The 177,937-nt window shown below is 58.2% G+C and carries 180 protein-coding genes and 17 pseudogenes; 95 read left to right on the top strand and 102 right to left on the bottom strand.

Translation table 11 applies throughout. From position 1 onward, the window contains the following. Nucleotides 1-175 precede the first annotated feature (175 nt). Nucleotides 176-448: an antitoxin gene (locus J2D73_RS11085; protein WP_207881606.1), complete on the top strand. Its 273-nt coding sequence runs from the start codon at nt 176-178 to the stop codon at nt 446-448. Next, the gene (locus tag J2D73_RS11080; protein ID WP_207881605.1) at nt 445-855 is read left to right on the top strand and encodes a type II toxin-antitoxin system VapC family toxin; all 411 of its coding nucleotides are present in this window, start codon (nt 445-447) and stop codon (nt 853-855) included. Before J2D73_RS11085 ends, J2D73_RS11080 begins: the two co-directional genes overlap by 4 nt. Nucleotides 856-1,046: 191 nt before the next feature. Here J2D73_RS11080 and J2D73_RS11075 read toward each other — a convergent pair. Continuing rightward, a pseudogene (locus J2D73_RS11075) lies at nt 1,047-1,247 on the bottom strand (IS6 family transposase); the annotation flags it as partial. 128 nt (nt 1,248-1,375) lie between these two features. Between J2D73_RS11075 and J2D73_RS20805 the strand changes: the two are divergent. The 5 genes and pseudogenes from J2D73_RS20805 to J2D73_RS21260 form a co-directional block, all read left to right on the top strand. Next, nucleotides 1,376-1,619, top strand: a pseudogene (locus tag J2D73_RS20805) (Tn3 family transposase); the annotation flags it as partial. Between the two features lie 563 nt (nt 1,620-2,182). After that, nucleotides 2,183-2,776: a hypothetical protein gene (locus J2D73_RS11060; RefSeq protein WP_207881603.1), complete on the top strand. Its 594-nt coding sequence runs from the start codon at nt 2,183-2,185 to the stop codon at nt 2,774-2,776. Nucleotides 2,777-3,897: 1,121 nt separating this feature from the next. Further along, a pseudogene (locus tag J2D73_RS20800) lies at nt 3,898-4,073 on the top strand (transposase); the annotation flags it as partial. A 159-nt stretch (nt 4,074-4,232) separates the two neighbouring features. Continuing rightward, complete coding sequence (locus tag J2D73_RS11055) at nt 4,233-5,027, top strand: glycosyltransferase family 2 protein (protein WP_207881602.1); 795 nt, start codon at nt 4,233-4,235, stop codon at nt 5,025-5,027. A gap of 57 nt (nt 5,028-5,084) precedes the next feature. After that, nucleotides 5,085-5,801: a Fic family protein gene (locus tag J2D73_RS21260; protein ID WP_207881601.1), complete on the top strand. Its 717-nt coding sequence runs from the start codon at nt 5,085-5,087 to the stop codon at nt 5,799-5,801. Between the two features lie 47 nt (nt 5,802-5,848). Here the strand turns inward: J2D73_RS21260 and mobF are convergent, their stop codons facing one another. From mobF to J2D73_RS11015, 7 genes are all read right to left on the bottom strand, one after another. Next, nucleotides 5,849-9,094: a MobF family relaxase gene (mobF, locus tag J2D73_RS11045; RefSeq protein WP_207881600.1), complete on the bottom strand. Its 3,246-nt coding sequence runs from the start codon at nt 9,092-9,094 to the stop codon at nt 5,849-5,851. Beyond that, complete coding sequence (locus J2D73_RS11040; RefSeq protein ID WP_207881599.1) at nt 9,091-9,399, bottom strand: hypothetical protein; 309 nt, start codon at nt 9,397-9,399, stop codon at nt 9,091-9,093. The genes mobF and J2D73_RS11040 overlap by 4 nt, the downstream gene beginning before the upstream one ends. 173 nt (nt 9,400-9,572) lie before the next feature. Next, nucleotides 9,573-10,034: a type II toxin-antitoxin system VapC family toxin gene (locus J2D73_RS11035; protein ID WP_207881598.1), complete on the bottom strand. Its 462-nt coding sequence runs from the start codon at nt 10,032-10,034 to the stop codon at nt 9,573-9,575. Further along, a complete protein-coding gene (locus J2D73_RS11030) occupies nt 10,031-10,279 on the bottom strand; it encodes a type II toxin-antitoxin system Phd/YefM family antitoxin (RefSeq protein WP_207881597.1) in 249 nt (82 codons plus the stop codon). The genes J2D73_RS11035 and J2D73_RS11030 overlap by 4 nt, the downstream gene beginning before the upstream one ends. A gap of 143 nt (nt 10,280-10,422) precedes the next feature. After that, entirely contained in the window at nt 10,423-10,674 is a 252-nt protein-coding gene (locus J2D73_RS11025) for a WGR domain-containing protein (protein WP_341535073.1), read from the bottom strand. Nucleotides 10,675-10,733: 59 nt separating this feature from the next. Further along, the gene (locus tag J2D73_RS11020) at nt 10,734-11,045 is read right to left on the bottom strand and encodes an HU family DNA-binding protein (RefSeq protein WP_456304359.1); all 312 of its coding nucleotides are present in this window, start codon (nt 11,043-11,045) and stop codon (nt 10,734-10,736) included. Between the two features lie 71 nt (nt 11,046-11,116). Then, a complete protein-coding gene (locus J2D73_RS11015; protein WP_207881594.1) occupies nt 11,117-11,878 on the bottom strand; it encodes a BRO-N domain-containing protein in 762 nt (253 codons plus the stop codon). Between the two features lie 377 nt (nt 11,879-12,255). Here J2D73_RS11015 and J2D73_RS11010 point away from each other — a divergent pair, with 377 nt between their 5' ends. The 6 genes from J2D73_RS11010 to J2D73_RS10985 all read left to right on the top strand — a co-directional run bounded on the left by J2D73_RS11010 (nt 12,256) and on the right by J2D73_RS10985 (nt 15,987). Continuing rightward, on the top strand, nt 12,256-12,975 hold the full coding sequence (locus J2D73_RS11010) for a hypothetical protein (RefSeq protein WP_207881593.1): 720 nt from the start codon (nt 12,256-12,258) through the stop codon (nt 12,973-12,975). Nucleotides 12,976-13,101: 126 nt separating this feature from the next. Continuing rightward, complete coding sequence (locus J2D73_RS11005; protein ID WP_207881592.1) at nt 13,102-13,950, top strand: hypothetical protein; 849 nt, start codon at nt 13,102-13,104, stop codon at nt 13,948-13,950. Nucleotides 13,951-13,952: 2 nt separating this feature from the next. Continuing rightward, nucleotides 13,953-14,420 carry a hypothetical protein gene (locus tag J2D73_RS11000; RefSeq protein WP_207881591.1) on the top strand — a complete coding sequence of 156 codons (468 nt, stop codon included), beginning with the start codon at nt 13,953-13,955 and terminating at the stop codon, nt 14,418-14,420. 106 nt (nt 14,421-14,526) lie between these two features. After that, nucleotides 14,527-15,345, top strand: a complete 819-nt coding sequence (locus J2D73_RS10995) for a hypothetical protein (RefSeq protein ID WP_408736838.1) — start codon at nt 14,527-14,529, stop codon at nt 15,343-15,345. A gap of 9 nt (nt 15,346-15,354) precedes the next feature. After that, the gene (locus tag J2D73_RS10990) at nt 15,355-15,753 is read left to right on the top strand and encodes a hypothetical protein (protein WP_207881590.1); all 399 of its coding nucleotides are present in this window, start codon (nt 15,355-15,357) and stop codon (nt 15,751-15,753) included. A gap of 9 nt (nt 15,754-15,762) precedes the next feature. After that, nucleotides 15,763-15,987, top strand: a complete 225-nt coding sequence (locus J2D73_RS10985; RefSeq protein ID WP_207881589.1) for a hypothetical protein — start codon at nt 15,763-15,765, stop codon at nt 15,985-15,987. Here the strand turns inward: J2D73_RS10985 and J2D73_RS10980 are convergent. From J2D73_RS10980 to ssb (J2D73_RS10965), 4 genes are read right to left on the bottom strand one after another with little or no spacing between them, the layout of a single operon-like run. After that, complete coding sequence (locus J2D73_RS10980) at nt 15,960-16,439, bottom strand: CopG family ribbon-helix-helix protein (RefSeq protein WP_207881627.1); 480 nt, start codon at nt 16,437-16,439, stop codon at nt 15,960-15,962. The genes J2D73_RS10985 and J2D73_RS10980 overlap by 28 nt on opposite strands. A 7-nt stretch (nt 16,440-16,446) precedes the next feature. Further along, nucleotides 16,447-16,821, bottom strand: coding sequence for a hypothetical protein (locus J2D73_RS10975; protein WP_207881588.1), 375 nt, complete (start codon nt 16,819-16,821; stop codon nt 16,447-16,449). Then, nucleotides 16,821-17,300, bottom strand: a complete 480-nt coding sequence (locus tag J2D73_RS10970) for a plasmid protein (protein WP_243429856.1) — start codon at nt 17,298-17,300, stop codon at nt 16,821-16,823. The genes J2D73_RS10975 and J2D73_RS10970 overlap by 1 nt, the downstream gene beginning before the upstream one ends. 18 nt (nt 17,301-17,318) lie before the next feature. Next, nucleotides 17,319-17,753 carry a single-stranded DNA-binding protein gene (gene ssb / locus J2D73_RS10965; RefSeq protein ID WP_207881587.1) on the bottom strand — a complete coding sequence of 145 codons (435 nt, stop codon included), beginning with the start codon at nt 17,751-17,753 and terminating at the stop codon, nt 17,319-17,321. A 613-nt stretch (nt 17,754-18,366) separates the two neighbouring features. Between ssb (J2D73_RS10965) and J2D73_RS10960 the strand changes: the two genes are divergently transcribed. Further along, complete coding sequence (locus J2D73_RS10960; RefSeq protein ID WP_207881586.1) at nt 18,367-19,497, top strand: IS110 family RNA-guided transposase; 1,131 nt, start codon at nt 18,367-18,369, stop codon at nt 19,495-19,497. A gap of 457 nt (nt 19,498-19,954) precedes the next feature. Here the strand turns inward: J2D73_RS10960 and J2D73_RS10955 are convergent, their stop codons facing one another. The 11 genes from J2D73_RS10955 to J2D73_RS10905 form a co-directional block, all read right to left on the bottom strand. Beyond that, nucleotides 19,955-20,482 carry a P-loop NTPase family protein gene (locus J2D73_RS10955; RefSeq protein ID WP_207881585.1) on the bottom strand — a complete coding sequence of 176 codons (528 nt, stop codon included), beginning with the start codon at nt 20,480-20,482 and terminating at the stop codon, nt 19,955-19,957. Nucleotides 20,483-20,611: 129 nt separating this feature from the next. Next, nucleotides 20,612-20,809, bottom strand: a complete 198-nt coding sequence (locus J2D73_RS10950; protein WP_207881584.1) for a transcriptional regulator — start codon at nt 20,807-20,809, stop codon at nt 20,612-20,614. Nucleotides 20,810-20,823: 14 nt separating this feature from the next. Next, the gene (locus tag J2D73_RS10945; RefSeq protein ID WP_207881583.1) at nt 20,824-21,012 is read right to left on the bottom strand and encodes a hypothetical protein; all 189 of its coding nucleotides are present in this window, start codon (nt 21,010-21,012) and stop codon (nt 20,824-20,826) included. A 376-nt stretch (nt 21,013-21,388) separates the two neighbouring features. Beyond that, the gene (locus J2D73_RS10940) at nt 21,389-21,667 is read right to left on the bottom strand and encodes a helix-turn-helix domain-containing protein (RefSeq protein ID WP_207881582.1); all 279 of its coding nucleotides are present in this window, start codon (nt 21,665-21,667) and stop codon (nt 21,389-21,391) included. Then, nucleotides 21,636-21,908: a BrnT family toxin gene (locus tag J2D73_RS10935; protein WP_207881581.1), complete on the bottom strand. Its 273-nt coding sequence runs from the start codon at nt 21,906-21,908 to the stop codon at nt 21,636-21,638. The genes J2D73_RS10940 and J2D73_RS10935 overlap by 32 nt, the downstream gene beginning before the upstream one ends. A gap of 68 nt (nt 21,909-21,976) precedes the next feature. Beyond that, nucleotides 21,977-22,240 carry a host nuclease inhibitor protein gene (locus tag J2D73_RS10930; protein WP_207881580.1) on the bottom strand — a complete coding sequence of 88 codons (264 nt, stop codon included), beginning with the start codon at nt 22,238-22,240 and terminating at the stop codon, nt 21,977-21,979. Nucleotides 22,241-22,266: 26 nt separating this feature from the next. Continuing rightward, a complete protein-coding gene (locus tag J2D73_RS10925; protein ID WP_207881579.1) occupies nt 22,267-22,539 on the bottom strand; it encodes a hypothetical protein in 273 nt (90 codons plus the stop codon). A gap of 29 nt (nt 22,540-22,568) precedes the next feature. Further along, a complete protein-coding gene (locus J2D73_RS10920) occupies nt 22,569-22,736 on the bottom strand; it encodes a hypothetical protein (protein WP_207881578.1) in 168 nt (55 codons plus the stop codon). A gap of 3 nt (nt 22,737-22,739) precedes the next feature. Continuing rightward, entirely contained in the window at nt 22,740-22,934 is a 195-nt protein-coding gene (locus J2D73_RS10915) for a hypothetical protein (RefSeq protein WP_207881577.1), read from the bottom strand. Between the two features lie 58 nt (nt 22,935-22,992). After that, entirely contained in the window at nt 22,993-23,679 is a 687-nt protein-coding gene (locus J2D73_RS10910; RefSeq protein ID WP_207881576.1) for a hypothetical protein, read from the bottom strand. Nucleotides 23,680-24,285: 606 nt separating this feature from the next. Further along, a complete protein-coding gene (locus J2D73_RS10905) occupies nt 24,286-24,453 on the bottom strand; it encodes a hypothetical protein (RefSeq protein WP_207881575.1) in 168 nt (55 codons plus the stop codon). A 452-nt stretch (nt 24,454-24,905) separates the two neighbouring features. Between J2D73_RS10905 and J2D73_RS10900 the strand changes: the two genes are divergently transcribed. From J2D73_RS10900 to J2D73_RS10880, 5 genes are all read left to right on the top strand, one after another. Continuing rightward, nucleotides 24,906-25,148, top strand: a complete 243-nt coding sequence (locus J2D73_RS10900; protein ID WP_243429855.1) for a hypothetical protein — start codon at nt 24,906-24,908, stop codon at nt 25,146-25,148. Continuing rightward, nucleotides 25,145-25,324, top strand: a complete 180-nt coding sequence (locus J2D73_RS10895) for a hypothetical protein (RefSeq protein WP_207881573.1) — start codon at nt 25,145-25,147, stop codon at nt 25,322-25,324. The genes J2D73_RS10900 and J2D73_RS10895 overlap by 4 nt, the downstream gene beginning before the upstream one ends. 470 nt (nt 25,325-25,794) lie before the next feature. Beyond that, complete coding sequence (locus tag J2D73_RS10890; protein ID WP_207881572.1) at nt 25,795-25,953, top strand: hypothetical protein; 159 nt, start codon at nt 25,795-25,797, stop codon at nt 25,951-25,953. Between the two features lie 79 nt (nt 25,954-26,032). Further along, nucleotides 26,033-26,329, top strand: a complete 297-nt coding sequence (locus J2D73_RS10885; protein ID WP_207881571.1) for a hypothetical protein — start codon at nt 26,033-26,035, stop codon at nt 26,327-26,329. Between the two features lie 3 nt (nt 26,330-26,332). Next, nucleotides 26,333-26,938 (top strand): nuclease-related domain-containing protein, encoded by a 606-nt coding sequence (locus J2D73_RS10880; protein ID WP_207881570.1) that lies wholly within the window; start codon nt 26,333-26,335, stop codon nt 26,936-26,938. Here the strand turns inward: J2D73_RS10880 and J2D73_RS10875 are convergent. Genes J2D73_RS10875 through J2D73_RS10865 form a run of 3 tightly spaced genes read right to left on the bottom strand, consistent with a single transcriptional unit; the run spans nt 26,890 to nt 28,571 of the window. Then, entirely contained in the window at nt 26,890-27,528 is a 639-nt protein-coding gene (locus tag J2D73_RS10875; RefSeq protein ID WP_207881569.1) for a hypothetical protein, read from the bottom strand. The genes J2D73_RS10880 and J2D73_RS10875 overlap by 49 nt on opposite strands. Nucleotides 27,529-27,573: 45 nt before the next feature. Then, entirely contained in the window at nt 27,574-27,939 is a 366-nt protein-coding gene (locus J2D73_RS10870) for an ABC transporter substrate-binding protein (protein WP_207881568.1), read from the bottom strand. A 17-nt stretch (nt 27,940-27,956) separates the two neighbouring features. Then, a complete protein-coding gene (locus tag J2D73_RS10865) occupies nt 27,957-28,571 on the bottom strand; it encodes a hypothetical protein (RefSeq protein WP_207881567.1) in 615 nt (204 codons plus the stop codon). A 135-nt stretch (nt 28,572-28,706) separates the two neighbouring features. Here J2D73_RS10865 and J2D73_RS10860 point away from each other — a divergent pair, with 135 nt between their 5' ends. Continuing rightward, complete coding sequence (locus J2D73_RS10860) at nt 28,707-29,165, top strand: hypothetical protein (protein WP_207881566.1); 459 nt, start codon at nt 28,707-28,709, stop codon at nt 29,163-29,165. A 4-nt stretch (nt 29,166-29,169) separates the two neighbouring features. Here the strand turns inward: J2D73_RS10860 and J2D73_RS10855 are convergent, their stop codons facing one another. The 10 genes from J2D73_RS10855 to ssb (J2D73_RS10815) all read right to left on the bottom strand — a co-directional run bounded on the left by J2D73_RS10855 (nt 29,170) and on the right by ssb (J2D73_RS10815) (nt 38,015). After that, entirely contained in the window at nt 29,170-30,426 is a 1,257-nt protein-coding gene (locus tag J2D73_RS10855) for a Y-family DNA polymerase (protein ID WP_207881565.1), read from the bottom strand. Beyond that, entirely contained in the window at nt 30,426-30,806 is a 381-nt protein-coding gene (locus J2D73_RS10850) for a LexA family protein (protein ID WP_207881564.1), read from the bottom strand. Before J2D73_RS10850 ends, J2D73_RS10855 begins: the two co-directional genes overlap by 1 nt. 104 nt (nt 30,807-30,910) lie before the next feature. Further along, on the bottom strand, nt 30,911-31,048 hold the full coding sequence (locus tag J2D73_RS10845; protein ID WP_207881563.1) for a hypothetical protein: 138 nt from the start codon (nt 31,046-31,048) through the stop codon (nt 30,911-30,913). Nucleotides 31,049-31,074: 26 nt separating this feature from the next. Beyond that, a complete protein-coding gene (locus J2D73_RS10840; protein WP_207881562.1) occupies nt 31,075-31,827 on the bottom strand; it encodes a TraB/GumN family protein in 753 nt (250 codons plus the stop codon). Nucleotides 31,828-32,072: 245 nt separating this feature from the next. Beyond that, nucleotides 32,073-32,960, bottom strand: a complete 888-nt coding sequence (locus tag J2D73_RS10835; protein ID WP_207881561.1) for a DNA/RNA non-specific endonuclease — start codon at nt 32,958-32,960, stop codon at nt 32,073-32,075. 49 nt (nt 32,961-33,009) lie between these two features. Beyond that, entirely contained in the window at nt 33,010-33,135 is a 126-nt protein-coding gene (locus J2D73_RS21030) for a hypothetical protein (protein ID WP_279380918.1), read from the bottom strand. Between the two features lie 39 nt (nt 33,136-33,174). After that, on the bottom strand, nt 33,175-35,229 hold the full coding sequence (locus J2D73_RS10830) for a UvrD-helicase domain-containing protein (RefSeq protein ID WP_207881560.1): 2,055 nt from the start codon (nt 35,227-35,229) through the stop codon (nt 33,175-33,177). Beyond that, nucleotides 35,226-35,930, bottom strand: a complete 705-nt coding sequence (locus J2D73_RS10825; RefSeq protein ID WP_207881559.1) for a hypothetical protein — start codon at nt 35,928-35,930, stop codon at nt 35,226-35,228. The genes J2D73_RS10830 and J2D73_RS10825 overlap by 4 nt, the downstream gene beginning before the upstream one ends. Continuing rightward, on the bottom strand, nt 35,930-37,105 hold the full coding sequence (locus tag J2D73_RS10820; RefSeq protein WP_207881558.1) for a DUF3991 domain-containing protein: 1,176 nt from the start codon (nt 37,103-37,105) through the stop codon (nt 35,930-35,932). Before J2D73_RS10820 ends, J2D73_RS10825 begins: the two co-directional genes overlap by 1 nt. 496 nt (nt 37,106-37,601) lie before the next feature. Next, a complete protein-coding gene (ssb, locus tag J2D73_RS10815) occupies nt 37,602-38,015 on the bottom strand; it encodes a single-stranded DNA-binding protein (RefSeq protein WP_207881557.1) in 414 nt (137 codons plus the stop codon). A 350-nt stretch (nt 38,016-38,365) separates the two neighbouring features. Here ssb (J2D73_RS10815) and tnpA point away from each other — a divergent pair, with 350 nt between their 5' ends. The 3 genes from tnpA to tnpC are packed head-to-tail and all read left to right on the top strand — an operon-like array spanning nt 38,366 to nt 40,946. Further along, nucleotides 38,366-39,025, top strand: a complete 660-nt coding sequence (tnpA, locus tag J2D73_RS10810; protein ID WP_207881556.1) for an IS66 family insertion sequence element accessory protein TnpA — start codon at nt 38,366-38,368, stop codon at nt 39,023-39,025. Further along, nucleotides 39,022-39,384, top strand: a complete 363-nt coding sequence (gene tnpB, locus J2D73_RS10805; RefSeq protein ID WP_207881555.1) for an IS66 family insertion sequence element accessory protein TnpB — start codon at nt 39,022-39,024, stop codon at nt 39,382-39,384. The genes tnpA and tnpB overlap by 4 nt, the downstream gene beginning before the upstream one ends. Nucleotides 39,385-39,437: 53 nt before the next feature. Next, nucleotides 39,438-40,946, top strand: coding sequence for an IS66 family transposase (tnpC, locus tag J2D73_RS10800; RefSeq protein ID WP_207881620.1), 1,509 nt, complete (start codon nt 39,438-39,440; stop codon nt 40,944-40,946). Between the two features lie 84 nt (nt 40,947-41,030). Here the strand turns inward: tnpC and J2D73_RS10795 are convergent, their stop codons facing one another. From J2D73_RS10795 to J2D73_RS10725, 15 genes are all read right to left on the bottom strand, one after another. Next, a complete protein-coding gene (locus J2D73_RS10795; protein WP_207881554.1) occupies nt 41,031-41,798 on the bottom strand; it encodes a Stf0 family sulfotransferase in 768 nt (255 codons plus the stop codon). Nucleotides 41,799-41,949: 151 nt separating this feature from the next. Further along, on the bottom strand, nt 41,950-42,741 hold the full coding sequence (locus tag J2D73_RS10790) for an aminoglycoside phosphotransferase family protein (RefSeq protein WP_243429871.1): 792 nt from the start codon (nt 42,739-42,741) through the stop codon (nt 41,950-41,952). A 303-nt stretch (nt 42,742-43,044) separates the two neighbouring features. After that, nucleotides 43,045-43,560 (bottom strand): hypothetical protein, encoded by a 516-nt coding sequence (locus tag J2D73_RS10785; RefSeq protein ID WP_207881552.1) that lies wholly within the window; start codon nt 43,558-43,560, stop codon nt 43,045-43,047. Continuing rightward, nucleotides 43,557-43,958: a hypothetical protein gene (locus J2D73_RS10780; RefSeq protein ID WP_207881551.1), complete on the bottom strand. Its 402-nt coding sequence runs from the start codon at nt 43,956-43,958 to the stop codon at nt 43,557-43,559. Before J2D73_RS10780 ends, J2D73_RS10785 begins: the two co-directional genes overlap by 4 nt. A 38-nt stretch (nt 43,959-43,996) precedes the next feature. Further along, on the bottom strand, nt 43,997-44,335 hold the full coding sequence (locus tag J2D73_RS10775; RefSeq protein ID WP_207881550.1) for a hypothetical protein: 339 nt from the start codon (nt 44,333-44,335) through the stop codon (nt 43,997-43,999). A gap of 40 nt (nt 44,336-44,375) precedes the next feature. Beyond that, nucleotides 44,376-45,278, bottom strand: a complete 903-nt coding sequence (locus tag J2D73_RS10770; protein ID WP_207881549.1) for an ArdC family protein — start codon at nt 45,276-45,278, stop codon at nt 44,376-44,378. Nucleotides 45,279-45,384: 106 nt separating this feature from the next. After that, nucleotides 45,385-45,534 carry a hypothetical protein gene (locus J2D73_RS10765; RefSeq protein ID WP_207881548.1) on the bottom strand — a complete coding sequence of 50 codons (150 nt, stop codon included), beginning with the start codon at nt 45,532-45,534 and terminating at the stop codon, nt 45,385-45,387. A 176-nt stretch (nt 45,535-45,710) separates the two neighbouring features. Beyond that, on the bottom strand, nt 45,711-46,160 hold the full coding sequence (locus tag J2D73_RS10760; RefSeq protein ID WP_207881547.1) for a DUF6878 family protein: 450 nt from the start codon (nt 46,158-46,160) through the stop codon (nt 45,711-45,713). 271 nt (nt 46,161-46,431) lie between these two features. After that, a complete protein-coding gene (locus J2D73_RS10755) occupies nt 46,432-46,932 on the bottom strand; it encodes a DUF3085 domain-containing protein (RefSeq protein WP_207881546.1) in 501 nt (166 codons plus the stop codon). Nucleotides 46,933-46,970: 38 nt separating this feature from the next. Further along, the gene (locus J2D73_RS10750) at nt 46,971-47,333 is read right to left on the bottom strand and encodes a cytochrome c3 family protein (RefSeq protein ID WP_207881626.1); all 363 of its coding nucleotides are present in this window, start codon (nt 47,331-47,333) and stop codon (nt 46,971-46,973) included. Between the two features lie 172 nt (nt 47,334-47,505). Continuing rightward, entirely contained in the window at nt 47,506-47,793 is a 288-nt protein-coding gene (locus tag J2D73_RS10745; RefSeq protein WP_207881545.1) for a hypothetical protein, read from the bottom strand. Next, nucleotides 47,793-49,637 (bottom strand): ParB/RepB/Spo0J family partition protein, encoded by a 1,845-nt coding sequence (locus tag J2D73_RS10740; protein WP_207881544.1) that lies wholly within the window; start codon nt 49,635-49,637, stop codon nt 47,793-47,795. Before J2D73_RS10740 ends, J2D73_RS10745 begins: the two co-directional genes overlap by 1 nt. Before the next feature lie 214 nt (nt 49,638-49,851). Then, the gene (locus tag J2D73_RS10735; protein WP_207881543.1) at nt 49,852-51,549 is read right to left on the bottom strand and encodes a DNA cytosine methyltransferase; all 1,698 of its coding nucleotides are present in this window, start codon (nt 51,547-51,549) and stop codon (nt 49,852-49,854) included. A gap of 171 nt (nt 51,550-51,720) precedes the next feature. Continuing rightward, entirely contained in the window at nt 51,721-56,823 is a 5,103-nt protein-coding gene (locus tag J2D73_RS10730) for a lactate dehydrogenase (protein WP_207881542.1), read from the bottom strand. A gap of 334 nt (nt 56,824-57,157) precedes the next feature. Then, nucleotides 57,158-57,370, bottom strand: coding sequence for a hypothetical protein (locus tag J2D73_RS10725; RefSeq protein WP_207881541.1), 213 nt, complete (start codon nt 57,368-57,370; stop codon nt 57,158-57,160). Between the two features lie 238 nt (nt 57,371-57,608). Between J2D73_RS10725 and J2D73_RS10720 the strand changes: the two genes are divergently transcribed. After that, complete coding sequence (locus J2D73_RS10720) at nt 57,609-58,265, top strand: ParA family protein (protein ID WP_243429854.1); 657 nt, start codon at nt 57,609-57,611, stop codon at nt 58,263-58,265. Then, the gene (locus J2D73_RS10715) at nt 58,262-58,960 is read left to right on the top strand and encodes a hypothetical protein (protein ID WP_207881540.1); all 699 of its coding nucleotides are present in this window, start codon (nt 58,262-58,264) and stop codon (nt 58,958-58,960) included. The genes J2D73_RS10720 and J2D73_RS10715 overlap by 4 nt, the downstream gene beginning before the upstream one ends. A 1,784-nt stretch (nt 58,961-60,744) precedes the next feature. Here J2D73_RS10715 and J2D73_RS10710 read toward each other — a convergent pair. Then, nucleotides 60,745-61,674 (bottom strand): replication protein RepA, encoded by a 930-nt coding sequence (locus J2D73_RS10710; protein ID WP_207881539.1) that lies wholly within the window; start codon nt 61,672-61,674, stop codon nt 60,745-60,747. A 1,181-nt stretch (nt 61,675-62,855) separates the two neighbouring features. Here J2D73_RS10710 and J2D73_RS10705 point away from each other — a divergent pair. The 5 genes from J2D73_RS10705 (at nt 62,856) to J2D73_RS10685 (ending at nt 66,696) form a co-directional block, all read left to right on the top strand. After that, nucleotides 62,856-63,200, top strand: a complete 345-nt coding sequence (locus tag J2D73_RS10705) for a pesticin C-terminus-like muramidase (RefSeq protein WP_207881538.1) — start codon at nt 62,856-62,858, stop codon at nt 63,198-63,200. After that, nucleotides 63,197-63,625 (top strand): hypothetical protein, encoded by a 429-nt coding sequence (locus J2D73_RS10700; protein ID WP_207881537.1) that lies wholly within the window; start codon nt 63,197-63,199, stop codon nt 63,623-63,625. Before J2D73_RS10705 ends, J2D73_RS10700 begins: the two co-directional genes overlap by 4 nt. A gap of 552 nt (nt 63,626-64,177) precedes the next feature. Next, nucleotides 64,178-65,197 (top strand): tyrosine-type recombinase/integrase, encoded by a 1,020-nt coding sequence (locus J2D73_RS10695; protein WP_341535072.1) that lies wholly within the window; start codon nt 64,178-64,180, stop codon nt 65,195-65,197. Between the two features lie 165 nt (nt 65,198-65,362). Beyond that, a complete protein-coding gene (locus J2D73_RS10690; protein WP_207881536.1) occupies nt 65,363-65,890 on the top strand; it encodes a hypothetical protein in 528 nt (175 codons plus the stop codon). Then, the gene (locus J2D73_RS10685; RefSeq protein ID WP_207881535.1) at nt 65,887-66,696 is read left to right on the top strand and encodes a segregation and condensation protein A; all 810 of its coding nucleotides are present in this window, start codon (nt 65,887-65,889) and stop codon (nt 66,694-66,696) included. Before J2D73_RS10690 ends, J2D73_RS10685 begins: the two co-directional genes overlap by 4 nt. Before the next feature lie 59 nt (nt 66,697-66,755). Here J2D73_RS10685 and J2D73_RS10680 read toward each other — a convergent pair whose 3' ends face one another. Beyond that, complete coding sequence (locus tag J2D73_RS10680) at nt 66,756-68,249, bottom strand: TniQ family protein (protein ID WP_207881534.1); 1,494 nt, start codon at nt 68,247-68,249, stop codon at nt 66,756-66,758. Between the two features lie 172 nt (nt 68,250-68,421). Here J2D73_RS10680 and J2D73_RS10675 point away from each other — a divergent pair, with 172 nt between their 5' ends. The 4 genes from J2D73_RS10675 (at nt 68,422) to J2D73_RS10660 (ending at nt 72,816) form a co-directional block, all read left to right on the top strand. Beyond that, on the top strand, nt 68,422-69,828 hold the full coding sequence (locus tag J2D73_RS10675) for a Mu transposase C-terminal domain-containing protein (RefSeq protein WP_207881533.1): 1,407 nt from the start codon (nt 68,422-68,424) through the stop codon (nt 69,826-69,828). Further along, nucleotides 69,825-70,730, top strand: a complete 906-nt coding sequence (locus J2D73_RS10670; protein WP_207881532.1) for a TniB family NTP-binding protein — start codon at nt 69,825-69,827, stop codon at nt 70,728-70,730. The genes J2D73_RS10675 and J2D73_RS10670 overlap by 4 nt, the downstream gene beginning before the upstream one ends. Nucleotides 70,731-71,071: 341 nt before the next feature. Next, complete coding sequence (locus J2D73_RS10665; RefSeq protein WP_207881531.1) at nt 71,072-72,025, top strand: 5'-nucleotidase; 954 nt, start codon at nt 71,072-71,074, stop codon at nt 72,023-72,025. 152 nt (nt 72,026-72,177) lie between these two features. Next, nucleotides 72,178-72,816, top strand: coding sequence for a hypothetical protein (locus J2D73_RS10660; protein ID WP_207881530.1), 639 nt, complete (start codon nt 72,178-72,180; stop codon nt 72,814-72,816). Nucleotides 72,817-72,850: 34 nt separating this feature from the next. Here the strand turns inward: J2D73_RS10660 and J2D73_RS10655 are convergent, their stop codons facing one another. The 3 genes from J2D73_RS10655 to J2D73_RS10645 form a co-directional block, all read right to left on the bottom strand. Then, nucleotides 72,851-74,854: a UvrD-helicase domain-containing protein gene (locus J2D73_RS10655; protein WP_207881529.1), complete on the bottom strand. Its 2,004-nt coding sequence runs from the start codon at nt 74,852-74,854 to the stop codon at nt 72,851-72,853. Further along, entirely contained in the window at nt 74,851-76,824 is a 1,974-nt protein-coding gene (locus J2D73_RS10650; protein WP_207881528.1) for an ATP-dependent nuclease, read from the bottom strand. Before J2D73_RS10650 ends, J2D73_RS10655 begins: the two co-directional genes overlap by 4 nt. Before the next feature lie 344 nt (nt 76,825-77,168). Next, complete coding sequence (locus J2D73_RS10645) at nt 77,169-77,819, bottom strand: TetR/AcrR family transcriptional regulator (RefSeq protein ID WP_243429852.1); 651 nt, start codon at nt 77,817-77,819, stop codon at nt 77,169-77,171. 28 nt (nt 77,820-77,847) lie between these two features. Here J2D73_RS10645 and J2D73_RS10640 point away from each other — a divergent pair, with 28 nt between their 5' ends. Continuing rightward, on the top strand, nt 77,848-78,249 hold the full coding sequence (locus tag J2D73_RS10640) for a nuclear transport factor 2 family protein (RefSeq protein WP_207881527.1): 402 nt from the start codon (nt 77,848-77,850) through the stop codon (nt 78,247-78,249). 238 nt (nt 78,250-78,487) lie between these two features. Here the strand turns inward: J2D73_RS10640 and J2D73_RS10635 are convergent, their stop codons facing one another. Beyond that, nucleotides 78,488-79,201 carry a DNA helicase gene (locus J2D73_RS10635; RefSeq protein ID WP_207881526.1) on the bottom strand — a complete coding sequence of 238 codons (714 nt, stop codon included), beginning with the start codon at nt 79,199-79,201 and terminating at the stop codon, nt 78,488-78,490. A gap of 331 nt (nt 79,202-79,532) precedes the next feature. After that, nucleotides 79,533-80,078 carry a cupin domain-containing protein gene (locus J2D73_RS10630; protein WP_207881525.1) on the bottom strand — a complete coding sequence of 182 codons (546 nt, stop codon included), beginning with the start codon at nt 80,076-80,078 and terminating at the stop codon, nt 79,533-79,535. A 310-nt stretch (nt 80,079-80,388) separates the two neighbouring features. Between J2D73_RS10630 and J2D73_RS10625 the strand changes: the two genes are divergently transcribed. The 7 genes and pseudogenes from J2D73_RS10625 to J2D73_RS10595 all read left to right on the top strand — a co-directional run. After that, nucleotides 80,389-80,913, top strand: a complete 525-nt coding sequence (locus tag J2D73_RS10625; RefSeq protein WP_207881524.1) for a DUF3455 domain-containing protein — start codon at nt 80,389-80,391, stop codon at nt 80,911-80,913. A gap of 681 nt (nt 80,914-81,594) precedes the next feature. Continuing rightward, nucleotides 81,595-82,020, top strand: coding sequence for a hypothetical protein (locus tag J2D73_RS10620; RefSeq protein ID WP_207881523.1), 426 nt, complete (start codon nt 81,595-81,597; stop codon nt 82,018-82,020). A gap of 106 nt (nt 82,021-82,126) precedes the next feature. Further along, complete coding sequence (locus J2D73_RS20795) at nt 82,127-84,592, top strand: MFS transporter (protein ID WP_243429851.1); 2,466 nt, start codon at nt 82,127-82,129, stop codon at nt 84,590-84,592. 110 nt (nt 84,593-84,702) lie between these two features. Continuing rightward, the gene (locus tag J2D73_RS10610) at nt 84,703-85,467 is read left to right on the top strand and encodes a hypothetical protein (RefSeq protein ID WP_207881522.1); all 765 of its coding nucleotides are present in this window, start codon (nt 84,703-84,705) and stop codon (nt 85,465-85,467) included. 42 nt (nt 85,468-85,509) lie between these two features. After that, a complete protein-coding gene (locus tag J2D73_RS10605) occupies nt 85,510-86,103 on the top strand; it encodes a hypothetical protein (RefSeq protein WP_207881521.1) in 594 nt (197 codons plus the stop codon). 379 nt (nt 86,104-86,482) lie between these two features. Continuing rightward, a complete protein-coding gene (locus tag J2D73_RS10600) occupies nt 86,483-87,013 on the top strand; it encodes a hypothetical protein (protein ID WP_207881520.1) in 531 nt (176 codons plus the stop codon). Nucleotides 87,014-87,019: 6 nt separating this feature from the next. Continuing rightward, a pseudogene (locus J2D73_RS10595) lies at nt 87,020-87,369 on the top strand (DDE-type integrase/transposase/recombinase); the annotation flags it as partial. 156 nt (nt 87,370-87,525) lie between these two features. On the opposite strand, the pseudogene istB reads toward J2D73_RS10595, so the two are convergent. Further along, a pseudogene (istB, locus tag J2D73_RS10590) lies at nt 87,526-88,258 on the bottom strand (IS21-like element helper ATPase IstB). Between the two features lie 119 nt (nt 88,259-88,377). Next, nucleotides 88,378-88,932 (bottom strand): annotated as a pseudogene (gene istA / locus J2D73_RS10585) (IS21 family transposase); the annotation flags it as partial. 354 nt (nt 88,933-89,286) lie between these two features. On the opposite strand from istA, the pseudogene J2D73_RS10580 reads away from it, so the two are divergent. From J2D73_RS10580 to J2D73_RS10570, 3 genes and pseudogenes are all read left to right on the top strand, one after another. Next, nucleotides 89,287-89,505 (top strand): annotated as a pseudogene (locus tag J2D73_RS10580) (transposase); the annotation flags it as partial. Nucleotides 89,506-90,568: 1,063 nt separating this feature from the next. Beyond that, a complete protein-coding gene (locus J2D73_RS21505; protein WP_207881519.1) occupies nt 90,569-91,540 on the top strand; it encodes a recombinase family protein in 972 nt (323 codons plus the stop codon). Continuing rightward, nucleotides 91,438-91,677: pseudogene (locus J2D73_RS10570) on the top strand (transposase); the annotation flags it as partial. The gene J2D73_RS21505 and the pseudogene J2D73_RS10570, both read left to right, overlap by 103 nt. A gap of 235 nt (nt 91,678-91,912) precedes the next feature. On the opposite strand, the pseudogene J2D73_RS20790 reads toward J2D73_RS10570, so the two are convergent. From J2D73_RS20790 to J2D73_RS10545, 5 genes and pseudogenes are all read right to left on the bottom strand, one after another. After that, nucleotides 91,913-92,588: pseudogene (locus J2D73_RS20790) on the bottom strand (IS6 family transposase). Between the two features lie 693 nt (nt 92,589-93,281). Further along, nucleotides 93,282-94,133 carry a fumarylacetoacetate hydrolase family protein gene (locus tag J2D73_RS10560; protein ID WP_207881517.1) on the bottom strand — a complete coding sequence of 284 codons (852 nt, stop codon included), beginning with the start codon at nt 94,131-94,133 and terminating at the stop codon, nt 93,282-93,284. Nucleotides 94,134-94,158: 25 nt separating this feature from the next. Beyond that, nucleotides 94,159-95,802 (bottom strand): carbohydrate porin, encoded by a 1,644-nt coding sequence (locus J2D73_RS10555; protein ID WP_207881516.1) that lies wholly within the window; start codon nt 95,800-95,802, stop codon nt 94,159-94,161. A gap of 148 nt (nt 95,803-95,950) precedes the next feature. Continuing rightward, a complete protein-coding gene (locus J2D73_RS10550; protein ID WP_207881515.1) occupies nt 95,951-97,384 on the bottom strand; it encodes an MFS transporter in 1,434 nt (477 codons plus the stop codon). A 212-nt stretch (nt 97,385-97,596) separates the two neighbouring features. Beyond that, a complete protein-coding gene (locus J2D73_RS10545; protein WP_207881514.1) occupies nt 97,597-98,556 on the bottom strand; it encodes a dihydrodipicolinate synthase family protein in 960 nt (319 codons plus the stop codon). A 106-nt stretch (nt 98,557-98,662) separates the two neighbouring features. On the opposite strand from J2D73_RS10545, the gene J2D73_RS10540 reads away from it, so the two are divergent. Then, nucleotides 98,663-99,730, top strand: a complete 1,068-nt coding sequence (locus J2D73_RS10540) for a LacI family DNA-binding transcriptional regulator (protein ID WP_341535071.1) — start codon at nt 98,663-98,665, stop codon at nt 99,728-99,730. 134 nt (nt 99,731-99,864) lie between these two features. Here the strand turns inward: J2D73_RS10540 and J2D73_RS10535 are convergent. Beyond that, nucleotides 99,865-100,943 (bottom strand): annotated as a pseudogene (locus tag J2D73_RS10535) (IS5 family transposase). 299 nt (nt 100,944-101,242) lie between these two features. On the opposite strand from J2D73_RS10535, the gene J2D73_RS10530 reads away from it, so the two are divergent. After that, nucleotides 101,243-101,935: a cyclic nucleotide-binding domain-containing protein gene (locus tag J2D73_RS10530; RefSeq protein WP_207881512.1), complete on the top strand. Its 693-nt coding sequence runs from the start codon at nt 101,243-101,245 to the stop codon at nt 101,933-101,935. Between the two features lie 119 nt (nt 101,936-102,054). On the opposite strand, the pseudogene J2D73_RS10525 reads toward J2D73_RS10530, so the two are convergent. The 4 genes and pseudogenes from J2D73_RS10525 to J2D73_RS10515 all read right to left on the bottom strand — a co-directional run. After that, nucleotides 102,055-102,748, bottom strand: a pseudogene (locus J2D73_RS10525) (IS5 family transposase); the annotation flags it as partial. Nucleotides 102,749-102,984: 236 nt separating this feature from the next. After that, nucleotides 102,985-103,653: a P-type ATPase gene (locus J2D73_RS21500; protein ID WP_341535075.1), complete on the bottom strand. Its 669-nt coding sequence runs from the start codon at nt 103,651-103,653 to the stop codon at nt 102,985-102,987. Nucleotides 103,654-103,764: 111 nt separating this feature from the next. After that, nucleotides 103,765-103,824, bottom strand: a pseudogene (locus J2D73_RS21490) (heavy metal-binding domain-containing protein); the annotation flags it as partial. A 263-nt stretch (nt 103,825-104,087) separates the two neighbouring features. Next, nucleotides 104,088-104,588 (bottom strand): MarR family winged helix-turn-helix transcriptional regulator, encoded by a 501-nt coding sequence (locus J2D73_RS10515; protein WP_207881511.1) that lies wholly within the window; start codon nt 104,586-104,588, stop codon nt 104,088-104,090. 54 nt (nt 104,589-104,642) lie between these two features. Between J2D73_RS10515 and J2D73_RS10510 the strand changes: the two genes are divergently transcribed. The 3 genes from J2D73_RS10510 to crcB all read left to right on the top strand — a co-directional run bounded on the left by J2D73_RS10510 (nt 104,643) and on the right by crcB (nt 108,728). Beyond that, nucleotides 104,643-106,232 (top strand): FAD-dependent oxidoreductase, encoded by a 1,590-nt coding sequence (locus tag J2D73_RS10510; protein ID WP_207881510.1) that lies wholly within the window; start codon nt 104,643-104,645, stop codon nt 106,230-106,232. 1,254 nt (nt 106,233-107,486) lie between these two features. Further along, a complete protein-coding gene (locus J2D73_RS10505; RefSeq protein ID WP_207881509.1) occupies nt 107,487-108,305 on the top strand; it encodes a universal stress protein in 819 nt (272 codons plus the stop codon). A 24-nt stretch (nt 108,306-108,329) separates the two neighbouring features. Continuing rightward, entirely contained in the window at nt 108,330-108,728 is a 399-nt protein-coding gene (gene crcB / locus J2D73_RS10500; protein ID WP_207881508.1) for a fluoride efflux transporter CrcB, read from the top strand. 218 nt (nt 108,729-108,946) lie between these two features. On the opposite strand, the pseudogene J2D73_RS10495 reads toward crcB, so the two are convergent. After that, nucleotides 108,947-109,214 (bottom strand): annotated as a pseudogene (locus J2D73_RS10495) (HU family DNA-binding protein). Nucleotides 109,215-109,590: 376 nt separating this feature from the next. On the opposite strand from J2D73_RS10495, the gene J2D73_RS10490 reads away from it, so the two are divergent. The 3 genes from J2D73_RS10490 (at nt 109,591) to J2D73_RS10480 (ending at nt 114,540) form a co-directional block, all read left to right on the top strand. Beyond that, entirely contained in the window at nt 109,591-111,426 is a 1,836-nt protein-coding gene (locus J2D73_RS10490) for a hypothetical protein (RefSeq protein ID WP_243429850.1), read from the top strand. A 33-nt stretch (nt 111,427-111,459) separates the two neighbouring features. After that, nucleotides 111,460-113,157 carry an alpha-keto acid decarboxylase family protein gene (locus J2D73_RS10485; protein ID WP_207881507.1) on the top strand — a complete coding sequence of 566 codons (1,698 nt, stop codon included), beginning with the start codon at nt 111,460-111,462 and terminating at the stop codon, nt 113,155-113,157. A 72-nt stretch (nt 113,158-113,229) separates the two neighbouring features. After that, entirely contained in the window at nt 113,230-114,540 is a 1,311-nt protein-coding gene (locus J2D73_RS10480) for an MFS transporter (RefSeq protein ID WP_207881506.1), read from the top strand. Nucleotides 114,541-114,648: 108 nt separating this feature from the next. Here J2D73_RS10480 and J2D73_RS10475 read toward each other — a convergent pair whose 3' ends face one another. The 5 genes from J2D73_RS10475 to J2D73_RS20780 all read right to left on the bottom strand — a co-directional run bounded on the left by J2D73_RS10475 (nt 114,649) and on the right by J2D73_RS20780 (nt 117,920). Continuing rightward, nucleotides 114,649-116,310, bottom strand: a complete 1,662-nt coding sequence (locus J2D73_RS10475; RefSeq protein ID WP_207881505.1) for a recombinase family protein — start codon at nt 116,308-116,310, stop codon at nt 114,649-114,651. Between the two features lie 32 nt (nt 116,311-116,342). Further along, on the bottom strand, nt 116,343-116,687 hold the full coding sequence (locus tag J2D73_RS10470) for a type II toxin-antitoxin system RelE family toxin (protein WP_207881504.1): 345 nt from the start codon (nt 116,685-116,687) through the stop codon (nt 116,343-116,345). Continuing rightward, nucleotides 116,680-116,943, bottom strand: coding sequence for a type II toxin-antitoxin system RelB/DinJ family antitoxin (locus J2D73_RS10465; RefSeq protein WP_207881503.1), 264 nt, complete (start codon nt 116,941-116,943; stop codon nt 116,680-116,682). The genes J2D73_RS10470 and J2D73_RS10465 overlap by 8 nt, the downstream gene beginning before the upstream one ends. 106 nt (nt 116,944-117,049) lie before the next feature. Then, entirely contained in the window at nt 117,050-117,298 is a 249-nt protein-coding gene (locus J2D73_RS10460) for a hypothetical protein (RefSeq protein WP_207881625.1), read from the bottom strand. A gap of 520 nt (nt 117,299-117,818) precedes the next feature. Next, a complete protein-coding gene (locus tag J2D73_RS20780) occupies nt 117,819-117,920 on the bottom strand; it encodes a YXWGXW repeat-containing protein (protein ID WP_124296136.1) in 102 nt (33 codons plus the stop codon). A gap of 160 nt (nt 117,921-118,080) precedes the next feature. Between J2D73_RS20780 and J2D73_RS10450 the strand changes: the two genes are divergently transcribed. From J2D73_RS10450 to J2D73_RS10440, 3 genes are all read left to right on the top strand, one after another. Then, nucleotides 118,081-118,362 carry a hypothetical protein gene (locus J2D73_RS10450; protein WP_207881502.1) on the top strand — a complete coding sequence of 94 codons (282 nt, stop codon included), beginning with the start codon at nt 118,081-118,083 and terminating at the stop codon, nt 118,360-118,362. A 35-nt stretch (nt 118,363-118,397) separates the two neighbouring features. After that, nucleotides 118,398-118,880 carry an Hsp20 family protein gene (locus J2D73_RS10445; RefSeq protein ID WP_207881501.1) on the top strand — a complete coding sequence of 161 codons (483 nt, stop codon included), beginning with the start codon at nt 118,398-118,400 and terminating at the stop codon, nt 118,878-118,880. A 74-nt stretch (nt 118,881-118,954) separates the two neighbouring features. Further along, entirely contained in the window at nt 118,955-119,296 is a 342-nt protein-coding gene (locus J2D73_RS10440; RefSeq protein WP_207881624.1) for a hypothetical protein, read from the top strand. 48 nt (nt 119,297-119,344) lie between these two features. On the opposite strand, the gene J2D73_RS10435 is transcribed toward J2D73_RS10440, so the two are convergent. Then, nucleotides 119,345-119,902 (bottom strand): phosphate-starvation-inducible PsiE family protein, encoded by a 558-nt coding sequence (locus J2D73_RS10435; protein ID WP_207881500.1) that lies wholly within the window; start codon nt 119,900-119,902, stop codon nt 119,345-119,347. An 80-nt stretch (nt 119,903-119,982) separates the two neighbouring features. Between J2D73_RS10435 and J2D73_RS10430 the strand changes: the two genes are divergently transcribed. After that, on the top strand, nt 119,983-120,171 hold the full coding sequence (locus tag J2D73_RS10430; RefSeq protein WP_075595868.1) for a hypothetical protein: 189 nt from the start codon (nt 119,983-119,985) through the stop codon (nt 120,169-120,171). 45 nt (nt 120,172-120,216) lie between these two features. Here the strand turns inward: J2D73_RS10430 and J2D73_RS10425 are convergent, their stop codons facing one another. The 4 genes from J2D73_RS10425 to J2D73_RS10410 form a co-directional block, all read right to left on the bottom strand. Then, complete coding sequence (locus J2D73_RS10425; protein WP_042055875.1) at nt 120,217-120,594, bottom strand: hypothetical protein; 378 nt, start codon at nt 120,592-120,594, stop codon at nt 120,217-120,219. Further along, nucleotides 120,591-120,941 carry a hypothetical protein gene (locus J2D73_RS20775; RefSeq protein WP_243429849.1) on the bottom strand — a complete coding sequence of 117 codons (351 nt, stop codon included), beginning with the start codon at nt 120,939-120,941 and terminating at the stop codon, nt 120,591-120,593. Before J2D73_RS20775 ends, J2D73_RS10425 begins: the two co-directional genes overlap by 4 nt. A 361-nt stretch (nt 120,942-121,302) precedes the next feature. Further along, entirely contained in the window at nt 121,303-121,572 is a 270-nt protein-coding gene (locus J2D73_RS10415) for a hypothetical protein (protein WP_207881498.1), read from the bottom strand. Nucleotides 121,573-121,972: 400 nt separating this feature from the next. Then, nucleotides 121,973-122,545 carry a hypothetical protein gene (locus J2D73_RS10410; protein ID WP_207881497.1) on the bottom strand — a complete coding sequence of 191 codons (573 nt, stop codon included), beginning with the start codon at nt 122,543-122,545 and terminating at the stop codon, nt 121,973-121,975. Nucleotides 122,546-122,693: 148 nt separating this feature from the next. Here J2D73_RS10410 and J2D73_RS20770 point away from each other — a divergent pair, with 148 nt between their 5' ends. Beyond that, the gene (locus J2D73_RS20770) at nt 122,694-122,855 is read left to right on the top strand and encodes a DUF2840 domain-containing protein (protein WP_341535070.1); all 162 of its coding nucleotides are present in this window, start codon (nt 122,694-122,696) and stop codon (nt 122,853-122,855) included. Between the two features lie 138 nt (nt 122,856-122,993). After that, complete coding sequence (locus J2D73_RS10400; RefSeq protein WP_207881496.1) at nt 122,994-123,584, top strand: IS6 family transposase; 591 nt, start codon at nt 122,994-122,996, stop codon at nt 123,582-123,584. A gap of 230 nt (nt 123,585-123,814) precedes the next feature. Here the strand turns inward: J2D73_RS10400 and J2D73_RS10395 are convergent, their stop codons facing one another. The 3 genes and pseudogenes from J2D73_RS10395 to J2D73_RS10385 all read right to left on the bottom strand — a co-directional run bounded on the left by J2D73_RS10395 (nt 123,815) and on the right by J2D73_RS10385 (nt 128,213). Further along, a complete protein-coding gene (locus tag J2D73_RS10395; RefSeq protein WP_207881495.1) occupies nt 123,815-125,440 on the bottom strand; it encodes an FAD-NAD(P)-binding protein in 1,626 nt (541 codons plus the stop codon). Nucleotides 125,441-125,444: 4 nt separating this feature from the next. Next, complete coding sequence (locus tag J2D73_RS10390) at nt 125,445-126,059, bottom strand: hemerythrin domain-containing protein (protein WP_207881494.1); 615 nt, start codon at nt 126,057-126,059, stop codon at nt 125,445-125,447. A gap of 15 nt (nt 126,060-126,074) precedes the next feature. Next, nucleotides 126,075-128,213 (bottom strand): annotated as a pseudogene (locus tag J2D73_RS10385) (catalase). Nucleotides 128,214-128,527: 314 nt separating this feature from the next. Between J2D73_RS10385 and J2D73_RS10380 the strand changes: the two are divergent. The 4 genes and pseudogenes from J2D73_RS10380 to J2D73_RS10365 all read left to right on the top strand — a co-directional run bounded on the left by J2D73_RS10380 (nt 128,528) and on the right by J2D73_RS10365 (nt 132,319). Then, nucleotides 128,528-129,410: pseudogene (locus J2D73_RS10380) on the top strand (IS630 family transposase). Between the two features lie 54 nt (nt 129,411-129,464). Then, a pseudogene (locus tag J2D73_RS10375) lies at nt 129,465-129,569 on the top strand (IS5/IS1182 family transposase); the annotation flags it as partial. A gap of 57 nt (nt 129,570-129,626) precedes the next feature. After that, nucleotides 129,627-130,826: pseudogene (locus J2D73_RS10370) on the top strand (IS701 family transposase). A 545-nt stretch (nt 130,827-131,371) separates the two neighbouring features. Next, nucleotides 131,372-132,319 carry a GlxA family transcriptional regulator gene (locus J2D73_RS10365; RefSeq protein ID WP_207881493.1) on the top strand — a complete coding sequence of 316 codons (948 nt, stop codon included), beginning with the start codon at nt 131,372-131,374 and terminating at the stop codon, nt 132,317-132,319. A gap of 20 nt (nt 132,320-132,339) precedes the next feature. On the opposite strand, the gene J2D73_RS10360 is transcribed toward J2D73_RS10365, so the two are convergent. Continuing rightward, nucleotides 132,340-132,915 carry a TetR/AcrR family transcriptional regulator gene (locus J2D73_RS10360; RefSeq protein ID WP_207881492.1) on the bottom strand — a complete coding sequence of 192 codons (576 nt, stop codon included), beginning with the start codon at nt 132,913-132,915 and terminating at the stop codon, nt 132,340-132,342. Between the two features lie 76 nt (nt 132,916-132,991). On the opposite strand from J2D73_RS10360, the gene J2D73_RS10355 reads away from it, so the two are divergent. Beyond that, nucleotides 132,992-134,368, top strand: coding sequence for a carotenoid oxygenase family protein (locus J2D73_RS10355; protein ID WP_207881491.1), 1,377 nt, complete (start codon nt 132,992-132,994; stop codon nt 134,366-134,368). 91 nt (nt 134,369-134,459) lie between these two features. Here the strand turns inward: J2D73_RS10355 and J2D73_RS10350 are convergent, their stop codons facing one another. Continuing rightward, a complete protein-coding gene (locus J2D73_RS10350) occupies nt 134,460-135,275 on the bottom strand; it encodes a DJ-1/PfpI family protein (RefSeq protein ID WP_207881490.1) in 816 nt (271 codons plus the stop codon). Between the two features lie 245 nt (nt 135,276-135,520). Here J2D73_RS10350 and J2D73_RS10345 point away from each other — a divergent pair, with 245 nt between their 5' ends. The 7 genes from J2D73_RS10345 to J2D73_RS20755 all read left to right on the top strand — a co-directional run bounded on the left by J2D73_RS10345 (nt 135,521) and on the right by J2D73_RS20755 (nt 139,817). Beyond that, complete coding sequence (locus tag J2D73_RS10345) at nt 135,521-136,267, top strand: SDR family oxidoreductase (RefSeq protein WP_207881489.1); 747 nt, start codon at nt 135,521-135,523, stop codon at nt 136,265-136,267. A 49-nt stretch (nt 136,268-136,316) separates the two neighbouring features. Then, complete coding sequence (locus J2D73_RS10340) at nt 136,317-136,796, top strand: YybH family protein (protein WP_207881488.1); 480 nt, start codon at nt 136,317-136,319, stop codon at nt 136,794-136,796. Between the two features lie 372 nt (nt 136,797-137,168). Beyond that, complete coding sequence (locus tag J2D73_RS10335; RefSeq protein WP_207881487.1) at nt 137,169-138,161, top strand: IS30 family transposase; 993 nt, start codon at nt 137,169-137,171, stop codon at nt 138,159-138,161. Nucleotides 138,162-138,247: 86 nt separating this feature from the next. Further along, complete coding sequence (locus J2D73_RS10330) at nt 138,248-138,502, top strand: antitoxin (protein ID WP_207881486.1); 255 nt, start codon at nt 138,248-138,250, stop codon at nt 138,500-138,502. Next, nucleotides 138,499-138,900, top strand: a complete 402-nt coding sequence (locus J2D73_RS10325; protein ID WP_341535069.1) for a type II toxin-antitoxin system VapC family toxin — start codon at nt 138,499-138,501, stop codon at nt 138,898-138,900. Before J2D73_RS10330 ends, J2D73_RS10325 begins: the two co-directional genes overlap by 4 nt. Continuing rightward, on the top strand, nt 138,897-139,406 hold the full coding sequence (locus J2D73_RS20760) for a hypothetical protein (RefSeq protein WP_243429848.1): 510 nt from the start codon (nt 138,897-138,899) through the stop codon (nt 139,404-139,406). The genes J2D73_RS10325 and J2D73_RS20760 overlap by 4 nt, the downstream gene beginning before the upstream one ends. A 36-nt stretch (nt 139,407-139,442) precedes the next feature. Then, a complete protein-coding gene (locus J2D73_RS20755) occupies nt 139,443-139,817 on the top strand; it encodes a winged helix-turn-helix domain-containing protein (protein ID WP_243429847.1) in 375 nt (124 codons plus the stop codon). 205 nt (nt 139,818-140,022) lie between these two features. Here the strand turns inward: J2D73_RS20755 and J2D73_RS10315 are convergent, their stop codons facing one another. The 8 genes from J2D73_RS10315 to J2D73_RS10280 all read right to left on the bottom strand — a co-directional run bounded on the left by J2D73_RS10315 (nt 140,023) and on the right by J2D73_RS10280 (nt 146,605). After that, a complete protein-coding gene (locus J2D73_RS10315) occupies nt 140,023-140,670 on the bottom strand; it encodes an Abi family protein (protein ID WP_207881485.1) in 648 nt (215 codons plus the stop codon). Nucleotides 140,671-140,797: 127 nt separating this feature from the next. Then, on the bottom strand, nt 140,798-141,304 hold the full coding sequence (locus J2D73_RS10310; RefSeq protein ID WP_207881484.1) for a helix-turn-helix domain-containing protein: 507 nt from the start codon (nt 141,302-141,304) through the stop codon (nt 140,798-140,800). A gap of 519 nt (nt 141,305-141,823) precedes the next feature. Continuing rightward, nucleotides 141,824-142,051, bottom strand: a complete 228-nt coding sequence (locus tag J2D73_RS10305; RefSeq protein WP_207881483.1) for a hypothetical protein — start codon at nt 142,049-142,051, stop codon at nt 141,824-141,826. Nucleotides 142,052-142,127: 76 nt separating this feature from the next. After that, nucleotides 142,128-143,168 carry a Fic/DOC family protein gene (locus J2D73_RS10300; RefSeq protein WP_243429846.1) on the bottom strand — a complete coding sequence of 347 codons (1,041 nt, stop codon included), beginning with the start codon at nt 143,166-143,168 and terminating at the stop codon, nt 142,128-142,130. Next, nucleotides 143,168-143,524, bottom strand: a complete 357-nt coding sequence (locus tag J2D73_RS10295; protein ID WP_207881482.1) for a hypothetical protein — start codon at nt 143,522-143,524, stop codon at nt 143,168-143,170. Before J2D73_RS10295 ends, J2D73_RS10300 begins: the two co-directional genes overlap by 1 nt. Nucleotides 143,525-143,604: 80 nt before the next feature. Continuing rightward, nucleotides 143,605-144,918, bottom strand: coding sequence for a plasmid replication protein RepC (repC, locus tag J2D73_RS10290; protein ID WP_207881481.1), 1,314 nt, complete (start codon nt 144,916-144,918; stop codon nt 143,605-143,607). A 502-nt stretch (nt 144,919-145,420) separates the two neighbouring features. Further along, on the bottom strand, nt 145,421-146,320 hold the full coding sequence (locus J2D73_RS10285; RefSeq protein WP_207881480.1) for a DUF4349 domain-containing protein: 900 nt from the start codon (nt 146,318-146,320) through the stop codon (nt 145,421-145,423). Nucleotides 146,321-146,329: 9 nt separating this feature from the next. Next, nucleotides 146,330-146,605 carry a DUF2312 domain-containing protein gene (locus tag J2D73_RS10280; RefSeq protein ID WP_207881479.1) on the bottom strand — a complete coding sequence of 92 codons (276 nt, stop codon included), beginning with the start codon at nt 146,603-146,605 and terminating at the stop codon, nt 146,330-146,332. Nucleotides 146,606-146,870: 265 nt separating this feature from the next. Here J2D73_RS10280 and J2D73_RS10275 point away from each other — a divergent pair, with 265 nt between their 5' ends. From J2D73_RS10275 to J2D73_RS10265, 3 genes are read left to right on the top strand one after another with little or no spacing between them, the layout of a single operon-like run. After that, nucleotides 146,871-147,257 (top strand): conjugal transfer protein TraA, encoded by a 387-nt coding sequence (locus J2D73_RS10275; protein ID WP_207881478.1) that lies wholly within the window; start codon nt 146,871-146,873, stop codon nt 147,255-147,257. Between the two features lie 32 nt (nt 147,258-147,289). After that, nucleotides 147,290-148,315 (top strand): thiol:disulfide interchange protein, encoded by a 1,026-nt coding sequence (locus J2D73_RS10270; protein ID WP_207881477.1) that lies wholly within the window; start codon nt 147,290-147,292, stop codon nt 148,313-148,315. Next, the gene (locus J2D73_RS10265; protein ID WP_207881476.1) at nt 148,312-148,857 is read left to right on the top strand and encodes a hypothetical protein; all 546 of its coding nucleotides are present in this window, start codon (nt 148,312-148,314) and stop codon (nt 148,855-148,857) included. The genes J2D73_RS10270 and J2D73_RS10265 overlap by 4 nt, the downstream gene beginning before the upstream one ends. Before the next feature lie 43 nt (nt 148,858-148,900). Here J2D73_RS10265 and J2D73_RS10260 read toward each other — a convergent pair whose 3' ends face one another. The 8 genes from J2D73_RS10260 to J2D73_RS20745 form a co-directional block, all read right to left on the bottom strand. Continuing rightward, a complete protein-coding gene (locus J2D73_RS10260; RefSeq protein WP_207881475.1) occupies nt 148,901-149,209 on the bottom strand; it encodes a hypothetical protein in 309 nt (102 codons plus the stop codon). A 65-nt stretch (nt 149,210-149,274) separates the two neighbouring features. Continuing rightward, nucleotides 149,275-149,685, bottom strand: coding sequence for a hypothetical protein (locus J2D73_RS10255; RefSeq protein WP_207881474.1), 411 nt, complete (start codon nt 149,683-149,685; stop codon nt 149,275-149,277). 25 nt (nt 149,686-149,710) lie between these two features. Then, the gene (locus J2D73_RS10250; protein WP_207881473.1) at nt 149,711-152,083 is read right to left on the bottom strand and encodes a DotA/TraY family protein; all 2,373 of its coding nucleotides are present in this window, start codon (nt 152,081-152,083) and stop codon (nt 149,711-149,713) included. Nucleotides 152,084-152,093: 10 nt separating this feature from the next. Beyond that, nucleotides 152,094-153,476, bottom strand: a complete 1,383-nt coding sequence (locus J2D73_RS20750; protein ID WP_243429845.1) for a chromosomal replication initiator protein DnaA — start codon at nt 153,474-153,476, stop codon at nt 152,094-152,096. A gap of 13 nt (nt 153,477-153,489) precedes the next feature. Next, entirely contained in the window at nt 153,490-154,665 is a 1,176-nt protein-coding gene (locus J2D73_RS10240) for a hypothetical protein (RefSeq protein WP_207881472.1), read from the bottom strand. Then, a complete protein-coding gene (locus J2D73_RS10235; protein ID WP_207881610.1) occupies nt 154,665-155,198 on the bottom strand; it encodes a hypothetical protein in 534 nt (177 codons plus the stop codon). The genes J2D73_RS10240 and J2D73_RS10235 overlap by 1 nt, the downstream gene beginning before the upstream one ends. 23 nt (nt 155,199-155,221) lie before the next feature. Then, entirely contained in the window at nt 155,222-155,599 is a 378-nt protein-coding gene (locus J2D73_RS10230; RefSeq protein ID WP_207881471.1) for a hypothetical protein, read from the bottom strand. A gap of 26 nt (nt 155,600-155,625) precedes the next feature. Then, nucleotides 155,626-156,087, bottom strand: coding sequence for a hypothetical protein (locus tag J2D73_RS20745; RefSeq protein ID WP_243429844.1), 462 nt, complete (start codon nt 156,085-156,087; stop codon nt 155,626-155,628). 201 nt (nt 156,088-156,288) lie between these two features. Here J2D73_RS20745 and J2D73_RS10220 point away from each other — a divergent pair, with 201 nt between their 5' ends. From J2D73_RS10220 to J2D73_RS10120, 21 genes are all read left to right on the top strand, one after another. Further along, entirely contained in the window at nt 156,289-157,134 is an 846-nt protein-coding gene (locus J2D73_RS10220) for a helix-turn-helix domain-containing protein (protein ID WP_207881470.1), read from the top strand. A 388-nt stretch (nt 157,135-157,522) separates the two neighbouring features. Continuing rightward, nucleotides 157,523-158,410, top strand: a complete 888-nt coding sequence (locus J2D73_RS10215; RefSeq protein WP_207881469.1) for a hypothetical protein — start codon at nt 157,523-157,525, stop codon at nt 158,408-158,410. Nucleotides 158,411-158,547: 137 nt separating this feature from the next. Beyond that, nucleotides 158,548-159,183, top strand: a complete 636-nt coding sequence (locus J2D73_RS10210; RefSeq protein ID WP_207881468.1) for a DotI/IcmL/TraM family protein — start codon at nt 158,548-158,550, stop codon at nt 159,181-159,183. A gap of 4 nt (nt 159,184-159,187) precedes the next feature. After that, a complete protein-coding gene (locus J2D73_RS10205; protein WP_207881467.1) occupies nt 159,188-160,165 on the top strand; it encodes a DotH/IcmK family type IV secretion protein in 978 nt (325 codons plus the stop codon). After that, nucleotides 160,165-161,397 carry a DotG/IcmE/VirB10 family protein gene (locus J2D73_RS10200; RefSeq protein ID WP_207881466.1) on the top strand — a complete coding sequence of 411 codons (1,233 nt, stop codon included), beginning with the start codon at nt 160,165-160,167 and terminating at the stop codon, nt 161,395-161,397. Before J2D73_RS10205 ends, J2D73_RS10200 begins: the two co-directional genes overlap by 1 nt. Nucleotides 161,398-161,475: 78 nt before the next feature. Next, nucleotides 161,476-162,675, top strand: a complete 1,200-nt coding sequence (locus J2D73_RS10195) for a hypothetical protein (RefSeq protein WP_207881465.1) — start codon at nt 161,476-161,478, stop codon at nt 162,673-162,675. Nucleotides 162,676-162,685: 10 nt separating this feature from the next. After that, the gene (locus tag J2D73_RS10190; RefSeq protein WP_207881464.1) at nt 162,686-163,222 is read left to right on the top strand and encodes a hypothetical protein; all 537 of its coding nucleotides are present in this window, start codon (nt 162,686-162,688) and stop codon (nt 163,220-163,222) included. Nucleotides 163,223-163,314: 92 nt separating this feature from the next. Then, a complete protein-coding gene (locus J2D73_RS10185; RefSeq protein ID WP_243429843.1) occupies nt 163,315-163,761 on the top strand; it encodes a hypothetical protein in 447 nt (148 codons plus the stop codon). Between the two features lie 12 nt (nt 163,762-163,773). Then, entirely contained in the window at nt 163,774-164,403 is a 630-nt protein-coding gene (locus J2D73_RS10180; RefSeq protein ID WP_207881463.1) for a hypothetical protein, read from the top strand. A 12-nt stretch (nt 164,404-164,415) separates the two neighbouring features. After that, nucleotides 164,416-167,499: an ATP-binding protein gene (locus J2D73_RS10175; RefSeq protein ID WP_207881462.1), complete on the top strand. Its 3,084-nt coding sequence runs from the start codon at nt 164,416-164,418 to the stop codon at nt 167,497-167,499. A 205-nt stretch (nt 167,500-167,704) separates the two neighbouring features. Beyond that, on the top strand, nt 167,705-168,007 hold the full coding sequence (locus J2D73_RS10170) for a hypothetical protein (protein WP_207881461.1): 303 nt from the start codon (nt 167,705-167,707) through the stop codon (nt 168,005-168,007). Next, nucleotides 168,004-169,731, top strand: a complete 1,728-nt coding sequence (locus J2D73_RS10165; protein ID WP_207881460.1) for a hypothetical protein — start codon at nt 168,004-168,006, stop codon at nt 169,729-169,731. Before J2D73_RS10170 ends, J2D73_RS10165 begins: the two co-directional genes overlap by 4 nt. Nucleotides 169,732-169,945: 214 nt before the next feature. Continuing rightward, entirely contained in the window at nt 169,946-170,404 is a 459-nt protein-coding gene (locus tag J2D73_RS10160) for a DotD/TraH family lipoprotein (RefSeq protein ID WP_207881459.1), read from the top strand. Beyond that, complete coding sequence (locus J2D73_RS10155) at nt 170,397-171,434, top strand: type IV secretory system conjugative DNA transfer family protein (protein ID WP_207881458.1); 1,038 nt, start codon at nt 170,397-170,399, stop codon at nt 171,432-171,434. The genes J2D73_RS10160 and J2D73_RS10155 overlap by 8 nt, the downstream gene beginning before the upstream one ends. Then, entirely contained in the window at nt 171,431-172,597 is a 1,167-nt protein-coding gene (locus J2D73_RS10150) for a type IV pilus twitching motility protein PilT (protein WP_207881457.1), read from the top strand. Before J2D73_RS10155 ends, J2D73_RS10150 begins: the two co-directional genes overlap by 4 nt. Next, nucleotides 172,597-172,845 carry an IcmT/TraK family protein gene (gene icmT / locus J2D73_RS10145; protein WP_207881456.1) on the top strand — a complete coding sequence of 83 codons (249 nt, stop codon included), beginning with the start codon at nt 172,597-172,599 and terminating at the stop codon, nt 172,843-172,845. The genes J2D73_RS10150 and icmT overlap by 1 nt, the downstream gene beginning before the upstream one ends. Next, the gene (locus tag J2D73_RS10140) at nt 172,842-173,282 is read left to right on the top strand and encodes a hypothetical protein (RefSeq protein ID WP_207881455.1); all 441 of its coding nucleotides are present in this window, start codon (nt 172,842-172,844) and stop codon (nt 173,280-173,282) included. The genes icmT and J2D73_RS10140 overlap by 4 nt, the downstream gene beginning before the upstream one ends. After that, nucleotides 173,282-173,797 carry a lytic transglycosylase domain-containing protein gene (locus J2D73_RS10135; protein WP_243429842.1) on the top strand — a complete coding sequence of 172 codons (516 nt, stop codon included), beginning with the start codon at nt 173,282-173,284 and terminating at the stop codon, nt 173,795-173,797. The genes J2D73_RS10140 and J2D73_RS10135 overlap by 1 nt, the downstream gene beginning before the upstream one ends. Then, on the top strand, nt 173,794-174,942 hold the full coding sequence (locus J2D73_RS10130; RefSeq protein WP_207881454.1) for a secretion/conjugation apparatus DotM-related subunit: 1,149 nt from the start codon (nt 173,794-173,796) through the stop codon (nt 174,940-174,942). The genes J2D73_RS10135 and J2D73_RS10130 overlap by 4 nt, the downstream gene beginning before the upstream one ends. 11 nt (nt 174,943-174,953) lie before the next feature. Beyond that, the gene (locus J2D73_RS10125; protein ID WP_207881453.1) at nt 174,954-175,580 is read left to right on the top strand and encodes a hypothetical protein; all 627 of its coding nucleotides are present in this window, start codon (nt 174,954-174,956) and stop codon (nt 175,578-175,580) included. A gap of 3 nt (nt 175,581-175,583) precedes the next feature. Further along, nucleotides 175,584-177,935 (top strand): type IV secretory system conjugative DNA transfer family protein, encoded by a 2,352-nt coding sequence (locus J2D73_RS10120; protein ID WP_207881452.1) that lies wholly within the window; start codon nt 175,584-175,586, stop codon nt 177,933-177,935. Nucleotides 177,936-177,937: the final 2 nt, after the last annotated feature.

Below are 177,937 nucleotides of genomic sequence, written 5' to 3'. Positions count from 1 at the left end.
GGTTCTGGCGCGGAGGATTCACGAACTATCAAGACGGCTCGTCGCGTAATCTATTTCTGGGAGGAAAACCCCATCTCCGGCCTGAGCGCCGGAGCTTGAAGACTGAATTCTCAAAAAACCTTGATTTCTCGCGATGTGGCATATACAATATGGGATATACATACAGGAGGCCACTATGCCCATCCCTGAAATCCAACCGCGACCTCGGGAGGTAAAACTCTTCCGGAATAACCGGAGTCAGGCAGTGCGTATCCCGGTGGAATTTGAGCTTCCGGGTGACCGCGTGCTTATCCGTCGGGACGGCGACAGGCTGGTTCTTGAGCCCGTCAAGGCGCCGTCAACGCTGAAAGAACTTCTCGCCGCGTGGAGTGAAGAGCCGCCGTTAGGCCTCGAGGACGACTTTCCCGACGTTCATGATGTCGCCGCCAGACCGGAAGATATCTTGTGAGCGCCTATCTTCTTGATACCAACATCATCAGCGATCTTGTGCGCAATCCATCCGGATCTACCGCGCGACGCATCGAACAAGTCGATCCAGGCGACCTCTGCACGAGCATCATCGTGGCGGCCGAACTGCGATACGGATGCGCCAAAAAGGGATCAGTAAAGCTGCTCAGCCGGGTAGAAAGCGTACTGGCGTTCGTCCCGGTACTGCCGTTCGATCTTCCCGCTGACGGTGAATACGGCGGCATCCGCGCCGAACTTGAGGCTGCGGGGCAGATAATCGGCATGAATGATTTGCTGATCGCGGCCCATGCATACACTCTCAAAGCAACCCTGGTGACGAACAACACCCGAGAGTTTGGCCGCATCCGAGGGCTGACGGTCGAGAACTGGCTGGAAGATTTGGCGTGACGGACAAGCAGACGACCTGGGATCGGTGATCGCCCAATAACGAAACGCGCAGCCCCCACCCTGTCCCGCAGGTGAAGCCCCCGGCCCTCCTTTCCGCTCGCCCGGAACGACCGGCTCACCCCGTGACGGCGCAGCTCCCGCCCGTTCATGGCGAAGGCTGAGTTCGCGCTCGCTCATCACGACCGGCGCACGAGATGCCATACGTCGCCTGAAGCCGCGCGCCTGCGGCGCATCCTGCGCGCAAACGCAGCTCCGAACTTCAGGCTCCACCGCCGGACTGTCTCATGCGACAAGACAATCCCGCGCTCGAGGACCATCTCCTCGATCAGGTGAAAGCTCGGCGGAAACCGGAAAGACAGCCACCCGGCATGTGCAATCAGCTCACGTGGAAAGCGGTGACGTTTGTAGCTGACAGGAAGAGCGCTCATGCAGGGCAGTCTAAGGCCCAACGTTAACGTGACAGCACCCCCGCTTCTTCCAATCGCATCCGCTACCCGGCGACATCCTGATCGCCGGGACTGACACTGGCGGCGCAACAGATCATGCGTTCGCGCTCTGCGCGATGCTGGGATTCCGGTTCTGCCGGCGCCTGCGGGATTTTCCTGACCGGCGTCTGACCGGTTTCAACTCATGCGGCCACCTATCTGGTACTCAGACCGCTGCTTGGCAAGCGAATAAATACAAACACGATCGGAGAGCCCTGGGGCGAGGTTCTCCGCCTTGTCGCCTCGTTGAAGGCAGGAAACGTTGCGCCATCGGCGATGCAGTTCGACACGTCAGTTGATCGGTGAGCCACCCGATCCTGCGCTGCTAGCGCACACTTCACTTGTCAGGTGGGAGCATATTGCGTTCTCCAGCGATTTTCTATGGGATCGCGCAGCTGAAACTTTACGCCGAAAGCCTGATAACAGATCAGGCACTTGATCAGCCTTAACGTTTTTTAGCGTCAAACCAGCGCTCTGCGCTCATCCACATCGTTAACGCTTCGGATTGGATTGGATCAGGGCCTTACAGCCTCTTAGAGAGCTTGACATTTCATCGAAACATATCGCAACGTAATATTGAAACTTAACGTAACAATTGAAGTGGGCGAGACGGCGAATATGGAAACTTTTGTTCCTGCACAGACCTTCGCATCTGAGGACGATTTGCTACTCTTCTCGGCCATGCCCTCTGAAAGCCTGACTGTTATCGGAACGCAGCCTGGAGGAGGCGGAGGTACAATCCCAGGCGGCGGCGGCGGGGTAGGTCCGACTACTGGCGGCAATGGAAAGGCCGATTATGGCAGATTGCAGATTTATCGCCAAATGCGCAAAATAAATTCCAAATGCAGGATGGGCAAAGTGAAGCGCTGCAGACGGGAGTAAAAAATGGCACTATAGCACCTCCTGCCGGCGCCACGACCGTTAACAACGCAACAGGGGCTTGCAGTGTTTCCACTGGTCCTAATCAGCTTTCTTTTTCACTTCATCTTCCAGGAAACGCTGTGTCGGCTGGAGGTTGCATAGGATTTTCGAATGAGATCGCGGGTAGGATACTCGGCGATATAGAGACCGCAGCAAATCGAATAATGGGAGACTTTGAAAGAGCATTCGATAAAATTATGGGAGGTAATCAAAATAAATCGAATGATTCTATGAAATTTATTGCAGGCACCTCGTCAGCGGCGCAATCGACGATGATGTCGTCTGATCTAACGAGCGACCAGCTCCTACAAATTTCACAAGATTTTCTAAACGAAGTCGCTAGCGATATAGCTAGTAACTACGATGGCACGCCCATTGTGGGGAGTTATCAGCAAGCGGCGTTACAAAATAATTATATAGCCTCCGTACCTGTTGCTCTGGATAATCATAAAGTTAACATACCCGGAGCGTCGTTGGCAGGAGGAAATGATACTACAGGGGGCATTTCCAAGTAAATCTGCAACTTATATAATCGTTGATTGATGACAGTAATATTCCTTACCTTAGGGATCCTATAATCTGTGCTCTCTCTATGTTTGATTACTACGTATTTTTCACTATGCAATTTTTTCTGCCTCAACATATATAGAGAGCACAGGGCGGATTTTGTAAAATTATTTGCCTATGCATTATTTGGTCTTATTGTAATCGCTTCATTTAAGGTGTATTTTTATATAGCGCATTATATTTCACTTACTGATAATGTTTATATATTGGGTTTTCGTGAGGAATCATTAAAGTTTTTGTTTTCAATAGTCGGATTCAAACTCCTTAAAGAACAGAACTTGCTTCGCTCATCTGTCTGTGTTTCAGCTGCATTTTCTGGGTGGGAAACTTACGGGTGGTGCAGACTATTACCCGATCGCGATAATTTTACAATTTGGGTAAGGCAAGTGTTGGCAATGCCCAGCCACATTGAGTTCTCTTCGATAATAGCATTAACATTTCTCCTTACAAATAAAAATAGATATCTCATGACATGCGTTGCTCTAATCGCAATGTCATTCACTCACTCTATAGTAGATGCTTATATTCAGAATACAAATCCGTTAATTATATCTATTTTCTATTTCGTTATATTCTTGGTGTTTATATTAATGAAAAGGAAATATTTAGAAAAACATGAACCAACAAGTCTTAATTTTTTCTTTATAGCTCCATCGCTACTGTGGTTTTTTTTATTGATATGCGTAATATCGACAAAGATTTTTATTATCACTCCGATTTTCAGTGATGTTATTTGGGAGTGTTTGTTCACTTTCAACCTAAATACCGTCATAATTGTCAGTTGCTATATCGCGTGTCTTAGATCTCTTTTTCGAGCGAGGAGTTCGGTAGTGTTGGGGGACTAGCTGTCAATTTCTCCGACGTTTATCTGTCTGTGGATAAGAACGCCTTTCAAAACCCTTGTAGTATTTGACTGAATGCGGGATGAGTCTGTATGTTCGTGCCTATTGTCTCCTATGAACTCTGGGCGACTATTGAATCGCTTCTTCCTGTCATTCTCCACGTCTCAAAGGCGGACTCCCCGTCTTTCTGACCAGTCGGCATTGACGGGGGTGCTGTTCGTTCACATCTCGGAAAGTATCTCTGGGTCGTCGAACGCACATTCACCTGGATCTCACGTTTCCGACGCTCACCGTCCGCTACGAACGAAGGGCCGACATCCATCTAGTATTCAGCACGATCGCATGCTCACTCAATATGCTTCCGGCCACTCAAAACATGGATTTGAAAGTCGCTCTAAAGTGATGCTCGATCAGGGGGATCCAAGTCGCGTGGCAAATCCCTTAGGCATCAAACCCACGAAAGCCGCAGAAGATAGGTTTACAATCCCCCTGAGTTCACTGTGAGAGTTGACTTTATTAATATTGATCTCGATAATTGGCACCATGAAGAGGTTTTTATGTTATGTCTTTTTCCTTAATAGTCGTTGCTGTTTCTCGCCCAGAGTATGTGGAAACCATAGAAAAGACAATGGCGATTGCTGCGCGATATTTGTCTGAAATCATAATAGTTCATGACAATAATGATATATTTACTGCATTTAAGGACAAAATACGATCCGAATCCTTAAATGTACTAGGAATTTACTCAGGAGACAAGCAGTTCAATAAATCATTTTTTATAAATATAGCAGCAAGTTATGCCAGAAAGGATGTTCTTTTATTTTGCGACTCTGACGTTTATCTGACAGATTTTGATTTTGAGTTCGTCGCGAACAACGTAGTGAAGAAGAATTTTTTTACGCTCGAAATCGTATCCGAAAGCGTTATTCCTGAAAACTTTGTCCCGTACGGAAATCTACATAGGATAGATCACGGTATAAAAATATGTTGCTCGAATGGAATTGAGGTTTATACCACTATATCTTCATCATTTCCTCAGATACGCGCGCGGGGCGCTCCAGGTATATTTTCCATCTTGAAAGAAAATTTTACTGCTGTTGGCGGATATAATTCCGCATTAGAAGGATGGGGCTGGGAGGATATTGATTTTATATTGAGATCGCAATTAACGCTGGGACTGAGACGATTGTGTCATGGGCGCGGAATTCATCTCACACACGGCGACGCACAAAGGAATATCCTAGCAAAAAATAAATTTGAAGATCAGTATAGGAATAGATCGAAATCATTAAACAATATATCAAATGATGTATTCATAGGGACAATGGAAACCGACTTTAATTCATTTACAAGATGATGGCAATGCGTTTTATACAATATGAGCCGCTTTCCTGTATAGAACCAACTCAAATTAATGAATTATTACCTTTTTTTTGATGAATTTTCTGATAATTTCAATTACATTGCAAAAAACAAGAAAAAAGAGAATATCTTGTGGTATAACACTCGCCCCATAGATGGTGATTGTTTGGTCGATTCCTACAAGTTGCACCACAGGCTGTCGAATAAAATAATGAATTACTATGACTCGATGCCGGGTATAAAATCCGGAACTGAGTCAATTTTTGATTGTCCGAAATTGGATATTTATAACCTGTTTCCTGATAATAGATCGTTCGTGGCATATCTTATTAACCTTCACAGCCATATTTTTCGATCACCATCTAAGTTTCGAAATTTTCCAGTTAGAACATCTGGGCATATTTCACACGAAACAATATTCTACCCAAACTTTAATGTGATAGATTTGGAAATTGAAAATATACGATCTCGTATAAACTCCTATGCTAGAGTTAATCCTTATTTTTCGGCAATGTACGCTTACTGTTCGTTGGTTACCTTGCATCCTTTTGGGGATGGGAATGGACGGGTAGGAAGAATATTGTTTAATAATATTATACAAAACGCGACCTATAGCGACGCTTACTTCCCTGTTTACGAACTTTCCTATATTTCAAAACGGGGTATGACTTTAAACCTAAGGGAAGCTCGGTATTTCGGGAGGTGGTATCCAATCATAAAGTGGTTTGCCACTGCCTCCGCTCAACTTCGTATTACTCTAGATTCTTGATTACCAGTAAATTCGCAGGTCATATCGTCCTTTTCGGAAAAAATTTCTCATACTTGTAAGAATCCTGTTCTGAACGCCCTCTGCCCGTTTTTCCGTTCGCACTGGACTGGCTGTTCACCATGGGGCGGCGTGGCTCCCGCCCATTCGCGGCGCAGGCTGAGTTCTCGCTCGCTCATCACAACCGGCGCACGCTCCATGATCTGGCGCAGTTCATTATCGAGCCTCGCGATAAGACCGCCATGCTCTTTTTGCAATTGCCGTCCGCGGACCGCAATCCGGTTCTCCTGACCTGGATCGCGGCCGTCCCGGCGCGCCTGCTCAATTTTCCGGCCGACGTCGATTAACTCACGCACCCGCTTATCCCGATCCTGTCTTTTTCGGTGTGGCAGGTCCATTCCCAAAGCCTTGTAGGGCTTGTGCGCCATTTTGCGCGCGACATAATTCCATAAATCGTCGCTGGTGATGGGCGTCTGATCTCCCAGCGCCCGGCCGTTGCGCACAGCTTCGAAGGTGGCTCCGTCCGCGATCATCGTCCAGGTCGAACCCCGTGCGCGACTCTCGGCGACATAGGACGTGAAGCCTGTCGCCAGATCGACGCCCCGAGGCATGGCGTTGATATGTTCGTCAGACGTTATGCCTTGCGCGGCGTCGACCGTCATGGCGTGACCAAATCCAAGCATGACGCGGTTGGACCGTCCGTCAGACAGACGTCGCCATTGCACGTCGGCTTCCCGACCGTCCCGCAGACGCAGACGCACCCCATCATCAGTCGTGGCCACAACCTCGCATATATCGCCGTTGTTTCCCGCCCATGTGGATTGACCGTCAACGGTCCCCCAAACCCGCTTGTAGAGACGAACACGATCACCTGCGGCGAGAGCCAGGTCGTATTCCTCGCCGCGCTGGTCGACCGCCTTCACGATACGCTCATCTCGTGAGACGTCCCCGCGTTCCTGAAGGAGTTTTCTTACGGCCAAACTCAGGTCAGCCGCATCGCGATTGGTCAGGACCGACATGCTGACGGTTTTATATGATCCGTCCTGCTTCGGGCCTTCCGCTCTCAGGGCGTCCCGTCGATCGAGATAGTGGCGTGCGATCGTCTCCAGCACATTTGCATGGTCTCCGGTAACGAGACTTATGGTTCCGTCTTCCCGCTTCATCGCGATGGCCTTCTTCACCTCATCCGTGTGAAAGCGGTTGCGAAGATCGTCGTCACGCTCTGCATCCGTCTCCGCGGCCTTCGCTTTCCCTTTCGTCGCCCAGGCGTCCAGATCGTCCGGACCGGGCTCTTCGCCGCGGAACAGTCCCGCGATCGTCCGGTCCCGCTGCCGCCTCTGCCTGACCGCCGACAGAAGCTCAGCGCTATCTGTATCATTGAGAACGCGGTCTATGATCTCAAGCGCGTCGCCGGCCTCGATCGACTGCGCCTGCTCACGGTCGCCCATCAGCCTCAGGGTGAGACCCGTATCGCGCTGCATCTCCAATAACCTGAGCATCTGGCGAGGCGCCACCTGCCCTACCTCGTCGACAACGATGACGGTGTTGCGGTCCAGCACGAGATCGCCCCGGTCAGCGCGATCAAGAAATGGCGAAAGCGCGTAGGTCTCTTCAATACCCGCACCCTCCAGTTCATGCGCCTGACGCCAGGCGTTCGCAACGCCGATCACCCGGCGTCCCTCTGCCCCCGCGCGTTCATCATGGCGCCACGCGTCAACCAGCGGCCTGAGAAGCGTCGTCTTCCCGGACCCGGCCACGCCGGTCAGCTTGGCGATCGCGCCGCCCTGCCCCAGGGTGTAGACCGCCTCACGCTGCGCCAGACCGTGCGCGGATTCAAAATCCAGACCGGATCGCTCAATGGCTCTGTCGATCGCTTCCCTACCGAGAGCCCCGCGCCGATCCTCGGCCGCCCGAGCCACATGGACAGTCAGATCCTCCTCGATGCGGATTTGTTCGGTATGCGTCACCCTTTCATGGTCGCCATTCATGGAGATCACGAGCTGCACTTTCTGCCCGCGCACTTCAATTCCGCGCTCCTCGGTGAGTGCGACGACGTCGTCGATATCCTTGATGCCGCCTTCAATCCCCGTCGCGATCAGGCCTCGTGCGGCGTACATGCGCAGCTTGTGATGGTCGATCACCGCAGCGGTCTTGAACTCTTCCTCCAGATGGCGCGCGACGAAACGCCATGCCTCGTCGAGCCGACCATGACGATCGAGGCCCGGATCGATCTCAGGTCCGATCAGGCTCTGGTCGACCCAGCCCAGCTCGTCGGCCTGTCGTTTCCAGATCTCCCGGTCATCGGCGCCCTGATCCTTGCCCAGCCGTGCGGCCAGACCCGCCATCGAGAGGATTTTCTGCTTCCCCTCGATCGACATCTCGTCCCAGTCCAGTCCCTGATCCGTCGCATAAGCCTGAGCGGCCTTGAGAACATTACGCCGACCCTTGCTGAAGAAATCCGAGATTGGTTGCGGCACGGCGCTGACGATCGTGGCCTGTTCATTTGCGTCGTATTGCTGCTCGATCCCGAGGCTGCGCAGCTCCTGAGCCAGCACGGCCTGAAAATACGCCCCGAATTCATGAACGCGCGAGCGCAACTGTTTCGTGTCGAGGGAGCCGACATGACCGTCCTCGGTCACGACCATGTTGAACAGGGTATTATGAATATGAGCGTGCGGATCTCCGCCGACCGGCGTGTCGATCAGGTAGGTCACGTCGGTTTCCGGGTCTTTCGCCTCGACGGTCGGGCGCGCCGTCGTGTGGCGGTAGGACACCCAGGCCACCTCCCCTTCCTCGGCGCCGTCCTTTCCGCCTCGCCCCCGTCTGGCCTGTCCCAGTTCGCGGGCGACGTAACGCATGGTGGCGTCGTTCGCCGTATCAATCGCATGCCAGATGGCCGCACGCTCGGCCTCGGTCGTGGCGAATTCGGCGGCCAGCGTCACGGACTTGTGGGGAGCCAGCGTGAGATCATACGCGCTGATCTTGCGACCATGCGCTGACCAGGCTTCGCCATTATCGGCGCGCTTCGCCTCATACAGGTTGGCAAGCTGTTCATTGGTCGGTGGACTGAACCGGTCGATGCCCAGGACGTCCGCCGCCCGGGCGCTCAGGTCCGGACGCCAGGCGGCGCGGCCGTCACGACCCGTGTAGTAGCTGGTCAGGCGGGCGCCGTCTCCATCGGGCGCCTTCGTGGGATCGAGACGGAAATCGATCTCGGGGTCAGGTATGTCCTGAGTGTAATAGGCCGTCACCAACCGCCCCTTACAGGCGGCCGAGATCTTCCGGAACGTCATCATGCTCCGTCAGCCCCCGCCCCGTCTGGCGTCTCTCGGGACCGAGGTTCGCGGCCTTCCAGAATATCGAGCGAAACCCCCGTCGTATGGTCGATACGACGCAGAACGGGGCGCTGATCGGCGATCAGGGTCACCACGCGCGCCAGCAGCTCGTCCAGAGTGGGGCCGTCTTTCTCTACTGGCGTGAGAAGCTCCAGAATCATCGTCTGGCGCGCGGCGAGGCCGCGAAGGGCTTCCTTCACGGCGTCAAACTGCTCGTCGATATGCGCCCGCCACTCGGCTTCAGTGAGTTGTGGAGTGTCGCTCATACTGTCCTGCCCTGCGTTTCAAGTGTCTCAACACAGGTTCGGATGCCGTCATGCGACGAGAAAGGGCGAGCGGAGAAGGAAGGGGCGACTAGGGGCGCGGAGCGTAGCCTCTGGCCAGTTTCTGGCGGCTCAGTCGGGCGAGTTGGTTGGCGTACACCTCCAGCTCAAAGTGGTCATGCCGGACCTCCTTGTGCGGCAGCCTCGTCAGGCGACAACACGGCGATACCGAATGGCAGGAAATGCTTCGTGTTGCGGGTGACGATGACGAGTTCATGCGCTGCGGCGGTCCCGGCAATCACGGCGTCAGCCATGCCGGGGTCATGGCCGGCTGCGAGCGCCTTCGCTTCCAGCCGCCCGCCGATTGCGGCGGCCTGCGCATCGAAACCAACGATCTTGTCATCGTATGTGGAGACAAGGCCGCTGAGCCATGCTTTCAGGCTCGCGGCCTTCGCCGTTGCCCCCTTGTGGTCGAGGAGCGCGATTCCCTTCTCGATCTCATGGATGGAGACGACCGACAGAAATAGCCGTCCATCGGCGTCCATGCGATCCAGCCAAGTGAGGAAGTCTGCGGGTGCTTCCGACCTCGACGGCGCCAGCAAGGAGACGACGTTGGTGTCGAGCAGGAAGCCGCTCAAAGCTCGACATCCCGCGATGGTTTGCGGTTGCGCGGGAACTCTCCGCCTGGGAACGTCCTGAGATAGCTGACAAGGCCCGGCCGTTTGCGAACGAGCGCTTTGCGCGCGATCTCCGCCGCCTCGACCGAAACCAAGGCTGCAACGGGCTTGCCATGGCGGGTGATGGTCACGATCTCTCCTTTGACGGCTTCATCAACGAGGCTGGAAAATCCAGCCTTGGCGTCTCTGAGGTTGATGGTCAGCATGTCGCGCCTCCATATGTAGCCATACGTGACTACATTTACCTGTTGATAGGGCGAATTTCAACGCTGATTTTTATACCCGGAGACTTCAACCCACTGGTTCGAACAGCTCATATTATTCCGATGCCGTTGGCGGGCAGGTGCGACTAGGGGCGCGGAGCGTAGCCTCTGGCCAGTTTCTGGCGGCTCAGTCGGGCGAGTTGGTTGGCGGCCGCCCCGGCGTCGACGAACAGGTCAAGACGCAACCGGCCCTGGGTCCCGATCCGGCCCCAGCGCCGCATGAGCGCGGCGCCGCCAAACAGGTCCGGCTGGACCGTCAGTTCATAGTAACGCCACGCGTTGCTGGCGGGATCGATGCGAACCAGCGACGCGGAAGTCGGGAACAGGGCAAGTTGCATAAAAGACCCTCCCACCATGGAGGGCCAGTCTATCAGGTTGCGGGATCGAGTACGAGCCCTTACGCGCCCGAAAGAGCCTCCTTGACGCCTTTCGACGGGGTGTAGGCCAGCTTGCGGCCTGCAGGAATGGTAATTTCCTCGCCGGTCTGGGGATTGCGACCCGTGCGCTCGGGCCTCGAGCGCACGACGAACTTGCCGAAGCCCGTAATACTGGTTTCCTCGCCCTTGGCGGCGGCCTCCCTTATCGCGGCAAAAACAGCCTCAAGGGCCGTCTTCGCGTCCTTTTTGGAGATGTCCGCCGCAGCCGAAATTCGTTCGATCAGATCGTTGTTCGTCATTGTCTTCCAACTTTTTGTTTTTGCCGTCAGCACGTTAATGCCCGCCACGACGGAGCGACAAGAGTCCACAGCCCTTGCCGCCCCGGAAAACACCGACCCTACGCCTATTGCATTGGCCCTTCCGGGAACGCAGACGATACCGGCTCGAAGTAGGGGCCTGTGCCCAGTTTGTCATCGAGCAGGTTCATGACGGTAGACAAACGGCACATATACTGGCGCATCTGATCAGACCGCCGAATATCCCCATTCAGAGCGAACCAGCTGATTTGCACAAGCTTCACCAGATGAATCAGTTCCAGCATGTCCAGATCATAGGACCACGGGCGTTTTGCTTCGCTTAAAGCTTTTTCGACCGAGAATTTGCCGTTCACGCGGGTCACAAGGTGTCGGGTTGACTGGTAGATGTCGTCCTCTTTCAGCTGCCTCAGAAGGCGCAGATCGGCCTCGCTGATCTCGGGTCTGGGCGCGCTGTTGGCCTGCGCCTCTGCGCCCGACCGGTATTCCCCCGTGCGCCGGATCTGCGGCAGAACTTCTTCCGTCACCCAGCGGCGGAACCGCTTGGCTACAGGCTTTGTGGCTATGAACGTCAGGTGGTAGGCGCCGCTTTCGTTAACGACGTACGATTCCTGAGGACCGCCCGCTGTCTGCAACAGCACAAGCATGCACTCGTCATCATCTAGACGGGTAACCGCATTTCTGTGACGGCTGATGCCCAATACGTCGCAAATTTCTTTTGCCAGCACCCAGCGCTTGCCCTCGATTAATACCGCTCCCAGTCCGTGTTCCTCAAAACGCAGACTATCAGCCGTAACGACCAACGGTACCTTGTGTTGCTGGCGTTTCCGCTGCGCGCTCTCGCTGTTCATTGATCTGAGCCTCTATCCAGTTGTTCGATAGCGTCAGCATCGTCGCCCATCATGCGACGGAAAACTGATTTCACTCAAAAAAAATCAAACGAATTCGGAGCCAAAGGGAGCCACGATTCTGGCTCCCTTTCCCGCGTGCCCGCCCCTGGCGGCGGAGCCGCCCGCACTGAGGGTGCAATGGTGTATGAGAGCCCAGATTTCAGGTGGCACAGATGTGGCACGGAACGGTCACGGTTCTGGCACGGACATGGGGCGTCAGGTGGCACGGAAATGGCCCGGACGTGGGTCTGGATGTGGCACATTTCTTCACATGCTGGTTTTTGGTCGCATGTGTTCCGCCCATCCTCGCCCGGTCAGCAAGCCTGAAGGGAGTTCCCATGACATTCGCCAGCCTGAAAGAGCGGCTCAGGTCCCAGCCCCGCAAACGAAAGGTCGGGGAGTTGTATCGATGGCTCTACAGGAACCACACCGAACTCGAGGCTGAGCGACTACCCGGCGAGATGTGGTTGCCCTACGTTGAAATCGCGATCGAACACGGGGTCCAGATTGGAACCGACAAGCGGTCCATTCAGCGTGTGCGCAAAACATGGCGGATGGTCTGTCTGGCAAAAGCCAAACGCTCACGGGAGGAGGAGCAGGCTGACCGAACCCGGATCGAGCGCAAGGAAATGAGCGCAACCCGCCCTGTGGCTCCAAGCCGCCTGCCTGAGGACTGGAAACCGGAATTCGTCGAGCCACCGGCAGTCTCAGAAGCCCAACCTGCCCGGACCGCCCATCAAAACACCGCCCTGACCGTCCGGTCGGCCTCCCCACCATCAGGCTCATTGCCCAAAACGATGGAGGACAAGATCGAGAAGGCCCGCTTCACTCTCGGGCAAGCGAAGTTTGACCTGACCATCGCCCAGCAGAAGATCCAGAAGAACCGCAAGTCCGGCGCACGTGAATATGCGGAGGAAGGCGAGGCTTCTCTTCCGGGGCTCCGCGTGATCATCAGTGAACGAAGAGCCATCCTGGACCGCCTTCTCGCGGGGGAGGACGTCCCTGACGACGAACTGGTCTTCCTGTCTCCCAAGGAGCGAGAGCGCGCAGAGGAGTGAATATCAGGACAGTCTTCACCCTGCTTTTTTTTACAGAAAGCTATCTGGTCGCATCATGAGCCGATGAAATCCCCCTGAACGGCATTTCCATACACGGGAACGCCGCACCATGCAGGGAGCATCTCAATGAACGCCATCAAACCAGCCGCGACGGACGCCAAACCCGCAAGGTCCATCCGCTCCAAGCCGCCAGTCCTCCTGACCGCAGTCGGCAGACAGCGGACAGGCAAGACCGTTTTCCTGAACGCTCTGGCCGAAACCGTTATGCGCCAGGGCGGAGAGGTCGAGATCTGGAACACCGACCACCTCAACGTCTCGCATTCCATTTCCCATTTCCATCGCACGGCGAAGAAACCGAATACCGGCAACCTGAAAGAGCAGACTGTCTGGCTTGAACAGCAGATCGAGGGGATGGTCAGGCGGCAGAAGGACGTGATTCTCGACATCGGCGGCGGCTGGACCGCCTTCCATGAAATCATCAACAGCACGCCTTTGGTGCCGCAGCTTGAGAAGTTCGGGATCAAGGTGGTGGTGGTCTATATGCTCGGCACGGAACTAGCTGACGCCGACTACCTTCAGGATCTTCAGGAAAAGCGACGCTTCCTGCCAGGAAACAGCATCGTCGTGCTGAATCGCGGGCTTCTGCCCCTCGGATACAACAGCGACAGCCATTTTGATAAAATCCGGCAGACAAAAGCCGTGATGAACGCTGCGGCCGACGCAACCGACGATAACGGCGGCGTCTATCTCATGCCCGAACTGGACGGCATGGATGAGATCACGGACCGGCGGCTGTCCTACGCTGACTTCTGTGATGACAAGCAGACGGAAGGGCACTCGCCATCCGGCCTGTTCGACCGGATGCGGGCTGAGGTCTGGTTCTATCAGGCGTTTCCGGAGTTTCTGGCGCAGATCAATCCCGATCTTCTCCCCGACATGCCTCTGGGTCCGCCGAAGCCCAGAGAACTGGTGTAAACGTGAGCCAACCTGCCCGCAAAGCCCCGGTTGAGGCGACGCCGACGCATGACCAGGCGATCGAGGAGCTGAAGCGGGCTCTTCAACACTTCACGGCGCGCCCCGACTCACCGAACGGGCGTTTCTTTCTGGCGATTATCGCTGTGCTGGAGGCACAGAACCGTGCGCTGGACAGGATGCCACGGACGTTGAACGACACGCTGCTGATGCTGCAGGCGGAGCGACGCAGCATCGAACATGCCCTTGGCGACGGCGTCGACGCTGCGCGCACGCTGAACTCGATCAACGAGAAGATGGTCGAAAGGCGTGTTCTGGATGTGGTCTCCAGGGTGTTCGGAGCGCTGGAGCCTGAGGTCGGGCGTCGGGCCAAGTTGATTGCTGACCGTTATCAGTGGCGTTCGACCGGCCTGATCGTCTTCTGGGCGGCGATGCTCATTCTGGTTGGCTTCGTGCTTGGACGCCTCCCATGACCGGATGTGGCCATTTTGGACACACTCAAACACCGGGCCTCATTTTTTTGAATCTCGTCGCATCATGACCGGCCAGACTTGGGCATCGCCACTTCAGGAGGAACCCGTGAGACCGAGAAACCATGCTCCCCGTCGCTCGTGGAAAGCGGTGCAGCTGCTCGGATGCTGCTTCGTGATCTACCCGGCGGCGGCCCAGACGGTCAATGTGCCCGCTGGCCTGCCGCCCACTGTCAACGCAACCTATCAGGAAATCGGCATGGGCGACTGGACGCCGCCCACCTCGTCGACGACGCAACAGATTAGCGGCAGCGGATCCGTCGTATCGACCACGACCAGTTCCGGAAGCGGGACTGACGCCCTGCAATCGATGTATTCGCAGTCATGGGGATACGCCGCTGCACAGAACGCGAGCGCGCTCGGGGTGAATCCTGACGCTCTTGCGGCGACCTGCGTTGTGGAGTCTGGTTGCCAGAACGTGAACACCGCTGGCGGTGGCAACACGATCACCGGGGCTTTCCAGATGTCGAACGGGACGTACAGCGAGGAACTTCAGAAAGCCCTGGCCTCTAATCCAAGCCTTGCGTCGAGCATCACCGACACGGGGACGTCAGGGCAACAGGACCCGGCCACGCAGGCTGTCGCTGCGGCTCAATATCTCAAAGACGCCGCAACATCGCTCCAGAGCGCGGGAATCAGCAACCCGACTGCGCTTGATGCGCGTGGTTATTATAATTTTGGGCCTTCCAATGGCGCAAAAATTGCTCAGGCGGATGACGATACCCCAATGGCAGGGCTTCTGCCCAATATGTCAGCTACATCTCTAGCTAATAACGGGATCACGGCTGGCGAGACCGTTGGCCAGTGGCGTGCTAGTGTCTCGGCCAAAATGGGGTCTTCAGCTTCAGCTCCAATACTATCAGCCTGAGGAAATATAATGCGTCATTATAGAAAAGCGGCTTCTATATTAGGAAGCCTGACCTTCGGACTGTTTTCACAGGCATCCTACGCAATGCCGAAGAAACCCCTGCCCCAATTTCACTGCATGATGCTGAATCAAACCGAAGATGAGATGCGCGATGCATCACAGACGATCTACTATCGATCAGCTCCTAATGATTCCGCATCAACGAATGGCCCTGCGGAAAGCGTAATCGCGGTGTCTGATTCGGCGAAGGAAACAAACGGTTATATCCCCGCAGTAAACTTTCTGAACAAACAGGTGTGGATCAAAGCTTCTGCAATTCGGCGATATGTTGCCGTAAGCGATCCCGCCCTTCGGTGCCAGCCTGCCATTCGCGCGGATGGTAAGCTTGGGTTCATTTTCAGCCACTGAGGTTATTCTATGGGCCTATACCTGACGCAGGCGGCTTTATTGTTTGTAGCTGCTGGCATGGCGATCAGCGGCGTCATTGGCTGCTGGAAGTTGCTTGTGGAAGGCGCCGTAATGGCCGAGGACGGAAATGCGAGCGGAGCCGCATTTCCTTTTTGGCGGATCGCGGCGGTCTTCGTGATTTCTGTCTGTGGCGTCGCGGTCGCGCTTTATGGGGCGTTCTCGCTAGAATCCTGACAGGGAGCCGGCAGGGGGCGCGGCGTGTCGCTATCGAGGCTGGCCGCCCATTGGCGCACGACGTCTTGATCAACGACGCGTCCCGCGTCGATATCGGCCAGCGCGTGGCGTGTGGCCCGGTTCTTCTCCTCCTCGCGGGCGAGGTAGGCGCCGACAGCCTGCTGATCCTGTTTCGCATCCGTGCGCCCCTGCCCTGCGGCGATGGGATCGGCTGTTCGCAGACGCGGGCAGGGCCGGTCCAAATAAGCTTTTTCGAGATCGAGGAGCCATGAGGATATGTCCGGGGGCAATGAGGACGTACCGTCGATAGCGCGGCGAAGCTGCGTGCGGTGGACGTGGCATCGCTCGGCTGCGAGGCGTTCTGACCAGCCGAGAACCATGAGGCAGCGATAGAGCCTGCTTCCGGAAAGGCGCGGCGCCGGGCCTGCGGGAGAAGAAGGGTTGCCGTTCATCGTGCAGCTATGCCGCAACGCTTGCGTTAGCGGCGCGCAGCTCACGGGTGAGGCGGAAGACGGCGTCGGCCTGCCATGCCGGAACTTGCCCGTGGACGGGGATGCGTGCGACTTCAGCGTAGACCAGACCGGCAATTTCATCGTCTGACGCGACGCCACGCCCGATCTTGTCGAGAACGATGGCCCTGAAGGCGTTCTGTCGGAGCGTATCGAGCCACACTGCCCGGTTTGGATACTGGACGGCGAAGCTGTCGCAGAACGCCTTGATAAGCGCGGCCCGGTGGAATGGCTGATTCCTGACCGCCTCGGCGAGACGGGGATCGAACGGCTCGACCAGCTCGCACAAAACGGCTTCGAGCGCGGGATGCACGGGGGGAGTCATTACGCGGTCCTTTGTCTGAAGGAGTGTATCCGGTCGAGGACGCGAGCGTCGCGGGCGGCGATCAATTCCAGCCTCTCCCGCTCTTCTTCCGCTGCGAGTTCTTTCTGAAACTGCGCTTCAAGCGCGATGATGTCGTCATGCCGCGCGTCATCGCACCACGACCCGTCGTCATCGTCACATCCGGCCGGACAGCAGCCCCATTCGATGCCGTGCGAGCAACAGCCGGGAAACCTGACCTGGTCGCACGGTGCGACGTAATCGCCCTGCGAGGTCGCCATAGCGACCAATTGCGCCGCCTCTTCGGGCGCTAACTTCGCCGCCCGCCGGTCGATTTCACTGGTGAATTTCTGAACATAGAGTTCGTATGAGCAGCCATTGCCCTGCGAGGCGGCGCTTCTGGCTTCTTCAAGAAGAGTGTTGAACAAGGTCTGCATGGGATCGCTCTCCGGCCTCTCTGGTCGGGACATCATCCCGACCATTCGTTAAACTCCGTGCCTTCAAAAAGGGACTTCGTCATCGAGATCGGAATGACCGCCCGGTGCGCGTGAGGTTGAGCCGCCCTGCCCGCCTTCCTCGTTGTGGCGGGTGTCGAGGATTGTCAGCTCGCCGCCGAAGCGAGGAAGCACGATTTCGGTGGTGTAGTTGTCCTTGCCGTCCTGCCCGGTCCATTTGCGGGTCTGCAACGTGCCTTCGATGTAAACCTTGCGGCCCTTGCTCAGGAAGCGTTCGGCCACATCCCCGAGGCGGTCATTGAAAATGACGATGCGGTGCCATTCGGTGCGCTCCTGACGCTCGCCTGACTGACGATCGTTCCAGGTCTCGCTGGTCGCGAGTGAGAAGCTGACGATCTTCTGACCGCCCTGAGAGTGACGGACTTCGGGGTCTTTGCCGAGGTTACCGACGAGGATGACTTTGTTAACAGATCCAGCCATAACACTATTCCTTCACAGCTATTATGTAATTGACACCGTTTTTACTGGCGGTTTCTGTGTCCGGTCTTCCCGTCCACAAGTAAAGAGTAGTACGACCGCCCAATCAATGCAAGCACAAAATGCAAAAAACGCAAAATAAATCATGTGTTTTTACGATTGATCACAAGAACAGAAACAGTTTTTCTTTCCGTATGCCCATTATTTACTTACACAACGCATGGTATTCGCATGGTGTGAAAGGATGGCGGCGAGCCTAAGCACGAAAGTGGCGAGACCCCGCAGGGGGCTCGACTGAGCTTGGCGGCTATGCCGCCTAGCGAGGCTGAGCGAGCGAACCCCGCAGGGGCGCCCCGGACACTGGCGCTACTGGAGCGGGAGAAGATCTGCTCGAAGGAAGCGAGACAGAAGACACTGTCCAAAGAGAAGAGGGGCGGACGGCGGATGAGCAGGAGGGGGAAGGCGTTGCGAAGGGGTGTTTTCCACACTTCACGGCGCACACCTCGTGTAAGACCGTATGTCCACCATGCGTTTTGAGTTGCTCACTGCGTGGCAAGGAGAGTGAGCTGTTCTGCCCGGGTAGGCCGGGGAGTACTCGGTCGCACGGGAGGCGCACATGGAACGGCAAGGACAAGTATTTGTTGGTATCGACGTCGCGAAGAAGCGCAATGCGTTTGCGGTAGCGGAGGACGGTCGAGAGGGCCAGATCCGGTATCTCGGCGAGATCGACAGTACGCCGGAGGCAACAGTCAAACTGATCCGCAAGCTGGAAGATCGCTACGAGACGATCCATTTTTGCTACGAGGCCGGGCCTACGGGATATGGCCTTTACCGCCAAGTTCGATCACTTGGGCACGATTGTATGGTGGTAGCCCCGTCGTTGATCCCGCGACGTGCGAGCGACCGGGTTAAAACGAATAGACGCGATGCGGAGGGGCTGGCGCGGCTGCTTCGATCCGGTGAACTGACATCCGTCTGGGTGCCGGACGAAACACATGAATCCATCCGGGATCTCGTGCGAACCAAGGGCATCGCGAGTGAAGATTATCGACGCAAGCGGCAGCACGTCTCCTCATTTTTGCTCCGCCATGGCAGGTCCTATCCTGGAACGGCGACTTGGGGCGGCCGCCATCTGCGTTGGCTCGACGGTCAAAGTTTTGCCCATCCCGCCCAAAGATTGGCGTTTCAGGAATTGCTTGGCGCTGTGCGAGCGGCTGCTGAGCGTATCGGCAGAATTGAAGCTGCACTTGTGGAGTTTGTGCCGCAATGGACAATGGCTCCGGTGGTAGCCGCCCTGCAGTCGCTACGAGGGATCGCATTTGCGACAGCTACAACACTTGTGGCGGAAGCTGGCGATTTGCGTCGCTTCGATCATCCCCGGCATCTCATGGCCTTTCTCGGCCTCGTGCCATCAGAGCGTTCGACTGGTGAAGCGCGTCGACAGGGCGGCATCACCAAAACAGGAAATGTCCGAGCCCGAACAGCTCTCGTCGAGGCGGCATGGACCTATCGACACTCGGCCGACCTCGGAGCAGCGCATCAGCGTCGTCAACTCGCTGTGCCAGAAGCGATACGGGGTATCGCCTGGAAAGCCCAGGCCCGGCTTTGCGCGCGCTACAGACGGCTTATAGCGAAGGGGAAGCGAGCCACCGTCGTAACAACGGCGATTGCTCGTGAACTGGTAGGGTTCCTCTGGGACATCGCGCGCCATGTAGACCCGATGCCGACGCCTGGGGCCGTCAACTGAGAGAATATTGGCTAACCTAGTTCAAGGAGACCGAATTACCTGACTCCGGCGATGTGCAGGGCTGGAGGCGAGACCACGGTGGGGAATTTCCGACGGACGCTTGGAGGCCGGCCAAGAGCCGATGCCCGACGTAAGACCGGACATAGCCCCGGACGAAGACCGGACAGGCGGTATCCAATCCGCGCATCAGAGATGGTCAACCGACGTTCAGCGGACTCGCCTCCAGCCTTACACGTCTACATCGAGCAACAACTCCAAACATGGAGCGATTTGGCTCGTCCATACCCCTTGAAAGTGGACATCAGAGCGTCCGGACCCGACACGCTGACAGGCATGGTCGCGAGGTATCCCATAAGCCAGATCGGTGAGTTGCTGCCAGTCAGGTGAAGGGGGATAGCTGCCGGTCTCGGTTCGGTTGGCTCTCCCACAAAAATCTCTATGAGAAAATGTATGGGGCTTACCGCCTCAGGCCGTTCAAGCGATAAAAATTGTCCAGCGCTGACGTCGAACTAATGTGAATCTTGGGCAGTCCAATGTGCTCGAACATTTGTCGATAACGCCTGCGGTTAGCGCGTGTGGCGACGGTGATATGGCGGATCATGTCCCACTTCACGCTGTCGCGACTGCCTTCAAGACCGCCGCGTCGATCACGCTTAAACCAGCAACGCCGCACATAACGATAGAGGCTGACCGTTGTAGGAACATCGAGAAGGATGAACCCCGTCGCTCGTTCCAGTCTCTGCGGGAGAAGCCGGGAGTAATTCCCCTCGATCACCCATCGCGAGCCCTCGATAGCTTGATCATGGAGCGCCGCGAACTCGTCTGCCGGTCTGGGAGTCCAGTCGGTATGCGGCAGATGGTGAAGCTGATCGAGGTGGACGACTGCCAATTCTTGTGAGCGAGCGATAGCATGCGCCAACGTGGATTTGCCGCTGTTAGACGGCCCCATGATGCAGATCCGCACGCCTAGATCATCGAGTTTCATCGCCGGACGCTTACCACCTTATCGGCTGAGAACTGAGAGACACCCAAAAGAGGAGCGGGGCGATATTGAACGGAGAAGCCGCCGAGGCGCAGCCTCGGCCGTTCATGGTTGCCTGCGCAGCAGGTCCTGTTAACCGGCCTGGCTTTTGTGTCTGGCGGATTGGGTTACGCCGACTTTTGGAGAGAGTTGGGACTGGGCAAGATGCACCTCGGTCCGCGCACGGATCATGCCTTCGATAAGGGTGTAATCTGCATCGGCCTGCTCGTATTCCCCTCTAACTTCGCAGTTTTCCATTAATCTTTGTTTGAGCGTCGCCAGTTTTGTCATGCCCGTTACCCCCATCACTCGCCAGCCCGCCCAATCAGGGGAGGCGTGAAGCTCTGCGTGCGCCCGTCTGGATAAAGTAGCGAGGTAAGCTCCAAGGTAATCGCTTGACCCGTCCGGGTAATCGCCACCCCTGCGCGGAGCGGTGTTTTGCTTCCGACAGGAACAAGAATGACCGACTTGGCCATGCCGGGCGTCATTTTCAAACATTCGGAATCCCGTCTGCCTGATATATCCATTGGGTCGGACGGACATGAATCAGTCCCAAAGACTGCATATTTCGTGGCGCCAAAGACCAGCACCACGCCAGGAGAAAGAACGCTGGTCAGGGAAGCGGGGTATGGGGATGCGCGCTCCACGGCGGTTCCTAGAGTTTGCAAGATACCTGTCTGAGCAAACGCTGGAACCCAGTGCAAGCAAAAGCCTATAGCGAGAGCAATTGGAATCGGGCGTAAGGAACGAACGTATCCGGTCGTCTGGTAGGCAGTCATTTTGTTTGGCCTTTCGCGCTTCTGACCAGCCCGTTCTCTGGACTTCTCGCATCGCCCGTGGCGATCAAAATAACGGTGTCATGATGGTCCGTCAGGCGACTGCCTGAGCCACCATATCGGGGTGCTGTCCTATGACCCGAACATAGGCGACAGCGAAATCCGGGGCGGTCGCCCGCGCCTGCTCCCAGTCCCGCAAGGTGCCGACAGGGACGCGGAAACGGCTTGCGAACTCGGCTTGCGACAGGCCCAGAGCGGTGCGGGTCTTACGGATCAGTCGTGCGCGCTCGCCGCGCTCCATGCCTTCGATGGACACTGCGCGATCTTCGTCATCCGCCGGATCAGCAGGCAGAATGGTATGCTCTTTCTTCACCGTTGTTGCTCCTTCTCACGGAAATGAAGCGGGGCAAGTCTTCGCGCCATACGAAAACGCCGGTAAACAGTTTCTCATCCACGACACCCACCACCTTGTAGCGATCTTCTTCATCCTCGACGCGGATGGTGGGAAGGATCAGGTGGTTTTCGTCCTCGAAGATACGGTCGCCGAACGCCAGAGACAGCTTGTGCTTTCGCTGGTTGGCGGCGTCTTTCGCGGGGTCGAACCTGCTTTCCATAAGAAACTATACTGGATTCCCGTAGTTCCTGTAAAGGGAAAAATACGGGTTTTCCTTATATCGTCTGTTTATGCGGGCCAGCCGCTACGGCCATCGAGGCGCATTTCCACGAGGTCGCGAAATCTGCGCCATGCGGCAAGGGCCGCCTCTTCGGTATCTGCTTCGGGGATTCCGGGAACAAGCAAGGTCTCGCCATCATAAGCGTGGCGGGCGTTGGTCTCCACAATATTGCGGAGTTTCTTTTCACTGCGGCTCCTGCCGATAGGCAAGGTTCCATTCGGAATGGAAGCGCCGAATTCGATTTCTCCTGAGCGGAAGCAATAGGCGCGCATGGTTTTGTACTCCGGTTACAGGGTTTTCAGCCGACAGAAGCCGTGGCCGGGCTTTTCTCTTTTTGCAAAGATGCTCCGCACCACGGGCAATAATTGATATAGACGCCATTCTTTGCTTTCTCGCCGCTATAAGCGACAATCCTGCTGCCCACGGGCTTCAGTGTTTCCTTGCTCCATAAATCGACAATATCAAACCCGCCACCGCGCCCGTCGTTTGTTCGCCCGACAGTTTCGGACCATCCTTCGCAAAAACTCAAAGAATGATCTTCATTAACAGTACATTTCAGTATTTTTGCCATTTAAGTATTTCCCCGCGTCTCGACGGTTTTCACGCTGTGCGTTCGCGGGCCATCTGGCCGAGGAGAAACCCCGCCTCGCATTCGTCGTAAAACCCGCGCCAGTCAACGTCCGGGACGTGATCTGCGATCTCGGAGAAGTCGTCCCCATTTTTTCCGGCCTTGTATCCTGCCATGAAGGCGCGAAAGGCTTCGTCCATCAATTATCCCTCGCGCTTATGGCTGACGGGGTGAGGCGGGAATCTGCGGGACGGTTCTCCGGGCGGTGTGTATTGCTGCCGCCCGCGCTCCCATTCGTGGTGATCGTGAAATTGCGTGCGCGGGTTGTAGGGGTTTTCGGACGCGGGCAATTCCAGATATGCGGCGTGCGATCCGTTGCGGTATGCGGGCGAGTCCATGTGTCTGGCTCCGCTGTGAGGTGTGGGGGCGGGCCGCGTTGGCGACCCGCTCGGGATTTCAGAAGCCGAGGGCGTCGGCCTGAGCGTCGGCCACCTGCCGATCAAGGGCGCGGCTGTTGGCGCGGGTGTAGGGCTTCCACTCGGAGCCGAAATATTCGGCGTAAGCCTTGGCGGAGCCTTCTGCGAGGCAGACGAGGGCATAGGCTTTCATGCCGAGCTGGGCTGCGAATTCGCGGGCGGCTGCGGCGCGGTTGGCCTGACCGTCGACGCCCATGCGGTCTTCGTCACGGTCTTCGTTAGCGAAGCCGGAAGAGAGTTCGCGTGCGGCCTGCCGCCGTGTTTCGTAGAACTGGGCCTGCCCGAAGGCGGACGCGACGCGCGATCCGACGATGCGCTGCATGTGCATTTCGAGGGCGCGGAAGTTCTTTTCGCCCTGCACGGTTGAGACGAGGACGCTTTCCATGACCCTGATTTCGTCCATGGCGGAATTGAACCCGGCTCCGAAGAGTTCGTCTGTGTCGGCCTCGTCGATGGCGAAGGCGCGCGCGATGGCTGCGATCTGTGCGGCGGTAGGGATCAGGGCCTTTGCGGCTTCGATGGTTGCGATCGGCGCGGCGTTCTTGCGGTCAACGGCCTGCTGGAAGGAACTGGCGCGGGCCTTGCTGGCGTCGGCTTTGGCCTTGTTGGATTTCTTCTCTTGCGCGACGGTGTGTGCTTGAGCGATAGCGGTAGCAGCGTTTGACATGAGATTAGTCCTTTCTGTCAGCGTCAGCCCCGTTTCGGTGTTCGCGGCACCGGGCGGGGCGTTTTTGTCTGGGGGCCACCCCCCGTCCACAAGTAAAAGATAGTACGTCGCGCCCTGCCACGCAAGAAAAAAACGCAGTAAATAACTACAAAAAAGCAAATAATATTGGTTGATTTACCAATACTTTCCGATTTTCTTTTCCGCATGCCCTTTAATTAGTGACGAACGAAGAAGTCATTACACAATACGGAAAGAACAGCGGTGAGCGCAGGGCAACGTCCGGAAACTGTTGCGTCAGGGATCGTTACCCGCATGGGCCGAAACCCCGCAGGGGGTTCGGTGGAGCCCGCAGGGCGGAATAGAGCCCGGTCCCGGCCATGCCGGGAGACGCCCGTATGATTGGGTGTGAGGAGTATGGCGGATCTGGAACGCCAGATTGAAACCGCCAACAGCCCTATCTCCGGCCTGAACGCCAGAGCTTGCGGGCCTTAAAAACCAGATGACCTGCTCACCGCCCCACGGGTCAAGCGGTTCCGAACATGCAGTTTGCTGACTGGGTAGATACGGATGGCGGAAGGGCCACCCGCGAGGGTGGCCCTTTGTGTTTCACTGTTTTTTGGGATCCTGATCCTCGGCGATGGTAATTTCGATCTTGAAGAACGCCGGGACAGAGAGGGTGATCTTCAGGCTCTCGAGGTGGAGTTTCCTGAGGGTGCGGAACAGGGTGCGCGCGAGACGGTTGAGCAGGTTTCGGGCGTTTTTCGGAAGCGTCATGGTAGTCTCCTTCGGTGAGCGTCGTTGTGACGGCTGCCGAAGGCCGGGTTGCTGAAAGGATTGCACCCGCAGGGTCGTAACGCAGTGGAGAACCCGGCCTGCCGGGTTGCTGTCCTTTCGGGAAGCTGGCGGCATCCGTCGAACACAACGATGCTTGCCGAAGGAGACGGCGGATACGGGAAACGCCAGTGGCGGGCTCCGTCTCGCGCGCACCCTGTTTCGTGCCCGGTGTGCGATGCGTTGGAGAGCCTGAAAACACCCTCTCCCGGCGTCACCGTGAGTTACAGGCTGAGGATCATGATCCCAAAAAGCATTGAAGCACGAGCGCCCGAAGGGGCGCCCGGAGTAGTTTGTTATTTTTCGTCGCAAGACGGACGGTGAGAAGACTCCCATGGCCTGTGTGTCCGGGTAGAGACGGCATATTCAGGCCCATGAAGGGAGAGGGACGCGAGATGGCGCGACAGGAAGATCTGTTTGGATACCGCAAGCCACGCGTCCGGCGAGGGCATATCGCGCACATGGTGGACGTTGGGGACCATGGGTGCATTTACGCGGCGGGAAACAGTTGCGTCGCGCTGTTTACCTGCAAGAGATGCGGCTGGACGAGCGACTGGCTCGAACGGCGGAACAAGACGCATGTCCTGCAGGGCGTTCCTTGCGAGGCGTGCAACAAACCGAAGAAAGAGGCGGCATGAAGGGCGATGGCGAGCCTGGGGAGGAAGAGAGGCAGGGGGGCGGCTATGCGCAGGCTGTAGCGTTGACTGGGGCGTTTGTTCTGATAGCTGTGATGTTCACGCTGACGTTGGGTAATGATTCCCTGGTGTGGTCGATCGGTATGTTTGTCGCGGCGCTATTTCTGACGTCGCTGTAGGGGCTGGCGCAGCGGGAGCCGGCGTCTCCGACATTTTGCCACGCCATGGGGTTTTCCGTCGCATCATGCTTGCTGAAGGTGAAGCATGATGCGACGGAAACATGAAATGATGCTAAAACCAAGCAGATCATTGCTGCCATTACTACGATGATTGGCGCAATAGTCATCGGAGTCCTGATGAAAAGCGGAGTGATTGGCTATCAGTGGTGGCCGATATTTGCGGGACTGGTGGCCTTTCACATCATATGTATGGGGGGTCTGATGTATTGCGGTCTATACGGTGATGAGGGCGATTGATTTTGTTGGCGGATCCCGAGATGGCGGCACGCCATCGCACTGGCCGGAGTGGAACGGAGAAGCCGGACGGTGCAATCGCCATGGGGCGCGGTCAGGTCCAGCACCATGCCTTCCCAGTCGGAAGCGAAATCGGCGGTAAATAGCCGCCTCCCCCGCTCCCACGCCACCAGCTCGTGGATCTGGAAGTTGGCTTCCTCAGGCGCATAGGCGCATCGGATCGACAGGGCAGGGAAGCGCATGGCCAGATCGTCGCCGACGCCGTATTCGGTTGCGTCCCGTCGACCATAGACGACGAAGGCGAGACGGCCTGCCCCGCCGCCCCCGGCCGCTAACCCGACTTATCGAAAATCAGGTACTGTTCCGTCGCATACGAACATCTGATTCTAAGGCGAACGGATAAGGAGGAACCGTATGCCCGGGAACAAACATGCCCCTGTCTCGCACGACGACACGGTTGAAAACGGCGATGCGCGGCAATCGCCGGATCCCGTCGGCGTCTCGGCGATCGACCGGCTGAAGGACATCGTGATCGCGTCGAACGGCTCGCCACACAAGTCGAGGCGCTTTCCCCGGACAAAAGGCGACCCCCAGTCGAAGCACCAGCGTTACTACGCCCGCAATCGCGAACTCGTACGCGCCCGCCAGATGGCGGCTCGGAGACGGAAACGTGAGGCGCGGACCCAACCCGCCCCCGCGCAGGCGGACTGAACTATGGGACGACGTTTCCGCGGATCGGCGATTACGGCGCGAGAATACGCCCTGCTGCAGGCGCTAAAAGCCGACATTCAGGGACAGAAGGGAGAAAGCGAGGTTCGTACGATCCTCGCTGACTCAGGTCTCGCCTGCAGACACGATCTCGTTCTGCCAACCCGACAGGGGACAGTGACGCAAATCGATCACGTGGCCATGGTTCCCGCCGGGATCATGGTGATCGAGACGAAACGCCTGCGCGGGCGCATCAGTGGGGATCCGCGGGATGATTTTTGGAAACAGTCTCTGCCTGGCGGGTGGGAAGGGCAGGTTTACAGTCCTGTCCGCCAGAACGCCGGCCACTGCGAAGCGGTGTACGCGACCATCCGACACGTTGATCCCGGCATCCAGGTTCTGAGCAGGATCGTGCTGACGGGCAATGTCGAAATCGCCCCGCAGCTCGCGGGGGCTGTGTTCACAAGCGAGACGCTCAGGGGGGAGCTGGACGCTCTACGCAACCAGCCCGTCGCAGAACCGATACGGCGCGCCTGGACGCGCCTGTCAGAAGCAGCGCTCGCTCAGGAAGGCTTACGCAGCGGGACAACCCGATCGCCCTTTTCCGCGTAGCGATCCTCTTCGGGGGCGAGAACCACCTTCTCGGCCGGACGGGTGAAGTTGCGCTGGAGATACTCCATCAGGTCCGCGCGATCGGTATCCGTCAGTGGGAAAGGCGCTGCGTAGGAATCAAATCCCTTGTCGCTGTAGCCGCCGCAATCGAGTTCGTAGGCCTCGTTGAGGTCTGCGCCATCACAGGCCGCGTTCACAAAATCCAGCTTCGACGGCTCGTAACCGTCATATCCAAGCTGCACGATCCAGTCCTCGCCGAGGTAAATCACGTCGATCATTCCGTCATCGGCGCAAAGAGGCGGCCACTCGCCCCGTTCGACGCCCTTGAACTGGTTCGGAAACACCTGATCGAGCACCTGAGCGAGGCGAGCGGTCTGGGGCCGCATCTGCGCGTAATCGCGAACGACGACAATAGGGGCCGTCCCTTCCCGCTCCGTTTTTTGATACGCCTCGACCCTCGCATCCGGCCAGGCCTTCTCGATCAGTTCGTCCATCTCATCTTCCGTGTAGCGACGGCGCGCGGGATCCACGGGCGGCTTCGTCTTCGGTGCGGCAGTTTTGGACGGTGCGGATTTCTTGTTGCTGGTCATGATATACCTTGGGTCTGGTTTCGTTATTGTGGGGCGACGCCGTGGTCAGTTCAGGCCGCGACAATCCGACGTCACGGCATGACTGGCGTGGAGCATCACCGCGCCGTTCCCGTCTCCGAGCAGCTCGCACCGTATCCATGACAGGGGCTTGCCCGGCTGGGCCGGTCGGAAAAGTATCAATGCGGCGCCGCCTTCACTGCTGGCGCTGGAGCGAATCTCGTAACCGGCGTTGAGCAACTGTTCGAGCGAGAGATCCTGTTTCACGAAGCGGGTTGGCATGGCGCCAGGCGTGACGGCGGGGGCGAACTGGCTGACGCCGCTGTTAATCCCGGTCGCGAGAGCAGGTTGGGAAAACGCCACAGCGGCGGCGGTGATCCCCAGAGCGCACAACAAACGAGTGATCGGTAGCACGAGGCATATCTCCTGTATCAAAGGCAAAACTTGACGGCGGGCGGCGGCGGCGCAATCTCCCCGACCCTTCTTTTGACCTCCTCCATCAGGGAGGCGGCAATTTCAAGGAGCAGCTCCCTGAGATAGGGCGCTTCGTCCGGGCGCAGGCCATGGGGCGTGTTGGACTTCAGCGTGATGAGTTGCGGCAGAAGGCCGGTTTTGTGAATTTCTTCAGGACTGTCCGTCGGATCGATCTTCCCCTGCTCGTAGGCCAGAGAGCCCAGCATTGCCGCTGTCACCAGCGCGCCGAGCCTCATATCCTCCTCCCACGTCATCAACCCGATCAGAAACGGCCGCGTGATCTGGTCCTCGCCGCGAAAGAGACGGAAGAACACGCTGCCGTCGACGATGCGTCGTCGCTCGCCAAGAATGTCGACGTGCAGCCGCCATCCGTCACGAAACCGTGGATGAGGCACCGGCCCCTCCCCGTCCTGCGCAACCTGCCTATAGCGGGCTCTGGTCTCGGGACATCCGGGGACGCGAAAGGTCACCTCGGCAGTGGACGCCTCCTCGAGCATCAGATGCTCGCCACTGATCCCTGGATCATAGCGGGGCTGAACGCTCTCCACCGGAGCGGCCCTGTGCGTTGTCACGGTTCTGTCTCCTTTCTGTAAGCAGCCATCGTCCGCCCGCATGATGAGACGAAAAAGACACGTCTGAGAGATTCAAGAAAAAGACGATCCCGTCGCATGAGGGAGGCTCAAGGTTCGTTCGAAAGGACGAACATCATGAACTATCGCCTTCGCTCTATTTTTCTCCCGCTCGCTCTCAGTCTTGTATGCGCAGCGCCGACTGCCGCTCTTGCGGAGCCACCGCTTCAGCCTGAGGTTCTGGAGCGTCCGCCGACCATGCCGCCTTCCCAGGCGTTGCTTGATCGTACGCACGCCATGGCTGAGGCCTGTCGCGCCTGGTTGCCTCTGGAGCCCATCGGAACCAGGAACGCGCGCGGCTCCGTTCTCCCCTCGACCGTGCAGACGAACGCCCAGTTCGATCTGTGCGAAATGGCGCTTCACCCGGAGCAGGCGCACCGGCTCATGTTGGGTCTGACGATGGCCGCAGTCTGGGGCGGGTTGGTGACCATACTCGCGGTCTTCTACCTGATGTACAAACTTGCGAGGACGTTGGGCGATCGCTTCAGGGGCGCACGGAGAGAACGCAAACGAAAAACAGATTTTTTCGCCGGCTAATCGATTAGAAAGTCCCCGCGACCATGATTTCCGCTAGTTTTGTCGTGTATCTCGGGGAGAGCATGTTCTGTCTCGGGCTCCAGTTTCTGTTCACGCCGATACTGGCCGGGCGCAAAACCTGTTTGCCATAACGCTGGTTGATCTCGTCCATGGCGCGCATCGCGCTCTCTGCCGCCATGTTTCTCGGTTCCAGCAACGACGCCTGCGCGCCATCTGGGGAAAGATCCGTGAGATGGACGCCCGCTTTGATATACCGATATCCAGGGCGCCATATCTCACGGAGCAGGCGCGTTGCGTGCCGGACCATCACGAGCGTGTCGTTCGTCGCAGGGATAGACAGGGCGCGTTGGCCGGAATACCAGCCCCATTGGCGCGCATGTGGGCTGGTCTGGATGAAGACTGCGATGTGTCCGCCTTCCAGTCCCTCTCCCCGCAGTTTTTCAGCTGCTCGCGTGGCGAAACCGCAGACTGCCTCGCGCATCTCTTCGGGCTCAGTGATCGGCCGCCCAAATGACCGCGTGCACGATACGCCCTGCCGCTGGGGCGCCATATCGGACAGCCGAAGACATGAATCGCCCCGCAGCTCGCTTTGTATCCGCTCGCCCAGGATCCCGCTGATCGCGCGGATCAGCTTTTCGTCCGCGTCGACATAGTGGCTGATTGTCCGGATGTTCGAGGCGTGCAGCTTTTCGACTGAGCGGCGACCGATCCCCCAAACCTCGCCGACGTCGAGATTGCGATAATATCGCTCGCGTGCGCCGGCGCCCGTCAGATCGCACACGCCCTCAAGCTCCGGCCGGTCTTTGGCGATCGCGTTAGCCAGTTTGGCGATGGTCTTCGTCGGTCCCCAGCCGACGCATGTCGGAATTTTGGTGATCTGGCTGACGTCCTGTCGTAACTTGACGCACAGGCTCTCAAGATCGTTGATTCCCGAGAGGTCGAGGAACATCTCGTCGATCGAGTATGGCTCTACCCGCGGAACGAGATCCGTCAGCACCTCGAACACGCGCCGGCTCATATCGGCGTAGAGCGGGTAATTGCTCGACAGCCATTCCACGCCAGCCAGCTTGCGGTCTTTGCGGATCAGGTGCCACGCGTCGCCCATCTTGATCCCAAGCGCCTTGGCCTCTTTGGTGCGCGCAATGGCGCAGCCGTCGTTATTGCTGAGCACGACTACCGGGCGCCGCTTGAGCGCCGGGTCAAACGCGCGCTGGCAGGAGCAATAGAACGAGTTGGCGTCAATCAGACCGAAGACTGGCATCAGACAACCAGACGCACGACGCCCGTTACAGCCGCCCATATCTCCACATCGGACGATTCGGCGACCTCCACGGGCGGACGACAGCCATCGCCGGAATGGAGATGCCAGCGGCGGCCTGTCTTGCGCAGTTCAGCCAGCATCGAGCGTCCGGCAACGGACGCCACGACAAGCGAGCCATGAACGGCCGTAACCGATGTGTCCACGACCAGCACGTCATCGGGCAAAATGCCGCGCGCGGCGAACGTCGCCCCTGAAACGCGAACCGGGTATCGACTGGGACGGCGCAGATCCAGCGCCTCAGAAAGATCTATCGGACCTTCGATGTCGTCCGCCGCAGGAGACGCAAACCCGGTCGTACGGTCTCCCGCATATCCAGACATGATGACCCAACCCGATAGGCGTCACACGACACGGCGTGACCCGCGTGACGCTGGGAAGTTGGGGGTCCGCCAATGCGGAACAAATATAGAACGGACTTTCAGAGTCAAGGCGTATGTGATCGCCGCCACGTACCACGGAGCCCCAGCCACATGCCAACCGCCGCTCCCGAAATCATGGCGCCGAGAAGCGCAACGGTAAATGTCACCAGCCCGCCAGTCTGGATGTGAGATACATCAATCATAGAGACTTTCCTGAAGTTTCCTCTGGCTACTTGCCTGGCGCCACACCGGCGTCGTCGGGCGCTTCGACGGTTTTCACCGTGAAATGATCGCGCCGCAACTGGGACAACACCCCGGTTTCGCCGCCAAGATGGCCCATGCCGACAAGAACGACCGCGCCTCCATCCCGAAGATAGGGCTCCATGTGGTTTACCATTTCCGTGGTGCGCTCGTCGACCATGTAATGCGTCATCGCAGACAGCGCCGGCGTCCTGGCGCGATCACGCATCATGCGATCCCATCCGTCAAAGTCGCCACTTTTTTCAAGAACCTCGACCGTCTCGTTGGTCACCGTATTATCGCCGATCTCCCTCAGATCCCTGGCAAGGGCTTCGCTATAGGCTGCATCAGGAATTTGATCCTCGGTCCTTTTGTATTCGACAGGGTTTTCCAGCCATACCGGCTTCAGACCCGCTTTCGCAGCCTCGATGTTCACGCGAGCATCACGGGAGAGGCCATCTGGCGCCGGACATGGCGTCTCGACGATTACCAACGCCATGCTCGCCGTTTTCACCATCATCGCGGCCGCAGGAATGTACTTTTCGGACGCCTGGGGTTTTCCCGTCAATTGCTGACCCAATCGCGTGAAGCAACCAGCGTGGAGAGACAATGCTTTCGCCAGCAATGGGATGCTGAAATCGTTCGTCCAACGGGCAAAAGCCAGTTGTCCCATCCAGTTCGGTTTCCCGGCGGAAGGATCGACGCCGCTGCTCGCGAGTTTCGGAACATCCTCAGTTTTCATCCCTTCCCTAAGAAATATTCTCTTGTTCTTGAATATCTCTTCGGCGGGAGCCGTCACGCCTTCCACAGGCGCATGGACTGCCGGCACTATGACGCTGACGGGACCGTTGTTCCACTGCACCTGAACAACAGGAACCGAAGCGAAAACAGATGTGTTCGAAAGAAAAAAAGCCCAACCGGCAATAAAGGATGACCTATACAGGTTCACAACAAACGCTCCGTTCCAATATTTGAAAATACCGTAAATCACCGCCCCAACGCCTTCTGCAACATGCGCAGGACTTCGCGGGCTCGGCGATCGTTCCAGTCAAACCCGCCCGCCCGTGACTGCGCCTCGCGAACGCTTGCGGCATAGGGACTCTCTTCGATGGCGGGCATCGGCATGACGTGCTGTTTCACCGCGTCCGGAAGCCCCGGAAACACGTCGATCCCCGCCCAGTGCGCGAGCACCGCAAGAGACACGACCTTGCAATCCGGCTGGTCGACGTTGGAACAGACATACACTGCAGCCCCGCCCGCGACGGGATCGAACACGGCCTTCCACATGCCCGACGGGACCATGACCCCGTCCGGACCGACACGACGCCGCAGAAGCCCTTGAGGAAACAGAACCCCGGTGACGACGTAGATTTCGCCTTCGGCGTTCGCGAGACCGCGCACGGCGCTCTCGATCCCCTCCCATGCCCCGCGATTCAGACCGGCAGCCTGCGGCACCACATTGGAGAGCGCGTATGACTCCTCCTGGATGTCGACGCCGGCGAAATCACCCGAGGGGGAAAGATGCCCGCGATCCCAGCCGCTGTGCTTCCAGTCCTCCAACTCGCCACGATCGCCATAGGGAAGACGGGCGTCCGGATAAAAATGGCCTTCCCGCTTCGTTCTCGCCGCCACCTCAAGATTTTCCTCGACCAGCAGCTCCGCCGACCAGATCGGTCCTCGCGAGACGTCCGAGTCCATCGCGGCATAAGCCCTGTTGCACAGAACACGTCCATGTCCGAACTCGCCGCCGAGAACCGGCATCCTCCCTTCGTAAAAAAGGTCTGAACACGCTTCCTTCCCGTAAGCCCCGGACCCAAGGCCCAGCGTAGTGAGCCCCACGACCATCGACAGAAGCCAGCACCGCCTCGACTTCATGATCCGCGCGCGCCCGTTCGCGGCATGGGCGGCATCGCGACCGGGCGCATCAGACGCCGGTGTTCGCCACAGAACCATTCCGTATCCCCGTTACGTTGATAGGCGCCAAAGGCGGCGCCATTGCCGCACACGCGACAGCGATGAGCCCAGCTCCGTCCCGCTGGCTCGTGATCATGATCTCTCCTGACCTCAGAAGCAGAACTTGCCTCAAACATCACAGACCCAGCGCGTCCATCTCTCGCAGCGTCTGCGCCCAGGCATTGCCGCTCGCTGTTGTGGCTGCGCCGGTCTGCCAGTTCCATCGCTTCACGCGATTATCTTCCGGAATATCGTCGAGGAAGCGCGACGGCACGCTCGACGTCCTCTGGCGATAGTCGCAGGAGCTGACCGTCGCCTGTTCCATGGCGCGCGTCAGGGCCACATAGGCCAGTCTGCGCTCTTCATCGAAGTTTCGCGTATTGGAGCCGGGAAACAGATTTTCCTCCCATGCGGGAAGAAACACATGGCGGAATTCAAGTCCTTTCGCCCTGTGCATCGTCAGAAGCTGCACACGGTCCCGCCCCTTTTCTCCGGGAGCCCCCGACGCCAGCGCGGCGTGCTCCATCAGATGCTCGACCTTGCGATATCGGTCCGCAACCTCAGCCAGCTCAGCGAGGTTTTCCAACTGGGTTTTGGCGTCTTCGCTGTCATCGGCGCGAAGCATCGCATAGTAACCCGTGTCCTCAAGAAGCAGCCGCATTTTTTCGCCAACGGTGATTCCTTCCCGCGCCCCGATGTCACGTACCACGCGCTCGAACTCCGTCAGCGCCGCCGCCGCCTTCTGAGAGAGATGCGTCTCTCGCACCGCCGCAAAGAGCGACAGATCGCGCTCGCGCGCGACTATCTCCACGGCGCCAAGACCTTTGGCCCCCAGACCGCGTGTCGGTCGGTTCGCGACACGCCGGAAGGCCTCGTCGGACTGACGATCGTCAGGGCGGGCGGAAAGAGAGACCAGAGCGAGGGCGTCCTTCACGGCCACGCGCTGATAGAAACCCACGTCACCCACGATCTCATAAGGAACACGGGCCTGGATCAATGCCTCCTCAATCGCGCGGCTCAGACGGTTCTGACGATAGATCACCGCAATGTCATGCCACTGGGATCCGGCGGCCGCGCGACGGCCGATCTCTGCGGCGATGGCGTCCGATTCCTCGCTGGCGTAAGCGAAATTCAGAACCTCGATCGGCTTTCCGGCGCCTTTGCGGGTATAGAGCGTTTTCGGAATTCGCGACGGGTCATGGGCGATGATGGCGTTCGACGCGTCCAGAATATTCCCGGTCGAGCGGAAATTCTCTTCGAGCTTGAACATCTGGGCGCCAGGAAACTCCTTCGCGAAGCCACGGATGAATCCGACCTTGGCGCCGCGCCAGGAATAGATGCTCTGCGAATCATCGCCGACGCAGAAGAGCTCGCCCGACACGTCCGACAGCATCTTCAGCCACAGGAACTGGGCGCGGTTAACGTCCTGATACTCGTCCGCGAGGATGGCCGTGAACCGACGTGACCAGCGATACCGGTATGTCTCGTTATGGACCATGGCCAGCGTCGGCCACATCAGCAGATCCGCAAAGTCAGCCGCGTTCTGCTCGCGCAGCAACGCCTGATACTGTCCATACAACCCGACTGCGAAGCGCCAGCCCGCTTCGTCGATGAAGCTCCGTCGCTCATGCGCGCGTGCAATCATCGCCTCGACATGGTGGCCCGCGGCGTCCGGGGTGATGAGGTCCTCCTTGAGACGCGAGATACGTTCCGCCATGGCGGCAATCTGTCTGGCGTCGCCCGGCTCACCGTCCATTGGTCGCGGCAGCAACTCACGCGGGGTCGCTTTCACAAGGCGACGAATCATGCCCAGCGTGTCGTCCGCATCCCGGATGTCGAAACCCGGGCGCAGGTTTGCGACGTCGGGCTCCGCTCGCAACTGGCGAGCGCACAGGGCATGAAACGTCCCAAGCCAGGACGGGGCCATGCCTTCTCCGCAGACCAGCGTGATGCGTTCGCGCATCTCTCGGGCCGCCTTGTTCGTGAACGTGACGCACAGGATTCTGGACGGGTCCATCCCATAAAGTTCAATGCGGGCTGCGACGCCGGCGGTCAGCGTCTTGGTCTTGCCGGTTCCCGCTCCGGCCAGCACCAGAACGTGCCGCAGCGCGAGCGCCGCCGCGCGCTGCGCCGGGGTCAGGTCATCAAGGATCGGCGCCAGCCGAGGCGGGATCGGCAGGGTCGCGCTCACAGGACCGTCACCGATTCTGCGAGGCAGCTCTCGCAACGGCGGATCTCGCCATTGGTCGAGATGACGAGGAAAGGCCGTGTGAGATCCCAGTCCCCCGGCTCGGCTTCCCATGCGCCGCTGATCACAAGCCCCAGCCGAGGATCCTCGCGCTCGTCAAATCGGACCAGGCACTGCGGCAACGGCCCTTCCGGCCATGCGACCGCGCCAAGGCGTCTGAGGTGAATGTCCCAAAAGCCTTTCGCCGCCTGAGAACGATCCAGCATCTGCGCAAGCCCCGCCTTCAGGACGATGAGATCGCAGACGCTTTCGAGATGGGTGTCGGCATGAGCGTTCATGTGCGCCTCCTCTGTTTCGTGGATGACCTGCTCCAGTGTTGACGACATCCATCCGTTGACCCTCAGAATGCAGTCGTCTTCGGTCAGGATGGTGAAACCTCCCCCGGTGTCCCACACGGCGGGTTGGGTCGTATCGAGCGCGTCGCCACCGATCACGAGGCCCGCCAGATCACTCATGTCGTCCGAACAGGCCACGAACTGACAGGGCGCGCGCTCCGGGGCTGGCGACTGACGCTCCCAGATCCTCTGGGCTTCGGGATGTCGCCTGAATGCGGCGATCAGGCGCTCTCGCCAGGCCAGATCGTAGATATCCAGCGCGTCGTCGTTCTGAACCGCGTCGTGCGGTTTGTGCGTTTCGCTGGACATTAGCGACCTCCTGGCGTCGGCCCGCCTGCGCTGCGCTGCGCCGCAGGTTCCGTTAGGGCGACTGACGCGTGGAGCGTCTGATCACTCCGCGCACCCAGATCAGCGACCCACCCCGACGCTACGGTCGGCTTCGTCGGCGCCGGAGCCATGGCCGACGCCAGTTCCCCAAAAGGGCGCGGGGCCTCGACGTCCTTTCCTCCGCGAGCCCGCAGGACCTGATTCCAGTCGCTCCCGGCCTCCTTCGGTGAGAGGCGACCGCTCCACAGGCCCGCCTCCTGAGCAATGGCGGTGAACATCCGCGCGTAGTGGTCGCCCTGGCGATCATTATCGACCGCGATAATCAGGCGACTGTCGGGTTGCTTCGCGGCCAGGCTGAGGACCTGTCTGAACTCGGCGAGGCTTTCCGGACTCATGCCGCCAGCGGTGGACAGATACACGGAGTTTCGCGCGAACCTGTCCGTTGCGGCGAACGACAACGCATCGATCGCGGCTTCCGCAACGACGATGCGTGACGGCGGCGCTCCAGGGTCGGCCTCAAACCGGAAGAGACGTTTTCCGATCCCGCCCGTTGAAAATCCCCGATACTCGGGGCCGCGCATTTCCATGCCGCTCAATGCGCCGCTGTTGTCACGGTGGGCGAACCACGCCGTGCCGTTTGGCCCTTCGCGGAGCAGGTTCTGCTTTACTGCGGCCTCCAGCACGCGCTCAGGCAGACCGCGCTGCTCCGACAGATAACGCCATGCCGCCGATCCGGCCTGCGGCGGGTTGCGGTGGTCCCACATCCACGCCGGATCACGTTTCCGGTCCTGCGCCCCGGCGTCAGGTTTGGTCCTCTCGCGAACCTCATAGCTGGGCTCTATCCCGACAAGGTCGCGCAATTCGCGCCGGACGTGGCCCAGGTTCTTCGACGGATCGAAATGCTGGATGAGCTTGAAAACATCGCCGCGTGCGCTCTGGTCGGGATTTGTGGCGTCCCACCAGCCTTTCCCGTCATGATTGACGATGATGATCTCGCCTTCGCCGCGCCGGAACTTGAGGTTTCTGGCCGAGCGTTGCGCCGTGGCCTCCCGGTCAAGCCGGAAGCCCTCCTTTTCCAGAACCACTTCACAACGGACCATGTCGCGCAGCTTCGCGAGTTCCTCGCGTTGGGCTTCTCTTGAACGATCATCAGCCACGACGCGCCCTCCTTGCCCTGTCGGGTTGTGTCGCAACGTCGACCGACTTTCTTTTCTCCGCACGCCCGTCACACCGAACGGACGGCGGCCAGCAGCGTACAGGCGGGAATGAGGTTCCGTGCATGTCGGTTCTCCTGTCTCGGAAGACCTGCGTGCGCTTTCATGATGCGACGGGATGCAGAAATATTCCCTTGCAGCCATTTTTTTCGCGCCGCTCATGACACGCGTCCCGAATGGTCGACATCCAGCATATGCGCCCACGCCGCGCGACGCGCCCGATCCGCTCTCCGCCGCAACGACGCGCTGCAGCGCGATGGCAATTCGTGACAGCCGAGGCTGTAGTCGAGGAACGAAGCCTCCTGAGAAAGGCGCCGCCATGCCGCGCGAGCATGAGGCCGGGGTGACGCGTTGGATGAAATGGATTGTCTCGGCATGATGATCGTCCCAATCTTTGGTGTTTGGCGCCACGCGCGGCCACGATGGCGGTCTGGTCCCCTTACTGATCGGCGTAGGGAGTTCGTCGACGGCGGCGGTCTCGTGTCGGCCGTCCGCCTTTGGCAGGTTCAAGAATCCTGAGATCGCAGCCCGGTCCGTCGATCACGATCTCGGTTCTTTTGGCTCTGACGCCTTGCTCGTCAGTCCATTCCCTCGTCCGAAGACGGCCTTCGATCATGACCTGTGCGCCTTTGCGGCAACCGCGCTCGACGACGCGAACGACACGGGCGTCAAGGCACACGACCTGATGCCATTCCCGCTTCTGTTTCCGCCTGCCCGAGCCGCTGTCTGACCAGCTCTCCGAAGTCGCCAGTGGAAACGAGGCGGTCCGCATGTCGATATCGTCCCGTGACGCCAGCACAGGGTCGGCTCCAAGATTGCCAATGAGGATGACGCGATTCACGGATCCGCTCATCACAGAATTTCCTTCTGTTCTTCCCGGATTTCGACACGGCGTGTTGCCGCATCACCTTTCCGGGTGCGGTTTTTCCGAAGCGGCCTGAGGCGGCGGGGTCAGGCCCTCGGGACGGCGGTGGTGCGGAAGCCGCTTGCGGCTTCACGGCGCCGTCTCGACCGAAGGCTTGGGGCTTGACCCCGACGACGGCCGCTTCACGCCGCACAAACCCGGAAAGGTGTGCGGCAGCACACCTCTTCCTTTATTTCCCTTTCCATTCCTTTCTTTTTCGTAAGCGTCCGGACCCGACACGCTGCACCGCTGTCGAGGATGTGCCTCTATCGTGACTCCGTTATGGGCATTGGGGTGTCATGATCGATCGGGAGCAGGTTTGGCGAGATCGGTTGGTCTTGTTTGCCAAGAGTGGACTGACGCAGATCGCCTTCTGCAACCGCCATGGCCTGAGCGCCAAAGCCATGCGGCTCTGGGCACGCCGACTGGGCTTCCTTTGGCCGCCGCCGATCAAGGTGTCGGCCCCGGATGGGGCATCGGAAGAACGGGCCAAGGAATTCTCTGGCTCGTCAGAGGAGGATCTCGCCATACCCGTCGGGGAACTGGACAATCTTCTGGCCATCCGGCTCCGTAAGACGTGGACCCGCGAGGAGAGCCTGGCGCTTCTGGTCGACGCCCTGCAATCGGGCATGTCCCTGGAGCGCTACGCCAAAATGAATGGCCTGACCCCCAGTGTCCTGTATCGCTGGCAGAAGCGGTTCGCCGAACAGATTGCACAATGTCCTGGCGATCCCCTGGCGCGCCAGCCGAAATTTGCTTCGGTCAAGGTTGAAGAGGTTACTGCCATGCCGCCACTGGCGCCCGCCACACGTGCGTCCCCACTGGTATCCAAAGAAACGCTGCCGCACGCATCGCAAATCGAGATCGTACTCCGTAACGGGCGCATCTTGCGGATCGCCAATCCCAACGACATCGACGCGATCACTCGACTGGCGGATGCGCTTGAGGCAGCTGCGTGATCAGTCTGCCCCCCAATGTTCGGGTTCATGTGGCACTGGGCTATACCGATTTGCGCAAGGGCATCGACGGGTTGTCGGTGCTGGTGCAGGAGACACTGCGCGCCGATCCGTTCTCCGGCCATGTGTTCGTGTTTCGCGGCCGCAGCGCCGGGCTGATCAAACTACTGTACCACGACGGCAATGGCATGTGCCTCTACATCAAGCGCCTCGACCAGGGCATGTTCACCTGGCCGGTTACCCGGGCCAGCCCCGATGAACCGGCGACGATCCTGCTGACTCCGGCCCGGTTATCGATGCTGCTGGAGGGGCTGGACTGGCGGGCACAGACGCCCGCCCGGCGGGTGTTGGCGGCCGGATGAAATCCATAGAATTTCCTTGTACAGGCTGGCAGAAATCCGCCATGCTTTGCAGCATGCGAATTGCTCTCGACAATCTGCCGTTGGACCCGGTCACCCTTCAGGGACTGGTGCGCGACATGGCGGGCGCGCTGGATGAGGGTCAGATCGAGATCGAGCGCTTACGGCATATCATCCGCGAGTTTCAGCGCGCCCGCTTCGGGCGTCGCGCCGAGACCATCGAACCGGACCAGTTGCTGCTGAAGCTGGAGGCGGAGCGAGGCGACGTTGTCACACCCGTAATCTCAGACCTATCGAATACAGCGGCGCATGCACCCGCCATTAAACAGCCGCATCGCAAGCCACTGCCGGATCACCTGCCGCGCACCGACGTCACCATCCTGCCTGATGTCACAGCGTGCCCGGGCTGCGGTGGCGCGCTGCACGACGCGGGCGCCTCCACAAGCGAGATGCTGGATTGGGTACCCGCCTCGGTGCGCGTGGTGCGGATCAACCGGCCAAAATGCGCCTGCCGCGCCTGCGGCGCACTGCAGCAGGCCCCGGCACGCGAGCGGGTGGCCATGGGCTGCCTCGCGACACCCGGCCTGATCGCCCACGTGCTGACCAGCCGCTATTGCGATCACCTCCCACTGTATCGGCAAAGCCGGATGTTCGCGCGACATGGTATCGACCTCGCACGCTCCACGTTGGCGGACTGGGTCCGCGCCGCGGCATGGTGGCTTGCTCCGTTACGCGACCGCCTGATGGCCCATGTCGTCGTGGGCGGGCGGGTGTTCGCCGACGATACTCCGCTGCCGATCCTCGATCCGGGGCGCGGACGTACGCGAACAGGTCGCCTATGGGCCTATGCGCGCGACGATCGCAGCTTTGGCGGACTGGCGGCTCCGGCAGTCGTGTTCCATGCGACGCCCGACCGCACGGCCGCATGGCCTGCCCAACATCTTGCGGGCTATAGCGGTATCCTGCAGGTCGATGGCTATGCCGGGTTCGAGCAGCTCACACACAGCGGCAAAGTCAAGTTGGCCGCATGCTGGGCGCACACGCGCCGCAAGTTCTACGAACTGCACCAGGCAGGCTCACCGATCGCCACCGAAGCACTGGCCCGGATCCGCGAGCTCTACGAGATAGAGACGCAGATCCGCGGGCTGCCTCCGGATCAGCGGGAGGCTGTGCGGCAGGAACATAGCCGACCGCGCGTTACAGCTCTGCACGAGTGGCTCGCGCAGAAACTGACGGTGCTGCAGCCCCGGGGCAGGCTGGCCGAGGCAATCCGCTACGCGTTGAACCGATGGAATGATCTTGCACGGTTCGTCGACGAGGGCCACATCGACCTTGATACGAACCCGGTCGAGCGAGCCATCCGGCCAGTAGCGCTCGGCCGCAAGAACGCACTGTTCGCCGGCAGCGAGGGCGGCGCGGATCGCTGGGCGATCGTCGCGTCGCTGATCGAGACAGCCAGGCTCAACGGCATTGAGCCGTTTGCCTGGTTGCGCGATGTGTTGACCCGGATGGTCGCGGGATATCCCGCCGCGGAGCTTGGGCAATTGCTGCCGCTCGCGCTGTGACATGACGACTTAGAGGGGGAAACGGAAGGTCGGCTTAATGGAACAAAAAATCAGATTCAGGCGAGCGTTCGCGCAGCAGAGGGTTCACGATACCTTCAGCTTATCCAAGTCGAACTTGTAACGCCGTATCCACTCATCATTAGTGGAATCGGATAGCTTAGAAAGTTCAGGAATTATATAGGCCACATCTGGTGAAGTCGTACCAAGAGCCCGGCAAACGCTTTGCAGTGCGTCAATTGGGTGGTCAGCTAATGTTTCGTAGGAAAGGCCATACGGCTGAATCTTTTGGCCAGCAAACCACTCTGACCAAGCTGTGTCTTCCCGTGCTAATGTAGTAACTTCGCGATGAATGCGGCTGAAATCGTAGGTTACCTCTCCTGTCGCACTCACGCGTTCGTAGTCGGTGCCGTCTGCATTTAAATGCCAAAGTCCACTTTGCTCTGCTCGGACGAGCGACACCGCTTGAGCCACTTTGTCCGTGCGTGAAAGATGAATGTACAGGGGATCCCCAAACGCTCGCGAAAATCGACTTGCATCGGATGCGACACCTGGAAAAATTTGGCCGAGCATTTTTGTAACGATATTTAGGTATTTATACTGGAGTCTCATGCCAAACACCTCAGTTCCCGCGCGACCAGCCAATATAGCAGCAGCTAAATATTTGCGATCAAACGCTTCCGGTGAACCGCCTTCGTCTGTAGATATACCCCAATCTGTCGCCCATTCGGCCATGAATTGAGGCTTATGGTAGAAGGAGTCAGGATTGCCCGCCGTTCCGGCTGAGGCCAAGAGCTTGCAAAGTAAAGTGCTTCCACTTCGTGGTGTCGTGCAGATGATATACGCTTTGAACATCGGAAGCTGCTTTCAAAATCAGAGAACCTGAAGGGTGACAATCTTTCTTGAGTTAATAGACCGACCAGCACGGTTATGTCCGGGTTTCGTCGTTACAAATCCTGCATTCCGCGTCAAATCTTAGAACGTAAACGGCGCTTGTGCCCCTTTCTTAGCCGAGCGCCTCAGAGGCCAGATGCGCCACTATCCGCTGAGTTTCCGGAGCAATCCCATCTTCGATAAACCAGACTGCCGACAGGCCGCTCCAAGCATGGATCCATCGCAGGAGTCTGACAGAATCAATCCCAGCATGTGAGCTGACAAGCCTGATCCTTTGCTCGAACCTCTGTGGAGAAATAGCGTAGGGGCGCTGTAAATTCGCAAGATCGGGATTCAGAAATAAGGCTGCAAAATCTGCGGCCCGTTCCCCGTAAAGGCCCTTCGGATCAATTGCGCGCCAGCCTCGCGCTCCGAAATCCAAAACGTTGCCGTGATGGAGGTCTCCGTGCAAGGCGAGCGGTTCTTGTGGATCACTTAACAACCGGTGTGCCTGGCGGGCGCAGTCTTTCACCCATTCTGCGCTCTGCAAGGACTGCTCGAGTAAGTCAGCGAACCAGCTTTTCAAAGACCGCATTTCCTCTTGCTCGAATAGCGAAGCTGAGTGCAGAAGTTGCGCTGTCTTACAGAGATTTCGTGTCGCTTCATCGTCTAGACCCGCGTAGACGAGGTCGGCGAGAGTGCGACTGCTCACCGCCCTTTCAAGAAGAAGAGCATTTCGATCATGTTCCATAACTGCGGCATCACCCTGTCCATTCCACAGCTTCATGAGATGATTGCCGCGAAGTTCATCAGGATCAGAAGTCACTTTCAGCATAGCTGGGACGCCCTCGCGGGTAACCGGCACCAAGTAGGAACTTGCTGTCCAAACAGGTTCGCCATCATCAATTAGATGCCATCGTGACATATAAATAGTGGCCGCTGTAGAAAGATCCGTATGGTGTTTGGTGCCGGGCATGCCGCGAGCTTATAGCTCTCATTCAGTGTCCGCTATTGGGAAACACTTCAACGACCTGCGATGACTGGCATCAGGGCGAGAGCGGTAGTCAACCCTGTGGGGTCCGGACGCTTACTCTTTTTCTTATTTTCCTCATTTTCTCTTCGATCTTTGCCAAACTGGACCGTCAAGCCGCTTGAGGAATATTCGGTCGCGCAGGACACAGCGCCGTTTTTCCGGTGCGCTCGCCCTGTGGCCTTGTGGCCCTGACCTTCAGAGGAGCCCGAGTTGCTCGGCCTTCCGGGCCTGACTGGCGCGCGCGGCGGTCTGCGTCGCGGCCTCGCCGTATTTCGCCTGAAGGCGCGCGAGCTGCGCCAGCTCGTCGCGCTCGCTTTCCACGCGCATGGCGGCGCGATAGGCCGGAATCAGCTTCTGCTCGCAGATACGCGCTTTTATTTCGCGCTCGACGTCGCACCAGGTATGGCCGGGCTGACCCCAGCACGGAGCCGTCGCGATCTGTTCGAGGAACGCCACGCGACGGGCGGTTGTGGAAAGTTGAACCTGCCAGAAGCCATTTTTGTCACAGTGGGCGATATTCCCGAACATATTCGAAAGTCGGGAATACAGCTTTTCGGTGAACGCGCTTTCCGGCATCCCCCGCGCTATGAAGGAGAGGATGGCGTCGCCCATGCGCGCCTTGTCCTCTGCGCTGTCCCATTTCGTGGCGGTAAGCCCGGCGGCCGCAAGAGGCGGCCTGCGCAGGGTGGGACACTCGATGGAGGCGGTCATGCCGCACGCGCGACGTTCGTGGCCTCAGCCAGGATGGACCTGTTGCGGCGATAGAACCGGGTTACATCAGGAAGCGTGGGATAGCGCGCCTCAGGCGCCGCCCCCTCCTCGACCATGTGCTGCAGATGATTAACGGTGAGCGTCCTGCGCAGACCGTTGGTCAGGCTGCGCAGGACAGCGAGATCCGAGCGGCCGGATATGAACACGTTCTCCCAATGTCCGGTGCGAGGATTGCGCCGTGCGGCGGTGTATTCCCCGTTGAGAAACGCCTCGAGGATCCACGGACGCGTCGATTTGCGGCAGTGGTGAATATGAAAGATCGTCCCTGCGGCGATCGTGCCGACGCGCAACGGATTGTCGCCGCCCTGAAACGGCGACGTATAATATTGACGGAACATCGGTTCCTCCTGAGGCGGGCTTGCGAAAGAGAGAGGCGTCAGGCCTGAAGCGCCGCCTGCGCCTCGTCGAACTCGTGCGCCTCGAAGATTTTCGCCCAGCGCTTCAGCCTGAAGCCGCCTCGCGCGTGTTCCGCGTCATAGCCGCGCGGTTTGCGGTCTCCGCGCGCGATGGCGACGGACATTCCGAAAGAGCGTCCGGGGTGGGCGGCGGCTATCGACTCTCCGAACCGCCTCACGGCGGCGGCGACCTCGTCGGTCTTCCTGATCTCGACGGTCGCGGCCTCGCCAATGCGCTGGAACGGGCTCGACGTGAACGTGACGGATTCGCCTCGCTTCCTGCCGATTTCCGGAAAGGCGTTCAGAATCAGACGTGGCATGGGGTTTTTCCTTCTGTATTCGGAGTGGGCGTGTCGGATGTCAGGCCGCGAGCGCTGCGGGCTCATCCGGGCAGGCCGTGCCGTCGCGGAGCGACAGGACGTAATCGGCGGCCTGCGATGCGAGGCGCGCGGCGGTAAAGATTGCCTTCCGATCTGACTTCATGGTATTCAACCACGATCCAATGTAATCGGCGTGCCGCAAAGTCGGAGAAATACCCAGTTCAGCCGCGAGAAACGCCGATTCGATTTCTGCAATCAATTCTTCTGCAGAGTATCTACTGTCACCAAAGCGACCTTTAAGGTCTCTGTTCAGTATTTTTTCTGAACCTGACCAGTGAATTGTTTCGTGAAACGCTACTGAATACCAGTCCGTCTGCTCGGCGAAGGCGTGTTTGGGCGGCATCGCGATGAAATCGGGCTTCGGCGCATAGAACGCCTTGTCGCCGCCAATCCGGATATCAGCCCGCGTTGCGCTCAAAAGAGCGTCGCCCGCCGGGATCGCCTCACGTTCGGGCAACAGCGCGGCCGGAGCGGTGAAGGCGTCGGGCAGGCCGTCGCACTGCTCCACATTGAACACGGTGAAGCGCTTCAGGAACGGAACCGTGCGGGCGTCCGGATCCTCGCTCTTCCCGCCAGGCGTGAACCGGTCCGCGTAGCAAACCGTTGTCCCGCGTTCGCCCTTGCGGACAGCGCCGCCCGCGCCGATCGCCTGCCTGAACGTCAGCCAGCGCTGGCTGCGAAACCCCGCCATATGCTGAGCGACCCACAGCAAAATGACGTTGACGCCGGAGTATTTCCGGCCGGTCGTGATGTTGCGCGGCATGGTCGCGCCGCACGCGTCTGCGCTCCACGGCTGGACCCACGGGACAATCCCGCCTTCGAGATCGCGGATGATCCGGTCGGTCACTTCCTGATAGAGGTCGGCGCGTGGCGATGCGGGCATGAGAGCCTCCAGAAATGCAAAAACCGCCTTGCGGCGGCTCTGTGGTGTCAGTCAGTCTTCCGATTACGGTTGGTAGACGGTCGGTTTACCGTAAACCCATCCGGCTCTAACCGAGCCCGGCCTGCGTCAGCACATCGGGCAACAGGAAGTCGGGGCCGACCACGACCAGCAGCGCGACCACCATGAATATGAGTCCCGCGACACCGACTTTGGCGAGTTCGACAAGGAGCGGCGAGGGTTTGCGAACGATGGACATCTGAGGATCCTTTCTCCTTTTGATGTCATCCCCCGGCCGGGACGCCGGGACGGGGGCAAGGGCGGCGCGGCACGCGCCGGGAGCGGACCCACGCGCAGGCCGCGCAGCGGGCGAGCATGGGGAGCACCCACCCCTTGCCGCCGGCGCGGCGTTCTGGCGGGCGCTTCTCCGTGTTCCTATTTCCTGTAGATCGTGTCCCCGCCAGCGTCCGTCACAGCGTTGATTTCAGTCGCAGTGATCTTGCGGGCCACGACGTCGAACGTTACCGTCTTGCGGCCTCCCTTGCGGCTTTCCCCAGCGCTATGGTCAATCTCGACAAGCTGCATCGCCATCTCCTCGACGGCGTCCTTCAGCGTCTTGTCGTCAACGCGCGGCTCGGTCTGGTCCCATTGCGCCGTGAGCACGGAGACAGTCCCTGTCAGAGCGGCGTCCCCGGGCTCGATCGTGCAGTCTTCGACTGCGCCGGAATCGCCGCTCCCGCAGTATGTGACCGAGACTTTCGCGACGCCCCTCGCCTGCAAGGCTACGAACAGGGTCTCCCGGTTATGCGCGAAGCTCTGCTTCTCCTGCGCTTCGTAAAAGGCCCTGATGATGTCGTATTTATTGGTTTTCGGTGTCGTCGTCATGGATCGCCTCCCCGGCCATATCGCGCCGGTCTTTCATTTTGCGGGTGACGGTCTGGACGGGATCATCTATGCTCTGGGCACGGCTTTCCCCGAAATCTGGCGTGTGTGTCCAAAATGGCCACAGTATCGCTCGCGATCTTCCGTCAGTTCTGATCGCCTGAAGATCCGCCGCTGCGCAGGTGGCGTCGCGGGGCAAGGGCGGCGCGAAGCGCCGGGAGCAACGCGACGGACCCTTGCGGCGCGGCGACGTCCTGCGCCAGCGCTTTCGTCGTCAGCCTTTGCGCGCTTTTCTCTTGGGCGCTGGTTTCGGTCTGGATGTAGCAAGACGCGGAACCGCGATCCCATCCGGAGTGAGGTCTATCCACAGCTTTCCGTCACGGGTCGCTTCAAGCCCCAGAAGCACGTGCTCTAAGTTGATGAACTCGACACCATCGTCCCCGCCGAAGCTCTCACGCTTTATCTCGTCAAACGTGAGAGGGTTTTCTTCCGGGTTCGCGCCGTCCGCGTAAGCGACTACCTGTTTCCCATCGTCCGTCATGAGGGCTGGAAGGCCATTGCTCACGAAATAGACGCCTTCGTCGCCGACCAGCCACAATCCGGCGGGTATCTTCGTCTGGTCGATATCGTCTGCTTCGGGAAAAGGCCGTTCAGGCGCGCCGGGCTCGCGATACTTGCGTTCAAGAGACTGGCCGAAGGTCGGCTTGCGCCGGCTCGCGGCGATCGAGTGATCAAGCAGCCTTGAGACAAGAGAATGATTGAAATACAGTTTCATGGTCGTGACTTTCCGTTTTTGATTGAAGACGCGCGCGTTCAGCCGAACACGCGGCTGGGGGGCGCTCCGGTCCTGACGCGGGCTCCCTGAGGGACCGGGCGCGTGAAGAGCGGCAGGGGTTTGTCATGGCGGCGGTCCCAGCTCAGCCCCTCGCAAGGCTCCAGAAGCCCCGCGCGCGTGGCGTCCTGATCGCGCTGGTGGCAGGCGCGCTCATTGCCGCCGCCAGGACGCTCGCAGGGAGACGCCGTGTCGGCGCCACAGCCGCGACATGGCAGCGCATAGGCCGGATCTCCGTCGTCCCATTCATGATGGCATCGACGGCATGAGACGGCGGCGCTCGTGCAGGCCCAGCGCACAGGCGGCGTTGGGCGAGCGGATGAAAGCGTGAGTCTGGCGGCCATGAGCATTCTCCTCCTGAATGCTTCGGGCTCGGCCGGGCGGCGGACGCCGGGTCAAAAGCGGCGCACAGCGCCGGGAGCGGAGCCGCCCGCAGGCCGCGCAGCGGGCGAGAACGGCGAGCACCTGCCTTTTAACGCGGGGGCCGCTGTCTGGCCTTGTGCTCCTTCGACGGGATCAGGATCCTTCGAAAGGAAACCCGGCTTCCTCCAGCGCTTCGCGCGCGGCGTCGCGTGGAGGAACCTCGTCGTCGTAGGCGTCCCGCCATCCGCGATCAGGCAGGTCGAAGACGCCGGCGCCCGCGCAGCGGGCGATCCACGCGTCGACCACGCGCATGTAGCCGTGAAATCCGAGATGCCCTGCTGTGTAGCTGGCCATTGTCGGATCGCTGTCCTTCCGCTCGATCGGCTCGCGACCGTCGAGCTGGAAGGGGAACGTCTCGCTCCCCCACGAGGCGACGCCCATCAGCGCACCGCCACGACTTCGAAGTGGTCGCGCATGAACTGCTCCGGGCTCTGTTGTTCAGGCTCGCCCGCGAGTTCGACGTCGCCGTCGTCAGGATTTTCGTCGATCTCGACGCCTTCGCCATCCTCTTCCGCGTCGAGCGGCGCGTCCGCATCGTCGTCACCCTCGTCGTCTTCAGCATACGATGCGCGGCGTGCGTCGCCGGCGGCGAGGCGTTGGGCGGCGCGTTCGCCATCTGTCTTCCACTTGGCGAGGCCCGCGTCGAAGGCGGCGGCGGGATGGACCCAGCGTCCTTCTCCGGTTTTCTCGATCAGGGCGGCGCGCATGAGCTTGCCCGTAGCCTGCGCCTCGAGTCCTTCCGCCTCCACCGCTTTGGCGATGCCCTGCTTGCTGAACGTCTTGAGGAAGTCCTCGAACGCCATGTTCGGAAGATGCGCCTCGGCGTTGAACAGCAATCCCATAACTCTTGCGGGCTGACCGCTCCCGGCGCCGTAGGCCTCGCTGCAATTCGCGACGGCTTTCAGGACCGCCACCGCATTTTCACGAATGGCCTGCTCGTCGCGCACGAGATAACCCTCGGGAAAGAGCGTGTGCGCGACCTGTTCGGCGACGCGCCCGTAGCTGTTGCTGATGCTGATGTTGTCCCCCGCGAAGGCGAGGATCAGGCCCGCGACCAGAGTCCACGGATCGACAGTCTCGCGCGCCGCGTCCAGCGCTCCGTGCAAAGCCTGCGTGCGCATGTCGCCGATCAGGCCGACGCCCGTTTTGGAGATATCCGCCCGCGCCGCCGGGGCCGGGAGCGGCGCCGTGAAGGTGTCGAGGTCGCCGGATTGATCGCCGTCCGCGGCGCGCCGGGCGCTCTTGTCGACCCGAATTTTGGTCTCCACGATTGCAAGCGTCTCGTCGTTCAGCGCGTAGCCGACCGTATCGTCGGGCTGCGGCTCTTCGTAGCCCCACAGCCGTTTGTAGCCGGGCGGGACCACGGCCGCGCCGTGCTCGTTGCATGTCATGAAAACGCCGCCCTCGGGCAGGCAATGGGCCAGCCAATGCTCCTGCGCGGCCCGGAAGGCGATGGCGTCCTCTGTATAGCGGTTGTCCTTGCCTCCTTCGCCGAACAGATCCTCCTGCCACACCAGCCCGCACAGCTTCGCAATCGCGTCGTCGAAGCGCGCGTTCGCCGGAAAGTAGCGGTTTTGGGAAAGATGATACGCAAGATCGCGCCAGAAGCTGTCGTCTTCGGCGAGCGTTTCCAGCGTCATCACGTAGAACGCTGCATCTGCGTCGCCCTCGACGCATTCGGCGAACATCTCGCGCCACGCGTTTTCCTGCTCGCCGAGCGAGGCGGATGCGATCGTCCTGAGCGAGCGGGCGTCCGGGCCGATGCCCTTCTCAATGGCGTCCAGAATGGGCGGGTGCAGCTTCGCCAGCAGGGCGAGCCGCTTCAGGTAAGCAGGCGTCACCATCAGCGTCTTGCAAACCTGCGCCTCGGAGTATTTATACTCTTCGCGCAGCCGCACCGCATAGCGCCACATATCGGGTTCGCTCATCGCAACGCGGACGATATTCTCCGATCCGGACGCGAGATTATCGAGTTTCACGTCGGCGCTCGTGACCAGGACGTCGATCTCTTTCAGCTTCGCCATAATCGCGCCGCGCGTGCGTCGATGCCCGAAAATGATCACGAGACGGCCGTCCTCCATCTCGCGAACTACGGGCGGCTGAAGAACCCCGAGGGCCTTGATGTTGAGCGCAATGCGCTGGTCCTCTTCCGGGCTGACCTCGAACCGGCGCGGATTTTCCGGGTTGGGATGCAGGGTTTTGGGATCGACGCGACGCAATTCCATGGTTCTCTCCTGTGTTGTGTGAGGCGAAATCGGCTCTTTTCTGAATTCTTCGCCTTCCTGATTCCGGCGGTCAGGGCGTTCGGACCGGGTCAAGCGCGGCGCAGCGCGCCGGGAGCGGACCCACGCGCAGACCGCGCAGCGGGCGAGCATGGGGAGCACCAGCCGCTGGACGCGGGCCGGGCGCTCTGGCAGCCCTGCCCTGCGCGTCTCGCTGTCAGGGATGGAGCGGGACGTCGACGCTGGCGGCGATCGCTATGGGACGGACCCAGATCGGTTCGGCGCTGAGCATGAAGCTCTCGCCGCTCCACGCCGCGAGGAGCGTGCGGCCCATCGTCTCCGCCACCGCGCGCGCGGCGTCAGGCGGCACGGCGTTGCCTATGCGCTCGCGCCACGCCGCGTCGTTGAGACCGTCCAGCTCCATCTGCTCCTCGGGGTCGAAAAGCGACTGGAGCACGGCAAGCTCCGCTGTCGTGAACGGGCGGTGCCAGGTTCCGTCGAGCGACCGGATCACTGCCACCAGCTTCTCCGCCGCGTCGGGAAGCGTCTCGCGCGGATCTGCGACGGCCCATCGTCCGTTGTCGTGACCTGCGGCCGCGCTCACCGCGCCCGTCGCCTCTTCCCATCCGACGACGCCGTAATGGCCTGCGGTCAGATAATTATCGCCCTTGCTCCGTGCGAGACCGGGGCGAGGATCGGCGACGCTGATCGCGCCGTCGCTCGTCTGCTGGCGCCCGATGATGGTCGGCGACGCCGCGTCCCAGGCGATGACGCGATAGATGTTCGCGAACTGGCGGCTGTTCTGCGGGCGTGGGTCGGCGACTGCGTGCGGCCCGCCTCCCACCAGCATCTTGCCGGTGACGACGGGCGCAGGATCATCCCAGCGACGCACGCCATGCTGCACGGAGCGCTCATGCCCGTCGATGCGGGGATCCGCCACGCTGAACGCCCCGTTTGACGCCGTGGAGCGACCGGCCACCACGCCGCTGGGCTCGTCCCATGGGATCACGCCGAGGGGGCCGCCGCGCCACCCCGCGTCCTCGGTCAGGGCGAAATCTCTCAAAAACCCGTCCTGCACCGCGAGGCGCTGGAGAGATCGCCAGTCGCGACCCGCTTCCACAAAAGCGAGCCGCACCCATGTCTGCCATTGCAGGCGCGGAATCCGGTGCATCGGCCCTGCCCGCTCATCCCCCGGAAGCGGCATCCGCCCAAGGACGTCGCCGACGCCGTGAACCGGACGTTTCGGCGGCTCCCACAAGAAGGGCTTCACCTTGGCCGCATGACGCGCGACCAGGAGGAACCGCTTGCGGCGCTGCGACAGCCCGCCCAGCTCCCCGCAATCATGCGTGGTCTCCGCGACGGCATAGCCATAGGACCGCAACAGGGCGACGATCTGATCGAGCAGGTGACGCCCGCGATTGGCGATGCGCGGCACGTTCTCGAAGAGAATGAACTCGATCGGATCGTCGCGGTAGGCTTCGAGCGCAAGCCAGATCCCGCGCAAGGTGAGACGGTTGAGCGCCTGATACTTCGGCGTGCGGCTTGTCGATTCTGACAAAAGGCCGGAAAACCCCTTGCACGGCGCGGACAGAAACAGGATATGCGGCCTGCGCCAGCCAAACGCCGCGTGAATGTCGGCCACTGTGGCCTCACGCCAGTCGGCGTCCGGCTCGCGGCCGTGGAAATCACGGTACTGGGATCTGTCGAACAGATCGAGCACGGTCCCCGCGACGCCAGTCAGCCGCTCAAAATCCCGGATAGCGGGCGCATCGACGTCAATGCCGCCGAGGCACTCGAAATCGGCAGTGAGAGAACCGTGTCGCGCCTTTGCGGCGTTGAACCCTTTCGCGCCGCCGCCAAGACCGCAAAACAGGTGCCCGTGCAGAATCGTATGATGCAATCCCGTGTCCAGCATTTGATTTTCTTCCCTTTTCACCTTCGGGCGGTCAGGGCGTCGGGACCGGGTCAAGTGCGGCGCGACGCGCCGGGAGCGGACCCACGCGCAGGCCGCGCAGCGGGCGAGCATGGGGAGCACCAGCCGCTTGACGCGGGCCGGACGGTCTGGCGCTTCCCCTGCTCCATTCTGCTATGCGGCCTGGTCGTGGTTCCCGGCGGCGGCGTTGTCGTTTTCAGGCGCATCCGCCGGCTTTTCGAGATCAGCCTCCAGCTCGGCGAGCGCCTGACGCTTTTCATCGAGCGCGGCCTGTTCTGCGAATGCTGCGCCCAGACGCGCTTCATAGGCGGGCAAGCGTCGCTCGGCCTGATGTCGCGCAGCTACGGCGTCCTCAAGCTGCGCCTCAAGCTTCAACAACGCGTGCTCGATGCGTGAGACAAGTCCAAGGGGTTTCGTGGACTCGGTCGCTTCAAGCGCAACAGCGCCTGTGGAGAACCTGAGCGATAGCGCCGCCTCGAAAGTCGGCTTTTTATCGCCCCATCCAAATGAAAATCTCCCGGCAAGGCCGATCTCGAAGCCGCCGATCTCGCCGAGGATCCAGATGCCCTCTTCAGCTCGCTTCTCAGCCATCCCAAGCTGAGAGAGCAGATACGCGCCTGCTTTCACGCGCTCCGCAATTGCACCTTTGGACGTGCGCAACACAAACGCGTCGCCGTGCGTGTCAACGCGACGCGCGATGTCGCTCTCGAGGAGCGGGATTCTGCGCCCGATATCCGCAATGTCGCGTTCAAGATTTTGAATATTTCTCTTGACGGCGAACTGGTCGTCGTAGTGTGCTGCAGCGAGACGCTCAAGACGCGCGATATCGGCCTCCAGTCCGGCCTTTTGCATCAGACGGGCGTCGCCGGACGCCAGCGCCTTGGCCATCGCGAACTGATTGCCGTCGTCATTCACGTCTTCGAGGCGGCGTATCGTCGGATCGCCTGCTAAAGATAGTGAAATAAACCTGAGCTTTCTCTCAAGTAGACCCCACGACGTTGCGTCAACGGACCCTTCCTGCGCATAGGCGTAGAGATCGACCACGTCATGCTGGTTGCCCTGCCGAACGATCCGGCCCTCACGCTGGATGATGTCTGACACGAGCCATGGCACATCGAGATGATGCAGCGCTGCAAGGCGTTTTTGAGCATTCACGCCTGTTCCCATCGTCGGCGTGGATCCGATCAGAATCCGTTTGCGCCCCGCGTTCAGATCGTCGAACAGGCGGAGCTTCGCCGCAGACTTCTTGTAGTGCTGCATAAAAGCGATTTCGTCGCGCGGAACGCCCATCGCAACAAGGCGGTCGCGGATCTCAAGATATGCTGAAAACCCGCGTCTGCTTTCGTCGGCGGCGGAAAGCGTCCCAAGATCGGAAAACACCATCTGCACCGCGCCAGGCAGTTCATCCTCACGGCCCGTCTCAGGGTTCGTGAACCGGCTCGCGGACGTCTCACGGTAGATGCGCGCCACGTTGTTGATCAGGAGATCGAGCTTGCTTGGCCGCTCTTCGCCGCCTGCGGACATGCCGACGAAGCGCAGGTCAATCGCGGCGTGGCGCGCGTCGTTGATCACGCTGAGCAGGATGTCGTCGCCCTTTTGCGGCTTCGCCCTTCGCCCCTCAATAATCCTGATCCGCTCCGCCAGCGTCTTCTGATAGGCCTTGAAATTGTCGTTCGAAGGGGCGACGACGATCTGACGGGTTCCGCCCCTGATTGCGGGCAGTTTGACGTAATCGCGCAGATCGTCCTGCTGCACCACGTCGGCGAAGTCGCGATACATCGCCATCAGGTCGGCGACATTGACGAATTCCGTGAATCGCGTCACGGGCTTGTAAGCGCCGCCGGGCTGTAGCTCCAGTTCGGTTCGGGTTTCGCCGAAATTCGCCGCCCACGCGTCGAACTCGTGCAAATGACGCTGACGCAGAGCCGATATTTTCATGAAGCGGCCAACGTTCCAGAGCTCGGCTATAGTATTTGTGATCGGCGATCCTGACGCCATCACCAGTGGGCGGTTCGTGACCTTCTCCGCCAGATACTGCGTCTTGACGAACAGATCCCATGCGCGCTGCGAGCCGTTCGGATCGACGCCCTTGAGGTCCGCCTGATTGGTCGCGTAAGAGAGCTTGCGGAACTGCTGCGCCTCGTCGACCAGAATCTGATCCACGCCAAGTTCGCCGATATGCAGAAGATCGTCCTTGCGCGCGTCGAGCCCTTCAAGCTTTCCCTTCATCGCCTCCTTCATGCGCTCGATGCGCTTGCGCGAGAGACGATCGTCACCCGAGACCTGCCCGAGGAGGTCGTCATACGAGGCGATCTGCTCGGAGATCATCTCGCGCTCGAACTCGGCTGGCGTTGCGATGAACTTGAAGGCGTCGTGCGTGATGATGATGGCGTCCCAGTTGCCTGTGGCGGCCCGCGCGAGGAACCGCTGGCGCTTCGCCTTGACGAAATTCGTCTCGTCGGCGACCAGAATCCGCGCCGTGGGATAGAGCATCAGGAACTCGCGGGAGATCTGCGCAAGACAGTGGCCTGGCACGGTGATCATCGCCTTGGAGATCAGGCCGAGACGTTTCTGCTCCATGACGGCGGCGCACATGGAGAAGGTCTTTCCGGAACCTACGGCGTGCGCCATGTAGGTGTTGCCGGTGGCGATGATCCGCCAGACGACGCGCTTCTGGTGGCCGCGCAGCGTGATGGCCGTGCTGGCGCCGGGCAGGCGAAGATGAGACCCGTCGAACTTGCGCGATACGAGGTTGTTGTAGGTCTCGTTGTAGAGTTTGAGCAGGCGGTCGGCGCGGTCGGCGTCACGCCACACCCAGTTTGAGAACGCGCTCTTGATCGCCGCCAGCTTCTCCTTTGCGGCCTCGGTCTCTTTTGTGTTGAGGACGCGAACCTCGTTTCCCTTCTCGTTGACGTCGGTATCCCAGATTTTCGGGATCGCCTGCGTGAGCGCGTCCTCAAGCAGTTCGCCTGCGTGGCGCCGCTGGGTGCCCCAGACCGACGTCGCTTCGGCCTTTCCCGCGAAAGCGGTCTTGTCGAGGCTCCAGCAACCAATCTCCGGCATGTGGTGGATCCGGGTTTCTACGCCCATGATCTCGCTGGTGAACGCCATGACGTCGGACGTCGGAATCCAGGGGGCGCCCAGCCTTGCCGTCACATCCGACGGCCGCAGATCCGTGGGCTGGACGTCCTCAAGCGCACGCACACAGCGCTCGAAGCGTGGATCGCCGAGCGCCGCAGCTCGCGTCGCCGCGAGTTTCGTGCGCACCGCGCCGGAGAGCGCCTCGTCGGCCGGGATCCAGACGTCGCTTCCCTCCCCTGCCCGCTCCGGGTCGAGAAAGATGCTGTCGCCCAGCTCGGCGATCACGTCGGCCTCGCTGCGGCCCATCAGCTCCGCGATGAACGGGATGCGCACGCCGCCCGTCTCATGCAGACATACGGCGAGAGCGTCGTGCGCCGAATGGATCTCGGGCTCGCTCGGCGCATGAACCACGCGCTCCGAGAAGATCGGACCGGGATGGCCGAGGTCGCGCTCCTCGTCGTAATCCTCGATCGAGGACACCAGCCACACGTCGGGATCATCGTAGAACGGCTGGAGGTTCGGGCGACGCTGGCTCTCGGTCTCCTCTCCCGTCGCCGGGTTGACGCGTGTGGTGGTGAGGGTGTGGTTGATCGGCCCGAACTCGCGCCGGAACAGGTGATAGGCCCGCCTCAGATCCGCCTGCAGCTTGCCGTAAGGCAGGTTCTCCAACTGCGCGCGCAGGATCGAGCGGGCGGCGTCGCGGATGGGGATCAGTCCCTGCACGATGCGCGCGTGTTTCTGGTAAAGCCCGTCCTTCTGGTCGCCCTTGCGAATGGCGACCACAACGCCAGCGCCGTCGATGATCTGGTGCAGCACGCCCTTCACGGAGAAGTAGCTGCCCTCCTTGAGGTCTGCGCCGCTCGCCGCCGTGCCGACGCGCAGCCCGTCCGTCACGGGGCGGGTGATGCGCTGGTCGGCAGGCGCGGGCATACGAACGTCCGGCGCAATTCTCGCGAGCGCCGCCGGCAGATCGGTTTCGAGATCAGCGCCAGCGATCGCCGAACAGGTGTAATCCGGCCCGAACTGCGTCGTGGTCCAGTCGTGGGCGCCCAGAACTTGCGCGGAGTTCGCTGCGAAGTAGCTGTTGATGCGCAGCGGCCCCTCGCCCTGATCGGTGTCGGGAATGTCTGTGAGCGCGAGCCAGCCGTCGTCGCCGGGGAGGTCGCCGATCTCGCGCTTGCGGAACGCGAGGACGTCGATGACGACGTCGGTCCCGGCCTCGGCGCGCATCGTGCCCGCTGGCAGGCGCACGCCGCCGAGAAAATCCGCCGATTCCGCGATGTGGCGGCGCGCTGACGGGTCGCTCTTGTCCATCGTGTAGCGGGACGTGACGAACAGGGCGACGCCGCCCGGACGCAGGGCGTCGATCGAGCGGGCGATGAACCAGTCATGCAGGCTGAAGCCCCACAGATCGCGGCGTTCGGCGCTGTGGACGGTTCTGTTCGAGAACGGCGGATTGCCGATGGCGAGATCGTAGCCGGACGCGAGCCTGGCTTTGGTGAAATCCTCGTGGCGGATCCACTGGTTGGGATAAAGGCGCTGCGCGATGCGCGCGGAGATCGCGTCGAACTCGATTCCTGTGAAGGCGATGTCGCCTTCCAGCTTTTCCGGGCGGGCGGCAATGAACAGGCCTGTGCCGCAACCGGGCTCCAGCACGGACCCGCCTTTGAAGCCCCATGCGAGGGCCTTGTTCCAAAGCGCGCTGATCACGACCGCCGGGGTGTAATGGGCGTATTGCGTCGCGCGAGCCAGCGAGGCCCGCTCGGCGTCAGTGGTCGCCGCGTGCAGGGCTTCCCCGACATCCTTCCAGCCGGGACGAAACCCCTCCCCGGCCGTTGGAAACATAGTGTCGGCCAGCTCGCCCGCGCCGAAGGCCGTGAACAGGCTCAGAGCGGTCTGCTCGTCGGGCGCGGCGTTCCGCTCCTCGCTGTCGAGCGTTGCGAGAAGCCGGATAGCAGCGACGTTGTCCTGCGCCCGCTCCTTCCAGGTCTTTGCGAGTGCGCGTGCGCCGGACAGACGGAAATCGACGCGTGGAATGACGATTTGCCGGGGTGTCGCCGGCGCAGTCGCGAGAACGGGGGCTTCGACGTCGAGATCGTCCCAGAACAGGTCGCCCATGCCTCCTGCGAGGGCGGAGCTGCCGAACAGGCTCAACTGAGATCCAAGAGCGGACATTGCGTTGTCTCCGGACAAGCGCGTGCGCCCGGCGCTGCTTTCGCAGGCCGGGTGGCGCTGTGTGTGATGTGGTGAGATCGTCAGATCAGGAGGCGTGGCTCTTTCGGCTCTTCGCCTGTTTTTCTTCCTTGACCCTTTCTCCGCAACCGGGATGGCGTGTCAGGGGCAAAGGCGGCGCATCGCGCCGGGAGCGGACCAACCCGCAGGCCGCGCAGCGGGCGAGGACGTGGGAGCACCAACCCTTTGCGGCTGACGCGACGTTCTGGTGCGGAGTGTCGCCTTTGCCCTCTTGTCGCCTTTGCTTTTTTGCTTTTTTCTTCGCGTGGCGCAGCGCTTATGTCGGCCCGCTTTGCTCGCCATAAGCTCCAGCGAGCAGCTTCCAGCGGCGTTCGATGATCGGTCGATCCCATCGCTTTTGCAGAACCGCCCCGACAAGGTGGAGATTATCCATCGAGGCCCGATAGGGAATGCCACGATCGACCGCCTCGTGAAGCGTCCCGTCACGCGCAGTGTCGTAGACGAAATTCGCAGAAGGCGCATGTTCCAACCCGGCCCCTCGTGCTCCGATGAGATGTCACGAGACATCTGAACACGCCAAAATTAGGGAACTAGGCACGGAAAGTCGTCGGGGCAATCTGAAGGTCAGACCGGTTGCGAGAAACAAACGCTCAAATCTTTTACGCCGTAAAATTTTACGGCGTAAAAGACCACAAGAGCCATATTTCTATTTGTGGAAAACTCTCAGCTCTGCAAGAAATCGAAAAATCGATCTTGTGCGAGGTGATATGAGTAAGCAATCAATCGTTATGCTGTCTTCGCCAAAAGGTGGCGTGGGTAAGTCGAGCCTCTCAAGAAACATTCTGGTCCTAGCTGCTCGTGCTGGGAAAAGCGTTCTTGGATTGGATTTGGACAAACAAGCGACACTATCAACGTGGGCTGAAAGACGAGAGCGAGTCAGCGCTGCAATTCCTGACATAGTCCACATTCCAGTTCACAGGGCGGAACTGGACGATTGGCGATCCGCATTGAAAACCGTCAATGCTTCGAAGGCGGAGTTTGTGGTTATAGACACGCCTCCCAGTATCGAGTTGAACATGAACGCAATGTTGGGAGTCTGCGAAAAGGCTGACCTGATACTCGTCCCTTGCCAGCAGACGCAAGATGACCTGGATAGCGTCACGCCGTGGATGAAGCATCTAAAGGCCAGCGGGTCTAAAGCAGCCTTTATAATTAATAGGGCTAATATTCGAGCTAAGTCATTTTCGACAATTCGAGCGAAGCTCCTCGCTGCTGGGCATGTTTGTCCGGTTGAAATATCTCAGGCTGAAGAGATCCCTCTAGCTAGTGGCAAAGGCCTCGGCGTGATGGACCTGAGTCGCCCCAAGAGCGCTGAAACTTTTGAATCGCTTTGGCTGTATCTCCAACAGGAGTTAGGCCGATGAAAACTCCCTCACGTGCGCGGGGTGTGTCGCTTCGCAAACTCCATGACATCGAAGCGGACGATCTAGCAGTGTCCGATGTACGTCCGACGGAATTAGATGCTTTGACCGCAGTTCCCGAGGACGTTTTGCATATAATATCCGACGTGTTTTCTGGGACGAACGTCGCAGCTGACGCCTCGAAAGTGAAGGCGATATTGGACGCGCAACGCGCCGTTAAAGTAGCTTGGGAAAGGGCTGCACGCTCATTTTTAGAAATCGGTCGCGCCCTAAACTCTTTGGATGCACGGTTGATTTCACGGGAGGAGAAATTATCACTCAAAGCGGGTTTCGATAAACTTTTCCCTTTTTCCGAGCCGGTAGCGTCTCAGTTTCGGCGCGTGGCGGCAGCTGTCGATACAGGCAGGTTAGATGAAAGTTCTTTGCCTGGATCGTATAGCGCGGCGTATCAACTCAGCTTGCTTGAGCCAGACCAGCTCGACACGGCCCGTAAGCGTGGTCTTGTGGCACCAAACGCATCCCGCTCAGCTATTATTGCGTTTCGTAAGTCCGTAGATAAATCAACTACGGGCGTAGATTTTTCGGGTCTGATGGCTGAGGCACGCCGCCTAAAAGCGACTCGTCGGCGCATGCTCATCGAGTTACTTGCGATCAGGAAACGTGAGAGAGAAATCTCTGCAATCTTGAATGCTGATTGATGGGTGCTTGTACGTAAAACGTGATTGACTTGTGTGCATTTGGCGCGCGACCAAATGCACAGCGTGTCGGATTAGGTTTTAAGCTTTCTGCAATCTCCGTAGAAAAATCTGCGGGATGCGAGTTACCAGAATCCATTTGGACGTGGCGAGTCTTCTCGCACCGCAAGGCGAATTTTGGGAAATTTTGATTTTACCGCAAAAGTATTGGACGTGTGGCTGATCACTGTAACTCTTGGCGCAGCTATATTGGCAACGGTGAGCTAGCCTCTTTAAGGGTGGCTCGCGGTGTCAAACGAGAAGTGTCCAAAGTATGCCTTGATATATAGCTATCGATCCTGGTCTATCGTTAGTCTTTGAAGTTCCATCTATTCATGACTAATGCCCCGCGACTGCTTTGAATCAAAACTTCCCATCCTTCTTCGGCTTCTGGTCCGGTCGGGGCGCCGGATGGAGAGGTGCAACGCGCGTAAGCTTTGTGGGGAGCCAGACATTAAAACTGCTTCAATGCCAAAGGCGGTCGTAGCTTCGTGCGCTGGCGTCGTGTCGATGATCTGTGCGTGCTGAGGCGGCTCATCTTCATGAACTGTACCTGTTTACGTTGGCTGGATACCTCACAGAAGTATTGGCAGCACAAGGAATTTTACAATCGTTGGAAGCGTTGAAGCGTCGTGGGGATTTTTGTGATCATGATGGACTGCCTCGCGATTAAAAGGTCGGATCACCAGACTGTCATGATCAATGCGACGTATCTGAAGCCACAGCGCTTGGAGTTTTGCCTACAGTTGAGAATGCGAATTTAGGCCGCCTGTTCTGGTGCGCGAAGGTAGCATGCACACTAAACCGCATGCAGCGACAGACGATAATGGCCGACCGCCCAGCATCGTCATGGCGGCTTGTCAGATCACCGCATGTACGTGTGCTGTGCACCATCTAGATTGTCTTCATGTGGCAGAGTTGCTCCTAGTCGTCGCGATTATGACGCCGACCAGTTCAGGCACAGGCTGGTGGAGGAAGGGATTTGCCCGTTCATTCTGGGCCGAAGATCCTGCACGACGCCGGTCTGTTAATCCAAACGTAAATACCGGTGCCGCAGTCGTATCGAAACTATGTTGGCAGGTTCTTGGATCGGCTGCGGACCGACGCACGTTACGGCAGACACCCGACCGCCTTCTTTATCGCCACTTGCCTCTCCGCCATCATCATGAGTCGGCTACGAGTGCCGTACATAGGGCCACTCGCAGGTCGTGAGCGCAAACTTGTGGTCTAACGCTGTCTTCGATGCCATCGAGTATATCGTTCGTACCGCTTAACCAGATGAATGTAGTCTCATTGCTCAGAGGGAACAGTCTAGTCCCCACAGTGGTTGATATAGAGAGGGTGGTATGATGAGTGTAGGCAGCGCTTACGTTCTGCCTCTTGGTCCTGGCCAGGGCTTCTATGGGAGAAGACGGTAGGGGAGGGTGTATTTTTTGGCTTCAGGCACTTTGGACTTTAGCGACCTTCAGCGGACGACTTCGCTGGACATATGAGTCTAAGCGTTTTCGTGACCCTGATTGCTCACATCGGCATAAGGCCGACAATTGGAGCCATAGCGATGCTGGCGTTATGACCAAAGCATCAAAGTAGAACGACTCTGCGTGGGTTTAGCCGTGTTGCATCGAATTTGGCGAGCGGCTCGAAGATCGCGATTACCTACTGCGGGGCCGGGACTCTTTCTGCCTCGCGAATTTACCCGCGACACATCTCTCTGGCCCGCAATGGCTAAGTAACGGCTAGTTTGGACTTTAGCGACCCAAGCTTGGGAACTGTATGATTTTAGGGGAAATTGGCGCCCTAGAAGGATGAAGAATCATCCCTGCTGGTGTCAAATCCACAGCGGCGGCAGGATAAACCGCTAGAGCCAATTTCAGGTTGTCTACAAATTTGGCTTTGAAGTGCTTCATTTGAGCGACCCCTGTGCCAAATTGCGCCTTTAGGGCGACCCAAGAAATTGGGGTGGGGGCTTTTAACACGTGGAGTCTGTAAGAGAGCCAGCAATAAATATCCAGTGCCTGAGAGTGGCCGTTCAGGGCTCTTATAGCTGCTTCCTCAATTGGAACGGGATGCTTCAGAAGTTGTGAGTAGAAAACTTCTGATAGCATGACTTTTTCAAGAAATTGTGTCCGACCCGAATTATCGTCATCTATAAACATAGCATTATCGACAATATTTTGGTTTATAAGCCCTGTAGCGCCGCTAGACCGGAATTCGAAATTGATTCGACATCTGGAAATACGTTCGGCTTGTTCTCGGACATCGTGAACTGTCTTTCCGCCGACAGAAAGTCCCATTTTCTTAAGCCATTGATGTAGATTTTTTCCCAGCTCGACTTCACGGGAACTGGTTTTTATTGCCGCAGTTTGCAGATAAAGCATAATGAGGCGTGCCTTTGATCCGTAAGGAACGCCCACGAATATTGGTTGTCCTCCGGGGATACCTCTGCGTCCTGGCTCGACAACCATCATGGCTCGATCTGTTTCTACTTGCCAAGCTGCGTCGTCATCCAAGCGTCGGTGAGGGAGCCCGACATGGGTGAACCCGCTGTAGAGAAAGCCTATGCTGGCGTCCTCATTAGCCATATACCCTGCTGCGACTTCCACCACTTTGCGGTCGAAATCAAATGACAGAGCGCCTTGAGCCCCATTGGACTCGATGACTCGATGTATCTCACCCATGAAAGTCTTTATCGCGGCTTTTGGAGGGTTTGTCGATTTGGACTTTAGCGACCTTTGGCTATTAGAAATAATATTAGTAAATCTATATTAGGTTGTTCCTCTAAAGTCCTGTGGGCGAATCGGCTTTCTTCGCGTTCTAGACGCTAGAGTCCAAAGCTGTCGCCGCTAGAGTCCATTTCGGGCCCCTAAAATCCAGTGGATTAACGCTAAAGTCCTGTGTGGCGCCGCTAAAGTCCAGTTGAAAAATAGTGCCCCCAAAGTCCAAAGTCTGGTACCGAATCGGTAACTGGTCGCTAAAGTCCAAAAAGTGCTACCGATTCGGGTGTGACCCTTCAAGGGCCTCAAGCGGCGGCTTAAAACGTGCCCCCAAAGTTTACGCGTTACCGTTGAGATCGAGTAAGAACTGCTCCCCGTCTGGCGCCAGGATTGGTATCCGGCGACGTCAGCGAGTTAAAGTGCCTAGGGTCCTAGTTGAAAACTGGACTTAAGCGACCGCTGGCAGTTGGCGGCCAGCCGACGCTTCCTTATCCGATTTTCACGAAGAGCTGCGTTTCGGCTGAGATGGATGAACCTTGGCGTTGAAGTAGAATCGTCGTCATCAATCCAACAGGCTGCGAAGGAGATGCATTGAAAGGCCTCAGACAAGGTACTGCACAATTTCGGGGAGGTGCTGATGCGAGAGGTCTGTCTGCGCGGAGGCTGGTGTCAGCCGACGTCTTGAATGCAGGGCGGCGATGATTGCCGCGTCTATTTGAGAGACTTCGTGCGGCGTTTACCTGCGGGGGAAAAGAGCGCGAGGGAGAGCTCGCAAACGCCCGGCAGGCCGCAAATCGAGGCACCGGTTGCCGAACGGTTTGGGACTATTGACGGAGTGTGATGACGGAGATTCGAGCGGGCGCGCTCATGGCCCGGCACCGTGAGCTCTGGGTCGATGTCAGATCGGAGGACAGCAAATCGTCTATCGTCTCATGGCATCGGCGGAAGCCGCAGGCCTGTTCGATTGCTCGCAGGAGCATGGTCGTGGAAGGAGGGGGGCACGCCACAGTGTGTGGTCAACGCGGCCGTGAAAAATGGAGCGCGGTCGATAGCGGTTGCCCCAACAGATCGGGGACACGACTGTGGCAAGCTATCCAATCGCGGGTGAGAGGGCAGACCCAACCGGCCACGCGCAGAATGGAGTCATGATCGGGGGTAAGGTGCCGGGTGAAGATGGGCTCGTGATGGGCGATGCGATAGCGAAGCGTCCGAAGGTGATCCAGTTGCTGATGAGCCTGCTTCCGACTGAGGTGAGCGTGGGGAAACGTTTCAACGAGCTTCCATTGGAGATGAAGACAGTTATTGACGATTTGCATTATCATTACGGGGATTTATCTACCGCAACACCACGATTCTGGGGTGATGTAACTTCGGGAAACTGGTCTCAGGCGATTAATGAACTCCGTAACTTTGATGACGATTTTCCTACACGTCGGAATGCTGAAGCAGATGCGATTCAAAACGATATCAATTATGGGTTCCTAAAATGAGGGTGGCACTGTCGGCTTTAGCTCTTTCACTTGTCTTGTCGAGCGTCGCTCGTGCTAATGACAACAGCAGCGACATCGCAAAGTTGTTTTCCGAAATTGACTTGTCGAGTTTTGCAAGTTCTTTGGGACCAAAGCACCTTCCTTCGGGGACAACCTTGAAAGATCTTGGTTGGAGCATTCAAGACTCATCTAAGCAGTCTGCTACTTATGTCGCTGCAGATGGGGGGTGGTCATATGCCATAAGATTAATTCAAAAAGATAATAATAAAATCGTAGTTTGTTTCATCGACAAAGGTTTAAAAGATACCCACTATTTATCTAGCCGACTTGAACGGCTTCACGCCGTAACTGACAGCAAAGGACAACGTCGCTACGTTGCTGACGCTTTCAGAAGTCGGGAATTGTGCCCAGGACCTGGCAGATGAGACGGTATGATACGGCCGACCAGGCTCCTGCCAGGTGCAGAGCATCAAGCCTTCGGCTTCCTTTTCGACACAGGATGCCCGCGGGCTGCCGTCAGTTTGCGGCAGCGACGTAAAAAAATCCAAGCAAAATCAATTGGTTAGTAGTTTTTATCGCAACGCCTCCCTCGCTGACGACGCGAATAGCCCGCGGATGATGCAAGGGGCGGAATGCGAAAACGTCATGCGAGCGATGAATCTTTCATAAGTTATTGATATATAGTTATTTTGTATAAAATGGGTGTCGGTGTCCCTAATTCGTGCGACTGAAAATCGACACCTTTTCAATCTGTTAGGTCATTTCTGTTTGGCGGAGTGTTCCTTTGATCGTGCGAATCTCCCCTGGTTGATGCGACTGGCCAGCTTTCGCTGAGAGAAGGGGAGGCGGACGTTAACGGAGTTGTGGACGTCATCTAGGAGCGATAAACGCCTTTCTCGCTCCTAATCGAATTAGTTGCCATGAAACCATGCCCAGACTAGGATTCTGGAGGGCGTAAAGGGCGTTGGGGGAGTTGAGTGCACAATCAGGATGGGACTGATCTGACCGTGGCGAACGGCGGGGCGATGCCAGAGAAACGGCAGCAGTCGGGACTTTCCTTAGCGGATGAGGCTGCAGCACAGGCGGCGCTCGAGAAAGCGGATTCCTATGCGCGGTCGGCGGATGCGCCCGCGACGTTGCGCGCCTATCGGGCGGACTGGGAGGGTTTCGCCGTCTGGTGCGACAGATATGGTTTTCTTCCTGTTCCAGCGGAGCCCCGGGTGGTGGGGGCCTATCTCGCCAGCTTGGCGGAAACGCATGCGCCTGCCAGCCTGCGTCGGAAATTGTCGGCAATCGGCAAAATGCACAAATTCAACTCCTTGCCGTGGAACCCGGCGCATCGTGATATTCAGCAACCGCTGCGCGGTATTTTACGACGGCACGGGCGGCCAGTCCGCCAGGCTGCCCCACTTACGATGGATCTTCTAAAACAGCTTGTAGCAACCTGCGATTCTTCGGCGCGTGGGCGGCGAGACCGGTTGCTGTTGCTGCTGGGCTTCGCTGGCGCACTCCGGCGCTCGGAACTCGTCGGTCTGGACGTCAACGATGTCGCGAGGACCGCTGATGGCCTGACCGTGACGATACGACGCAGCAAGACGGATGCAGAAAGAGAGGGGGCCAAGGTCGGCATTCCACGTGGCCGTCATCCCCAGACCTGCCCCGTTCTTGCGTTCGATGCCTGGCAGGCTGTGGCGTTGCGAAACTCGGGACCTCTCTTTCGGCGGATCAGTGTTGCCGGCCGGATCGCGTCCGACGCTCTGCAGCCCTACGCCGTGCAGCGCATTCTTCTCCACCGAACGTCCCTTGCCGGCATTGAAATGAAAACACTCAGTCCTCACGCAATGAGGGTCGGCTTCATCACGGAAGCCTATAACCGGGGTGTAAGGGACGAAGATATCATGAAGCACACCCGCCATAAGGATCTCCGGACTATGCGCGGCTATGTGCGGCGCGCGGGCTTAATCACCGATAGTCCGGCTGGTCTTGTGGGGTTGTAGATGGAGATCCGCTTTCCCTGGGAACCACGGCCACCGCGGCCAAAGCCGGATCTCCTCAGTGAGGAGGGCGGGGATGAGCGGCGGCCGGCCCGTGGGCGAAGGCGACTGGACCGCTATAAAGAGTTGGCCAATTCAGACACGAGCTTTCTTTACGCTCACTTGACCGTGGCGGGCCCTGAGAGAGAGGCGGGAGAGTTTGAGCGCCGTGCCCGCGGCCCCGGAGTTATCCCCTGGTATTTCGATGGGGATGTTCTGGAAGAAGATATCTTTCTGATGGCGATACAGGCTCCAGATCGGTCGTTGACCGTCGAGGGGTGCCGCATTCTGGCTCATCAATTCCGGCTGCGGGCTGAAGAGCAGCACAGTCAGGTTCTGGCTTTGGCGGAAGCCGGCGATACACGGTGTCCTCTGGATCTGCATGCGTTGCTCCCTGTCCCCGAAAATCTGCTCCGCCGGGGGCAGAGTGACTCCCGTTCACGGGCGTGGCTGCGGGAACAGTGGGGCGTCGAAAATGCCTTGCGCAAGGTCGTTGTTCTCCCGGAAAAGAAAAGCCGATCGACGAAAAGTATAAAAAGTCGCGCACTGCAGTATGGTTTTTTTTCGGAAAAGTCGCTTCCCGAGCGCGCCGTGATGCGCCTGACGGAATTATGGCCTGCGTTGAACTTCACACTCGTAGAGTGCGAGGCCTTTTGAGCACTGAGGAGCCCGGTCCGGAGAGCGATGGTTCTCCGGACATCATGACATCCGAGTTCCAGGGGTCTCTTGCGCGTCTTGTGGCGCTTGCCCGGTCGCACCGGATCGACGTGGCGGCGCTTCCGCTCGATGAACTGATGACGCAACTGGAGCATGCGCTGGCGACGGAAATGAAGGTGTCTCTCAGCCGCTCTGGTGAATGGCTTATGCTGGGCGTTTGGCTGGTGTGGCTTCGTTCAATGCTTCTGGCTCCGCAGGACGGTAGCGTGTCGCCCGACGCCGTGGTGACGGCCGATGCGTTGCGTTCGCGCTGGGATGATCTTCAGGCGGGGAGGGCGCTTGCGGCGTGGCTGGAACGGCGACCGCGACTGGGAGCCGACGTCTTCACACGCGGACGTCCGGAAGAACGGCGCCTGTCGAACCCGGATGCCGAACCCAGGATTGATGTCATTGAATTTCTATGGGCGGCAATGCAACTGTTCGGACCTCCACCCGATCCAACGTTGTTTGAAAGTCATTATCGTCCGGCTTCGTTGCCGCTGTTCACGTTCAGCGAGGCCCGGGAGTGGGTGAGGGTGGCTCTGGACGCCGACGGCGCCCGCATCCGGCAATTTCACGATTTTCTGCCAGCGGTCGTTTCTCCCCCCGGGGACAAGGGTAGCGAAACATGGCTGCGTTCCCGATCGGCGGTCACCAGCACATTCAGCGCGTGTCTGGAGATGGCTAAAATGGGTGACATAGTCCTGTCACAGCCCGAACCCTGGCAGGAGATGACCGCCGAGAGAAGGGGGGCTGCCGACCGTTGATTTTGACTCAGAATATGAAACCCTTGCTCTGTAGGAGGGAGCAGAAATCAACAACGCTCTCATGGCCACGCTTTCTTTCGAAGCGCAGCCCTTTCTGCTTCTACAGCCCTACGCTGCGCGACACGTTGCTTGGCTTCCCTGATGATCTTTTCATTATCGCTCAGATGGGCGGACTTTTTTCGGGTTGGATGTTTTTTCTCAGAAGGCAGAGACCGGTCCTGGAATACCAATCCGGGAGAATTACTAAGCAAACCGTTTGGGTCGCTGAATCTCTCCTTGCGTGTCGACATCAGGCCTCGCTGTTGAGAGGCCATCATCATGAGCCACCAGCGTAAAGTTTGTCCCGGATGACCGCCCCATGCTTCCGCCCGTTTTCTAAGCCAGAGTTCCTTACGAAAGAAGTGTGGCCGAATCACGCGTTTCAGATCATACTGTGACAGGCGTCCTGCAGCCTCATATCCAAAAGCCAGATCGGCGGCTGGGCACAAGCCAGGGAGGAGCTTGCGGGCCAGAATGGCCACGTCAGTCATTCTTTCAAACCCGTCATTTGTCCTGCAGGCGGCCAAACTGTTCTCGTTGACGAGCGGAAGGCTGTCGGGCGGCATCCACTCCGCCTTCTTGAGGCTGTCTTCAATAAAGGCGTGTATAACCAGGATGATGTCGAGGAAAGTATCTTCAGAGATTTCGAGTCTGGGGAGCAAGTCACGATCTTTCCCGGTGAGAACCTCGATCAGCCGGTCTTCGAAATTACGCCCGATATTCGGTCTTACCGAGGCCCTTACTGTTGGATTGTCGTAAACTTCGCCGGGTTTCGGAAAATACCCTGCCTCAACCCGTGCGACGCACAAATCCTCAAGTTTATGGCTGCAGTGCAGGCAGGATAGATATCGGGTGTTATTTGGCGCAATTGCCATGTATCCGCGGGAGTTGCATCGCGGGCATCGATCATGGAGAAACACATCATGCTTTCGGCATCGCGTCACGCAGGCCAGCCACCAGTCAATACGATCATATGTGAAGCCAAGCGCCCCTTTGTCCTCGGTAACGCAATAGGGACACCAGGCCATTTCATTTCTCAACCAGAATTCCGGTTTGAGATTACATGCAATGTAAGGGTAGAAACCGCCAATCTGAAGACGAGTGATTCTCAGGTGCCGTTCCAACAGATTATTGAGATCTGTAGAAGGAATGAGTATGCGCCCGACACGTGAGAGCAGGAACATGTCAGACTCGGGATCGAGATACTCAATAAGGGAAGGGACACCGATACCGTAGCAACAGGACGTTCGTGTCAGCCAGGATAGTATCGTTTCTTCATGCTGGGGCGGTGGAATAACAGGCAAAGGTTGGCGAGCAACATTCTGCATTTTTTTCGCTGGCGCTGAAAAATCTTGTAAAGCATGTCCTCCATGACTGTATAAACTGTCGGACTCATGTAATTCGCTACTGAAAATCGGGAGTCGCAGGATGCCTGGGCCGACTGATTGTAAGGTCTCTGTTCTGCGAGTGGAAGAAAAACTCTGGCGGGAAGCGGTCGAACGGGCCGACATCATTCGATCGCTCTGGTTGTGTGAGGGTCGGACGAGGGCGGACGCGGGTAAGGCTGCGAACATACTCGGTCTTAGCGTGAGTCAGGTGTATCGACTTCTGAGGAGCTTCCAGTCCGATAGCAAGACAACATCCCTGATACGAAACGCTCCTGGACCGAAACCTGGGACAAAACGCATGAGAGCCGATGTCGATCTCATGATCGAAAAACTCGTCGACGTGCACTTTCGTAAGAAACAACGTTTTTCAATTTCGGCCGTGATGAGAGACGTCAGGACTAGTGCTCAGGAGCGAGGGGTTCGTGTTCCATCGCGAAAAGCTGTGGTTAATCGCATAATGAATCGCCCTGCGAGAAAGGTATTTGCTCTAAAAAAGGGGAGCAAAGCGGCGCGGCACAAATACACGCCCGTATCACAGGGGCTTCGCCCAGAAAGACCTCTCGACATCGTACAGGCCGATCATACGAAAGTCGACATCATCATTGTGGACGAAAGCCGTCGTTTCTATCTGGGTCGGCCATGGCTCACGCTGATCCTGGATGTCTGCAGCCGCATGGTTCTTGGCTTTCATCTCTCTTTCGACGCGCCGTCTGCCGCAACAGTAGCCTTGGCGATTGCACAGGCTATGTTACCAAAAGACGATTGGCTTCGGCAAAGAGGCCTAACGCTGCCTTGGCCGGCATATGGGATTCCCGGCATACTCCATCTGGATAACGCAAAGGAGTTCCGTAGTCGGGCTTTAAGGCGTGGGTGTGAGCAGCACGGGATCCGACTTGATTACCGGCCGCCAGCGAGGCCACATTTCGGGGGCCATATCGAGCGGTTGATGGGCACCCTGATGAAGAGGGTGCACGATCTCCCCGGCACGACGTTTTCCTCAGTGGCGGAGCGTGGGGATTATGACTCAGAACGTGAGGCTGTTTTAACCCTTGCGGAATTCGAGAAAGTCTTCGCTCTCGAGGTCCTCGGACCTTACCACAACGCTGTCCATCGCGGTCTCGGGCAAAGTCCCCAATCTGCGTGGGATGCAGCGCATCAGGATCTCGTTCCGGAAGCTGCCCCTGAGCGTAATATTGTCTACGATTTTCTGCCGTTCGAGGAACGCACCGTGCAGAGGGACGGAATACATCTCTTTAATGAACTCTATTACGACAATATTCTTGGAACTCTCATCGGCCAGACTGGCGCTCGGTTTCGGGTCAAGTATGATCCTCGGGATATCAGCGAGGTTTATCTGGAATTACCTTCTGGAGATCACGCGCGAATTCCGTATGCCGATCTGACGCGACCGCCCGTATCGCTATGGGAGTTGCGAGAGATTCAGAGGAGTCTGCGAAGCACGGGTCAGGCTACGGCCAATCCTCACGTGATTGCGGAAGCATTGAAGGAGAGGCACAGGATCGTGACTCAGGCGACCTCAGAAGCACGTGGTGTTCGGAGATCGCAAAAACGACCCAGAGTTTTTCAGGAGATCGCCGCGTCAGAGAAATCGCCGGATGAAGCGCCAGAGGGTCATACGGATGAAGCAGAATGCGTTCCAGCCTTTGATCACGATACCGCATGGAAGACGGAGTTCCCGTCGTGACCGTCGATTACAGTCATCTTCATCCGCTTGCCCGAAAACGGGCCGGGGAGGACGCGACCAGTCGAGTGGCCCATATCAGGGAACGCTTCTGGGTTTCGCATGATGCCGCCCAACGTGCATCTGAACTGATGCAGGAGGCCATGGATCAGTGCCCGAGTGATCGTATGATGAACGTGCTGGTTGCTGCGGAATCCGGCATGGGGAAAACGGCTCTTGTCCGACGATTCCAAAAGCTTCACGAGGTTCCATTTGATTCTGCCAAAGGCCTCCAACGTCTACCTGTTGTCGTCGCTCTCATGCCCCCGGTTCCAGATGAACTCGAGTTTTATATCCAGATATTGGGGGCGATTGGCGCGCCTGTGGCTCATTACCCCGTGGCTCGCACCACTCGTGTGGGCATGTTGCGAGACATCACGGTCGAATTGCTTGGAACCGTTGGTACACGAATACTCGTTCTTGATGAATTTAACTCGGTTCTCACCGGAACTCCCAGACAGCAGCGGATGTTTCTGTCCCTGTTGCGATACCTTTCAAATACTCTGAAAATGGCTCTCGTGTGCACAGGCACACCGGATGTTCGTCAGGCTCTGCTTTCGGATCCCCAGCTCCGGAGCCGGTTCGTGGACACGGGTCTGCCGGTCTGGAGCGCCAGTGAGGTTTTCCAACAGTTTCTCAACCATCTGGTGCAAAGCATGCCGTTAAGGCAGCCGTCGCCTGTTGACGGTCCCCGGTTGCGCAAGCTGCTTATCGAGCGTTCAGGTGGCATCACTGACCAGATTTGTCTGGCCTTGCGGAGAGCCGCCATTGAAGCGATTTCGAGCGGGAAAGAGTGCATTGATTATGAAGGTCTGTCGGCTGAACGGGTCTGGGGAGGAATTATGGCTCCCGGGCGAGTGAGATAAACAGCTGACGTGCATCGGGCGCTGGCGGGGGAACCGATGACCGGCATTCTGTTTTCGCTCTTCATGCCTGACATTCGATCATCGGTTGCGCTTTTCCGGAGGCAGACATTCAATATCCTTAATTCGGAATTTCTCTCGCTCTGGATGCTGTTCCAAATTATCCTGCGGTGAAGCTCTTCGCAGTATCCAGTAATCGCCGGTAGATCTGCATATATGCATCTGACGAACAAGTGGTAAGCCTGTGACGCAGTTGCCCATTTGCGCTTTTCCTGCAAAAAAACAAGTTGAAAAGACATATTTTTCATCGCGCGGATGCTTGCTGATGTTGGAGATGTGACGAAGTGACTGCTGATCAACAGGCTGCAATTACGATGCTTCGTGCTGAACCTTTAAGGATCGGCGTTTCAACGCGCTCTCTCTTTAATCTTGAGGATGAGCACAAAGTTTTCACGGAGCAAGGCGTTCACGCCTATGCCGCGATGCAACTTGAGCGGGAAGATGTCATCATCGGCAAAGGCGCAGGCTTCGATGTGGTGAAACGGCTTCTGGCTTTAAATGAGCACGGAGCGGATCCGTATGTGGAGGTCGTACTTCTCTCGCAAAACTCACCCGATCTGTCGCTCAGAGCGTTCAAATCCATCAATCACTATAAACTCGCTATCAAGACAGGGAGCTTCACTAGCGGGAGGTCATTGGCTCCGTACATTCCGGCATGGAAGATTGATCTCTTCCTCTCGAACGAGGATGCTGACGTCAGAGGGGCTGTGAACGGCGGAGCTGCCGCCGCACGTTTGGGCGTTGCTCCATTAGGGAGCGAGGGGCCTGACGCGGACGAGGTTCGGATTGCGTTCGATGGCGATGCGGTCGTCTTCGGGCCAGAATCTGATGAGATTTATAAAAAGGACGGTCTTGAAGCTTTTTTGACACATGAGACTGCTAACGCCTCTAATCCAATGAAGCGGGGGCCGTTCGGTAAGTTCCTTAACAAGCTGTCGGCCTTGCGCACGATCTATCTTAATGACGGAAATATTAGTAAGGTCCGCATTGCACTGGTAACCGCGCGGAACGCACCGGCCCATGAACGTGTCGTCCGCACGCTACGCGCTTGGGACACGCCCGCCGACGAGGCCCATTTCGTGGGTAGCTGGGATAAAGCGCCCGTGTTGCATGCCTTTGGCGCTCATATTTTCTTCGACGATCAAGAAAAACACGTACTGAGTGCATCGGTCGTAGTGCCATCCGGCCATGTGCCCGGTCCTCATGATCCGAACCTGCCGGTTATTCCAGCCTCCTGAGCGACGCTACACTGACAAAATGTGCCTCATTTTTCGATTTTGCCTGCCTGCCGGACATCCAAACGGTTATGATGAGTGCCCAAGCAGGGAAGCCGATATGAACTGCGCTTTCCATCCGTCAATTTGCAGCTATCTTTCCACACAGGCTGGAGATGATGACGAGCATGGATAGCTTCCCGAGACGCGTAGCCGAAAATATCCTTCCATTGTCGGTCGCAGAGACTTTGCCTGCTGCCTTCCGGGAATGGCACTTCACTGGCGAAACAGTTGATCACGAGATACCGGAGGAGACCTGTCGTCTTTGCGACAAAGAGGGTCTTCGATACCATTTCGAGATCCGGAACGACCAAACGGGTCATCGTCTCGACGTCGGTTCCGAGTGCATCCTCAAATTCCAGGTCGCTGTCTTCGACGAGGGGCGAGAACTCGGACCGGACGAGGCGCGTAATGCCCTTGCCGAACGGATGCGGCAGATGAGGCTCGAAAGCTGCCTGCGTGCGCTGGAACGGCTTGCAGGAGTCGAAGCGAATGATATTCTTTCGAATGCGCTCGCTTACTACCGACTTCACAAATCGCTGACTCCAAAATTCGCGAATGTAGTGTTCTGGCGATTGCAGGCCAACTCGATCGATCATGACCCCACGTTCTTCAAGGTACGGCTAGATAAGGCGAGCTATGTCACCGATCTTGGAGCAATGCGCCAGCGCAACGTCCATCGTATCTGGAGAGCGCTGACTTCAGCCCAACGCAAAAAGGCAATCGCGCTTGGTCATTCCGCACCGCCAGAGTGAGGGGAGCGGACAGGCAACGATCCGGGAATCAATCTTAGGGCCGCCAAACGATTTGCTGGTTAGCGATGTCGCCGATGTTCCAGTTGCGCGAGCGCAGTAGCACGAGTTCGGCATCTGTGAAGGCATCGCTCCGCATGGCCAGACAAAGCAAGTGGGACGGACGAGTCACCGCAACATAATGCTGCTTAAGGCGCTTGCGCAGCTCGTGCTCATCGGTGGTCAATCCGGATTTCGCTCCCGTAAGCCAGTCCTTGATCCTAGTGAGGTGCGACCCCCTGTAATGAGTGTCGAAGACGAGCGTTGCGAGATGAGTCTCACCTTTGACGGAATGGATCGAGCCGACCTTGATCCGAACTGCATGCTCCATGCTCGGGTAAGAGTAGATGTTGCCTGGTGTTGCCAAGGCACCGACTGCTCCACGTTCGTCTTCCCACGCCATAAAATCGTGCTCGCTTTCCGCCGCGGCGCCCGCCAGCAAAGCGGTGGCAATATCCGTGATCGGCTTCTTCCAAGTCTGCCACACCTTAGCGTTTGTAGGCAGCTCGCCAGTCGCAACCTTGCAGCACAAAAGATGAAACCGTCGGAGTGTCGCTGTATCGTGCTCGAGAAGCCGGCCTAGCTGGCGGAAGCGGTTGGCCAGATTCGGATATCGAACGGACGGGTTGAGCATTGTCGCCAGCCGTAGAACAGCATCGGCGGCCTTCTCAGTTATGGGATGAACATCCCCCGTTCCAGCCGCGTCCCGGACACCGCGCCTGAGATAGCCGATCAGGGTAGCAGGCCGCCCTTCGATGCGGGCCTGCTCATGGTCGTAACCATCCCAATAGTGGGCCACGCAATTTGGCGTATTCGGTCGATTGGTGTTCCGATGGACCGCTCCGACCGCAGCGAAAACGCCGGCAGCACGCTCTGCGGGACTGAACCGCGTGGTCAAGAGATGCGCGAACGCCGGCAGCACATCCGTGGCCTGTTGGGCGTCGAAGAGCAGGATCGCAGCCTGTCTGCCCTGTTCGGCTTCAGGATGTTCACGCAGGCCGATAAGGCCTGGAGGGGACACGGCGAGCCCGTCGGCCAGCGTTGCGATCTGGGGGCCAAAGCGATGGCTGTTGACCACCGAGATGGAAATTGCCGCGTTGGGAAAGATATCGCCGTTCGTGTCATTCACATCGGTTGCGGACGCGCTCCCATAAATCGCTTGGTTCATGTCGCCGAAGCGCTGACGCACAACCGGCCGATCATCCTCCATAAAAACACGATGAAGGATCGCGGACTGGACGTCATCGTTGTCCTGAACCTCATCCAGAAACAGCACCGGGAATCGCTGACGGACTGCGTTCCGTAGATCAAGATTGCGATCGAGGGCCTGTTTCGCCCAGATCATCATGTCATCGTGGCAGAAATATCCCTCCGCCGTAGTGGCCTTACAAGCAGCAACGAACGCCTGATAGGTCGCGGTGTCCTTGCTAAGCCTCGCGCGGCCCCAAGGGACATCGCCAACATCGTGGTTGGCGTCGACGATCCGAAGGAGACCCTCCTGGCGCTGAGTCCGCAAAACCTGAGAACATTGGGACGGGGTCAGCTTGTGCAGTCGCCTTCGGAGGCAGATTTCGTCGTCGATCGCGACCACGTCTATCCCCTGCGACCTGAGCCAGGGAAGCGCGATGAACTGATTCACGAACCCGTGAATCGTGCCGATGAAATGCGGATAGGAAAGAATCGCTCGGCCGATGGAGTCAGAGCCAAGCCGCTTCTCGATCTCCAGCCGTGCCACATTCGTGTGAGAGAGCACACAGACGCCTGAGACGAGCGAGGTCCAACGCGTCGCCAATATCGCGAGTTTCGCGACAAGCAGCGTTGTCTTTCCGCTGCCGGGGCAAGCTGCGACGTCGATCGATCTGTTCGAGCGCAAAACGGCAAGGCGCGCATCCTCACCGTCAGCCCCGTGAAACGCCAGCCCCGGCAGACCCAGGCTGGCGCAGGCAGCAGCGATATCCTCGTCGCTGACGGCCCGTGCCAGAAGCTCCGCTACACCAGTCACGCTGGCGCGTCGCCGGCATTGCCAGTCGCGTAGTCGATCGTCGCCCGGACATAGGGTGGCAGGAGATCGCGAAGCGTGGCCGGAGGCAAACGGCCCCGGTCCGCTGCCCGATCGAGTAACGCCGCCAGATATTGGGCCGCGATCGCCTTCGAGGCACCGCTTCGATACTTCGCATATACCGACGTGCTGCGGCTCTCAGGGTCCAGGTCAGACAGGTCGCGGAAGCTGCGGATCGAGGTTCGCAGGACGCGGGCCACTGTAACTCGGCCTGCATGGATGCGTTCGTCAGCAATTGCGAGATTCGCAGCAACCCACACCTCTTTTGCGAGTCCGAAATGCGCAAGATCATATTCGAGGGTCCATTCGTCGGCGACAAAGGTGCGGACCGATTGGCCGTCGGCGCGGGCGGCAATCGAGGCGCGGTGGCTCTCAAGCTCATCGCCCTCAAAGTCGCTCTTCTTGCGCCACCTCCTGCTGCTTTTCGCGGGTGCTAAACCGTCCGGAGTGTTAAGACCGAGTATGGCTGGCGCGCAATCGGGCATCACATCCATGTCGGTCATACAGGCCACAGGGACGTTGAGACGCCCTTCTTCGTCCGCCGCGCGGCGCTGGAAAATCCGCCCATATCGGCCGAGGCCCGTACCCCCGACATTGACGACTGATACGCCGTGCCGTGCCAAATCCCTTCCGATCAGCCGGGCGAGCGTGGGCAGGAGGATATTTTCGGCATCGCCTTCCACGATGATAACGCCCCGAGCAAAGAAGAGGTTCGCCTTCGTGGCATCCAGAAACCGCTCGAGAAACGCATAGTCGTCTGGAGCGAGCAAGGTATGCTCGGGGCCCATCGGAAACGCTCGCCCGTTGCGAACCAGAACCAGGTTTTCGAGTTTGAGCGACGAGGCAAGCGATGGGCTGTGGGTCGTCATCAACACCTGGAGACCATGCTCGGCACCCCGATCTACGATTGCCTTCTGCTTCAGAAAGTCGGTCAGCAGATGCTGGCGCTGGGGATGAAGATGGGCTTCGGGCTCTTCGATCAGCAGTGCAGGATAACCGTCAGTTTCTTGGCTGAGGAGAAGTAGCTCGGATGCCATGAACAACAGATTGTTGGAACCAAGGCCGCGCCCTGGGGCTGGGTCCGCGACACCGTCGTCGCGCAAATCGAGTTCAAGCTTCTCCAAAAGTTGTCGTAGCCGTGCGGATTTATCGCCGCGAGCGCCACTAACAGAGATTGCACCCTTCAACGTATCGCCTTCGAACGAGAGCTTCGCGAGATAGTCGTCGTTTAGGCGTGCTCGTGCGTTACCTATCCCGGCCTGACGCTCCAGCAATTCATTGGCGAAATCGCCTATGCCGAGGACGCTCAGTGTCGCCGGATCTTCCGGAAAAGCCGCAGGATCAAAGTCCTCGCCGATGCTCTCGATCTCTTCAGTCTGCTGGAGGATCTGGGCAAGCCGAGAGCCGCGGCCGGCCGAAAGAGCCTGATCGGCATCGCGGAGCGGCCGCAGATAAGTCGCGCATAGGAGAGCCCGTGCCGAGGCTTCCAGAGCCGGGCCACTGCCCGTGGCGCCCGAACGGCACTCTACGGTCGTGAAACGTCTCGACGGACCGCGGGAGCCTGCCACCGCTTGCCAATGCAAGAACAGATGGGCCTTGCCATCAAGATAAGTAAGATGCTCGAGGAAAGCTCCACGATCGACATCGCTGAGCGCGTCGAATCTCAAGAGAATTCGGATTTCATTTCTGGCTACACCACCGTCCGGTGGTTGATGGAAATCTGCCTCACCCACCCTGAAGTAATCTTGGCCCCGCGTACCCAAAACAAGTCGGATGGCATCAATAATAGCGGTTTTGCCGGAATCATTCTCTCCGACCAATGCCGCGATGCCGGCCGGCAAAGTCAGGCGAAGCGCAGCATCCTCTTCGCCGAAAGTCCTGAAGTTCTCGATCTGTATTTCAGCCAGTCGCATATGTACTCCCCGGAAGGTTCGCTAAAACACATTTCCTCCGCTAGATATAGCGGTCTTGCAACTGCCATCCACCGATAGTCTTCGGCATCCGGTATAGAAACGCGGACTGGCCGCACCTAGGGACGAAAGATCGGTGACTGAGCGACCGACAAGGGTCGATAACCGTCATAAGCGTGAGCACCGCGAATGGCAGCTTTCTATCCCTCCTCACCAATAACCGACATTCTGCTTACCCCCCCAATCTGACTGTCCACTCAATGATGCGGGAGCAGACAGGCGGCAGTCGCCCTTCCTTTCGGACGTTGAGACGATCGCTCTGCGCCCCACAAAGCAGACATGATCGATCAAGTGCGTACGAGTGTTTTGTAGTCAGATTCTGTAATGCCCACTGCCATGTAGACGCGCCTCGCCTGGGCTTCCCTGATCGTGTCCAGCGACAGCCCGTTTGCTAGCATGTCCTCAATTAGGTCGATATGCAGGGCTGCCAGAAGGGTGTGGGCGTTATAGAGGACCACACCCTCTGGCGGCGATCCCATCCCTTCCTCAATGAACCCCGCGGTCACCCCAAGCATCCAGCGATAGTGCGGTGATTGCAGAATGCCCGGACCGAATTCGAGCGCTCGGATCAGGTGGCGGTTGTCGAGCTTGAACGTCAGGATCAGGTCAAGAAACGCTGCAAGACGCTGTTGCGGTAAGGTCTCTTGCCGGAAAGGAGCTACACCACTCTCCACGCTTGCCCGCAGAGCGTCGATCTTTGTGGCCCAGAGAGCGTCGAGCAGTCCCGCGCGACTACCGAACGCGCGGAACAGTGTTCCCTTCCCGACACTGCATGCCGCCGCAATGGCATCCATGGTCACACGTTCAGGCCCGTCAGCCTGTGCAAAGAGGGTATCGGCAGCCTCGAGCATGCGGATCGTGGCGGTCGGTGGCCGTCCACGACGAACCACTTGATTTTCGGACTCAAGGTCCGATATGTGACGTAAATCTGGACTCATGGTCCGAAAGTCATATCAAGGAAGCACCATGTCACCAACATCCGAACTACCAGACTGGCTCGAAAATGCACTGGACGCACTTCGCGCGGGGGATATTGCGGGCTGGATGGCGATCTACGCAGCCGACGCATGCCATGAATTTCCGTTCGCGCCCGAGGGCGCACCGCGTGAACTGATCGGACGGGACGCCATTGCGGCCTACATGGCCCATCTGCCGTCGATAATCCGGTTCGGCGCGCTGACCGACATTCGCGTCCGTAGCGCGGGCAACGAACTGATCGTCGAGGCGACAGGCCATCATGAGCGCGTCGTCGACGACAGCACAAAGAGCCTGTCCTACGTCTGGTTCATCGAAAGGCGTGACGCGGGGGTCACCCGGATACGCGACTATATGAACCCGCTTCAGCTTGCAGCGATTGTCTCGGGCTGAATGGCACTGGCTGGCATGGCGTCCCCCGAAGACTAACTGTCGGAACGGACGACTTAAATGAGGCTGGTTCCGCCCTTCTTTGCAGACACACGCCCCACTCTCAGCAACGCTCGCTAACTTTCATTGCATACCGTCGCGGGTTTCTGTCGCAAGAGGTCGTTCGTATCAAGCCACAAGAATGTCCGGCACAGGCAACCTACCAGGGCGCGGAGAATGCGCGCCCTGGTAGGCGAACACATCAGGCAATAGCTAGAAATTGCGCCTTACCTTCATGTAGGAAGCAGGCTTTTGAGAAAAGTCCTACATCTACTTTGTTAGGCAACCGTATGTCCTGCATATCCGGCAGGGGTTTCACCTCTGGATCGTATTCACGGTCGATCTGGGAGACGAAGGCTAGAATATTACCGGTCTTTCGTGCGAAATTTTGAAGGGAGATTATTTGCTCAGAAAGCTCGGGCTTGTCTCTCCGTTGATCGAGAATTTGCAGGTAGTCGATAACGGCGACTGTACCTGGGGAAGCATCGGCGAGGTGGCGCATGATGTATTCAGCGCAAATCTCATCAGAGGTCACGATTTCGAGAGCAGTGCGGAGGCCTGATGATTCGCCTTCGAGCGACCGGATGCGCGCATGGGTTTCCTGTACGGTATATTCGAGGGTGAAGAAGACACCTCGGCGACCGTCACGAATGGCATCGAGCAAGAGCTGAAGCCCGAGCAGGGTTTTGCCATGACCGGGCCGTGCTCCCAGCAAGAGCATGTCGCCGTCAAAAAGCCGGGACAGCATTTCACTTGCCGTCGCAGCCATTGCAACTCGGGCGGAAAGCAGCCCCCACCTTGCAAATCCTTCATCGCGTGCCACGCGGTCCAACGCCACATAAAGGGGAACATTCTCATTGCGAGCCAGCAGTTTGGCTCGGCGCTTCAGTTGATAGATTGGGGCGGACAGCTTCACCAAGGAACCTCCATTGCGAGCAGAAAACGCAACCCCTCCTTATGCGGTGCTCGAACAGATGGTTCGATGATCTCAATACCCCGTATGAACGATACTTCCCCGATGGGAGGGAGGAGGCGCGGGCCAAGCCTGTTCCCTAAGATAGCCGAATGTGGGTGCCGAGAAAATCCCCCAACCTGTAGCGTAACAGGTTCTAGGATTTGCGCGACAGTCTCAGCCGCGGCATAGGTCCGCTTTACCAACCGGGACGCTCCTAAGCGGAAAGACAGCAATCCCTCCTGATCTGCCTGTCTGCTCACTGACACAGGAGCAGACAGGCGGCAGTCGTCTTTCAGCCGCCACATGGCTCGCCCTCCCAGTAGTCGAGGTTATCACTCTGAAGTGTCACGCGTCTGAGGCTCTGTCCACCCGGCAGCCTGGTTTTCGACATTATTTTTTTAGAATCAGGGTATTGCACAATTTCAGCGTCGGAATTCGCAGACAAAGCGAAGTAGCGGAGTGTCGTTTCGCCAGAGTTAATGATCTGATGTGCTGTTTCCAGACCGCCTGCGGGCGCAGAGAGAATATCACCACTTTGAAACGGGTATTCCGTATCGCCAAATCTGTATGTGCCAGAACCCTCAAGAATGATGAAAAGCTCTTCCTCCATTGAGTGGCTGTGACAGGGACAACCACTTTTACCCGGGGGAACCTCACTGTAACCAATTCCGAGCTTAATTAGTCCCAGGATGGCGCCGAATGAAACATCTGCGGACGCATATCGAGAACCTTTCTCCCAGCTTTTAAGTTCAAGGCTCCTCGGATTTAGAACGAGACTCCCCAATTTAGGAAGCGCCGCTGTCTCTGAAATCTCCGTAAGATGTTCCGCTTCTTTCATTACGACCTGCTCTGTTTAGCCGGAACTCACCGTAGTAAACATGAGACGCATCGGTGAATACTATCGGCAAATTTAAGCCTCTTTGACGTCCAAAGCCGACCGTCTGCAGTCCCCCCAAAAAAGACGCCGTTCAGCGCCATCGCTCATACCGGCTTTTTGCGCCGATCGGCACATAACCGTCCTTCTCCAGGAATGAGACGAGCCTGCTGGTCTGGAAACCGCTCGTCTCGCCATGGAACCAGATGATCTTATACTCTAATCTCCGAGTTGCTTTATGTTGAGCCTGCGCTCTTTCGATGGATGTACAAAAATGGCACTCACCGTGATTGATACCAAGAAAAAGATGATACATTCAGGTCTAATCGGACTCACTTGTGTCGCCATATCATATCCACCAACATCCGGAAATGCGCAATCCGCCCCTTTCAATGTAGCGGATCGCACTGAGATCCTCGAAGTCCGTGCTTTTGGCATCCAACTCTACGAGTGTCGGGCAGATACTGATGGCAAGACTGTTTGGGCGTTACGAGAGCCCGTCGCCACTCTGATCGATCAAGGTAAGACCGTCGGTCGGCATTATGCCGGTCCGACATGGCAGTTTAACGACGCCGGGACGGTCTCAGGTAAATTGCTAACAACGCAGCCCGGCGCCACAGCCGCCGACGTTCCTCTGCTGAAGCTGGCCGTCGTCAGCCGTCCTTCCGAAGGCCCGTTGAAGGACGTAGCCTTCATCTTGCGCCTCGACACGCGCGGTGGTGCGTTGAAGGGCCTCTGCCGCGATGCTGGCGCACTGCAGGCGGAACCTTACGACGCCCGCTACGTCTTCCTTCGCTGAGTATTACCAAACCAGCTCGCTGTTCGTCGTCACATGTGGCCGGTAGGGCTGCGGGTTCAAGCCGAACTGTGCCACATTATGAGAGCACCGGCTCAGGGGCGTTCTGAGCCGAAAGGCGAAACAGGGCTCACCACTCGGGTGTCAGACCGATCAGGGGCTTACGAAAAGGAGACGGGCTGGTGACGCCCTCATGTCAGACGTCAGGGCCTCATGTGGACACTTCGGAAAGCAGACATCAATCCGTCATAACGGCATGCGGACCATAAGTTGTATTCTTGCGTGCCAAGAGAGCATACCGATGGGCACCGCGTACAATACGGCGAGAGAACAACCATCAGCAGCGCTTCCGCACGTATACACCCCAAACTGGAGCAGGCCGATGCCATCCGGATAACACGCAATAGACTCCTCTACACTGTTCGCAAACACACAACGATCACTGGGTGTTTGTTCGCGTTTCGCGACATGTCTTGTCAGAAAAAGACACATTTATCATGATCTCATGACTGATAATCATTCCTGAATGAAAAGAGTGGCAAACGTGTTGTGAGCAGTTCAGAGATGACAGGGTGATGACGGGTCATAACGGGTCATAACATCACGGAGCAGAGCACTTCTGCTCAATGGCGGCTACACGACGAAGTGGCAGGATTCCTACGGATACACAGCAGGAGAAGCCTTATGGACCAGACGTGGAAAAAAGCTCTCGTCGTGGGGCTGTTCTCCTTCTTGGCTGGATGCACCAGCCTCGGTTCCGCGCTAAATACTGTACAAACCATGCCTCGTATGCTTGACGATCATACAGTGGTCATCTCCGGCTCGGGGGCAGGCACGGATTCCATGAGCAGTGTCCGGCAGGCAGTGTTTCGTACTGCCGCTCAAACGGCAAAGAGCTCAGGATACCAATATTTTCTCGTCCTGAACGAGCAGAAGACGGAGGTTCCCGGCCCCTCTTCATCATACGGATCGAAACAATCCCGTAGAACGTATCAACTTGCCGAACCGCGCGATGAAGTGACAGCCCGCTTCTATCGAGCCGGAGAAATCGATCCGAACCAGACGGGTCTCTTCAATGCTGACAGCGTCCTTGCTGAGAGCGTTCGATAATGAACATCCGGCTAACATCCGGTAGTCCTGATCATTTCAGACGCCACGACAATGATCTGCTTCTTTCGGATCAATTTGAAGATGGCCGTCGATCCAGAGCGACGCGATGATTCGTCTGATCATCCTTCTTCTGGGTACCGGTCCGCTACGAAGGCTATGGAGCGCATGTCTTGGCATTGCGCTGTTCTGCCTAATCGCGGGCATTGTTTTTGTCGGTGATATCTACAGGCCGGCTGAGATCGTCACGATTGACGTCATTGGTGCGGCTTTCGTCGTGGAAGGCATTGCACGGCTGATAACATTTGCGGCCATCGGTTTTCCAAACGCGACCATCCCTGTGTTGAAGTCGCTTGGCTTTTTCGCGCTCGGTTTCATGGCGATCGACATTCCTGCGGATCATAATATCGTCGCGACAATCGTGCTGGGAACGGCATTCGTCGTCGATGGCATTTTACGGATAGCGGCCGCGATCGTGATCCGGGCTGCACAATGGCGTAAAGCCATAGCTCTGGGTGTCTTCGAACTGGGCGTCGCCATGCTGATCGCGTCACCATGGCCAGTGCAATACCGCAATACCGTGCCCTTCTGTCTTGGTGTTGCGCTGCTTGGAGCGGCCTGGAATTTCGGAAAACTCGGGATACAGCTTCTTCGTTTGCCGCCCGGAGCCTCCGTGACGGATCTGCCGCTGTTTGCGGGACCGAACTGGCATGGGCGCGGACTTCTCCATCCGTCGCAGGTGGTGCCAAAATCATGGGACAATGAAGAGGCGCTGACCGTCCATGTCTGGACGGCTGTCGGATCTGCCGTCAATCCGACAAGACGCCCGATTATCGACCGGTATATCGCAGCGATGGACGAAGGCGGTGTTATATCGACTGGACACGCCGCATTGTCCCTGCCGCCGACCGATTACGTCAGCCTGTGCCCTGCAGAGGATATCGATCATTCACCGGAAGATTTTGCCGCGTTGCTCCGGGCGGGCGTGGAAAATGATGTTCCCGGCGCTTTTCGTCCTTCCTTCGAAGAAGAATGCGCCGGATGGCGTAGTCCCGATCGAGACATCCGGTTTTTTCGATACAACGCTGATGCTCTGCGCGCATTTCTGGCGCTTTACCGCGAAACGCCGATTTATAACCTGACCAGCCGGAACTGCTCCTCAACCGTCGCCCTCGCTCTGGACGCTGCATTGGAAGGCGCACTGGGACAGGGAAAACCGCTACGAACGGTTCTGTTATTGCTAACGGATCCGGCGATGTGGCTACTGGTTCTGTGGCGTGCGCGAGCAGAAGCCATGACATGGACCCCGGGGCTGATCCTAGATTACGCACAAACCCTTCAATTCATTCTGACCGGTCGTCGCCAGCAGTGGTTTGCGCGTGTTCGCACAATGCGCCAGCGCTACAGCGTCGCAAGGCAGGCGCAGCTTCTGGAGGGCGTCCAGACACGGTCGATACGACCCACACGTGTCTCTCTCGTGATGACAAGCATGATTTTCGGCCTGACCTACGGTCTCAGCGCACCTCTTCTGGCCCTCAATCTGGCAGGGATGGGCTTTGGTGAGAATGTCATCGGCGCCAACGCCGCCATGCATGCGGTCGGGGTGCTTACGCTCGCGCCTTTCCTCCCCGGAATAGCATGGCGTTATGGCCCGAAGCTGCCGATCACTGTCGCTCTTCTGGTCGTGGCGGCGACTTTCGCCCTTTTCCCTATCATGCCCTCAATCTGGCTCTGGTTTCCCTTACGTTTCGCACTCGGGGCAGCGTCAGAGACGATGCTGGTTATGTCCGAGACCTGGATTAACCACATCAGCGAGGACAGGAGCCGAACAACCACACTAGCGATCTATACAGCCGCACTGTCGCTAGGTTTTGCGCTTGGACCCGTCATCCTGACTATTGTGGGACTACACGGACTGACACCTTACCTGATCGGCGGGGGGATCGCGCTCGTGGCAGTCCTGTCCGTGGCAATGCCCTGGATGCGCTCACCACTGCTCGAAAAGCCAACCCACCCAGGCATGATGCGCTACCTGGCACTCGCGCCGGTGGCTATCGGCGCAACCCTGCTGAACGCGACACTGGAGACAGCAGGTTCATCATTTCTGCCGCTCTACGCCATGCGGGCGGGATGGAGCGAACATGGTGCGACACTTCTGCTTTCTGTCTTGCTGGTCGGCGCCATCGTGTTGCAGGTTCCGGTCGGATGGATCGCTGACCGGATCAATCCGCGACGTATGGTCATCGGACTGTCTGCCGCATCGGCCATCGGGGCGCTCATATGGCCGTTCGTTATCGGGTATCCCCTTCTGGCTTACGGATTGCTGTTCGTGTGGGGCGGCGTGTTCGTCGGTATCTACACCATCATGATGGGCGTTGTCGGTAACCGATTCCGTGGCGGTGATCTGGTGTCCGTGTATTCCGTCATGTCGATCGCATGGGGGATCGGTGCGTTTGTTGGCCCCGGCGCGACGGGAATGGCCATGAATCTTACCACGCACGGACTTCCCTATTTTACGGCTTTTGCATGCGCCCTGTTCGTGATCCTGTCGCTGCTGCGAAAAAGGGGCGTGTAGCGTACAGCCCTCACTGACTTTCCGGATGGATGTCCCTGCGGATTATCAGAACGAAATCGCCTTGGCGCCGGGACATCTTCCCACACTTTCAACGACGGAAAGCTGAACTCATGACACCCAGCGTCATCGCGATGCGCAAAAACCTCGTAAGAATCATGCCGGTTTTCCTTCTGCTGATACCAGCGGGCATATCGGGCCACTCCCATGCTGCGGACATGCACGAATTTAATGATTATGCAGGTATGGTAGGAGACGCGCCGGTCGGCATGACCTTGGGCATCTCCGGTAACAAGGTCGCTGAAGGCAGCCATTATTATTACCGAAAATACCTGAAGGATATTACTCTCACCGGAACAGCAGGCACAGACCTGCGCCTTTCCGAGCCGGGCGGGGGGCTTTTTGTGCTCCATTATGTTGATAACAACTCGGCGACCGTCACTGCGGAGAACAGCACGGGGCTTGCAGGAACATGGAGCGGTAACGGTCACACTCTTCCCGTCAAACTGGTTGCCGAAGGGAGTGACTCTTATGTGCCCGGCCATCGATATGGTGACGTAACCAACAAGGGTGATGATCAGTTTGAGGAGCCCATCAAGGGATTCTATGATGCGGCTATTGCCGGGCGCTCCGCAGATGCTGCTCGGTTCGTGGTTTTTCCCTTGCGGGTCAACACGGCACCTCAGCGGTTTCTGACCGTCCACAATGCTTCAGAGTTCCAGCAGAAATGGAACAGCATCTTCTCTCCGGCATGGTTGAAGGCGCTTGCGGCAGTTTCACCCCATGACCTGACCGTCATTCAGGGTAAAGCCATGATCGGCGCGGGGCTGGCTTTTTTCGGTGAGAATGGACTGGAGGTGGTCAATTCCATTCCTTGAGAAGGAGACTTTCAGAAAAATCTGATCAGGAGGAAGACGATCTTGACCCCCCACCCGCTGACTTCGCCCGATATTTTCCAGCATGTCCGCATGATCATGGGTATGGTGGTTGGCCTGAGCATGACGCGCCTTCTCACGGGCCTCGTGCGTATCATTCAGCACCCCAACCAGACGCGGATCTACCCCGTGCACATCGGCTGGGTCCTGACATTGCTTCTGATGCTGATGCATTTCTGGTGGTGGGAGTTGTGGCTGATTGAACTGCCAGTCTGGACGTTTGAAACGTACCTGTTTTTGATTCTCTATGCGGTTCTTCTTTTCTTTCTGAGCGCTTTTCTGTTTCCGGACACAGTCAATGATTACACAGGATACGAGGATTTCTTCATTTCACGCAGAAAATGGTTTTTCTCTATTTTTGCTCTGACAGTCATATTTGATTTGATCGATACCCTGCTCAAAGGACCCGCGCATTATGCCTTGTTCTCGATGGAATACTGGTTCCGTGTGCCGGTCTATCTCGTGTTATGTGGTATCGCGATCGCCTCGACCAGTCGCCGGTTTCATGTCGCATTCGTAAGTCTTGGCCTGCTTTACGAGATTTCGTGGATCATCCGACATTTCGAAAGATTGTCGTAGAATACTGCCCAAATCTGAATCTAGCCAAGTTTGGAAGCCTACCCCTGTTATCATGACGAATGTCAGCATTCTCTGATATTCGCCGGCGAGCAGACATTCCGCTTACCCCGCCGTTCCGCCGTTTGAGTCGCACTAACTAGGACAAAATACCGGTGTCAAACATTAGCTGAACGCGAGTCGCGCTAATTAGGGAAACTGACAGCGGACGGCGCCTCCACCGCGCGCAGGGCGAAGCTTCTGAACAATCCGGGGACGGACAGGGAGTGGTCCGCTGTTCGGCGGTGGCAAGAAAATTGAAATCCCGTTGAATTTCTTCTGTACCTGACGAATCCCGCGTACTAGAATCCCGCATGACAAGGATTTCTCCGGGGTGTTTGCCATGACGCTTCTGACGGTTACGGACAGGTGTATTGCGCTGCAGGCGCCGTATCATCCCGATCTTTCCGAACAGGCGCGGCGCCTGGGCGGGCGGTTTCGGGGGAAAGACGCAGGCTGGCTGTTTGACGCCGATCGCGAGGATGCGTTGCGAGAGGTGTGCCGCACGTTATGGGGCGTGGACGGGACGGCGAAAGCGCTGGCCGACACGGTGACGCTCCACGTGACGGTCAGGCCCCGGTTTCATGAGGCGACGCTATGGCGGACCTTTGCGCGCGACATCTGGTTGTGCGGGCGGCAGATCGCGTCCCGCAGGCCCGGCGCGAGACCGGTCGCAGTGCCCGGGCGCGGGGTGAAGTTCATAGCCGGGCGACCGCGCGTCGAAGACGGCCCAACAGGATCACTCATCCTCTCCATAGATCCGGAATGCGTCTTCACCGTGCGCGATACGCCACGCATGGCGCTCGAGGCTATCTCCATTGCGCTGCGTGATGTTGCGGAAGTAAAAACCGTGGAACAGCCGCGCGTGAACTGAACGACACGGCTCTTGACGCGACTTCTCGAGAAGCAGAGGCCAGACCAGGACGCATGATGACCGACAGACTGAAGTCATACGGAGCAGCAAAGCGTCAGGTCATGCCGTGCGTGGAACACCGGTCTCACAAAGGTCTGAACAACAGGACGGAGAACTCACGTCTACCGTTGCGAAAACGCGAACGCGTCATGCAAAAGTTTCGATCACCGGGAGATTGTCAGCACTTCGTCTCGGACTTCTCCGCCGTGCGGAATGTTTTCATCCCGCCAAAGTCAATCGACAACGCCATCTCCCGACATCTGCACCGTCTTAAGTCGTTCGCTCAATGGAATGGCGCGATCACTCTTTCCGCCTGAAAAGCCCGTCAAGCGACATCAAATTGTCAATAGGCATTGAAAATTGACCCCCGATCGGCACGCAAAAATGACCCCTCTGCGATACGTGATAGGACTTCTCCCTGGAGCCGTAGGCTCCAGGGAGAAGTCCTATCAGAATTATTCGTTGAGCCGGGGTCAGGAGCGGTTTTTGAACCGCCAGCTTTCATTGCCGGTTTCGACGATGTCGCAATGATGGGTCAGACGGTCGAGCAGCGCCGTGGTCATCTTGGCGTCGGCGAATACGCTGGCCCGCTCGCCAAAGAAGAGATTGGTTGTCACGATCACTGAAGTCTGTTCGTAAAGGCGGCTGATCAGATGGAACAGAAGCTGGCCGCCGGACTGGGCAAACGGGAGGTAGCCAAGTTCATCAAGGATCACGAAATCCAGACGTCCGATATGCTCTGCCATGCGACCCGCCTTACCGGCACGGCTAATCGGCCTCAAGCCTGTTGACCAGATCGACAACATTGAAAAAGCGACCCCGCTTTCCCGTCCAGATGCCTGACCGCCCAAGAGCCGTCGCCAGATGCGTCTTGCCGGTTCCTATGCCGCCGACCAGAACAACATTACGCCGGTGATCAAGAAATTCGCCGCGACCACGGCCCCGGATCAGCGTTTCATTGACCGGTGTTGCATCGAACCGGAAATCTTCGATGTCACGAGCGAGCGGCATGCGCGCGATTGTCATCTGGTAGCGCACCGAGCGGGCCTGCTTCTCGCTGATCTCGGCACAGACCAGATCAGCGATGACCTGCTGTGGAACATGCTGGCGCTTGGCGGCATTGCTGACCCGTTCGTCATAAGCCGCCTTCATGCCGTAGAGTTTCAGTTCACTCATCGCGTCCAGAATCTGGCTGCGTTCCATCATGACGGTATCCTCAGGCTATCGTAGAGGCCGCAGTCGGCCAGCGGCATATGATGCAGGGTCAGGTGATCGGGGATTGCCAGCAGCGCGGGTGCTGCCGCCCCGCGTCGACGTGACAGGATGCGCGCATACCCAACCTGGTTCTCGACCTGACCCTTCTCCCAGCCCGCAGCCGGCGTGCAGGCTAGTGGATCCACAAGGTAATGGGCGCAAAGTTGCAGAAAACGGCGATTATACGCACGCGCCTTGCCAATGAAGATCGTCTCGACGGCTGTCTTCATGTTGTCATAGATCCCGCGACGGCAGGCGCCTTTGAAAAAGGCAAATGCCCGGTCATGCGCGTCGAACACCATCTCCTGCGTCTCGCGCGGATACGCGCGCACGAACATCATCCGACTGTGACACAACCGCAGATGCGCGACCTTGACCGTGGTCGTAAAGCCATTGAGCACGACGACCTCGTGGCTCCAGTCGAACTGATACGCCTCGCCCGGCGCAAAGCTCAGCGGCACATAGGCCGCTTGCTGCCGCACTTCATGCGCGCGCTGCTACGACCGCCCATAACGTCGAACCGCGTCATAGCCGCCCTCGTAGCCAAGATCACGCAATTCCTCAAATAGCCGGATCAGCGTCAAGCGCTCCCGCGGCAGACGTTTCTCGTTCTCTTCCAGAAGCTCGCACAGCATCCCCTGCACAAAATACGCACGCCGGATCTTCCCGACTGTCTCCACAATCAGCATCCCGAATTAGGCCTCCGTGCACCATCACGAAGACCATTGTGAACCCATGCATCAGAGGGGTCAGTTTTCGGTGCCGATTACCCCTCCAGCAGGGTCAATTTTCCATACCGATCCACAGCCTGTCGGCGGTCTGGTTTATCGAAGATGGGATTGCTCCGGAAACTCAGCGGGCAGTTGCGCATCTGGCGTCTGAGGCGCTCGGTTAAGAAGACAGCAGGAGAGCCTCTTATCGCCTCACCCTGACTATACCCATTTCGCTCTCGGCGTGTCGGACGCAGACTATCCTTATTTGCGAGCATGAATCCCATCGAGCGGGTCAACCGGGAAATCAAAAGGCGGGCTGATGTGATCGGTATTTTTCCCAATGAAGCCGCCACCATCCGCCTGGTGGGCACCCTGATGCTCGAACAGAATGACGAATGGACCGTCTGCCGCCGATACATGACACTGGAAGGCCTGGCCGCCCTGAGCCATAATCCCTCTGTCCGGTTGCCCGCTGTGGCAGCGTGATCGCCTCGATACCCTGTCGAGGACCGATGCTCCTACACCACGCCTCGGGACACAGCCCCCATCAAGCAGCCCTGCCTGATCCAAATTATCGTTACCACGATCAGCGACACCAGAAGAATTACAGCGGCTCCCCACAGTGCGCACTGCAACAAGAATGCACACATAAGAAAGTCGGCCTCCGCCGTATGGGAGTTTATGACCCCCCTCTCTCCTTGGAGAGAGACATCATCAAACCCGCTCATAGCGGAGTTCCACCGGTAGGACCGCAGCACACCTCGACGACGACCCGGTTGATCCAGGCGAGTTCCCGCAAGGCAGACTGGTGATAATATGAACCACGAGAAGCTTCGTTCGACACGAACCACAAAGTTGCCATGTCACTTAACGATAGCCCCCGGAGTCTGCGGCCGTCGTCCGCTTGGAAATCAATCGTCCAGCCTTCACTCTCCGCACGGGTGATATTGAAGCCGGATATCACGGTCTTCTCGTCATCCTGTACGAAACTTATAACCAGCAGTCTACACACATGTCAGACAGCGAAACGAATTCGATCGCCACTGATTTGTGTTGAGGAGGTGTCGGGCCCTCGCAAAGCCCCCCCCTAATTCTGAAATTCGATACGAATTGCTCGCTGCATCCGCCGCTGATCGAGGATGCCGGAAAGGCAACCTCAGCGTCCTGTAGTTCGCCGACGGCATCAACCTCATTGGAAGGTAATGCCCTGAAACTACGACCTTTCCCGTGCGTCAAAATCGGTCGTTTAACTCCCCATGACTTAGCCATGCGAGGGCTCTATACGGGAAGGTGAAAAATGACGGAGTTAGCTGTTTTATCTTCGGGTTCGTCTGGGCCGCAAATAGGCGGCCGAAAACGACCAATTTTGTCAAGCTTCCGCACGTGGAAACGACACTTGCTTCTGCGGCACCGAGCCGCCTAAACGCCTGCGTTATCTAAAGTAATCGAATGTCTAAAATTTTTCGTCAGCCGGCATTGTCAATGCCCGCTGACGCAGAAACAGCAGGTTGGGGCGTCCGGTTTCAACCGAACAGGAGTCCACCGATCAGTGAACGTTTCCGCCTCTCGTCCCCGTGGACAGACAACGTTTGTCGGCTACGCCCGCGTCTCAACCGAGGATCAACGTCTCGATCTCCAGCTTCGAGCGCTGCGCGATGCAGGGTGTCAACAGATCTTCACAGATCAAGGCGAGTCTGGTGGCAGTTTCACGCGTTCCGGACTGGAGGCGGCCATGCGCAGCCTTCGCCCCGGCCAGACGTTGGTGGTCTGGCGACTTGACCGCTTGGGACGCTCCCTGGCGGGTCTCGTGAACCTGATGGATGAACTCGGTTCTCTAGGTATTCATTTTCGTTCCATAACTGAGCATATTGATACCGCATCGTCCGGCGGACGATTGATGTTCCATATGATGGCCGCCCTGGCGGAGTTCGAACGATCTATCATAGCCGAACGCACAAAGGCCGGGTTGGATGCAGCCCGGGCTCGCGGGAAAAAACTGGGGAGACCGAGGCTCCTTTCTGATGGCGATCTTGCGCTCGCCCGACAGAAACTTGCCGCGGGGAAAGAAAATCTTCGTCAAGTCGCAAACTTTCTCAAAGTCTCGACAAGAACGCTGGCTCGTTATCTTGGCCCTACCGACCACTCGAGGAAAAATGATTCTCAGCATCAAGAACACTCAACTGAAGAAAGTATTACAGACATTACTCAATTGGCACCAAAAGAGTCGGAAATCATGTCCAATGAAATAACAGGCATGGCAATTTCTGACGCTTTAGAAAATAGACACTGTGCACGCATGGAGAACTTGCCAGCTTTAATATTCCCGTCAATCGATGAGAAAAAAAATGGCGTAACAGAAAAGTCTTGTCATCGAAGAGGGGGTGTTGCGCAAATACCTGCCAAGGATTCCCTGTTTGAATCCAGTTTGTTAGCTGGAGTGATGCGCAAGCCGAACCCCCGCCCTACTGCACGACGAACTGGCTCTCTTACAACGAAGCGCCGAAGAAACCTGGCTCTCTGACAGTGTGATTTGACCCGTCGATGAATTGGGAGGGTCTTCCGACGGGGCGCCGAGGCCGTCAGCGGAGTTACAGCGATGCCGCGATCTGGACCTATCTGATGCTGAAGCTACTGTTCGGTTTGGCCCTGCCACAGAGCCTCTTGTCGGAAATAGATGGCTTGCCATAAAAACCGTACGAAAAGTCCACCAGAAGCTGCGGGCTGTGCCCTGCGTGGGAAAGGAAGCCGGATGCTTGATGGTCTGCACCTGTCAGGACCCTGGTCGAAAGTATCGCGTCGCCTCAACGAGCAGACTGGTGCTGTCACGTTAACTGGCGTGGGGTATTTTAGGCGTTTACCGGGCTTTTCAGGCGGGGAGAGCGGTCGCGTTATTCTATTGAGCGAACGCCCTGAGACGGTGCAGATGTCGGGAGATGGCGTTGTCGATTGAGGCTGGCGGGACAAATACATTACGTACGGCGGAGAAGACGGAGACGAAGCGCTGACAGCCTCCCGGTGATCGAAACCTTTGCATGGCGTGTTCGCGTTTTCGCTGCGACAGATGTGAGTTCTCCGCCCTGTTGTTCAGGCCTTTGTGAGACCGGTGTTCCACGCATGGCATGACCTGGCGCTTCGCTGCTCTATGATCTCAGTTTATCGGTCATCATGCGTCCTGGTCTGGCGCCCTGCGTCGTGAGAAGCCGCGTCAACAACCGTCTCGCCGCTTTTGTGTTGCGTCGCGTCTGCAGGATTTCATCGAGAACGTATCCGTCCTGATCGACGGCACGCCATAGCCAGTGAACCTGACCACAGATCACAATGCGGACCTCGTCGAGATGCCACACGTCGCCTGGAACCGCGCGCTTGCGGCGTAGCCTGCGCGCAAACGCAACTCCGAACTTCACGCTCCAGCGGCGGATCGTCCTATACGACACGACAATCCCGCGTTCGAGGAGCATCTCTTCGATCACGCGGAAGCTCAGCGGGAACCGAAAATACAGCCACACGGCATGTGCGATCAACTCACGCGGAAAGCGGTGACGTTTGTAGCTGACAGGCGGAACGCTCATGCAGGGCAGTCTACAGCCCCGAAGTTAATGTGACAGCACCGAGGAGTCATCTTATCAAAAAACACGTTCACATTACTGAAAGACTGGCGAAGTGCTGCGCCCATACTTTCATGTCCGCAATTCTTATCGCGGCGGATTTTATCTTACGTCTTAAAGAATGAGTCCTGAGCCTCGATGATCGCTCTCGCACAACCTGGCGAAGATCTGTTCTAACGTAAGTCTCCATCGTCACACCGCATTGTCGTTTCCTCTTGTCCCGCAGAACACTCTAACTAAATAGGACAAGAGGTTCCCCAGTGTACAATGTAATATCGCGTTTTATCGCCACCGGTTGTATCCTTTGTTTGGCTGGACACCATCACTATGGGGACACTTCTTGTCGCAATGACCGCCGATTTTGCCGTGGGGTGAGTTCGGAGTCGACGAAGCCGTTGCTTCCTTATATGCTGCCCGAGCCAGTTCACCAACTGCGTCGGCCGCCAACGCGCCTCTCACCATAGCTTCGCATGATCAAGGAAGCGGTCGGCGGACAACTCGGTGACTTTTTCTCGTCTTATAATCTTGTCCTAATCCTGAAGGCGCTGCTGAGCCTTACGCTACCACACTTTATTTGCTCGTAATGGAAAAGGAATCCCCAAAAGTCGTGCAAAATCAACACCACCCGAATCATCAGTAGTGTATATCATTTAATATCTACTGATATCCGCGTATACTCTCTTTAACCACATTCGTTAACCGGCCAATATAATCAATTTCAACCTCTATGACGTCGCCATTTTGAAGAAACAAAGGGGGCGTTCTGCTCTTGCCAATGCCGTCAGGAGACCCGGTCGCGATGACGTCTCCTGGTGAGAGTGGAGTAAACGTGCTTATGTATGAAATCAGTTCCTCGACAGAGCGAAGCATGTTCCCGACCACGTCGTTTTGAACGCAGCGCCCGTTGAGGTATGTAAACAAGCGAAGTTTACGCCAATCGTTAATTTCGTCTTTTGTCACGAGCCAGGGGCCAAAAGAACCGGACGAAGTCCAGTTTTTCCCCGCAGTGAACCAGGTGTGCTGCCAGTCTCGTACAGAACCATCCATAAAGCAGGAGTATCCTGCCACATGGTCGAGGACTTTTTCAGGAGAGACGCGGAATGTCGGTTTTCCGATAATGACGGCCATCTCGCCCTCGAAATCCAGAGCATTGGTTATAGCTGGCTTAATGATCGCTTCGTGATGACCTACCTGCGCTTGAGGCAATCTGATGAACAGCGCGGGTGGGCCGGGGGGAGAGGCAGGTTTAGAGTCCGGCGTGGGATAGTTCATGCCGACTCCAAACAGGCGTGTAGGGGCTTCGATCAAAGGGAGAAACCGGAAGCAGCCTGATTCAATTAATGGAGCTTGTGCGAGAAGATGTTCGCGTTTTTCAAATAAAGGTGACGATAGAAAATATTTAAGATCACAAAGTGCATCATCCAGATGGGCGCCAATATCTCGCATGCCGCCCTCAACCGGGACACCGAGGGTTTTTCGCTCATTGGTTATGATCGATGCTATTTTCATGGTTAATGCTCCTGATAAAGGGGAGTTAATTTCCTGGGTAGACGGGGAAACCCAATACGGCTCCAGCTTCGACAGTCAGACGAATTCCGAAGGTCAGTATATTTTTTGAACTGTAAGGGTATGCGGATTTTAGCATGTTGTCTGGAGAGATGACGTACTGAATATTGGGCATCAAGTGAACTCCGCGCATTATAAGAGCATTATAATTTAGTTCTATAATGCCTTCATCAGAATAGACGCTTTGATGGCCGCCTGCTCTCAGGCGGCGAAGTTGAAGGAACTTTCTCTGCCTGTCTCCCAGCTGGTAATAAGTTCCTGCAAGGCCGAGGGTGTCGTTGGGGCGACTTGCGAACAATCCGCTTACGATAAAACCCAGCGTGCTCTGACTTTTGAACTTGAGATAATTTTCGGGTTCATATGCAGTTCCACCGAAAAAGGTCACGTTTTGTCTATGATTTTCTCCAAAACGCATTGTGACGATGTCGCCTTGTATGTAAAAGCCGGTTTGGCCTGAGTGCATTAGCGAAGCGCCTCCTGCGGAGAGTTTTGGTTGGTATCTTTGGTTCAGGTAGGGATCCGCTATGGCAGCTGTATTGCCGAATGCGCCTGCGGCGATGTGATACGCGTGTGAATCCAGAACACTTTGCGAATGCAGGCCAATTTCTGCTCCCCAACTTATTCCGGTTGATGTCGACGTTCCAAAGTTCCACCCATTCGTGGGATAGGATGTGGGGTCGTACTCAAAGATGCCTCCCGAGATGTGCAGGCGATTTGTTGGTCGTATCTTCATAAATCCCCCCCAGCTGCTGAAGGGAAAAAAGTTCCAGGCTCCATTTTGAAGTGCAATTGATAACGGTTTGAAGCAAAAGGCGTTATTTTGAAAATTGCAGTAAATTGATGATTCGTCAAAAAAAGTGAGAGCAGAGATGCGACCTCCGGTGACAATCAGGCGCTCCGAGAAAAGTTTTTGTGTGTATGCGAAGGCCGCCAATCGGAAATTGTGGTAGGATTTGTAACGGGTCTGAAAACTGACTGTGTTTTCGGTGTAATCAGAGGCGAGAGAATTGCCGATAGATTTATTGATGGTGATGTGAAGAGAGCTGCCTCTAAGACCGATCAGTTTATCAAAATCAATATCCGCGCCAAACGGTATGGCGAACGAATTTCCATATCCCTTTTTCTGACCGCCTGTGACGTTTCTGGCGAATTCGTCAACAGCGAGTGCGCGGAGGTAGATCCCGTGACTGGATAGATATGTCCCTGCTCCGGTAAGCGGTCCTGTTGGCGGGGAGGGGGTAAATCCCGACCCGGGGGGAGGGAGGTAATGCAGTTGCGGGATTACGCGCAAGGAATAGTCAGGGCTGTATGGCTGCGTAGTCGCACTGCCGGGCAATGCTGTCGTGGGAAATGTCTTGTTCAGAAATGGGGCAGCGGAGGCCGTCTTCGGGCTTGTAGGAAGGGTCGCCCCGTCGGCGGGAAATGCAAAGAGTGCAAAAATGTAAGTAAGTCCGTATATTATAAAACCTCTCTTCATCCTGATAAGATGTTTTTGCGCCGAGGGAGCACGCTGAATGACTGCTTCGTCGTGTATGAGACGGCGAACATTATTGTATTTGACTGATGTGGGAACGTTCCCATTTTCGCGCGCGCGCAATGCAAACCCCTGCATGGCTCGAAATCTTTCGGAGAATATTGTTATATTTATCCGTAGCTGACGGTACGGGTCTTCTCTTTTTGCAACTGGCTGAGTGGGCAGCCAGCGCCGGTGTCGACTCGCTTTACGTGACGACCTGGCGCGCTATTGCATAGAAAATCTATTATGGAGAAAGATTTTCCAACGATTTTCCGGATGTTTCCGGGCCAAACAGGTAGACGGCTCCGGCGGTGATAACGGCCGTCACCCCGAATAGACCAAAGACGAGCGCAATTGAACCGTCCGACCCGTTTGATACCAATGTCCCGATCGTGAGCGGTCCGGCTATGGAACCGGCGCGGAGCCAGGCGCTCCCGAAGCCAGCGCCTGTGGAGCGAAGGCGGGTAGGATAGAGCTCTGCCGAGTAGAGATACAGGGAGTATGTGATAGTCTGGATGCAAGCATAGCTGAGCGTTGTCAGAGCGAATACTACCGGGAGTGAGGAGACTCCCGCCACATACAGTGTGATAAGCGACGCGCCCCCGAGAGCCAGAGCGCCCGTGTACCAACGCCTGCGACCGACCTTGTCTATGCTTAGTGCGCAGATAAGGGCCCCGAGTGTCGAAATCGTGGTCATTGCGAAGCCAAGGCCTATTGCGTGCTTGACGGTGATCCCGAAGAATGTCTGGTAGAGGGTAGGCAGCCAGGTGACCAGACCGTTGTTGACCATATAAGAACCGAACCATAAGACCCAGAGAAGAAGTGTACGGCGTGCATAGACAGGGCTGAACAGTTCTTTTAATGAGCCGGATGGTTTTTGTGTGATGAGTGGCGTGGTTGTCGGGCGTGGGGGAGGGAGTTCACCCCCTTTTCTTGTTGCGTATTTTTCCAGTGTTTCAATGATTTCCTTCGCTTTTGCGAATTGACCATGATCAATAAGCCAGCGAGGACTTTCAGACAGTGTGAAACTCAATGGCACGATGAGAAGCAGGGGAACTGTTCCCACGATGAACATGGCCTGCCAGCCGATCACGGGAACCAGCGCGTAGCCGATCATGCCGGCGAACGCCAAGCCCACCAGAAAAAGAAGTTCATAAAGAAGGAAAAATCGCCCGCGATTTTTCGACGTGCTGAGCTCGTTGACGTAGGCGCTCGCAACCGGAACCTCTCCTCCCGTGCCGATGCCCTGCAGGAATCGGAAAAGCATCATGGATGAGGCGTCCCATGAGAAAATACAGGCGAGGCTCATGATAGCGAAAATCGTTATTGTCGTCACGAGAACAGGAAGTCGCCCGGCTCTTTCTGCAAGCCATCCGAAAACGAGTGCGCCGATAAGCTGTCCCACGTAACCGGCTGAGATAATGCCAGCGGTCGATTGGCTCGTGAGATGCCATGTTTGGTGGAGAATTGGTACGGCATAGGCGATGGAGAGGGTCGTGTAACCGTCGAAGAACGTCGCCATCCCCACGATTGCCCGTGCCCGTAAGACCGGCGATGTCACAGGTAGACGATCCAGCCTGTTGAGCAGGGCGGCTCCTGGATAGCTGTCAGTCGCCTCTGACGCTGCGTCCCTGGCCGTGGCGCTCACATGGTGTCGGATTGCGAGCTGATCGCTCATTTGACCATCCTCCTGTGCACGAGCTTTGTTGCTGTGCAACCGTTTTTGTTTTTATTTACGAGAGGTTTTTACGGATATTGATGCATCGTCCGTAACCGGCGCGCTATCGATACTCATTATAGAAAACATTTCAGCTAAGGAAAAGCGTCCACGCAGCGCGTTCGGCTGCGTGGGTGCTGTCGGCTGTGTGGACCGGTATCCGGCAGGCGACGTCAGATAATCTCGGCAGCTTTGAGAGCGTCGCGAATTTCCTGTTCGGCTTCGGGGGAGAGGTCGAGCAGGGGGGAGCGGACGGTTGCGTGATCGAGGATGCCGCGTGCGACCAGGGCAAGTTTAAGCGCTACGGTGCCTTCCATATGTGATCCACGATGGTAGACGGTTTTCGTAACCGGCAAAAGCTGATCGTGCAGTTTACGGGCTGTCGGATAATCCTTGGCCTTGCCGGCTTCTATCAGCTTGACGAGAAGTTCGGGGGCGACGTTGCCATAACCGACCAGAGCGCCGTCCACATCGAACATCGTGTGAAGCAAATACTCATCGTGGCATGTCAGAATTTGAAGATCAGGAAATTCGTTACGAAGAACGGGAATTTCTGTATCCCACCGGCGCATGTTGCGCACGCCGTTCTTTGTCGCGACGACGCCCGGCTGCGCTGCGATTTCGAGCTGGGTCTTGAGGTTGTAGGTAGCTTTCGTGACATCAGGGTACTGGAACAGGATGCACTGCAATCCTGACGCTTCGTGAATGGCTTTGTAACGGTCCTGTGGAGCGCCGTCCTGATAACCAAAGCGTAGCCAGCCGTGTGAGGGGTAGACAAGAGCGCCGGTTGCGCCCGCGTTTACGGCTCGTTTTGCTTCGAGGCAGGCGACTTCGGTGCCTTCCATCGTGATGCCGGCGATAACCGGAATTTCATCGTTGACGGCTTCAACGACCGTTTCGACCAGACGGACTTGCTCGTCAGCAGTCAGAAAAGTGCCTTCCCCGGCGTGGCCAAGAAGGACGAGGCTCTTCACACCAGCAATGGAGTGCAGCCACTTGGCAAGCGTGGCGTTTGCTTCCCAGTCTACCTTGCCGTCGCGGGTGAAGGCGGTCACGGGTGCTGGGTTAAGGCCACGCAGATCCATGATTTTCGACTTGGCGAAATTGCCGTTGGGTTTGCTGATAGCGTTCATGGGGTGCTCCGTATGCTAATCCCGGCATGTTGTGATATTGTTCCCGGGAACGTTCCCACGCTGAGCCCGACTATCCGGCCTGTCAAGACAAACTGTCTGGTAAAGCGTGCCCAAAGAGCTTACATTTTCGTTAAAGGAGTACAGACTTTTGGATAACGGCGGCATAAAAACGGCGAAACGGGCGACTTTAGTCAGTGTTGCGAAGCTTGCCGGCGTTTCCAAATCGACGGTTTCACGTATTCTCGATGAACGCTTGCCGCAGTCCGACAGCGACACGGCGCATAGGGTCAGAGAAGTTGCGACTCGCTTGGGATATATTCGCGACAACTCTGCGACGAGCCTGCGCCGGGGCCGCACGATGACGGTGGGCGTGGTAGTGCCCCGGTTGTCAGATACCGTGATGGCCCTTCTTTATGAAGCGATCAGCGCAGCCTGTAGCAAGCTCGGCTATTTTTCGATTGTCGCGACAACGGGCGATCAGCCTGCGGCGGAACGCGTGGCGACGGAATCTCTCCTGAAGAGAGGGGTCGACGGTCTTATTCTAGCGACCTACCGCACAGGAGACGCGCTGCCTGACGAATTACGTGAGCGCGGGATTCCCCATGTGCTTGCGCTAAGGACGGACGGCCATAGCCGCTCGGCCGTTGGCGACGACAGGTTTGGAGGGTACCTCGCGACCCGTCATTTGTTGGATCTGGGGCATCGGCATATCGGAATCATTGGCGGGCCGACATACGCCTCGAGCGCTCAGGGGCGAGTGCGCGGGTATCGTGAGGCTCTTGAGGAAGCCGGGGTCGCGTTGAATCCTGCCTATGTTCGGGAGACGGAATTCAGCATAGAGGCGGGCGCGATGGAGGCTCCGGTTTTGATGGGACTGTCGCCAAAGCCGACGGCGATTTTCGCAGTCAACGACAACACGGCGCTTGGGACCTTGTCTGCGCTGGCGGCCATGGGTTTGCGGGTTCCCGAAGATGTGTCGGTTGTCGGGTATAACGACATTCCAATAGTCAGGTCTCTGACGACGCCACTCAGCACGGTTCATGTTCCGTTTGATCAGGTGGCGGTGTCGGCGCTCGACTTGTTACTGACTAGGCAAGAGATCGGTCATTCTCCGATCAAGCTGATTCGGCCGACCTTCATTCCCCGCCGCTCGTCAGCGCGCCCACGTTCGTAATTGGAGGGATCGAAGAACTGTTGATTAATGCTCGTTGCGCCTGATTATAGCTTTTTGGCGTGTTGCTTTCTGGTTCTTGGTCCTGATTTTCTCTCTGGTTTTTGAGCGCAGAGAGGGTTTCCTGCTCTGGAGTGCTACGTGGCTGCGTTCATTCGCTCCAGGAGGAGCAAGCGACGCACGTTGTAGACGATATTGGCCGGCCCGATCCTCAAGGTGGCTCGGGTGATGCCCACAGTTCGCACGAACAGCCCTGTCTGCGATTTCTGATCGGCAAAAACATGCTCGACGCGGGATCGGATCACGGATTTTCCAGCGTTGGACCGCTGAATATGCCGGGGCATAGGCTTGAGATGCGGCTTTTTCCTGTGGACCCTCGAGACAAAGCCCTCTTTTTCCATGAAGTGCTCATTCGCTTTCGAGCGATAGGCTGTGTCGGCCCAGACCGTCGACGCGGTATTGGTTTTATCCAGCTGGCCCTCTCTCAAACGTGCGCCATCGCTGGCAGCGGCATCCGTCGTCTTCCATTTGCGGATCAGCCGATATTTCCGATCAATGGAGATATGCGACTTATAGCCAAAGAACGGGATGGCGAGATCCGTGGAAGGGATCGTGCCGTCCTCCTGCCGTCTGGCCTTGGTGAACTTCAGCGTCCATCGTGCATGACGGTCCTTGTGGGACAGCTTTGACGGCTTGTCCTGCCAGTCTTCGGGGATCCGTCCTTCCCGCAGAGCCGTCTTTTCATCATTGGTATTGCGCTGCTTTGGCGCGGCCACCAATGTCGCGTCCAGGATCTGGCCCGACATCGGCAAATAACCGGCGTTCCTCAGGCTGGCGTCGAAGCGATTGAACAGTCTCTCAATAGCACCCGCCTGGGTCAGTCGCTCACGAAACAGCCAGATCGTTTTGGCATCAGGCACACGGTCCGACAGCCCCAGATCGAGGAAACGCATGAAGGACAGGCGGTCATTGATCAGGTATTCCGTCCGTTCATCGGACAAATTGTTCAGCGTCTGGATCACCAGTATTTTGAACATCAGCACCGGATCAAACGGCGGACGACCGCCTTTACTGCCGTCGGCGTAAGACAGAGCTTGGCCAGATCAGGGCGAAACGCCTCAAAATCCACGGTCCGGGAAAACGCTTCGAGTTGGACACCTAACCCGCTCAATCGAGCAAAGCGCTCTTCAACATCAAAGAAACCCGGCTGCTTCATCTTCCACCACTCCCAATCAACGCAGGAGAGATGGAATCACACAGAGAGCCCCAAAACCAGAGAGTTTTTCGAAGCCTTCAGGTGCTCGTCCGGCGGTTGGCGACGGGACAACGGTTCCTCAATGAACGGGTCAGGGATGTCGTCGGGCGGAAGGATGTGGATACAGGGACATAAGGTAGCGCCTTACTGCGCCGCAGGTAAACTTGCCTTCTGCGCCGTCTAATGGCTTTATCCAAGCCGCTTTCGTCATCCTTCAAGGTGTGTGCATGTCCGCTTCTAACCCAGACCCCCTTGCGAAAGTGGCGATCCGCGCTGTGGGAGACTGGCCCACCGATCGCGTGAATGAAGACGGGGACATCATCCTCAGCGCGCGTGACCGTGCCCTCCTGCGCTCGCTCGGAACCGTCTCGCGTTTTCCCAAGAACGCAACGGTCTATGAGGAAGGCATGTCGGGTACAACCCGCTGGCTTTTGCTTGACGGAATTATTCGCATTTCTCATGTCGACGAAACGGGAAAACGCACTATCCTTGCCTTTCATTGGCACGGGGACATATTCGGACTTTGTGAAAATGGATGCTACGTCAACGGCGCAAGCGCCGTCACGGACATTGTCGTCGTAGGTTTTGACCGCGATGCCATGCGTAATACGCTTCTCCAGACCCCCCAGTTGCAGAACGATATCTTGGTCAAGGCAACCGCAGACCTTCGCTTGGGGGAACGCCACATGCTCCTTTTGACGGAACGGCCTGCCACCCGCAAATTCGCGTCGTTCCTCCTCGAACTCATCCGTATCCCCGAATGCTACGAGCGCAATACAAGGATTTTGACCCTCTCCATGTCGCGCGAGGATATCGCCGCCTATCTGGATATGAAGATCGAGACGGTCAGTCGCGCGATCACTGAGCTTGCGGAGCGTAAGCTTATAATCCGCCTTTCGATGCGCGAGTTTCGGCTCTCCTTGGCTTCCCTAAAGCAATTCTCAGCTGCGTAGGTTCTGGGTGACCAATAAGGCCATGTGTAGTGGGTCAGCTCGGCATTCGAGTGGTTAATACTTATGTTACTTCTTGTTCTATAGCATTGCGTGGGGATCTATAGAGGCAATAGAGGGTGTTATGCATTTAGCGTGAGTAATTTGGCAGCGTTTTTGAGCATGAAGCCTGCTAAGGCGATCGTGTGCATTGCTGCGAGGGTTGAAGCATAACGCTTGTAGTCCTTTACGAGCCTTCTACATCTGGTTGCCCACGCGAACGATCGCTCCACGATCCATCGACGAGGCAGGAGAACAAAGCCCCCGTTTCGCCTGATTCAAGCTGACGATTTCAAGAGCGATATCGTGGTCTTCAGCGGCTTTCGCTGCTTTTGATCCGGTATAACCCTGATCAGCCCATGCCAGTTTAACGCTGCCGTCCGTTGCTTGTTGAATACCCTGTGCCAATGGCCCTGTTTCCGCCCGGTCATTCCTGTTGGCTGGTGTCACGTGCAGAGCGAGAAGATGCCCCAGAGTATCAACGGCCATGTGAAGTTTCGATCCGTTCTTTTTCTTTGCACCATCATAGCCCGAGCGGGTTCCACTTTCCGGTGTGGAATGCAGCGTCCTGCTATCGATGATCGCTGTTGTCGGATCAGCCTTCCTGCCAGCCGCAAGACGCAGCACGGCACGCAAATCGTGGACAACAGCGTCGAAACACCCAGCCTCCATCCAGCGCCGGGATTGCTGATAAACCGCAAACCACGGTGGAAGATCGTTGGGCAACGCACGCCACGCAATGCCGTAACGGATCAGATACCGCAGACCATTGAATAGAGGACACCTGCCGCCGCAGGGATGCCGATTCCGTTGAAGCAGGAACGAGAACGCCAGATTTTGTCGGATATTGTGCATCGTGTCATGTGCCAGAGTCCGGGCACGAACCAGCGCGCCGAGACTGCCATGGGCCAGCGTAATCCCTGCGCTCTCGATTGCGACGTCCGTTCCCGTACCCATGGCAATGCCGACGGACGCGGCGGCGAGCGCGGGAGCATCGTTCACGCCATCCCCCGTCATCGCCACATGCGCCCCAGCTGCCTCAAGTCGCTACCCACCGCCTGCGCCTCGATCTCCAGATTGCCGGTGCCGTTGATGGTGCCGCCTGTCACCGGATCGCCGGCTTTCTTCTCGACACGCGCGGGCTCGCCGGTGATCTTGGATTCATCCACGCTCGACGCGCCGTTCAGTACCGTGCCGTCAACGGGGACAGATTCTCCCGGCCGGACGCGCAGCCGGTCGCCTTTCATAACGGTCTCGACCGGGACATCCTGCTCCCTGTCGTCGGCACCGATGCGGTGCGCCTGTTTCGGCGTGAGGTCCAGCAGCGCGCGGATGGCGTTGCCGGTCGCCGCACGGGCGCGCAGTTCCAGCACCTGGCCGAGCAGCACCAGCGCCACCACGACACCCGCCGCCTCGTAATAGGCGGGCAGCGTGCCGTCCGGCATCCGGAAGGTGGCGGGGAAGGCATCGGGCACGAGGGTCGCGGCAAGGCTGTAGCCGAAAGCCGCGCCGCCGCCGAACATGATCAGGGTGATCATGTTGAAGTGCAACGTGTGCAGCGAAGCAAGGCCGCGCTGGAAGAATGGTAGTCCCGCCCAGCAGACGATGGGGAGCGTGAGCGCGAGCTGAATCCAGGGCGAAAGCGCGGGCGGAACGAGGTGCACCCCGACATCGCCGCCCATTGAGACGATCAACAGGGGAATGGCGAGCGCCGCGGCCACGATAAGACGCTGCGTGAAATCCTTCAGTTCGGGGCTTTCCTCGTGCCGACCCGTCGGTTCTTCTGGCTCGAGCGTCATGCCGCAGAGCGGCCAGTTTCCCGGATGGTCCTGCCGGATCTGCGGATGCATCGGGCAGGTCCAGACCGTCTCATGCGTGGAAGGATTCTGATCGTCCTGCTGATGCGTCTGCTACATGCCGTTTCTCTCGAATGATCCAATAGGAGTAGCCGAGCGTCAGCTGTCGACTAGCACGTTTCAAAGGAAATGGCGGAACGGCCGCTTGCGAGAACAGCGTAGCGTTTCCGCGATGTCTGACATGAGGGCGATTGGCGCCCGCCCGCTTGTTCCGGCAAATAAAGCACAATTGTGGGGAAAGAACGCGGGGGTATGATGGGTTACTCACGGCGTTCATTGCAGCGGTGCCTTTTTCTCCCCTCCCGGTTCAGTGGGGCCTTGATCGACGTTGCAAGTGCCTCTCCTGTCTGGGTGAGGAAGCGCATGATGAGCTCGAATTCGCTGTCGCTGTATCCGTCCAGTTCCTGCCGCATCAGGCCGCCCAGTTCCCGATAGAGCGTAGATGCCTGTTCCGAAATGGAACCGCTCGCCTTCAGCAGAACCCGGCGCTTATCGGATGGGTCACGCGCACGCTCGACTAAACCCTGAGCCTCCATCTTCTCGATTAGCCCGGACACGGTTCCGAGTTGCAACCCTGACTCCTGTGCCAGTGTCGTCATCGGCAACGGCCCCAGAAGCGCGATCAGCCGCAGGCATTTGAATTCGGTCGCCGTCAGACCGAGGCGTTCAGCCACTTTCTGGTGGAACAGCACGAGGCGGGCCGCAAAAAGCTGAATCGTCGGGACATAACGCGCAAAGCGGTCGCTTGGCTTATTGAGCATAATAGTTAGATGTCCTAAGTATATTGTTAGATATTCTAAGGAGTCGCGCGTGTCATGTCGATCCCCTCATCCTGCACCGTCCTTGTCGTCGGTGGCGGCATCGTCGGCCTGACGGCTGCCGCTTTTCTTGCGAAACATGGCGTAGACGCCGTACTCGTCGAACGGCGCTCATCGCCGTCGAAACGTCTGCGTGCGAAATTTTTCTATCCGCGAACGATCGAGCTCTATCGCTCGCTCGGCATCGAGCCGGAGATCGCAACGCCTTCCGGCATGCTGACCGATGCCGCGATCGTCCAGACCCTGGCAGGAGAGGAAATCCGCCGCTGGACGCTTCCGGCCATTGAAGGAACGGCAGCTTCGCCCTGCGTGGCCTCGTCCATCAAGCAGCAGGATCTGGAGTGCATCGTACGGGACACGGCACAGCGTCTGGGGGCGCGTCTCTTTTTCGATCATGTGCTGACGGCGCTCGACCCGCATCCCGACGGCGCGATCGCAACAGTCAGGACCGACGACGGGACCGAGACCACGCTCCACGCCGATTACGTGATCGGATGCGACGGCAACAAGAGTATAGTGCGCGATCGTCTCGGCATCGGGACCGAAGGACTGGGCGATCTCGTCCATTCCATGAGCATCACGCTCCGCTGCGACATTCGCGAAGCCCTGCGCGGGCGGCCCCTCAGCTTCGCATGGGTGCGGCAGGCCGGGATCAATGCCTTCCTGTCATGGAGCACCGATCTCACCTCGGTCGTCCTGAGCGTCGAGTATGACCCTGCGGATACGGCGAACGCCACGCGGTTCGCGCCGGAATACTGCCGGTCGCTTGCGGCCTCCTGCGTTGGAATGCTGCCAGAACAGATCGAAGTGGTCGATATCCATCCCTGGTGTCTGTCCTCCTGGTATGCCCACAGCCTCCGGCAGGGGCGGGTTTTTCTGGCTGGCGACGCCATTCACAGCACGCCGCCGCTCGGCGGGTTCGGCGCCAATACCGGCATCCATGATGCCCATAACCTGACTCTCAAGCTCGTCTCCGTGATCCGGCACGGGGCGCCGGACTCGCTGCTTGATCTCTACGAGGCGGAGCGAAGGCCGGTGGTGCGGATGGTAGTCGCCCAGGCCACGGCTAGGCTGGCGCAGCGTTCGGACGTCCGGCTTCCACTTGAGGCGCTTCAGCCGGTTCTGGACGAGGAAACGATCAGCATGGGGTATCGCTATCCGATCCTGCCTCATACCCAGAGCATTCCCAACCCGATCACCGTGCCTCCGCGCGACCTCCATGCAGAGCCGGGAACGCGCGCGCCGCATGTCTGGCTGCATCGGGACGGCGTGCGTCTCTCCAGCCTTGATCTGTTCGGCGACGGGCTGGTGCTGTTGGCGGGGACAGATGCGGTCGACTGGTGCCGGGAGGCGAAAGTTTCATGCAGCACGCGGGGTGTTCCGATATCCTGCTATATCGCAGGGCGTGACGTGAAGGATCTCGACACTGTGTTTCTGACCGCCTATGGGATTTCCGCAAGCGGGGTCGTTCTCGTCCGGGCCGACGGGTTCGTCCTGTGGAAGGCCGTGCGGACAACGACCTTCTCTGAAGCGGAGTTTCTGACTGTTCTTGTCAACGCGCGGGAATTGCGCGGCCCCGTGGCGTAGTAACCACTCCGTGCAGGATCAGAGCGCCTCAGCAACGGTCTGGTCGCTCACTGTCTGCGGTTCGGCACCGAGAAGCCGGACGAGTCGCGCGTTGTCGAGCCTGACCGGATGGCACCAATAGGGCCTCACCTGCATCACCTCGTGCGCAAAACCGCCGAACGGGGAGAGTGCGCGCACAGACTGGATACCTGAGTCGGCAGAGCCGTCTACTGGTGGCGAAGGCAGGATGTTTGTTGTCGCAGTGCCAAAGGACAGAATCTCTCATTAAGGAGACTGGATCTTCCCTCTTTTCCGCAAGTGAACGTTTGATACGAGACAAATTAAATACGGCTATATTGAGAAAAATGATATTACACGAGGCGTGCCGGTAACGGGCCAAAAACATTGACATGTGGAAGCAGATAAGTCGTAGTGCGTTGTAACGGCAATGGACTCTGCTTGGCTTCCTCCAGAAGTCGAACCGCCCCAAGGGCTGATGATTCCGACCTCGCCATAATGGCATTCGAGGTAGGAGTGTGTTCAGAGAAATGATTCGTTTTCCGTTTTTTCAAAATTCTGTTGTAGTCCGCATTGTGGTCGTTCTGAGCTGGAGCGGACTTCTTGAGCCCATGGAGGCGTGTGTCGGCACGTTGTCTCCTGTATTCCTCAGGGCGGTTGATCACGTCACCGATTATCGCTTTGCCCGTCCTGCTCTGGTTCCTGCTGTTGGCAGGTGTTGCCGTCGGACTGGCTTAATTATTGGTTCGGGCGTTCCGCCGAAGGCGGGCAACAATCTGATAGTGGGTCAGATCCACGAACCAGGTGGGGAGCTGCTCCTGCGTATGGTGCCTCTTGTCCTGGTTGCCACCGCAGTCGGCCATCTATTCGGGGCTTCGGTCGGGTAAGGCAATTCAGATTGGCGGCGGTATAGCACCCGGGTTTGCCCGCATGTTCCGGCGCCCGGCTTCTTTATTGTGACATCGTCCATGTCGCCCGTGTGGCAGGATTCACCTGCCTGAATGCCCACTTTGCATATTATGGCTTCTGGAGAGGTGGTGAAATCCGGTAGGCGTTGGGAGAAATTCCCAATACGCTTCTGTCGGTTTATGTCCGATATTCTGGGCGACCCTAAATATCTGAATGCATTCTGCCTCTCTCATGCGGGACTTCTGAAAGACACGTCGCTTTATTTCAAACACGCTGAATTCTGGCATTTCGCTATGCTGCCCACGCTCCGCCAGAGAGTGCAACACCATCATTTCAGGAGTACAAACCATGCGTATTCTCGCCATCCTCGATCGCGTCGAAACAGCGACCTATACTCTTGAGACCGCAGGAGAACTGGCCGCCCGTTTCGGTCACCCACCGCTCAGGGTTCTCCATCCCGAACTTCAGGACAATCCCGATTATCAGACGCCTGATGAAGGGATGCCCAGCCCCGAAGAAGAAAAGCGTTTTGCGCAGAAAGTTTCTGAAAAAGCTGATGCACTGCGCGACATCTTCCAGAAATGGAAATCCGGGTTGACCGACCAACAGGCAACCGAATGGATCGAAATCGCTGGGGATATCCGCAAGACAGTCGCACGTGAAGCCATGAATGCCGATATGACGGTTCTAAGCCGTCCGCGCTCGTCAGATCCCGAGGAAATCACGCAGGCGTTCAGCGGGGCGTTATATGATGCGGGCGCCACTGTGATCGTGGCGCCGCTTCAGCATCATGAGACCGTTGGGGCGCGTCCGGTGATCGCCTGGCATCCGTCCTCAGCCCTTGAGCGGGCTATGGCCGCCGCACAGCCTTTTCTGCAGCGGGCATCCCATGTCAGCATTGTAATCGGCGAAGACCGGGAAAATGAAGTGGCGGAACCAGTTGTCGCGGAAGAACTTCGGCGGAAAGGCGTGGTTGTCGCCATTGATCGCTTTGTTATTGCCTCATCCGACGTGGGAGAGGAAATCCGACAGCATGCCCTGAAGGCAGGAGGTGATCTTCTGATTATGGGGGCTTATAGTCGCCCTCATTTCATCGAGTGGCTGTTTGGCGAGCCGACGCAGGATATCCTCTCACACGCCACGCTTCCGATTCTGACCCATCATTGACCACATATCGCAAGAACGAGGCTTATGCTGCCCAATATTCTGCCGACACTCCTGATTGCGCTGGGAAGCACCACAGGAACTCTGCTTCGATACTGGGTGGGCCTCGCCACCGCTCGCTGGAGCAATACCCTTCCGTGGGGTACGATCTTCATCAACTTCACCGCTTCATTCACTATAGCCTTGTTCGCGGCACTGACGGCGGCAGGAGGTCGTGTGCATGTTTCTGACACGACACGTCTTGTTTTTATGGTTGGGATCTGTGGTGGGTACACCACCTTCTCCTCATTCAGCCTTCAGACCTTTGACCTGCTTCAGAACGGCCATCTCGTCAGAGCCTGCCTGAATGTTGGGATTTCGCTCGTGCTCGGGATGATCGCGGTCTTCCTCGGGGTAATGCTCGCCCAGCCTCTCAATCGCGCTTAGTACGAAATCAGATTACCGTGAGAAATTCTTCTCCGGTCAGTGGGATTCCTCGGGCTGCTGACGCCGCCCTGTGTCATCAATCAGCATCAAAACGGCAAGGTCTGTTTTTAGGACATTATTTATGTTTCAGATGCGTCTCAGAAGAGGCGAATCCGTCAGCCTCCTGCTGTGTGCTCTACTCCAATGAACATCTGGCGGTCACTGCGTGATGGGCCCAATCAGACCTCCGGCTTCAGCACAGGACTGGCCTTGAATCGCACGGTCTTGCCGGCCTGCACCTCCACGGGTTCGCCGGTGCGGGGATTGAGCGCTTTCCGGGCCGTGGTCTTGTGGACGCCGAACGTCCAGAAGAACGGCAGCGTGAACCCACCCTCTTGCTTCAGTTCGCCGATGATGGTGTCGACTATCATCGGCGGCCTTGGCGGCGGCAATTCCGATGAAGTCGAGAAAATCCTGAAGAATACTGGTAATGAAGGCTTCGCTCATGCGGGCGCAGGCGCGTGTTGTGGTCGATTCCCGGAAACGGGAGCAGCGCTCTTGCGCCCCGTCACCGCCAATATACAAGTTCAACTGTTCCAGCGCCCTTTGGCCCCAGACATTTGTTGCGCTGGTGTGTCTGTGCCTTTTTCTAATCGACGCCGTTGATCAACCGCTCCTCGAATGAGCGGGTGCGAAATCTCGCCGCGCGGAAGAGTACGGATATGAGGACGGAAGGAAGCCGCAAAGTCTGAAGATGACGGGACGATCATTCAAGCAATGCGTGCAACACGTGACGGTAATATCGGATATAATAAAAAATATTTTAACAAAAATTTGATGTATATCAAGGATGCAGTTCTGCCGCCTTGATAGGCGGTATCAAATGAAACTGCCCGGTTGCTTCTCCCTACAAGGTTTAAGGCGCGGCGTTCTTGTATTCTGCGTCGGGTCAGGTCTGACCGTTGGTGCGGGAGATGTCGCCTATGCTGAGGACGATGACGATTTGGCAGCCATTAAGGCGCAGATCCGTCAGTTGGAGGGGCGAGTTTTGGCGATTGAAAACCGCCGACATGAACGACTGTCGCAAGAAAGGGGACGGCTGCCCTCGCCCGAGCGAAACGTCCGCTCGTCATCAGGAGCGAAGGCTGCCTCGTCTCGGATGGTCACGAGAAACATGACAGCATCCAAGTCGGATATTGCGTTTCATGATGAGCAGAAACCAGTCCCATTTTTCCATATGGGTGCTTCTTTCCCGACGGGAATGAACTCGAGACAGCCAGCGTCTGCCCCTGAAAAGCAGGGCATGGATCTCAGTTCGTCCAGTCCCCTGGCCATTACCCAGACTGACGTGGATCGTTTGCCGCCCGTGTTCAGTATCGGAAACATTTCAGTCAAGATTGGTGGTTTTCTGGAGCTTTCAAATATCTGGCGCGACTCGAACATGACCAGTGGTCCTGCCACCGCGTGGAATAATTTTCCCTACGCTAACAGCCCCAACCACGGATTGAGCGAAGAGCGTCTTTCGTCCCAGCTCAGCCGTCTTTCCACCCTGCTCGAAGCGAACCCCACTCCTTCCACGCGCCTGCAAGCCTATATTGAGTCCGATTTCGGAGGGGCGGGTGGAACGACCAACAGCGTGCAGGTCAATGGCTATACACCGCGTCTGCGGCAGGGCTACTTCACATTTACGCAGAATGACTGGGGCTTTCACCTGCTGATGGGGCAGGCCTGGAGCCTGACGACCGCGTATGCGAAAGGCGTTCTGCCCAGAAGCGAGCAACTCCCCGCCGTCACCGATAATAACCAGATCCCCGGCATTACATTCACCCGCGTGCCCCAGATCCGGATCGGTAAGGACTGGGGGCAGAAATACTGGCTCGCTCTCTCCATTGAGGATCCGCAGGCAACAGTTGCCTATTCCTCCTCCATGACGTCCGGCGGCAGGTTGCCAGCCGTGGGCGCCGAGAGCGAAGGGCCGCGTGTTTATTATTCCAATAGCGGTGGTGTCCTGCTCAATCCCGAGACACAGTACACGGACAATCCGGTTCCAGATATCGTTCTGAAGGGTGCTGTGGATACGTCCAGCGGCCATTACGAGGTTTTTGGGCTTGCGCGCTGGTTTCGCTCCGTCATCCAGTCTCCCGGGGCGAGCCATACTCATAAGGACACACAATTCGGTGGTGGTGTCGGGGGCGCCATGACTGTTCCGCTAGGCACGCCCAAGCTCCAGCTCGCGGGGAATATCATCGCAGGTGAAGGTATCGGTCGTTACGGGCCTTCGCTTTTGCCGGACACCACCTTCAACAGTCGTGGGCAGCTCACACCGATTCCCGAGTTGCGTGGGGCGTTGGGGCTGATCGGACATCCCGATAAATCCGTGCTGCTGTATGCCTATGGGGGTGTAGAGACAGCCGGGCGTCGCCGCTATACGGCGGCCGATGGCCACCAGTATGGTTATGGTGTTTCCGACCAGAACCTTGGCGGTTGCGACGTCGAATTCGGGACCTGCAACGCGCAGACGCGGACACTGGCCTCGTTTACAACGGGCGGGTGGTGGCATTTCCTTGACGGCCAGTGGGGCAGCGTCATGGGCGGCGTCCAGTATACCTATATCCGGAAATTTGCCTTTCGGGGCAATGACGGCATGGGCAACAGTGTCTACCCGACGACATCGGGTAATACAGTCTATGTCACATTCCGATATCTTCCCTTTCAGTAATAGAAATCTATACGCAATACCGGAGAGCCCAGCATGTCTTATACAGTAGGCGCCTATCTGGCAGAACGCTTCGCGCAGATCGGACTGAAGCATCACTTCGCCGTGGCGGGTGATTACAATCTCGTTCTACTCGACCAGCTTCTGAAGAACAGAGAGTGTGAGCAGGTTTACTGCTCCAATGAACTGAACTGCGGTTTTTCGGCGGAAGGATATGCGCGGGCCAATGGCGCGGCGGCGGCGGTTGTTACGTTCAGCGTCGGCGCCCTCTCCGCGCTGAATGCCATTGGCGGGGCCTATGCGGAAAACCTGCCGGTCATTCTGGTTTCGGGTGCGCCCAACTCCAACGATCACGGCAGCGGTCATATCCTGCATCATACGATCGGCACCACCGATTATGGGTATCAGCTCCGCATCGCAAAAGAGCTTACCTGCGCCGCAGTTTCCATCACCTCCGCAGAGGATGCACCCGAAAAGATCGACTACGTTATCCGGACGGCGCTGCGGGAGAAGAAGCCGGCCTATATCGAGATTGCGTGCAACGTGTCAGGACAGCCCTGCCGTGCGCCCGGGCCGATCAGCGCCGTCGTCGCCGAGGCGCCATCCGACGCGGATACGCTCCAGGCGGCCGTGAAGGCCGTAGCGGAGTTCATCGAAAAAAAGGAGAAGCCGGTCATCCTGATTGGCAGCAAGCTGCGTGCGGCGGGCGCGGAGGAGGCCGCTATTCGTCTGGCGGATGCTCTTGGCTGCAGTGTCGCCACCATGGGCGCGGCCAAGAGCTTCTTCCCCGAGGATCATCCCGGATACATCGGCACATTCTGGGGAAGCGCCAGTTCGCCCAAGGTGAATGACGTCTTCAACTGGGCCGACGGCGTTCTGGCGCTTGCCTGTATTTTCAATGATTACTCCACCGAGGGCTGGACCGAGTGGCCGAAGGGCGCGAACGTGGTGAACGCGGACAAGGAGGTGACGAAGGTCGCTGATCTGGCTTTTGACTCCATCCATCTGCGCGATCTTCTGGACGGTGTGGCGAAGCAGTTTGCCGGGAAGACGAAGAAAGACGCGACGATGGTCGAATACCGCCGTATCGGCGGCGGCGTCGCGGAAAATACCATGGAAGCACCGGCAAAGGGCGGCAAGCTCACCCGTGAGCACATACAGCGCACGCTGCAATCCATTGTGACGTCAGAAACGACGATCTTCGGCGAGACGGGTGACTCGTGGTTCAACGTGGCCCGCACGAAACTGCCCCGGGGCGCTCGCGTGGAATACGAAATGCAGTGGGGCCATATTGGCTGGTCGGTGCCTGCCATGTTCGGCTACGCTGTCGCCACGCCGGAGCGCCGTAATATCTTGATGGTCGGGGATGGTTCATTCCAGCTCACTGCGCAGGAAGTCGGGCAGATGGTGCGGCGCAAGCTGCCGGTCATCATCTTTCTGATCAACAATGCCGGTTACACGATCGAGGTGGAAATTCACGACGGTCCCTACAATAATATCAAAAATTGGGACTATGCGGCCGTCGTCGAGGGGTTCAATGCCGAGGACGGCAAGGGAAAAGGTCTGCGCGCGACCACGATCGGCGAGCTGGACGAGGCCGTGGAAACGGCGCTGGCGCATAAGGACGGTCCGGTTCTGATTGAATGTGTCATTCCGCGTGATGACTGCACCAGCGAACTGATCTCGTGGGGGCGGCACGTGGCCACGGCCAACGCCCGTCCGCCAGCGCACTAAACATTATTCCGCGTAAGGGGTGGCCTGCGGGCTCCCCGTTCGTCTGAATATTCTTGCCGTTCTGGAGCTTCCATGCCGCCTGCACCTGCATCTGCGCCTGTTTTTTCCGCGTCGGCGGCAGGGGGCGCGCCATCCGCGCCGACCCAGCCCCAGAAACTCCAGCCACTCTATGTTCTGGCGTGGTTCCTCTGCGCGCTGTTCTATTTCTATCAATATGCCATCCGTTCGGCCCCGGGCATCATGCAGCATGAGCTGACGGCCGCATGGGGTAGCAGTCATCTGGGTCTGATGATTGCGTCTTACTATATCGTCTATGCGCTGATGGCGCTGGTCGTCGGTGTGCTGCTCGACCGGTATGGCGCCCACGCCATTTTTCCCAGCTTTATTGTTATTACGGCTGTCGGTTGCCTGATTTTCGCCCAAGGGAGTGCCGTGGCGGGTGTCGGGGGCTATGTCATTCAGGCCATTGGCGCGATCTGCGCTTTTGTGGGGTCTTCCTATGTCGCGGCCCGGTATCTGCCGGCCCGCACGCTTGCGCTGTTCGTGGGATTGACGCAGTGCCTCGGCATGGCAGGCGCGGCGTTCGGCTCAAAGCCCACGCGCATGCTCATTGATCCCAATGGTTCGTTCCATGTTTCCTGGGAGCATATTTGGCTTGGTTTCGGCGTCATCGGTTTGATTTTGGCCGTCGCCGTGTGGTTCATTATGCCTCGTGATCAGGGGGACAGCGCACATCATCACGGCGACTTCACGCTGACCAATCTATTGAAGCCATTCAAGGTTATTTTCTTCAACCCGCAAAGCTGGATCGCGGGCCTGATCGGCGGGTTGCTGTTCGTGCCGACCACCATTGGCGCGCTTGGCTGGGGGGCGTCGATGCTGAGCGGTGGTGAACATACCAGCATGGCGTTTGCAGCTTCGGACGTGTCGATGGTGCCCATCGGCTGGGTAATCGGTTGCCCGCTGCTGGGGTGGATATCCGACAAGATCGGACGTCGCAAACCTGTGCTGATCGGTGGCGCGGTGGTTCTTCTGGCTGCCAGCCTGTCTGCCCTGTATGTTCCTGTTGGCGTCATGCCGAAATACATGGTGGCGCTAGTCATGGGTGTTGCTTCTGGCGCTGCGATGATTCCCTTCTCATCCATGAAGGAGGCCAATCCGCCCGAGGTCAAGGGAACGGCAGCAGGGGTTATGAACTTCCTCGTGTTCGGCACGACGGGCGTGATGTCGCCACTGGTCTCGGCCCTGATGCACAAGGGCGCGGACCTTTCGATGACGGATTATCGGCACGCCTTCATGCCGTTGATCATCGGCATCGTCATCGCGATCGCCCTTTCATTTCCGCTGCGCGAAACAGGCTGGGCTGTACAAAAGATCGAGTGAAGATTTGTATAATCCGAGAAATCTATCATTGCCTTTTCGTCGTATCGTGAAACTCTCCTGCCTTCGCCCTTAGATGACTGCTGACAACGAATGTCGGCATCGGTTAGATTATGTCCCCGCAATACCCGATACCGACACTCCCGAAGCCCTGGCTCCGGGAGTGTTCGTGTTTTTGGCCCCCTGATCGCGTGAGGCCGCGAAATCCAGCAGGTTTCCGAGCTCGCCATGGAGCGTAGCGTGCATTTCGCCTCGGCCCTTGCCGGGATGAAGCACGATCTTCTCGATCAGGGCACGGATGGCCTCGGAGGCTTCCTGCCGGTCCTCGGGATGGTTCAGGGTCTCAGCCAGGCGCTCGACCTTCTGTTTGAAGATCGCCGCGACATTGGGATGGATATCCGGCACGTCCTGCGGCCGGGCGGCGAGCAGGGCGACCAGTTCATCCTCGCGGGCTTCCATCTCACGCATGCGCTCGACCATGCCGCGCGTGTAGCCGCCATCCTCGATGACCTGGAGCATCTGTTTCAGCCCCTTGCGTAGCTTGGTGAGTTCCGCATGCCATCCCGCCGTGCTGGCGCGGCGTTCATGGTTGGCGCGGTTCGTTTCTTCCACATAGGCGCGCATCGCCTCGGCTGCTGCTTCCGGCGTCATCAGCCGGTCTTTCAGACCGGACAGCATCCGCTCTTCCAGTTGCTCCCGGCGAATGGTGGCTTTGTTGGTGCAGGACCGGTTGCTCATATGGGTGGAACAGGCGAAGCGATCGCCGCCCCGGATCGAGCAGGGGCCACCGCAGACGCCACAGAACACCAGACCGGAAAGCAGGGATTTCGGGCGGCGCTGTCCGTTCAGCCTGCTGTTGGATGCCCGGATGCCCGCGCTGATGTTCGCCCCCTTCTCGGCAATTCTGGCCTGCCGGGCACGGACAGCCTGCCACAGGTCATCATCCATGATCCGCAGTTCCGGCACCTCGGTAATGATCCATTCCGATTGCGGGTTCAGCCGCGAGACGCGCTTGCCCGTCTGCGGGTCTTTCAGATAGCGCAGCCGGTTCCAGACCAGACGTCCGATATACAATTCGTTATTGAGGATGCCGGTCCCGCGCAGGGCGTTGCCACGCAGGGTGGTGTTGTTCCATTTGCCGCCCGTGGGGCTGGGGATGCCTTCATCGTTCAGGCGGCTGGCGATGGACAGCGGGCTGCGCCCGGTGGCGAACTCGCGAAAGATGCGGCGGACGATTTCCGCCTGTGCGTCGTCAATCTCGCGGTCGCCCCGGATCGGCTCGCCATGCGCATCCAATTGCCGGATGACGCGGTAGCCGTAGCACAGACCACCGCCGGACTTGCCCGCCTCGACCCGCCCGCGCAGGCCGCGATGGGTCTTCATGGCCAGATCCTTGAGGAACAGCGCGTTCATCGTGCCCTTGAGGCCGACATGCAGTTCGCTGATTTCCCCTTCGGCCAGGGTGACGATGGTCACTCCTGCGAATTGCAGCCGCTTGAACAGGGTGGCGACGTCGGCCTGGTCGCGGGAGACCCGGTCCAGCGCCTCGGCCAGCACGATATCGAACTGCCCGGCCTGGGCATCGCGCAGCAGGGTCTGGATGCCGGGACGCAGGATCATGCTGGCTCCGGAGATCGCCGCGTCACGGTAATAATCCACCACCTGCCAGCCCTCGCGCGTGGCGCGTTCTTCGCAGAGACGGAACTGGTCCTCGATCGAGGCCGCCCGCTGGTTGTCCGAGGAATAGCGGGCATAGAGCGCGACACGGGTCATGGCGAAACTCCTGGCAAATGATTTCGTACGGTTTACCTTTTGCGACGTTTACTGCTGGATGGGCTTGTCCGATCGGCTGGCGTCTCCGGGACGCGTCCGGTTGCCGCCGTGTAGATTTCATTATCCTCGCGACGTCCCACCGCGATGACGAAAATAACGATCCGCTGTTCCACAACCTGATAGACGAGGCGGTAGCCGTCCTGGCGCATCTTGATCTTGTAGAATCCGGCGAGATCGCCGTGCAGTTCATTGCCGGGAGAATGCGGGTTCAGAACAAGCTTTTCGAGCTTTTTCTCGAATTTCCTGCGAATACTGCCGTCCAGCCCGTCCCATTCCCGAAGTGCGCGATCATCAAATTCGATCGCGTATTCAGTCATCGGGATGGCGGGCCTTGAGTTCCGCCAGCGTCATGCGGTGGCGGGGGGCGGGATTGGCGAGGCGTTCGCGGACGATTTCGATCAGCCTTGCATCTTCATCGGTTACAAGCCGCCGCTTGACCGGCGGCTGGCCGGTCTCTGCGATATAAGCCAGCGTATCGCGCAGGACATCGGAGAGAGAAAGGCCGTGCGCGGAGAGTTTTGCGACAGCGGCGGATTTGAGGGCGTCATCGACGCGGAACGTCACGGCGGACATGGTTTCCTCCTGTTTGTAGGACAAATGTATTGCATCTGTATAAACAAAGAAAGGAAAAACAGGTGATCCCGACGTGCCTGAAGTTACGCCCTGGTCGGGACACGCCTCACTCATCCGGTTCCTCTCGATTTGGTATGCTCCGGTTCGACGGATCGTTGTCGTTGGCGGCGTCAATCTGACCCAGCCGCCGTTCGAACTCCTCGCGGGCGATCTGGCGTCCCAGCATCCTGGCGAAGATGAACACCAGTTCGTCCATCCGCGCTTTCATCGCCGGATCGGACACGGTTCCCGATGGATTATTATCGTTGGCCGGCGCGATCGGCCCAGTCTTCGTCCTGCGGTCCTTGTCCGTCATCGTCCTGCCCTTTCCGTCCGGAGAGAACCGGAGCATGGAGCATGAAAAACGAATACTTCAAGACAGACGCATTGTAATTCGGAAGCGGGCAAATAGTACTTGTGTCGGCAATTGTCGGCGTCTGCGTACTCTGGCGTATCCGGGAGTAATCCAGCGGACGACAAAAGGAGAACGTTCGGTGATATGATGAATAACTATTAATTATTCTGGTGATTTTGTGAATGAGATGAGGCGTCAGAAGCACAGAATCTTCAGTTGAGCGCCGCATAATTCACGGCGTTGCTACACCTGCTTTTGCCATGGGGCCGGATCGTGACGGGGCAGGCAAACCCCTTCGTTTTCCTGCCCCAAAACGCCGCCTGAAGACCAGGTAAGCCGAGCGCCGTGCTGGGCGTGGCCCAACTTGCATGCGATGCGGTCGCTCGCGTTGGTAGATGTTCCTATCCGTTACGCGAGGCTCTTCATTCCGGAAAGCATGCAAGAGTTTAACGGGTCTTCGCGGCATCACAGACGGCAGGGTTCACCAGCGCCGCCACCAGCCTCTTCGCCAGATGTAGCCGCGAGGAGTCCAGAACCAGCGGCCCGGCTCCCAGACATAGCCTCGGCGTGGCAAGGGCACCATTTCGTAGGGTGGCACCGGTGGTGGGGGGCGAATGATCGTGACGGGAGGTGGTGCAATCACGACAGGCGGAGGTGGCGGCGCGACCACGACTGGTGGTGGAACGACAACTGGTGGTCCAGCATAAATCCACGGCCTGGCCTCCGCCGGAGCCGCACTCAGCATGGTCGCGGCGAAAGCCACGGCCAGAAACTTCCATCTGACGCTATCAGGCATCGTTCTGATCCACTGTGAACACGCGATGATGCTTTATAGCATGATGCTCGTGAAATGGGCATCGGTCCGTCTCACTCGCGAAGACGCGCGGGCACTGAAGACGCGAACGATAGAGGACGCCCAAACCTGCCCTTCTGCATTTTTGATGCGTCTTGACACCATGCATGGAGTTCCCAGATTGAATCTGCTGGCCGCCGAAGGGGTCGGCAGACAGAACTATCAGTTTTGATCTTGTGTCCATGTTGCTCAAAGGAGGATATGGCTATGAGAGCCACCGTTGATTTTGCTCCCCTGTTCCGTTCGAGCGTGGGCTTTGACAGAATGCTCAATTCCCTTGATCTCGCCGGTCGAATTCCGACGGCCGATAACTGGCCACCTTACGATATCATCAAGACCGGTGAGGATGATTACAGCATCGACATGGCGGTTGCCGGACTTGCCGAGAACGACCTAGCGATCACCCAGGAGCGCAATACTCTTGTCGTGACAGGACGAAAGGCACCGGAGCCGCAAAGCGCCGCCGAATATCTCCATCGGGGTATTGCGGGCAGAGAATTCGAACGCCGCTTCGATCTGGCCGAGCATATGAAAGTCACCGATGCGCACTTCGAGAACGGGCTTCTGTCCATTACCCTGAAACGTGAGATACCCGAAGCGATGAAGCCGCGTCGTATCGCGATTACGTCCTCTACGACACGCGCGGAGGAAGCCGTGCCCCAGATCGAGGCGCAGAAAGAGGCAGCCTGATGGCGTGACGAAACCTCTCCCCCGGCCATTCCTCCGGCCGGGGAGAGTCTCGAAAGTTCATGAGCATGAAGAGGATGAAAATATTTCTGTCGTGCGCTGCTCTGGGCTTGTCTCTACTGAGCCAGTCGGACGCACATGCTGCTGATCTTGCCCAGGCGGCTGCAACATCGTTCGATGCGAGGGCGACTGAGGGAACGTCCACAATCCCCAAAACCGGGGCTCGCACTCATTACGAAGACGGCACAGGTGATATGCTGGTCGACAGCTTGAACTCAAGCCAGTTGGATCAGAACTACAAGGGGCCGGTCTATTATCCCGGACAACCCATTCCGCCGTTCCGGCCCATCGACACAGATCATCTGGCACAGTCAGGGCCAGAGACGGCGAAGAAGACGTCCTCATCGCACGGGACGTAGTGGGGATTGAGTAAAGGCGGCGTTATAGACCGCCTTTACCTCGATTCTTCAGGATGAAGACCGTTCAGGCTCACAGCCGGCCGCAGGATTATCTTCGAGATGCGCCTGTTCCCTGGCATCGCGCGCGACACGCGCATCCTGCTCGCAGACCAGCCAGTAGACGACGCCCAGCGCCAGAACAGCCGCCGAGAGAGCGAACAGTTCCATGGCAGTCACATCATGCAGATCCAGCAGGATGAATTTGCGGGCAATCGCCAGGAGGGCGATCAGGACGATGGTCCGCACCCGGATGACGTTCTCATGCTGGGCAAGAACGACCAGCAGGGAGTGTTTGAACTCAAGAGCGATGATAACAGTAAAGATCGCGCCAAAAATCGCCTGGAAGACCGTCTGGTTGATCGGATCGATTCCGACATCGACGACCAGATGCCATACCGCGCCGATCTGATGAATCGTCGCGATGGCGGTGACCAGCATGATGAGCGCAATCAGGGTCAGAATGACCGCCTGTTCAAAACGCTCGTAGAATGTCAGGCCCCTGAACAGCTTGATGAAACGAGACCAGTCCCTGCTCTGCCAGGAACGTTTCATGGAGAGGTCTTCCATAGCCGTTTTCCCATCTATTAATTGAGTTATAGTTCCCACGTCCTGGGTCTGATTTTTCTTTCCGTGATGGAGAATACCCCATGCAGGATACGTTACAGATCATGGGCGCTCACCGCCCGTTCGAACCGCCTCCGCTTCCTTCTCCGGAGAAGGAACAGCGCCCGCGTCCGGCGCCTGACGAAGAAGAGCCACCAATTGATCCGGACAAGGAAGGACTGGTCGAACCGCTCGATCCCTCGGATGTGGATGCGGATCCCCATGCGGATTGAATCAGTCTCCGGAAGGGCTCGTGGCCCTTCCGGCGCACATCCGGGTCAGAGCCGGTGCCAGCGTGGCAGACGACAGGACAATATTCTGGCATGATCTCGCACGGCCTTTGGCAAGGCCGATGTCAGCTGGTTTTCGAGGTCTCCCAACGACGTACCCAGGGCCTTGGCCATGTGCGTGCGGTCAGCGACAGGCAGGAGTTTTCGGACCACGGCGACGGTCGTCGCTTCCGGGTCTGGCGCGGTTCTCCAGCGAGAAACCCGATCGTAAATCCGGTGGTCAGCCGCCCGACGCATAAGGCCTTCATATCCATGGTCTTTTTCATGGTCGCCGAGATAGTCGGCCAGCAGGACCGCCAGTTCTGTGCCGATCTGAACGGTCGGAAGCGACATAATTCTGTTCGGCCTGTCCGTGTGAAGAGTCATGATGCAGTCCTCAGGCCGGCCCGCGTGTCGCGCGATATCAGAGCCGTCGCATCCAGAGGGCTGACGCTCAAGCCAGAAACAGTGGCGGTGACGTCGACATGCACGGACCCGAACAGATGCAGGAGGGCGGCCTGAGGCGTATAGGCGCCCTTGACGGCTGCCGAGGTCCGGCCGTCCATAAGGATCGGGTCGACAAGGACCGGGCACCCGGTCTGCCGGCCCAATATCTCGATGGCGCGGGCAAGTGGCATGGATGGAATGTTTACCGGCTGCTTTTCTGTGTCGCACGACAGCACATCATGCGGCGCATCAGCCGATGCCTGCGAGGCCATTCCGACCAGCAGCATGAGGACGAGACCGACAGCGACGTGTGGCCTCCTCTCCCTATGCCGAAGGCACCGAGGTTGCTTGGCCGTCTGTTCCGCTCGCTCCGTCTTTTCCGCGGAGTGCGACCAAACTGGCCGCATGGTCCCCCGTGAACGGGGCACGGGGGGATGGTTATTCCAATAGTCCTGAAGCGCCTTCAGGTTGAGAAAATGGATAAAACTCGACATCTCCCTGTTCTCGCTGCTTTTGACGTCATCTTCAGAAACGCGGGATCTCCGATGGAAGGCCCCGTTCCACCCTCTCATTCCTGCGGTCGTTCCAAGGAAGACGGCGTTTCCGCCCGGAGAAGGCGTTTCTAATCTACCGGGCGCGGTCGGTGCCTTACGCGGCGACCGAAACTGGCGGTGCGGCTCTTGCCCGTAGGGGGAGACGGAACGCGAGATCAGACGCCAGGGGATCACACCCGGCAGCTGCGATCGCGCCCGTCTGGACCAGACGTTCCAGCGTGGCGCGAAGTCTGATCCCCGGTATACCGGTATGGGCCACCAGTGACGTTAACGTCACACCACGTCCGTCATGACCGAGGCGGCGGAGCACGGAGAGCACACGCGGAGCGAGCGGATCGTCTCCGAAAAGGGGGCGCGTCACCATGATACGCCTCCCTCCAGTCGGTTGCGCCATCTCCGGGCGGCTGTGCGCAGGGAGCGGCGATAGCGGGAATAAAGTCCTTTCAGTGTCGACATCCACATCCTCCGATTAAAGCAACATGGACTTCAGTTGTCTGGCTCACAGAGCCTATGCCGGACCCGATGGCGTCCAGCGAAAGCAAGATTGGAAGAGATGCTTGCCTCGTCAAGAGGGCACGAAATGCAGATTCTTTTTCATGAATAATTTTATTACTTGTATTTGTGTTTATTTTCTGTGGCGCGGTTGCGGGCAGAAATTACATGGTTTTTGTTGATTTTCGTTAACCGTCATGGCGATGATCGCAGAAAATCAATATATTTTCCTTCTATGATGGTGGCCCGGGGTTTTCCGGCCACCACCTGTCTTAGAGAGCGCTTCCAGTGCGTCCGTTTGTCGGGACTTCCGTCCGCGTCTCGACGGCGGGCGTCAGAGCCGTGGAACCAGTCTTTTGATCTCCGGGATCGTCAACTGCCATCGGCGCGGGGAGCGTCGCACAGGACTTGCTTCCGATCCGTGACACATGAACGATTGGCGCCGCCTGATCGTTTGATGCGATCGTGATCGTCTGCGTACAGGCGGTGGGTCCACCTGTGCTGACCGCCTCGAAACGCTGCCAAAACATGCTCTGTTTCGGGAGGTCATGACCAACAGCCGGAACGGCGCGCAGGACGCCGTCCAGCCGCGAGCCCAATGTCCGATCGACCGCCTCCATGAGAGCCATATTGCGTGCCATCATGCGATCAACGGCCTCGAACATGTCGATATCAGGCATTGCCGCTGTCGTCGCGATGCCTTGGACCGGGACCAGGATACCGACCTGGTGTCCCCGCGCGTCAACGACGCGCAACGCATCCTGAGCCTGCGCAGGCAGGGCAGCCGCGCTGCAAGCCTGTGTAGCAACAAAGGCGCCAGCCTGAATCATACGAGAAAAATGCATTTTGGAATCCTCCGTGTCTGTTAAGCAGTGTCGGACGACGCGGAAAATATGGAGCGCCAGGAACTAGCCCGCAAGGAGTTAAATGGCGATATCTAGAGACCTTCCGGTGATGAGTACGACGGCCGAAGTAACGTGACTCGAGAAGCATGTGGAACGCTGGCTGCGCTTCGTTCGGCCACTAGCGGATACGATCCTCGACCGTCCGCGGCGCATGGTCAGCTTCGCGAACGGCCGCGTGTTCTCGTTCGTTCGCCAGGCCTCCGACGCGTATGGAACAGTTGAATCGCACATCGACATCATGCGCAGGTGAATCCGGCCGAAGACTACCAGACCGTCCTATGTGTGCGGCCGGGGAGAGGTATTGCTTCACCAGAGTGCAGGGCCGTGCGTCGGGTGATGTCACGTTAACTTAGAGTCGTGCTACACTGATCTGAGGAGCAAGAGGTCAGTGAGTTCCAAACGGCATCGTTTTCAGCGCGAGGTGATCACGCATGCAGTGTGGCTGTATTTCCGCCTTCCCTTGAGCTTTCGACTGATCGAGGAGATGCTGATGGATCGCGGGATCACAGTCTCTTATGAGGCGATCCGCCGCTGGAGCCAGAAATTCGGGTCCGCATTCGCCCGCCTTCTGCGTCGGACGTCAGCCAGACCGGGAGATATCTGCCATCTTGATGAAGTCCGGATCGTGTCCCAGAGCCAGCCGCACTGGCTGTGGCGGGCGGACCACCAAGACGGCTACGTCCTCGACGAAATCCTGCAGATTCGCCGCAATACAAAGGCGGCCCGGCGCCTTTTGACCCGGCTGCTGAAAAAGCAGGTGGCCGTCCCAGGCGCATGGTCATGGACAAACTACTTTCCTTCCTATGCCGCGGCCAGACGCAGACTGATCCTGTCTGTGCGGCATCTGTCGCACAAGGGACTGAATAACCGCGACGAAAATAGCCACCTGCCATTACGAAAACGCGCGGTTATTATTCAAATATTTCGCGACGCGGGCAGTTGTCAGCGTTTTCGTCTCCGTTTTTTCCGCCGTCCGTAATCTGTTCGTCCCACCAGCCTCCCTCAACAACGCCGTCTCACGACAGATCCAGCGTCTTCGCGCCTTTGCCCACGGGAACTGCGCCACCGCACTGACAGCCTGAACCCGACACCTCCACGCATAACTCACACAGAAAAAGCTAACGTGACATCACCTATCGAGGGTCAAATTTCAAAGCCGATAGAAAAAGCTCGAGCTTAAATCACATATCGCATCATTGGGAAGTTCGCTCATTCGGAAATCGTCACTACGTCCTGCCTGGCAGATATAACTCTCAGCGCAGCATTGCCGATTTTGGAGCCAATCTTTGCGCTTGCGGTTATGCCCTGTATAAAGGGACGATCATGCATAAGATACGGCAGGGCTCCTAACGCAATGCGGCCTGATGCAGCGCCTAGACCTTTCAGAAAATAGTCCTCGTCCACGATGGGGCGACTTTCCCCCGCGGCCAGCAATTGCCTGCGGAGCCTGCCAAACGGCAGATTTTCGGTCTTGAGCGGCTTCTGGCCCCGCGCGTCGATCAACACCCTGAAAACATGAGTGACGCCGCCAACGTTGACAGTCGTCCCGTCAGGTTTCCGATCCATGGTATAATCAAGCCCGAGTTCCAGCAGGTGAATAATTCCTGACCTTTGTAATGCGAGCAGTCTGCGGATCGATTCCGAAGGGATCGCCGAATAGTTGTCCACAAACACTCTGGCAAGCCCTACATCGAAACGGCGACGATCTGAGTCTGTCAACAGCGGCACCACGTCCTGCACTGCTTCATGGAGACGTAGAATCGCGTAACGCCAATTAACTGTCCGGCCCTCGCGTTTGTTGCACTCCACTTCCTTCAGATTGTAAGCCGACCATCGGAAAGCGTCATGGCTATGACGATCTTCAAAATAGGCATCGGCAAAGCTGTCAGCATCAAGGTTTCGCAGTCCGATGCGCGCGCTCCAGTGTGGATCAACAGCTTTGATTTCCCTCGCCATGAGCGTAAAGACACGGTCGAGCAAGCCGTCCGGTCCGTCAGCAGTCGCATGCGAAATGGCAGCAGGCGTCGCGATCTGCAAAGGTTCATAGGGAATGGGACAATAGAAGTCGGCCTCGGGCAGGATACCGGAGCGCGACATCAGCGTGATCGAGAGCGTCTGACTCCGTTCGTCAGCCTCGAACCGCAACGCATCGTCCGCCTCTTCGACAAAACGACCATGCTGAATCGCTACAGCCATCGCCGCGTCTATAGCGCTGAGAGAGGTTCCGATAATGCCGACCTTGCAGGCGGGGATATGGGCATCAAGGAGGCCTGACCATGGGCTGGGGAAAAAAGAGCGGGTTGCCTGGTCTTCATCAGGCCAGACATGCCCAGTCGCGACAATTGCAAGATCGAAACATACGGGAGCCTCGTGGCACTCCGCCCACAGTCTGACTTCGTGCTCCCGCTCTTCCAGATCGGTTACCTGGCAGGACTCGTTTACGGTAATCTGGAATCCGGCCTCCTTGCCTCGCTGGACCAGCGCCAGAAACTGATCCCGAAAATACTCGCCGAGCAGGATACGCGGCAGAAACTGACGTTCGTCCAATTCAGCCATATCGACATTATAACGTGCCAGCCGGACGGCGCTCTGTCGACGCAACCAGTCGAGATATGTGCATGTCAGTGGCGGTATTTCGATACTCGCAATATTGGCGAGCATAAGATGGAGATTTTCCTCATCACTATAGGGCATACCGACCCCTGCCTCTAACGCCTGCTCATAGATGACGATTTCAAATGGAATATCTGCTTTCAGGAGCGAGAAAAAGGTGTAAAGTCCGGTTGGACCCGCACCGATGATTGCGACCCTTTTCAATGAGCGGCTTTCCGGCATGCGATCAATCCTTGAGACTGATCTTTGCTTCGATCGTCGCCGTGGCTTTTTCCTCCTTCTTCCGGCGATTGAAGACGCGGAGCATGTAGCGGACGTCAGTGAGCCGCAGGTGTTTTTCAGCCGCAACGAACTGTTCCTGTTCCTCTTCCCGGATATGGTGCAGATATTCTTCCTTAAGCCCCGCGAAGCGGCGCAGCCACGCGGAAGAGGTCATGTCCCGCGCGGCCAGGTCGGCGAGCATATCCTCTATCTCCTTATGTTCGGCGATCGCATGACGAGCGTCCTCCATGGTAACCGGGTCGCGCAGCACCGTGGACCAGAGCGCCTGATCCTCAGCCGCGGCGTGGGATTTAACCTCCTTCACCAGCTCTTCAAACAGCTTCTGACGGTCTGTGGAGCTTCCTTCAGTTTCCTCGATCATAGCCAGAAGAGCGCGGTGCAGGTCATGGTCCTCGACCAGACGGCCAAAAAGGTCCGGGTTTCCTCGGAATTTAGTTCGTGGTGTGCTGCCGATACGTGCACTAAGATCTGGAGCAAGCGACTTCGCATGTGCCACGGCCTTGGCATTGGAGATGGAGTTACGCTTCGATTCCGGGCGTGTTGTGGTCCGATTTGTCACGTCCAAAGCTCCTGTTCAGGCAAGATCGCGGACTTTTGCTTCACGCGCCCAGTGCCGCCTGACGCCAACCTTCCTGAACTCTTCAACGGGAACAACGCCATCGTCCTTTTCGACGTTCGCCTTGTCGAGAAGGATCTGTGTCCCCTTGCAATGCGCGATCGTCTTACAATGCGCATAGGCATCCATGAACCACTGGATAGCCGCACTGTCCTTCGTCAGTTTTTTCGCCGCTTCGGGCATCAGGATCGAAGCGACGGCGTCGAACAGCACGGATGGCGATCCGGCGAGTTGACCATCGGCCTTGAGCACGCCTCCCTTGACCTCGATGCCGCCCACTTTCGGTGCAACGAGGAAGGCAGTGCCGCCCTCTTTCTCAATCTCGCTCTTGAGCGTTTCAACGGTGGCCTTGTCCGATCCCTCTGCAAAGAGGATTCCGACCTTGCGGCCTTTGAGAAGGTTCTTTGCCTGTTTCTGAATGGACAGAGCGTCGGAAGATGGCATGTCGAACGGCGCCTTGGCTGCCGAAGCCTTTTCCGGCAGTTCGATGGCAAGGTCGTCCGAAACTCTCTGCGCCAGTGCTTCATCAATGTTACGCAGTCGCGAGATAACGCGCGACCGGACATTATCAAGCTGCACCTTAGAAAGTTCGAACACCAGAGCCGAGGCGATATGAGCCTGCTCGTTCGCCGTTTGCGAACGATAGAAGAGCCTAGCCTGACTATAATGGTCGGCAAAGCGCTCGGAGCGGATACGCAGTTTCCGCCCGCCGTCATTGCGTTCATCATTGGCAGTGAAAGTCGTGAAACCCGTTTCAGGGCAGGCGCGCGGCCCTGCCTTCTCGCCGGCTTCGTCCAGACTGTTCGGCTCATAATTGGCGCGACCTGTCGGCACGCGGGTCTGCATCATCCCGTCGCGCTGAAAATTATGGAAGGGGCATTTGGGGGCATTGACCGGAATCTGATGGAAATTTGTCGTCCCCGAACGAGATTTCTGTGTATCGAGATAGGAGAACAGGCGTCCCTGCAGCAGCGGATCATTGGTGAAGTCGATACCCGGAACGACATTGGTCGGCAGGAACGCGACCTGTTCAGTTTCGGCAAAGAAATTGTCCACGTTGCGGTTAAGCGTCATGCGTCCGATGACGATGACGGGAATCTCTTCCTCTGGGATCAGCTTGGTGGCATCGAGCACATCATAAGGCTGCTTTTCGGCCCACTCATCGGTGAAGAGCTGAATCCCGAGATCCCACTGGGGATAGTCACCCGCATCAATGGCCTCGAACAGATCCCGCCGATGGAAATCGGGGTCCGTTCCCGCAATTTTGACAGCTTCATCCCAGGTTGTCGATTCGATTCCTAGAACCGGCTTCCAGTGAAACTTGACGAAATGATGATCGCCTTTTTCATTGACCATCCGGAAGCTGTGGACGCCGAACCCTTCCATCATCCGAAGCGAGCGGGGGACCGCCCGGTCCGACATCGCCCACAAGACCATGTGCATGGATTCAGGCATGAGACTGATAAAATCTCAGAACGTGTCATGCGCGGAAGCGGCTTGCGGGTATCCGCGATCTGCTTCCATCTTCACGCTGTGGATGAGGTCGGGGAACTTAATGGCGTCCTGGATAAAGAAGACCGGGATGTTGTTTCCGACCAGATCCCAGTTTCCGCTGTCGGTGTAGAGCTTTACCGCAAACCCCCGCACGTCGCGTGGCGTATCGATCGACCCTGCTCCCCCGGCTACGGTCGAGAACCGTGCGAATACAGGACAGCTTGCGCCTGCCTTCTGGAAGATCGACGCTCTGGTCAATTCCGGGATAGCCCGCGTGCACTCGAATACCCCGTGAGCGCCGGACCCGCGCGCGTGCACGATGCGTTCCGGAATGCGCTCATGGTCGAAATGGAAAATCTTTTCCCGCAAAAAGAAATCTTCCAGAAGCGTGGGACCGCCTTCGCCCGCCCGAAGACTGTTCTGGTTGTCGGCGACAGTATGGCCGAAATTGTCGGTCAGCCCGGCCGGGCCAGCGCCCATAGGGCTGTTCTGATGAAGCTCGCCCCCTGAGCCGATGGCCATTTCCTTAGTGAGCTTGCGTCTTTTGGACGAAGGGCCGCCATTTGAACCCGGTGGGTTTTGCTGGGTCTTCGCTTTAGCCATCATGCCGCCCTCAATTTTCGCTCGGATGCGATCTCATGTTACACAAGTGATGTTCGTTCACCATGACCTTTCGCCGTCAACAGCCCAGAACGCGATATGCAGCCGTAAGTTCCCGTTACCGAGTACAACTCTCAGTAACGCTCTCTTCCGTCACATCCACTGTATCCGGTGTCTCGCCAACTGGAATGAGACGACGGGTTTCCCCACCTGAAAAGTCCCTCAAGTGTCTTCTAGAGCAGTTCCACTGGACCCTGAATCGAGAGGTGACACTGTAGGCGTCTTGTGATTCACCGCTTTCATTGATGGAGACGGTGATGGCACGGGCGTTGAGCGATGATCTTTGGAAGCGGTTTCTGGAGGCTGGATTTTCGGGAGGCTCGGCCCGCTCGATTGCGGCGCGGTTTGGTGTTGGGATTTCGACGGCGATCCGCTGGTTGCGTCGGGAAAGTGAGAGCGGCGAGCGGACCCCCGTCGCCAGGGCAAACCGCGCGGATCACGGCTGGACGCGTATGAAGCGTTCATTGCCGGAATGATCGAAGCGCAGAGAGACATCACGCTTCACGAAATGATGGCGCGTCTGGAAAGTGAACGGGCCGTCGGGATCGGCCGCAGCATGCTCAATCGCTGGCTGCGGCAACACGGATGGACATTCAAAAAAAGACCGCTCATGCACTGGAGCAGGAGCGTGAAGACGTCCTGAAGCGACGACAGGACTGGTTTGATCTCCAGCCTGACCTTGCTCCGCAGCGTTTGGTGTTCATTGACGAAACCAGCCTCTCCACGAAGATGGCCCGTCTGCGCGGGCGTGTCTTGCGCAGGGAACGTTGCCGCGCCGGTGTGCCGCACGGTCATTGGAAAACAACGACTTTCACCGGGGGCTGCGTCTGACAGGCCTGACCGCGCCCTTCGTGCATGATCTTTCAGGTCTATGTCGAACGGGTTCTCATCCCGACACTGAAGCCGGACGATATCGTCGTGATGGACAATCTTCTGGCGCATAAGCTTCCGGCAACACAGAAGGCCATTGAGCAGGCAGGGGCGGAACTGATGTTCCTTCCGCCATACAGCCCAGACTTTAACCCCATCGAAATGGCCTTCTCAAAACTCAAAGCCTTGCTGCGCGTCAAGGCCGAACGAACTGTCGGTGCTCAGTGGGATACCGTCGGCGCGCTGCTTCCGGCTTTCACTCCCAGTTAATGCGCCAGTTTCTTTATAGCCTCTAGATATGAACCAGATTAAAGTGGAAACGCTCTAAAAGACTGGCGACGGGTGGCTACACGATACGACCGCTGCGCTCATACATTCATGTCCGCAATCCACATCGCAGCAACCTTCATCTTCTATCTTAAAGAATGAGTCCTGAGCCAGCACTACAGTTGCATTTTGTGTTGAGTTCTGAATCTATGGGTAACCATGAGTCAGGATATGATGACGGGTGGTGCGTCTGTTGAAGAGACGCTGGACTTATGGGCGCGTTCGCTTTGATCAGCCAATGATCGGATCGCGCCGTTGTTTACGCAGAAACGTGTTGCGGCTTCTGCGAGCGCCTTCCTTGATGTTTTGATTGGCAATGAAGCACGCAAGACAGGTTGGATGCGGGCAGAATCCGCAGGAGATCCTGGTCCCTGGCGGCAGCAGGCGCTTCTGGGACGCGGGCACTGGGATGCCGATGCCCTTCGTGATGTCGTCAGGGATTATGTGATCGAACACCTGGGCACTGAAGATGGCGTAATGGTCATTGATGAGACCGGTTTTCTGAAGAAGGGTCAGGCGTCGTGCGGTGTGGGGCGGCAGTATACGGGATCTGCTGGCAAGATCACCAACTGCCAGATTGGGGTATTTGCCACCTATGTATCGGCGCGGGGCCATGCCTTTATTGATCGCGCCCTGTATCTCCCGAAAGACTGGACATCGAACCGTGAGCGCCTGAAGCAGGCCCACGTTCCCGATGACGTGGTGTTTGCAACCAAACTGGCCTTGGCCTCGATGATGATCGAGCGGAGTATTGAGGCTGGCGTGGGCGATGTGGAACGGACGCTTCGCCGGTCAGGAATAGGATATGTCCTTGGCGTCAAAGTTCGGGTCATGGGCGACAAGCCTGCTGATTGCCGGAGAAGCCAAAGACATTGCCCCAAATCTTCCAATGCAGGACTGGCATCGCCTGTCTGCGGGGCACGGCACAAAAGGTGAGCGACTGTATGACTGGGCATATCTTGCGCTTGCTGATCTGGATGCTGAAGAATTTGACTGCCCTATTGCCGGACCATTGACACGTGGCCTGTTGATCCGTCGGAACATCGCCGATGGAGACCTTGCCTATTTTACGACCTGGTGCCCGAAAGGGACAACCATGCGGGAACTCGTGAAGGTTGAAGGGAGGCGCTGGACGATTGAAGAATGTTTCGAGGCAGCCAAAAATGAAGTCGGTCTTGATCATAACGAAACCCGTTCCTGGCATGGTTGGCATCGGCATGTCTCTCTGGTCATGCTTGCTTATGACGGCATGGCAAGTGTGCGGTATCAGGCAAACTCAACGAAACCGAAAAAACACAGCACAGAACGCGATAATCGTCGTCCGCTGGTCCATACAGGAAATCAGGCGCCTCGTCGTAAAGCTTGCACAACGCAGATTATCCATCGGCCATATCCTCAGATGGTCCGTCTTTCGACGAACACATCAGGCCAACGCTGTGCGATCTCACTCACAATATAAAATGCAACTGTAGTGCTAGCTCTCAAGCCCGGAGAGCGCGGTCGGGCCTTTTTCGTCGCCGACCGGGAACAGACGACGTTCCGTTCATTCATTGCATCGCTGGCGGCCGTGCAGGGCCTGTCGGTCGATACACTGCACTCCATGCCCTATTGCTCGCCACAATCATTGGCCGCGTTATGGACGCTACCTGGAGGCTCTTGCGGCAGGAAGGCGATCCGCCAATCTCGCGTTCAATGATGCGGATGATCGGTCGGGAGTTTCGCATCGACGATAGCGCAGCACGGCGGGAACTCGGCGACGTCGGACAGATATCGCGTTCTGACGGCTTACACGGATATGAGCCTCGAGACGCTTCCTAAGTTGAAAGCCTATGAAATGGCTCTGCGCCTCAATCGTTCAAGAAAAATATATGGCCAAAATTCCATTTTTCCCTTAAATCAGGACTATGCGTCACGTTGGCTTTTTTATCTGCCCGAATCACCGGATTCTCGATCTCGCAGGCCCTTTGGGGACTTTCGAAGAAGCGAACATCCTCATTGAGGGGGACGCCTATCGCCTGACGGTGATCTCCGAATTTGGTGGCACCGTCGTCGGCAGTTCGGGTGTTCCTATCGATACGCAATCCAGCCTCGACACGGCTTTTGACACGGTTCTGTTCATCGGTGGAGACATCGGGCCTTTCCAAAACCCCGACACCATAGCTGCTGCAAAGGACCTTGCGGCACGAACCGTCCGCGTCGCGAGCGTTTGCACGGGCGCCTTCCTGCTGGCGGAAACCGGGCTGCTCGACGGCCGCTGCGCAACAACCCACTGGCGTCTCGCACCGGAACTGCAACAGCGTTATCCTCAGATCAGGGTCGAGGCCGACCGTATCTTCATCTCGGACCATAATGTGTGGACGTCCGCAGGGATTTCCGCGGGGATCGATCTGGCACTGGCCCTCATTGAGACCGACCATGGCATTGCAATCGCCCGCGACGTCGCCCGTGAGCTTGTCGTCCCCTACCGCCGCTCCGGCGGCCAGTCACAGTTTTCGGTCATGTCCCAGATGGAGCCGGAATCGGACCGTATCCGCATGGCGCTTGCCTTCGCGCGGGATCATCTGGTCGAGCCGCTTCCGATCGAGCGTCTGGCCGAAGCGGCCCGGTTAAGCGTCCGTCAGTTCGGTCGCGCTTTTCGCAGTCAGACGGGCGAAACACCAGCGAGAGCGGTCGAACGTCTGCGCGTGGAGGCGGCATGTGCCCGCCTGCAAAGCGGGTCGGAACCGATTGAGCAGATCGCAAAATCCGTGGGTTTTTCCGATCCGGAGCGGATGCGCCGCGCGTTCGTCAAACTCCACGGCCACCCGCCGCAGGCAATCCGGCGCGCCGGTCGCCAAGACAGCGCCCTCTGAGGGACGGCACCGTCACGATTTCAAAAAAACACGGCGTCCATCAGTGCCTCCACCGGACCATGAATGAACCCGTCGGCCTTTAGCATGACCAGACCGTGAAGTTGCCCCCATTTGACATGCGCCGACAGATACGACGCTGCCGGATCTGAGGCCCTAACGCGATCAAGAAGCGGCTGAAAACTCGCGGTCGCTGCGTGTTTGAGGGCGCTGTCGGATGCAGCCCCCGGAACCAGCCCCGATGCGAACATGAGGCGATAAAGCTCCACATTCTTCTCCCCAAACACAAGATACGCAACAGCCATCCGTTTTAGCGCAGTCACATCGTCTCCGTCCGACGCGGCTTCGAGAAGAACCTCGGTAAACCGCTCGAAGCCATCGGTCGCAACGGCCGCGAGGAGATCCTCGCGGTCTGTGAAATGTCGGTATGACGCTGACTGGGCTACACCGGCCCGCCGCGCCAGCGACGCCATGGAAAGACCCTGTGCCCCATGAGCGGCGATTTCTGCCCGCGCCGCGTCGAGCAACACTTTCCGCAGGTCGCCATGATGATAGGTCTTGCGAGGACCGGGGGGTTTTGCGTCCGCGTTTTGCTTCATGTGATGGCATATTACATTTAAGTTGACACAGGATCAATGAATAACGATGTGATTATCTATCACATAGGAAATTGTCATGGCCCTGATTTCGAAATCCCAAGCGCCCACGCCCTCAGGGGCACCCTATCTCGCCAATAATTTCAAACCGATCTCGGCTGAAACAACCGCTTTCGATTTGGAAGTCATTGGCCATATTCCCGAAGCCCTGAACGGCCGCCTGCTCCGTATCGGTCCCAACCCTGCCGGCCATCCAGATCCCGTGCATTATCACTGGTTTTCAGGTTCAGGCATGACGCATGGCTTGCGCCTGCGGGATGGCAAAGCAGAGTGGTATCGCAGCCGTTATGTCCGGGACGCATCTGTTGTCGCCGCTCTGGAATTGCCACCGCTCGGAGGGCCTGGAGCTGGTCTGCGCGATGGCAGCGTGAACACGAATTTTACCAGCGTTGCAGGAAAGCTATATGCCGTTGTCGAAGCGGGAAGCCTCCCTGTCGAACTGACTTACGAGTTGGAAAGCGTCGCACGCGCGGACTTCAACGGAACTCTTGAAGCCGGCTTCACCGGCCATCCAAAATCCGATCCCATAACTGACGAACAGCACGTTCTCGCCTATGAACCCGGACAGCCTGTCCGCTATATTTCGCTCGACGAGAACGGATGTGCCACAACAAAAGCTCGGATCGACCTGCCCCATATTCCACTGATCCACGATATGGCATTTACTGCGTCGTTCATCGTCGTGCCCGATCTGCCCGTAACGTTTCAGCCCGAACATTCGAAGGCGAAATTTCCCTGGCTTTGGGATGAGCGACGGGATGCGCGGATCGGGCTGCTGCCCCGCAACGGAGACGTCATGAACCTTCAATGGTTTGAAGCCCCACGCTGTTTTGTCTTCCATTTCGTGAATGCCTATGACGATGGCCACCTGACCATCATCGATCTCGCACGTCATCCCCGCATGTTCGAACGCGATCACAATGGCCCGAACGAAGGCGCGCCCACACTTGTCCGCTGGACGCTCGACCGGCGCACCGGACGCTTGAGCGAGACGCACCTTGACGATCACGGGACTGAGTTTCCACGGATCAATGACCGGTTCGGCGGTCAGTCCTATCGCTTCGGCTATACAGCCCACTGGGGCCGGGACGTTCGCTTCGGACCCGCCATGAAACATGACATGATCCGGGGAATTACGGAAATGCATGACTACGGCCCCGACCGCATGACTCTGGAGCCCATCTTCGTGCGCAAGCCAGAGGCTCTTGCCGAAGACGAGGGTTGGATCATGTCTTATGTTTACGATGCAACCCGAAATCTGAGCGACGTCGTTATTCTGGATGCTAAGGATTTTGCCGGGGAGGCTGTTGCAACAATACGCCTGCCAGTCCGGGTCCCATTTGGCTTTCACGGAAAGTGGATCGCCGATGACACTCTTTTGTCTCCCGGGTCTTGAGACGAACAGAAGATTTCAAAGCACACGCCGCCAAATACCGATACGCGCGAGGGACAGCGTTTCTGTCTTCGGGGCGTATCGGCACGACCGACTAAAGGATTGGCCGCATCAGCCCATCCTGAGAGCCCGGAAGCTCTTTATAAACCACGTCACGAATTTCTGGGGGCGCCTCCGCAGGGTTTCCGGCATGAAACGGTGGCTGCGGATCATACTGAACAAGAAGCTGCACTTCCTGCGCCGCCTGTGCCCCACGAAGCTCAGCCGCGATCGCCAGACCGAAATCAATACCGGCCGTCACCCCGCCACCGCTCATGAAGCGACCATCTTTCACAATGCGAGCCGGATCCGGGATGGCCCCATACTCCTTGAGGACATTCAGAAATGCCCAATGACAGGCACTCCGCCGTCCCTTCAGAACCCCTGAAGCCGCAAGGATAATCGAACCGGTACAGACGGAAGTCACATATCTCGCCGTCTCGGACAGACGCCTTACATGACCCAACATCTCGGGCTTCATCATGGCCGAAAGATTCAGGGCGCCAGGCACGCAAATCACATCGACTTTGTCGACATCGGAAAGTTTTTCCGTCGGGCCGAAGACAACGCCTTTTTCAAGCGTGACTAGGCCACCCTCAGGACTGGCAAAACGAACTTTTGTGTTGGGAATACGTGATAGGATTTCATTGGGGCCTGCAAAATCGAGAAGAGTCCCGTTCGGATAAATCGCAAACAGAAAATCGATAGGCTTTTCGCCTTTACCCGGCACAGCCGCCCGTGCGCTTTGGGGCAGAAGGCGTGTTGCGGCCGTTGCGGCAATCGTAGCACCCCCTACGAGCATCATGCGACGCCGCGCACTTCCTGACTCGCTCAACTCTTCCATGGTCGTTTCATCGAAAACTTCATACATATCCGATTCCTTTTTTCTCCTGTCCCATAGGACTCGTTGCTGGACGGTCATCAGACGTAGTGCCGCATGCGAGTTTCCTAAAGGACCTATTTCCCTCGTTTTACGTCACAACCCAAGCGACGATATGCTATGTCTTAAATAGAGGGAAATATGTCCTTTAAGTCATTTTCCATTTTGCTAGGGTCAATGGGATTGGTGATCGCGTCCGGGACGCCTGTCACATTTTTCTAATATGAGGATCTAATATGAGACTTTTGGGAAAAACTGCCCTCATCACGGGCGGTACGAGCGGTATCGGCCTTGCGACCGCGAAGCGTTTTATCTCTGAAGGCGCCCGCGTTGCCGTTACAGGCCGTGATGAAACCCGGTTCGCCTATGTGCATGCAGAACTGGGCGGCGAGGCGCTGGTTCTTGCGGCCGACGTGCGGTCTTTCGAAGACATGAAATCTGTTGCGGATAGGGTCGTGAAATCATTTGGCGGGCTCGACATTCTGTTTGTGAACGCGGGCTACGTCATTCCGACACCATTACAGTCTATTGATGAACGTCAGTATGACGATGTCATGGATGTCAGCGTCAAAGGCGCCGTGTTTACGATGCAGGCGGCGCTGCCTGCACTGCGGGAGGGGGCGTCCGTGATTCTGACGACTTCGTTTATCGATCAGACTGGTAAGCATGGTCTTTCGTTGGTTGCAGCGGCCAAAGCAGCGGTCCGTTCATTAGCGCGGAGCTGGTCCTACGAACTCCTTGACAGCAAAATCCGCGTCAACGCGGTCGCTCCTGGCGGTATCGAAACGCCTCTCCTGAACAAGATCGGCCTCTCTGAAGCCGAAGTGGAAAACTTCAAAACACAGTTCGCTGCAAGTGTCCCCTTGGGACGCATGGGCCAGGCCGAAGAAATTGCCGCCGCCGTTCTTTACCTCGCAAGCGACGAATCCCGATACGTCGTCGGCGCAGAACTGGTCGTCGATGGTGGTTGCTCGCAGCTTTGAAACATAGACCTGATTACCTCCACGGCTTTTCATTACCGGGACAACCGTCATGACATTTACAAAACCGCTCTCCTCTTTTTTGGGTGCCTCAATGGCGCTTGCCCTGCAATGTGTCCCTGCTCTGGCGGCTAATATTCAATCGCCGGATGCGGCTGCCGTGAAGGCTGTGACCGAGCAGTTTGCTGACGATCTCGCCAAAGGTGATCTGCAGGCAATTTCACGTCTCTACACCGACGATGCCAGACTGCTGCCCCCCAACGCAGACCCGATTTCCGGTCGCGCTGCAATCCTCGCTTATTTCGAGAAAACCTTGCGGCCGGATCTCGTCGGTGGCGCCAAATTCGATCACTACGAGATTTATGGTGGTGAAGACGCTGCAACCAGCCTCTCTCAAATCAGGATGCTTGATACCAAAGGTCAGGTTATTGAGCGCGGCAAGCAGACGATTGTCTTGCTCAAACAGGATGGAAAATGGAAGATCCATCGAGATATGTGGTCAGATAATTCTCCTACGAATACCACTAACTGACCATTATGGAAGATCGGCAATTCGATGTAAGAGGCGGTAAACTGACAGCCCGTTGCGGTCTGTCCGCTATCCGGACGCCAGATTGTTGGACTTAATGTCCAATATGAGGCGACAGCCGCCCGTCTCCTTTCCGCGCGCCCCCTAAATTAACTGACTGTCGCGCGTGGTGAGTCCTACTACGCCTACGGCTTCGCAGGTCTCACCACGCGGACATTTCTATCGGGTTTGGGAGTGAGGCGGACATTTCTGCTTTGCTAAACACCCGTACATTTCCGCGTTGTTGCAACAATGGGTGTTAGCGGGGGTGGATTCTAATCTGAAGTGCAACACGCGAGGTTCTATCGTGATTGCGCCTTCTGATGGAGCCGCTCAATGCCACGTGGATATGTCCATATCAGCCTCCCCGAACGACGCCTGATCGCAACCCTCAGACAGGCCCGGGTCAGCCTGCGCGAGATCGCCCGCAGGACGGGCCGCCACTACTCGACTATCTGGCGCGAGCTGTGCCTCAACGCCCACCGCAGAGACGAGATTGATCTGACTTGCTATTATCCCGTGACTGCGCAGGATCGCGCGGATCAGCGCCGTCGGCTGCAGGCGCGTCTGTCGCGCGATCCCGATCTGGCGCACGTCGTGCGTGACGGACTGAAGCGGCTCTGGTCGCCCGAGCAGATCAGCGGAAGACTGCGCCGGCATCACCGGCGTAGTCGTGGGCCACGCATTCCCATCGAGCGCAGCATCTCCTCGCGTCCTGAAAGTGTCGGCGCACGCGAGATCCCCGGGCACTGGGAAGCTGATCTGATGATCTTCAATGCCGAGATCAATCAGCAATGCAATCTGATGACCCTGGTGGAGCGCACGACGCGGTTCGTCCGGATCTCGCGCCATGAAAGCCGCATCTCGGCTGGAATTACGGGATCCCTGCTGCGCACCCTGGCGGCGCTGCCTCAAGCGCTCAGGCAATCCCTCACCTTCGATCGCGGTTCGGAATTCCTTCACTATAAGCCGCTGGGTACGCGTGGCGGCAGGGATGTGTGGTTCTGCGATCCCCGCCCGCCCTGGCAGAAAGGATCTGCCGAAAACATGAATGGTAGGCTGCGAAGGTTCCTGCCCTCCCGGACATATCTCGCATCCCTCACTCATAGAGACCTCGCCAGCATCGAATTCCTGATGAACACCACGCGACGGAAATGCTTTGGATACCTCACGCCAACCGAGACGATGGATCGGCTCATCGAAAGCTTCAGCCCTGGTGGCGCACTTCGGCTTGAACCTGCACCGGTGTGTAACACCCCTCCGACAAGTGTGGTTATCGGAAGTAGTGGAGGGGGAGGGGGCGGATTTCCGGAAAAATGCGGAAACTGAAGTTAAGGCCTATTTAGGGTAAGTCCTTGTGTGCGCGGGCGCCGAAAGATATCTATCAAAGATAGCTATCATCTGGAGCGTCCGCAATGTCCGATACGGCCAAGATTTTCATGACCGGGCGAAGCCAGGCCGTCCGCCTGCCCGCGGCCTATCGCTTCGACACGCCTGAGGTGACGATCCGCCGTGATCCGCGCACCGGCGACGTCATTCTCTCCCGACGGCCCGCAGGCTGGACCGATGTGGTTGCGCAAATCCGGCGCTCCGGCGGGGCCGAGCTGTTCCCGCAAGGGCGCGATCAGGGGCAGCAGGAGCGTGATCCGTTCGACGGCATCGTTTCGTGACAGAACTCATGTTCGATACGAACACGGTGAGCGACATCATTCGCGGGAACGAGACCGTGCTCGCGCATCTCGAGACCCTCGACGTCGGGCAATGCTTCATCTCTGCGATTACGGCAGGAGAGATCGCCTTTGGGCTGGCGAAGCGGCCGTCCGCAACACGTCTACATCGGCTGACCCGCTCCGTAATGGAGCGACTGACAGTGCTGGCCTGGGACGCTGACGTCGCTGAGCGATATGGCAAACTGCGCGCAGAACAGGAGAGGCGAGGTCATTCCCTCGCGCCTCTTGACCTGATGATCGCGGCCCATGCGCTCGCGCGTCATCTGCCGCTTGTGACCAGCGACCAGGCGTTTGGTCATGTCCATGGGCTTGCTCTGCGAAATTTCCGCCAGTCATGATCTCGCGCTGTCTTACAGAAACCGCGCTTGCAATGGGCAAGCTGGACCAGCGTCTGGATGGCCATCCTCTGCTCCCGGCATTCCTGTTCCGGGAGCGCCTGGAGGCTGCACGCAGATGCGCAGCCGTTGACGGGCATCTGATTGATCCGTGGCGGCTTGCGGCCGAACTGGAGGGATTGCGCCATAGACCCGTTGGCGAGGACGCTTACGAGCGCGGCACGGCTGTAGATGCGGCCCGAACCGCTTTCGACCAGTACCAATGGCTTACACGCCCTGACAGATCCCAGGAGGCGCAGATCGCCGAAGCGCTGACCTGGATCGCCGACGCCAGTACGGTAGACGGCCCACTCCTTGGGGCGGCAAAAGCCTTTCATCGCTGGATCGAGGACGGCCGAGGGCGATCGCCAATGCGCGGCGCACTCGTCCTGCACTGGCGCAAGGCGCAGTTTCTCCACTCACGACTTCCGCTCGTCGGCGCCCGCGCCTTCGCGCCGGATGCGCCGTAGAAACCGGATGAATGGCTCCCGGTGTTCCTGACCTGCGTGGCCGACGAAGTAGCCGGCATGAGCGGGCGGGTCAGCGCACTGGAGCGCCAATGGCGTCTGGCGAGGTCCCAATCGGGCGCACGGAGAAAGAACTCCCGGGCCGAACGAATCATCGATCTTCTTGCCGCCTGCCCGATGGCGTCGGCGACGCGGATCTCCAAAGTGATTGGTCTCTCCCTCAAGGCGACCCACATCTACCTTGAGCGTTTTCTGGCGGATGGCCTGATTGTGGAAGTCACGCACCGCGCGGCCAGGCGTCTCTTCGCCCTGAGGGGACTTGAACCGTTGCGCCAGGTGGTTCAACCGCCCCATCGTCAAAGCTGGGCCGCAGCCGGGGGCGCCCCAGAAAGACAGACGCTGGTGAAATTGTAGAAGCGGATGAGCTGTGTGATCCGGGTCCTGACGGCGTCACACTCAGGCTCCCGCCTATCGACTACGATGAACTCGACAGGGCCATAGCGCATGCCGAGGCTGCCATGAGGCGTGTGACGAACTGCCTTGCCGCTTAATAGTAAGCCTTTATCGGCTTTTTGCCCGCCTCGCGCGCACGCTTCGCCATGGCTCTTAATTGCCGACGTTAACCGCTTTCCAGCTTCAGGGTGATGCCGCCCGATGGGAAGACCTGCTGGAAGCGATCGAGCGAACGGCACCAGTCCGCTGCTTCGAGAGAAAGCCATTCTGTTATCTGGAGAGTCATGAAATGATGTTTTTTCAGGTCCCACGCTAAAATCGGCTCATGATGCGCTATCCGATTGCGAAGTATTCGAATAGGCGTCAGCGGGCCTGATAAATGCTTGCGCGTTAGCCCTTTCCCATCTCTGTGCCTGGCAATCTGGTATAATTCGGTTTGCCACAGGTCTTCATAGGGTTTGCCCACCATTGTGGTCCAGAAGCTTAATGTGAGAGCCGCCACTACACGTCCGGGCGTGGCCTCCTTGCCCAGGCGAGACAGTTCCGTGACGACAGCAGCTACCTGTTCTTCCTGATGGCGGCCAACAAGAAAATTGGGCGTTTCGTACCATCGGCTTCCCTTGCTATCCGACAGCACGGCATGCACGCGATTTCGTAATGCCACTTCGAGCATTTGGAGCGGTACATACAAAGCCTCAGACAAACGCGTGTTAAGAGCGTAGAGATCAATCGCTTTTTGACGATCGCCTCCAGCCCAACTCAGATAACGGCTGAACCGTTCCAATGAGAGCGCCTGCTCAAGTTCCTCGCCCACGTTCCTACACACCCCATCGCGACCAGAGACCTTGCCTCAGGACGTCGGTTGACCTACATATACCCGCGTAAGCCCCGGTACCGTCTCTGTCAGTGATGACATGCGGCCGGGGCAACCTTTTTACAGGCTAATCTTTTGCCTTGGATCTCCGCCGAAGCGGTGAGAGTTGTGCATCCTCCCGCGCTTGGCGGGCAGCGCGCCTCGCAGCTTTCTCACGTGCAAAATCTGGCTCCAGAGCGCGGACCTTCGCTATGAGTCCATCAAGATGATAGATATTGCTGTCGTAATCCCCCACAGCGGTGCGTCGGAACTCGCGGCGAATTAGACCAGCCTTTTGCAGCGTCGCTATATTGAGTTGGATGGCCTTGACGCTCGCTCCCATACGATTTGCAATATCTTGCTTGGTGGGAAGTGGAGGACGGCTGGGGTCGAACCAGTACTCCGAAAGCTGAATAATGATATTGAACTGCATAGGGCTCAGGTTAAGACGCCCCTGAGATCGAATAAGCATCGAGGGAATTCCAGCATAACCGTGGCCGATCACCGCCTTCCCCCAAATCTCTTCGGTAGAGGAAAGTTTTCTGGTTGGTTTAACGTTCGGAAATTCGACAACGGTATTGTCTGCCTCAATCATATCACTTCCCCCTTTGACCTGAACCTAGGGATGAGATTGGCGCGCGGCAAGGACGCTACTTGGCAGGGGTAGTGTAATCGATGGGTAGACCCACTTATGCTGCTTACGCTGCTAAATTTTCTGCGATACTTCCGTAGCGCTTCTTAAGTGGTCGTTTGAAGTAGGGAGGTGGGATGTTAAATGCCCTACGGGTAAAGGAAATATATTCTCCACCCTCAGACTTTTTTTTCCTCGAAATGCGGCCCCCTGCAGATAGCTTTCCAGCACAGCCTGATAGGCGGCGATTTTGTAGGACAACTTTTGTTAGCGGGTGGATTCTAACCTGAAGTGCAACATGCGAAGTTCTATCGTGGTTACGCCTTCTGATGGAGCCACTCTATGCCACGTGGATATGTCCATTTCAGCCTGCGCGAGATCGCCCGCAAGACGGACTGTCGCTACTCGACGATCTCACGAGAATTGTGCTGCAAGGAGATGTTGATGCTCGCGCACGCGGCGTCGAAATTTTCAGATCTCGTCTTAAACCTTTGGGTCATTTTGCCGTGCGGCTACCAAATACATCGCATCGACGCCCAAAACAAACATAATTCCAAATTGCGCTATGGCAATATTTCTGTAATCGAACCTGTATTTTGATAATATATCATGAATATCTAGGGTGAGCAGAAACAGAAAGCCAATGATCGCAACGTGAATAATGGTAATTACAAACGATTTCGTCCAGAGAGCCTCGTTTTCGTTGTTCATGGCTTGAACCTTTCTTTCTTCATTTTTGCTAAAACACAATGGTTGCCTCAGGTGGTCCTTTAGCCCGGGGAAGATGTCAGCCGATCCCTGGTCCCGAAGATCTTGTCGCCGCCTGAGATGGCGCACCGCCTTCTGGATCTGCGAGTTTATGGCTGGCTCGATCGAAGCGAGACGTTGCATGGGAGATCCCTGATTCAGCAGCGTGAGCGACACGCAGATCCTCAGCCAGTTCTGTCGCACGCGCGACGGCCCGACCGATCGCGTAGACCGCGTCCTGGGCAGAGCCGTTGCGGCCCGGCAACACCTGAAATTCGGTGACGCCTGCTTTTTGCGCCTGGTCGATGCGCTGCAAAACCGCGCCGCTCTGCCTATCGGATTCCAGCGCCGTCCTTTCTTCCCGTAGACCCCTGAGTTCCCGCGTGACAAGTCCGCCGCCCGCGCCTGTCTTCACCGCCGCCTGCAGGGCGTCGATCCGGTCGCTGATCTCCCCCAGCGCCGGCGCGCGCAGTTCAAGAACTTCTCGTCGCGCCTGATCCGGCGTCATTGTCCGGACTTCCGGAAACAGCGTCGCGATGGCGTGGGTCATGAGCCGTTCGTCATTATTCCCGGCCTTGAGACTTGCCCTGGTCCACAGGTCCTGGTCGAGACGACTGAGTTCGAATTCGTGACCCGCGTTGCGAGCGAGCTGCGCCATGTGCAGCAAGCTCACCTGGTGGTTTCCGTGTCGGAAGGGAAGAATTTCCTGCAATCCGGCGATATGCGTCGCAGCGGCGCGGGCGAACCGGTCTGCCGACAGATTGCGCAGACCGTCCATCGCCTCAAGCTGATGAAACCGTTCGGTTACGGCGAGCGGCACGCGATCGGGTGAGACGCCTGAGCGGCCGTCGACCGCAAGATCGCTCGCGCGGTATTTTCCGGCCCAGTCATAGACGTCCTGGAAGAGATGCCGATGAAGCTCTCTGTATTTCGCCGGGGTGTCCGTCACGAGCGGCATGGAGAGCGAGCGCTTGAGGTACATTGCGTATTCGAACACTGCGAGACGCGTCCTGTCCTGATAGCCGCGTGTGTTCGTCAGGATATCTGTGCCGGGATAGGTGTAGGGGTCCTGTGACGACATCAGCCTTCTCCTTCCGGCGACGCTGCCCCACGCGCCTGATCCTCTATGAGGCGCTCCAGAGTCTGATTAAATATTTCAAACGACACGCGCGCTTCTATCATGATGATCATCATTGATCGGAGTTCAGCCATCTGCATTTGGGCATTCTCGTCCTCTCTCAGTGCGGCGCTCACAGCGTCCTGAATCAGATGGCGGCAAAATGCTGCAGTCTCTGACGACATCGGCTCGAATACGCTCTGTGCGATTTCCTCGCGATAGCGCTCGACGCGTGGAAAACGGGTTGGTTCGGCCATAACGTCCTGAGTCCTTACGGTGGCGTCGAGCCGACGGGGACCAGCATCCGGTGTTGTCCGCATCGCCTGTGCTCCTTCCCGGCCGAGTCAGCCACGCCATGATGCGACGGAAAACCGTGCCCGATCATCTCTGCGCAAACGCCCTACTGAACACGCCCGGGGCCGCCGCTATGTTTCTCCGCTAGCCCGTAGAGCGTGCGATCAAGCGCAAGCGTTCCGGCCAGATGGCGCCCGATCATCGCGCGCAACATGCCGCCGGGAGACCGAACCTCGCCGGCGTCGGACCGCGCCGAAATCGCCGCGATCACGACCGCGTTGGGATAATCGCCGAACACCGACTGTCCCTGCGCCCAGGCGTGGCGGGAGATACCCAGCCCCTGACAGGCGAACAGCGCCGCCTGCACGATCTCGGCTTCTGACGGGCGGTCCGACGAACAGAACTCCCTGAGGGCGGGCGCGATATGCAGCACGAAGGACGGGTTCGCACGGAAGCCACGAAGCACGTCAGGGCGGCCTGTCGGGTCAGGTTGCTTCGACGGCGCATGGGAGACGACTGACGATCGACTACGCGACGCCTCATTGCCTGTTCCGGCGGAGCCGGATGCTGCTACAGTAGCTTTAGCTGAACTGGATAGGTTTGTATTAGTATAGTGGGGTCGCTCAGGTGACCCCACGGGGTCACTTTCCACAGATTTCTCCAGCGCTGGCTCATCATCAGACGGATGCGCCCGCCTGCTCAGGGCGATGCCCTGCTCCAGATCGAGGGCGATCCGCCTCAACTCCTGGCAGAGCGGATCAAGCCACGCCGGATCACGCTCCTGGCCCCGTCTTGCGATCAGAGCCGCTGCGCGGCGAGTTGCGTCACTGATGGTCTTCTCCGCAAGCCCGGCTTCCAGGGCGGGTTGGGCCAGCCCGTAAACGGTGCGAGCCAGAGACATGGCCTCCCTGTGCAGCCGTCTCCCTTCCTGCTGGCGCCACAAGGCGGTCTGGGCCGCGCGGCTGATCTCGTCGAACCGTCGGGCGAGCGGAGACAGATCAAACCCGTAGGCCTGCTGGCCACGCGGGCCATGTGCGCTTGATCGGCGATAACGATGCCCGTTGGCGCTGTCGCGGTGCAGGATCCATCCCGCCTCGGCCAGCTCCCGCAAAAGCGTCTTCACGCGGGTGCGACCGAGATCGAAGCGTTGCTGAATGTCGAGATTGGATGCGGTCGCCACGGGCAGAGCGTCGTCCTCGCCGCTCCAGTCGGCCGCGTCGGTAAAGGCGATCAGATAGCAGAGCAGTTCGAGTTGCTGGCATGTCAGGCCGAGCACCGGCCGACCCTGCCGTAGCCCGCGATGAAGATCTGCCGGACTGACGGGCCTGAGAGGCAAAGCCTCGACGTCAGAACGTGCGCGCACCATGGCGGCCGTTATTTTTCTTGCGCCCGATACCTGGGCGTAACCTGTTGGGACCATGTGTTTTTATGTCCGACGGAAGGTGAAAACCGTCCCGCGACGCGCCCAACCCACAAGGCAAACCTCTCCCGTGGCAAGAAAAGACTTGCAATTTCACGGGCGATGTCGGAAGAAAATGTCGCCAAACATGATTTCTTCTGATCGCCCGTAAGCGCTTCGTTACCTCGGTAATTCAGCGCCACAGTTTAGAGTTTTTTGCCTGTGGGCCTCGCGAAAGCGGGGCCTCAGTCATTTCTGGGGTCTGGTTAATCCACGGCGATCCTCCTTTCAGAAACGCAGGGTGCGACGCGGCATGCGCCGCACAGAGGCGGGTTGCGGGTTTTCGCTCCCCCGTCCTCCCCTGAGGCAGGGAGAGGCGACGGCGCGCGAACAGCCCGGCTGGCGGACACGACACCTGCATCCCGACAGACAGGGTGCAGGGTCATGATGCGACCAACCATAAGGGCTTAGTTGTTCGGGGGCGCCGCGACAACAAAAGAGGCGATTATCGACGCTAAAACAGCTACTTGACGCTGTTTTTCCGAGTCCAGGGACGCCATTTCCAGCGGCGCATGGCGAGTCGGCCGATTCCGGCCGCAAGCACGATCACCGGGACCCAGGGAATCGCCATCATGCAGAACAGAAGGACGTCGGCGCAGCTCTCGATAAAGGTGCTCCGGGCGTTACGCCACGCCTCTGCCAGGGGGCTTGTCGGACCTGCTTCAGGCACGAGCGAGTCATAGCTCACGGTCACCAGCTCGGTATCGATCCGGTGGTCCAGAACCCGTTGATTTGACTGGGCATCGTCGAGTTGGGTCTGAACGTCCGACAGCTCGTGCGCGATACGGATCAGGTCTTCCGTCCGCACATTATCCCGTCCGCCAAGGGCCTCCAGCCTGTCGCGATAGGCCGTCAGCTGGCGGATCCTGCGCCCCGTGTCCTCGACCTGCGGCGTCAGGTCTTCGGCGGTTGTGGACTGGGCCGTAACGGCCACATCCTGGGCTGTTTCACCCGACAGAGGGCGGGTTGCGTTTTCGATGAAGCGGCCCACGGCCTGATGGGGAAGGCGCGCCTCGATCCGGGCGGACGGTCGCCCGCCCGTGAAATCGTGACTAACACGCGCATTCAACAGCGTACAGTCGAGATCCACGTCTTGAAGACAGCTGTCCCGAAGGGCGTTGAAATGGCGCTCGACCAACCCGGCCGGAACGCGGAGCTGGAGATCGTGGTCGTAGGCGAGTTTCTGTTGTCGGGCGCGAGCGCTCGCCATGCCCACCCCAGACGCGGCGCCTGGAGACGCAAGCAGGTTTAGCGAGGCTTTAGCGACATGTGGCGTGTTGTCGCTGTGGCGCTTTTCCTTGCACCCGGCCAGAAGGAGGCAGCTTGCGACAACAAGCGTAGATGTGCGGAGTTTATGCGGCATGTTGCGATCCTACATGCCGAGCGCGCGGCGATAAATGTCGAGCAGCGTCTCCTGTTCCTCGATGGCAGACGGCTCCAGACGCCGAAGCTTCAGGATCTGTTTGATCGTCCGCACGTCGAACCCGGCAGATTTGGCCTCGGCGAAGATGTCCTTGATGTCGCCGGACAGAGCCTTGCGCTCTTCTTCAAGTCTTTCAACGCGCTCGATGATGGAGCGCAGGCGGTCGACGGCGATCCCGCCGATTTCGGGGCTGGTGTCGTCATGTTGGTCCACTGTGGCGAGCATAGCTCCGCTCCTTGCTGTGTCCCACCAGCCTGCTGTCTCAGGATGCGACCAAACAGAAAGAAAAATGGACCCGTGCGCGACATGATCGCCACAGCCATTCTCTGAAACGCACAAGATGATCACGGACGCGTGAAAATCCGGATGTTACGTAGAGAGAGACAGTTTACGTGCAGCAACAATCCGTCATTAATTGCAACGATAAACAAACGGAGAAGATGAAGAACATCCCGCCATTTATTTGGAAATAGAATTTCAGGAATTTGCCATGCATGGAGATTACTACCGAACGCTCGCCGCCCTTGGACCGCTATCAAAAGAAGATCTGCCATCCTGCGTACGGGAGGCCATTTTTTTTCTTGAGCACACCTTGCGTAGGTCCATCCCCGGTCAACCGTATAGTATTATGAGCCCTTCCAAGACGATCAGGATTATCTATCCACAGCAACACTGGGTATATCTTGTCGGCGTCATCCGACGTTACCGCCGCACAGCGAATCAAGGCGAACGAAAGCTGATTTCGCGATTTATGAAAACCATCAAGCCGCTTTTGCCCGAAGTCACCCCGGAGCCGACCGGCTGGGAACCGCCGCCGGCATCGGCGCCCCTCGTTTTTGTGGAAACAACTGCAACTGGTCGCATCATGGCTCTGTAACGCTGGTCCCAACATCATGTTGGGAGATTGCTGTGCCTCGTTTTTTTCCGACCGCCCTTGTCATTGGCTTTCTGACGCCTGGTATGGCGGTAGCGCAGCAATGCGCCGTTCCCTCTGGTGGCGTAGCGCCGCCAACGGACGTAAAAGTTATGGCTCTGGCCGACCACATAACTCCTCCACAGGCGCAAACTGCCCCTGATAGCGACGCTCTCAAGCGGTTGACCGGCTCAGGAGCAAGGATTGCCGCACAGGGCGCGTTTCATGGCTTTGAAACCGGCGTCGCCTATGCCCCCGATCGGGTTTTCGTCTTCTTCACTCCGAAGGACCACGCAGGCGTGCTCGGCGGGACGGCCATTCCCGCTCCATACGACACCTTGCGAGCCCTTTCCGGAAAGCGCGCGACCGAACTCGCCCCGTGGCATGGGATTCGTGGCATGTTTTTGCAAAATGGAGATCATTTCCAGGTCATCTACGCGACTCCCGACGGGCAGGCGGCGATCGCAGGCTCGCTGTGGGATGCGAGCGGCCATGACGTCACACGCGAGCAGATCCGCTCGATACCCGGCGCCGTGCCCACTGTCCGAATGGACGCCGGACAGATCACCCAGGCAGCGCTTACCGGGCTCCATGGCGGCGAGATCGGTTCGGCCAACGCGCCTGAAGTGGTCATGCTGATAGATCCCCAGTGCATGTATTCCATCAGGGCCGGTCACAGCCTCATGACCGCAGTTCAGGCCGGTCAATTGCGGCTCAAGATCGTGCCGCTTTCCCTTCTCGACTATGAGGACCACGGGGAGAGCACGATCAACGCGAAAGCCATGCTCTCCTTTCCCGAAAACGAGATGGCCAGCGCCTGGCTGAACGGACGGCTGAACGCCCGCGCCGATACGCCGGCGGACACTGCGACGAAGTTCCTGGCGGACAACGCTGCATTTGCTAAAGGCGTCGACCTGAAGGGCACGCCCACATTTCTGTGGATCCGTCGTGACGGATCGCTCGGCCGCTATGAGGGCAATCCTCGTGACATTGCAGCCTTTCTGGCCGAGGTCGGCCGATGAGCGGCGATGGAGAACGGGGTCGGCCTCCCAAAAAGGGCGCTATCAGGCAATGGGTCGGGTTGGTCTTCCAGGCCTTTGGAACGCCCGGGGAAGCCGTCGGGTGGAAGAAACTCGGCGCCAACTTCTCCGTAATCCGGTTTCTGTGGGCAACGTTGAAGCTCTCTGACGATCAGAAAGGAACAAGTCTGGTCGTTCGCGCTCAGCCACTGGCTGACCTGCGGACGGCATGGGCATACCGACATCTTCAGGAGAATGATTTTCTGGCCTTGATCCACCAGCGTCAGCGCCAGACCTTCCTTACCGCGTTGGGGGCTGGAGGATTGGCCAGCGTGCTCTTCCTGGTATGGGCGATCGAGATGGTGTTCTTCCGGTGGACGGGAAGCCGACTGCTCTCCTCGATCGGCTTTTTGCCGTTTCTGGGGCTTCTGGGCTTCGCGTCGCTATGGAACTGTTCCCTGAACTGGCAGCTCAGAACCCGGCAGCTCGCCTCATTCCGGGAGTTCCTGAACAGGGCGGATTCCCTTTTTCCCCGCCTGCCCTGAATCGTCTCCCCCCGACTGGGGGGGGGCGGACAATCCCGTTGTTTCACCAGGTTCCGGGCGGCGCGTTCTTATCCCCGCCCTGAGCGCCCGTTGCCCAGGTTGCGTGTTCATAATCCTCCCGCCCGGTGTCGTTCCGGACGTCTGATGGCTTCACGATCGTCCCTTGCCGGTTATACACCGGCGGCGCCCACACTGCCCGCGCGGAGCCATATGCGCCATTAGGCTCATAATACTGGTTGTGAAGTCTCGGCGGCTTCGGGCCGTGCGCCCGTGAGGCTGATTCCACATTGCCGCCGTCGCACGCTGCGAGCGCGAGAGTGAGGGCGATCGGAAGAAAAAAAGAAGGCCGCATTGTCATCTCCATTGTGATGGATCAGACGATGCGGCCTCATCTTGCGACCAGATACGATAAAAGAGTCAGGTCTCAGTGGTGTTCGTGCGCTTGCAGAGCTTCGCGTGACGCAAAGTGATGTCGAACAACCTCTCGTCGAGCATATCCGCCCGCGCCTTCTCCTCAGCGAACCTACGGTTCAGGTCATCATAAGCAGCACTAGCGAGAGCTAGTTTCTGATCTAAATCTGTCGATTTCTCACGCTCATGAGTAACCACGGCCCTTAACGATGCAAGTTCCGCTTCATATTCAGCAAAAACTTTACGTGCTGAGGCGACATCTTGATCGTGGGCCAACTTGACTTCGTAATAGGCATCTTGCCATGAACGCGAGCCGCCACTCATTCTTTTTTTGAATTCAGCCGTGTAGGCAGCATCATTCGCCGCGTTTCGGCCCATGGCATAGGCGAACAATGCCCCAAATCCACTGTCTGACATTGCTCCCTCCTTTGCCTCGCTTTTGCTAGGAATTTTTATTCATCGTCGTATCTAAGCCAATTCCTCCATTATTTCCATTCCTATTTCCTAGCTTCGGACCATAGGTGCCGCTCGGTGGCGATGAGTTTGCTCCATTGTTTACATTAGGCCGCAAGGACTCCTGCATTCTCTGCATGGCCCCCGCCATACCGACGGCGGCCACGTCCCGACTGAACGCGTCGACGTCGATCCGCTCTCCGCCGCCAAAGCCCAGCATCTGCGGGACGCGGTTTGGCACGATCGCAATGAGGCGAAAGGACACGCCCGCAAGGATCATGTGAAGCAGGACGAACATCCAGACGAGCAGGAGCATTCCGAGAAAATTGCTCACCAGCCAGCCGTGGGACAGGGCGAACCCTGCCGCCACGCCGAATGTCTCGTGGACCAGCCAGCTTGATGCGTCGAACACGAAATAGCCGAGAAACAGCCCGAACAGCATTAGGGTCGGGCGAAACAGAACCTCGAAGACGAGCGCGTAGCCCTGTCGCGCATTTCCGTGCAGCCCCTCGCCGCCAAGGGTCATATGAGCGAGCATCCAGAGCGGAGCTGCGACCATGGCCTCGCAGACCAGGACGAGCCAACCTGTGATCCCGGCGATCCACATCACGAACGGCACCATGGGAAGAACGAACGCGATCGTCAGTCCCGGCACCAGCATCGCCATACAGCCCAACATGACGGGCGTGGAGAAGAACTGCATCACCATGTGACCCAGACCCGCCGCAACGACGCCTTCGGGCTGGCCGGCCATCAGCGAGAGGATCCCGCTTCCGAGAGTCCCTGCGTTGGAGGACAGAACAGAAGCTGTGCCCATAGCGGTCACGGAAATGGTAATGAGCCAGTGCCCGAGGGACATGAGGTTGCCGAATGGGTCTGTCCAGTATCCGTCGGTTCCTGACGGCTCCATGAAACCGACCAGAGTCTGCAAGGCGTAATCGTTGAGATGAAGCGCCCGGAAGAGCTGGGTGACGATGCTCGATCCGTCGCCACCCGGCATGGCGCCGGAATACAGGTCGCCGTTGCCCCCCGGGGCGCTCATGCCGTCTGTCGTGGCGACCATCGCGTCGATGTTCGCCAAAAACGTATGGGCGGACTGGACGAGAGGCGCGATATCGGAATCAAGAGCTGAACCGAGCCCGCTGTAGCTGGGCGTCGTGACATTCGGCGTTGCGGTCATCAGGGATAGCGTCTGACCGTTCAGGCGAGCGAACTCCAGATAATAGGCGCCAGCTCCAGACCAGCCAATGTTGTCCAGGCGATTAGCGGTGTTGGTGGCGTCGCCATTCGTTCCCAATCCCCACTGCCCCAGCGTGGCCGAGCGGTCACCGACCGCTTTTTGCAATTGCGACCGCAACTGTGCGGCCTGCTGGGTAAGCCTCGCCGTGTAGTCATTGGTCGCGGTCGTCACGATCTGCAGCAACGGCGCCAGATCCTGTGTCTTCTTCGACATCCAGAAATTACGGGCGACCGTCTCCACTGGCCCGCGAATGTCTGAGACCAGGACGGAATCCAGAATGGTGCGCTGCATGGAGGCCGTGTCCACGGAGACGCCCGCCAGGTTGGTTTGACCGGCCATGGGCGTTTCCAGATTGATCGCGCCGCAGGTCGGGGCGCCGTCGCCCAGAATCATGTTGTAGGCGTAGTTAACAACTCCGAATGTCTGGCCCGCCAATGCCGGGATTGTGCGCCCGCTCGGCGCCGGGATCAGGTCAGGATTATTCGAGGCTGTGTTGATGATCGAGCGACAGAACTCGTCTTTCACGAGATTGAGCACGATGCCCTTGGTCCCCGGGACGATCGGCATCGCGATCGCCTTGCCGTCCGGACCGATGGCCTTCACGGCGTAGCTGTAAATGGTTCTCGCCATGCCTATGCTCCACAGGGAGCTTTGCACGACGACGGCCTGAGCGCCGTTGAATCCTGAGGCTGTCGGAAACATCATCAATGCGGCGAGGCCGATCTTGACGATGGACATCTGGGACTGGTTATCCCCCAGAAGCTGGGATTTCTCCGCGCCACGGAAATTGGTGTTAAACCAGAGATAAGTCACCCACATGGCGGCGATTGCGCCGGCGAAGGCCGACAGCCAGGCCAGCATGGTGCCGATCACCGTGCTTTCGGCGCCGATCGAGGTGTCGCCGCTCGAAAACACCGGGAACACCGATCGTATCACCGTAGCGGTCCAGTCATCGCCGGGATCGAGCAGATCCCATGTCACGGTGTGTGAATCAGAACCAGTGCCAGAGTCTGTCTGGGTTGTGCTCCCGGCGACCGAACCGGTGTCGGCCAGGGCGGATGGCGCGTTGACCAGCAACCCGAGAACGACAAGAAGGGACCAGAGATATCCACGCGCTTTCATTGTCGCCCCCTCAGCCTGGCGCCATTGTGGGACCGCTGGACGGCGCGGCCCGGAACATGCGGGAAACAGCCTCGATCGCCTTCTGGACAAGTTCCCTGGCCTTCTCGCTCATGTTCTCCAGCATCGAGGAACCCGGCCTGTCGCCCGGCACGCTGGCGGCCTCATGACCAATCCGGGCGTCGATCTGCGCGAAGCGCTGCTCCACGCGGGTCGACGTCCCCAGCGTTTCACCAAGCTTATATGCGGCTTCCCGTCCTTTTCCGTACGCCTGAACCTTTGCCGCGGCGTCTTCAAGCCCGGCCACGAACGACTGGCTATTCTGTTTTTCCGTCTCAAACTGGCTGTGCAGGGCGGCGTATTTCCCACCCGGCTTCATTTCGGACAGAACACCGGATACGCCGCCGGGGTCGTTCGCCGCAGCGTCCCTGATCGCTGACAGAATGCTGGATCCCGGCCCCTGACGAAGGGCCTGCATGGCCTCTACGGCTTCCGACCCCATGCGAGCGGTCTGGTCCATCTCACGCTCCGAACGCGCTTCGGCGTGATTTTTGCTCCTCTCCATCGCCCTCTCCATCCAGCCGGGGGTAACGGATGACGGCTGAGCCTCGATCTTCGAGGCGAGCGCGCCCGCAAGCCTGGAAAATCCTCCGATCACCGCTGCGCCCATGGCGACCTTCTGAACCGTCTGCGCCTCTGTTTCCTTGTGAGGGTCGGCTCCGGTTACGTTTTCGTTCGATTGCCTGCCCGGCTCCGGCGGCGGCTTCTGCGGCTGTCCAGGAGCGGTAGCTTCAGGACCTGACGGCTTGCCTTTCGGCGGCGCGTCCGATCCGGGCTGGCCTGCCGCATTCTCTCCCGCTGGCCCCCCGCCCGGCGAAGCGTGAACCCGCGCTTCTTCATGAGGAGGCCTGCCCTGTGAGGGAGGGGCTGCACGCGCTTCATTCTCCGGATGCGGGTTGGCGAGCCGGTTCAGCTGCTGGATCGAAAACTGGACGTCCGGATGCTCCAGATCCGCCTCGCCCGCCGTGATTTCACCGACCAGGCCGCGAATGCGGTTCACCAGTCGCTGGTCAGTCAGAGAGGGCGTGCGGGAAAGCAGGTCCTGCACGTCCGGCGAGGGAATATGCGGGGCCGAGGTCGCGCGCGCCGTCATTTCGGCGGCCAGAGGGTGCGTCTCCGGAAGCACCTGGCCAGCGGCCCGGGTGAAGTCCTGAACGGCGTAGGCGACCTGCGTGCGAAGATACGCATCATCCGACGGAGCGCGGACCGCCTCTTCTTTCAGTCGTTCGTATCGCTGGACGACGTCCGGCGCGCGCTCACGCACGACCTCCTTCGCCCGATCCAGGTAGTCCAGAACGTTCTTTAACTCGGTGCTTTGGGTCATCGTTTCGGACATGAGAGGGCTCGTTTCACGGGTTGATTGTGGGGGACGGCATCTTGTTCGAGGCGTGCTGTGTGCGGGCCTCTTCGTTCTGGGCGACACGCGTTGCGCTCATGGACGCCTGGAACAGGCCAAGCCGGTAATGCTGGAGGGCGAGATAGTTCGCCTGTGCGAGTTCGGTCGCCACTTCGCGCATGACGCTCGCAGGCGGCATGGCCTGAAGCGAGGCGTTCCACTTCACGCTGGAGACCCGACGATTGACCTCAAGGCTCATCGCCTGAAGCCAGGACGACTTGTCGAGCGGCTGAAGGCCCTCAGCCTGCATTTCGGCCTTCTGGTCAGCGTTCAGCGCCACTGACGGCGTTTCGAGCGACGTGATGAAGGCCATCACGAAGCGGGCCAGAGACATGCGGGCGTTGTAGGCGCGCCGTTGCAGCATCTGCTCGCGGCCCATGGTGCTGGTCGCCTGTTCGCCGCGAATTGCGGCCGGGGCGGCAGGCTGGATCAGCGTCGTCGAAAAGTCGTTCGCAGCGTCTACGGCCCCGTCAGCGGACAGCGTGTCGGTCATGAACATGGTGCTGGCGCGCTGATCCGCGTTCGGAAGGCGGGAAACGGCGCTGCAAAGCCCCGCGTCGACGTCCTCCTGAGAGCAGTAGCGACGCAGATGGAAGTTGGTGTTGGCGTCGACGCCCTGCGCACGTCCGTAATAAGAGGGCGTGCCTTTTGCGGCCTCGCCGCGCGGTTCGGCTACTGTGGCGATGGCGCCCAGCGCCGTTCTCGCCGCCTTGGCCGCAGCGATCGTGGTCTGCTGCGTATCGAGCCCGGCGCAGAATTCCGGATTCATCATATGCTCGTCGCGGATCCCGGCTTCCTGCTGGCGACGCATGAAGCCCGCCATAGCGGTATCCTGAGCGTCAGCGATGCGCCCCTGCGCGGCGACCTGCCCTTTGGCGTAATTGGCTTCCTGGGTGGCTGCATCACGGATCATGGACGACACGGAATTCGGATTGGTCATGTCGTTGAGGCTGTTGGTGATGTTCTGGCCGACCTTATCCATTTCCCTGCCCATGAAACTTTGAAGGGCGTGGATGGCAAAAACGACAGCGGCCTCGCCGAAGGCGTAGGCGCGTTGCGGCTGGACGCTGAGGGTCAACACGCAGACCCCCGTTGCGAAGACTGTCGTCCGTAAGAGGCTGGATCGCATCAGAACACTCCATCAATGAGCGAACTGGCGCTGTATCCCGATGGAAGCGTCGGGCTCCCGTCGACATACAGGCCGCTTGTGGTGGTGGTTCCGACGCCGCCCTGCGCCAGAGGGGGACCTCCCCCGCCAAAGTTCAGGGAGGGACACATCGTCCCGCTTCCGACGTTGCCGAACCCGAGGCCGAGGTTCACGCCCGAGACGCTCAGGCTGCACTGGGTGCTTCCCATTGAATTGCCCCATGCGCTCTCGGCGGCCTGGCAGATCTGGTTGCCGAGCTGGTTTTCCAGGCTTGTCAGAAGAGAGGTCGGATCGAGGCCGCTGGAGATGACGTTCAGGCCCTGTCCGTGCAGGAACCCGTCGAGGCAGGAGAGCGCTCCGACGCTGTCAGGTTGCTTTTCGTAGGCGTCGTTGGCCTGAACGCGCTGGTTTACGGCGTCGGCCGCCGCCTGGGTCAGAACCCCGCAGCCAGAGCTGCTCTGTTCGGTCTGCTGAGCCAGCGCAGGCGCGGCCATAAGGGTCAGCCACGCCGCAATGGGGAGGCAGGTTGGGACGAATTTCATGCCGGAGCCCTCGCCGGGAGCAAGTTGGCGAGGATCTGCAGGCGCTCGGGGGCCAGAAGCCGGGAGATCGTTTCCACTCGTCCCCGGCCAAAAACCCCACGCCCGAAGACCGATTCAGCCGGGAGAAGCCCGGCTGCGCTGCCGTGTTCGCCGGTCAGTTCATCGAGGGCCTTGCGGACGTCATCCCAGTATTCCGGGGGGATGGCGTCGAGGGTCGACGCCCAGAACTGGCGGAGTTCCGGGTCGGACAGACGTTGAAGGACGTAATCGCGCCCGTGCTGGGTGATATCCTGCGCAAGGTTTTCAATCGCGATCAGGACGTCGCCGTGCCTGGGTCGCGGTTGGCCAGCTTGCGGTGACGAACCTGTTTTCATGCTTTGCCTCCATGGTGAGGCCAGCGTCAGGGCTCATGATGAGACGAAACAGGTTTTTTTGAGAGAATGGTGACTTCGTTGTGGCCGACATCGATCCGGTAACCGGCTTGAGCGACCGTCGCCGCCAGAACGCGGTTCCATGTTTCCCCGCCAGCCCAGTCTACCGGGGTTTGGGTGTCAACGCCGTCTGCGAAGGAAACCCTCACGCCCCTCGGCACGATCTGGCGAACGGCGAAGCCAAGGGGCACACTGTGGCCATAGCCCGCTGCAAGGCGGAAATGGTTTTGTGGCTTCGAGACGGGGGCCTGGTCCGGCCCTGCGTCGGCTTTGTCTACGGGAGCAGACGGCGAGGCGGCAGGCTGGATTTGCGGCTGTCGGGGCGCAGGTCCGCCCTGCACGAGCTGGAATGACACGTTCTGATACGATGCAGGTGCTGGATAACCCGGTGCGGTTAGGCCAGATGCAAGGATGATGGCGGGAATGATCATCGGTTTCTCCTTCGAAACCAGATCAGACCCATATCATGCGACCAAAAACCGTATTATGTCAGTCCAGTTAGATACCAAAGAACGGAACAACCGACGCTGAGACGGAAGAAAGGACGTTCACCTTGACCCACAAGCGCCTGAACAGGGCGCTCTGTCCCCGATCTTATGGCGATCGGGGCGCCTGCCGAGAGAGTATATGAGATGGCAAAGAAACCGAAAGAGACGCAGGCCAACGCTAAATTGTTTAAAAACGGAGCACTATATAAAGAGATAAGTCGGGAGTTGCATGAATATAGAAAAAGCATAGACCTTTCAGTTCAGCGACTATCACTCATATCCGGCGTTAATATGAGCACAGTCAAGTATTTCGAGATAAGTAAAGAGAATGGAAAAGGATTCTCTGTCGGGACACTATCTGGCATTATTAAAGCCATGCAACTCGATCCGATGGAGGTTTTACCTCCACATGGGGGTGCGTTGGATGATTTCCAACCTCTCCTGACGAAAGACAAGACAGAAGAGTTGATGCGAACAACAGAGCGCCTACAAGAGTTCAAACCCCAGATGCTCGATCTGATTCGTCTTCTCTCTGACGTCGCCAGAACGGTGAAGCCAAATATAGACGGGGCAGTGGCTGTTTTCACGGCTGAAGAAAGCTACAAAATCACCTCACCGAATGCTTTGGAGAGCCTCATTACACTAGGCAGACGCACTCGTAGTTTAAGAATTCTGAAAGGGTGGTCCAGATCAGAACTTGCCACAAAATCTGGTGTACCTCTTGGGTCAGTGTTTGTTATTGAAGCTGGGATGCAAAATCCATCGCTTCAGACAATGTATCAGCTTGCCGAAGCCCTTCGCGTTTCTCCGGGCTTTTTTATAAGGTATGACGATGATGCCGAACGGCTGCAGGTCGACCTTGAACAGCGGGCAGCAGCAATGATTGCCGCAGATCAGATCAGTCAGGTCAGCGATCTCCTTGCAACTTTAGAGTATATCTATCGAACCTCTGGTCGTATTGGTCGATTTGAAAACCCTCCCCAAGGGTGAGAGTTCAAGATCTCCTAAAGCTCGCAAACCTCTGCAAACGTGCGAAATAAAGCCAAACATCACAAAAGCGTGATGTTTGGCTTTATTGATTCGAGCACCACAAATTTCGATGACGTCTTTACCCAGGATAAAGCGAAAATCTCGATACAAAGATAAAATCCTTTAATAACAACATTTTAATCTTGGGCCAGACTATTCTATTCAACATTGCGTAGCAATTCAGGCCAGCGCCAAACCATCACCATCGACAATTTATAAGGGAATCAAAGGATTTAGGGGGGTTATTTCAGATATTAAGGTTGGCATATGTATATGGTGTTTATATTGACCATGATGGTGTTTGTACGTTTATGTTCCGACGCCATTAATTTTTCGTCGGGATACCGCCATGTCCGAACGCGCCCTCATCATTCGCAACGACCGCTACTGGATCGAGCAAAGCGTCTCGACCGACATGATCAGGCGGGTCTGCCGGCTGACGCGAGACTTCGCGGTAACGGCTGAATTGCTGGGAATTACGATCCGCGAGGCTGAAGCCGCGTGTGAGGGCTGGGCGAAGAAACCGGCGATGGACGGCTACAAGGTTCCTGACCGGAAAAAGGCGTGGCGTCGCCGTGATCTGATCATACTGGGGCAGATGTGGAACCGTGGAGCGCAGGCTGACGAAATCGCAAAAACGCTGAAGCGCTCACGGTCCAGCGTTTCAGGCAAGCGCCGCTCTCTGGGTCTGCCAGCCCGCATTCAGGTGAGTCGAGAGCAGGCCATGGCGCATCATTGTGCGTTACGCAAAAGCGCCCTTGAGAGCGCTCCCGACCAAATCCTGACCTGGGCGCAGGCGAGCGTCCTCACCCAGCAAGAGCGCAGAGGCCGTACATGGGCGGTCAGAGCCTGCCGTTATCAGGTCACGGTGAGCAGCAGTCCGAATTCGGACAAGATCCGTTGGAATGAAGCGGCCAACATCGAGTGCGCGCATCGCTATTTCGCCCTGCAAAACCACCACATCATCGCAGATGATTTTCTGCTGACATCCAATTCCGTGCGTTCGCACGCAAGTCTCGAGGAATGCATTCCGGATTCCCGCCGCAAGCGGCTTGCGTATTTCGTGGCCGAAGACGCGCTGGATTATATCCGCACGCGCAACATCTTCCGCCGCCCGTGCAACATCCTGGACGACGCCAGTTTCTGGACTAACAGCTCACTGCGTCGCATCAGCCGTCGCGCGCGTAATTCCCGCAAACTGCGTGGAATTGTCGATACGTATGATCTGGCGGCATAAAAAAACGTTCGTGAACTGAAAAAACTGGCATTCGGTCGCATCTGAACTCGTCACCCTGTCCTCAATGACATCAGAAAGGACAGTCCCATGACGGGCCGAAGAGTTTCCATCGCCGGTGTCTTCCTCGGGAGGACGCCATGAAATTGCAGAACACGGCCACGCTCCGGCGTCTCAGCGACCCGGATTTTCAAGGTCTTGTCGTCGAACGCTCGCTCTGGGTGAACATCGCTCTGGCGATCCTGTTGGCGATATTCGCGATTCATGACGTATTCGTCTGGGTGCATCCGCCGAGGCCGCAGTTTTTCTTTGTGGACGGACAGAACCCGCCCCGCCCTGCCGTGCCGCTCGACAGTCCGATCCTTGGACAGGATCAGCTGTTGTCATGGGCTGTTCGATGGGGAATTGCGCCATATAACATCAATTATCGGGACTACCCGTCTCTGCTAAATGTAGCGGGCGCTCATTACACGATCGACGGCTGGAACAGTTTCGCACGGTCCTTCATCAAGCAGGGCAATCTCGACAAGCTGAAACAGGCAAAATTGCTGTGTTTCGCTCAGCCGACGCGCGCCGCAACGGTCCGTGACCAGAAGGTCGTAAACGGCCGCGCCCAGTATGTCGTGCAGTTTCCCTTCATCCAGACATGCGAAAACGTCAATCAGCAAAACACCCAGACGCTCATGGCGACCCTGGTCATCGACCGGGTTGACGACATGGACCATCCCGATGGTCTCGCCATCAGCCAGCTGGTTGTTGGCCCGGCACGGAATTAAAATCATGAAAGCAATACTCAGCGCCCTTTTTCTTCCGCTTGCCCTTCTGGCCTTCAGCGCAAACGCCCAGACCGCAGCTCCGGCTGCGCCCCCGCAAGGCGGCGCGCCCGATCTGGATCGCGTGGCGCGTGATCAGGCTGAACAGGAGGCAATTCCCCTTACCCCGGACGAAATCATGCGACTTGGCCGCCGACTGAAAGAAGTCGACCGCGCCCAGGAAGCCGTTCAGACGGAAATGGCGACGCCCAACGTGCGGCCCGCCGTTCAGGTGTCTTTCCAGCCCGGTCAACAGACCAGCATCATTTTCACGTCCAAGGGATATCCAACGGCGTTGTCCTTTGTGGACAGCACGGGCCAGCCGTGGCCGATAGCATGGAACCTTGGCAGCATGACCTCCAACGCGTCGGGCGGTACGAACTGCGGCGCGTCGGCTTCTGGCGGGCAAGGCAACGCGGGGTCTCCCGCCGTTCAGACCTCAGGTTTTTATGTGTGCGTTCCCTATCAGGGGAGCAACACGATCAACATCCAACCTGTCTCCCTGCAACCGCGTGGCGGGCTTCTGGTCACGTTGAAGGACGCGCCAAAGCCAATTTCCTTTCTGCTGATCGCAGGACGTGGATCCTACGACGACAACCTGACCATCAGGGTCGCGGGCGAGGGACCGAATGCGAAAGTCCGCGTGGATACGCGTCCAGGCGCGCCAGGGACAGGCGAGCCCTACCTCAACGCCATGCTCAGCGGCATAGCGCCTGCCGCCGCGACCCCGATGTCGGTTGAAGGCGTGTCGCCCGATGAGGTGCGCGCATGGAAGATCGGGAACGAGATGTATCTCAGAACACGCCTCGTTCTGATGACGCCCGCGTGGGACAGCTCGGAGCATGGAGAAGGCGGTTATATGATCTACGCATTTCATGAGACGCCTTATGTCCTGCTCTCGGATTCAGGACGCACGGTGTCCGCTAGCATCAGGGAGGCGCAGTGATGGCTTTAAAATTCAACCAGATCCTGAGCCGCACAGGCGAGGGTGGAAATCGTCGTCTCTTCGCCATCATCGGGGTCGCTGCGTTTCTCGTGCTCGCTGTAATCGGGGTCAGCTCGATACGCCATCGGGAGATGCCGCAATCCAATGCCGGGGTGACTCAAGGCGTCAACCCGCTCCCTGGTGGACTGAATGCTGATCCAAAACAGGAGGCGTTGCGCGAACAGGATATTCGCGAGGCGGCTACTAATGCCGGAAAATCCGGACAATCCTATACGCCGGATATCGCACCTGGGCAGTCGGCCACCCCTCCCCGCGCCGAAATAGAAGAGGTGGGACAGGCTGACGATCCGACTATGGCCAAGCGCTTGCCAAAAACGGCCGAAGTCGCGCCGGTTCCATCGACCCCGCCGGTCCAGACGTCTCCGGCCTATGCGGTTGCGCCTGTCGACAACCAGTCAGGCAACGGCCGCCCACGGAGCAAGTTGTATTCCGACGCCATCACGCAGCTGCGTCGGGGGATGGAAGGGCATGCTCCGATAACGTCGATCATGTACAAACAGGAGGTTGCGACCGACGACAACGGAGATTCCGGCGTTCGGAAGGACAGCAAGGCCGCGTCTGTCGCGCCGGACACCACGTCTCAGGCGGCCACGAGTTCGGCCACAACGCAGCAGACCGTCCTTATCCCGGCCGGGCGCGGCGTTTACGCTCACACGGTGACCGCCACAAACAGCGATCTGAATGGACAGGTCATTCTCGAGGCGGATACGGGACCAATCGCCGGGGACAGGATGATCGCACAGGTTTCACGGGCGGGCGGACATATGAACCGGCTGGTGCTCTCCGTGCGGTCGGTGATGCACAAGGGACAGACATTGTCGGTAACCGGCATGGTCGTTGCTCCGAAAACCATGGAGGCAGCTGTCGCCTCGAGCGTTGACCAGCTCTACGTCCAGCGATTCATCCTTCCGGGCGCTGCCGCTTTCGTGCAGGGCCTTGGTCAGGCGCTGGAGACGACGTCAAATACGGTCGGGTCGATCGGCGGCCTTGGAAATGTGAATTACGTAGAACGGCTCAACTTTCCCCAGCAATTGGGTGTCGCGGCAGGTCAGGCGGCAAGCCAGGTGAACAGCGCCATGATGCAACAGATGCCGACGCAGGCCCGAATCAATCTGGCGGCGAATGGCAGTGTCGGGGTCATGTTTACGGAGAATGTCGAAACTCGCCATTGAACGGCGTTTTTTTCATTTCCGTCGCATGACGACCAGCGATCCTGCCCTCAGTCTCATCAGAAAGGGCAGGATCGCCTCATGTCAGCAGAACCACGCTCCAGCTATCAAAATTTCCCGGAGACAGGCGCGGCGACTATCCGCCGCCTCCATCCCGGGAGCACCGCTCCGTCGCCAGAGGAAGCCGAAGGCAATGAGTCCGGGCAGGACGACGGCATCGAAACCGAGGCCGCATCACAGGCGCCTCCAGCCGCGCGTTCACGCACAGGGCTTGCGGACAAGAAGGTCCTCCTTGCAGGCGGCGCGGCCTGCGCCCTCGTCGTCGCGCTTGGGGTATGGTCGCTGCGGCCCGCATCCCGTCCTGTTCAGCCCGTGGGACAGGAAGTCGGCATCGTCGCGTCGCCCCTAACCCCCGCCGCCCAACCGCATCCTCGGCCTGCGACCCAACCCGCTCCGGTCGTAGTTCGTCCCTCCAGCTCCGCAGCCTCTCCGTCGCCCGTGAAGCCACCAGTGGCCCTTCAGGCTCAGCCGGGGAATGATCTCGATGCGATGCTGGCGGCCGGTCCTCATGGGAAAGCCGCAGATCATGCCAACCCGCCCTCAACACCAGCCACCAGCCCAACCGAAGCCGTGGAAACCCCGGAGAAACCTGCGCCGACGTCTTCGGCTCCTGCGATAACCCCACAGAACGCCGCAGACGCTGCGAGCCATCTGGTCGCCGCACCCCTCGCCCCAAAAGATCAGGTCGACGTCCTCCAGCTCGTGACGATGGAGGCCTCTCTCGTGCAGCAATCACGCAGCGAAATCGCAGCGCTCCGCACGGAATTGCAGCGCGACCATGAGGCGGCGACGCAACATGACGCGGATATCCTGCGCAGGCTCGCCATGCTCGAAGCGAAGAAAGCCGTCGCGGACGCCGCGGACGTGCAGACCAGCGCCCGCGAGGATGCGGCGGATCAGGCCAAACGCGCCCTTGCAGCCGCCATGGCGCGTCCGTCAACCGACCCAGCCTCTTCTTCCGCGAGCCCGACGCCATCCACTGCGCAACCAGCTACGACCCAACCTGCCCCGGCGCCCGTGCGAAACTGGGTTCCTCATTACCGCATCGTGTCCGCCTCGCCTCTTCTGGGGATGGTTCAGGATGACAACGCGCCCGCCGGCGAGCCCAGCCAGCTCGAAGTCGAGCCGGGGACCAACCTGAGGGGGTATGGCGTCGTCAAATCCATTTCTCAGTCGGGCACGAACTGGGTGATCCGGACGGATCACGGTCTGATCAACTGAGGAGCGCGCCGTGGAAGGCCTGGTCAATTTCCTCAATGATCTCGCGGTTGGCGGGTCGTGGTTTCTTCCCACGGCCTGCTACATCGCGGCCTCTTATTGCTTCATCACCGGCGCATGGGGAATCTGGCAGCAACGTCAGCCTCAAAATCCCTATGTCGACAGACCCTGGGTTCCTTACGCGTCGATCGTCCTCGCGGGGGTGTTCGCCGCATTCGACCGGATCCTGACCAAGTCCGCCCACTCCGCCAATCTCGATGTGCAGGTCAGCCTGAATTCGGCGTCGCCCACTGGCTACACGGGCGGCGTCTCGCCGATTTCCGGCACAGGCCCGCACGACGCCATCATCGAGGTGGTCAAGGATTTCGCCATGTTTTTCGAGACGTTTGGGGCGTGGGTGGCTTTTTTCGCTGTCCTTTCCTGGCAGGGAGCCATGACGGGCAAGAACAACCGAAGCCGTCTTGGCTGCATCTGTCAGTTCACCCTGGGCGTCATCCTCCTGAATCCGGTGAAGGAGGCCAACTGGCTGCTCAGCTACTGGCCAAACTGAATCTCAAAATAAGTCTGTTTCGTCTCATCATGAACAGGCTCCCTCAACTGTGGGGCTGATCCCCGTTTGTCATGACAACAGGAGTACTATCTATGAAATCGCTTTTGGAAGCGCACACACGCCGGATCCCCGGAATCGCGCGGTTTGCAAAACAGGCTGGTTTTCTCGCCGTGGTCTGCGCCGCTATGGCGGGTAATCATGCGCTTGCCCAGACCACGGGCGGCAATGGCAGCGGCATCGGCGCCCAGGTCCAGAGCATGTCCCAAGAGGGTCTGACCGCTTTCGGCTATGCCGTCGCCGCCGTTTGCTACTGCGCGGCTTTTGCCCTGTTCGTGATGGGAGGGTGGGCTTTCTGGAAAAGCCGGAACGAACGGCAGAGCAGCCCCGGTCTTATTGGCATGGGCTTCGCTGGCTTTGTTCTGGCCGGTATCTTTGCCACCGCTCCCGGCTGGATCAACAAGTCGGCCAATACTGCTTCGGGTGGACAGGCGACTGTGGGCACCCAGGCGCAGGCCTATCAGTTCACCGGCGGGAACTGAGGCGGGCATAAAATGGCGCAGCCCACATTCCGTCTTTCTGTGCGTCCCTCTTCGGGGCGCGCGGTCGCTCAGGCGGATTTGGGGAATGCTCCCTGCGCCTGTTGTGGACTGCCTCTCGTCCCAACAGGCGAACACTGGGCGGACGCGGCTGACATTCTCGTCTGCCGCGTCTGTTCTCTTCTCCAATCTCTCGATCGACCGACGATCGACCGCGAGGCGATCCTGATCTGGTGCCCGGAACTCGACCAGGGGCAGATATTCGCGCTGGCGGCCCACGCCCATCTCGCGCTGTTCAGATCAGGCGGGCGGAAGGCCGATGTCTGGCGCCAGCTCGTGGCCACGCTGGCCGCGGGGCAGGAGCCCGGACTGCTGACGCCGCAGGCTGTCGCAGCCGTTCAGGCGTACCGCACCCTGTTCATGCGCTCCGACGAAGCTTTTCGTCGCCTCCAGTCGACAGCGCCAGGCCATGTCGCGACCGCGCTGCTGATGGCGGACGTCGGCCGCAAGGATGTCGCCGAGGGCGTTGAATTCCTTTTGTCGAATTTGAAGCTGTTGCCGCTGGGCCGGCTCTATGACGGCGCTGACGACATCTATCCTGACATCCTCATGGCGCGTGAGCGCGTCCTTTCCCATTCATCCTGACAGGTGCACATCATGGCTGGTTATCTCTCCTCCATACTCGCGGGCGTCAGCCTCGCTCTCCGTCAGCCTCTGCAGGCGTTCTGTGACGTCGAGACCACGCATGGCGATCGTCTGGTCACCAAACGCGGTGAGTATGTCTCTGTTCTTCGCGTGAGCGGTTTGCGCAGGATGTGCACCCGCCAGGAGATCGAGGCCATCGCCGAGCAGCAGCGCATCGAGCTTCAGGGCCTCCTCGAAGAAAAGGGGCACGCGATCGTAGGCTGGTATATCTCGGATCCAGACACCGCCGGTCCCGAGATCGATCGCATGTGCCTCAGCTCATGCCGAGGCATCGCCAGGCGCATTGGCCTCGATATGGACGATCTGCTCGGAGAACGGCGTCGCCGCTGGCCGGATGTCATGCGTTCGGAATCCGCCTATTACGTCCTGTGGACGCGCAAGGGGGTTCTCACCCGCGAAGAGCGCAAGCAGTCCGCCGCAGAACAGGCGGAGATCGCAAAGGCGTTTCCGCGCGTCGGATACAGTCAGCGTTTCGCCCTGCGTAGTGAAATCATGGCGGCCCGTCATGACGCTTTCGTCCAAAGAGTAGAAGGCGCGTTGAAGGGTCTCGATATCTCCTGCACGATCCTCGATCCCCATGAAGCGCTAAGCGTGACCCGTGAGGTGATCTATCGTGAAACGACGGCGACGAACTGGAAGCCATGCCTGATCGGCGATCGGATCATGCCGCGCCTCCCCGATGATCCTGACGCCCCAGGGCCGACGCCCGAGGGAGAACTTTGGCCGGCAATCCGCGATCAGATGTATAACGCCGACGCTCACACCGTGGGCGGACAGCTCGTCACCGTAGGCGATTACAGCTACGCGCCCGTCGATATGGTGATTGGTCCGGAAGATCCGCGCCCCTTCTCCGAGCTCTCAGCCGTATTGGGAAAAAAGCGCGTGCCATGGCGCAGCGCCATGATTCTTGAAAGCGGGGGCGGCGCGGCGTTCGCCTTCAAACAGATCGGCGCCGGATTTCTGGCGATGTTGCCAGGAAACGGCGACATCCGCCGCGCTTTCGCGTCCATAAAGGACGCCCGCGAGCACCACAATCACAACTCGGTCCGGTTGCGCATGACGGCGACGACATGGGCGCCGGTCGGGCAGGAGCCGAAACTGCGTCGGCAGGCCTCGGCCCTGTCGCAGGCGATCGAGGGCTGGGGCAACTGCAAGACGACACGCGTAAGCGGCGATCCGCTGGAAGCCGCCATGGGATCGATCCCCACATTGGCGCTGGGCAGCACGGCCAATCCGTCTCTTGCGCTGGTGGGCGACGCGTTCGCCAAGATGCCATGGGCGCGAAGCGCCTCCCCGTGGCGACAGGGCAGCATTCTTTTCCGCAGGCCCGACGGCTCAATCTGGCCCTTCGATCCAACGGGCGGCGGCCTGCGTGAGGCGGTGGCCGATATCATCGTGGCTCCGATGGGGGGCGGCAAGACCGTTCTGAGCAACACGATCAATCTCGGCCTTGTTCTGAGTTCCGCCGCCCTGTCCGGGACGGGCGCGAAACTGCCCTTCATAGGCAAGCTCGATATCGGCCCGGGCGGGAAAGGTTTTGTGGATCTCCTGCAATCGGCCCTTGGCCCGGAGCGCGCGCACGAGGCTGCTTTTCTTAAGCTTCAGAAAAGTCATGGCTATGAAATCAACGTGTTCGATCTCCAGCTTGGTCTGCAATATCCGTTGCCGCTGGAGCGGGTCTTTCTGGAGAACTTTATTTCCCTTCTCGCAACGCCTCTGGGTAAGCCTCCCTTCGAGGGGATGGATCACCTGGTCCAGGACGTGATCGACGAAGCTTACAGGCTCTGCACGGATGTTTCAGGCGGCGAACCCAAGCTCTACCGTCCGGGAACCGAGCTTCTTGTTGACGCGGCCATTGAAAAACATGGTCTTGCGCTGCCGCACCATGGCGGCGACGACGACCCGACCTGGTGGCGGGACGTGGTCGAGGCCCTGCTCGATGTCGGGGATTATCGCGCAGCAGGCATTGCCCAGCGTCACGCAGTGCCGATCCTGCAGGACCTCCTGCGCGCGGCCAGAACGCCAGAAATCTCCAAGCGATACGAGAAAATCAAGATCGAGACCGGGGAGAGCCTGATCGACGTCTTCGACCGCTATATCATGAACGTCATCAAGAACTTCCCCACACTCGCCGCCCCTACCCAGCTCGACGTGGGCGACGCCCGTGTGATCATGATCGATCTGTCCGAGGTGGCGCCAAAGGGATCGGTCGCGGCAGACCGTCAGACCGCGCTGATGTATATGCTGGGCCGTCAGCTCATCGCCCGAAACTTCTTCCTGCATCCGGATTACGCGGACGAACCGGTCATGCCTGCCAAGATGCGCGCCTACCACCTGGCGCGGTTCACCGAGATGGTCGAAACCGTCAAACGCATCGATTTCGATGAATGGCACAGGGCGCAGTCCGCGCCGCAGGTCGACGCACAGGCGGTCCGCGACGTCCGTGAGGGACGCAAACATAACGTGCAGATGGGATTCATATCCCAGCGTCCGCGGGATTTCAGCGACGATCTCCTGGGACTGAGCACAGGACGCTGGGTGCTCAAAACCGGCGACACCAGCGATGCTGATGAACTCATCTCGCGCTGGGAACTGACGCCTGCGAGCGCTTACGTCGTGAGGAACTCCCTCCCCGGCCCGGGTCGCGGCGGCGCGCCTTTCTTTCTTCAGCTTCGCGCCGCTGAAGGCCAATACGAGGTGCAGCTCGTCAATGTTCTTGGGCCTATAGAATTGTGGGGCTTCAGCTCCACGCCAGGCGACACCGCGCTGCGCTCGCGTCTGGTGGCGGCGACAGGGTCTCGCACCGCCTTGCGGTATCTGGCTTCGGTGTTTCCTGGAGGCTCCGCCATGGGAGAGATCACCCGACGCAAGGAAGCCCGTGTGCAGGAAACCGGTCTTTCCAGCGAGGACGCCGAGATGGGGGTGATCGACGAACTCGCCCGCGAGATTCTCGACGCCCGAGGCATAGCCGCAGGGGTCCATGACCGGGTGCGCTCGATGGAGATGGCCGAGGATATGGCGATCGCCGCTGAGTAACAAACACTGGGCCGTCGTGCAGCCTTTGAGGCGGGATATGGGATCAAGACGAAAGATGGTTCGGAAATACCTTTTTCCTCCACTTGTCCTTTCCGGCGTTTGGGCTGCTCTTTACATGCCCTGCATGGCCTTGTCTCTGTACTTCACGCAACATCTTTCCGCAGCAGAGAGTAAAATAGGGTGTCCTGACTGCGGGAGAGTGTACGTGCTGGCAGAAGCTCTGTTCGCAGCGCTGTTCTTTTCCATGTCTGCCCCGACCTCCATAGTTGTTCATTTGCTCTTAGTGAAAATGCTGGGCCGTGGCATTGGATCTTTGGTTCTGACGGGAGGGATAGCCGCGATCATTACCAGCTACCAAATAACTGTTAGCTATAGAATCAGTAACAACGAACCACTCACGCTTTCGTGGACCTTAATGTTTTATAAAGGTCCTATTTTGATTGCCTTCTTTGTCGGTATCTTGGCTGGATCAATCGTTTATCTATTTAGAAAGGATACTTCCCAATGAGCAACACACTGCCTGCCGACTTCATAACGAAGTTAAAGACCGACTATAATTCAGGAAACGGCAGCATATACCAATGCTATCAGGACGTTTATTCCTATATATCATCGAACCAGAATACACTTGGACTGGATGCGGGCACGCTGTTTTGGTACCAACAGGCCGTCCAGATAAACGACCCTGACAATAGCAGTTTCTCTCTCTCACGCGATTTCATACGGTCGGAAACAGCCTATGGGGAAAGGCTTGATGGCAAGACACCAGATGATAATGGACAAGCCGTTTCCGACGATATCGGACGTCACGTCATCGGAAGTATTATCGATTCAGCCAGCATACTTTCTCTCCCGCAGCTTCTTGGTCAGGACATATCGGTCGCGATCTCGGATTTTGGGCTGACCATCGGCGGGTGGGGCGGTTCTTTTTACTACTGGACCAGCGCTCCGCAGTACTCCAATGGGACGACAGGCTCGACACCTGGCGATCAGATATCGGCAGCTCTAGTCTCGGGAACAGATTTTGATAAAGGCGGCCAGTTCGACAAATTCCTCGCAGCGAACGCTGCGGCTGCGAATGATACCCGCCCTGTTGATTTTTCGCATGGTGTGACAGGCTTTCTTGCTGACCTGAAAAATATCGGGCAAACGGCTTACAACGCCTCGGCTCCCCTATCCGTCAAGGAAGACCTCTTCTCCCGCATGTACGATATTGCGTCAGGGGCGCCAATCGTGGGATCGCCAGATGTCATCGACGGCAACATCTATGATGAAGGAACGGGGAAATGGTCGTCCGTCACGACCTCCACAACTGAATTAGGCGCAAACCTCATCGCCAATGCCCCAACATTATCGGCAGGTGACCTCTCCGCTGAAAGGCAATACAGAACCGCCCACAGTACCATATTTGGAGGGAGCAACGCCCCGCAAAGCGACACCTCAGACGGCGGTCTGCAGCTTGGGTATTCTGTTGGCGCCCATGTCAATGACGATGAGTCATACAGTTTCATTACCTACCAGCAGGCAAGCGTAACAGATGGTTTGGGCGCTATACTAAGTAATAATATCTACAATCCGTCTGGTGGTATAGTCGAAAGCATCAGTGGCGCCACTGGGCCGAATCAATATGGGAGTTATACAAGCGGCGGTGATGTCTGGTCTGCCGATGGAAGCAATATAGTGGCGTCCGAGCTTCTGTCAGCAACCACGCCAGATACTAATCAAACTCCAGAATTAGTGGCGTTCACACCTGTTTCTGGCGACTGGTCCAGGGATCAAATGAATTTTTTAGGGGGAAGCAACACCATTTCTTCAATAACTCTCGACAAGACGGACGGGACTTCCCTTATTCTTTATCTGCCCAATGAAGGCTCGCAGGCATGGTCTGCATCGTTCTACAGCTCCGCCGGGTCGGTTGACAAAACCATCTCCTATGGCGCTGCTTACGACCCTCAGACCCAGCAAGAGACCATGGGCACCACTACCTATGAAAACGGATCAAGCTCAACCGTTCTGGGCGTTTCTGATGTGAATCCGATATCTTTTCTACCAGCCGATGCGCCGGGTTCATTTCAGGCCGCCGCCAACCTTTGGTCGAACGACATCGCGGCGGCTATGAATGGAACGTCATCTACGACCGTAGCGTCCGCAGTGGCTTCTTCCGCTTCTCTTGGACAGACCATGGTTGCTGCGCTAACGACGCACGTTTCGAATGCCAACCTTCTAACCTGACCTTTCAGGATGAATGGGCGGAAAACTCCCATTCATTCCAGGCCCCCGAAGGGCGGCGCCGCTTCGCACAGCCAAGTTTCGGCTTCGTTCCCAACCACTCCAAATCGCACGAGTAAGTCGAGCGAAGAGATCGTCGATAATTCAACGATCAGGCATTTTTTTGAATCTCGTCGCATCATGAGGGTTCAGGCTTCTCCCAACAGCGGAGAAGACCATGAAACCCATTCCCATCCTTCTTGCGATCGTCTCGGCGGGCCTCTCGGCGTGCTCCGCCCATGTCGATCCCGCCCCCATCGAGACCGCGGGCATGCCCAGCCCGGAACTCGCCCTCCAGCGCTCGGTGGCGAGCACAACTTCCGATCTCAGAGAACTCGGGACCATGCGGGCGTCACCGCCCGCAAACGTCCTCGCGCAGAACAAAACGCCTGACGATATCAACCGACAGATCTGGTTCGTCTGGAAAGGCCCCCTGAACGCCGGCGTGCGCAAACTCGGCAAGGAGATCGGCTACACCGTCACGGTCTTCGGCAGGAGCCACGACGTTCCGGTCCAGACCAACGGGGTCAATTCCGTTCTGGACATCCTGCGCTCGCTTGGCGATCAGGCTGGCGACGCCGCCGCCGTCCAGGTCGACACGCTCCATCATCAGATTGCGGTGGTCTACCATGCGTAAGACGATCAACCCGGCCCTTCTGGCCTGCACGATCCTCGCGGGCCTCGCTCTCACGCACCCGGCGCGATCCGCCGACACTGGTCCGGACGGGCGCATCATCCCCTACCGCAACAGTCCGCTCCCGCCCGCCCCGAACGGTACGCTCGTGCCGATGCCCCAGCCGCCACAGCCCGCGGCTGACGACATACAACAGGCGGAGCCAGAGCTGGCCAACCCGGTCAACAAGCCGATCACGGGGGCGCAGGAACTCGACAAGATTGTCGGGGGCGATCGTCCGCTCTCGCTTGAAGCGCTGCAGAACGCCCGCCCCAATGACGAAGCGTCTGACGGGTTAAAGCCCGGCCGGAAAGAAGCGCTTGAGGAGGCGGCGCATATTTACGGTGCGCAGGGCGGGCTGGCCGCCCGCAGCTTCGCTATCAACGAGATGCTGCGTCGCTACGAAGACACGCTCGACTCCACCTATGATTTTCGATCTCTGGTGTTGCCGATCGGCGGTGGACAGACTCTTCTGCAACCCCCCATCGTGACCGAGGCCCAGATGGCTTTCGCCCTGAACGGCACAGGCCAGGTGGCGCACGAAACCGAATGCGTGTTCGAAATCACACGCGAGGCGCAACTGACGTCGGCGCCGCCCAACTGGCGGACCTATCTCGTCCGGAGCTGGAACAAGCCACAGCATCCCGCGGCGGCTGCTCTGCCTACAAGCGAAAAGGAAGTCGGCTACTGGAACGACTGGGTCGCAGAAGGGTGGGCGGACGGAGAAAAGCAGGCCACCGAGATTTTCCTTTCCGACCTTGCCCGTCTGCAACGCGATATTGTCGGGATGGCGCGCTACCGAGTCCTGCTGGCCAACGGCCGCGTTGAACAGCCGCATGTTGTATTCGAGCAAAAAGCGAGCGTGGGCGGCGGCGACACCCTGCATGTCGGCGATCGGGTGATCCGCATCACCAGCCAGCCGGGGCTTCAGGGCCTTCGACGCGATCGTGGCTACGGATACAGCGCTCCGTTCTATCCGGATCGATGCCGATGAACATCATCGTCCCGCCTGCCAGAGATCGCGAGACATGGGACAATGAAGGCCGCGCGGGCTACGGCTGGGTGGCGGAACGTCGCAAGCATGCGCCTGGTCTCGATGACCTTCTGAAATGGGCATACAGGCTGGGCGCATCTCGGATCGATTTCAAGACAGGTCACCCTGTGACCATCAATGTCCACGGACAGGTCCGCTTCGCCACGCTCGGAACCACGGATGATTTCGCCATCGGCGACATTGTGGGACACATGTATGCCCAGGACGGCATGTCGATGCTGGCCATCTATCATGATCTGGACAGCGCTTACTCCGTTTCACTGAACCGGCGTGAAACGCTGCGCTTCCGGGTGAACTACACCCCGTGCGAGGTGCTGCGCGGACAGGGCGTGCATATCGTCATGCGCCCCATTCCCTTCCGCCCGCCCAGCCTGGAATCCCAGAACGTCGAACCCGAAGTGATCGCCAGCAACGACATCCGCTCGGGCATGAAACTGACGGGCGGCGCGACCGGGTCCGGGAAATCGTCACTGACGTTCGCGCTCGCGGAAGACAAGGTCATGCGTCCGGACGCGAATTTCAACATCGCGTCAGGCGAAGCCCCCGTCGAGTTCCTGATGGATTACATCCGCTCGCCGACGGGCTCCAAAATTACCCAGACGGAAATTCGCCCGCCGCACATGACGTTCGCCACCTTCGTGCGCGGCACGATGCGGCGAGAAATGAGCGAACTTATCGTTGGCGAATGCCGCGACAGCGAAACCATGGGAGCGGCCATCAACTGCGCAATGACCGGCGGCATTCTCGGGACCACCATCCACGCCGACAACGTTCCTCTCATGATGCAGCGGGCCGTCTCTCTGTGCGCGCGCGAGGAGCGCGACAACCTGGTCTCGGCTCTCGCGCAGTCCATGCGCTTCTGTCTCAACCAGCGCCTCGTGCCCCGAAAGGGCGGCGGGCGTGTCGCGATCAGGGAGTTTCTGAGATTCGACAGGGATCTGCGCTTCAAGCTGATGCGGACAGATCCTGATTCATGGCCGGAATTCATTGCAGATGTTCTGAAAACTGACGGCCAGAGCTACGAACGTTCGATCGACATGCGGCTCGATCAGGGCCTGATCACCGAGGAGACCGCCCTCATGGAAAAAAGGAGAGACGATTGATGTGGCGTGGAACAGGCCTGCCCGTAAGGGTCTTCATTCTCGACGCGCGTAGCTGCCTGCCTATCCTTCTGGCGGTGGTTGACTGGAGCTGGACCACGCTGATCATCGGTCTCGTCAGCACGGTCTTCTTCGGCGTCATCTCCTTCTTCGGGCTCACAATGCCGGCGGCGTTACGCGCGGCACGGCGCTGGCTTGTCGGCAACCGTCGGACTGCCCTGCCGACGTGGAAGCGGCGGCGCTTCTCATGAACGTCATGGCTACAGTTCCTGCCGTCCGCCTTGACGACGTTTCCACCGCCGTCCTTGCGCTCCTGAAGGAAATTGGTCGACCTGCGATCGTCCATGATCCCGCCACAGGTCTTGAAAGCCCGGTCAGCCATGAAGAGCTGGCGCGGTCCGACGGCTATCTGCCCGTTATCGTCGTCGCCGCCGAAGCCCTGTGGCTCGACCTCACGGGAACAGGGTTCGCTCTGGAAATCCGTGAGAGCGCTGATGCGACTCTTGGTTACGCGCTCAACGCCATTCGCGCCGGCTCATGGTCGGCCCTGATGCTCTGCGTCATCGACGCTTTTGAATCCCTGCCCGTCAGTGACGGCCCAATCCGGCTGGTCGACTTCGTCGACCTCTGGGGAGACGCCCGATCCCGGCTCAGGACTGTTCCTGTTCAGATCCAGGAGGAAGGATAATGCGCTTCGCTTCTGCTGCGGCCGCGATCGGCATGATCGTCGGCCTGTCACACTCCGCTCATGCGCAAATCACGTCTGAGGACGCGCTGACCCAGGGGCGCCGGGTCCAGGCCTGCCTCTCCGCCGCGGCGACCAACGCGCATGTTCCGACCGGCGTTCTTCTGGTGCTGCTCTATGTCGAGGGCGGTCGTTCGGGAACCGTCAGCGACAACAGCAACGGAACCGTGGATCTGGGACCGATGCAGGTCAATTCGACGTGGATTCCCAAGGTCGCGCAACACTGGCGCAGCACACCACAGCACGCCTACCTCGCCCTGCGCGACAACGTATGCGCAAACATCGAGGCGGGAAGCTGGATCCTTGGGCAGGCGATGACGGAGACGCACGGTGATCTCTGGCAGGCCGTGGCGTTCTACCATTCGCACACGCCACGTTTCGGTGACGACTACCTGAGGCGTTTTTACCATATCGCGACGGACATGATGGCCCGCACTCAGAAAGGGCGGCCGTCATGAGCTCCAGTCGCAGCCCCTGGGCCTCTGGCGACGACTACGCGCTATTTTCCACGCTCGCCATCATCCTCGGCGGCGCCGTCCTGTCCTATATGCTCTGGACGAATTGGCACGCGCAGATATCCTTTTGGTACATTCGTGCGCTGGTCTGGCAGATCGACGTTTTGCATCTGCACAGCCCGGCTATCCTTCAGCTCCGCCAGCAACTTGTGACCGCTTCGTGGTGGCCCGATCGCATCAGGGCCGTTCAGCTCTGGTATGGTCTCATGATTCTGGGCACGGCGCTGCGCTGGCCGGTCGCCATTGTCATAGCTGCGCTGGGGGTTACGTGCGTTCTCAGAGCCGCCCCGGGCCGGTTCGCAAAGGCGCTCGACCTTGAAGGGCTGATCGACGTTCAGGCGCGCATGTTTCCAACGCTGCGTGGTTTTGCGGACCGCAAACTGACGAAGCTCATCGCTCCGGCTGACGGCGCGCCCCGCCCGGCCGATCCAGCCCTCCACGCCGGGGAGTGGCGCGCCCGTTACGCAACTGACAGCAAGGGCGGCTTTAGCGAAGCCGGGGCGATTTCGGCTTTCTCCGCTCAGCTCGGCCGACACTGGACGGGGCTGAACAAGGCGTCTCCAGTGGAGCGCGTCCTGTTTGCGGTTTTCTCAGCCCATTATGGACAGCATCGCGCCGAGGCCATGACGATGCTGGGCAAGCTGTCAGACAGTCTCCGCTCCGCCGGTCTGGACGGGCCGGAAGGTCCGAAGGCGCCGCTGACCGTGCCCCCCGACATCGTGGCTCAAGCCGATGAACATCTGGCTTCGCCTGGCGTGTCAGGCAGGATCGAAGAGATCTGCGCGCGTAATGGCTGGACCACGACCGCGCTCATGACCCTGCTCACCGAAGCGCGCCGCAAGGCGGGCGTTCTTGCCCCGCCTGCCTTTGCCATCGTGAAGCTGATCGACCGTCCGCTGTGGTACGCGCTGCATTCTCTCGGGTTTCCACAGGAGCGCCCCGAAGAAGACGTCCATCCAAACCCGCGCGTGGAAGCCGCCGGCGCCAGAGCGCACTGGGAGGCCGAACGCAAGGCGCGCCGTCCCATCTACACGCCTGCCGTCTCCGTCGCCGTCGACACCATTCGCCCCCGCCCCACGACCCCCTGAAGGAGCCCATCATGACCACCATCACCATCGAAACTGAAGGCCAGGCCCCGATCGTCATCGCGATTGGAGCGACGCAGGCCGTCCATATCGGACAACCTGAAGCCGCCGCGTTACCAACGGACTGGTATCCTTCTCCGGACGCCCCGATCGTCGAAGCCTCAACACGTCCGCAAAGCGGCTGGAAAAAGCGCGTCAGAGACTACGCCCCTGGCCTCGCCATGGGCGTTCTCGCCGCGCTCGTGATCGTGGGGTCGCGATCAGCTCCCGTTCCGGCCGCAATCAGTCAGGATGGCGGAATTCAGGACGGGACAGTTCCACAGCAACCGCTGCTGCCCCCTCTGCCTGGTGGGCCTATCGGCTCGGCGACGTCACCTGACTGGTCAGGACAGGGCGGTCTCGGCCGACCTCGCAGTGTTAATCAGGCGATACAGGACACTCAGCGGTCGCTTTCCTCATCTGGCGCTCCGTATCCGATGAATGGAGCAGGATCATCAGCTTCGCGATCGGATCAAAATCAGGGTGGCGCTCCCACTGCTGGCGTCGCCCCGACTATCCAGGGAGCCCCTACAGTCGGAGCGCCGGAACAACCAAAGTCTGGCGCAGGCAACGCGGCGGCGCCATTCGGTCTGGAGCCCTGATTTATGGTGAAACGTCAGATTGGCGGCCCTCAGAGCCACCAGCAGATCCGGCGTGGAGCAACCTACCGTGATACACGCCCTCTCCTCGACCGCTTTGTCGAGGAGATGCGGACATCAACGTCCGGTTTCGTGCTCTTCGTCCTGGCGGGTGTTTCGTGGTTAGCGCCAGCGGTCATAGGACTGACCTTGCCTCTCGCAATTCTGGTGACCATATGGGTCGTGACACGCAGACCAGTGCTGCCATTCCACATGCCACGGTATTCTGGGCTTGCGGATGAACACGACCTGGATCCTGAGACGCGGAAGCCCAAAAAAGCTGGCGGCATCGTTTATCTCGGGACAGAGGCGAGGACCGGACAACAACTATGGCTGTCATCTGATGCAGCCCGCCAGCACGCGGCCATGCCAGGAACGACCGGCGCAGGCAAAACCACGTCTGCAATTTCACTGTTGGCCAACCCCCTTGCGCATGGCTCAGGTTTTCTCCTGATCGACGGGAAGGGAGACAACACCGTTTACGGCGACGGGTTGGCCCTGACTCGCCGGTACGGACTGGACGATCAGATCTTGAGCCTGAATCTCCTGACGGCGAGTTCGATCAGGGAATCCAATACCTTCAATCCATTTGCTACCGGCAACGCTGACGCCATACGCGAAATGCTCGTCAGCCAGCTCGGAGAGCCCGTCGCCAATGACGCTAACGGCGTCTTCCGTGATCGCGCCGTGAATCTTATCGGCACTCTCACGCCGGCGCTGGTATGGATGCGCGACAGGCATGGCGTCTCCATCAATATCGAGACGATCCGTTTCGCGACCGAACTTCGCTGGCTGGCGACGCTCGCGCGCCACCGGATATTCCTTGTGCGAAATCCCGGCCAGAACCAGCCAGTCAAAATACCGGTTCCGGACATACCTGACGATGTGCTCTACCCGTTTCAGGCCTATCTGGGCGAATTGCCTGGTTATGACATCGGCCTTGAGTGGAACCAGCAAAAGGAAAGTCGACCATCGGAACAACATGGTTTCGCGACCATGTATTTCTCGAAGATCTTCACGCAGTTCGCCGTAAGTCTTGGTCATATCTTCAAGGTGGAGAATGGCGATATCGACATGCGCGATGTGGTGCTCAATCGCCGCGTGTTGCTGGTGATCCTTCCCTCTCTCGAAAACTCTTCCGACACTCTCGCCGGGCTCGGCAAAATCATCGTCGCGTCTGTGCGCGCCGTGATGGCCCAGCTTCTTGGAGCGAGGCTTAATGGTCCGGCCGAGGAGATTTTCAAACTGAAGGCAGGATCTGGCGACGCGCCATACCAGTTCTTCTTCGACGAACTGAGCGCCTACGCCACTGACGGCATGGACCGTATGCTCGCTATGGGACGCGGGCTGAATTGCATGTTCTGGCTCGGATTCCAGGACCTGCCCGGCCTTACCACCCGGATCGGCGACAAAGCGTTCACTCTTCTCGGCAACGCAAACCTGACCCATGCGATGCGTTTGCAGGACGCCATGCGGACCCGCGAGTGGATCGAGAAACAATCAGACCGTGTGGAAGTGACGCAGGCGACCCACTATGAGGGTAATTCCGCCGGCAGCTACCGTGAGGGACGTGGCGCCGAGATCCGGGAAGTCGCGCGGATTCCATGGGCCGATCTCCAGTCCCTGATCGAGGGTGAGGCCATCACCATGTTTGCGGGCCGCGTGGTGCATTCGAAAACATTCTTTGCGAAGGTCAACGGACGTACTGGCGTCATCCGCACGGCCCAACCCGTCATGCTTTCCGCGCCGATCGTTCTGGACGGTAGCGCTCCGGACGATGAGACGCGCGCCGTGCTCGAAACCATAGAAAACGGCAGCTATCGCTCAGAACTTCATACCCCTGTCACAGAACCGGCCTTTGAGCGCCTGTGCGCTGAAATCAGGAGTATAGGGGATGATGCCGCATCTCTCGGCCGGGCGTTCCCTGTCATCTCCAGCGCACTCGTCGGGCTTTCCGTCGAACCCGTTCCGGGATCAGATAATGCCCTGATCAGCTTTCCCGCACGCCGTGAAGAGGCGGAACGAACACCTTTCACCATTATGTTGCGGGACGCCGCGTTATCTCCCAAGCCCGGCTATCGGACACCACCCTCTCCGCGTCCGCCTCTGGATGGCGTTTTGCTGGGCACGCTCGACGCGATCGAGCGCACCATCGATCCGCGACCCGGGGTTGCCCGCAAACAGGCTCTCCTGCTTCTCGGCGTCCGGGCGCGCGTTATTGGTGACGCCCGGCGCTACGAGGCCGAGCTACCCGAGCCTTCTGAACCACGGGTTCTGGCGCGGAGGATTCACGAACTATCAAGACGGCTCGTCGCGTAATC

Origin of the sequence: Acetobacter sacchari (assembly GCF_017377715.1) — a bacterium.
Lineage (GTDB): Bacteria > Pseudomonadota > Alphaproteobacteria > Acetobacterales > Acetobacteraceae > Acetobacter > Acetobacter sacchari.
The sequence above is the reverse complement of the archived record's forward strand: the minus strand, read 5'-3'. Positions and strand labels throughout refer to the sequence as shown.

What these genes read in the sequence shown, in the direction of transcription:
- J2D73_RS10600 (WP_207881520.1), top strand. Translation starts at nt 86,483, where the DNA reads ATGACGCTTCTGACGGTTACGGACAGGTGTATTGCGCTGCAGGCGCCG.
- J2D73_RS21030 (WP_279380918.1), bottom strand. Translation starts at nt 33,135, where the DNA reads ATGATCACGAGCCAGCGGGACGGAGCTGGGCTCATCGCTGTCGCGTGT.
- J2D73_RS10860 (WP_207881566.1), top strand. Translation starts at nt 28,707, where the DNA reads ATGAACTATCGCCTTCGCTCTATTTTTCTCCCGCTCGCTCTCAGTCTT.
- J2D73_RS10265 (WP_207881476.1), top strand. Translation starts at nt 148,312, where the DNA reads ATGAGCGGCGATGGAGAACGGGGTCGGCCTCCCAAAAAGGGCGCTATC.
- J2D73_RS10195 (WP_207881465.1), top strand. Translation starts at nt 161,476, where the DNA reads ATGTCAGCAGAACCACGCTCCAGCTATCAAAATTTCCCGGAGACAGGC.
- J2D73_RS10155 (WP_207881458.1), top strand. Translation starts at nt 170,397, where the DNA reads ATGCGTAAGACGATCAACCCGGCCCTTCTGGCCTGCACGATCCTCGCG.
- J2D73_RS10630 (WP_207881525.1), bottom strand. Translation starts at nt 80,078, where the DNA reads ATGAAAGAAGCGGAACATCTTACGGAGATTTCAGAGACAGCGGCGCTT.
- J2D73_RS10260 (WP_207881475.1), bottom strand. Translation starts at nt 149,209, where the DNA reads ATGCGGCCTTCTTTTTTTCTTCCGATCGCCCTCACTCTCGCGCTCGCA.
- J2D73_RS10745 (WP_207881545.1), bottom strand. Translation starts at nt 47,793, where the DNA reads ATGGGCGTCGCCTCGTGGGGGAGCGAGACGTTCCCCTTCCAGCTCGAC.
- J2D73_RS10515 (WP_207881511.1), bottom strand. Translation starts at nt 104,588, where the DNA reads ATGCTCAATAAGCCAAGCGACCGCTTTGCGCGTTATGTCCCGACGATT.
- repC (WP_207881481.1), bottom strand. Translation starts at nt 144,918, where the DNA reads ATGGTCCCAACAGGTTACGCCCAGGTATCGGGCGCAAGAAAAATAACG.
- J2D73_RS10415 (WP_207881498.1), bottom strand. Translation starts at nt 121,572, where the DNA reads ATGGTGACGCGCCCCCTTTTCGGAGACGATCCGCTCGCTCCGCGTGTG.
- ssb (WP_207881587.1), bottom strand. Translation starts at nt 17,753, where the DNA reads ATGGCTGGATCTGTTAACAAAGTCATCCTCGTCGGTAACCTCGGCAAA.
- J2D73_RS10300 (WP_243429846.1), bottom strand. Translation starts at nt 143,168, where the DNA reads ATGTCGTCACAGGACCCCTACACCTATCCCGGCACAGATATCCTGACG.
- J2D73_RS10990 (WP_207881590.1), top strand. Translation starts at nt 15,355, where the DNA reads ATGCGTCATTATAGAAAAGCGGCTTCTATATTAGGAAGCCTGACCTTC.
- J2D73_RS10970 (WP_243429856.1), bottom strand. Translation starts at nt 17,300, where the DNA reads ATGGTCGGGATGATGTCCCGACCAGAGAGGCCGGAGAGCGATCCCATG.
- J2D73_RS10620 (WP_207881523.1), top strand. Translation starts at nt 81,595, where the DNA reads ATGGACCAGACGTGGAAAAAAGCTCTCGTCGTGGGGCTGTTCTCCTTC.
- J2D73_RS10330 (WP_207881486.1), top strand. Translation starts at nt 138,248, where the DNA reads ATGTCCGATACGGCCAAGATTTTCATGACCGGGCGAAGCCAGGCCGTC.
- J2D73_RS10215 (WP_207881469.1), top strand. Translation starts at nt 157,523, where the DNA reads ATGTCCGAACGCGCCCTCATCATTCGCAACGACCGCTACTGGATCGAG.
- J2D73_RS10480 (WP_207881506.1), top strand. Translation starts at nt 113,230, where the DNA reads ATGCCGCCTGCACCTGCATCTGCGCCTGTTTTTTCCGCGTCGGCGGCA.
- J2D73_RS21500 (WP_341535075.1), bottom strand. Translation starts at nt 103,653, where the DNA reads ATGGGCGGCGATGTCGGGGTGCACCTCGTTCCGCCCGCGCTTTCGCCC.
- J2D73_RS10765 (WP_207881548.1), bottom strand. Translation starts at nt 45,534, where the DNA reads ATGTCCATCGTTCGCAAACCCTCGCCGCTCCTTGTCGAACTCGCCAAA.
- J2D73_RS10505 (WP_207881509.1), top strand. Translation starts at nt 107,487, where the DNA reads ATGCGTATTCTCGCCATCCTCGATCGCGTCGAAACAGCGACCTATACT.
- J2D73_RS10470 (WP_207881504.1), bottom strand. Translation starts at nt 116,687, where the DNA reads ATGACTGAATACGCGATCGAATTTGATGATCGCGCACTTCGGGAATGG.
- J2D73_RS10955 (WP_207881585.1), bottom strand. Translation starts at nt 20,482, where the DNA reads ATGAAACTCGATGATCTAGGCGTGCGGATCTGCATCATGGGGCCGTCT.
- J2D73_RS10135 (WP_243429842.1), top strand. Translation starts at nt 173,282, where the DNA reads ATGCGCTTCGCTTCTGCTGCGGCCGCGATCGGCATGATCGTCGGCCTG.
- J2D73_RS10775 (WP_207881550.1), bottom strand. Translation starts at nt 44,335, where the DNA reads ATGCCACGTCTGATTCTGAACGCCTTTCCGGAAATCGGCAGGAAGCGA.
- J2D73_RS20750 (WP_243429845.1), bottom strand. Translation starts at nt 153,476, where the DNA reads ATGTCCGAAACGATGACCCAAAGCACCGAGTTAAAGAACGTTCTGGAC.
- J2D73_RS10230 (WP_207881471.1), bottom strand. Translation starts at nt 155,599, where the DNA reads ATGAAAACAGGTTCGTCACCGCAAGCTGGCCAACCGCGACCCAGGCAC.
- J2D73_RS10310 (WP_207881484.1), bottom strand. Translation starts at nt 141,304, where the DNA reads ATGATTGAGGCAGACAATACCGTTGTCGAATTTCCGAACGTTAAACCA.
- J2D73_RS10645 (WP_243429852.1), bottom strand. Translation starts at nt 77,819, where the DNA reads ATGAGTCCAGATTTACGTCACATATCGGACCTTGAGTCCGAAAATCAA.
- J2D73_RS10180 (WP_207881463.1), top strand. Translation starts at nt 163,774, where the DNA reads ATGGCGCAGCCCACATTCCGTCTTTCTGTGCGTCCCTCTTCGGGGCGC.
- ssb (WP_207881557.1), bottom strand. Translation starts at nt 38,015, where the DNA reads ATGAGCGGATCCGTGAATCGCGTCATCCTCATTGGCAATCTTGGAGCC.
- J2D73_RS11010 (WP_207881593.1), top strand. Translation starts at nt 12,256, where the DNA reads ATGACATTCGCCAGCCTGAAAGAGCGGCTCAGGTCCCAGCCCCGCAAA.
- J2D73_RS10735 (WP_207881543.1), bottom strand. Translation starts at nt 51,549, where the DNA reads ATGCTGGACACGGGATTGCATCATACGATTCTGCACGGGCACCTGTTT.
- J2D73_RS10550 (WP_207881515.1), bottom strand. Translation starts at nt 97,384, where the DNA reads ATGAGCGATCAGCTCGCAATCCGACACCATGTGAGCGCCACGGCCAGG.
- J2D73_RS10450 (WP_207881502.1), top strand. Translation starts at nt 118,081, where the DNA reads ATGGTCGCGGCGAAAGCCACGGCCAGAAACTTCCATCTGACGCTATCA.
- J2D73_RS10430 (WP_075595868.1), top strand. Translation starts at nt 119,983, where the DNA reads ATGCAGGATACGTTACAGATCATGGGCGCTCACCGCCCGTTCGAACCG.
- J2D73_RS10755 (WP_207881546.1), bottom strand. Translation starts at nt 46,932, where the DNA reads ATGAAACTGTATTTCAATCATTCTCTTGTCTCAAGGCTGCTTGATCAC.
- J2D73_RS10440 (WP_207881624.1), top strand. Translation starts at nt 118,955, where the DNA reads ATGAAAATATTTCTGTCGTGCGCTGCTCTGGGCTTGTCTCTACTGAGC.
- J2D73_RS10910 (WP_207881576.1), bottom strand. Translation starts at nt 23,679, where the DNA reads ATGTCAAACGCTGCTACCGCTATCGCTCAAGCACACACCGTCGCGCAA.
- tnpA (WP_207881556.1), top strand. Translation starts at nt 38,366, where the DNA reads ATGATCGATCGGGAGCAGGTTTGGCGAGATCGGTTGGTCTTGTTTGCC.
- J2D73_RS10875 (WP_207881569.1), bottom strand. Translation starts at nt 27,528, where the DNA reads ATGACCAGCAACAAGAAATCCGCACCGTCCAAAACTGCCGCACCGAAG.
- J2D73_RS11015 (WP_207881594.1), bottom strand. Translation starts at nt 11,878, where the DNA reads ATGAACAGCGAGAGCGCGCAGCGGAAACGCCAGCAACACAAGGTACCG.
- J2D73_RS11030 (WP_207881597.1), bottom strand. Translation starts at nt 10,279, where the DNA reads ATGCTGACCATCAACCTCAGAGACGCCAAGGCTGGATTTTCCAGCCTC.
- crcB (WP_207881508.1), top strand. Translation starts at nt 108,330, where the DNA reads ATGCTGCCCAATATTCTGCCGACACTCCTGATTGCGCTGGGAAGCACC.
- J2D73_RS10560 (WP_207881517.1), bottom strand. Translation starts at nt 94,133, where the DNA reads ATGAAAATAGCATCGATCATAACCAATGAGCGAAAAACCCTCGGTGTC.
- J2D73_RS10165 (WP_207881460.1), top strand. Translation starts at nt 168,004, where the DNA reads ATGAGCAACACACTGCCTGCCGACTTCATAACGAAGTTAAAGACCGAC.
- J2D73_RS10770 (WP_207881549.1), bottom strand. Translation starts at nt 45,278, where the DNA reads ATGCCCGCATCGCCACGCGCCGACCTCTATCAGGAAGTGACCGACCGG.
- J2D73_RS10280 (WP_207881479.1), bottom strand. Translation starts at nt 146,605, where the DNA reads ATGCTCGCCACAGTGGACCAACATGACGACACCAGCCCCGAAATCGGC.
- J2D73_RS10340 (WP_207881488.1), top strand. Translation starts at nt 136,317, where the DNA reads ATGACATTTACAAAACCGCTCTCCTCTTTTTTGGGTGCCTCAATGGCG.
- J2D73_RS10250 (WP_207881473.1), bottom strand. Translation starts at nt 152,083, where the DNA reads ATGAAAGCGCGTGGATATCTCTGGTCCCTTCTTGTCGTTCTCGGGTTG.
- J2D73_RS10705 (WP_207881538.1), top strand. Translation starts at nt 62,856, where the DNA reads ATGATCGGGGGTAAGGTGCCGGGTGAAGATGGGCTCGTGATGGGCGAT.
- J2D73_RS10490 (WP_243429850.1), top strand. Translation starts at nt 109,591, where the DNA reads ATGAAACTGCCCGGTTGCTTCTCCCTACAAGGTTTAAGGCGCGGCGTT.
- J2D73_RS10740 (WP_207881544.1), bottom strand. Translation starts at nt 49,637, where the DNA reads ATGGAATTGCGTCGCGTCGATCCCAAAACCCTGCATCCCAACCCGGAA.
- J2D73_RS10895 (WP_207881573.1), top strand. Translation starts at nt 25,145, where the DNA reads ATGAAGGGCGATGGCGAGCCTGGGGAGGAAGAGAGGCAGGGGGGCGGC.
- J2D73_RS10120 (WP_207881452.1), top strand. Translation starts at nt 175,584, where the DNA reads ATGGTGAAACGTCAGATTGGCGGCCCTCAGAGCCACCAGCAGATCCGG.
- J2D73_RS10915 (WP_207881577.1), bottom strand. Translation starts at nt 22,934, where the DNA reads ATGGACTCGCCCGCATACCGCAACGGATCGCACGCCGCATATCTGGAA.
- J2D73_RS10845 (WP_207881563.1), bottom strand. Translation starts at nt 31,048, where the DNA reads ATGATTGATGTATCTCACATCCAGACTGGCGGGCTGGTGACATTTACC.
- J2D73_RS10205 (WP_207881467.1), top strand. Translation starts at nt 159,188, where the DNA reads ATGAAAGCAATACTCAGCGCCCTTTTTCTTCCGCTTGCCCTTCTGGCC.
- J2D73_RS10785 (WP_207881552.1), bottom strand. Translation starts at nt 43,560, where the DNA reads ATGACCGCCTCCATCGAGTGTCCCACCCTGCGCAGGCCGCCTCTTGCG.
- J2D73_RS10185 (WP_243429843.1), top strand. Translation starts at nt 163,315, where the DNA reads ATGAAATCGCTTTTGGAAGCGCACACACGCCGGATCCCCGGAATCGCG.
- J2D73_RS10345 (WP_207881489.1), top strand. Translation starts at nt 135,521, where the DNA reads ATGAGACTTTTGGGAAAAACTGCCCTCATCACGGGCGGTACGAGCGGT.
- J2D73_RS10985 (WP_207881589.1), top strand. Translation starts at nt 15,763, where the DNA reads ATGGGCCTATACCTGACGCAGGCGGCTTTATTGTTTGTAGCTGCTGGC.
- J2D73_RS10130 (WP_207881454.1), top strand. Translation starts at nt 173,794, where the DNA reads ATGAGCTCCAGTCGCAGCCCCTGGGCCTCTGGCGACGACTACGCGCTA.
- J2D73_RS10660 (WP_207881530.1), top strand. Translation starts at nt 72,178, where the DNA reads ATGATGACGAGCATGGATAGCTTCCCGAGACGCGTAGCCGAAAATATC.
- J2D73_RS10160 (WP_207881459.1), top strand. Translation starts at nt 169,946, where the DNA reads ATGAAACCCATTCCCATCCTTCTTGCGATCGTCTCGGCGGGCCTCTCG.
- J2D73_RS10425 (WP_042055875.1), bottom strand. Translation starts at nt 120,594, where the DNA reads ATGACTCTTCACACGGACAGGCCGAACAGAATTATGTCGCTTCCGACC.
- J2D73_RS10555 (WP_207881516.1), bottom strand. Translation starts at nt 95,802, where the DNA reads ATGCAGGGGTTTGCATTGCGCGCGCGCGAAAATGGGAACGTTCCCACA.
- J2D73_RS10680 (WP_207881534.1), bottom strand. Translation starts at nt 68,249, where the DNA reads ATGATGTCGGCCCGTTCGACCGCTTCCCGCCAGAGTTTTTCTTCCACT.
- J2D73_RS10510 (WP_207881510.1), top strand. Translation starts at nt 104,643, where the DNA reads ATGTCGATCCCCTCATCCTGCACCGTCCTTGTCGTCGGTGGCGGCATC.
- J2D73_RS10445 (WP_207881501.1), top strand. Translation starts at nt 118,398, where the DNA reads ATGAGAGCCACCGTTGATTTTGCTCCCCTGTTCCGTTCGAGCGTGGGC.
- J2D73_RS10835 (WP_207881561.1), bottom strand. Translation starts at nt 32,960, where the DNA reads ATGAAGTCGAGGCGGTGCTGGCTTCTGTCGATGGTCGTGGGGCTCACT.
- J2D73_RS20795 (WP_243429851.1), top strand. Translation starts at nt 82,127, where the DNA reads ATGATTCGTCTGATCATCCTTCTTCTGGGTACCGGTCCGCTACGAAGG.
- J2D73_RS10840 (WP_207881562.1), bottom strand. Translation starts at nt 31,827, where the DNA reads ATGAAAACTGAGGATGTTCCGAAACTCGCGAGCAGCGGCGTCGATCCT.
- J2D73_RS10710 (WP_207881539.1), bottom strand. Translation starts at nt 61,674, where the DNA reads ATGGGTGAGATACATCGAGTCATCGAGTCCAATGGGGCTCAAGGCGCT.
- J2D73_RS10335 (WP_207881487.1), top strand. Translation starts at nt 137,169, where the DNA reads ATGCCACGTGGATATGTCCATATCAGCCTCCCCGAACGACGCCTGATC.
- J2D73_RS10465 (WP_207881503.1), bottom strand. Translation starts at nt 116,943, where the DNA reads ATGTCCGCCGTGACGTTCCGCGTCGATGACGCCCTCAAATCCGCCGCT.
- J2D73_RS10980 (WP_207881627.1), bottom strand. Translation starts at nt 16,439, where the DNA reads ATGAACGGCAACCCTTCTTCTCCCGCAGGCCCGGCGCCGCGCCTTTCC.
- J2D73_RS10545 (WP_207881514.1), bottom strand. Translation starts at nt 98,556, where the DNA reads ATGAACGCTATCAGCAAACCCAACGGCAATTTCGCCAAGTCGAAAATC.
- J2D73_RS10395 (WP_207881495.1), bottom strand. Translation starts at nt 125,440, where the DNA reads ATGCCGGAAAGCCGCTCATTGAAAAGGGTCGCAATCATCGGTGCGGGT.
- J2D73_RS10925 (WP_207881579.1), bottom strand. Translation starts at nt 22,539, where the DNA reads ATGGCAAAAATACTGAAATGTACTGTTAATGAAGATCATTCTTTGAGT.
- J2D73_RS11025 (WP_341535073.1), bottom strand. Translation starts at nt 10,674, where the DNA reads ATGCAACTTGCCCTGTTCCCGACTTCCGCGTCGCTGGTTCGCATCGAT.
- J2D73_RS10905 (WP_207881575.1), bottom strand. Translation starts at nt 24,453, where the DNA reads ATGACGCTTCCGAAAAACGCCCGAAACCTGCTCAACCGTCTCGCGCGC.
- J2D73_RS20760 (WP_243429848.1), top strand. Translation starts at nt 138,897, where the DNA reads ATGATCTCGCGCTGTCTTACAGAAACCGCGCTTGCAATGGGCAAGCTG.
- J2D73_RS10210 (WP_207881468.1), top strand. Translation starts at nt 158,548, where the DNA reads ATGAAATTGCAGAACACGGCCACGCTCCGGCGTCTCAGCGACCCGGAT.
- J2D73_RS10355 (WP_207881491.1), top strand. Translation starts at nt 132,992, where the DNA reads ATGGCCCTGATTTCGAAATCCCAAGCGCCCACGCCCTCAGGGGCACCC.
- J2D73_RS10855 (WP_207881565.1), bottom strand. Translation starts at nt 30,426, where the DNA reads ATGCCAGTCTTCGGTCTGATTGACGCCAACTCGTTCTATTGCTCCTGC.
- J2D73_RS10715 (WP_207881540.1), top strand. Translation starts at nt 58,262, where the DNA reads ATGAAAACTCCCTCACGTGCGCGGGGTGTGTCGCTTCGCAAACTCCAT.
- icmT (WP_207881456.1), top strand. Translation starts at nt 172,597, where the DNA reads ATGTGGCGTGGAACAGGCCTGCCCGTAAGGGTCTTCATTCTCGACGCG.
- J2D73_RS10950 (WP_207881584.1), bottom strand. Translation starts at nt 20,809, where the DNA reads ATGACAAAACTGGCGACGCTCAAACAAAGATTAATGGAAAACTGCGAA.
- J2D73_RS20745 (WP_243429844.1), bottom strand. Translation starts at nt 156,087, where the DNA reads ATGATCATTCCCGCCATCATCCTTGCATCTGGCCTAACCGCACCGGGT.
- J2D73_RS10485 (WP_207881507.1), top strand. Translation starts at nt 111,460, where the DNA reads ATGTCTTATACAGTAGGCGCCTATCTGGCAGAACGCTTCGCGCAGATC.
- J2D73_RS10700 (WP_207881537.1), top strand. Translation starts at nt 63,197, where the DNA reads ATGAGGGTGGCACTGTCGGCTTTAGCTCTTTCACTTGTCTTGTCGAGC.
- J2D73_RS10730 (WP_207881542.1), bottom strand. Translation starts at nt 56,823, where the DNA reads ATGTCCGCTCTTGGATCTCAGTTGAGCCTGTTCGGCAGCTCCGCCCTC.
- J2D73_RS10720 (WP_243429854.1), top strand. Translation starts at nt 57,609, where the DNA reads ATGAGTAAGCAATCAATCGTTATGCTGTCTTCGCCAAAAGGTGGCGTG.
- J2D73_RS10610 (WP_207881522.1), top strand. Translation starts at nt 84,703, where the DNA reads ATGACACCCAGCGTCATCGCGATGCGCAAAAACCTCGTAAGAATCATG.
- J2D73_RS10650 (WP_207881528.1), bottom strand. Translation starts at nt 76,824, where the DNA reads ATGCGACTGGCTGAAATACAGATCGAGAACTTCAGGACTTTCGGCGAA.
- J2D73_RS10125 (WP_207881453.1), top strand. Translation starts at nt 174,954, where the DNA reads ATGACCACCATCACCATCGAAACTGAAGGCCAGGCCCCGATCGTCATC.
- J2D73_RS10850 (WP_207881564.1), bottom strand. Translation starts at nt 30,806, where the DNA reads ATGTCTGGATATGCGGGAGACCGTACGACCGGGTTTGCGTCTCCTGCG.
- J2D73_RS10475 (WP_207881505.1), bottom strand. Translation starts at nt 116,310, where the DNA reads ATGACCCGTGTCGCGCTCTATGCCCGCTATTCCTCGGACAACCAGCGG.
- J2D73_RS11055 (WP_207881602.1), top strand. Translation starts at nt 4,233, where the DNA reads ATGTCTTTTTCCTTAATAGTCGTTGCTGTTTCTCGCCCAGAGTATGTG.
- J2D73_RS10975 (WP_207881588.1), bottom strand. Translation starts at nt 16,821, where the DNA reads ATGACTCCCCCCGTGCATCCCGCGCTCGAAGCCGTTTTGTGCGAGCTG.
- J2D73_RS10240 (WP_207881472.1), bottom strand. Translation starts at nt 154,665, where the DNA reads ATGCGATCCAGCCTCTTACGGACGACAGTCTTCGCAACGGGGGTCTGC.
- J2D73_RS10930 (WP_207881580.1), bottom strand. Translation starts at nt 22,240, where the DNA reads ATGCGCGCCTATTGCTTCCGCTCAGGAGAAATCGAATTCGGCGCTTCC.
- J2D73_RS10305 (WP_207881483.1), bottom strand. Translation starts at nt 142,051, where the DNA reads ATGAACAACGAAAACGAGGCTCTCTGGACGAAATCGTTTGTAATTACC.
- J2D73_RS10960 (WP_207881586.1), top strand. Translation starts at nt 18,367, where the DNA reads ATGGAACGGCAAGGACAAGTATTTGTTGGTATCGACGTCGCGAAGAAG.
- J2D73_RS10350 (WP_207881490.1), bottom strand. Translation starts at nt 135,275, where the DNA reads ATGTATGAAGTTTTCGATGAAACGACCATGGAAGAGTTGAGCGAGTCA.
- J2D73_RS10920 (WP_207881578.1), bottom strand. Translation starts at nt 22,736, where the DNA reads ATGGACGAAGCCTTTCGCGCCTTCATGGCAGGATACAAGGCCGGAAAA.
- J2D73_RS10150 (WP_207881457.1), top strand. Translation starts at nt 171,431, where the DNA reads ATGAACATCATCGTCCCGCCTGCCAGAGATCGCGAGACATGGGACAAT.
- J2D73_RS11060 (WP_207881603.1), top strand. Translation starts at nt 2,183, where the DNA reads ATGCAGGATGGGCAAAGTGAAGCGCTGCAGACGGGAGTAAAAAATGGC.
- J2D73_RS20780 (WP_124296136.1), bottom strand. Translation starts at nt 117,920, where the DNA reads ATGGTGCCCTTGCCACGCCGAGGCTATGTCTGGGAGCCGGGCCGCTGG.
- J2D73_RS10675 (WP_207881533.1), top strand. Translation starts at nt 68,422, where the DNA reads ATGAGAGCCGATGTCGATCTCATGATCGAAAAACTCGTCGACGTGCAC.
- J2D73_RS10140 (WP_207881455.1), top strand. Translation starts at nt 172,842, where the DNA reads ATGAACGTCATGGCTACAGTTCCTGCCGTCCGCCTTGACGACGTTTCC.
- J2D73_RS11085 (WP_207881606.1), top strand. Translation starts at nt 176, where the DNA reads ATGCCCATCCCTGAAATCCAACCGCGACCTCGGGAGGTAAAACTCTTC.
- J2D73_RS10175 (WP_207881462.1), top strand. Translation starts at nt 164,416, where the DNA reads ATGGCTGGTTATCTCTCCTCCATACTCGCGGGCGTCAGCCTCGCTCTC.
- J2D73_RS10760 (WP_207881547.1), bottom strand. Translation starts at nt 46,160, where the DNA reads ATGACGACGACACCGAAAACCAATAAATACGACATCATCAGGGCCTTT.
- mobF (WP_207881600.1), bottom strand. Translation starts at nt 9,094, where the DNA reads ATGATGACGTTCCGGAAGATCTCGGCCGCCTGTAAGGGGCGGTTGGTG.
- J2D73_RS10295 (WP_207881482.1), bottom strand. Translation starts at nt 143,524, where the DNA reads ATGCGGACAACACCGGATGCTGGTCCCCGTCGGCTCGACGCCACCGTA.
- J2D73_RS10825 (WP_207881559.1), bottom strand. Translation starts at nt 35,930, where the DNA reads ATGTCCAGCGAAACGCACAAACCGCACGACGCGGTTCAGAACGACGAC.
- J2D73_RS10625 (WP_207881524.1), top strand. Translation starts at nt 80,389, where the DNA reads ATGGCACTCACCGTGATTGATACCAAGAAAAAGATGATACATTCAGGT.
- J2D73_RS10410 (WP_207881497.1), bottom strand. Translation starts at nt 122,545, where the DNA reads ATGCATTTTTCTCGTATGATTCAGGCTGGCGCCTTTGTTGCTACACAG.
- J2D73_RS10365 (WP_207881493.1), top strand. Translation starts at nt 131,372, where the DNA reads ATGCGTCACGTTGGCTTTTTTATCTGCCCGAATCACCGGATTCTCGAT.
- J2D73_RS21260 (WP_207881601.1), top strand. Translation starts at nt 5,085, where the DNA reads ATGAATTATTACCTTTTTTTTGATGAATTTTCTGATAATTTCAATTAC.
- J2D73_RS10435 (WP_207881500.1), bottom strand. Translation starts at nt 119,902, where the DNA reads ATGGAAGACCTCTCCATGAAACGTTCCTGGCAGAGCAGGGACTGGTCT.
- J2D73_RS10780 (WP_207881551.1), bottom strand. Translation starts at nt 43,958, where the DNA reads ATGTTCCGTCAATATTATACGTCGCCGTTTCAGGGCGGCGACAATCCG.
- J2D73_RS10640 (WP_207881527.1), top strand. Translation starts at nt 77,848, where the DNA reads ATGTCACCAACATCCGAACTACCAGACTGGCTCGAAAATGCACTGGAC.
- J2D73_RS10935 (WP_207881581.1), bottom strand. Translation starts at nt 21,908, where the DNA reads ATGGAAAGCAGGTTCGACCCCGCGAAAGACGCCGCCAACCAGCGAAAG.
- J2D73_RS11005 (WP_207881592.1), top strand. Translation starts at nt 13,102, where the DNA reads ATGAACGCCATCAAACCAGCCGCGACGGACGCCAAACCCGCAAGGTCC.
- J2D73_RS10790 (WP_243429871.1), bottom strand. Translation starts at nt 42,741, where the DNA reads ATGTCACGATGGCATCTAATTGATGATGGCGAACCTGTTTGGACAGCA.
- J2D73_RS10880 (WP_207881570.1), top strand. Translation starts at nt 26,333, where the DNA reads ATGGGACGACGTTTCCGCGGATCGGCGATTACGGCGCGAGAATACGCC.
- J2D73_RS20775 (WP_243429849.1), bottom strand. Translation starts at nt 120,941, where the DNA reads ATGCTGCTGGTCGGAATGGCCTCGCAGGCATCGGCTGATGCGCCGCAT.
- J2D73_RS10255 (WP_207881474.1), bottom strand. Translation starts at nt 149,685, where the DNA reads ATGTCAGACAGTGGATTTGGGGCATTGTTCGCCTATGCCATGGGCCGA.
- J2D73_RS10795 (WP_207881554.1), bottom strand. Translation starts at nt 41,798, where the DNA reads ATGTTCAAAGCGTATATCATCTGCACGACACCACGAAGTGGAAGCACT.
- J2D73_RS10285 (WP_207881480.1), bottom strand. Translation starts at nt 146,320, where the DNA reads ATGCCGCATAAACTCCGCACATCTACGCTTGTTGTCGCAAGCTGCCTC.
- J2D73_RS10200 (WP_207881466.1), top strand. Translation starts at nt 160,165, where the DNA reads ATGGCTTTAAAATTCAACCAGATCCTGAGCCGCACAGGCGAGGGTGGA.
- J2D73_RS10360 (WP_207881492.1), bottom strand. Translation starts at nt 132,915, where the DNA reads ATGAAGCAAAACGCGGACGCAAAACCCCCCGGTCCTCGCAAGACCTAT.
- tnpC (WP_207881620.1), top strand. Translation starts at nt 39,438, where the DNA reads ATGCGAATTGCTCTCGACAATCTGCCGTTGGACCCGGTCACCCTTCAG.
- J2D73_RS10460 (WP_207881625.1), bottom strand. Translation starts at nt 117,298, where the DNA reads ATGACGGACAAGGACCGCAGGACGAAGACTGGGCCGATCGCGCCGGCC.
- J2D73_RS11040 (WP_207881599.1), bottom strand. Translation starts at nt 9,399, where the DNA reads ATGAGCGACACTCCACAACTCACTGAAGCCGAGTGGCGGGCGCATATC.
- J2D73_RS10220 (WP_207881470.1), top strand. Translation starts at nt 156,289, where the DNA reads ATGGCAAAGAAACCGAAAGAGACGCAGGCCAACGCTAAATTGTTTAAA.
- J2D73_RS10750 (WP_207881626.1), bottom strand. Translation starts at nt 47,333, where the DNA reads ATGGCCGCCAGACTCACGCTTTCATCCGCTCGCCCAACGCCGCCTGTG.
- J2D73_RS10900 (WP_243429855.1), top strand. Translation starts at nt 24,906, where the DNA reads ATGGCGCGACAGGAAGATCTGTTTGGATACCGCAAGCCACGCGTCCGG.
- J2D73_RS10885 (WP_207881571.1), top strand. Translation starts at nt 26,033, where the DNA reads ATGCCCGGGAACAAACATGCCCCTGTCTCGCACGACGACACGGTTGAA.
- J2D73_RS10275 (WP_207881478.1), top strand. Translation starts at nt 146,871, where the DNA reads ATGCATGGAGATTACTACCGAACGCTCGCCGCCCTTGGACCGCTATCA.